We start from the raw sequence: 229,902 nt of genomic DNA, 5'->3' as shown, positions 1-229,902 counted from the left end.
CGCCACGGCCTCGGACAGCGATCCACCAGCGGCCAGTGCCCACCCTCGCGCCACCGCGAGACCGGTGTGCATGAACAGGAAGTCGTCCGGCACGCGCGCGGCAGCAAGCGCAGCGAACGCCTCCTCCGGCTGACCCAGCTTGGCGTGCGCCTCTGCCAGCGCGAAGCAACTGGCAGCACGCAGACCCGTTGTGACACTGTGGTTCTCGGCACCTGCCAACGCCTCATGCAGCAGCCGCACCGCGCGTGTCACGTCACCGCGCATCAACGCGGCGTTGCCCAGCAGCAGCGCGAGGTTGGCGTACGCCAGACCGGGAAGGTCGCGGGCGGTGGCGGCCAAAGTCTCGGCCGCCGCCACGAATTCGCCGATGCGGCCGGTGAGCCGGCACGCCCGCGCATACACCCCGGCGTACCAGAACCGCAGCGGCGACGCCTGGAACGACGTGGTGGCCCGGCGCAGTGCGTCGTCGGCCACCGCCGGAAGATCGTCGACATGACCCAGCGCACCCATCGCCATGGTCAACGCCACAGATGCCACCGTGGCATGGAAGTCGCCCAAAGCCCCCGAAGCGATTGCGGCACGGGCTTTTTCCTCACCGCTGCGGCACCGGGCTCCGACCACCTCCACACACGCCTCGATCGCCAGCCGCTCGGGAGACTGCGGCAACGCCGCCAGAATCGTGGCGGCGTCGCCCGGCCGGGCGAGCATCCAGATCAAGTTGGCTGCCCGCACCGTCGCCCAGTAGTCGGACGAGCCGGACATCGCGCACAGCACTGCCTCGGCTTGCTCGCCGCGCCCGAGCATCACAAGGTTCATCGCGAGAATGTCGGTCGCCTCGTCGGCGCCGGCGTCCACAGCAGCGCGCGCGAACCGGTCGGCCAGGTCCAGGTCGAGCAGCGTCATCGCAGACCGCGCAGAGTCCAGGAACAGTTGTGGGTCAGGCGGCAGATCCGACTCCAACGTCAGCAGCGCCCGACGCACGGTCGCGTAGACGTCGGCGTCGCCCTCCTTCTCCAGCCGCTGCGCCAACCTGCCGCGGATCTTGGACAGGTACATTTCGCCGGCCGTGGCGCGTCGCACCTCCCCGAACAGCGGATGCGCCAACCGGACCATCAGCGCGCCGCCGGTCCGCTCGACGGTGACCAGGCGCAACTCCTCCGCGCGTTCCAGGTCCCGACGCGGCACCAGCGCGCAGATCACGTCCACCGCAAGCGGTTCGGCCTGCGACAGGACGTCGACCACCATGGCCACCTCCGGGCTGAGCCGCCCCATCTCGCGTCCCACCATGTCCGCCACACTGGGCGTGGCCGCGATGCCTTCGTCGGCCATCCATACCCCGGCCACCTGACGGAATCGGCCCGCCGCCACCTGGTCTTTGACGAGCTGACGCAGGAACAGCGCGTTGCCGCCGGTCAGTTTCCAGAACCGCTGGGCAACCCGGGTGTCGACGGGGCCACCCAAGTCGGCCTCGATCACGCTGCGGGTGGCCTCGGCCGACAGCGGTGCCAGGTCCAGCCGGGCAAGCAGGTCGTTCTTCCACAACGCCGTCACAGCATCTGGCTCCTGGCCGCCGCTGCGCAACGTGACCACCAGCCGCACGCCCCGGGTCTGCGCCAACTGGTGCACGACGTGCGCCGACAACCCGTCCAGCAGGTGCGCGTCGTCGACCCCGATCAGCGCCCGGCCCCGTTGTCGTTGCGCCACAAAGGAATTGATGATCCGCCGGACATTGGGAAGCGGCTCGGCCATCGGGTCGGGAAGCGCGCTGGCGAAAGCGCCCAGCGGCAGGGAGCGCGCCGATTCCGTGCCGACGATCCACTCGGTCCGCTCCCCCGCCGCCTGCGCACGGGCCAGCACCTCACGGGCGAGCCGCGTCTTGCCCACCCCCGGCGCGCCGACAACCGCCACACCCGCGTACTTGCCACCCGCACCGAGCGCACGCCGAATGTAAGCAAGTTCGCCGTCCCGGCCGGTCAGCGGATCGCCGCTGATCACCGGCCGAATATAGCGCCGATCGTCGGCGCCGGCGGTCATTCCGCGGTGAGCGCGTGCGCTGCCTCCATCAGCATCCACCCCGACAGCTGCACCGACAGGTCGCGTTCCGGCACGGCCGACGAGTAGACCGCTCCGCCCGAGAACTGTGCCCCGGCGCTGTCAGGGGTCGGTACTTGGGCGGTCTGGTCCCAGTGCACGCCGAACAGCGGTAGCCCGTCGACGGTCTGGCGGAATTCCCATGCCGACCGCGCCGACGTCAGCACTACTCTGCGAGCGGTGTCTCGGGCGGCGACGTCCTCGGGGCTGTCTCCGGGAAGCGCGGTGGCCACCAGCGCCAGATAGCGGATGGTCACCCCGCCGAACAACCCGCCGTCGCCGCCGCCCTCGCTCTTGAGCACGCCGTCGGCCGTCATGTTCTTCTCGAGCGCGGCCACCAACCGGTGCACTCGGGGCCGATGACGGTCGTCGCGCGTGCGCACGGCTAGTTCGGTCTCCAAGCCGAGCACCACACCCTGGCAGTAGGTGAACTGGGCACGATCCAGCGAGCCGTCCTTGATGCCGTCGAACACCAGATGCGACTGCGGATCGATCAGCGTCTCGTCGATCCAGTCGGCAATCAGCTGGGCTTGCCGCAGTTCGCCGTTGCGGGCCAGGAAGATTCCCGCGGGACCGTTGGCCGGAGCGTTGAAGAAGCGGTCCTGTTTGCGCCACGGGATGCCGCCGCCGAATTCGGGCATCCACGCGCGCGTGAACTGCTTGGTGAACGTGCGCAGCGCGCGCTCGCGTTCCACCCCGGCGAGCCGGCCGCACCGTTCGAGCGCCAGCGCCAGCCACGCCATGTCGTCGTAGTAGCTGTTGGTCCAGCGACCGAGGTTGCGCAGATGGTGCCCCCGGATCTGCGCGGCGATGCGCTTGCGCCGCTTTGGCTGCGGATCGCGCAGCTGCGCGTCGACGAGGCAGTCCAGCAGATGTGCTTGCCACCAGTAGTTCCAGCTGCCGAACAGCTTGTCGCGTCGGGTCGGCGGCCAGGCCACCACACCCAGCTGAGTTCCCGGCATCCCCCACAGCCGCGTCAAATGGCGTGCGGTGACCGCAGCTTCAGCGCTCGCAGCACGATTGGCCCACTGCTGTTCCATGACAGCGATCCTGCCTCACCAGGCCTGGTTTAGGTCGGCATGCGCACGGATCCACGCATGCATCGCGATGCCCGCGGCGACGGACGCGTTGATGCTGCGGGTCGAACCGAACTGCGCGATGGACACCGTCAACGACGCGCCCCTGCGCGCCTCCTCTGTGATGCCAGGGCCTTCTTGGCCGAAGATCAGCAGGCACTCCCGCGGCAGCGTGGTCTGCTCCAGCCGCTGGGCACCGGGCACGTTGTCGACCGCCACCACGGTCAGCCCGGCGTCGCGCGCAAAGGCAAGCAAGTCGGCCGTCGTCTCGTGGTGGCGCAGTCGTTGATAGCGGTCGGTGACCATGGCTCCGCGCCGATTCCACCGTCGCCGCCCGACGATGTGCACCGTGTCGACAGCGAACGCGTTCGCGGTGCGCACCACGCCACCGATGTTCGCGTCGTGGCCGAAATTCTCGATCGCGATGTGCAGCGGGTGACGCCGGGTGTCGATGTCGGCGATGATCGCCTCTCGCGTCCAGTAGCGGTAGGCGTCGACGACGTTGCGGCGGTCGCCGTCGCGAAGCAGCTGGGGGTCGTAGCGGGGATCGTCCGGCAGCGGACCGGACCAGGGCCCGACGCCGGGGCTTTCGCCCCATTCGGTGGGGCCCGACTCAGTCACGCCGCTCGCCGGGAAAGGTGGCGGCGGCGAGCTCGAGGATTTCGGCGCGGTCTGCAGCCACGATGAATCCCGCAGCGATCGCCCGGTCGAGCGCCTGGGTGAACCGCTCGAGGTATTCCGCTGCGCCGCCGGGATACAGCCGGGCCAGGGTGGCGGCGTCGAACAGCTCGCCGGAGCCGAACAGCGCCGACATGTCGCCCTGGCCGGGGCTGCTGCCCGAGGTCCGGGCCACCGGAACGTCGACCCAGGGAGTGCGGACACCGCCTTGCGCTAGTCCGTTCTCGTCGAGAGCCAGCCCGAGCGGTTCGGCGGTCAGCGCGATCGGCGGGGCGGCAGGCGGTGACGCGCCTTCGCGCAGCCAGTCGTTGAGCCTGGCGATGGCGCCCTGCAGGACGTAGTGGTGTTGCGGCGCGAAATTGATTGCGTGCGAGAGCTTTTGGCCCATCAACTCGTTGGTCGGCGCGTAGGCGGCCGCAATCCGATCGATGGGTTGGGATCCGTCGTCGATGAACCCGACGCGGATCGTGTAGTTGTCGGCGTGAGCGGTGCCGGGCACTTCCCAGACGCGCAGCCGGTGGTTGTCGGGCTGGCGGGCACGGTGGTAGCCGGGCCGGATGATGTCGAGTAGATCGGTTTCGGTGATCACGCTGAGCACCGGCGCGCGCAGGTCGGTTCGGAATTGCACAGCATCCGGAAGGCCGGTCGGTTCGAAGACATTCGCGCCGTCCAGCGGCGCGGCCGGCCCGAATCGGCAGTGGATCAAAAAGCCGTCATAGGCTTCCGCGATCGGGTCCACCGCATTGACATAGCTGGTGAGAAACGCCGCAGACTGCGACTCCCCCACGGCCACAACACTTTCCGGCGCGATGCCGTCGATCCCGCCGTCTTGGACGAGCTGGCCGACCTGGGTGAACATGTCGTATGAGAACGCGTCGCCGGGATGGTTGAGCGCCGAATAACGTTGTGCGTCTTGCGCTTTCAACGACATGTCGATGCCGGTGAGACTGGCGCCGCCGTCGACGCCCACCTTCTGCGCCGACACAGCGACGTACGCGTAGCGGGCCCGGACGATCTCGCGGTGCGCCATGAACCAGACAGCCGCCGCGTCGATACCGCCGCTGACGTTCAGCCACTCGACGATCACGGTCCCGTTGAAGCCGGCCTCCGGGGTCAGCACCACGATCCGCGTGGTGTAGTCCGCCTTGTCCGATGCCGCCACGTGCCAGTGTCCGTCGGGCCCGAGCTCGCCGACGGGTGAGTAGCGCGTTGCGGTCCCGGAGACGAAGAACTCAGCCGCGCGATATCCCAGTGTCGCTATGTCGTAGGCGCCGAGCAGCAGATTGGGGCGGCCGGGCACAGGCATGACGTCGGGCACACGTCATCGATACCATGCCCACCCGGCGGCGGCTCAATCACCGGTGGTCCACACCGCCGCGTGCGTGCCGACGATGGACAGCGTCGCGTACAGCACCGCCTGGTTGATCTCGCCCTGCGTACACAGCGACGCGTCCACCTGCACCCCGTCCAGCTTCGCGTAGGGCATCACCAGCACCGAGGAGCCGTACGTCGCGCACGCGTGGCTGAGCCCCTGCCCCGCGGGCAGGGTCGGCGCCACCACCACCATCAGCGGGCCGCCGCGCTGCGCCGACTCGTCGCGGTACTGCGCCTTGATCGCCGAAATCTCCAGTCCCACAAGCATGTAACCGTTGCCGTTGAACGCGGCCGGATCGCCAAGAGACGTGGGGTTGAGCATCGTGCCGTCGGCCCGCCACGCCGCCACACTGGTCGACTTGACGGTGATGCCGGTGTCGTTGCGGTTGGTCGGCAGGATCCCGACCGGAAATGCCAGCGGGTACGCCGCGGTGGTGCCGGCGATCCGGTCATGCGGCGAGTACACGTAGATGCCGCGCACCGCGCTCTGATCGTCGAGCGGACCCAGGCATACCGTGCCGGTGAGCCGATCGGGATTCGGGGCGGCAAGCGGCGAGATCTTCAGCGACGCAACGTCTTTGCAGCTACCGATACCGTCCGCTTCGATCGGGTGGGCCGGCGTCCCGTACAGCCCGAAGCGGATCTCCTCCGGCTTCGCGTGCGGCTTGCCCTGTTCGGCCGGGGCGGCGTCGATGTCGACCAGCACATGGTTGGCCTCCCACCGCAGATTCGTGACCGACATGTTCCAGCCCAGAATCGGGGCCGACTCGCCCACCTTCGCCACCGCCGCGCCGTAGGGCTGGGGCTGGCGCTCGCTTGCCGCGCAGCCGACAGCGAGCAACGCGAGCGTGAGCAGGGCGACGACTACGCGCACCGGTTCGATGCCTTAATGCGACAGCCGCTTGTTGACGAGTCGCGACATCCAGGTGGGGCTGACTTGCGCCAAGTAATACGCCAGCTTGGTCTGCGTGCCAACCGGGTGATGGACCTTCGGCACCCGCGACCGTCGGTGCACTACGCGCCACGCCGCGTCGGCGATGTCGTCAGGGGTGAGGTGGACGCCCAGGGATTCGGTGGTTCCGGTGCGCACGTCGGTGAGCATCGCCGTGTCGACGAACAGAGGCCACAGCGCGGCCACCGTGATGTCGTGGGGCCGCCATTCCAGATCCAGCGCCTCGGTCAGCCCGCGGACCGCGAATTTCGTTGCGCTGTAAGACGCCAACTCGGCCTGGCCGTAGATCGCCGAGGCCGAGCACATGTTGAGCACGCGGGCGCCGGGGGTATCGCGCAGGTACGGGAACGCCGTGTGGCAACCGAACATCACGCCGGTGACGTTGACGTCGACCAGCTGCTTGTGCCGGGCCGGCGGGATGTCGACGAAGTGACCGGCCGACAGCAGGCCGGCATTGTTGACCAGGATGTCGAGCCGTCCGCCCGCCGTGCCGGTGAACTCATGCAGCGTCCGGTGCCACGCGTCGACGTCGGTGACGTCCATCTGCGAGGTCCATAACGCCCAATTCTGTTGAGCTGCTTCGGATTTCAGACTGGCCAATGAAGTGGCGTCCACGTCGACCGCGCCGACCGTGTAACCCGCGGCGGCGAACCGGCGTGCGATCGCCAGCCCGATTCCGCGGGCGGCGCCGGTGACGAAGATCGACTCAGGTGCGGCCACGGCCCCGTCCCACCCTTTTGGTCATGAACCGCACCACGTTTCGCGGCACCAAGCGGCTGGCGGTGGTGAGCACCTTGTACTGCACCCCGGGGATGATCACCACTTTGCCTTTCGCGACGTCGGCCAGGCAGTCGTCGACGACGTCGTCGACCTCCAGCCACAGCACCGACGGCGTCTTGGCCATGTCGATGCCGGCCCGTTGGTGGAACTCGGTTCGCACGAACCCCGGGCACAGTGCGTGCACGCCGACGCCGGTGCCGGCCAGGCCGTTGGCCAGCCCCTCGGAGAACGCGATCACCCACGCCTTCGACGCCGAATACGTCGACCCGCGCCCGGACACCAGACCGGCCACGCTGGCGACGTTGATCACGGTGCCCAGCCGGGCGTCGAGCATCGGCGGCAATGCCGCGCGAGTGAGGTGCATGACGGCGGTGACATTGACGTCGAGCTGGGCCTGCAACAGCGCCGGGTCGGCGGTCCAGAACTCCCCCGACGTGCCGAAGCCGGCGTTGTTGACCAGCACTCGCACCCCGTCGGCGAGCCGCGTGGCGACGGCGGCGCGGCCGTCTGCTTCGGCGAGGTCGGCGGTCAGGATCTCGACGTTGGTGCCGTGCGCTCGATGGAGCTCGTCGGCCAGTTCACGGAGGCGTTGGGTGGTGCGCGCGACCAGGGCGAGATCGTAGCCGTCGACGGCGTAGCGCCTGGCGAATCCCGCGCCGATGCCCGACGTGGCACCGGTGATCAGGGCGACGGGACGCGGCATCCGCGGCTACGGCTGAAAACTCGCCGGCCCCGGGCGGCTCGCGCGGGTCTGCTGCGGGCGGCGGACGGGTTCGGAGTGCGGCGGCTGGCGAGTCGGATCAGGGCGGCCGGGCTGCCGGAGTGCTTCGGTGCGGCCGGGGTCAGGACGGTACTCCGGGGTCCGGCCGGGCTCAGGGCGGTAGTCGGGCGGGGTGATCGGCCGGCCGGGCGCGCCGTTGCGTCTGGCCGAGGCCTGCCCGATCGCCTTGTTCGGCACCGGCGGCAGCACCCGCAGCAGGTCGTTGAATTGGCGGACCGTGCGCAGCCCCTCGTCCCATTCGGCGCGCGTGCTGGTGATCGGCATGCTCACCAGCGTCCAGTTCTGCTCGTTCCACATGATCTCGGCGCAGTCGGGCGCGGTGTGGGCGAACGTGACCATCCGCCGGTCGCACGCGCGGCGGGCGGCGTCGAGGTTGGTGGAGTACACCATCCGCGGGCCGATCGCGCCGAGCAGCCACATGTCGTTTTCCCGCGGCTCCTTGAGGCCCTTGAGCCGCAGGTCCATCACCACGTTGGTGCCGACCTTGCGGTGCAGCGCGATCACGGTCGCGACGTCTTCGAGGTCGAAGATGTAGACCGCTTCGCCACGGATCTGCCCCAGCACCACGTTGCGGGCGGTCACGTCGCCCACGGTGGACATCACACCGCGCTTCCAACGCTTGACGATCTCGGCGTCCTCGGGGGTGTAGTCGAAGCCGTGCGAGCGCGCCCACGAGCGCCGACGGCGACCGTGGTTGTGACGCCGGTCGAGGTCGACGTACAACAGCACACCGGCGCTGACGAAACACAGCGCGGACAGCGTGAACCAAAGCGGAACCATTGGGACCTAGCCTATCTGCTGGGGGCAAGCCTGCGATTTCGGCGCGCTGACGGTCGCGTAGCGCACGTCAGCGCGCCGAAACCACTTAGCCGAGCACCAGCGAATCGCCGTCCGGGCTGACGTTGACGGGGACGGTGTCGCCGTCGTGGATCTGGCCGGACAGCAGCATCTTGGCCAGCTGGTCGCCGATGGCCTGCTGCACCAGCCTTCGCAGCGGCCGAGCGCCGTAGACGGGATCGAACCCCCGCTGGGCCAGCCACCTCTTCGCCGGCAGCGACACCTCCAGCTGCAACCGCCGCTGAGAAAGCCGCTTCTGCAGCTGCGCCAGCTGGATGTCGACGATCTGCACCAGCTCCTCGGGGTTGAGCCCCTCGAAGATCAGCACGTCGTCCAGGCGGTTGATGAACTCGGGCTTGAACGTCGCACGCACCGCAGCCATCACCTGCTCTTCGCTGCCGCCCGCCCCGAGGTTGGACGTCAGGATCAGGATCGTGTTGCGGAAGTCGACCGTGCGGCCCTGGCCGTCGGTCAACCGGCCCTCGTCGAGCACCTGCAGCAGCACGTCGAACACGTCCGGGTGTGCCTTCTCGATCTCGTCGAACAGCACCACCGTGTACGGCCGGCGCCGCACCGCCTCGGTCAGCTGACCGCCCTGCTCGTAGCCGACGTAGCCCGGAGGTGCACCGACCAGCCGAGCCACCGAGTGCTTCTCGCCGTACTCGCTCATGTCGATGCGCACCATCGCGCGTTCGTCGTCGAACAGGAACTCGGCCAGCGCCTTGGCCAGCTCGGTCTTGCCGACGCCCGTCGGGCCCAGGAACATGAACGCCCCGGTGGGCCGGTTCGGGTCGGACACGCCGGCCCGGCTGCGCCGGACCGCGTCCGCGACCGCCGTCACCGCCTTGCGCTGGCCGACGACGCGCTTGCCCAGCTCGTCCTCCATGCGCAGCAGCTTGGCGGTCTCGCCTTCCAGCATCCGGCCGGCCGGGATGCCGGTCCAGGACGACACGACTTCGGCGATGTCGTCGGGGCCGACCTCCTCCTTGAGCATCACGGCTTCGCGGGCCTGGGCCTGCGGCAGCGCAGCCTCGAGCTTCTTCTCGACCTCGGGGATGCGCCCGTAGCGCAGCTCGGCGGCCTTGGCCAGATCGCCGTCGCGCTCGGCGCGCTCGGACTCACCGCGCAGCCGTTCCAGCTCTTCCTTGAGCTCGCGGACGGTGTCGATCGCGTTCTTCTCGTTCTGCCAGCGGGTGGTCAGCTCGGCCAGCTTCTCCTTCTGGTCGGCCAGTTCGGCGCGCAGCTTCTCCAGCCGCTCCTTGGACGCGTCGTCCTCTTCCTTGGACAGGGCCATCTCTTCGATTTCCAGCCGGCGCACCAGCCGCTCGACCTCGTCGATCTCCACGGGCCGCGAGTCGATCTCCATCCGCAGCCGCGACGCGGCCTCGTCGACCAGGTCGATCGCCTTGTCGGGCAGGAAGCGGGCCGTGATGTAGCGGTCGGACAGCGTGGCTGCGGCCACCAACGCGGAGTCGGTGATCCGCACGCCGTGGTGCACCTCGTAGCGCTCCTTCAGTCCGCGAAGGATGCCGATGGTGTCCTCGACGGACGGCTCGCCGACGTAGACCGGCTGGAAACGGCGCTCCAGGGCCGCGTCCTTTTCGATGTGCTTGCGGTACTCGTCGAGCGTGGTCGCGCCGACCAGCCGCAGCTCGCCGCGGGCCAGCATCGGCTTGATCATGTTGCCGGCGTCCATCGCGCCCTCGCCGGTAGCGCCGGCGCCGACGATCGTGTGCAGCTCGTCGATGAACGTGATGATCTGCCCGGCCGAGTTCTTGATGTCGTCGAGCACGGCCTTGAGCCGCTCCTCGAATTCGCCGCGGTACTTGCTGCCCGCCACCATGGACCCGAGGTCCAGGGCGACAATTGTCTTGTCCCGCAAGCTTTCTGGGACGTCCCCAGCGACGATGCGCTGGGCTAGGCCCTCGACGATCGCAGTCTTGCCGACGCCGGGCTCACCGATGAGCACGGGGTTGTTCTTGGTGCGCCGGGAGAGCACCTGCACCACGCGTCGGATCTCGTTGTCGCGGCCGATCACCGGGTCGAGCTTGCCTTCACGGGCCCGCGCGGTGAGGTCGGTGGAGTACTTCTCCAGCGCTTGGTAGGTGCCCTCCGGGTCGGGGCTGGTGACGCGGGCGCTGCCGCGGACCTTGACGAACGCCTCCCGCAGCGCTTGCGGCGACGCGCCGTGCCCGGTGAGCAGCTTGGCGACGTCGGAGTCGCCGGTGGCGAGGCCGACCATCAGATGCTCGGTGGAGACGTATTCGTCGTCCATCTCGGTGGCCAGCTGCTGCGCGGCCGTGATCGCGGCCAGCGATTCGCGCGAGAGCTGCGGTTGGCTGCTGGCGCCGCTGGCGCTGGGCAGCCGGTCGAGTAGGCGCTGCGCCTCGGCACGGATGGTCGCCGGGTCCACGCCGACCGCCTCCAACAGCGGCGCGGCGATCCCGTCGTTCTGCGTCAGCAGAGCCATCAGCAGATGCGCCGGGCGGATCTCCGGATTACCGGCAGCGCTTGCCGCCTGTAGAGCCGCGGTCAGCGCCGCCTGAGTCTTCGTGGTCGGGTTGAACGAGTCCACGACGGTCCTCCGATCTTTCACCTGAAAAGTCTGGAAAAATGCTTGTCGCGATGTTCAACGTCGTCAAGGTTGAGTCTGTTCCGCTCAACTTCACTTCTTTTTGGCGAACGTGCGGTTTCACACGCGACACGCCGGGGTCGGCATACAAAACCGCACAGTCGGCCCTTCCACGATCAAGATGCTCGTGCCGTACAAGGGCGTCCACGCGTTGTGACGCCGCGGCCACGCGCGAGGCGCGGCAACTGCCAGATGCCTACAATGGCCCGGCGTGGGACTGGAGGATCGCGACGCGCTGCGCATTCTGCGCGCGGCCCTCGATCTCGGCGACGCCGACAACGAACTCGTCCGGCGGTTCTACACGCGCTGGTTTGCCATCGACCCGGCCATCCGCGACCTGTTTCCTCCCGACATGGCCGGCCAGCGTGCGGCATTCGGCCAGGCGCTGTGGTGGGTGTTCGGCGAGTTCGTCGCCCAGCGCTCCGACGAGCCCGTCGCATTTCTGGCGCAACTAGGCCGCGATCACCGCAAATATGGTGTGCGACAACAGCATTACCGAACCTTGCGCGACGCGCTGTACAGCAGCTTCCGCAGCCACCTGAGCGAGCACTGGACCACCGCGGTCGACGATGCCGCCCGCGAAGCGCTGACGTTGATCACCGGGGTGATGAGCGGCGCCGCCGAAGCCGAGTCCGGTCCGGCGTGGTGGGACGGCACGGTCGTCGAGCATCGTCGCGTGTCGAGGGACATCGCGGTGATCCGCCTTCAGCTCGACCGCCCGATGGACTACGAGGCCGGCCAATACGTGAATGTCCATGTGCCACAGTGCCCTCGGCGCTGGCGCTACCTCAGCCCCGCGATTCCCGCCGACCCCACCGGAGCGATCGAGTTCCATGTCCGCGCCGTGACCGGCGGACTGGTCAGCACTGCGCTTGTCGGCGAAACCCGCGTCGGGCATCGGTGGCGGCTGTCGGCCCCGCTCGGCGCGCTGCAGGTCGACCGCACCGGCGGCGACGTGCTGATGGTGGCCGGCAGCACCGGGCTGGCGCCGCTGCGCGCGCTGATCATGGATCTGACTCGCTTCCTCGACAATCCGCGGGTGCACCTGTTCTTCGGCGCGCGCTATCCGTGCGAGCTCTACGACCTGCGCACGCTGTGGCAGATCGCCGCGCACAATCCCTGGCTGTCGGTATCCCCTGTCTCGGAGTACAACAGCAATCCGCCGTGGGCCGCCGACTATCCGGACGTCGACCCGCCACGAGGCCTGCACGTGCGCCAGACCGGGCGGCTGCCCGAGGTGGTGACCAGGTACGGCGGCTGGGGTGACCGCCAGATTCTGCTCAGCGGCAACGCGGCGATGATCGCCAACACCAAAGCGGCATTGATCGCCAAAGGCGCTGCGCCCGAACGGATTCAGCACGATCCGCTGGTGGGCTGAGCTCAAACCACGCCAGGCGGCGGGTACCCCTGTGGCACAATCCCACGATGGCCCCCGCCATGGCCGACGTCGAGACCGTCACGCTCAAAGACCCGTCGTCGGCACTCACCGCGACCTACGTGCCGATCGCCGGAATGGTCGGCACCTCGCTGAACGACGACGGGGCCGAGTTGCTCGGTCAGCGCCGCGGCCTGCACGCCTACATGACCGTCGGCAAGACCATGGGCATCCCGCTCTTGTACCCCTGGGCGAATCGCTTGAGCGCCAACACATATCGCGCAGGTAAGGCGGCGGTGACACTGACGCCCGGGATCGGCGGCGTCCGCACGGACCAACATGGCGTAGTGATCCACGGGGTGATGGCGGCCTACGACGGCTGGGAAGTCACGGAGCGGACGGACAACCGGCTCGTCGCCGAAGTGGACTACGGCGGCACCCCGCGCCTGCTGGCCAGCTTTCCGTTCCCACATCTGCTGACCATGGACGTGACGCTGGCCGACCGCACGCTCACCGTCCGCACCACCGTGACGCCCACCACCAAGGCCGACGTGCCGTTGTGTTTCGGGTACCACCCCTACCTACGGATTCCCGAGGTTCCGCGCCCCGAGTGGCAGATCAAGCTGCCCGCCATGCGCTACTGCTCGGTGAACAGCTGGATGATCCCGACAGGCGAGACGCAAGAGCGCCCGGCGATCACCGAGACGCTGGACGGCAACTACTTCGACGACAGCTACGACGAGGTCAAGCCCGGCTCGGTGTTCGCGATCTCCGGCGGCGACCGGCGCATCGAAGTCCACTTCGAGGAGGGCTACACCGCGGCTCAGGTCTTCTCGCCCAGCGACGACGACGTGGTGTGCTTCGAGCCGATGTGCGCGCCCACCGACTCGCTGCGCCGCGGCACCTACCGCGTGGCCACCTGGGACGAGCCGGCCACCGCGACGTTCTCGATCCACGTGGGTTAGCGGCGCGAGCGCTGCGGCTTGCGCGGCTCCCACACCACCAAGGCCGTCGACTTCGGCATCACGGCCAGATCGCGGCGCTGGTTGGCGCGCAGTTGTTCGACCTCCTTGGTCAGCTCGGCCACCCGTGACTGCAGCGCCTCCACCTGGTTGGTCAGCTCGATGATTCGTTTGATACCGGCCAGGTTGACGCCTTCGTCCTGCGAGAGCCGCTGTACCTCGCGGAGCAGTTCGACGTCACGCTGCGAGTAGCGGCGGCCGCCGCCGGTGGTCCGCTGCGGCGTGACCAGGCCGAGCCGGTCGTAGGTGCGCAGCGTCTGCGCATGCATGCCGGCCAGTTGCGCGGCCACCGAGATGAGAAACGTCCGGGATTCGTCTGAGGACTTGCTCACCTGTGCTGCCTCCTGCTCTTCGGGCGCTCATCGGCCCGGCCAGCCGGCCCGCGGGTCGAACCCGCTGGCCTTCTCCGCGGCCGCGTACTTCTCCAGCGCTTCCAGTGCGGCGCCTTCGAGGTTCGGCGGCACAGCTACTTTCACGGTCACCAGCAGGTCGCCACTGCCGCCGTCACGCTTGGGCACACCGCGGCCGCGCACCCGCAGGATGCGCCCGTCGGCCGTGCCCTTCGGCACCCGCACGCCGACCTTGCCATCCAGCGTCGGCACGGAAAGCGTTGTCCCCAAAGCCAATTCGGCAAAGCTGACGGGGACGGTGACGGTCAGGTCGTCGCCCTCGCGGCCGAACACCTTGTCCGGCCGCACATGCACGGTGACGTACAGGTCACCCGACGGGGCGCCGCGCAGCCCCGCTTCGCCCTGCCCCGGCAAGCGGATCCGCTGCCCGTCCTGCACGCCCGGCGGAATCCGGACGTTGATGGTGCGGGTGCGAGTGGCCACTCCGGTGCCTTTGCACTCCGGGCACGGGTGCTCGATGATCGAGCCGGTGCCACGGCAGTCCGTACACGGCTCGGAGAATCCGAACGCGCCCTGGTTGCGGTTGATCACCCCCGAGCCGTTGCAGGTGCTGCACACTTTCGGGCTGGTGCCTGGCCGCGCTCCGCTGCCATGGCAGTTGGTACACGGCGCCGGACTGGTGAGCCTCAGCGGCATCATCACGCCCTTGGTGGCCTCGACGAAGTCGAGCTCGGCCTCGGTCTCCAGGTCGTTACCGCGACGCGGACGGCTGGGCCGGCTGCCTGCACGGCCGAACAACCCGCCGAACAGATCGCCGATGTTCGCGCCGCCGGTCTGGCTGGCGGAGTCGAACAAGTCGTTCAGGTTGAACTCGCTGCCGTTCCCGGGCCCGAAGCCACCGAAGTTGCCGGCCGAGAACCGGCGCCGGCCGAAGCCGCCCTCGGCAAACAGCCGCCGCGTCTCGTCGTACTCCTTGCGCTTGGCCGGATCCGACAGCACGCTGTGCGCCTCGGACACCGCCTTGAACCGCTCGGCAGCCGTCGGGTTGTTCGGATTGGCGTCAGGGTGAAGGTCGCGGGCCAGCTTGCGGTATGCCCGCTTGATCTCGTCGGCGCTGGCGTCAGAGGAGACGCCCAGCTCCTTGTAGAAGTCTTTCTCGACCCATTCGCGTTGGGCCATGGTGCGTCACCTCCTTTCGATGCTGTTCAAGCTCAGCCAGCTGACTGTTCTGATTCTGCGGCCTGGCCGTGTTCCGCGTCGGCATTGCCGGCGGACTGCTGCCCGTCGGTCGCGTCCTCGACGGTGTCGACGACGCCCACGAGCGCGTGGCGCAGGATCTGCTCACCCAGCCGGTAGCCCCGGCGCATCACCGTGCCGATCACTGGTCTGGTGCCGTCGCCCTCGTGCTGGACGGCCTCGTGCAGCGAGGGATCGAACTCCTCGCCTTCGGTGCCGAACGACTGCAGACCCAGGCCCTCGAGCGTCTTGGTGAGCTTGTCCGCGAACGCCTTCAGCGGCCCGGACTCCAGATCGCCGTGGCGGCGGGCGGCTTCGAGATCGTCGAGAACACCGAGCAGTTGGGTGATCACTGCGCCCTTCGCGCGTTCGGCGGCCACCTGCTGGTCGCGCAGCGCACGCTTGCGGTAGTTGGCGAAGTCGGCCTGCACCCGTTGCAGGTCGGCGATCAACTCACCGGCCTTGTCCTCCGCTTGACCTCCGGATGCGGCGTCTGGCCCGGCGGCGTCCGGCGCCGGCCCACCGGGGGCCGGGCCGGACGCGCCCTCACGCACTTCGCCGGTCTTGGGGTCGATGCGGCGCTTGTCGGTGACGACTACCGGCTCTTCTGGGTGCAGTGGTTCGTTTTCCGAACTCACTTGTCCTCCCGTCCTTCGTCGACCACTTCGGCGTCCACCACGTCGTCAGCACCCGACGCGTTCTCCGCGCCGCCGCTGGCGCCCTGCGAAGCCTGGGTGGCCTCGTAGATGGCCTGCCCCAGCGCCTGGCTTTCCTGGCCGAGCCGTTCCATCGCGGACTTGATCGCGTTGATGTCGGTGCCGCCCAGGGCCTGCTTGGCGTCGGCGATTGCCGCGTCGACCTTCGTGAGCACGTCCTCGGGCACCTTCGAGCCACCCTCGGCTCCACGCTGCTCGGCGACGAACTTCTCGGTCTGGTAGATCAGCGTCTCGGCCTGGTTGCGGACCTCGGCCTCCTCGCGGCGCTTGCGGTCCTCCTCGGCGTGGGCCTCGGCGTCCTTGATCATCCGGTCGATCTCCTCCTTGGACAGGCCGGAGCCCTCCTGGATTCGGATCGTGTTCTCCTTGCCGGTGCCCTTGTCCTTGGCGGTGACGTGCACGATGCCGTTGGCGTCGATGTCGAACGTGACCTCGATCTGCGGCACGCCGCGCGGCGCCGGCGGGATGCCGGTCAACTCGAAGCTGCCCAGCAGCTTGTTGTGCGCGGCGATCTCACGCTCACCCTGATAGACCTGGATCTGCACCGACGGCTGGTTGTCGTCGGCCGTGGTGAACGTCTCCGACCGCTTGGTGGGGATCGTGGTGTTGCGCTCGATTAGCTTGGTCATCACGCCGCCCTTGGTCTCGATACCCAGGCTCAGCGGCGTAACGTCAAGCAGCAGAACGTCTTTCACCTCGCCCTTGAGCACGCCGGCCTGCAAGGCGGCACCCACTGCGACGACCTCGTCGGGGTTGACGCCCTTGTTGGGCTCCTTGCCGCCGGTGAGCTCCTTGACCAGGTCGGTCACCGCGGGCATCCGGGTGGAGCCGCCCACCAGCACGACGTGGTCGATGTCGGACACCGAGATCCCCGTGTCGGCGATCACCTGCTGGAACGGCTTGCGGCAGCGGTCGAGCAGGTCTTGGGTGATCCGCTGGAATTCCGCGCGCGTCAGCTGCTCGTCGAGGAACAGCGGGTTCTTGTCGGCGTCGACGGTGATGTAGGGCAGGTTGATCGAGGTGCTCTGCGAGCTGGACAGCTCGATCTTGGCCTTCTCCGCGGCCTCACGCAGCCGCTGCATCGCCATCTTGTCCTTGGTCAGGTCGATGCCACTGGTGCCCTTGAACTTGTCGACGAGCCAGTCGACGATGCGCTGATCCCAGTCGTCGCCACCCAGGTGGTTGTCACCGCTGGTGGCGCGGACCTCGACCACGCCCTCGCCCATCTCCAGCAGCGAGACGTCGAACGTACCGCCACCGAGGTCGAACACCAGGATGGTCTGTTCCTTGTCGGCCTTGTCGAGGCCGTAGGCCAGCGCGGCGGCCGTCGGCTCGTTGATGATGCGCAGCACGTTCAGCCCGGCGATCTGGCCGGCGTCCTTGGTGGCTTGGCGCTGTGCGTCGTTGAAGTAGGCGGGCACGGTGATCACCGCGTCGGTGATGTCCTCACCCAGGTACGCCTCGGCGTCGCGCTTGAGCTTCATCAGCACCCGCGCGCTGATCTCCGGGGCGGTGTATTTCTTGCCGTCGATCTCGATCGACCAGTCGGTGCCCATGTGGCGCTTCACCGACCGGATGGTGCGGTCGACGTTGGTCACCGCCTGGTTCTTGGCGGGCTGGCCGACCAGGACCTCGCCGTTGCGCGCGAACGCGACGACGGACGGCGTAGTGCGGGAGCCCTCGGAGTTGGCAATGACGGTTGGGTCGCCACCTTCGAGAACGGCGACGACGGAGTTGGTGGTCCCGAGGTCGATACCGACCGCACGAGCCATGGTGTTTCCTCCTGCTATATATGGACGTCTGCTGAGCGAACTAGGCTCAAGTCTGCTCTGCCGGCACTCGCCGAGTCAAGCCAGAGTTGAGTCGTTGTCACTCAAGTTGGTCGAGTCGTGCAACGGGCGCGGCGGCGGGTTTGTTCCCGCGGCATGCGGATTCGGCGCGCGCGAAGTCGCTCCACGTGGTTTGCGCCGACATGCAACTCAAGCGGCCACCGTCACGTCGACGGACAGCAGGTCTTCGAGCGCGTGGGCAGCGGGCCAGTCACCGCTGCGGACGGCGCGCGCCAGCTCGTCGGCCATGGGGCTTTCGACCTCGAGCTCGGCCAGCCACGCCGCGACCGTGGCGGCGATCTCGTCGCTGCCCACGCACACGGCACGGCCATGGTGCAGCCGGTCGGCGACCTGGTAGACGGTCTTGCGGGACGTCCGGCGGGTCCGAAGAGTGCTCATCGCTTGCTCCTTGTCCGTGTCACGGCCTCGGTGCCGCTCATCGGTAGGAGCGCCGCGCCCGTCCGTCAGGGACACTTTTTCGGGCGGCGGGCCCGCGCGAGTCACTACAGCATCTCCTGTCACTTCTTGCGTAGAGTTCAAACGTCATGAGGTCGACTCTTGCGGCGGTATTCCTGGTCGCTGTGATGGCGCTGGCCGGATGCACGTCATGGACCGACGGCAAGCCGGTCGCCGTCCCGTCCAATCCCACCGAGCCGACGTTCCCGACGACCCGCCCCACCCGCACGCCGCCCAGCACCACGACGCCGACGCGCGCCCCGACGACCACCACGACGACGCAGCCGGGCGGCGAGACGCTCGCCCCCAACGAACAGGGCTATGTGTTCGTCGAAACCAAGTCCGGCAAGACCCGCTGCCAGATCTCCCGCACGGCCGTCGGCTGCGAGTCCGAATTCGCCAACCCGCCGATCCGCGACGGCTTTCCCGCCAACGGCGTCAACGTCACCGCAGACGGACAGCTGAAGTGGCTGGTGGGCAACCTCGGCGACATCCAGCCCGTCACCCTGGACTACCGCACGTATCACGCGCAGGGCTGGACCATTGTCGCGGACGAGTCCGGCACGCGCTTCACCAACGACAGCACCGGCCACGGCATGTTCGTCAGCATCGAGAGGGTCGACTCGTTCTGATCGGGGCTCGCCGAGCCCATACGATCACGCCGTGACCTACGGCGACGACGAGCGGCCCGACTCCGCCGAACCCACCGATCTGCCCTGGTATCAGACCAGCGGTGCCATCACAGCCGCAGGGATCCTCGGCGTCGTCGTGGTGATCGTGCTGATCATCGCCGTCGTGCGAACGGCCGACAATTCCACCCGGCCGGCCAACGAGCTCCCGCTGCCCGACACCACCACGACAACTGAGCCCACGACGACGACCACCACTACCACCACGACGCCGCCGACCTCCACCTCGCCGACGACGACCTCGCAAACCACCACCTCGGAGACCACAACCACCCCGACAACCACCACGACCACCGAGGAAACGACCAGCGAGACCACCACCACGACAACCAGTCGGACGTCGGGCCTGCGCGCGACGCCGAGTCGACATCCGCTGTTCCCCCACGGCTGACGAATCGTCGCGCCTTAATATCCGTCCATGGGGGTGACAGAGTCGTCGGGCGACTTCGACTATCTGTGGGAAGACCTGGCCGAACCGGCCGACGCCGAGTCGCGCTTCGGCTCCGAGTTCGACGACGACGATCTGGACGACTTCGGCGATCTGCGCCCGCGCACCCAACCGGTGCCCTGGTACCGCAGGAAAACGGCGGCCATCGCGATCGGGGCGATCGCGGTAGGGGTGGTAGCGATCCTCGTGTCGGCGGTGCTGCTGGTGTCGCGCAGCTCCCGGGGACCGCAGACCAGTGTGCCGAGTGTGTCGACTACCCCGCCGTCGTCCGTGCGCTCCACGCGTCGCCCGACGCCGAACGCGACGATTCCGCCGGCCGCGACGGTCCCGCCGAGCCCACCCGCCACGCCGCCGCCGGCCGCCAGTGAGCCGTCTGCCAGCGCGCCTGCGGTGGTCGCGCCGCCGCGGCAGCAACCACCGGAGCCCGCGAAACCGCCGCAGATCGGTGTCACCCGCTCGCCGGTGACCCGGTCGCCGATCAGTGTGCGGCCCGCGCCACGACCGGCTTTCCCTCATAACTGAGTGCCAGCGGCTACCATCAAGCCCCGTGTCTCAGTACGGTCCGCCGGAAGACCCCAACTACTACCGCGACGAGCCGACCGCGTACAGCGCGTACGGCCAGCAGCCGCCCGGCCCGCCGCCTGGTCCGCCGGAGGAACCGCCGGTGCCGTGGTACCGGAAGCCTTGGGTGCTGGTCGCATTGGGCGCGCTCGGCGCGATCATCCTGGCGCTGATCATCTTCGCGATCTTCGGCGGCAACAACTCCGACGACAACAAACCGCTCAGCCCGGTGACCAGCACGACACGGACGTCGCCGACGCTGACCACGACGCCGACGCCGACGACGACCACGACCGCCGAGACCACGGAAACCACCACGGCCACCACGACGTCGCCGACCACCACCACCGAGACGACGACAACCACGCCGAGCACCAGCACCAGCACGACCGTGACCGTCAGCACAAGCACCAGCACGATGACGATCACGATTCCGGCGATTCCGGGCTTGCCGACGCCGCCGCAGTGATGCGCCGAGCCTTCGCCGCCCGATTGGTCAGCGCTTAGGAATACGAGAACTGCGCCACCAGCGCTTCGGCGCTGCGCACCGCGGCCCGGCACGCGCGCGTGGTGAACGGGTCGTTGAGCGGATGCTCGGCGCGGCGGCGCCACCGCTGCGCCGCCGCGAAGGCCGCGCGCGGGCCGTCGTACGGCGCGTCGGGCGTCAGCCCCAGCCTGCTGGCCGGATCAGTGCCCGAACCGCCGATGATGCGTCGCAGCGAGGCCATCTCATCGTCGTTCAATGTCGTTGGGCGCGAACGTAATTGGCTCAGCAGCCGCAACTCTTCGAACGCGTGCGTGTCAGCCAGCAGCGGATCGATGTCCGCCAGGATCGCCGGCGTCGCCGGAATCGGGTTGACTTCGACGAACCGCCGCAGCGACAACAGCGCGGTGTGCGCCTTCAACAGATCCGAGCGCTGCGCGAACTGCTGGTCGATCACGTCGCGCAGCTCCACCAGCCCGCTGCGCTCCAGGAGTTCGTCGGCCAGCGCCACCGAATCGCCGACGCCGGATCGCAGCACCGCGATCGAGATTCGGATGCCGAACATGCCGAACCGGTCCAGCAGCTGCGCGCGGGTGGCGGCATCGACGGGCAGCGAACTGTCTTCGCGCGCAAAGCGATCCGCCGACAGCATGGCCTTAGCCAGCTCGGCGGGCTCCACGCCGGCGAGCTTCTGCAGCGCCACGAATTCGCTTTGGCGAAGCGTTCGGGCGGTCAATGCCAGCAGCCCCGACACGGGCACCACGGCCTGGCAGATGCCGGTCTTGTCCATCTCCTCGGTGAACCGCTTTGCGACGTCCTTGGCCGACAGCATCGCGTCGATGCGCCCGGCCCCGATTTCGTCGGCCCGCGACGCCACCCCGATCACGCCCAGCGCCCCGGCCGAACCGCCGACCAGCTCACCGATCTGCTTGAGCAGCGCGATGTCCGTCGCATTCAGTGTGCGCAGCAGAAACACCACCGCGTCCACCCGCGGCACGCCGTCGTCGGGCACCAGCAGCCGCAGCGTGCGCGCCGACACGTCGCTGTTCAGCGACGACGTGCCCGGGGTGTCGACGATCGTCGCGTCGATCAGCTCAGCGGCCGGCCACTCCACGTCGAGGTCGGCGACTTCGACGGGGTCGACGCCGCCGAGGTCGAACGTCAAGCCGTCGCCGCGGATGATCGGCACGTTCGTGCGCCGGCCGTCGCGGTGGTTGGCGGTGACCTTGGGCACCGGCCCGTGCCGGAACCAGGTCACGATACGAGTGGCTTCGGTGGCGTCGGTGGGTGCGATGTTCTCCCCCACCAGCGCGTTGACCAGCGTGGACTTGCCGGCCTTCAAACTGCCGGCCAATGCGATGCGGATCGGCTGGTTGAGCCGCCAGCCAATCCATTCAAGTTCGCTGTGCAGGTCGGCGCGCTGCCGGTAGGTCGGATCGTTGCGGTAAGCCCGGATCGTGCCGCCGAGGATGGCGCGGACCTGATCGCTGGTGCTCACCGGTCAATGTTAGGTGGCGCCGCGCAGCGGAACCCGCGGCGCAGGGCGCACCGGACCGCTCACGACGGGCGTTGGCGCGGCCAGCTCCGCCGCCTTTGCCGACACCTGCCGCAGGATGTTGAGCTGGCGCTCGAGCTCGGCGATGCGCTGGTTGCGTTCGTTCTCCTCCAACCGCGCCGAGGTGAGCATGGCCTGCAGTGACTCGTTGAGCGATCGGCTGGTCTGGTTGGCGATGCCGCGGTAGTGGTTGCGCAGCTGGCGGTGGATGGCCTGTAGCCGGTCGCGTGATTCCTTGGTGACGACGAACGAGATGTCGTCGACGAATCGGCGCACGTTGTTCTTCGCCTCGTTGCGCACGCGCAGCATCCGGTTCTCCATGTCCTCCTTGTAGGCCTTGCGGCCCAGCAGCAGACCGGCGCCCACCGACAGCGGGTTGAACATGCCCAGCCCGGCCAGCGAGCCGAGCATGCCGAACATCAGCACACCGCCGTAGGAGCCGCGCATCCCGCTGACCACCTTGCTGCTGACGCTGACGGGCTTGGCGTCCATCCGTGCCAGCGACTTGAAGCCCGAGAACGTTGCACCCATCTGCCGGGCGCTGATCTCCGGAGCCTTCACCTGTTGCAGGCCGGCCTCCTCGAACGTGCGGGCCACGTCCTTGGCCAGCGCCTCGGCCCGCTGGAACGCCCAGACGAAGTTGTCGCCCACCGCTTCGGCCACTGCCTGTTCCAGTTCGGTGCCGATCTCGGCCCAGTGCAGTGTCGGGTCGCAGCCGTCGATGACGGACTCGAAATGCTGGGTGATGGCACGGAACCGCGACCGCAGGTCGTGGTCGACGTCGGCGGTCAAGTCGGCGATCCCGTCGTTGAGCACCTGCTGCCACAGCGCCGAGGCGGCCAGCGCGTCCTGCGCCTCGGCCTTGCGGCGTTCGAGGTCGGCGGTCAGCCGCTCACGCAAACCGGGGTCGTTGAGCGTCGACAGCTCCGACTCCAGCGTCAATGTCAAATGTTCTGCAGTAGAACGCAATTCATGGAGCACATGGTGACGCACCCGGTCGTTCGCTCCGGACAGCACCTTCTGGGACAAGAATTGCACGATCGCGGGGAAGTTCGACTCCTCGTTGAGTTCCTTGTCGTTGAGCGAGATCGCGTGGCTGCGCAGCAGCGACGACGCCGGAATCAGCGGAATGTCGAGTCCGGCCCGCTCGAGGTGGGCGACGTCGGCGTCGACGACCGCGCGCCAGTGCGGATAAAGGTCGATCTTCGTCGCCACGATCGCGGCCACCGGGCAGATCTCGTAGGCCTGCCGGATGAACGTCATCTCCGGTTCGGTGAACTCCTGGCTGGTGTCGCTGACCATCAGCATTGCGTCGGCGTCGGGTAGCAGCCCCAGGGTGGCAGCCAGGTGCGGCTGGCCGTGACCACCGACGCCCGGGGTGTCGATGAACACCAGCCCACCCTTCAGCACCGGGCTCGGCGCAATCACCTCGACCCGAAGCACCTCGCGGCCGCCGGCCTGCGGAGCGCGGCGCAGGTCCTTGTTGATGTCGGTGGTGGGGATCGGGATCGCCTCGGCACCGCCGTCGCCGGTGGCGACGATCAGCTGCGCGGCGGCCTGCTCGCCGTAGAGCACGACGGTGGTCAGCACCGTCGACTCGTCGTCACCGACCCGTGCGACCGGCATGTTCAGCAGCGAGTTGAGCAGCTGGCTCTTGCCCTGCTTGAGCTGACCGGCGATCACCACCCGGATCTGCGGGTCGACGATCCGGTCGCGGGCCGCGGCCAGCCGGTCGATCAGGTCGTCGCGCTGGTTGGTCTCGGCGATCCTGCGGGTGTGGTCGATCAGCTCGACGATGACCCGGGCCTGCCGCGGATCAGAAGGCTGCGTCACGTTGTGTCCCTCCTCGGCGCTACCAACCGTATGCGCAAAAACCTGGCGGGGACCATTGCGGTCCCCGCCAGGTCGTCAACCAAGCGGCTGTGCGTCCGATCAGAAGCCCAGGTGGATGTCGTGGGTGTTCTGATGCGTCTGCACAGTGGTGTTGTCGTGCGTCGACGCGTCGTACGACGGCGAGTACGTCGACTGGTTGTCGTGCACCGAGCTGTTGTACGACTGGGCGTTGCTGTACGACGCCGCGTTGTCGTGCACCGAGCTGTCGTGGGTGGAGGTGTACTGCGACGACCAGTCGTGCACCGAGTTGTCGGCGACCGACGTCGACGTCGTGGTGGTGTGGGTGTTCACGACGCTGTGGGTGTTGTCGACGCCGCTGTAGTTGCCGGTGCCGTCGATGTTGGTCGTGGTCTGGTTCCCGTGCACCGCCGTCCAGTCGGTGTTGCCCTGCGCCGAGCTGGTGGTCCCGTGGCCGGAGGTCTGGATCACCGTGCCGTCGTGGGTCTCCAAGACGTCGTGGCCGGCGGCGGTGTTGCCCTGGCTGAACGAGTTGTCATGGCCGTACGCGAAATTCGAGTCCGCCCCGGTGTGGATGTTGCCGTTGTTGACCGAGTTCGCGTTGCCCAGCACAGCGCCGTCACCGCTGACGATGTCGCCCCGGTTGTCGCCGTTGATCGCGACCGCGCCCTGGCCGTTGGCCGTGGTCGTGGTCTTGTCACCCAGCGTGATGTCGCCGAAGCCGAGGTTGAAGGCGCCCTGCTGGGCATTGGCGCCCGCGTCCTGGTTGGGGCTCATCACCGGCGTGTTGTTGTGGCTGGCGAAATCAGTGTCGGTCCGGTTGCCGCTGAGGAAGTCGGTCTGCGGCGCATACGTCGGCGACCACGTGGGTGACGGCGCGAACGTCGGCTCCCAGCCGTAGTGGTTGGCCACCGCGCGCTGCAGGCCCACCACCGGGTCGCCGGCGCCCAGCGCGAGGCTCGGCACCGCGGTGGCAGCCACCGACGCCAGCTGCGCCGGCGCGACGTTGCCCAGCCCGGCGTCCAGGAGCGCCTGCTCGGGCTGCGCGACGTAGTCGGCAGCCGCCTGCGGGTCGCGGAACAGGTTGAGGATGAAGTCGATCAAGCTGATCATCGAAGTCCCTTTCGGTTGTCTCGGGTTTGCCCCTCACCGGCCTGCCCGGTGTCTGCTAGCCACGGTATGGAGCTGCAACGTGACTCGGAACGGGGTCGAGTCCCCTACCTCCAAGCCCCCATACTGGGGTGGTCCAGCAACTTCCGTTAGGGGATTAGGGGATTACTAGGGACATGTAGGGAATCCCTCAGTTGATGCACAGTTTCCCCAGGACAACGACGAACGCCCCCACATGCCGAAGCGTGCGGGGGCGTTCGAGCGCGATTGCGTCAGAACAGCGGGCCGTCGAAACCGTGGGCGTCGTGTGCTGCACCTGGATCGAAGTGCCCATGGTGGTCGTCAACCGGATGCTCGAAGCCGGGGTCGACGGTTGCCGGCTCGACCACCGGCGCCGGGTCATGGGCGTCGGGCGCGGGGGCCGCGAGGGGCTCTGCCTCGAATGCGCCGAGGTGGCTGAACTGGTCGATACCGGTGTCCGGTTGAGCCGCGGCCGGTTGGTCAAGCACGAAGTCATGGGTGGCGGGAGCCTCGATGCCGGCCGCCGGCACGTGGTCGGAGAACGCGTCGAACGCAGCGGTCGCGGCCCCACTGGCCCAGACGTTCGCATCCCCGGCGTCGGCTCCGAAGGCCGGGCTCGCGATCGACAGCGACTCCGACACCACCGGAATCAGGTTGTTGACGTCGGCACTGGTCACGTCGGTCAGATGAGCGTCGGCGATCGCCTGCTGCGGGTTATCCGCGTACCGTGCAGCGGCGTCGGGATCGCGCACCAGCGACATCACGAAGTCCAATAGCTCATTGGCCATGGCGCCGATGTTAACGATCACCAGCTAATAACGGATCGGTGTCAAAGCCACTGCTGACATACCGCTATTAGGGGATCGGCCGTTAGGGGATTGGGCGCGGTTAGGGGATGTCGCATGACCGCCGCACGCCGGCGCCGCTATCGTGAGGAACGGCCGCCGACGCTGCCACTGAATCGTGTCGATGACAAGGACCCTTCGAGATGACCGACTCCCTTGGGCTGTCCATCGGGATGACCAACCTGGTCGCGGCCCGGGTCGGCGCTGCGCCGGTCACGCGCCGTGCGGTGTTGACGCTGTATCCGCACCGCGCCCCCGAGGTGGGCGTGCCGGTCGAGAACCCGAATGCGGCAGAACCGGGTCTGGTGCTGTCCGGCTTCGTCGAACGCGTCGGCGATCCGGTCCCGCTGGTGGCGCCCGACGGAACCACCTACCGCGCCGACTGGCTGCTCGTCGAGGCCCTCGACGCAATGGCGCAGGCGGTCGGCAACGGCTCCGCCGCCTCACAGGTCACCATCGCAGTGCCCGCGCACTGGGGTCCGGCGGTGCTGGGCGCGCTGCGAGGGGCGTTGCGCACCAAGCCCAACCTCTCGCCGGGCGGCGTGCCGCCGGTGCTGGTGTCCGACGCCGTGGCCGCGCTGGCCGCGTTGGCGACCAGCCCGGGATTGCCGGCGAGCGGCATCGTCGCGCTGCTCGATTTCGGCGGCAGCGGCACCAGCATCACGCTGGCCGACGCCGCCAACGACTTCCAGCCCATCGACGAAACGCTGCGCTACACCGAATTTTCCGGCGCTCAGATCGACCAGGCGCTGCTCACCCATGTGCTCTCCGACATCAACCAGTCCAGCGGCGCCGACCCGGCCGGCACCACCGCCGTCGGTGCGCTCACTCGGCTACGCGAACAGTGCCGCGACGCCAAGGAGCGGCTGTCGGCTGATACCGCCACCGACCTGTCGGCTGAACTTCCCGGCTATCACTCCGATATCCGCGTCACGCGGGCCGAACTCGAGAACCTGATCAGCGGCCCGCTGGCCGGGGTACTCGTCGCTTTGGAAGAACTGTTGGGGCGCAACCGAATTCCGGCCGCGTCGCTGTCCGCGGTCGCCACCGTCGGTGGCGGCGCCGCGATCCCGCTGATCACCCAGCGGCTCTCGGAGCATTTCCGGGTGCCGGTGGTCACCACCCCGCAGCCGGCACTGAACACGGCGGCGGGCGCTGCGCTGCTGGCCACCCGCGGGCCGGGCGGCGACGTGCCGACCGGATTGGCGACTGCGGCCACCGAACCGCCCACCGGGATGGCCACCGCCGCGTGGGCCGCCGGGACTGCCGGTGCAGCCGCCGCGGAGTCGGCCGCCGACGGTGCCGCGTCGGCCACCTTCCGGGCGCTCGCGTGGTCGGAGGATGCCGGCGGCGATGAACCGGCGCCCTACACCGGCGCTGAGTACGCCTACGATCCCGAGCCCACCAGCGCGCGGCCGCAACTCGAGTTCGCTCCCCCGCCCGAGGGTCCGCGTGCGGCCGAGGAGCCGTTGGCCTGGTACCGGCGGCCCCAGGTGCTGTTCGCGGCGGCACTGGTCACGGTGCTGGTCTTGACGGGCGGCCTGGTGTGGACGCTGACCAGCGAGTCCAGCCCGATGCGCTCGACACGCACTCACACGGCGACGGTGCCGGCCACCACCAACCCCGCATCCCCGGGCGCGCCGCTGACCGACACGGTGACGTTCACCGGCACGGACGGTAGCCCGACCGTGGTCACGCCGCCGCCGTCGGCCACCACCGCACCCAGTTCTCCGCCCGACACCACGACGTCGGAGACCACCTCGGCCACGACCACGACGCAGACCACGACCACCACCACGCAGCAGACCACCACGACCACCACCCAGCCGACCACCACCACGACGCAGCCGCCGACCACCACCACGCGACCGCCCACCACGACGACGCGACCGCCCACCACCAGCGCGGCGCCGCCCACCTCAGCGGTCAGCAACCAGTCCGCGCCCACGTCGGCTCAGTTGGCGCCCAACACACCGAGGCCGCAGCTCAGCGCGACAGCGCCGGTCAGCCCCTGACAGCCCGATGGACCAGCCGGCGTTGCGCGAGCTGCCGCCACAGGCACGCGAGCTCGTTGACGCGGTCACCACCAACCCGACCGACCCCGTCAAGGCCGTCGTCGTCGGCGGGATCGGCACCGGGAAAACCGCCACGCTGACCGCGATCCGCACTGCGCTGCGGGCCGGCGGCATCGACGTCGCCTCCCGTGCGGATCCGCATCGGATCGCCACGGCGATCGTGGTCGACGACGCGCACCTGCTCACGCACCAGCAGCTCGCCACCCTCGCCGATCGGGTCGACGACCCGTCCGCGACCGTCGTCGTCGCAACCGAGCCGTACCAACATTCGGTTGCGCTTCGCACGCTCACGATGGCAATCGAACGCGAGCGTCCGGCGGTGCTGCTCGGCGCGCTTCCGCCCCACGAGCTGCACCGCCTGGCCACTGCCGCCCTCGGGGCACCGCCGACTGCCGAGGTGGTCCGCGCTCTGATGGCCGCGACCGCCGGATTGCCGTTTCTGGTGCGCGCGGCGCTGAGCCGCCCGGGCGACGACGCCTCACCGGCCATGGCGATCGCCCAGTCCGCCCGGTTCGCGCTGATCGACCGGCTGCGCGCAGTCGACGAGCCCGTCCTGGAGGCGCTGCTGATCGGTTCGCTGAGTCCCGACCTGGGTGCCGCTGACCTGGCGGCCGCGCTGAGTATCAGCGCCGACGAAGCTCAGCGGCTGGTCGACCGCGCCCGAGGCAGCGGACTCCTCGAGCCCTCCCACAGCCCGGCGTTTTTGCGGTCGGTGCATCGCGCGGTCGCCCAGATCGTCGGCGCAGCACGCCACCACGACGTCGAAAAAGCATTGCTCACAACGCAATTGGAGCTGTCGACGCTGTCGGCGGACTTGGCGTTGCGGCTCGCCGAACACGGGATGCGCGACGAGCGGCTGGCCACGGCGCTGGAAACCCACGCCGAGCGCCCACCCGACCGCACCGCCGCGGCCCGGCTGTACCGAGCCGCCGTCGACGCCGGCGCGTCGCGGCTCACGGCCCGGCTCGCCGACGCGCTGGCGCTGACCGGAGACTGCGCGACGGCAGGCCGGCTCGCCGACGACCTGCTCTCGTCCGACGACCCCGCCGAACGCGCCGCCGCGGTCCGCATCGCCGCGTCGGTGGCCGCCCACGACGGCAACGCCGACCAGGCCGCCGAGCTGTACCGCTGGCTCGGGCCGCACCCCGACGCGGTGGTCAGCTCCGCCGGCGCGGTGGTGTTGCTGGCCGCGGGCGACGCCACGGCCGCCCGCGCGTCGATGGAAGCCCCGGCCAGCGGTCCGCCCACCGCCGCCGCCCGAGCCGCCCGCAGCCTGGCCGAAGGTCTGCTGCAGACACTGGACCAGCCGTTCACCGTGGCGGTCGCCAAGCTCGGGCAGTCACTGGCCGCCGGCCCGTCGGCGCGGGCCGTCACACCGGACACGCCGGCGGCCCTCGTCGCGCTGGCGGCGTTGCATGCCGGCGATCCGGTCCGCGCGCGCAGTGTGCTCACCCGCGCGCTGCATGACGGCAGTGCGCCGCACGCCGAGCACCGGCACCGGCTGCTGTTGGCCTGGTCGAAAATGCTCGACGGGCAGCTCGCGTCCGCGAACCTCGAGGTGACCGTCGACGATGCCTCGCTGCACCGCCGGGACGCGTTATGGGCCGCCGCGCTGCGCACCGGGCTGGCGCGGCGCACCGGCGACAGCGGCGCACTTCAGCGGCACTGGTACACCGCGATGGAAGTACTGGCCGAGTACACCGTCGACCTGTTCTCGCTGCTGCCCCTGGGCGAGCTGTGGGTGGCCGCGGCACGGCTGCGGCAGCTCGAGCGGATCCGCTACGCCGTCGAGCAGGCGTTGGGGCTTCTGGAGCGGCTCGGCAAGCCGGTGCTGTGGTCGGTGCCTTTGCACTGGTCGGGCGTGCACGCTGGCATCCTGGCCAACTCACCGGACGCGGTGGCACCTCACGGCCAGGCGCTGACCGCGGCCGCAGCCACCAGCCTGTTCGCGAAGGCGCTGGCCAGCGCCGGCCGGGTGTGGCTGCGGGTGCTGGCCAATCAGGTCGAACTCGCCGAAGTCACCGCGGCTGCCCGCGGTCTGGCGCAGTACGGCCACACCGCGGACGGCACGCGGCTGGCCAGCCAGGCGGCGTTGCAGACGCCCGATGCCCGCGTGTCCGGGGCGATGCTGCAATTGGCGCGGGATCTCAAGGCCAGCGCAGCGGTCGACGAGGAGCCAGTGGCGACGTCGCAACAGCGTGCTGTCGAGCCGGCGCGTCCGGAGGCGCGGGACTCGGCGCGGCTGTCCGAGCGCGAACGCGAGGTCGCCGAGCTGTTGCTGTTGGGCATGCCGTACCGCGACATCGGCAATCAGCTGTTCATCTCCGCCAAGACCGTCGAACACCACGTCGCCCGGATACGACGGCGCCTGGGCGCTGAATCCCGCTCGGAGCTGCTGTCGATGCTGCGGGCGATGCTGGCGCCGCAGCCCTGAGGTTAGGGCAACCTTTGTCGCGCCCGCAGCTGCCGAGATGTCACTATGAGCAGGCAAGAAAGACAAGTTACTGACCAGTAGCAAAGCTGGGGAGGCGGCGCGCGTGGACACTCAGCAGGTGATCAGGCTCGTGGTTGGCCTGGGGTTGACGGCGCTGGTGTTGGTGTTCGCGGCGCGCCGGGTGTGGTGGCTGTTCACTCTCGTGCGATCAGGCCAGCCGGCCAGTGGCCGCACTGACAACCTGGGCAGGCGGATCTGGACGCAGGTCGAGGAGGTCTTCGGGCAGACCCGGCTGCTGCGGTGGTCGATTCCCGGCCTCGCCCACTTCTTCACGATGTGGGGCTTTTTCATCCTGCTGACGGTCTACATCGAGGCCTACGGGGTCCTGTTCAATCCCAAGTTCGCGATCCCGATCATCGGCCATTGGCCGGTTCTGGGCTTCCTGCAGGACTTCTTCGCGCTGGCCGTGCTGCTGGGCATCACCACGTTCGCGATCATCCGGCTGATTCAAGGACCCAAGGAGCACGGCCGCGATTCGCGGTTCTACGGCAGCCACCTCGGCGGCGCGTGGCTGATCCTGTTCATGATCTTCAACGTCATCTGGACGTACGCGCTGTTCCGCGGATCGTCGGTCAACAACGGAAACCTGCCGTACAACTGGGCGGCGTTCTTCTCCCACGCCATGGGCAAGGTGCTGTCTCCGCTCGGGCCCAGCGGCAACGAGTACATGGAGACCGTCTCGCTGCTGCTGCACATCGGCGTGATGCTGGCGTTCTTGATCATCGTGCTGCATTCCAAGCACCTGCACATCTTCCTGGCGCCCATCAACGTGACGTTCAAGCGGCTGCCCAACGGGCTCGGGCCGCTGCTGCCCATCGAATACCAGGGCAAGCCAATCGATTTCGAAGATCCGCCGGAGGACGCCACCCTCGGTCGCGGGAAGATCGAGGACTTCAGCTGGAAGGGCATGCTCGACTTCGCCACCTGCACCGAGTGCGGGCGCTGCCAATCGCAGTGTCCGGCGTGGAACACCGGAAAACCGTTGTCCCCCAAGCTCGTGATCATGGACCTTCGCGACCACTGGATGGCGAAGGCGCCCTACATCCTCGGCGACAAAGTCACGCCTGACGAGAGCACGCCCGAGGGTGGCCTCTCCGAGAAGCTGGCCGGCGATCGGCACGAGGAAGTGCATCACGTGCCGGAGTCCGGCTTCGGCCGGGTCCCGCCGGAGTCGCCGCTGCAGGCGACGCGCCCGCTGGTCGGGACGGCCGAGCAGCTCGGCGTCATCGACCCCGACGTGTTGTGGTCGTGCACCACGTGCGGCGCGTGCGTCGAGCAGTGCCCGGTTGACATTGAGCACATCGACCACATCGTCGACATGCGCCGCTACCAGGTGATGATGGAGTCGGAATTCCCGTCCGAGCTTTCGGTGCTGTTCAAGAACCTCGAGACGAAGTCGAATCCGTGGGGCCAGAACGCCTCCGACCGGCTCAACTGGATCAGCGAGGTCGACTTCGACGTGCCGGTGTTCGGCGTCGACGCGGAGTCCTTCGACGGCTACGAGTACCTGTTCTGGGTCGGCTGCGCGGGCGCGTTCGAAGACCGCGCCAAGAAGACCACCAAGGCGGTCGCCGAGCTGCTGTCGATCGCCGGGGTGAAGTACCTGGTGCTCGGCGCCGAGGAGACCTGCAACGGCGACTCGGCACGCCGCTCCGGCAACGAGTTCTTGTTCCAGCAGCTCGCCGCGCAGGCGGTCGAGACGCTCAACGGCGTGTTCGAGGGCGTCGAGACCGTCGACCGCAAGATCGTCGTCACCTGCCCGCACTGCTTCAACACCCTCGGTCGGGAGTACCGCCAGCTCGGCGCCAACTACACCGTGCTGCACCACACCCAGCTGCTGAACCGGTTGGTGCGGGACAAGAGGCTGGTCCCGGTGAAGCCGGTGGGCGGCGAAAACGGCCAGGACGTCACCTACCACGACCCGTGCTACCTCGGCCGGCACAACAAGGTCTACGAGGCGCCGCGCGAGTTGATCGGCGCGTCGGGCGTCACGCTCAAGGAGATGCCGCGCCACGCCGAGACGGGCCTGTGCTGCGGCGCGGGCGGCGCGCGGATGTGGATGGAAGAGCACATCGGCAAGCGGGTCAACCACGAGCGGGTCGACGAGGCGCTGATGACGGTGTCCGACGGCGCGAAGATCGCGACGGGCTGCCCCTTCTGCCGCGTCATGATGACCGACGGCCTCACCGACCGTCAGGAGTCGGGCAAGGGCGAAGGCGTCGAGGTGCTCGACGTGGCCCAGCTGCTGCTGGGGTCGCTGGACAAGAGCACTGTCACGCTGCCGCCGAAGCGCTCTCCCGAAGAGAAGAAGAAGGCCGCGGCCCCGGCGGCTGAGGCTCCTGCGGCAGCGCCGTCGGCACCAGCCGCGGCCGCACCGTCGGGAACCAAGGAAGCCAAGCCGGTCACCGGGCTGGGTATCTCAGGCGGCAAGCGCCCCGGCGCCAAGAAGGCAGCGCCGGCCCCTGCTGGCGAAAAGCCGACTGCGTCTGAAAAGCCCTCGGCGGCAACCCAACCCGCGCCTGCCAAGGGACTCGGCATCGCCGCCGGCGCCAAGCGGCCGGGAGCCAAGAAGGCCGCACCCGCCGCCGCGAAGCCGGCCGAGCAGGCGCAGGCCGCCGAGCAGGCGTCCGAGCAGAAGCCGGCCACCGAGGTCACCCAACCCGCGAACGCGGCACCCGATCAGGCCAAGGCGGAGCCGGCGCCGGTCAAGGGGCTCGGCATCGCGGCCGGGGCCAAGCGGCCCGGCGCCAGGAAGACGACCGCGCCCGCGGCGTCGGCTCCGTCGGCTCCGGCTCAGCAGTCGGAGCCTGAGCAGCCGAAGCCTGCCGACACCGAGCAATCGAAGCCTGCCGATGACGGCAATGGCAGCGCGCCGGCGCCTCCGGTCAAGGGCCTCGGCATTGCCCGCGGTGCCCGGCCGCCCGGCAAACGGTGATCCGGGCTGGCGGCGAAATTCACTGGACGCCAATGGCACCATGGTGGACGTGACTACTCACCAGGTCCCGTGGCACGCCACCGGTCATCACGACCGGCAGCGCACGTTCACGCAGTCGACCAAGCTGCAGGACGTCCTCTACGAGATCCGCGGGCCGGTGCACGAGCACGCGTCGCGGCTGGAGGCCGAGGGCCATCGCATCCTGAAGCTCAACATCGGCAATCCGGCGCCGTTCGGTTTCGAGGCTCCGGACGTGATCATGCGCGACATCATCCAGGCATTGCCGTACGCGCAAGGATATTCGGATTCCAAGGGAATTCTGCCGGCGCGGCGGGCGGTGGTCACGCGCTACGAACTCGTCGAAGGTTTCCCTCGGCTCGACGTCGACGACGTCTACCTCGGCAACGGAGTGTCCGAGCTCATCACGATGACGCTGCAGGCGCTGCTCGACAACGGCGACCAGGTTCTCATCCCCGCGCCTGACTACCCGCTGTGGACCGCGTCCACGTCGCTTGCCGGCGGCACCCCCGTGCACTACCTGTGCGACGAAACGCAGGGCTGGCAGCCCGACGTCGCCGACATCGAGGCGAAGATCACCGAGCGCACCAAGGCGCTGGTGGTGATCAACCCGAACAACCCGACCGGCGCGGTGTACAGCCGTGAAGTGCTCGAGCAGATGGCCGATCTGGCGCGTAAGCACCAACTGCTGCTGCTTGCCGACGAGATTTACGACAAGATCCTCTACGACGACGCCAAGCACATTTGCATGGCGTCGGTGGCGCCAGATCTGTTGTGCCTCACGTTCAATGGGCTTTCGAAGGCTTACCGGGTGGCCGGCTACCGGGCCGGCTGGCTGGCGATCACCGGGCCCAAGGAGCATGCGAGCAGCTTCCTCGAGGGCATCAGCCTGCTGGCCAACATGCGCCTGTGCCCCAATGTGCCTGCGCAGCATGGCATTCAGGTGGCCCTCGGCGGGCATCAGAGCATCGAGGATCTGGTGCTGCCGGGTGGGCGGCTGCTCGAGCAGCGCGACGTGGCTTGGCAGAAGCTCAACGAGATTCCCGGGGTGTCGTGTGTGAAGCCGCAGGGTGCGCTGTATGCGTTTCCGCGACTTGACCCCGAGGTGTACGACATCGTCGACGACGAGCAACTAGTACTGGACCTGTTGCTGCAGGAGAAGATTCTCGTCACCCAGGGCACCGGCTTCAACTGGCCGGCCCCGGACCACCTGCGAATCGTCACGCTGCCGTGGGCGCGAGATCTCGCCGCGGCCATCGAGCGGCTCGGCAACTTCTTGGTCAGCTACCGGCAGTAGGGATTTCGGTGCGCAAACGTACGCTACGCGTCGTTTAGCGCACCGAAATCACTTGCCGTCGAGCAGTTCGAGCAGATAGCTGCCATAGCCCGAGCTGAGCAACTCGTGGGCGCGCGCCGCCAGCTGCTCGTCGTCGATGAACCCGACGCGCCACGCAACCTCTTCGGGCACACTGATTTTCAGGCCTTGCCGACGCTCGATGGTGCGGACGTAGTCGCTGGCGTCCAGCAGCGAGTCGAATGTTCCGGTGTCCAGCCAGGCGGTGCCACGAGCCAGCACCTCCACGGAGAGCTGCCCGCGGTTCAGGTAGGTCTGGTTGACTTCGGTGATCTCGTATTCGCCCCGGGCCGACGGCCGCAGCAATCGTGCGATCTCGACGACGTCGTTGTCGTAGAAGTACAGTCCGGGAACCGCGTAGTGCGATTTGGGTGTCGCGGGTTTTTCCTCCAGCGACAAAGCGGTGCCGTCGGCACCGAATTCCACCACACCGTACGCCGACGGGCTAGCCACCCAGTACGCGAAAATCGCTCCGCCGCTGACGTTTTGGAAGCGGCGCAAGCTGGTGCCCAGGCCCGGACCGTAGAAGATGTTGTCCCCCAACACAAGTGCGACGGTGTCGTTGCCGATGTGCGAGGCGCCGATGACGAACGCCTGTGCCAATCCTTCGGGACGGGGCTGCACGGCGTAGCTGATGTGGGTGCCGAACGCCGAGCCGTCGCCCAGCAGCCGCTGAAACGCGGCGGCATCGGCGGGCGTAGTGATCACCAGGATGTCGCGGATGCCGGCCATGATCAGCGTGGACAGCGGATAGTAGATCAGCGGCTTGTCGTACACCGGGAGCAACTGCTTGCTGACGCCCATCGTGATCGGGTACAGCCTGGTACCCGCGCCGCCCGCGAGGATGATGCCGCGCATCTGCCGCCCCTACAGGTCGGCCAGGTCGTCTTCGGTGAGCTCGGTGGCAGCCAGCGCTGACTTCAGGTCATCGTGCTGGAACACCGAGGTCACCTTGTCATGCACCACCCGGAACGCCGACGCTGTCACCTGCGGGGAACCCGCGTCACCGACGTGCTGCTCGACGACGACGACGCCGTCGTGCACATACATCCGCCCGGGCTCGACGAGAAATCCCTTGGACGACGCCCAGTTGCGCAGCGCCTCGTGGCCTTGCACAGCACCGTGTGCGTCACCGATCTCGATGTCGCCGGTGGACAACTCCACTAGCGTGTCGAGGTCCTGCGCATTGAGCGCGTCGTGCCACGCAAGGACGGTCGCGATCTCCGAAACGGTCATGACTGGACCGTAGCTCAGAACGGGGTGCGGTCCAGCCAACCCCGCCAGACCTGGTCGTCGCCGAAGACCTGGATCCGCGGATCGTCGGCGGGGATGCGCCGGGTGATCGCCAGCAGCAGCGACGTGATGCCGCCGCGCACGGCGACGGTGGATTTCGCGTGCTGCTGCTCGAGCCGCAGGGCGCCGCCGGCTCCACGGATCGTCCATTCGCCGCCTTCTGCGGCGTGCAGGTGCAGCGACTGTCCGTCGGCCAGCGGCATCTGGTCGCCTCCGGCCCGGGTCACCACCCGCTCGAGCCATTCGGTCAGGCAGTCAGTGGCGACATCGGTCGGCAGCGAAAATTCGCGGCCCAGCGCCAGCTCGGCGTCGGCGCGGTGCACGGCCACTTCGTGGACGCGACGGCGCACCCACCACGCCGCCGGACGCGGACCCAGAAAGGTCCACACTTCGGTGTCACCGCCGGTATTGGACACCGCGTCGAGCAGCTCTTGCCCGCCACCGCGCACCCAGTCCGCGGCACCGTCGGGATCGTCGGGCGGCTTGCCGTTGCGCACCTCGCGGGGATCGAGAGGTTCTGCGCGCCGTTCGGCGACGATCTGTGCGGCCCATCGGTGCCCGCGCCCCACGTGCCGCAGCAGCTGCTTGAGCGTCCAGCCCGGGCAGGTCGGCACCGGCGTCGCGGGATCGGCAGTACGCAGCACCTCGGCGAACGCGGCGTCCTCGTCGAGAAGCGATGCGGCGAAATCCATTTCAGGCGCCCAACATGATCGGCAATGACGCCCAGCCGCGCAGCACCCGGGTATCGCGGCGGCTGCCGCTGCCGGCCAGCCGCGCGTTGGGGTAGCGGTCGAAGAACGAGCGCAGACCCACTTCACCTTCGGCGCGGGCCAGCGCGGCGCCCAGACAGAAGTGTCTGCCGCTTGAGAACGACAGGTGTTTGTTGGCGTTCGGCCGCTCGATGTCGAAGCGGTGTGGGTCCTCGAACACGGCCGGATCGCGGTTGGCACCGGCCAGATAGATCACCACCAACTCGCCGCGCGGGATCGTCGTGCCCGCTATCTCGACGTCGCGCCGCGCCACCCGCGCACTCAGCTGCACCGGGGATTCCAGCCGCAGAATCTCCTCGACCGCATTGGGCCACAACTCCGGGCGTGCCGCCAGCGTGGCGAGGTGTTGGGGGTTCTCCAGCAGCATGCGAATTCCGTTGCCCAGCAAGTTGACTGTGGTTTCGAAGCCCGCGGCCAGCACCAGGCCGGCGGTGGCTTGCAGCTCGCGGTCGGTGAGCCGGCCGTCCTCGTCGGCGGCCAGGGTGAGCTGGCTCAGCAGGTCGTCGCCGGGATTGCGGCGGAGCTTCTCGAGGTGGTCGGCCAGCCACGCGTTGAAGCCGGCGACGCCTTGGTACACCTGGTTGTACTGCTTCCACGACAACCCGATGTCCAGGCTGGGCGCACCGAGCTCGCCGTACTTGAGGATCTGCGGGCGGTCTTCGTCGGGCACGCCCAGGATGTCGCCGATGACGGCGACCGGCAGCTGTGAGCAGTACCGCGCGACGATGTCGACGACGCCGCGCGTCTCGCCGAGGTCGTCGAGGAGCACCTTGGCGGTTTCTTCCACGCGGTCACGCAGCGCGGCCACCGCACGGGTGGTGAATACAGACGACACCAGCTTTCGGTAGCGGGTGTGTTCGGGCGGCTCCACCGACAGCAGCGACGGCGGCTCGAGGGGATGCAGCAGGCCGGTCTTGGTCTTCTGGTTGATCCAGCGCAGAGGCTTGGGCAGGTTGCCGCCGAGCTCGATCACGCGGAAGTCGTCCGAGCGCAGCAGTTCATGGGCGATCTCGTGGTCGACGGTCAAATAGACCGCGCGGCCTTTCACAATGCGACCGCGGGAGCGCAGCTCTTCGATGAACGCGATGGGGTCGGCACGCACAGCCGGGTCGGCGATCATCCGAGCCTGCGGATCGCCGCTGCGCAACCCTATCGACGCCAGCGCGCGGACGAAGCCGTGCAGCGCGAGCCAGCGAATCCTCTGTCTCATGCCGATCAGGCTACGCCGGCGACTCGCCTTCCCAGGGTGAACACCCGCCAGCCCGCCGCACTCCACCGCACGGCATCCAGGCAATTCCGGCCATCCACAACCACTTTCGCGCGCACGACGTCGCCGAGCCCGGCTGGGTCGAGGTCGACGAACTCGCGCCACTCGGTGAGCACCAGCACCGCGTCGGCGCGCTGGCAGGCTTCGGTGACGCAGGTGGAGTAGTTCAGCGTGGGAAAGATGCGTCGCGAGTTCTCCACGGCCTTGGGGTCGTAGACGTTGACGGCCGCGCCGTTGAGTTGCAGCATGCCGGCCACGTTGAGTGCGGGCGAGTCGCGCACGTCGTCGGACTCGGGTTTGAACGCCGCGCCCAGCACGGCGATGTTGGCGCCGAGCAGTGATCCGCCGCAGGCGCGCGTCGCGAGCTCCACCATTTTGGTGCGGCGGCGCATGTTGATGCTGTCGACCTCTCGCAGGAATGTCAGGGCTTGGCTGGCGCCGAGTTCGCCGGCGCGCGCCATGAATGCGCGGATATCCTTGGGCAAGCAGCCACCACCGAATCCAAGCCCGGCGTTGAGGAACCTGCGTCCGATGCGGGCGTCGTGGCCCAGCGCGTCGGCGAGCACAGTGACATCGGCGTCCGCGGCCTCGCATACCTCAGAGATTGCGTTGATGAACGAGATCTTGGTAGCCAGAAAGGCATTCGCTGCCACCTTGACGAGCTCGGCGGTCTGCAGGTCGGTACACAGGAACGGCACACCGTCGTCGATAAGCGGTGCGTAGAGCTCGTCGATCGCCGCCTTCGCACGCTGCGAATCCGGTTGTACGCCAAGGACAATGCGGTCTGGGTGCAGGGTGTCGTGAACGGCGAAACCCTCGCGCAGGAACTCGGGGTTCCAGGCGATTTCCACATCCGCGCCGGGAGGCGCCAAATGCGTTGCCCGGCGGACCAGTTCGGCTGCTGTGCCGACGGGGACAGTGGATTTCCCGACGATGACGGCAGGCCGGCTCAGTCTAGGGACCAGGGCGTCGATCACCGCGTGGACATGCCGGAGGTCGGCACCGTATTCGCCTTTCTTCTGCGGGGTGCCGACGCCCAGGAAGTGCAGGTCGGCGAACTCGGCGGCGTCGTCGTAGTCGGTGGTGAACCGCAGCCGACCAGCAGATATGTTGTCCTGCAACATCTTCCGCAGTCCGGGCTCGTAGAACGGCGCCTCGCCGCTGTTCAGTTTGGCGACCTTGCCGGGGTCGATGTCGACGCCGACCACCTCGTGGCCGAGCTCGGCCATGCCGGCGGCGTGGGTGGCGCCGAGGTAGCCCGTGCCGAAGACGGTGCACCGCATACGCCCGGTATAGCGGCCCGGGGTGAGCTAACCGCGTCGGGACACCAAGCGCCAGGACAACGGCAGGTTACGTGTCAGCTGCCGGGCCAGTACGGCCACGACGGCATGCGCGGACCGCCGATCGGGCCCGACGGTTGCTGCGGTTGCTGGTTCCGCGGCTGCTGCGGGGTCACCGGCTGCTGGTTGACCGGGGGGTACTGCTGCTGCGGAATGTTCACCGGCGGCTGCCAATCCGAGTCCGACGGCGGCTGCGACGGCGGTGTCCATCGCGGCTTCGACGGCGGGTTCCACGGAGGGGTCTGCGGCTCGCTGGTAGGCGGCTGCTGCGGATACCACGGCGGCCGGTACACCGGTCGCGGCCACGGCAACTGGATGATCGGCGGCGGCAGAACCACCGGTGGTGCGATCACCGGTGCGGGCGCGGCGGGCACGGGCTCAGGCGCCGGCGCCGCCGGCACTGGCGCCGGAGGTGGCGCGGCAGGAGCGGGCGCGGGCGCGGCAGGCGGGGGCGCGGCGGCCGGTGCCGCTGCCTGAGGTGCCTGGACGAACACGGTCCGCGGCGCCTGGGGCGCCTCCTGCGCGACGGGCACCGGAGCCTTGATGGTTTCGGGTGCCGGGGCAGCCGGTGGCGCCGGTGCCGGTTGCGCGACGAGCGGCGCCGGTTGAGCGGTGCTGGGCACGACGATGCTCTCGCCGGGACTCGGCCGCTGATCGACGGTGGGCCTGATGCTCACCGCCAGCGAGATGACGAGCGCCACCACGCCGACAACGAAAATGCTTGTCAACGTGCTGCCGACGAGGAGGAATGGCCGCCGGGTCTCGTCCTCGCCGGCGGCATCGTCGTCCACTACCGGCGCCACCGCACCGGCGGGCCGCAACTGGGTGGCCGCGAACGCCGGGTCGATCCGGTAGGCATCCTCGGCCGGCAAGCCGTCGGGATCCTGGGAGTAGGCGAGCCTGACCGTCGTCGCTTCGAAACGCGGTGCACTGGCGGCTGCCAGCGCGGCGCCGCGGGCAAGGGCCATCTCAGAGTCTTCGGGGGCGCTCACGGGCAGCGTCACCAGCTGCTCGAGGTGTTCCTTGACGGAGGTGACGTCGACGCCCGAGCCGACGACGAACAGGCCGCCGGGCCGGGGCTCGTGGGTGTCCAGATCGGTGACCATGTCGGCCATGACGGCCATGGCATCGGCGCTGTGCAGATCGCGGTTCACCACCTTGACGATCGAGCCGTCGCGAGTCTCGACCACCGACAACGTCGCGGTGTCGCGCTCGACGAACATCAGCGCGGTCTTGTCGTAGCCGACGGCGCGGCCGACCGCCTGGGCGAGCGCGCCCGCCGCGTGAAGTTCAGAGACGAGCATGACGTCTTCGATGCCGCGGGCGGCCAAGCCGTCGCGCAGGGCACTGGCCTCGTTGTGGTCGGACCACGTCACGCCGGTGGTGATCAGCCGGTGTCCGCCGGCCAGAGCGCTCTGCTGAGTCCCGAGAATGGCCGAGATCACCTGATCGGCCGCACTCGAGTTTGCTGCGCCCTCAGCTGCAGTGATGTCGAAGACGTCGTGATCGACGGTGAGACCGTCGGCTTTATCGCCTTCGACCAGCACCATGCGGACCGTCGTGGGTGTCATCGACACGCCAAGTACGATGTCCACAGCCCCTCCATTTAGTTTGCTATCTAGCTTAGGCCCGCTGGGGCATTATCCATCAAGAAGCTCGTCAACTAGTGGCTCATCGCACGATCAGCCCGATGCGTTACATCCCCCGACGTTAGCTGATCTCGATGAAGTCACCGGTGGACAGCACTTGCTGGGCTCCGCAGAACCTGCGGGATAAACCCTACTCGCAATACACGATGGAAGCGCGGGCTGCGTTCAGCGCTATTGAGTGGGTTCCGGCGATGTGCTGATGAAGTTCTGATAGGAGCGCGACGGCGTGGGTCCGCGCTGTCCCTGGTACTTCGAGCCCACCTTGGCGCTGCCGTACGGATGCTCGGCCGGACTGGTGAGGCGCAGCAGGCACAGCTGGCCGATCTTCATGCCGGGCCACAGCGTGATGGGGAGGTTGGCGACGTTCGAGAGCTCCAGGGTGATGTGGCCGCTGAAGCCCGGGTCGATGAAGCCGGCGGTCGAATGGGTGAGCAGGCCGAGGCGGCCCAGTGACGACTTGCCCTCCAGGCGGCCCGCGAGATCGTCTGGCAGAGTGCACAATTCGAGCGTCGAACCGAGGACGAATTCGCCGGGGTGCAGCACGAACGGCTCGCCCGGCAGCGGTTCGACGAGGCTTGTCAGCTCGTCTTGCTGCAGGGCCGGGTCGATGTGGGTGTAGCGGGTGTTGTTGAACACCCGGAAGAGACTGTCCAAGCGGACGTCGATGCTGGACGGCTGCACCAGCGTGTCGTCGAAGGGGTCGAGGGCCAGGCGGCCGGCGTCGATCTCGGCGCGGATGTCGCGGTCAGAGAGCAGCACTCGTCGAGCCTAATGGCTCCGTGGCGGCCGGCCACGGATGCGCCGACTGTGCGCTCAGGACGCGCCGACCTCGCACTTTTGCGCCCTACCGGCACAGTCAACGGCGAGCCAGCCACTGGGATTGCTATCCTTCGTCAGCACCAGCGCCGATGTAGTTCAATGGCAGAACATCAGCTTCCCAAGCTGAGAACGCGGGTTCGATTCCCGTCATCGGCTCCACCCTGAGCAGCAAAAACGCGTCGATCCGCAAACGTCGAGGCGGCTGTACGTCCGCGATAGGCCCGCAGTTTCATCATGGCAAGCCGCGAGAACAGCATGAGATTGTTAGCTGAGTGGGCTTCACCGCAAGGGCACCAGACCGCACGTCAACTTCCCACTCATAATGAGTGCGACTAGGGCATGGTCCAGCGTGAAGCCAGGGCGTCGCAGATGGCGCGTTGCTCGATTTCGCTCTGGTCATGCATGAGGAGTCCTTCGATGGTGAAAATGCCGATCATCACTTCGGCCTCCACAGTCGCAGGTGAGACTCCCGCGGTCTCTAATTCGTAACGGGCCAGGGCGCCGGTGATCAGATGGAAGTTGTGATGCCACTCCGCTATGGCGGCCGAATGTTCGACGCGGGCGTGCACCGTCGTCACAAGGCGGCTCATCTGGTGTAACTGGCGAACCACCCACAGCAGTCGGGCGGCGATCGGTTCGGTCGCAACTTGTTGGTACTGCGGCCAGACGTCGGCCATGACGCTCTCGAGCACAGCGATCAGGACGTCGTCCTTATCCCCGAAGTACCAGTAGATGGTGTTGGGTGCCACCCCGGCTTCCTTGGCCAGGCGGCTCATCGGGGTGGCGTCGTAGCCAGCATCGATGAACAGGCGCCGCGCTGCCGCGACGATTTCCGCACGCTTCTCGTCGGCGGCTTGCGGGCGCTTGTTCCGCGCCATCACGTCCTCCCGATTGCTGCCCAGGTCACACCCTGTTGAATGCCGTTCAAGACGCTGCTAGGGTTTGCTGAACAGCATTCAAGATACTCGATGGAGGCCACGAACGATGAATCAGCCACCCAGCTGCGTCCGCCACGACGTGACCTTTTTGTCCGAGGGCACACCTTGCGCGGCGTGGCTGTACCGGCCCGAGGGCGTTCAAAATCCGCCCATCGTCGTACTGGCTCACGGGTTCGCTGCCTTCCGCGAACTGCGCCTGGACGCCTACGCCGAACGATTCGCGCAGGCCGGTTACGCCGCCCTGGTATTCGACTACCGGCACTGGGGCGCCAGCGAAGGACAACCCCGCCGGATCTTGGACATCAAGGCCCAGCAAGCGGACTGGCGGGCTGCCATCGCCTACGCCCGCAGCCTGGACGGTGTCGACAACGCCCGCGTCGTCGCCTGGGGTTCCTCGTTCGGCGGTGGCCACGTTCTCACGTTGGCTGCCCGCGACCACGATCTCGCAGCCGCCATCGTCCAGGTGCCCCACGTCACCGGACCTGCCTCAGCGTTCTCTCAATCCCTCAAATTGGTCGCACGCCTCATCGCCGCGGGACTGCGCGATCAGGCCGGCGCATGGCTCGGGCGTGCACCCTACCGCGTGAAGTCCATAGGCAGGCCCGGCGAGGTCGCCATGATGACCTCACCCGGCGCGTATGAACTCGTCGAGGAGATGGCCGGGGGCGAAGCGGCCGAGCACAAGCGCGCGCAACTTGAGGCCGAAAACGACGTCGCCGCCCGCATCGCCCTGCGCGTGCCGTTTTATTCACCGGGACGACATGCCGCCAAGATCACCGCGCCGACGTTGGTTCAACTCGCCACGAAGGACGACGTCACGCCCTACGCCAAAGCCCATAAGATCGTGGCCCGCATTCCGAACGGAGAAGTGCGTTCCTATGACTGCACGCACTTTGAGCCGTACCTGGACCCGTACTTCGACGGGATTGTGACCGACCAGATCGACTTCCTCAATCGACACGTTCCCGTGAAACAGTGAGGCCGTTGCTGGTTCGATTCCCGTCATCGGCTCCACTGTGAGCAGGGCGGTCAGGCCTGAGTCCTGGTTGGCTGTTGGCCCGGTACCTCTCCCGTACCTCGGCTGGTAGCGAAACCGCGTTCGTCGGCGCGAGCAGGGTTGTTCGGAATCGCTGCACCTTTCTTGGAGGATTCCACGAAGGCAGCTTCGAGCGCCCCGGGCGGGGCGCAGACTCGCCGAATGGATCCCGCAAAAGGTGCCAACGATACGCAGCCGAAGTCGAATCACGCCTATTCGCAGGCCAGTTCGAGGCTTTCCAGGCGGCGCACCAGGAGGCTCGGCAGCCACCGCCCTGTTTCGGCGGCTTCGACCATTGACGTGCGCTCAAGGAGCTGACCAATCACAACCTGGGCTTCCAATCGCGCCAGTGCGGCGCCGAGGCAAAAGTGCGCGCCCTTGCCGAACGTGATGTGACCCTTTCCGCCGGACCGGTCTAGTCGGAATGTATCGGGATCGTCGAAGTGGGCTGGATCGCGATTGGCCGCCCCCCATAACAACAGGAGGTGCGAATCCGCCGGGAGTTTTACACCGCACAGCGTCGTGTCCCTGACGACGTGGCGGTAATGGCCTCGAAACGGTGGTTCGTAGCGCAATACCTCCTCAAGAAATGCGTCGAGTAGTTTCGGTTGGTCGCGCACCTGCTGTTGGATATCGGGTCGAGTTGCCAAAAGCCAAGCAGCCGAACCGATTAGCGATGCAGTTGATTCGCCACCGGCGCTGAACAGAATGATCATCATCGCCTGCGCGGTGAGTTCTTCCATTTCACCCGACGCGCACGCCGTGGCCAAATCGCCGAGCAAGTTGTCCTGCGGGTCCGCTGCGGCCTGCTGAAACTGATCGGTGATGTATGCGGCGAGTTCCATAACGGCGATGCCGGCAGCGTTGAGTTGATCTTGGCTGAAAAGACCCTCGACCACCTGAGTCGCCGCGTATCCCCACCGCACGAGCTTGTCGATGTCAGTGTCTGGAACGCCGATGATTCGCCCGACGATCATCATTGGCAGTCGGTTTGCCATGGCGCCCATCCATTCGATGCGCCCGTCTCGCACGTTGGCGTTCCAGAGCCGCTCGGCTGTTTCACGGATGAACGGCTCGAAGGCCCGAATACGCTTGGCTGCCAGTTGCGGAAGCAACGCTTTCCGGTGCACCGTATGCGCGGGCTCGTCGGCGGTGGCCAGCACATGGCTCTTGCCGCCTAACCCTTCCATCTCGAAAGCACCCACCGAGCCGCCAGGCTGATAAGTCATCGTCGCGGTCAGATTCGAGGAGAAGTCTTCGGGGCGAGCGATGGCGTCGTTGACTGCATCCCAGCTGCACACCGCATAGAAAGCGGAATTGCCAATCTGATGCACCGGTGCTGTGTCCAGCATCCGCCGGTAAAGAGGGTAAGGGTCTTGGATGCACTCGTCATCGAACAACTCGATGCCCAGTTGGCCATTGTGGGACGTCATTTATCTACGCTGACCGGCCCCGACTGAGCGCGTCAACCAGTCTGGAGAAGTCGAAATCCAGCGCGAACGCTTCGCATGGCGGCCGTCTCAGGTTGCATCCTCCACCGTGCGTCAACGGTGAGATCTGCTGCTCGTTTCGTCTCAGGTCTGAGACGATATGGATCATGCATTAGGAGGGAAAGATCCGTGGCCCGAGACGATTGGCTCCTTGGAGGCGAGCGCCGCACGGCAGCCGCAGACCGAATCTATGCCGCGGCTACCGACCTGGTCCTGCGGAACGGCTTGGACGCCTTCGACATGGACGCCTTGGCCGCACGAGTGCACTGTTCGCGGGCGACTATCTACCGCTACGCCGGAGGCAAAGCCCAGATCCGCGACGCCGTTCTACTCCGCCTGGCGGCCCGCATCGTCGACTCGGTCCGACGTGCCGTGAAAGACCTGAGTGGCGCGGAGCGAGTGGTAAAGGCAATCACAGTCGCACTCGACCACATTCGATCGGATCCGATACGCCAAATGATGGTTGGGTTGAGCGCCGGTCGTGATCTGACCGAGCTTCCTTCGTCGCCGGTGCTGGGTCGTCTCGCCGCCGACCTCACCGGCATAACCGACGACGACCCGCAGGCGGCCCAATGGATCGTTCGCGTCGTCATGTCGCTGGCGGTCTGGCCAATCGGCGACAGCGAACTTGAGCACCAGATCGTGCGGCGCTTCATCGCACCAGCATTCAACTGACGGGCCCGTCATCGGCTCCGCTTCTGAGCAGGGCAAACTCCCGCGGGTAGCTGCGCATAACGAGAACGAATGTTTCGCAATGATGATGTCCTGGGTATATGAGCGGGCACGACGTCAGGTACGTCGTTGATAGCGGATGAAGTAGAGCAGCTGCTTCGAGGTTTTCTCCCGCTAACCGACTCGACACATCAACTACGAGGGGATCGTCATGCGCAAGGCAATTGCCATCATTTCTACGTCGGGAGCACTGCTGTTCGGGGGTGCGGGCATCGCCCACGCGACCACGCCCAGTGAACCAGCTCCGGCTTCAACCACCAGCTATGTGGCCGCCGACAACAACGACGACAACGACAGCGGCAAGAACGGCCTGTGGGGCCTCATCGGGCTGCTCGGGCTGGGCGGCCTGCTCGGGCTTCGGCGGCGTAACGATGCCGCCCGCGGCACCGGAACCGCTGGGACGACGGGGGCTCCCGGCGGTGGCGTCCGCTAGGAGTCACACGCCGTAGGGACGTAGCGACACCACATTCGGCGCCGCCCGGCTCGCGCACTACGCGCAGCCGATCGGCCGTAAGCGTCGAATGTGGTGTCGCGCGTCGGACAGCCGGTTGCCGCGGCTCAGCGCACGTATACCTCGTCGCCGGTCGGGTAACCGCCGCCGATAGTGGTGACGTGGACGTGGTCGAAGTGGCCGGCCGCACTTCCTTGCGGACCGTTGGGCGTGTAGTAGACACCACGCCAGATCGCGTCCTGGATACCTAACCGATCGGCGTTCTTCAGCACGTACGCGACGATCTGGTTACCCAACTCGATCCCTTCCTCCGAGCTGGGATTCGGAATCATCACGTCGAGCGCCAGGCCGTTGGGATGCCATCTCAGCGCATCCGGCCGCACGCCGCCGATGTTGTGGATCTCAGGAAATATCGCACTGATGCTGCGGGCCGTCAGGATCGTCTTGACCTGCAGCCCCTGCTCCGGTGCAACTCCGGCGGGCAACGCTTGCGGTAACTGAACCACCCGATATCTCGACGCTGCTGCCGGTTGAGCCGGCGGGTCCGCCTCTGCGACCTGGATCAGCGAAGCTGACGCTCGCCCAAGAGGTGCCGCCGCGACGACCTCTGCGCAGCACGGCCCAGGAGTCTCGACCACCGGCTCGACGCTCTCGCTCGCGGCAGAGGTGTGCATGTCTCCCCCGGCGGCGAAAAGCACGGCGGCCGGGGCAATGAAAGCCGCAAATCCGACCGGCGGCTTCCGTCGGGTCTTGGGTAGTGAGTGCCGGCCCACGCCAAGCACCATACGAGGTGACGGGCAATATCACAATTTCATAACGGCGCACCGGCCAGGGCCGGGCGTACCGCTTGCGGAACCCGGGACTTGGGCTCAGCGCCGCACGCACATCTGACCCACCGCAGGAACCCGGCGCCGTGCTGACCAGCAACGCAACGGACACCCAAGGCGGCGAGAGCGGAGGCGCCGCCAGACCCGTCGTCGGCTCTGCCATGGCGGCCCCGACCCGATCCGTAAGGTCCTCTGACGTATCTGGGATGCGCTATGTGTCAGGCGTTTTCATTACGCTGCTCGGCGCCGAAACCGCTCCTAAGCGAATCATCAAGCGGCACAACCGATCAGCCGTCGCCGCAAGTGGCTTCCCACAGCTCTGCCGAGGACGCATTGCTGCGCTGAGTGGCGGCAGTGCGGGCAACAACGGATCGTAGGGCAGCGACGACGGATGTCACTGTTTTCACACCAAACACGCTCTGGTGTGAGACAGTCCTTTTCGGGGTCGGGGCTGCATCATCGAGGGGACATCATGGGCGCTGCGGCATGCATAGGTCGCGTAGGCGGATTGGCCGTGGCGCTGGGCGTCGGGGCCGCGGTCGTGACCGGTCAAGGGGTGGCATCGGCCACGCCGACCGGTTCTGACTCGTCCGCACAATCCGACTCCGGTCAGGGCAGCACGGGCACCGGAGCCGCCGAATCCGGTGGAGCCGTTGAGAAGAAGCCCACGACGGCCGCCGCGCAGGATTCGAACAAGACCGATCCGTCGTCGACATCGAAGACCAGTGTTGGTTCGTCTGCTGCGACACCTCCGGCGAAACCGGGCGACGTGGCCAGCTCCGGCGGCGCACTCAGCAGCCAGCGCATCACCGACACGCTGAGCCGAGTGGCCGACACGTTCGGCAAGATTCGCTCGGGGCTCACCCCGCAGCAGGACGCGCAGAAGCCGCCGTCGCAGGACTCCGACTCCCCCACCGCGCCAAAGACACCGACGAAGACCGGCACGCGGCTCACCATCGGCGACAAGGTGGCGATTCGGAAGCGATCGTCGTCCAACGGCGCAACGGCTGACGCCCCTGACACTGCGAACAGCGGACTTACGTCGCCGTCAGCCTCAGTCGACGCGCGCACCGTCACCAGTGCAGCTCGTGACATCACTTCGACCAAACTGACGCCCCAGCGCCAATTCACTATCGCTGCAACGGCATTGACGGCGGCATACAAGGCGTCGACTGCGGCGGTGACAGTTCCGGCGTCCGCGCCGCAGATCGTGGCGGAGCCGAAGCCGGCGGCGCCGACGACCTCCAACGTGCTCGCGAATGCCTTGTCTGTCTTGGGCATCGGTCCACTTGCCGGCACCGTCCCCGGCGGTCCCGTCGGAGGCCCGATCGCGTTGACGTTGCTCGCGTTGGCAGCACGCCGGGAGACCGAGCAGAAGTTCGCCGAGGCCGCGCGCGTCACCACGACGAGCAGCGCGCCGGTCACCACCGCATTACTCACCGATACGACGCCCACCTCGGCTCTGATGGCGCCCACCGCGGCCGTCAGCATCGACCCGTATCCGGGGACGACGAAGACGCCGACCGCGATCAGCGCCAACACGGACTTCATCGAGTACGTGACAGGACCTGGCGGTTTGAACAAGACCGACGTCCGCTTCGGCATCGGCGGCACCGACGTCGGCACCATGTGGGACAACGGGATCAAGGACGATCCCACCACGCCGGTCAACGAGCACGAGGTCCTCATCGCATTCGGCGACACCTTCGGAAACCCCTATCCGGCCCGCACCGGCTTCTGGCGCATGAACACGTTGTTGCGCACTCCCGACGCCACGCTCAACAACGGCATGTACGTGCCCAACAGCGTGAAGGGAGACATCTACAGCGGAGCGTCGACGATCGCGCCGGAGGGCATCGACCCGAAGGAGATCGTCGACCGCAACAACATCAAGGGCTACGCCAAGGGCACCGAAACCACGATCATCCCGACCGCCGGCATCTCGGTGACCGACGCCAACGGCCACACCCGCCAATACGTCGACTTCATGTCCGTCCGCAAGTGGGGCGCGCCGGGCCAGTGGACGACGAACTACTCGGGCATCGCGTACTCCGACGACAACGGGCAGACATGGCAAGTCGCCGATTCCAGCATCCGCTCCGCGGGCTATGGATACGCCAGCAAGCCCTTCGTGTCCGGTAACCAGCACTTCCAGCAGGGCGCCTACGTGAAAGGTGTGCAGATCGGCGCGGACGGACAGGCCGTGCGAGATGCCAACGGGCAGTTGGTAAACGACGGATACGTCTACTCGTACGGAACGCCGGCAGGGCGGACCGGAACGGTGTACCTGTCGCGTGTCAAAGAGGCCGAGATCCTCGACCAGACCAGATACGAGTACTGGAACGGCAAGACGTGGGTGGCCAACAAGCCCTCGGCCGCCACGGCGATCCTGCCGAAGACGACGGCCCCCGGCTTGTTGGGACTGTTCGGATACAAGACGACCCCCTCGGTGAGCGAGATGTCGGTGCAGTACAACGAGTACCTCGGCAAGTACGTGATGATGTACGGCGACGGAAACAACAACATCGTGGTGCGCACCGCCACGACGCCGCAGGGAACCTGGTCGGCCCCAACGACATTGGTCACCTCAGCGCAGATGCCAGGGTTGTATGCCCCGATGATCCATCCGTGGTCGGGCACCGCGAACCTCGCACCGCAGGACCAGAAGTACCTTTATTGGAACCTGTCGACGTGGGACAACTACGAGGTGCGGTTGATGCGCACCGATCTGACCAAGACGAACCTGGTTCCCAACCCTGCGCTCTCGGTCTGACCTTCGGGCGATGAAGCAGCGCAAGTACGGTGCGGTGGTTTCGGCGGTCGTGGCTGCCGCGGTCGCCGTGGCGCCAGCGGCGAGCGCGGAACCCGCTGTGCCGCAACCAGGTTCGCCGTGTGTGGAGAGCCTCAGCGGTGCGCTGACTCAGCTGCTGGACTACCAGGCGCGCGTGACCACCTATCTGCAATGCCGCAAGCAAGCGGGCGCCGGCTATCAGTGGCAGGTGTTCGACGGCCCCTACCCGAGCGGTGACCGATGGTTCAGCTTCGGGCCGAAGATGATTCTGCACGGTGAAGGGCAGCCCAACCGCGAGATCGAATCCGGCGACTGGACCGCCACCCCGCAAGACGCCGACACCACGTGCAAGGCTGAACAAGTCGGCGTCGTCAGCGCGGGCACAGTCGGCGCACCGCAGGTCGCGACGGGCCAACCCGGACAGCCGCTGAGATTGCGTGTTGTGCCGCTGCTGTTCACCATCGAGCTCAGCGGCGTCTGTCTGTGGCAGAAGGTCGGCTGACCCTTCTCAGAAGACGATCGTCTGGTTGCCGTATCGAATCACTCGATCCTCGCAGTGCCACAGCACCGCCCGTGAGAGCACCGCGCGTTCGACATCCGCGCCCAGCCGCGCGAGATCGTCGACGCTGTGCCGATGGTCGACGCGCACCACGTCCTGCTCGATGATGGGGCCTTCGTCGAGCTCCTCGGTCACGTAATGAGCAGTCGCACCAACGATTTTCACGCCGCGCTCCTTGGCCTGCCGGTACGGTGCGGCGCCGATGAACGCAGGCAGAAACGAGTGGTGGATGTTGATCAGCGGGCAACCGACCTCGGAGAGGAAGCGCGGAGTCAGCACCTGCATGTAGCGCGCCAACACCACGAGGTCGACGTTGCCGCGCAACAGCTCGAGCTGGCGCTGCTCGGCTTGCTCCCGAATCTCCTTGGCGGCCGGTATGTACATGAACGGCACGCCGAACGGGCGGACGTCGTCGGCCAGGTCGGGATGGTTGGCGATCACCATCACCACCGACATGTCCAGCTCGCCGCGACGATTGCGCCACAGCAGGTCGAGCAGGCAGTGGTCTTGCTTCGACGCCATGATCGCCACCCGTTTTCGCTTGGCGGCCTCGGTCAACCGAAAGTCGATGCCGAACTTCGTGGCGACCTGCTGGGCGAACTCCCGCTCCAGCGTCTCGCGGGCCGCGGACAGGCCGGGCAGGTGAAAGATGGTGCGCTGCATGAAGATTCCGTCCGCTTGTTCGGTGGAATGCTGATCCAGCGACACGATGTTGGCACCGGCCTGCGCCAGGAATGTGCTGACGGCAGCCACCAGTCCGGGGCGGTCCGCACACCGCAGCAGCAACCGGCCGATGTCCTTGACGGGCAGGGGGACCCGGCCCTCGGGATACCTCAGGCCGACTCTTCGGTCGCGTCAAGCACGCTGACCGCGATCCCGTACGGCAGGAACCGCACTTTGCGATTGGGATCGGTGTTGGTCTTGTTCGCGCGCAGCGCGTCGAGTTCGGTGGGATACACCTGCTCGATGCGCGCGGCCCCGTCGTCGTCGACGGTGTAGATGGCCCAGACGCCGTCGCCGGTCTCACCGGCGGTTTCCGGCTGCCCGCGCCGGCCCGGTCGGGTGAACTCGTCGAACAGCGTCGACCAGCCGGCACGCTCGCCGGGAAGGCTGAAAAACCTGCCGATCTGCTCGAAGGTGTCGCGCAGTCCCTCGCCCGCCTCGCGGACCACTCGTTCGAAGTCGTCGGGATCGAATCCGAACGGTCCATCCTTGCCCATGACGCCTCCTGACGGCAGCGGTGTTTGCTCCAGTGTGCGCTCAACAGGTTCGATGCGCTACGCAATCCGGTCCATCGGCGCTGCCGCTGGCCTATGCTGTGCGAGTGCTCAACACCAAGCGCTATCGGATCGTCCAGTGGACAACAGGCAACGTCGGCAAGAGTTCGGTGGAGGCGCTCGCCGCGAACCCGAACTATGAAATCGTCGGCTGTTACGCATGGTCGCAAGACAAGGCCGGCCGCGACGTCGGCGAGCTCTGCGGTATCGCACCGTTGGGGGTGACCGCGACCAACGACGTCGACGCGCTGCTCGCGCTGAAGCCCGATTGCGTGGTCTACAACCCGATGTGGATCGACGTCGACGAGCTGGTGCGCATCCTGTCCGCCGGCGTCAACGTGGTGTCCACGGCGTCGTTCATCACCGGACACAACCTCGGCGCCGGCCGCGACCGGATCGAAGAGGCGTGCCGGCAAGGCGGTTCGACGATGTTCGGTTCCGGCGTCAGCCCCGGCTTCGCCGAACTGCTGGCGATCGTCGCGGCCACCGGCTGTAGCCGCGTGGACAAGGTCACGATCGCCGAAGCGTCCGACACCACGTTCTACGACTCCCCCGCGACTGAGATTCCGGTAGGTTTCGGCACGCCGATCGACGACCCCGACCTGCAACCCATGGCAGCACAGGGCACCGCGGTGTTCGCCGAGGCGGTGCGGCTGGTCGGCGACGCACTGGGCGTCGAGTTCGACGAAGTGGTGTGCGAAGCGGAGTACGCCAAGACCACCCAGGACCTCGACCTCGGTTCGTGGACCATCAGCGCCGGGTGCGTGGCCGGCGTCTTCGCCAGCTGGCAGGGACGGATCGGCGGCAAAACCGTCGTCGACCTCAACGTGCGATGGCGCAAGGGGCAGACGCTCGATCCGGACTGGAAGATCGAAGGCGACCCGTGGAAGATCACCATCGACGGAATGCCCACTGTGACAATGCATGTGGGGTTCCTGCCGCCGCCTGACTTCCTCGAGAAGGCCAAGACCATGGCCGACTTCATGGGCCTCGGGCACACGATCACCGCGATGCCGGCGATTCACGCAGTCCCGGCCGTCGTCGCCGCCTCACCGGGCATCAAGACGTACACCGACCTGCCGCTCACACTGCCTCGAGGAACCGTGCGGCACAGCTGAATTCAGCCCGCGGGTGCCAGCATCTGCATCCAGCCTTCGTCGCCCGTTCCGGCCGAGTCGCGCACGGTGTATCGGGTTCCGTCGGGGGCGACGACATCGCCGCTCTGCGGGTTGTAGATCGCAGTGGGAAGCTGCGCCGGTGTGTAGCTGCACGGGTTCGGCTGCTGGCCGCTGCACGCCACGTTGCCCTGACCGGGCCGCGACAGTGGATCGGACAGCGGCGCCGGAGTACCATTGGGCGGCAACAGATTTGCCGGCAACGGGTTCAAGCCGTTGTTGACGCTGGGCGCCGGGATCACCCGACCCGGCTCCACCGGCTGGTCACAACGCGCCGCCGGTGCCGGACAGGTCAGGATCTGGTTCGGATCGCCGTACCACGGGTTGGTGCCCATCGGCACATACGGCTCGTTGCTGCGGCACTCCTGCGGCGTCGCGGCCCGCTTACCCGGCACGTCGGCGCACGGGTAGTTCCGCGCACCGCGAACCACGTTGCCTTGGAAGTCCTTCGGAATCTTGCAGTAGGTGCCCGACGGCAACGGGGCCGGCGAGGTGTCGGCAGGCGCACGCCACTGCGACGGCGGCAAAAAGCCGGTCAGGCACGGCGGCGGACTGTTGAGGGCAGCACCGAAACCCGGCGGCACAGCCTGCAATGTCAACGCAGAGGCGCCGATTCCCACGAACAACGGCCCGAGCGCGAAGTTGATGATGCCGTAACCCGGAAAAATAGAGCCGGCCTCTAGCTGTGCTGCGCCTTGCGGGAAAATCACCAGAGACTGTTCGACGCCCTTGTGGTAGCGCTTGAGCAAGTCGATGACGATCTCGAGGTTGGCCAGTGTCTGCGGCAGCGAGTCGCGCACGTCGGAGAACACCGAGTTGAGTTGATCGGCAGTGGGCGCGGCCTGCTGCAAACCGCTGCGCAGCGCTGCGTCCTGCTCGGCGGCCTGCGTGCCGATCGCGTTCAGGTTCGCCGCCCAGGTTTCGATGTTGTCGCGCGAGTTCACCTGCGAATCCAGGATCGGCGACGAGTTGGCGATGATGTCGTCGACCGGAGTCAAGTTGTCGCGAAAGTCGCCGGCAATCGCGGTGGTCGAATCCACCAGCCGCTGCAACGCCGGCCCCAGCCCACCGACGGCCTGCGACGTCTCGTCCAGCAACGTGGCGATCTTGTCCTTGGGCAGCGCATTCAGCCCCCGGTTGGTGGCATCCAGCGCGGGACCCACGTCCGACGGCACGGTGCTGCGGGTGATGGTCTGCCCGTCGTGCAGGTAGTCCTTGACGTTGCCCGTCGACACCAGGTCCAGGTACTGCTCACCGACCGCCGACACCGAGTGCACGTTCGCCGACGCGTTCGCCGGGATCTTGTACCGGTCGTCGATGCTCAACGTGGCGCGCGCCCCGCGCTCGGTGGGCTCCACTTCGATCACCCGGCCGATCGCGATGCCTCGGTACGTCACGTTCGCCGTCCTGTACAGCCCGCCGGACCGCGGCAACTCGGCGTAGAGGGTGTACTGCCCGATGCCCACCAACCGCGGCGCTTGCAGGTAATAGAGGCCCAGCACCCCCAGCGCGAGCACGGTGAGCACGACGAAGATCACCAGTTGCAGCTTGATGAGCCGGTTCAGCAAGTGCGCTCACTTTCTACCAGAGGCAGTTGCGCGTTATGCGCAGGACTGCAAGCGGTTTCCGGCTCGAAATTCGCTACGGAGGTTACCGCACCCTGTGTGCGCTCGCTGACCTCGGAGTGCTCCGCGACGCTTGACCCTCGCGGTGAAGGCGCTACCGGCTCGCCGACTCCAGTGCGAAGGCCGTCGCGCCCACGATCTCGTTGTCGACCACCTCGTTCTGCACCGACCCGCGGCCCACGAACACGCCTGAATAGTGCTGGCCGCGAACCTCGTTGCCCAGCACGATGTTGCCGGACGAGCCGACGAAATCCAGGTCGATGACGGGTTCGTCAGCCTCGGCCGCGCCCAGTTCGACCCCGAAGAAGTGAAACTGTCCGCTCTGGCCCCGGTTGTTGTCGACGATGGTGTTCTTGGCGACGACGTTGAACAGCGCGGTGCGCACCATCTTCACCCCGCCGCCGAAGTTGCCGACGATGTTGTTGGCGAAGATCTCGTTGTACAGCGCGTTGTCTATCGAAATGCCCGGCAGTTTGGCCATCGACGAGCCGTCGGGAGCTCGGCCCGCCGCGAGCACCGAGTCCAGCTTCAGCACCTCGTCCGGCTGCCCCCAGCGTCTCCCGTTGTCAGCCACCAGGTTTGCCGCGAACACATTCGCGGTGGCGCCGTTGTCGAAGCAGATGCCCTCTTTGGCATTGCCTTCGATGTGATTGCCGACGAACACGTTGGCGATCGCACCGTCGTTGTAGATGCCCGACGACAGGCCGTCACGGATGTTATTGCCCACGATCACGTTCTGCTCCGGATTTTCCAACCGCTGCACCAGCGGCGTGGTGATCACCCAGTAGTTGTCCGGCAGAAAGAACGAGCCGGGGTTGTCGGCGATGTCGGTGCCGCGGCCCGTCAGCACGATGCCGGCGGTCCAGTTGGAATGCCCGGTGAGATGGTCGATCTGGTTGCTGTCCACCAGAGCTTTGGTGACCGGGCCGTGAAGTAGAACGCCGGCGCGCTGCACGTCGTGCAAGCGGTTGGCGTGGATGTCGACGGCCGATGCTCTACCGGTCACCACGATGCCGTTCTGCGTCAGCCCTTGTAGGTCGTTGCCCTCGATCGCGATCCCCGAACCGCCTTCTACCAGAAAGCCATTCATGCCGCCGGTGACGTTGGCGTTGATCACCGCGACGTCACGTGCACCGACGATCTTGACCAACCACAGCGGCGGCGTCGGGCCCGGCTGGATCACCGCATCCGCGAAGTCGACCACGACGTTGTGTCCGGTGATCGTCAGCGGGGTGTCAGCCTGCAGTGTCCGGCTGGCCACGGTGACGTGCGCCGCACCCCCAGCCGTGATCATCCGCTCGAGTTCGGAGAACCGGCTGCCGGTGAATGTCATTGTGCGCACGGCCTGCTGGCGCAGCGCCGGCAGCACCGAGCGGTTGACGGCCACTGTGTCGCGGGCAGTCGACCACGCCGCCATCGCGGTGCCGCTGCCGATCTTCAGCAGTTGCGCGCGCTGATACACCTGCGTGCGGTTGGCGATCTGGGCGGCCAAGTCGCCGGGGCCGTTGTGCAGCGGCGGCAGGTCGAGCTGCTGACGCAACGTGAACGGGTACAGCGGCGCCGCGGCCGGCGCTGTCGGTGAGGCATGCGCACCCGTCGGGGGCGGCTGGCTCTCGACCGCGGCCGGCACCGACGTCGGCGCCGAGCACACGGCGACGGCCGCGACGGTGAAAACGGCGGGCAGCCACATCACCCACCGAAATCTGCGCATGCGCGCATCATCTCACCGCACCCTCGGTTGCCACGCCAGACTCGCGCCAGTTCCCTGCACGCCGGGTTTGTGCTGCAATGCTGAAGTGACCGACACCGCCGCCGACCTGCAAGCCATCGAGCGCGTCAAGTACCGCTACCTGCGGGCACTCGACACCAAGGATTGGGCGGCCTTCGCCGACACCTTGACCGACGACGTCACCGGCGACTACGGCGAGCGGTTGCACTTCACCAACCGCGGAGACCTCGTCGAGTACATGCGCTCGTCGGTCGGTCCGGCCGTGATCACCGAGCACCGCGTCACCCACCCGGAGATCACCGTCGACGGCGACCAGGCCACCGGCATCTGGTACCTGCAAGACCGCGTGATCGTCGCCGAGTTCAACTTCATGCTCATCGGCGCCGCGTTCTACCGCGACACCTACCGGCGCACGCCCCAGGGCTGGAAGATCAGCGCCACCGGCTACGACCGCACCTACGAGGCCACGATGTCGCTGGAGGGACTGAACTTCAAGCTGAAAACCGGTGCGGCGCTGCATATTTGAGCGAACCGATCACTTCGCGATCGCGATCAGCGCACCCGGACGCAGCCACTGGATGATCTTGACCAGGGTGGCGTCGTCGATCGCCACACAGCCGGCGGTGGGGCCGCCGTCGGTGGCGTGCATGAAGAACCCGGCGCCGTTGCCCGGCACGCGTTCCTTGGTGTTGACGCCCATCACCACTGAATGCACGTATTCGGGGATGTCGAGGTTCTCGCTGTCCGAGGTGTCGAAGTGGCACTGCTCTTTCTTGCAGTGCTGGTGGGTGTTGAACGTCGGACTGTGCGGGTCGCCGTCCCACCAGTCGTCCGGACCCACTTGCAGATACGGGAGCCCGCCGCCGGGCGACGGCGCCGTGCCGAACACGTAGTCGAGAGTGAACACTCCCATCGGGGTGGCGGGATAACCGTCCTTGGATTGCGGCGTCATGCCGGCGGAGCCGATGTGCGCGGGAATGCCCGCCGCGACGGGCTGCCAGCCCGCGGCACTGCGCTGCCAGACGTCCATCTTGGCCGACGAACCACCAACGCCGACAACCGAAATCACCTGTGTGGCCCCGCCTACCGAGCGGGCGAACCACGGCGTGTAGTCGGCGCGGCCCGTCGGCGCGGCGACCATCGCGATGACGGTCGCGGCGAGAACAGCCACGAGACGACGCACGCCTCATCGTCGGCACCGGTGTCCCGGCGGGTCAAGTCACGCTTGCGCTACAGCTTGGTCACGGCGCGTCCCGGCGATTCCAACGACGGCGCAGCGTCGCGTTTCCCGGGCGGATGCCCGGGATAGGTTGACGTATGCACTTTCCTGGGCCGCGACGCGACCGCGGGCTGCGGCAGATCACCCGAGGCCTCGGCACTCTGGACGAAAGCGTCTTCGACGCCGTCGCCAACTCCGAAAGCCAATTGCTCGACCTCACGATGCCGCGGCTCACCCGCGCCGCCGACCACTCGAAACTGTGGTTGGCGATCGCAGCCGCACTGATGGCGTCGCGTCGGCCGTCAGCGCAGCGCGGCACGATCCGCGGGGTGCTGAGCTTGGCCGTGACCAGCCTGGTGACCAACCAAGGAGCCAAGCGGCTGCGGCGCCGGCCGCGGCCCAGCTATCTGCGGGTGCCGATCGCGCGCCAGACTCATCGCCATCCCACCTCCAACTCACTGCCGTCCGGGCACTCGGCGAGCGCGGCGGCGTTCGCGGTGGGCGTCGGGCTGGAGAACTCGGTGCTCGGGCTGCTGCTGGCGCTGCTCGCGGGGCTGGTCGGCCTGTCGCGGGTGGCCACCGGCGCGCACTACCCCGGCGACGTGTTCATCGGATTCGGCATCGGGGCATCCGTCGCGGTGCTGGGCGCTCGGGTGGTGCCGCCCGTCGTGCCGCGCAACCTGCCCGCCGCCGAGCCGCTGAAGATCGAGACGCCGCCCCGGCCCGACGGCGCCGGTGTGGTCATGGTGGTCAACCCGGCGTCGGGCGGCGGCGCGGGCGCCGAGATCGCCGCACGCGTCCGGGAAACGTTACCGGCGGCCGAGATCGTCGAACTCGGCCCCGACGACGACCTCATGCCTGCGCTGAAATCGGCCGCACAGCGGGCACAGGTGCTGGCCATCGCCGGGGGCGACGGCTCGGTGTCGTGCGCGGCGGGCGTGGCAGTGGAGGCCGGGCTGCCGCTCGCGGTGTTCCCAGGCGGCACCTTCAACCACTTCGCCAAGGACATCGGCTGCGACACCGCCGACAAGACCATCCAAGCGATCAAGGACGGCAACGTCTTCTGTGTCGACCTGGTGTGCTTCAACGACGACAACATCGTGATCAACACCGCCAGCATCGGCGCCTACCCGAAGTTCGTGCAGACCCGAGAGCGGCTGGAACACAAGATCTCCAAACCACTCGCCAGCGCGTACGCCATGCTGCACACGCTGCGCCACGACGAGCCGGTACGGATCGCGTTCGACAACCGGGAAATCCAGACGTCACTGTTCTTCATTGGCAATTCCGCTTATCTGCCATCGGGGTTCGCGCCGTCACGGCGGACAAGGATGGACGACGGGCTGCTCGACATCCGGATCCTCGAGACGGGCCGGCGGCTGGCCAAGCTACGCATCCTGACGTCGCTGATGCTGGGCCGCTTGGAGCGCAGCCCGCTGTACCACGAACGGCAGGTGCCGGAGTTCAGCTTCCGCTCACTCGACGGTCCGACGACCATCGCGCATGACGGCGAAGTCGGCTCGAAGCACGAGTCAGCCAGCTTCAGCGTGCGGTATCGAGCGCTGGCGGTGTTCCGTCCGCCGCCGCGCCGATAGCCGATAGGGCGCGAATCGGCATTCCGTCGGCGCCCGGGCCCGAATGCTGCGAAGCTGAACGCGTGGCCGGCGCCAGCACCCGGTGGACCGACGCACTGCTCGACAGCAAGCGGCGGGCAGGAGATCCGGTCGCTGACGAGGCCGTCGCCGAGGTCCTCGAAGAAGGCGGCGTCGAGGCAGTCAACGCGGTCATGCAAACCCTGATCCACACCGACCAGCCGGTGCCGCCGGAACTGCCCGACCGCCTCAAGACGTACCTGGCTGACACGTTGCCGTTGCCGCCGTGGGCCGATGCGGCTCGCATCGAGCGGGGACAACGGCTGTTCGAGAAGTGGGGTCTGCACATCTCGTGCTGCTTGTTCTGCGCGTCGCTGCCGTCGTCGTACGCGGCCGCAAACGGCGTCAAGGTGCTCGCCATGACCGCCCGGCTCGACAGCGACGCGCGCCGACGGGTGATGGAGACAGGGCAGTTCTTGGTCGACGTGCTCAGCCTCGGCGGGCTGGACGACAACGGCAAGGGCCGGCGCGTCATCCAAAAGGTCCGGCTGATGCACGCCGCAGTGCGCCACCTGATCAAGGCCCGCAACCAACGACAACCCGGACTGTGGAACTACGAGCAGTGGGGCGAGCCCGTCAACCAGGAAGACCTGGCCGGGACCATGCTCGCGTTCTCCTACGTCGTCGCCGACCCGCTCCGCCGCCTCGGCGTGCGGCTGACCCCTGAGGACATCGACGCGTATCTGCACCTGTGGACCGTGATCGGCCACCTCATCGGCCTGGACGACGACATGCGGGTGTACGACGTCGACGAGGCCGCTGCGCTGGTGGAGATCATCCGGCGACGCCAGTTCGCCGCCTCGCCGGAAGGGCAGCAGATGACGGCGGCGCTGCTCGAGCTGCTGGACAAGATGACCCCGGGCTATTTGTTCGACGACACCATCCCGCCGTTGATCCGCCACCTCGTCGGAGACAAGACCGCCGACCTGATCGGTGTTCCGCGCGACCTCGGAGTCCTGTCCCGCCTGGCCAACTGGTTCTTGGTCAGCGTCCTCGACAGAACCGGAGAACGGTCGCAGCGCTTCGGGCCGATGTCACGGTTGGCCGAACCGTTCGGTCGTGAACTCCTGCGCGGCTTGTTGACGTTGGAACGCCGCGGCGACCGCGCGGACTTCGCCATTCCGGACCACCTCGCCCTCCAGTGGCAGCTGCCGGTGTGACGACGGTGCCGGCCGCGGCACCCGCGCTCGGCAAGACCGTCGGTGAAATGGACTGCAATATCGCCCGGGCGGTGCCACGATATTGACGTGGGCGACCGTAAGGGCCACCCAGAGGTCAACGGCGCAAGTCGGGACAGCGGCGATTCGATCAACGAGCTCCTGGACCGGGCGGTGGCGGCCATCAATCGCGGTGACCGCGCGGCCGCCTCTGCGTTGGCCGGTCAGGTGCTGGCCGTCGACGCCTCGAACGCCGACGCCGAAAAGCTGCTGGCCGACGACTTCCCGGACGTCGGCGGCGGCGGTGAGATCCGGCGCCTGACAATCCTGTTCGTCGACCTGGTCGATTCGACGGTGCTGTCGACGCGGGTCGAGCCGGAAACCTACCGCATGCTGGTCGGACGCTATCGCGAATACGTCCTGCAGATCGTCGACCGCTACGGCGGCCACATCGGCTCGACGAAAGGCGATGGGCTACTCGCCGTTTTCGGCCATCCCACCGCGCACGAGGACGGGGCGCAGCGCGCGGTGGCCGCCGGGTTCGACATCACCCGCGCCGTCAGCCGGCTGAGCGAACAAGCCATGCGCCGGCTCAACGTGGGACTCAGCGTGCGTGTGGGTATCCACCGCGGGCTGGTGTATCTGGACCTCGCCCAGGACGACGTGTACGGGTTCGCCGCGAACCTGGCCGCGCGGATTTCCTCGCTGGCCGCACCCGACACCGTGGCTGTCTCGGACGCTGTCGCAGCGCTGGTCGCCGACGCCTACGAATTGGTCGCCTGCCCAGCCGCCGCGGTCAAAGGCGTCGAGGGTCTGGTCAACCACTATCGGGTGCTCGGCGAGCGACCGCATGCCTTGCCACCGTCGTCGCCGCCGATGATCGGGCGGCACCGGGAGCGGGCCTGGCTGCAGCAGGTGTGGCAGCAGGCATGCGACGGAGCGGCGAGGTATCCCGGCGTCGCATTCTGCGGCGAACCGGGCATCGGCAAGACACGACTGGCACGCGCGGCGGCCGACATCGTGGAGCAATCGGGCGGTGTGGTGGTCGAACTGCGAGGTTCGCCCCTGCACACCCAGACCGGTCTGCATCCGGTCCGGCGCCTACTCGAAAGACATTGTGGCATAACGCGTTTGACCACGGGTGCGGAGCGGTTGCGGCTGCTGGAGACGGAGCTGCACGCGCACGGCCTCGATCCGGTCGACGCGGTGCCGCTGCTGGCGCCGGTGCTGGGCGTGGGCGCCGAGCACGGCTACACCCCGGCCGCTGTGGAAGGCCGCACGCTCTACGAACTGATCGGCGCGACCGTGCACCGGTACGTACTGGCGTGCCTACGAGATCGCGCGGGGCTCGTCGTGGCCGAGGATGTGCACTGGTTCGACACGTCGACCATCGACTTGCTGGACGCCGTGTTGGCCTCGGCCGACGGGCGGGTCATGGTCGTCATCACCGCACGCGACCACAACGTTGTCGAAAACCATTGGCCGGTAACGCTTTTCGAACTCGCGCCATTGAGCGAAGCGGAGTGTGACGCGCTGATCGACGCCTTGGCCCCTGATGTCACCAACGCGCAGCGGGCCGCGGTGCGCGAGCGTTGCGACGGCGTGCCGTTCCACATCGAGCACGTCGTCGCCGGCCTGGGGGCCAGTGAGCCGCAGGGACAAGTGCCCGAAGCGCTGTACGAACCGCTGTTCGCCCGACTGCACACCCGCGCCGACGTCGTCCCGGTGGTGGAAGCGGCGGCCGTGATCGGGCGAAGCGGCGACGTGGCGCTGCTGCGGCAGGTCGTCGGTGGCGAAGCGGACGTCGACGCGGTGCTGGCCGACCTCACGCGGGTGCGGGTCTTCGAGTGCAACGACACCGGCGGATGGCGGTTCCGCCATGAGCTGATCCGGGAGGTGGCCGCCGAGTTGGCGCCACCGACCGTGCATCGCAAGCTGCACGCCAGAACCGGACGAGCACTGACCGACACGGCCCCCGGCGTCGAACCCGATTGGCGTGTCGTCGCCCGCCATTACGCGCATGCGCACCGCTTCGGCGAGGCTGTCACGGCGCTGCGCAAGGCCTCCGTCGCAGCGCGCCGCCGCGGTGCTCTGCATGAGGCTCAGACGTGCCTGACCGATGCGCTCAACCAGCTGACCCACTGCGCCGCTGGTGCCACGCGCGACCGTCAAGAGATCGCGATCCGGCTGGAACGCGGATTCTTGGCGGGCGCGACGCAGGGCAGCATGAGCGGCCAGGGCCCGGCGGACTTCGAACGGTGCCTCGAGCTGGCCAGCGCCGAGAACTACGACGACGAACTGTTCGCCACCTTGACCGCGTTGATCGGCTACTACGTGCCGCGTGCCGAGTTGCGCCGCGCGCATGAGCTGCTCGAATCACTGTCGGCGCGGGTGACCAAAGACCGGCCATGGAGTGAGCCCGTCATCGCGTCGTCACTGGGTTCGGTCACGTGGTTGCAAGGCGACTTCACCTCTGCGCGATGGCATTTGCGTCGCGCGCTGGCCGACCAGTCCGCCGCCGACCCGCGGGTGCTCGACACCGCGTGGTGGGTGGCCATCGACCCGATCTCGTCGGCGCATACCTATCTGGCGCTCACCCACGCGATGTGCGGCGACCTCGACGCGGCGAATGCGGAATTGGCGGAGTCGGCGCTCCGCTGCGAAAGGCTGGGATTTCCGCAGAACGCCTACAACCGGGCCCATACCCATTTCGTCGACATCTGGGTTCGGCTGGAGACCGGGCAATACGCGGCGGCATCCGCCGGCGTGGCCGCGCTTCGCCAGTTGAGCGAGCAGTCCGGTTTGGATTTGTGGCGGCTCGTCGGTTCCACGGAGAACGCCACCGTCAAGGCGCTCAACGCGATGGACGCCGGCGCCGACGCAGCCGATTTGGCCGGCGCGGCCGAGAAGATCGCCAAACGTGTGGACGGCTCGCGTATGTTGCATCTCAACCTTTATCTGACGTTTCACGACGCGGTGATCGGCCACGTGTTGACGGCAGCCGGCAAGCCCGAGAAAGCCCGTCACCGGCTCGAGGCGGCACTGCAGCACGCCGGCGAGACCGGGATGCACTTCTACGACGCCGAGCTGATGCGACTGCGCGCAAACACCCTTGCCGACCCGCAGCCGCGACAGGAAGCGCTTGCGGCCGCGGTCGAGGCGGCCCGTCGCCAGGAGGCGCCGTTGTTCGAATTACGTTGCGAGCTCGACTATTTCGAGATCGTCGGATCCGCGCGCCGACGTGAGCTTGCCGACGTGCTGGCCCGCTTCGCCGGTGACGCGCGCTGGCCCGAATGGACACGGGCCCAGCGCCTGCTCACCTGATCAGCGGGATGCGGTCGGCATCAGGTACGTCTTCTTCATCGGCGCGGGGTTCTCGGTCTTTCCTTTCAGCGCGGCGATCGTCTCGGCGATGTCCGGATTCTCGTGTTTCGAGATCGTGCGGGTGAACCAGGGGAACGGCGCCCACCGGCCCAGCGGTTGCAGATACCAGGCCCCGACAGCCGCCGTGAACGCCGACTGGTTGACCCGAGCCTCGATCTCCCGGTCGGAATTCAGCGCCATGTAGACCGCGAATTGCCATGCGCCCCTGCGTAATTTCTTCAGCAGGCGCTTGATCAAGAACACCTCGCCCGGCAGCAGCCGGCGGACCCACATGAGCACCGGTGAACGCTCGCTGACGATATCGAGCATGCCGTGCACCTGTGAGGCGAGGATGGCGTTGACGCGGTTGAAGTCGGCCTCGAGCGAGGCCAGATCCTGCTGGGCGGTGGCGAAGGCAGCCAGCCCGAGGTCCAGGCTGATGTGGGCGTTCATCCCGGTCATCAAGTGCTGCAGGATGGTGGCCTGGCCGTCTTTGGCACCGACGAACGACACCTCCCACGGGAGGGTCAGCCCGCTGTACTGATCCGGCAGGAAGTAAGCGTTCAACGCGTTGAAGTACCGGCTCGCAAAGACGATGTCGAGCTTCTCCATCCGCGGGCCGTCGTCGAAGTCGCCGTCGTCGATCGCCTTACGGATCGCGACCGTCGTGCGCTTGTAGAGCGCCGCGAAGTAGCCGATCGTGCTGTGCGCTTCGACAGACCAGTCGATCACCTGATCGAGGTTGCGCACGACGTCGTCGATGCCGGCGGGCTCCCGAAGCCGTTCCCAGCGCGGGGAAACGGGGACCTGTGTTGCCATGTCGGACGACCCGGTTCTCGTGGTGGCCGCGGCGGACCGACCGTTGACCGGCCTCAGGTCGTCTGCCGACGTGCTGAGCGCACTTTCCATTGCCTGCCGCCTCAATCTACCCGGCCTCGACCGGGGTTTGGCGTGAACGCACTAACGGTGGCATGCACTGGGCGCAACCGGGATGAGTACTCGACTACTCGACTGTGCCGACAGCGTGCGCTTCCGGTGCCGCGGGCGCGGCGAGCGAAAGCGGACGGATCGCGAAAAGGCATGCGACAAACCACAGGTAGCCCAGCGCCCAGCCGGCCAGCACGTCGGAGGGGTGATGGACGTTGAGCACCACCCGGCCGACTCCAACCGCGATCACTACGAGCGCGGCCACCGTGACCGCGGCAAGCCACGCGCGGGCCTGCCACATGCCGGTCGAAATCGTCATCAGCGCAAGGACACCCGCCATGACTCCGAGCGCATGACCCGACGGGAACGACGTCGAGCTGGCCGCCACCAATGCGCCTGACGGCCGCGGCCGGTCGGCCAGGTCCTTGGCGATCTGGGTGACCATGCCGCTGAGCCCGATGGCCGCCACCACGAAGAGGATGACCCGCAGATTGCGTCGCAGCAGCGCGACCACCACGACGCCTGCGCCCACGACGCGAAACCCCGCGGGGCCCAGCACCGTGCAGAGCACATCCCAAAACGTCACCCACGCATGGTGTTTCACGCCGAAGCGGTGCAGGGGTTGCAGTGCAGCGTTGTCAACCGCCGGCAACCACGCCCAATGCATCGCATATGCCAGCCACAGCAACCCGTAGCACGCGGCGGCCACAGCGGCGATGACGAGCATGGCCTTGCTGCGCTTGCCCATGCGACCAGACTGTCACGGCCGCGGCCCGGCGCCGATGCGGTAGACCCGCTTGGCGTTGTCCCGCAACATCGGGCCGTCGCGGAACCGGTCGCCGAGGATCTCGCGCAGCGCCCAAATGACGTCGGCCAGGGCGATGTTCGGCTTGTCCATCGGATAGTTCGACGACCAGAGCGTCCGCTGCGGACCGAAGGCCTGGTCGAGGTGGGTCACCAGCGGCGCGACCGCGTCGCGGAACTGCTCGCGCGGCAGCCGCCCGAGGCCCAGCACCGGCATGCCCAGACCCGAGTGTTTGGCCACGACGTTAGGTAACTCCGCCAGCGCGGAGATTCCTTCGCGCCAACGGGACAGGATGCTCGCGCGCCCGGCGGCGGTGTGCCCGGTGTGGCGGCCGCACGGCGCAAGCGCGCCGACCGGCGTCGCGTAGTGGTCCAGCACGAACGTCGTCTCCGGAAATTCACGCGCCAGCGTCACGGCGTCCGGCAACTGGTGCCCGTAGACCCAGACCTCGAAGCTCAGCCCCCGCTGGGCGACGGCTTGGAAGCCGCGCAGGAAGGCCGGCTCGGACAGCAGATGCGGTCGGCTGTCCCAGTCCATGATTCCGCGGTCGGGACTGTTCGCGGCGACGCAGCGCACTCCTCGCACGAGGGCACTGGCCTGCAGGTGGGCGTCGAGAACCTCCGCTATGTGCGGCTCGGAGGGATCGGCGTGCGCCACGATGGCGCCCAGGGCCGGTGCGCTGCCCTCGCCGAACGGCAGTGAACTGACCCACCGGGTCTCGTCGGCGCTGCCCACCGGCTCCTTGCTGCGCCAGCCGGCTTCCACGTGCACGACGGATTCGAGCCGCAGCGGCGCTGCGTCGGCCGTGTAGTCGGGGGGGCAGGTATTCGTTGAGCAGGTACTGCGGATCGCCGGCGAAGTCGCGCGCGGCCCGCGGGAACAGGCGCATCATCACCGGCCTGGCGAACGGCGCCCGGCGGATGAGTTTCGCCGGCCCCGACACCACCCGCGGTGTCGTGAACGGATCCCACTGGTGGATGTGCGCGTCGACCACCACGCGTGTGTCGTCTGCCACGATGTCAGTTTGGTGCTCGGCCGCCGCCAATCGCGATGATCGAAAGAATTGGCAGCACCGGGCCGAATGTGGAAGGTGGCCAACCGTGAGACGTCGCGACAACGTGCTGCTCGTGCACTGGCACGACCTGGGCCGCTGTCTGGGCGCCTACGGCTACGCCGATGTGTCCAGCCCGCGCTTCGACCAGCTCGCGGCAGAAGGCATCTTGTTCACCCGCGCGCATGCTGCCGCGCCCCTGTGTTCGCCCTCGCGCGGAGCGTTGTTCACCGGCCGCTACCCGCATAGCAACGGCCTCGTCGGACTGGCCCATCACGGTTGGGAGTACCGCGCGGGCGTGCGCACGCTCCCGCATATGCTCTCCGAGCACGGCTACTACTCCGCGCTGTTCGGGATGCAGCACGAAACGTCCTACCCGGAGCGGCTGGGGTTCGACGAGTTCGACGTGTCGAATTCGTACTGCGACTACGTGGTCGAGCGGACCCAGCAGTGGCTGGCCGAGAGCGCCCCGGCCGAGGGAGACCAGCCGTTTCTGCTCACGGCAGGGTTCTTCGAAACCCACCGGCCCTATCCGCCGGACCGGTACCAGCCCGCCGACCCCGAAGAGGTCGACGTGCCCGGCTACCTTCCCGAAATACCGGAGGTGCGGGACGATCTCGCGGCGTTCCACGGCGCGATCGCGGTCGCCGACGCCGCAGTGGGCCGGCTGCTCGACACGCTGCGCGACACGGGCCTGGGCGAGAGCACCTGGGTGGTGTTCTTCACCGACCACGGGCCGGCGTTTCCGCGAGCCAAATCCACGTTGTACGACGCGGGCACCGGGATCGCGTTCATCGTGCGACCGCCGGTGGGCCGCGGCATCCCGCCGCGTCGCTACGACGAATTGTTCAGCGGTGTCGACCTGGTGCCGACGATTCTCGGGCTGCTCGGCATCGACGTGCCCGACGACGTGGAAGGCATGTCACACGCCGCGAACCTGCTGGCTTCCGCGGCGGCACCGGTGCGCGGCCACGTCTACACCGAGAAGACGTATCACGACTCGTTCGACCCGATCCGGGCGATCCGCACCAAGGAGTACAGCTACATCGAGAACTACGCGCACCGCCCGTTGCTGGATCTGCCGTGGGACATCGAGGAGAGCCCGTCGGGGAAGGCGGTCGCCCCGCATGTGCGCGGGCCTCGGCCGGAGCGTGAGCTGTACGACCTCGTCGCCGATCCGGGCGAGTACCGCAACTTGCTCGAAGGTGAGCACAGCGAGCACGCGGAAGCCGTCGCGCAGGATCTGGCCGTCACACTTCACGAGTGGCGGCAGAAGACCGGCGACGTGATTCCGTCGGTGTTCGCGGGCACCCGCATCTCGGCGCGTTACACCGAGACGTATCAGCTCATCCACGGCCGCCGGCCCACGTCCCGGTCGGGCATTGCCGCCGACCGAGGCATCGAGCATGAAACCAGCGCGCGGCAATAGTTCCGCTCACATTGATCAAATGTGCAGCTCAGCGCGCAAATCGGGGTGCAGTTAGGCTTTCGTCCGTGCCCGATCACCCGTCGTCGTATCTGGTTCTCGCGTCGCAGCGCAGCGGCAGCACACTGTTGGTGGAATCGCTGCGCGCCACCGGTGTGGCCGGCGAGCCGCAAGAGTTCTTCCAGTACCTGCCGAGCACCAGTCAGCCGCCACAACCGCGCCAGTGGTTCGCCGATGTCAACGACGAATCGATCCTGCGGCTGCTGGATCCGCTCGAGGAGGGCACCCCGGATCTGGCGCCGGCCGAGATCTGGCGTGACTACATCCGAACCGTCGGGCGCACACCCAACGGCGTGTGGGGCGGCAAGCTGATGTGGAACCAGACTCCCTTGCTGTTGGAGCGCGCCCGCCAGCTGCCGAACCGTTCAGGCGACGGCCTGCTCGCCGCGATCCGCGACGTGGTCGGCGAGGTGCCGGTGCTCGTGCATGTGTACCGCCCCGACGTGGTGTCGCAGGCGGTGTCGTTCTGGCGGGCCGTGCAGACCCGGGTGTGGCGCGGTCGCCCCGACCCGGTGCGCGACGCGCGCGCGCAGTACCACGCGGGTGCCATTGCGCACGTGATCACGATGCTGCGCGAGCAGGAAAAGGGTTGGCGCGCATGGTTCGACGAGGAAGGCATCGAGCCGCTCGACGTGCCGTATCCCGTGTTGTGGCGCAATCTGACGCAGATCGTGGCGACGATCCTCGAGGCGTTGGGGCAGGACCCGCGGCTCGCCCCGCCGCCAGTGCTCGAGCGCCAGGCCGATCAACGTTCCGACGAATGGGTGGACCGCTACCGCGCGGACGCAGAGAGGTTGGGATTACCGACATGACGACGACTGCGACACCGGTCGAGGCCCGGCGCGTTGACGAACTGCGCCTGCTGGAGGCCGAGGCCGTGCACATCATCCGGGAGGTGGTCGCCGAGCTGGAACGGCCGGTGCTGCTGTTTTCGGCCGGCAAGGACTCGATCGTGCTTCTTCGGTTGGCGGAGAAGGCTTTTCGGCCGGCCCCGCTGCCCTTTCCGGTCATGCACGTCGACACCGGACACAACTTCCCCGAAGTCATCGAGTTTCCGTGACCGCAGGGTCACCGGCCACGGGCACAAGCTGATCGTCGCGTCGGTGCAGGAGTCCATCGACTCCGGCCGGGTGGCCGACCCGGGGCCCGGCGCGTCACGCAACCGGCTGCAGACCCGGACGCTGCTGGACGCGTTGGAGGCCGGCGGATTCGACGCGGCGTTCGGCGGTGCACGCCGCGACGAGGAGCGGGCCCGCGCCAAGGAGCGCATCCTGAGTTTCCGCGACGAGTTCGGCCAGTGGGATCCGCGCGCGCAGCGGCCCGAGCCGTGGTCGCTGTACAACGGGCGGATCCGCAAGGGCGAGCAGGTGCGGGTGTTTCCGTTGTCGAACTGGACGGAACTGGATGTCTGGCGCTACATCGAGCTGGAAAACCTCGAGCTGCCGTCGATCTACTTCGCGCATCAGCGTGAGGTTTTCGAACGGGACGGGATCCTGCTCGCGGTGTCGGAATACGCAGCACCGCGCGACGGCGAGACGTCGGCGGTCGAATGGGTGCGCTATCGCACGGTCGGCGACCTGACGATCACCGGTGCGGTGCGGTCCCGGGCCACCGACATCAGCAGCGTGATCGCCGAAATATCGGCTGCCACAGTGTCCGAACGCGGCGAGACGCGGGCCGACGACCGCACCTCGGCCGCCGCGATGGAAGACCGCAAACGCGAAGGGTACTTCTGACATGACTGCGACAAGCGAAGCCCCGGGCGAAGCCATCCCCACCGTGACGCGGCAGCTGCTGCGGATCGCGACCGCGGGCTCAGTGGACGACGGCAAGAGCACGCTGATCGGTCGGCTGCTGCACGACACCGACAGCCTGCCACTGGATCACCTCGAGGCTGTCACCGACGAGCACGGCGTGGCCGACTTGGCCGCACTGTCCGACGGGTTACGGGCCGAACGCGAGCAGGGCATCACGATCGACGTCGCCTACCGGTTCTTCTCCACGCAGAGCCGCAGCTACATCCTCGCCGACACCCCGGGGCACGAGCGCTACACCCGCAACATGTTCACCGGGGCGTCCAACGCGCACGTCGCGATCCTGCTCGTCGACGCGCGCGCCGGGGTGCTGCGGCAGACGCGCCGGCACGCATGGATCGCAAAACTGGTGGACGTCAAGCACTTTGTGGCCACCGTGAACAAAATCGACCTCGTGGACTTCGACCAGAATCGCTTCCGGGAGGTCGAACAACAGCTGCAGCAGATGGCCGCTCGCCTCGGGCTCCCGGAGATCACGGTGATTCCGATCGCCGCAAAGCACGGCGACAACGTCGTACACCGGTCGCAGCGCACGCCGTGGTACAGCGGACCGACACTGTTGGAGTACCTCGAGGGTGTCGAGCTGGCCGCTCCGCAGGCCGAGGCCAGGCGACTGCGGCTGCCGGTGCAGTGGGTGTCGCGGCCGACGGCGTCGCAGCGGCGCCGTTACACCGGCCGGCTCTCGGCCGGCACGCTGCAAGTCGGAGATCCGGTGGTGTCGCTGCCGGCCGGTACCCGCTCGACGGTGACTGCGCTCGACACGCTGGACGACACTCGCTCGGTTGCCGTTGCGCCGCTGTCGGTTTCGATCGAGCTGGCCGACGACATCGACGTCGGACGCGGCGACGTATTGGTCAGCGGCGCCGACGACGCAGTCCTGCCGGTGCTGGCCCGGGAGATCGAGGCCACGGTGTGCTGGTTCGCCGACACGCCACTGCGGGCGGGCGACCGGCTGGCGCTGAAGCAGGCCACCTCCACCGTGCGGGCCACTGTGCAAGAGCTTCACACGCGGCTGGACCCGGAGACGCTCGACGAGCTCGACAACCCAGTCGAGTTGGGGCTCAACGACATCGGCTGGGTCACGTTGCGTACCAGCTCGGTGCTCGTCGCCGACTCGTATGCCGACAACCGCGACAGCGGCGCGTTCATCCTGATCGACGAAAACAGCAACGACACCGTTGGCGCGGGCACCATCCTGGAACCGCGTGAGGTCAAGCCGGGTACCCAGACGCGGACCGACATCCGTTGGCACCCGTCGTCGCTGGACCGCTCGTATCGCTGGTCCAAGACCGGCCAGCCCGGGGCGACGATCTGGTTCACCAGCCTGCCCGCCTCGGGCAAGTCCACCATCGCGGTGGGAGTGGAGCGGGCGCTGGTGGAGTCCGGCCGGGTGGCGTACCTGCTCGACGGGGACAACCTGCGCCATGGGCTGTCGGACGATCTGGGATTCTCGCCGGGCGACCGCGCCGAAAACATCCGCCGCGTAGGGCATTTGACCCGTCTGCTCGCCGATGCGGGCGTGGTGGCGTTGGCGTCGTTGGTGTCACCGCTGAAATCCGACCGGGAGATCGCGCGGGCGTTGAACGAGGCGGCCAAGCTGCCGTTCATCGAGGTGTATGTTGCGACGTCGTTGGAGGAATGCGAGAAGCGCGACCCGAAGGGGCTGTACGCGCGGGCGCGCAAGGGCGAGGTCAAGGGGCTGACGGGCGTCGACGCACCGTATGAGCCGCCGGAGAATCCGGACCTAGTGCTCGACACCACGGGAGCCGATCTCGACGAGCTCGTCGGCCGCGTCATCGCCCTGCTCAACGAACGCAGCCCGCGGTAGACGCCGAAACAGCTGTTCTCGCTCTACGGTTTGTGCCCGACGGCGAAGATACGGCGAAACGCAAACAGCGTGCCGTGCGGTCCAGCCGGATAGGCGCCGCGCAGTTCGACCCCGAGCTGTGCGGTGAACTCTTCCGCGTCGGCCGCCGACAACGCAGCGAGGAGGGGACGTAAACCGGTGCCGCGAATCCACTGCAGCACAGGGTCTTTGCCCGTGAGCACATGCAGATAGGTGGTCTCCCAGACGTCGGCGCGCAGCCCGGCGTCCAGAAGCACCGCCGCATACGACTCGACGGTGCCGACGGCGGGCATGCGGTTCTCGACAGCGCGCAGCTTGCCCGCCCACTGGGGGGCTGCGGCAAGTTGTCGCATCAGCACATGCGACGGCGAGTCGAAGTTGCCCGGCACCTGAACGGCCAGCCAGCCGCCGGCCGGAAGCGCGCGGGCCCACGCAGCGATCAGTTCGTGATGGCGCGGAATCCATTGCAGCACAGCGTTACTCACGACGACGTCCACGTCGTCGGCCGGTTGCCAGTCGCCGGCGTCCCGGACGGAGAAGCTTACGTTGGGCATCTCGGGCGCCTCGGCGATCATCTCCGGTGACGAGTCGAAGCCTTCGACGACGGCCTCGCGCCACCGCTGCGCCAGCGTCGCGGTCAGATGGCCTTGGCCGCAGCCGACGTCGACGACGTGGAGGGGCGCGTCCGCCCCGATCCGCGCCGTCAAGTCAAAAAACGGTCGGTCACGCTCGGCGGCGAAGCGGCCGTACTGCGCGGGGTCCCATCGCATTCGCGCCAGCGTATCCGTGCTGCGTCGTGCCGCGACCATCCACGGGTTTTGCGCCGCCGACCGTTACAGTCGGTGCATTCGCACCGTGCGACCAGGAGGTCCCTGATGCCCCGACGCCACCTCCCGCTTGCCGTGCTGGCAGCCGCCGTGTTGGCCGTCGCCCCGGCGTGCTCGACAGGAAAAACGCCGCACGAGACCACTACCACGCCGACGACCACGTCGGCACCCGCGCAGTCGCACGGTGTGTACGAGCAGTGCCTGATCGACCACGGTGTTCCGGCTCCGCCGGCCGGCCCGCCTCCCGGTCCCGGTCCGGTACCGGCGGGCCCGCTGCCCGGGCCGGTCGAGGGCACCCCCGGTGCCACGCCGCCACCGCCGCCACCGGGCGTTGACAAGGCGACCTGGGACAACGCGCAGAAGGCCTGTTCGTCGCTGCAACCGACGCCGCCCACGACCGGCCCCTGAGTTAGCATCCGCTAAGCGGGTCTATGGACCCGGTGACAGAAAGGCCGGCCGGCAATGACGTCCAGCGCTGACCCCGTCGAGCCACCCTTACCGGTTCCCAACGTCGCCGGTGCTGACGCGGGTGCGCGCGGCCTGCCCGACCGTTCCGAGCTGTCGATCGGTCAGCGCCTCACCGTCGACGTCTCCGCGGTCGCCGACGTCGGGTTGCGCACGATCGTCGCCTCGCTCGTCGGTGCGGCGATGCTGCCGCCGATCCTGGCCGAGCTGGTGCGCCGCTCCGACACCGCACGCGAGCGCGATCACATGCGGTTCTACGCCGAACTCGCAACCGAACACGATCCCGCCGCGTCGTTTCCCGCGCCGCAAGAACCACCCCGCATCTACTCGCGCCCGGCCAACCCGATCGCAGAGTGGCTGGCCCATGGCCGCGTGCACAACATCCAGTTCCAGAGCAGCTTCGAGCCCGTGAACCCCGCGCTGCGCGAGCGGTGGCGTCGGCTGGAGCGCAACAACGTCGTGCGGGCGCAGCATTGGCGACACGAGGACGGGCCGCATCCCACGTTGTGCTTGATCCACGGGTTCATGGGTTCGCCGTATCTGCTCAACGGGTTGTGGATGTCGCTGCCGTGGTTCTACCGCTCCGGCTACGACGTGCTGCTCTACACGTTGCCATTCCACGGCCGGCGCGCCGAAAAGTATTCGCCCTTCAGCGGATACGGCTATTTCGCGGGCGGTCTGACCGGCTTCGCCGAGGCCATGGCACAGGCCGTCTACGATTTCCGGTCCCTGCTCGACTATCTCGAGTTCACCGGCGTGGAAAAGGTTGCGCTGACCGGCATTTCGCTGGGCGGCTACACCACCGCGTTGATCGCCGGAGTGGAAGACCGCCTCACCGCGGTCATCCCGAACGTCCCTGTCGTCTCGGTCGAAGACGAGCTGGAGGACTGGTTTCCGGCGAACAAGCTTTTCGCGTTGGGACGCAAGCTCGGAGAGATCGACCGAGACGAGTTCGTCGCCGCGTCGGCGTATCACTCGCCGCTCAACTACCGCCCGCTGGTGCCCCGCGACCGTCGGCTCATCATCACGGGACTGGGCGATCGGCTGGCGCCTCCTGAGCAGGCGGAGATGCTGTGGCGGCACTGGGACCAATGCGATTTGCACTGGTTTCCCGGCAACCACATCCTGCACGTCAGCCAGCCCGAATACCTGCGCCGGATGACGCGTTTCCTGCTCCCGCTGATGTTCGGCTGAGCGTGTCCGCCCGGCGGCGTGCCGGCAGTGCGAGATGATTCCCGCATGACGTTGCCGGGCCTGGACCTGTTCTTGCGGGTCGGGCTTGCCACGTTGTTGGGCATCGCGATCGGCGTCGAGCGCCAATGGCGCGCACGGATGGCCGGGCTTCAGACCATGGCTCTGGTGTGCATGGGCGCCGCGCTGTTTCTGATCATGGGCGCCTATACCTTTCACCGCGAGCAGGACCCGACTCGCGTGGCCGCTCAAATCGTCACGGGCATAGGCTTTTTGGGCGCCGGTGTGATCATGAAGCAGGGTTCGTCAGTGGTCGGATTGAACACCGCGGCGACACTGTGGGCCACCGCGGCCGTCGGCGGGCTGGCCGGGGCATGGATGTGGCGCGAGGCCGTCGTCGGGGCCGCGGTGATCATCGCCGCCAACACGTTCCTGTCGCCGCTCGCGGCGCGCATGGACCACGTGCGCTCGCGGACCGGGCGAGAGATCCCGCCGGCCGACTACACGTTCGAGCTGCAGTGCGCGGCGGACGCGGAGGCACGCGTCAAGGTGTTATTGCTCGACGCGTTGACGCGCCCCGGCCTCCAGTTGACGTCGGTGGGCTCGATGGCCACGTCCACACCGAGCGAAACCCGGCTGCGCGCCGAGGTCTCGGCGGCCACGCGGTACGACGAGGTGCTGGAGAACGCCGTGCGGAAACTGAGCATGGACCCCGACGTCAGGTCGGCGCGGTGGTCGACGCTGGGCGAGGCCGGCGTGCAGTTCATGTGATTTCGGTGCGCTAACCGGCGCGCAGCGAAGGTTTGCGCACCGAAATCGCGGGGTCAGACCAGCGGGCGTCCAGTACGCATCCGCCAGTCCAAGTCGCGCAGCAGCACGTTGAACGGGAACTCCTGGACGAACTTGGGCGCCATGTTGTTGGCGACGCGAATCGCCGCCATCAGCCGGTCGAACCTGCGTTGCCGACGATCGTCCCACGGCAGGCGCATTTCGTCCCGAAACCGTTGCGGCAGAAAGCCAGTCGTGATCAACAACCCGACGCTGTCCAGCGGTTCTTGCAGCCGGCGGGGCAACGGAATCGGTGGCCGGCCCGCCGCGATCGGATACAGGTACTTGCGGACGGTGTCGTCGATGTGCACCTTCTCCAGCGACTCGCGCCAGTACTCGTCGAAAGCGGCGCGGTCCTTCGGCCACATCTCCGGCGGCACCTGCAGCGTGGTGCCGAACGCCATCGCGTCGCGGTAGTGCGCGTCCGCCGTTTCCTCGTCCATCTCGCCGACGAACAACCGCTCCACGTCGACCACACCCTTGTACATGCAGGCGGCCACCCACAGCTGCAACTCGGGATCGAAAGCGTGGTAGCGCACGGGGCTTTCGGCCGTCGAATACACCTGGGCGTGTGCCCGGTTGACGGCCCGGCGGTACGCCGCCTTCTGTTCCTCGGTGCCCGCGACCGCGACCGCGATGTAGGTGAATGTGGTCCGCGCTCGTTTGATGGGATGGCGGTCGATGCGCCCGCTTTCCACGCGGCTCTCCACCACGCCGTAGCCGACGCCCGGGCGGGACAGCTGCATGATCACGTTCGCGGGACCGGCCAGCAGGCCCACGCCCATCATTCCGGCGTCGGTGCGCCTGTTGATTCGACGAGCTCGCGGCACCGGGGCCGATACCGGCTGCTCGACGTAACTGTATGGCTCGGCGACCGTCATGGGCACCCCTATCGATAAATCTGCGAACGCGCGTTTCCTGAAGTTTCCCAGCGCGCGCCAAGGGTGTCAAGATGGTGCGATGGCGCCGACGAGCACTCGGCCGTATCGCGGCGTGCAACCTGACGACCGCCGCGCCGAGCGGCGAGCCAGGCTTCTCGACGCCGGCCTGACCATCCTCGGGTCGCAGGCCGGCCCGGATGCGTTGACGGTACGCGGCCTTTGCCGGCAGGCCAACGTCTCCGCCCGCTACTTCTACGAAAGCTTCTCCGACAGAGACGAATTCGTGGCCGCCGTGTACGACTGGGTGATCACCGAACTCGTCAGCACCATCCGGGCGGCGGTGACGGCCGCGCCGCAAGACGAACAGGCGCGCGCAGCGATGGTTAATCTCGTGTCGTACATCGAGGGAGACCCGCGCGTGGGCCGGCTGGTGTTCAGCACCGAACTGGCCGATCCGGTGGTGGTGCGCAAGCGCGAAGAGTCCACTGCGCTGATGGCGATGCTGCTCGGCCAGCATGTCGGCGAGACGCTGCGACTGCCTGAGGACGACAACCTGCGGGCGGCATCGCAATTCGCGGTCGGCGGCGTGCGGCAGGCGCTCAGTTCATGGCTGGGGGGTCAGGTCAGGTCGACGCCGGCCGCGCTGGTCGAGCAGCTGGCCTGGTGTATCGACCGGCTGAACCCGCGCCGCGACTAGGCTTGTGCGGGCACTCGCCGGTCGGCGGCCGTCTTGGGCTGGGTGAGAATCTCAGCGGCGCTGAATTCCTTTGTCCAGCAAGCGAATTCGAGTGTGATGCCGTCGGGGTCGTGGAAGTAGAACGACCTGACGTAGACGCCGGGATGCAACTGCGCGGCGACCTGGTTCTCGCTCTCGTCGTGGTTGAGCACCGGCCCGACACGCACACCCTTGTCCTTGAGCTTCTGACGGTATTCGTCGAACTTTTCGGCGGGCACATGAAACGACAGGTGGTTCATGGAACTGACCGCACTGACGATGTCGCCGATCCCCGGCAGGTTCCTGGGCGCGGAGATACCCGGCACCGCGTCCGGCGCGTCGCGGAACCAGAAGAACGCGACGCAGTCACCGTTGCCCGCGTCGAAGAAGAAGTGCTGACCGACTCCGCCGGGCAGGTCGAGCGCCTTGATCAGCGGCATGCCCAACACGTTGCTGTAGAAGTCGACGGTGCGTGCCATGTCCGAGCACACCAGCGCGACGTGGTTGATGCCGTTCAACGCGAACTCGGTGTTGGTGTTCTGCGGCTTGATCATGACGTCCCCTCCGGACCTTCTCAACAGCCAGACATGAATCTAACATCAGATTCAGATCCGGCTCAATGGTTGGGAGTGACGTTGGCGCAACCGAGGCAGCCCTCGAGGCAGCCACTGCCCACGGCGCGCGGTCGGCGGACACAGGCCGCGATCGATGCGGCCGCCCGAGACGTGATTGCGCGCAAGGGAATTCTGGCGACGACGATCTCCGACATCGCCGCGCAGGCAAAGCGGTCCACCGCGTCGTTCTACAACTACTACGAGTCGAAGGAGGCCATGGTCCGCGAGTGGGCGGTGCGCTTCCGCGACGAAGCCAGCGAACGCGCAGAAGCCGTGACGCGCCACGGTCTGTCGAATCGCGAACGCGCATATGAGGCCGCGGCGGCCCACTGGCGCACCTACCGCCACAGGTTGGCCGAGATGATCAGCGTGTCGCAGCTGGCCATGGTCAACGACGACTTCGCCGCGTACTGGGCCGACATCTGCGCAATCCCGATCTCGTTCATCACACACACGGTCGAACGCGCTCAGGCCGAAGGCTATTGCCCCGACGACGATCCGCACTTGATCGCCGTCGCGATCGTCTCGATGTTCAACCAGTTCTGCTATGTGCAGCTCTCCGGTCGCCACCCCGACGAGGTCGACGACGACGCGTGCATCACGACGCTCGCCAACATCTTCTACCGCGCGATCTATTGCAAGGAGGCGGCCTGACATGTCGCCGACACCGGGGGTGATCCGCGAATTCGTGGGCCTCACGTCACCGACCGCACGGCGAGCCGGCGCCGGCGGGCACCCGTGCCAAGGCTTGTACCACCGTGGCGTGGGCCGTAAACCGAAGGTGGCGATGATCGCCACGCATTACCAGATCGACTTCTCCGAGCACTACCTCGCCGACTACCTGGCCACGCGCGGCGTCGGCTTCCTCGGCTGGAACACCCGATTTCGTGGCTTCGAAAGCAGCTTTCTGCTCGACCACGCCCTAGTCGACATCGGGGTCGGCGTGCGTTGGTTGCGCGACGTCCAGGGCGTCGAAACCGTGATATTGCTGGGCAATTCCGGCGGTGGCTCATTGATGGCGGCATACCAGTCGCAGGCCACCGAACCCAACGTGGCGCCGGTGGCCGGCATGCGGCCCGCAGCCGGGGTGAACGAACTGCCAGCCGCCGACGGGTACGTCGCCAGCGCCGCGCATCCCGGGCGGCCGGATGTGCTGACCGCATGGATGGACGGATCCGTCGTCGACGAAAACGATGCCGTCGCAACCGATTCGAGCCTGGACATCTTCGACGAACGTAACGGCCCGCCGTTCTCACCCGAGTTCGTCGAGCGCTACCGCGCCGCGCAGCAAGCACGCAATCACGCGATCACCGACTGGGTCGAAACCGAGTTCAAACGTGTTCGGGCGGCAGGGTTTTCGGACCGGCCGTTCACCGTGATGCGCACCTGGGCGGACCCGCGGATGGTGGACCCCACACTGGAGCCCACCAAGCGGCCACCGAACATGTGCTATGCCGGGGTGCCTGCGAAGGCCAACCGCTCAGCGCACGGCATCGCCGCTGCCTGCACTCTGCGCACCTGGCTCGGCATGTGGAGCCTGCGCCACGCACAGACGCGGGCCGAGCCGCATCTGGCCCGCATGACCTGTCCGGCCCTGGTGATCAACGCAGAGCAGGACACCGGGGTGTTCCCGTCCGACGCGCAGCGCATCTACAACGCTTTGGGCAGCAGCGACAAGACGTCGGTCTCCATCGACAGTGACCACTACTTCACCACGCCCGGAGCGCGCAGCGAGCAGGCGGATACCATCGCCAAGTGGATCGCCAAACGGTGGCGGTAAGAGTCCTGGCCCACTTCACCCCCGGGCCTAAGGTGCTGAACTTCCTTGCACGCCAGGCGGATTGGCTCGACGTCCACTATTGCGCGGAGGACGACGACGCCACGTTCTACCGCGAGCTGCCCCGCGCAGAGGTGATCTGGCATGTGCTGCGGCCGCTGTCCGCGGCCGACCTAGCAAAGGGCAAGCGGCTGCGGCTGGTGCACAAGCTGGGCGCAGGCGTGAACACCATCGACGTGGCCGCGGCGAGCTCGCTGGGCATCGCGGTGGCCAACATGCCCGGCGCCAACGCGCCGTCGGTCGCCGAAGGCGCAGTGCTGCTGATGCTTGCGACCTTGCGCCGGCTGGTCGAACTGGACCGGGTGACGCGAGCCGGCGCGGGCTGGCCGACGGACCCGTCCCTGGGAGAAACCGTCCGCGACATCGGCGGTTGCACGGTCGGGCTCGTCGGCTACGGGAACATCGCGCGCCGCGTGGAGGCGATCGTCGCCGCGATGGGAGCCACGGTGCTGCACACCAGCACCGGCGACGACGGCGCTGCCAGCTGGCGCACGCTGGCAGCGCTGCTGGCCGACAGCGACATCGTGTCGCTGCACCTGCCGCTCACCGACGCGACCGCTGGACTGCTCGGCAGCGACGCGCTCGCGGCGATGAAGAACGACGCGGTGCTGGTGAACACCTCGCGGGGGTTGATCGTCGACGAAGCCGCGTTGGTCGAGGCGTTGCGCGAGGGGCGGCTCGCCGGCGCAGGCCTGGACGTGTTCGCCGTCGAACCCGTGGCCGCTGACAACGCGCTGCTGCGCCTCGACAACGTGGTGGTGACCCCGCACGTCACCTGGTACACCGCCGACACGATGCGGCGCTACCTGGTCGAGGGCGTCGAGAATTGCGCGCGGCTGTGGGACAGGCGCCCGCTGAGCAACGTCGTCAACGAGTAATCTCAGACCCAACCCACCGGTTATTCGATGGAAGGCACACACCTCATGCCTATTGCGATCACGACCGAACACAAGGACCTCGCCGAATCCGTGCGCGCGCTGGTCGAGCGAGTGGCGCCGTCGGAGGTGCTGCACGAAGCGCTGGAAACACCGATCCCCAACCCACCGCCGTACTGGAAGGCCGCAGCCGACCAGGGCCTGCACAGCGTGCATCTCGACGAGTCCGTGGGTGGGCAGGGCTTCGGCATCCTGGAGCTCGCGGTCGTGATCGCAGAATTCGGTCGCGGCGCTGTGCCGGGGCCGTTCGTGCCGTCGGTGATCGCCAGCGCGCTGATCGCCGCACACGACCCGCACGCGAAGGTGCTCGGCGACCTGGCGTCCGGCGCGGCGATCGCGGCCTACGCACTGGAGTCGTCGCTGACGGGGACCCGACAGGGCGACTCGTTGGTGGTTCGCGGTGAGGCTCGCTCGGTGCCGTCGGCCGCGCAGGCCTCGCTGCTGGTGCTGCCGGTCGCCGGCCTGGACCCGGAAACCAGCGGCACCGAATGGGTGGTGATCGACGCGGACGCGCTGGAGATCGAACCGGTGCAAAGCGTCGACCCGCTTCGGCCGGTGGCGCACGTACGCGCCAACGCCGTCGAAGTGCCCGCCGACCGCGTCCTGAGCAATCTCAACGTGGCCAGCGCACGCACGCTGGTGACCACGCTGCTGTCGGCCGAGGCCGTCGGCGTCGCACGCTGGGCGACCGACACCGCGGCGGCATACGCGAAGATCCGCGAGCAGTTCGGCCGGCCCATCGGGCAGTTCCAAGGCGTCAAGCACAAATGCGCGGAAATGGCCGCCGACACCGAACGGGCCGTCGCGGCGGTGTGGGACGCCGCCCGAGCGATCGACGAGGGCATCGAAAACCCGGATTCGGCAGCCGAATTCGCGGCTGCCGTGGCAGCGACGCTGGCACCGTCGGCCGCGCAGCGCTGCGCGCAGGACTGCATCCAGGTGCACGGCGGTATCGGATTCACCTGGGAGCACGACACCAACGTGTACTACCGGCGGGCGCTCGGCATCATCGCCGCGTTCGGCCGAATCTCCGACTACCCGCAGCTGGTTGTCGACACCGCGACCAGCACCGGGATGCGCAAACTCAACATCGACCTCGACCCGGAAACCGAGAAGCTCCGCGACGAGATCCGCGCGGAAGTGGCTGCGCTCAAAGCGCTTCCGCACGAGCAGCGCACCGCCGCGCTCGCCGAAGGCGGCTGGGTGTCACCGCATCTGCCCAAGCCGTGGGGCCGCTCGGCGGGACCCGTCGAGCAGATCATCATTCAGCAGGAGTTCGAGGCCGGGCAGGTCAAGCGACCGAACCTCGGCATCGCGGCGTGGCTGGTGCCGTCGATCGTCGCGTTCGGCACCGAAGAGCAGAAGCAGCGCTTCCTGCCGCCGACGTTCCGCGGCGAATTGATCTGGTGCCAACTGTTTTCCGAGCCGGGAGCCGGTTCGGACCTGGCGAGCCTGACGACGAAGGCCACCAAAGTCGACGGCGGCTGGCGCATCACCGGCCAGAAGATCTGGACGACCGCCGCGCAGTACTCGCAGTGGGGTGCGCTACTGGCCCGCACGGACCCCAGCGCGCCCAAGCACAACGGGATCACGTACTTCCTGCTCGACATGTCAAGCGACGGAGTGGAAGTCAAGCCGCTGCGTGAGCTGACCGGCAACGCGATGTTCAACACGGTGTTCATCGACGACGTGTTCGTGCCCGACGACCTGGTGCTGGGCGAGGTGAACCGCGGCTGGGAAGTCAGCCGCAACACCCTTACGGCAGAACGGGTTTCGATCGGCAGCAGCGAAGCGCCGTTCTTGGCCAACCTCAATGGTTTGGTGGAGTTCTTACGTGACGGCCATTTCGACCAGGTGGCACAGAACCGGGCGGGCCGGCTGATCGCGGAGGGTCATGCGGCCAAGGTGCTGAATCTGCGCTCCACGCTGTTGACGATCGCCGGATTCGACCCGATGCCCGCGGCCGCGGTGTCCAAGCTGCTGTCGATGCGCACCACTCAGGGCTACGCCGAATTCGGGGTGTCGTCGTTCGGCACCGACGGCGCGATCGGCGACCCGGGCACCCTGCAGGGCAAGTGGGCGCAGTACCTGTTGGCCAGCCGTGCGACCACAATCTACGGCGGCACCTCGGAGGTGCAGTTGAACATCATCGCCGAGCGGCTGCTGGGCCTGCCCCGCGACCCCTGACCCTCTGGCGATTTCGGTGCGTTTACGTGCGCTGAGCGCCGGTAAACGCACCGAAATCACTCGATCTTGCGGAGTTCGCGCTTGAGGATCTTGCCCGTGGGGTTGCGCGGCAACTCGTCGAGGAACACCACCTCGCGCGGCACCTTGTAGCGCGCCAGATGCTCGCGCACGTATTTCTTGATCGCTTCCTCGTCGATGCTCGAATCCTTGCGCTTCACGACGAAAGCCCGCAATCGCGCGCCCCACTCCGGGTCCTCGACGCCCAGCGCGGTCGCCTCGACGACGTCCGGGTGGCCGCTGATCAGATCTTCGACCTCAGCCGGGAACACGTTTCGCCGCCGGAGACGATCATCTCGTCGTCGCGTCCGGTCACGTACAGCAGCCCGTTCTCGTCGAAGTAGCCGACGTCGCCCGATGACAGCAGCCCGTCGATAATCTGCTTTCCCCCGCCGCCGGTGTAACCTCGAACGGCATGAAGTTGCCGACGAAGATGCGGCCCACTTGTCCTTGCGGCACTTCATTGCCCTGGTCGTCGAGAATCTTGACCTTCGCGCCCTTGACGACGGGCCCCACCGTCGCCGGGTTGATGTCGAGGTCTTGCGGCCGCGCGATCGTGGCGAACGCGACCTCGGTGGACCCGTAGAGGTTGTAGATGACCGGTCCCAGCCGCTTGGTGGCGCGCGTGGCCAGCTCGGCGCCCAGCTGCGAACCGGAGACGAAAACGATGCGCAGCGACGACAGGTCGTAGCTGCGGTCGGCGCTGTCGAGCGCGTCGAGTATGCGCGACAGCATTACGGGCACCACGACAAGTGCTGTGGCACGGTACTTTTCGATGTCCTCGATCACCGTGAGTGGGCGGAACTTGCGACGCAGCACCAGCGTGGAGCCAAGTGTCATCGCGATCGTCGCATGCAGGTAGCCGAGCGCGTGGAACATCGGCGACGGCAGCGCCGTCACCTCACCCGCCTTGAACGGCACATGCGAGAGGATCCCGCCGATCGGCGCCAACGTGGGCGGGGTGTGCCGCGTGGCGCCTTTGGGCGTGCCGGTGGTGCCGCTGGTCAAGATCACCAGCGACGCGGTTTTCGACGGTTTCGGAGCGGGCGCCTTGTTGCCGCCCGCGACCACGTCGGCCAAGGCCTTGTCTGTGCTGCCGGACGGCTCGTCCCGATCGGGGTTGTGCCCGAGCGCGCGCAGCTTGCCGAGCTCGAAGTTCGCCTCAGACACGGCCTGCGTGTACTCGTCGTCGTAGATGAGCAGTCGGGCGCCCTCACGGTCGGCCACCTCGGCGATCTGGCGGCCGGAGAAATCGGTGTTGAGCAGGATCGTGCGCGCGCCCACCCGCGCGCACGCGTAGTTCGCGACCAAGAACCAGCGGTGGTTGCGGGCCAGAATCGCCACCCCGTTGCCGCCTTGAACGCCCATCGCGACCATCTCGTTGGCCACCGCGTTGACGGCGTCGTCGAGTTCCTTGAACGTCATGGTGCCCTCGTCGTCGATCACTGCGACGCGGTGCGGCGCGCGGCGGGCGTTGACCGACGGGATCATCCCGATCTCACCCCACCGCGCGATGTCGGCGGCCATCGCGGCAATCATCTGCGGCGACTCGAGCTTCAGCGCGCCCGCCTCGAACATTTTTCGGACGTAATGCAATTCGGCCGCGCCACGCTCGGCGTACTGCTTGGCCTTGGCGGCCGCCTGCGTCGCCAGTTCGAGGGGGTTGAGAGAAACCATGCGCATACCCTATGTGACCGGCATCTCACGGCGGCATCGAACTTACGATGGCGATATGGCCGGCCCGATGACGTTGGAGGTGGCCGGCCGCCGGGTCGCAATCACGCATCCGGACAAGGTCGTCTTCCCGCCCACCGACGACCATCCCGCTCGCACCAAGCTCGACCTGATCGACTACTACCTGTCGGTGGCCGACGGCGCGCTGCGGGGCGTCGCGGACCGGCCGATGATTCTCAAGCGGTTCGTCAAGGGGCTCACCGAGGAAGCGATCTTCCAGAAGCGCGCTCCCGAGAAGCGGCCGGAGTGGATCGACGTGGCCGAGCTCAAGTACGCCTCGGGCACGTCGGCCAAGGAAGCGGTGATCCACGACGCCGCCGGCCTGGCATGGGCGGTCAACCTCGGTTGCGTGGACTTCAATCCGCATCCGGTGCGCTCCGGTGACCTCGAGCACCCCGACGAGTTGCGCATCGACCTGGACCCGGTGCCGGGCGTGGCGTGGCAGCAGATCGTCGACGTTTCGCTGGTGGTCCGCGAGGTGCTGGCCGACCACGGCCTGACAGGCTGGCCGAAGACGTCCGGCTCACGCGGCTTTCACGTCTACGCCCGAATTGCGCCGCACTGGCCGTACCGGCAGGTGCGCCTTGCCGCCGAAGCCGTCGCCCGCGAGGTCGAGCGGCGGGCACCGGATTTGGCCACCAGCCGGTGGTGGAAAGAGGAACGCCAAGGCGTGTTCGTCGACTTCAACCAGAACGCCAAAGACCGCACGACCGCCTCGGCGTACTCGGTGCGGGCCACCCCGGACGCCAGGGTGTCGACGCCGCTGTTCTGGGACGAGGTGCCCACGGTCCGCCCTGAGGCGTTCACGGTGGACACGGTGCCCGCGCGGTTCGCCGACATCGGTGACCCGTGGGCCGAAATGGACGGCACCACAGGCTCTTTGGAAGAGCTGCTGCAGCTGGCCGAGAGGTTGGGCCCGGCTGAGAAGCCCCCGAAGGGCGCGGGCGGCTCCGGCCGCCGCCGCTCGACGATGCCGCTGATCGAGGTGGCGCGGACCAAGACCAAGGACGAGGCGTTGGCCGCACTGGACACCTGGCGGAACCGGCATCCCGAGGCGGCGGCGCGACTGCAGCCGCCCGACGTGCTCGTCGACGGCATGCGCGGACCCAGCTCGATCTGGTACCGGGTCAGGATCAACCTGCAGCATGTGCCGCCAGCGCAGCGGCCGCCGCAAGAAGAGCTGTTGGCCGACTACAACCCTTGGGAGGGCTACTCGGGGCCGCAGTGGTTGCGCGGATGACATTGGTGCCGAACCGAATTCGCCTGCCCACTCGATGCGCGGACGGAAATACGAGCGCAGTCGCAGTCGTTTTCTGTGGCAGAAAAAGTACATCCGACGAGTTCGGCAAGGAGGTGAACACCATGCTCTGGTTCGATCCGTTCTTCCGCGATATCGACCGCTTGACGCAGCAGGTATGGGGTTCGCTGGGCGCTCCGGGCCGACCGGTGGCGCTGCCCATGGACGCGTGGGGTGAGGACGGCAAGTTCGTCGTCGAACTCGACCTGCCGGGCATCGACGCCGAATCGCTCGATGTGACCGTCGACAACAACGTACTCACTGTCCGTGCCGAGCGGCCCCAGCACAACGACGGCCGGAACTGGTTGGTCGCCGAACGCCCGCATGGCGTGTTCAGCAGGCAGATCTACCTTGGCAACAACCTCGACGCAGACCACGTCGCCGCTGAGTACACCGATGGGGTGCTGCGGCTGACCATCCCGGTGGCCGCCCAAGCCAAGCCGCGCAAGATCTCCATCGAGGCCGGCGAGCAGAAGGCCATCAACGCCTGACGATGGCCCGAACACGATCACGCAGTCCGCGCCGCAGCCCCGACCGCGCCCGCACGGGACCGTCACTTGGGCTGCGGCGCCCTGCTGCGCAAACCCAGCGCATGCTCCGACGGGCGCCTGGCAGGATCGACACGTGAACCGGCGACGCGATCGGGGACGCGACAGGCTGCTGGCCATCGTGAGATCCCACCGAGCACTGACCGGCGAGGTCGTCAAGGCGGCGCGCCTGATGGCCGCCCAGGACCGGCGCGAGTTCGCTGCCCACCTCGATCGGCATCGCGCTGAATTGAACGTCGTAGCAGGCGAATTCGGGACCTGGGCGGAAAGCTTCGGCGAATGGGCCAAGGTCGACGTCGCCCCCGCGATCTTCGCGCCGGCCACCGAACCGTCCGCCCCGATGCCCGGCGCACAATTCGAGGCCGAACTGAGGCTGGCCCGCGAAGCCCTGAAGTCTCGTCGCCGCGACGTGCTGGCCACCCTGGCTGATGCCCGCGACGAGTTGCGGTCCGCGGGACTGCCGGTGCACCAGCTCACCGCGTACCGCCGGGTGATCAGGGTGTGGGCCGGGGAGGCCGTCGACCTGGTGACCGAAGTGCACCGATTGGCGGTCGCCGACCGATACCTGCACCGGCTCGAACTGCTGTCCGCCCAGACCGACACCGACGCCGAGCTGCACCACGCCGGCAGCGCATTGCTTCGGCAATGGATGCACGAACTCGAAGAGCCAGACCGCGAGGGCGAACTGGCATTTGCCGAAGTGTGCGGTTACGGGGATCTCGTACAGCTGTACCGGTCGACGTCGTGAGCCGCTGTTTTCACAGCTGACGCATAGCGATCCCCCACGCTGCACCCACCGTCGGCACTGACGATGAGAGCCATGACGGACACCGTGATGGATCTCTTTCCGATGCCCGCCGATCCGGTGGATCAGGGTCGTCGGGTCTTCGCGTCGCGGCCCGACGCCGTGCAGCTCGCTCGCGCGGCCGGCACTCCGGTGCTGGACGTGGTGGTGCCGGTGTACAACGAGCAGGCGGCACTGGCGGGCTCGATCCGCCGGCTGCACCGATACCTGCACGAGCACTTCCGCATCCCGGTGCGCATCACGATCGCCGACAATGCCAGCGTCGACGAGACGCCGCGGATCGCCGCCCAGCTGGCCGCCGAACTCGACGACGTGCGCGTGGTCCGGCTCGAGAAGAAGGGGCGTGGCCGCGCGCTGCACCATGTGTGGTCGACGTCTGACGCGCCGGTGCTGGCGTACATGGACGTCGACCTGTCCACCGACCTGACCGCGTTGGCGCCGCTTGTCGCGCCGCTGATTTCGGGTCACTCCGACGTCGCGATCGGCACCCGGCTGAGCCGCGGCTCGCGTGTGATCCGCGGCGCCAAGCGGGAGGTGATCTCCCGCTGCTACAACTTCATCCTCAAATCGACTCTGGCGGCTAGGTTTTCGGACGCCCAGTGCGGGTTCAAGGCGATTCGCGCCGACGTTGCGCGTGAGCTGTTGCCCCATGTGATCGACACCGGCTGGTTCTTCGACACCGAGCTGCTGGTGCTCGCCGAACGCGCCGGGCTGCGGATCCACGAGGTTCCTGTGGACTGGGTCGACGACCCCGACAGCCGCGTCGACATCCTCGCCACCGCCGCAGCAGACCTCAAAGGTGTCGCTCGGTTGGCGAAAGGCTTTGCCACCGGCGCGATTCCGATCGCCGAGATCGCTGCGCAGCTGGGTTCGGCACACTCAGCGCCACCGGAATCGCTACTGCGCCAGGCGGTCAGGTTCTGCGCGGTCGGCGTGGCCAGCACCATCGCGTATGTGGTGCTGTTCACCGCGCTGCACGCCGCGATGGGCGCACAGGTGGCGAACCTGATCGCGCTGCTCGTGACGGCTGTGGCCAACACGGCAGCCAACCGTCGGTTCACCTTCGGGGTCCGCGGGCGCGGCAATGCCGGTCGCCACCACGTCGAGGGGCTGATCGTGTTCGGCATCGCGCTGGCGATCACCAGCGGCGCGCTCGCCGCGTTGCAGGCTGTGGGCGACCCCTCCCGCAATGTCGAGTTGGCCGCCGTGGTCGTCGCGAACCTCGTGGCGACCGTCGTGCGGTTCGTGCTGTTGCGCGGCTGGGTGTTTCATCCGCGCCGCCGATCACCGTCCGCGCCTACCCAGGAGCGATCTGCATGACCGCGACCGCGCTGACCCCCGGCCGAACCGTCGACACACCTTCCGCGGTCGACGCCGCGCCGCCGAATCCGCGCTGGGCGACGCCCGCGCTCACGGCGCTGCTCGTCGCGACTGCCGGGTTCTGGTGCATCGGCCTGGGCCGCATGGGCTGGGCGAACGCGTTCTACGCGGCCGCGGTGCAAGCAGGCACCAAGAGCTGGAAGGCCTTCCTGTTCGGGTCGTCTGACGCCGGCAACTCGATCACCGTCGACAAGCCGCCGGCATCGCTGTGGCCCATGGAGATCAGCGGCCGCATCTTCGGGCTCAACACCTGGTCGATGTTGCTGCCGGAGGTGCTTTTGGGGGTGGCGTCGGTCGCGCTGCTGTACGCGATCGTCAAACGGAATTTCGGGCCGGCGGCCGGCCTCATCGCCGGGGCCGCGCTGGCGCTCACGCCTGTCGCGACGCTGATGTTCCGCTACAACAACCCCGACGCGCTGCTGGTGTTCTTGACGATCGCGTCGGCGTGGGCGCTGATGCGCGCGGTGTCCGACGGCCGCACCCGCTGGCTGGTGCTGTGTGGTGCTCTCGTCGGTCTGGGCTTTTTGACCAAGCAGCTGCAGGTGATGTTGGTGGTGCCCGCCTTCGCGCTCGCCTATCTGGTGGCCGGGCCGCCCCGGTTGCGGGTGCGGCTGCTGCAACTGGGCGCCGGGCTGCTCGCGATGGTCGTCAGCGCCGGGTGGTGGGTGCTGCTGGTGTCGATGACGCCGGCCTCGGATCGCCCGTACATCGGCGGCTCGACCGACAACAGCTTCCTGAACCTGACGCTGGGCTACAACGGCCTGTCCCGGCTGCTGGGCCGCGGACACGGCATGCCCGGCGCTGCACCGCCAGGCGGTCCCGACGGTCCACCGTCGGGCCATGGCGCCTTCGGTTCGTCGGCCGGACTGACCCGTCTTTTCAGCGGCGCGGCCGGCGGTCAGATTTCGTGGCTGCTGCCGGCGGCGCTGGTCTTCGTGGCTGCGGGACTCGTCTTGTGCGGGCGCGCCTCTCGTACCGACCAACGCCGCGCGCAGTACCTGATGTGGGGTGCCTGGCTGGTGGGCGCAGGCGCGGTGCTGAGCTTCATGTCCGGGATGTTCCACGACTACTACACCGTGGAGCTGGCGCCGGCGATTGCCGCGCTCGTGGGTATCGGGCTGATCGACCTGTGGGCGTATCGTGAAAACCGTTGGGCTGCCGTGGTTCTCGCCGGTACAACGGTGCTGACCGCCGTATGGTCGTGGGTCTTACTTTCCCGATCGCCCGCTTTCGTGCCCCCGTTGCGCTGGGCCGTGCTGGCAGCGGGTGCGGCCGCGTCGATTGTGTTGGCGATCAGCGTGATTCGCGGCCGCGGCCGGATATCGGGCCGAATGGCGCGGTGGGCGGCGGCGGTGGCGACGCTCGCGGCGGTGGCGGGCCCGCTCGCCTATTGCGTTCAGACGGTCAGTTCGTCGCACAGCGGTGGCGTCGTGACGGCTGGGCCGTCGGTGCAGGGATCGCGCGGCTTCGGCGGCCCCGGCCCAGCCGGGATGCGCGGACCAGAAGGCCGCCCCGGCGGAAGGGGTGAACAAGTCAGTGCTGCGGTGGTGGCGCTGCTGTCTGGCGACACCGGATACCGATGGGTGGCGGCGACCGACGGCGCAAACTCGGCAGCCGGTTATCAGCTCGCCACCCGCGAACCGGTCATGCCGATCGGCGGCTTCATGGGCCGGGACCCGTCGCCCACGCTGGCCCAATTCCAGCAGTACGTCGCCGCCCAGCAGATCGACTACTACCTCGAGGGCCGCAACCCCGGACCCGGAGAAGGCGACAGTGACGGACCGCAACGACGCGACGGCGAGACGGAAGCCGACAAGATCGGGGCGTGGGTCAAGCAGCACTTCACCGCAGTCACCGCCGACGGCGTCACCTATTACGACCTGACGGCTCCGGCGAAGTAGCGCGGCCCGCCAGTCTGGCAACTCGCTGGCAACTTGTGGCGCAGCGGTTGAGAACGCCGCGGGTCGGGCATGCCGAAGACACGGCCGGTACAGCCGCGACCAAACCGAAGCAGGACCGAGGAGCGCCAGGGTGACGTCGTTGCCGTCGCTTGCACTGCTGGCGATCTTCGTGGCGTGCGCCGCTGTCATCTGGTTCGCGGGAATCAAGCTGTCGGACATGACCGACGTGCTGTCGCAGCGATGGCACCTCGGATCGGCGATGGGCGGGGTGATTCTGCTGGCCATCGCGACCAACCTGCCCGAGATCGCGATCACCGCGAGCGCGTCGCTCGCCCACCAGCTCGACGTCGCGGTAGGAAACATCTTGGGCGGCATCGCACTTCAGACCGTAGTGCTGGTAGCCCTGGATGCCGCGGGGGTGCGGCCGCGGAAACCGCTGACGTACTTGGCGGCGTCGCTGACGTTGGTCTTGGAAGGCGCGCTGGTGGTGGCGATGCTGGTGGTCGTGGTGATGTCGACGCAGCTGCCGCGCACGCTGATGGTGTGGCGGCTGACGCCCGGCGGGGTGCTGATCCTCGTCTTATGGGTGGTGGGTCTGGTGCTGTTGCGCCGCGCCGACCAGGGCCTGCCCTGGCACCAAAGCGGCCACGCCCCGGGCAGCCAGGACCATCCGCGCGGACATTCGGTGGCCACCAAGGAAGATCAGGCCACCCGGCAGGGGGTGAGCACTCGTCGCGCGGTGTTGGTTTTCACCGCTTCCGCGGTCGCGACGCTGGTGGCCGGTGTGCTGATCGAACGCAGCGGTGAAGAGGTGTTCGGCCGCTGGGGCATGTCGGGAGTCGTGTTCGGCGCCACCGTCCTCGCCGCTGCGACGGCGCTGCCCGAACTGTCCACCGGTCTGGCCTCCACCCGTCTCGGTGACTACAAGCTGGCCGTCAGCGACATCTTCGGCGGCAACGCCTTTCTGCCGGTGCTGTTCCTGTTGGCGTCGTTGTTGTCCGGCTCGGCCGTCTTGCCGCTGGCACATCACAGCGACATCTACCTCACCGCCCTAGCCGGTCTGCTCACCGTTGTGTACATGTGCGGCTTGGTTTTTCGCCCGCAGCGGCAGTGGCTGCGCATGGGCGTGGACTCGATCACCGTGCTGGTGCTCTACGTCGTCGGGATCGCGGGGCTGGCATTCATCACGAACTGACGGTCAGCTCGGGCGCGACTTTGCGCTCGAGCCGAACCGGAACCGCCGGCCGGTGACCGCGGTCGGCAACACACGCACATAGTGCGTCTTCTCCGTTGCCGTCCAACTCTGTAGCTGTGCTTGGTCGGCCTTCTCGACGTCCGCGTCGTCGCGCACCGTACGGGCGGTGCCTCTGACGATCACGCTCCACCCTTGCGCCGGGCCGTGATCGTCGGCCTCGAAGAGCACCTGGTTGTTGATCGCGGCGCTGACCAGCTTGGTGCCCTCGGCGGTGCGGAACAGCACCGTGCGGTCTTGCACGGCGTAGTTCACCGGAAAGATCTCCGCACGCCCGTCGACAGTGGTGACCAGGCGGCCCAGCGGCACACTGGCCAGCAGCTCCCAGCATTCGCTGACGGAAAGGATGGTGACCGGGTCGTCGTTGTCGGCCATCAGCCGACCACCGCGATCGCACGAGCGACATACGTCATGGCCGTCAGTCTAGGGGTGTAATCGACTGCGAATGCGTCGCAATGCGGCATTGTAGGCACCGTGAATGTCGCCGAGCTGCTGCAGTCGATTCCGCCCCTGGCGGTGTATCTGCTCGTCGGCGGCGTCATCGGCATCGAAAGTCTCGGCGTCCCGCTGCCCGGCGAGATCACGCTGGTCAGCGCGGCGTTCCTGGCCTCGCGACACGCGCTGGACATCAACCCGGTCGCGGTCGGCGCGGCCGCCACCGTCGGGGCGATCGTCGGCGACACCATCGGTTACACGATCGGTCGCCGGTTCGGCATGCCGCTTTTCGAACGGATGGGAAATCGCTTCCCGAAACATTTCGGGCCGGGGCATGTGGCGCTGGCCAAGCATCTGTTCGCGCGCTGGGGTGTGTGGGCAGTGTTCTTCGGGCGTTTCATCGCGCTGTTACGCATCCTGGCCGGCCCGCTGGCCGGCGCGCTGCACATGCCGTACCGACGATTCCTGGCGGCCAACGCCACCGGTGCAGTGTGCTGGGCCGGCGGCACAACCGCTGTCGTCTATTTCGCGGGCCTGGCAGCCGAACACTGGCTCTCCCGGTTCTCCTGGATAGCCCTGGTCGTCGGGATCGTGTGCGGTATCGGATTCACCTGGTTTCTTCGGGAGCGGACCGCCGAACGCATCGCACAGCTCGAAACCGAACACGACTGGGAGACGCTCAAACGCCCGGGATCCACGCCGTAGCGCGAATATGGTTGTAGCGCACGATCTTTCGTGGCGCTACGAACGGTCAGTGCAGGGCGCTGCCTTTGCGCCACTGGTCCCACGGAACGGTCCAGTCGCCGTTCTGCTCGATCCTCAGCGGAGGTCCGCCGGTGTTGCGGACCTCCACCACGTCGCCGGGCCGAGAAAAGTTGTAGAACCATATTGCGTTGTCCGCGTTGAGGTTCAGACAGCCGTGCGACGTGTCGGTGCTGCCTTGGGCCCACACGGTGCTGTCCAGCTCGTGCAAGTAGATGCCGTCGATGCTGATGCGGGTGGCGTACTTGATGGTTTCGCGGTAGCCGAGCCGCGAATTGATCGGCAGGCCGAATGTCGAGGAGTCCATGATCACCGGGTTGCCTTTGTCCAGCACGGTGTAGATCCCCGGTGGGGTCCAGAACGACAGGGTGCGGCCGCCGATCTGCTGGGTGCCGCCCATGCCCATCGAGGTGGGCATGGTGCGCACCAGCTTGCCGTTTTCGTAAACGCTGACCTGCTTGGTGTTGTCGTCGGCGATGGAGATGTGCGCGTCGCCGATGGAGAACGTCACGTGGGCGTCTTCTTGACCGTAGAGGCCGTTGCCCAGCGCGGCGCCGTAAATGTTCGCAGCCACAGTCACTTTCGTGCCAGGCGCGTAGTAGTGCTCGGGGCGCCAGTGGGCATTCTGGTCGTCGACCCAATACCACGATCCGGTCACCGGGGGGGAGGTGGTGACGGTCAGCCGTCGTTCCGCGGCGGCGCGGTCGGAGATCGGTTCGTCGAAGTGCGCCACCACGACGATTCCGACCCCGTAGACACCGCCGTCTTGCAGCGCCGCACCGGAAGTGGTGTCGAGATAGACCTTGGCCTGATTGCCCGGAGTCAACGTGGTGAACGTCGACACTACGGTGCTGGGCACCCCGCCGGCGCCGCGGCCGGTGGCCGTAATCGTATATGTGCGGCCATATCCCAGTGGCACCGCAGGCTTCCACGTCGTGTTGTCCGGAGTCATGATGCCATCGATCGGCTTGCCGGCGTCGTTGACCATCCGCACGCTCACCAGCGTCCCGTTCGCGGCGCTCACCGTCACGGGTGCAAGAGGATCGACGTTGCGGGCGTCACGCCCCGGCGTGATCGTGATCAGCGCAGGGGCAGGCGACGGCGTGGCGGCGGTTCCGCCGACGGTTGCAGAACAGTCCGTCGTGCAACGCAGCAGCATCGCGCTCGCCACGGTGATCGAGATCGCCGACATCACGATGACCGCGGCGACGGCCAAGACCCGCAGGCTGTGGTTTCTGATCACGAGGCAGCTGTTCCTGGAAAGCGAAATGCGAAATACGTTTGCTTCAAGGGTATCTCGGCTGCGGTTCGGCCGTCGGCTCGCGTGGCGGGTCGACTGCCGACGGGCTGCCGCTGAGCCGCGCGGCGATGCAGAGCAGTGCAGTGCCCAACAGGGCGGCCCCGATCGCGTCGGTGACGTAGTGGTAACCGCACAGCACCACACCCGCCGCCCCGAGCAGGGTCGCGATGAGCGCCGCGGTCAACGCCCACCATCGCGCACCGGCGACCAGTAGAAGTGCGCCCATCACAACGACGAGCAGGGTGACGTGCCCGCTCGGGTAGGCGAGCGCGCCGCCCTTATGCCGGCCGAAGAGCCGTTTGAGCACCTGGACGAGGATGATCGCCACCACGGGACTCACCGTGACCACGGCCGCCAGCTGCCACCGCCGCCGGTAGAGCGCCACCGCCGCGCAGGCCGCGAGCACCACGCCGAGGAACGGCCAGTCGGTGAACACCAGCAGCGCAACGGGCCTCATCGCGAGCGCCCGACGCAGATCGTGCAGGAACCAGTCGTCCACTGCGGTGGAGCGCTTGCCCACCGCCCAACCGAGAAGCAACATCGCCGCCACGGCGACCGGCGGCCACCACAGCAGCAGCCGGGTCATTGCCGCATCGCCGCGGCGACCTCCTGCTCGTCGATTCGGCGGCCGTCAGCCACCAAGGCCATCAAGCTGCCGGCAAAGCTCACCAGCGCCACGGCACCGGCCGATATCGCGAGCGACGGACCGGCCATGGCAAGCCCGGCCAAGAACAGCGCGAAGGCGATGACGGCGACCATGTTCAGAAGAAGCCCAACGCTGCTCAGCGCCTCGGTCGCTGGCTCGTCGACATGTGTGCGGGCCGGCTCGGCCATGGTCTCCTCCTGTGTGGGGCTAGCTGCGGCCGGAAGGTACCCGCCGTCCGGGTACAGCAAACCTCGGCATGCCGCCGGTCATCTGGTTTCTTGGGGGCGCAGGAACACGTCATTGAAGGTCACGGTGCGCAGGCGACGGCTGCGGATGACGTCGAGCAGCTTCCCGTAGACAGCGGTCACCGGCAGGTGGTTGAGGTGTCCGATCACGATGTTCTGCGGACGGAAGTAGGTCTCGGCCATCTTCACGATGAAGTCCTCGGTGACCACGGTGGAATCGGCCAGCGAGCCCGACCACATGGTGGTGATCGTGTAGCCCAGGTCGGCGGCGACCGCCTCGACAGCGCGGTTGTGCCGGCCGTACGGCGGCCGCAGGTACGGCCGCGCGTCGACGCCGAACGTGTTCTTCAGGAACGCATGGTTGCGGTTGATCTCGTCGGCGATCCGTGCGGAGCTCAGCGTGGTGAGATCGGGATGCGACCACGTGTGGTTGCCCAACTGGATGTGGCCTGAGTCCACCAGTGGCCGCAGCAGCCGGGCGTTGTCGGTCCAGGATTGGTAGATGCCGTTGACGAAGTAGGTCAGCCGCACACCGGTGTCACGGGCGAATTCGGTGTAGCGGCGCACCACTTCGGTGCTGACCCCGTCGTCGACGGTCAACGCGAGCAGGTCGCCGTCGCCGGGAAGGACCGACAGCACGCTGCGTGCCGGCAGCGCGACGCGGCTCGCGGGCGCGGGGGGCGGCAGCAGCGACTCCGCTGCGGGTGGCGCCGCGCGCAGAACCTGCGTAGGCGCCACGGGCACTGCCGGCGCGCTCGCGGCGGCCAGTTGCGGGGACGAGCCGAACAGATAGCGCTGCACCTCGGCGGCGGTGGCCAATGACGGCGGTAAGAAGAGCGCAGCGGCTAAGCCGGTCAGAAAGCCCCTGCGGTTCATCGGCTCGAAACGGTAGCACCGTGGCGACACATTCGCTGACTCTGCGAATACGCCAGAAATGACTGGGAATCGGCTGGCAGACCAGCCGGCCGGAGCGGCTGGAACCTTGCGCGTCGGTGTCGGTGGCATGCTGGCGATGTGGGTGCGGTGTTCCGCCTGCTGGAGTTCTGGTGGGTGCTCTTGCCCGTCGCCGGGGCTGTCGCTGCGGTGGTGCGGGCGCTGCGCGATCGCGACGACCGCGACCGCGGCCGTTCTGCGGAAGCGCCGGACAACTCAGCGGCCGACCGGCGCCGGGCGATGTACCGGCGCGAGCTCGCGCGCGTGGTCAAGGAACACGACCGCACCGATGCCCGGTGGCTCAGCTACGAGCTGGACGCCGTCAAGCTTCTCGACTTTCCGATGATGACCGATATGCGCGACCCGCTGACGGTCGCGTTCCATAAGGCAAAGCTGCGTGCGCAACTTCTCCGGCCCGACGGCATCGACGACATCCTCGACGACCCGGAAAGCCAGCAGCGGTACAGCGACGCCGTGCGCGACTACGTGACCGCCTTCGAGGTGGCGGAGTCCGAGGCGATCAGGCGGCGGCGAAGCGACTTTGCGCCCGACGACCGGCAGCGGCTGGGGCGCGCGCAGCAGTTGCTGCGGCTCGCGGCGGATCCGGCGGCGACCCCGGAGGAGCGCCGGCGCGCCTACGACCGCGCCGCCAAGGAACTCGACGGGCTCGTTGCGTTGCCCGCTCAGACCCGCGCCGGCATCGAACGGCGAGTGCTCGGCGAACTCGACGACTAACCGGCGGCCGCTTATAATTCGCGGGTCAGCCGGTGTAACCGCGGCCGCTATCTCTTGCAGGGCCACAGTCGACGGCCTCAGATCTGACACGAGAGGCCACCGATGAACTCCTACGAGCTGCCGCTCGCCCGATTGACCGCGACCCGCGGGCCCGGCGCAGTAGCACTGATCCGCCTCTATGTCGGGGTGGTCTTCGCCAGTGAAGGTGTCCTGAAATTCTTGCGCCCAGACGCGCTGGGGCCCGGGCGTTTCGCCAGGGTGGACATCCCCGCAGCATCGTTCTTCGCCTATCTGGACGGGGGTTTCGAGATCGGGTGCGGTGTTTTTATTCTGCTCGGACTGCTCACCCGGCTGGCGGTGCTGCCCATGATCGTCGACATGGTCGGTGCGCTGCTGATCACCAAGGTGCCGCTGCTGTGGGGCGCAGCAGCGCTGTATCCGCACGAGCGCGGCCTGTGGGACTTCTTCCACGAGGGCCGACTGGAGTTCGCGATGCTGTGCGGCAGCCTTTTTCTGCTCGCCGTCGGGGCCGGTGCGTACTCCGTCGACGCCCGAATCGGCAAGACCGGCGAGAGCGTGCGCGAAGAAGACGCCGGTGCCGCGTCAGTAGCGCGATAGCGGGCGGTATCCGTAACAGGCTGCCGATCAGTGGGGCATCTGGTTCTTCGGGATCTGGATTCCGCTGTAGCCGCGGGCAAGCACACTGCGGAACGTCGCCATGGCTTGTCGGTGTCCCCGGATAAGTTGGCCGGCGTGAAGAAGGCGTTGGTGGTCGGATGCTGCGTGGTGTTCGCATTCGGCTACCGGTCGAGCGGAAGCCTTTCGGGCGCAGCCGTATTCGTCGCCCTTTTCCTTCTCGCGGCAGGACTGGTCACAATCGTGTCCAAGCGCTGGCGGGATGCCCTCTATCTGATGTCGGGTATGCGGCGCATCGATGCGATGAGCGGTCTGGAATTCGAGAAGTATGTGGCGGCCAAGTTCAGATCCGCGGGGTATCGGGTGTCAGAGACGCGAACCACGGGTGATTTCGGAGTGGACCTCATCGCGCGAAAAGGCGGCACACGCATCGCCGTTCAATGCAAACGGCACAACCGCCCGGTCGGCACCGCCGCGGTGCAGCAGGTGGTGTCCGGCGCGGCGCTGCACCGCTGCACGTCCACGATGGTGGTGTCCAACCAGGAGTTCACCCCGGCGGCGATCATGCTGGCGCGCACACACCAGTGCAAGCTGGTGGGCCGCTCGCGGCTGCAGACTCTGCCCGTCTGAGCGCCGAGTGTGCGCGTCGGCTCAACGGGTTGCCGGCACCGTGGAGAGTCAGCCTTCAGGTGCGAGTTGGTGGGTGTGGACGAACACCAAGTCACCATTGTCGAGCCGCACCGCCCAGCGTCGGGGTGGGCCCGCGAAATGGCGGCCACCGATGTCCACACCCTCCGCGGGCACGTCACCGAAGTCCTCGACCACCACGCCCGTCGCCTCTTCGTCGGTGCCGGGATACACCCGCACCCGCGTGTCCACCGCTATTTCTGCTGCGCCATCCCGCTCACCACGGGCTTCAGCTTCGTCCGCCACTGCCCGCCCTCCGTCCAGTCAGGTTTTGACGCCTCAGCAAGTAGACCACGAAGCGACCAAGACATTCGCCAGCGACGCTTCCGCTGATCCCCATAAACGAAAGCGTCACAATTCGATCGACGGACCGCCGACAGCGTCGAGCCGATATCACCATCGCCAGTGTGCGGCGCCATCCGGCGGCTCGGGCGCCACCAACTCGATAGCCGCCGGCGCCGACGCAAGATGACCGGCGCCCCTACGTCCGAAAGACCATGCGGCTCTTCATGATTCGTGACGACAAGGAACGCGCACGGCTGGCGGACGGAAATCGGCTGTACTTTGGCGCTGCGGCTTCCTAGCGTCGCGGTGGTGTTCTCCGCGCTGATACTGGGCTTTGCCACGGCTTTGACGCTCATCGTGGCGATCGGCGCGCAGAACGCGTTCGTCCTGCGCCAAGGAATCCGCGGCGAGTACGTACTGGCCGTCGTGGCCGTATGCACGCTCTCCGATGTCGTGTTGATCGCCGCCGGCGTCGCCGGCTTCGGTGTGGTGGTGTCCGCGCACCCGTCGACGGTCACGGTCGCACGATTCGGCGGCGCGGTATTTCTGATCGGCTACGGGCTCCTGGCGGCGCTGCGCGCACTGCGCCCGAGCGCCCTTACCCCGTCAGAGCAGGGCCCGCAGCGTGCGGTCGGCGTGGTGCTCACCTGCTTGGCGCTGACGTTTTTCAACCCGCATGTCTATCTCGACACTGTGGTGTTGCTGGGTGCGCTGGCCAACGAACAACGTGATGGCCGCTGGCTTTTCGCTGCGGGTGCGATGGCCGGCAGCGCGGCGTGGTTCACCACGCTCGGATTCGGTGCCCGCCGGCTGGGCAGCGTGTTCACGTCGGCCAAGGCGTGGCGGGTTCTCGACGGGCTGATCGCGGTCACGATGCTGGCACTGGCGGCAGCGCTCATCGCATAACGTCCTCATTTCCCGTGATTTCGCGTGCGCCCGGGCTACGCTCACCGGGATGCAACTGCTGAGCAGGCGGGGCCTTTTCAAGCTGGCGGGCATGGGGGCAGCTGGAGCGACCGGGCTCCTGGCACTGGCCGCGTGCTCGTCGGAAAAACGCAACAGCGGATCGCCGTCGTCGGTGACCGTCAAGCACCAGTTCGGTGAGACCACCATCGCCGCGCCGCCCAAGCGGGTGGTGAGCGCGGGCTTCACCGAACAGGACGACTTGCTGGCGGTCGGCGTCGTGCCGATCGCGGTCACGAACTGGTGGGGCGATCAACCGTTCGGGGTGTGGCCTTGGGCGCGACCGAAACTCGGCTCGGCCCAACCGGCGATCCTGTCGCTGGACAACGGGATCGAGTTCGACAAGATCGCCGCCCTGAAACCCGACCTGATCGTCGCCACCAACGCAGGTGTGGATCAAGACAGCTACACCAAGTTGTCCGGCATCGCTCCCACCATTGCGCAGTCCGGCGATCAGCCGTTTTTCGAGCCGTGGAAGACCCAAGCCACCGCGATCGGGCAGGCCGTATTTCAGGCCGACCAGATGACGTCGTTGATCAGCGACGTCGACAACAAGTTCACCGAAGCCGGCAAGGCCAACGCGGAATTCAAGGACAAGCGGGTGCTGCTGGTGCAGGGCACTCTGTACCGCGACAGCATGGTGGCGACGCTGCCGGGCTGGCGCACCGAGTTCCTGAGCCAGATGGGGTTCCTGATCCCCGAGGACATCAAGCAGTACGGGGTGGACGACCACCGCGCGATGATCCCCCGCGACAAGGCCGTCGAGGCACTGGGCAACGCCGACGTGGTGATCTGGACGACGGAAAGCGACGACGACCAGGCGCGGCTGCAAGCCGATCCGGCGTTTCAGCAATTGAGGTCCACCGCCGGCAAACGCAACGTGTTCACCGGCAAGGACTTGTCCGGCGCCATCGCGTTCTCGTCACCGCTGAGCTTGCCGTTCGTGGCTGCGCAACTGCCGCCGCTGCTGGCCAAAGTGCTCGGCTGAGATGACACCGGAAACCCAGATCGCCAACCTGCTCTACAGCTACGCCGAGCTGATGGACTCGGGCGACTTCGCCGGGGCCGCAGAGCTTTTCAGGCACGCCCGGCTGCGTGTCAACCGCGAGGAGACCGTGGACGCCGACACGATGCTGACGCTGTGGCGCGCGATGGTGACGATCCACCCGGACGGCACTCCACGCACCAAGCACCTCGTCACCAACCCGATCATCGAGGTCGACGACGACGCCGGCACTGCCACGTGCCGCAGCTACTACACGGTGCTGCAGCAGACCGACGACTTCCCGCTCCAGATCGTGGTGGCCGGCCGTTACCACGACACATTTGAGCGGGTCGAGGGCCGTTGGCGGTTCCGCTACCGCGACTATACGCTGATGGACCACGTCGGCGACATCAGCCGTCACCTCTCGCGGCCGAGTTGAGCTCGCGGTGTTTGGATGGTCCGATGACCGCCGACACCCGCACCCAGCACGAGCCCGCCACCGGCTACGCCTCGGTGGGGTCGGCCTATTATCCGGTGCTCGTCGGCGCGTTCACCGGTCTCGTTCTGATCTCCAACATCACCGCCACCAAGGGCGTCGCATTCGGGCCGATCATCGGCGACTGGTCGATCATCACCGACGGCGGTTTCATCCTGTTCCCGCTGACTTACGTGATCGGCGATGTGCTGTCCGAGGTGTACGGCTTCCGCGCCACCCGACGCGCGATCTTCGTCGGCTTCGCGATGCAAGCCCTTGCGGCGGCCGCCTTTTGGACGACGATCTTCCTGCCTGCTGCCGACTTCTACACCAATCAGGACGCGTTACGCACCGTCGTCGGCGCGTCGACGCAACTGATCGTCGCCGGCCTGGCCGGATTCGTCTGCGGGCAGACGCTCAACTCGTGGGTGGTGGTCCGGATCAAAGCCCGCACCAAGGACAAGGAGAAGCATCTGTGGGCGCGGCTGGTGGGCTCCACCATCGTCGGCGAGTTGGCCGACACGGTGGTGTTCTGCAGCATCGCAGCCGGAGCCATCGGGATCAGCACGGCTCGCGACTTCATCACCTATGTTCTGCTCGGCTGGATCTACAAGACCGGCGTCGAGGTGGTGGTGCTGCCGGTCACCTACCGGGTGATCGCCTACATCAAGCGCCACGAACCCACCTACCGCCCAGCCGGGTGAGCAGCTTTCGGCACCGCAAAGGCAGCCGGCAGCGCACTCAGGGTTGGTTACCTGGCCCGCATCCGGGGCTACCGTGGATGAATGGGCGTCGCAACGGATCTGAGGATGCTCGATTACGGGGACCATGCCCTGTTGCTGGAATGCGAGAGCACCGCCCACGTGCTGGCCTTGACAGCGGCGCTTCGGGAAGCGGAGCTCGTCAGTGTCACCGACATCGTGCCCGCATCACGAACAGTGTTGGTGAAAGTGGCCGCCGCCCGATACCTTCCGGGCGCACGGCGGCGGATCGAGAAGCTGCGCGTGGCCTCCGGCGACGACGTCGTCACTTCCGCCACCCCGGACGTCGTCCTCGAAGTCGTCTACGACGGAGCTGATCTCGAGGAGGTTGGCCGACTCACCGGGCTCGGCGCGTCAGGCGTCGTCGCCGCGCACACCGGTGCGCTCTGGCGGGTGGCGTTCGGGGGGTTCGTTCCCGGCTTCGCCTACCTGGTCGGCGGTGACCCGCGGCTGGCCGTGCCCCGCCGTGACGAGCCGCGGACCCGGGTGCCGGCCGGATCAGTCGCGCTCGCAGGCGAATTCAGCGGTGTGTATCCGCGGGAGACGCCCGGCGGCTGGCAGTTGATCGGGCATACCGACGCGGTGCTGTGGGACATCGACCGGCGGGAACCGGCACTGCTGACAGCAGGGATGACCGTGCAATTCCAGGCGGCGCGATGAGTGCGATCACGCTGGAGATCATGCGCACCGGCCCGCTCGCGCTGGTGCAAGACCTCGGCCGGCCCGGACTGGCCCACATCGGTGTGACGAGTTCCGGCGCCGCGGATCGCCGCTCCCACACGCTGGCCAACCGTCTGGTGGCCAACCCCGGTGACCGCGCCACCATCGAGGTGATGTTCGGCGGCTTGTCGGCCCGGGTCCAGGGCGGCGACGTCGCGATTGCGGTCACCGGCGCCGACGCCGACCCGGCTGTCGACGGAATCCCGTTCGGCACCAACAGCATTCATCACGTCCACGACGGACAGGTGATCTCGCTGGGTGCACCGCGCGCAGGGCTGCGCAGCTATCTGGCGGTGCGCGGCGGCGTCGACGTCGCCCCGGTGCTGGGATCGCGCAGCTACGACGTGATGTCGGCGATCGGGCCGGACCCGCTGCAGGCGGGCGACGTGCTGCCGATCGGCGCGCACACCGACGACTTCCCCGAACTGGACCAGGCGCCCGTCGCCTCGCTGAGCGAGCAGCTGGTCGAGCTGACCGTCGTCCCGGGTCCACGTGACGACTGGCTGGCAGATCCGGACGCCCTGGTGCACACCGACTGGGTGGCGTCCGACCGCAGCGACCGCGTGGGAATGCGCCTGGCCGGCACACCGCTTGCGCTGCGCTGGCCCGAGCGGCAGCTGCCCAGCGAGGGCACGACGCGCGGTGCGATTCAGGTGCCGCCCAACGGGTTGCCGGTGATCCTGGGCCCCGACCATCCCGTGACGGGCGGCTATCCCGTCGCGGGGGTGGTCACCGACGCCGACATGGACCGGGTGGCGCAGATTCGCCCCGGTCAGACCGTCCGCTTCCACTGGTCGCGACCGCGGCGTCGGCGCGCAGAGTTGTGGTAGACCCGAGGATGTGCGAACTCAGGTCCACGCCGCCCGCCTGATCCACACGTCCGATCTGGACAACGAGAGCCTGCAGAACGCTCGTCGGCTCCTCATCGACGCGTTCGAGGGAAATTTCGCCGACGACGACTGGGACCACATCCTCGGCGGCATGCACGCTCTCGTCTACCACCACGGCGCGCTGATCGCGCACGCGGCGGTGGTGATGCGCCGGCTGCTGTACCGCGGGAGGCCGTTGCGAGCCGGCTACGTCGAAGGCGTTGCGGTCCGCGAAGACTTCCGCGGACAAGGGCTGGGCAGAGCGTTGATGAACAGCTCAGAACAGGTGATCCGCGGGGCCTACCACCTCGGTGCGCTCAGCCCGTCCGAATCCGCGCGCCACCTGTATGTGGGTCGCGGCTGGATTCAATGGCAGGGCCCGACGTCGGTGCTGGCGCCGACAGGGGTGAAGCGCACCCCCGAGTCCGACGGCTACGTGTTCGTGCTGCCGGTCGACGTCACGCTGGATCCGACCGCAGACCTGGTGTGCGACTGGCGATCTGGCGACGTCTGGTAGCAGGCGTACGTTGGGAGGGGTGACGAACCCGACTGCCTTTCGCCCTAGTCCTGAGACGTTCGACAAACTGTATCGAGGCGAGCCCACGTTCGAGGGCGCTCCCCCGCCGACCGGAATTCCCTGGGACGTCGGCCAAGCCCAGCCGCGGCTGATGGAGCTCGAGGCGCTGGGTGGCATCTCGGGGGAAGTACTCGACATCGGCTGCGGACTCGGTGACAATGCGATTTTCCTTGCGTCGCGGGGTTATTCGGTCACCGCTCTCGACGGGTCGCCGACTGCGATCGAGCGCGCGCGCACCCGCGCAGCGCAGGCGGGCGTGCATGTGACGTTCGGGGTGGCCGACGCGACGGAGCTCACCGGCTACGACGGCCGCTTCGACACCGTGGTGGACAGCGCGCTGTATCACTGCCTCGACGACGACGGCCGGCTGGCTTATGCGGCTGCGCTGCACCGTGCGACGCGGCCGGGCGCGCGCTGGCATCTGTACTGCTTCTCCGACGGCAACGTCAACGGGGTGATCGCACCACTTCGGGCGGTGCCGGAACACAACATTCGCGACACCTTGACGGCCAACGGCTGGCGGATCGAATTTTTGGGGCCGACCACCTACCTGGCCAACACCAGTTCGCTGAGCGGCGATCCGGACGACCTTCCCCAGCAGATGCGCGAGCAGATCCCGCCGGAGCAGCTGGAGCAGATGCGCGACGTGACCGCGCGGTTTGCGGCGATCGTGCCGCTGGTCGACGACGGACGTGTGCATCTGCCGTTCACGGTGGTGCACGCCGTTCGGGTGGGCTGAGCGCGTTCGCTGCTGGCGAACAGACAGCGGAACTTAAGCGTGGTCGACTCAAGTTTTACTCGGTGAAAGGCCGGCATCGGGCCGGCCAACCGCACCGAGGAGGCAACGATGAGCAACCTCAGTTTGTGGACGCGGCCGGCATGGAATCTCGACCGCTGGGTCAACGATTTGTTCGGGCCTGCCGCGGCTAACGACTGGTTCAACGGCTCGTTCACCCCGTCCGCCGAGATCGTCAAGGACGGCGACGACGCAGTCGTGCGGGTTGAGCTGCCGGGTATCGACGTGGAGAAGGACGTCACTGTCGAGGTCGACAACGGCGCGCTGGTCATCCACGGCGAGCGCCGCGACGAGCACTCGGAGGAGAAGGACGGCCGCACCCTGCACGAGATGCGCTACGGGTCGTTCCGACGCGCGTTCGCCATGCCCAAGCACGTCACCGGTGACGACGTCACCGCCAGCTATGACGCCGGCGTGTTGACCGTGCGGGTAGCCGGTGCGTATGCCGGCAGCGAGCCGAAACGCATCGCGATCGAAAGCAAGTAACCGAAAAGCCCCCGAAAAGCCCCCGAAAGCCTTGACGCTCGGGGGCTTTCGTCGTCTCTATGTTCGTCAGTGCCAGCGCTGCAGTATTTCTCGCGCCCGCGCCCCGAGCGCGGCTTGCCAGAACGGGCCGAAACTGATCCGTCCCATGCCGAGCGGACCGAACGAGGCCGGGTCGTCTTCGTCAGGTCTGGCGATCGCGTTGACCGGCAGCGGCAGTTCGCTTGTCAGCCGCCGTAACGTGTCGGGGTCGTGGCGCCCGACGGGATAGAGCACATCGGCGCCGGCTTGCGCCGCTGCGGTTAGCCGCGCGACGGCCCGGTCCACCCGGTCGGCCTCATCACCGTCACGGCGCAAAAACAGATCCGTGCGGGCATTGATCACCACATGCACGCCGGCCGCATCGGCCGCCGCCCGGAGCTGACCGACCAGCTCGGCGTGCTCCTGCGCCGACCTCAGTCGCTTGCCTTCGCGGTGCACGGTGTCCTCGATGTTGAACCCGACCGCTCCCACCCTCAGCAGCCCGTCGATCAGCCGCTGCGGCGGCTCGCCGTACCCGGACTCGACGTCGACTGAGATCGGCACGTCGACCGCGGCGGTGATCTGCGCGACGCGGGCAAGCAGGTCGTCGAACGCCATGCCTTCGCCGTCGGGCTTGCCGACCGAGTCGGCCACCGGGTGACTGCCCACCGTCAAAGCCGCGAACCCCGCCTCGACGGCAAGGTGCGCCGACCAGGCATCCCATACCGTCGGAAGCACCACCGGATCGCCCGGCCGGTGCAGAGCCAGCAGCGCCGACGCGTGCTGACGAAGTTGCTCGGTGGTACGCGTCACTGCCGGGCCTTCCTGATCGATTCCGTGACAGGTTTCACGCAGGACACCATTCTGTGGCTCGTGCTGCGTGTCGTACTGTGCTCTTGACACCTTCAGCCCAAGGAGGACCGTTGTCCAGCTCAGCCGAGCTTGCCGAGCTGCGCCATCTGGTCGGTGGTGTCAGGCAGTACGTCGTGTCGACGAAGTCTCAGTTCGAAGACGTTCCGCCGACGCGCCGCCTGTCTGGCGACGCCGACATCGACGCAGCCGAGCTGGACGTGGAACGCGCCGCACAGCGGCAGACGGGAGAGACGATTCCTGTGCCGGACATCCAGTACGACACCGTCTTCTGGCGTGACGCCGACAGCGAGCGCGTCGACGGCCGGGCCGGTGTGCGATGAGCGCCCCGACCAAGCCAGGCCAAGGTACCGGAGTTTTCTCACCCAGGCGGGCAGACCTGCCGCAGCGCACACTGCGCACCGACAAGTGGTGGCTGCCGACGCTGTGGACCGACCTCGGGTTCGCCACGTTCGTCATCTACGCCACCGTGCGCGCGTTCTGGGGCAGCGGCTACTACGTCAAGGAATACAACTACCTGACGCCGTTCTACTCTCCCTGCGTCAGCACCGGCTGCGTGGAGGGGTCCAGTCACTTCTGGCCGCAGTTCCTGCCTGACTGGTGGTGGTTGCCCTACGCCGCCGTGACATTGCCGTTCCTTCTCGCCTTCCGGTTGACGTGTTACTACTACCGCAAGGCCTACTACCGCTCCGTGTGGCAGTCGCCCCCGGCTTGTGCTGTGGCAGAACCACATTCGGCCTACACCGGCGAGACCCGGCTACCACTGCTCCTCCAGAACGCACATCGCTACTTCTTCTATGCGGCGTTCATCATCTCGTTGATCAACACCTACGACGCAATCGTGGCGTTTCACTCCGACCACACCGCAAGCGGTTTCGGCTTCGGGTTCGGCAACGTCATTCTCGTCGTCAACGTGATTTTGCTCTGGATCTACACGCTGTCGTGCCACTCGTGCCGGCACATCGTCGGCGGCCGTCTCAAGCACTTCTCCAAGCATCCGGTGCGGTACTGGTTCTGGACGCAGGTCAGCGTGCTCAACACCAAGCACATGCAGTGGGCGTGGATCACGCTGGGGACGCTGATCCTCACCGACCTCTACATCATGCTGGTGTCCAGCGGCGTGATTCATGACTTGAGATTCGTTGGCTGACAGGCTTTCCCACAAAGACGTAACGGAGTTTTCCCATGGTTGAAATCGAACGGCACTCCTTCGACGTGGTCGTCGTCGGCGCCGGCGGGTCGGGCTTGCGCGCGGTCATCGAAGCACGCGAACGCGGCCTGAAGGTGGCCGTGGTGTGTAAGTCGCTGTTCGGCAAGGCGCACACCGTGATGGCGGAGGGCGGCTGTGCCGCAGCCATGGGCAACGCGAATCCAAAAGACAACTGGCAGGTGCACTTCCGCGACACCATGCGTGGCGGCAAGTTCCTGAACAACTGGCGCATGGCCGAGCTGCACGCTCGCGAGGCGCCGGACCGGGTGTGGGAGCTGGAGACCTACGGCGCACTGTTCGACCGGACCAAGGACGGCCGGATCAGCCAGCGCAACTTCGGCGGCCACACCTACGCGCGGCTCGCCCACGTGGGTGACCGCACCGGCCTGGAGATCATCCGGACCATGCAGCAGAAGATCGTCTCGCTGCAGCAGGAGGACAAGGCCGAGCTGGGCGACTACGAGGCGCGCATCAAGGTGTTCGCCGAGTGCACCATCACCGACCTGCTCAAGGACGGCGACCGGATCTCGGGCGCCTTTGCCTACTGGCGGCAGAACGGGAAGTTCGTGCTGTTCGAGGCGCCGGCGATCGTGATGGCCACCGGCGGAATCGGCAAGTCCTACAAGGTGACGTCGAACTCGTGGGAGTACACCGGTGACGGGCACGCGCTGGCGCTGCGCGCCGGGGCGACGCTGATCAACATGGAGTTCGTCCAGTTCCACCCGACCGGGATGGTCTGGCCGCCCAGCGTGAAGGGCATCCTCGTCACCGAGGGCGTACGCGGCGATGGCGGCGTGCTGAAGAACTCCGAGGGCAAGCGGTTCATGTTCGACTACATCCCTCCGGTGTTCAAGGGTCAGTACGCCGAGACCGAGGAAGAGGCGGACCAGTGGCTCAAGGACAACGACTCCGCGCGCCGCACCCCTGACCTGTTGCCCCGCGACGAGGTCGCCCGCGCGATCAACAACGAGGTGAAGTCGGGCCGCGGCACCCCGCACGGTGGGGTGTATCTGGACATCGCGTCGCGGCTGCCGCAGGCCGAGATTCTGCGCCGGCTTCCGTCGATGTATCACCAGTTCATGGAGCTGGCCGAGGTCGACATCACCCGCGAGCCAATGGAAGTGGGCCCGACCTGTCACTACGTGATGGGCGGCATCGAGGTGGATCCCGACACCGGGGCCGCCAAGGTGCCCGGACTGTTCGCGGCCGGTGAGTGCTCGGGCGGCATGCACGGCAGCAACCGGCTGGGGGGCAATTCGCTGTCGGACTTGCTGGTGTTCGGCCGCCGCGCCGGACTGGGCGCCGCCGACTACGTGCGGAGCCTGAAAGACCGCCCGGCCGTGAGTGATTCGGCGGTCGAGCAGGCGGCCAAGTTGGCGCTGGCGCCGTTCGAAGGGCCGTCCAACGGTGAGAAGGCGGAGAACCCCTACACGCTGCAGCTCGACCTGCAAGACACGATGAACGAGCTCGTCGGAATCATTCGCAAAGCCGACGAGATCACTCAGGCTCTGGACAAGCTGACCGAGCTGCGCGAGCGGTTCAAGAACCTGAAGGTGGAAGGCGACCGGCTGTACAACCCCGGCTGGAACCTGGCGATCGACTTGCGCAACATGTTGCTGGTCAGCGAGTGCGTGGCCAAGGCGGCGCTCGAGCGCACGGAGAGCCGCGGCGGGCACACCCGCGATGACCATCCGTCCATGGACGCAAACTGGCGCAAGACGCTGCTGGTGTGCCGGGCCGAAGGCGGCGACACCGTGGTGCCAGACATCAGCGTGACGCGCGAACCGCAGGTTCCGATGCGTCCAGATCTATTGGAGCTCTTCGAGATCGAAGAACTCGAGAAGTACTTCACCGACGAAGAGCTGGCCGACCACCCGGGACGGAGAGCGTAATGACCTACAACGCAACCATGCGCGTCTGGCGCGGTGACGACACCAGCGGCGCACTGCAGGACTTCACCGTCGAGGTCAACGAGGGCGAGGTGGTGCTCGACATCATCCACCGCCTGCAACAGACCCAGGCGCCCGACCTCGCGGTGCGGTGGAACTGTAAGGCGGGCAAGTGCGGATCGTGCTCGGCGGAGATCAACGGCCGCCCCAAGCTGATGTGCATGACCCGGATGTCGACCTTCGGCCCCGACGAAGTCGTCACCGTGACGCCGCTGCGCACGTTCCCGGTGATCCGCGACCTCGTCACCGACGTGTCCTTCAACTACGAGAAGGCGCGCGAGATCCCGTCGTTCACGCCACCGAAGGACCTGCAGCCCGGCGAGTACCGGATGCAGCAGGAGGACGTGAACCGCAGCCAAGAGTTCCGCAAGTGCATCGAGTGCTTCTTGTGCCAAACGGTCTGCCACGTGATCCGCGACCACGAGGACAACAAGAAGGCGTTCGCCGGGCCGCGGTATCTGATGCGTCAGGCCGAACTCGACATGCACCCGTTGGACACCTTGAACCGTCGTCCCGAGACTGCGGTCGAGGAGAACGGCCTGGGCTTCTGCAACATCACCAAGTGCTGCACCGAGGTGTGCCCGGAGCACATCAAGATCACCGACAACGCGTTGATCCCGATGAAGGAGCGCGCGGTCGACCGCAAGTACGACCCGGTGGTCTGGCTGGGCAGCAAGATCTTCCGGCGGAAGTAGTTCTGCGCAGGCACTTGCCCTGCCAGAGGGAATCGGTGCGAGACGCGCCGACGCGCTGGTTGCTGTCCGCCGCTGGCGGCGCCCGTTCAGGCCTTGCTTTCGTCGGTTCATGCCGCGCGGGCGTGTCGCGTCTGCCCTGGTCATCACGCATCGTCGACCGTTGCTGAGCGCTCAACCAACCGGTTTGTTAATTAGCTCACATTGGAATTTGCGAATAAGTTACCGGCCGGTATAGTTGTGCCAGTTACTGGTGGGTAACTTAGCAGCAAGTACCCAACCACTGTGGCGCTCTCAACGAGGAGGAACCGTGAGCCACTACAAGAGCAACGTCCGCGATCAGGAGTTCAACCTGTTCGACGTATTCGGCGTTGACAAGGCGCTTGGCCAGGGCGAGTACAGCGACCTGGACGGCGACACCGCCCGCGAGATGCTAGCCGAGATGAGCCGGCTGGCCGAGGGCCCGATCGCGGAATCGTTCGTCGAGGGCGACCGCAATCCCCCTGTTTTCGATCCCAAGACCCACTCGGTGACGCTGCCGGAGGCGTTCAAGAAGTCGGTTCACGCCGTCACCGAAGGCGGCTGGGACAAGGTGGGCATCGAAGAGGCGCTGGGCGGCATGCCGATGCCGCGGGCGCTGGTCTGGGCCCTGCACGAGCACATCTTGGGCGCCAACCCCGCGGTGTGGATGTACGCCGGCGGGGCCGGGTTCGCCAACATCCTCTACCACCTGGGAACCGAGGAGCAGAAGAAGTGGGCCGTGCTGGCCGCAGAGCGCGGCTGGGGCGCCACGATGGTGCTGACCGAGCCCGACGCGGGCTCCGACGTCGGTGCCGGGCGCACCAAGGCCGTGCAGCAGGACGACGGGTCCTGGCACATCGACGGCGTCAAGCGGTTCATCACCTCCGCTGACTCCGGCGACCTGTTCGAGAACATCTTCCACCTGGTGCTTGCCCGTCCCGAGGGCGCCGGCCCCGGCACCAAGGGCCTGTCGCTGTTCTTCGTGCCGAAGTTCCTGTTCGACTTCGAAACCGGCGAGCTGGGCGAGCGCAACGGAGTGTTCGTCACCAACGTCGAGCACAAGATGGGCCTGAAGGTGTCGGCGACGTGTGAGCTGTCGTTCGGCCAGCACGGCGTTCCGGCCAAGGGCTGGCTCGTCGGCGAGGTGCACAACGGCATCGCGCAAATGTTCGAGGTGATCGAACAGGCGCGAATGATGGTGGGCACCAAGGCAATCGCCACTCTGTCGACCGGCTACCTCAACGCACTCGAGTACGCCAAGGAACGCGTGCAGGGCGCCGACATGACCCAGATGACCGACAAGACCGCTCCGCGGGTGACCATCACCCACCACCCGGACGTGCGCCGGTCGCTGATGACCCAGAAGGCTTACGCCGAGGGTCTGCGCGCGCTGTACATCTACGCGGCCACATTCCAGGACAGCGCAGTGGCCAAGGCCGTGCACGACGTCGACGCCGATCTGGCGGTGCGGGTCAACGATCTGCTGCTGCCCGTGGTCAAGGGCGTGGGCTCCGAGCAGGCATATGCCAAGCTCACCGAGAGCCTGCAGACACTGGGCGGGTCGGGCTTCCTCCAGGACTACCCGATCGAGCAGTACATCCGTGACTCCAAGATCGACTCGCTCTACGAGGGCACGACGGCCATCCAGGCGCAGGACTTCTTCTTCCGCAAGATCATCCGCGACAAGGGTGTGGCGCTGTCACACGTGGCGGGCCAGATCGAGCAGTTCGTGAAGAACGAGGACGGCAACGGCCGGCTGAAGGCCGAGCGTGCGCTGCTGGAGACAGCGCTGCAGGACGTGCAGGCCATGGCCGCGTCGCTGACCGGCTACCTGATGGCCGCCCAGGAGGATCCGACCAGCGTCTACAAGGTGGGCCTGGGCTCGGTGCGGTTCCTGATGTCCGTCGGTGACCTGCTGATCGGCTGGCTGTTGCAGAAGCACGCCGCGGTGGCCATCGAGAAGCTCGACGCCGGCGCCAGCGGTGCCGACCGTGACTTCTACGAGGGCAAGATCGCGGTGGCGTCGTTCTTCGCGAAGAACTTCCTGCCGCTGCTGACCAGCACCCGCGTGGTTCTGGAGAACATCGACAACGACGTGATGGAGGTCCCTGAAGCGGCCTTCTGATCGCTCACGCGAAAGCCCCCGATCCCCTTGCGGGACGGGGGCTTTCGCGTTGAAGGCGGGTTCGGGGCGGCAATCGAGTGCGTCTCTCTTGTCCTGCGCTGCCGGATTTCATCTCGTCACCGGCTATTTGGATCGGCCAGCCCCGAACCCGTCGTGCTGACGATGGTAGTCCCGATGTCCGGTCGCCACTAGAGGAATCCAAAAGAAGGCCCGGATTTCCGCTGCCGAATAGGCCGAACCGCCGCCGGCCCCCCTCTTGCCGGCGGCGGTTCAAGCCTGGCTAGTGACACCCCGTGTTGTCGTCGGGTCGGGGGGTCAGACGGCAACACGGGGCTAACCAGATATCGGCCCGGTTGGCGGGCGCGTTACAGCCCGCCACAGAGTTTTTTCGCGCGGGCAGCCCCGGGGACTGCTCAGGCTTCCAAGATTGCCGCGACGCCCTGGCCACCGGCCGCGCAGATCGAGATCAGGCCGCGGACAGTGCCTTTGGCGCCGCCGCCTTCCTTCTTCTTCTCCGCCAGCTGCTTGGCGAGCTGAGCCACGATCCGGCCGCCGGTCGCGGCGAACGGATGTCCGGCCGCGATCGACGAGCCGTTCACGTTGAGTTTGGACCGGTCGATCGAGCCGAGCGCCGCGTCGAGGCCCAGGCGCTCCTTGCAGTACTCCTCGGACTCCCATGCCTGCAGGTGACACAGCACCACCGATGCGAACGCCTCGTGGATCTCGTAGAAGTCGAAATCCTGCAGGCTCAAACCGTTGCGGGCCAGCAGCCGCGGCACCGCATACGTGGGCGCCATCAGCAGACCGTCGGGACCGTTGACGTAGTCGACCGCGGCGGTCTCGGCGTCGACGAAGTACGCCAGCGGTTCAAGCGAATGCTGTTCGGCCCAGTCCTCACTGGCCAGCAATGCCACCGAGGCGCCGTCGGTCAGCGGTGTGGAATTGCCGGCCGTCATCGTCGCGTCGCCGGCCTTGACCCCGAACACCGGCTTGAGCTTCGCGAGCTTCTCCACCGACGCGTCCGGCCGCAGGTTGTTGTCGCGGTACACCCCGAGGAACGGGGTCACCAGATCGTCGAAGAACCCGCGGTCGTATGCGGCGCTCATGTTGCGATGGCTCGCGGCCGCGAGCTCGTCCTGCGCGACGCGGCTGATGCCCATCTTCTTGGCGGTGATCGCCTGATGTTCGCCCATCGACAAGCCGGTGCGCGGCTCGCTGTTGACCGGGATCTCCACGCCCAGGGTCGCCGGCAGCTTGCCCACGAGCTTGAGGCGGTCGAGGTTGGACTTGGCCCGGCGCAAGCCGAGCAGCGTGCGCCGCAGATCGTCGCCGAGCCCGATCGGCGCGTCAGAAGTGGTGTCCACCCCGCCGGCGGCCGCCACCTCGTAGCGCCCGGAAGCGATGCCGTCGGCCGCGGCGATGGTCGCCTGAAGGCCCGTGCCGCACGCCTGCTGCAGGTCGAACGCCGGCGTGTACGACGACAGCGCGCTGCCCAGCACGCACTCGCGCATGAGGTTGAAATCACGGCTGTGCTTGAGCACCGCCCCGCCGATCACTGCGCCCAACCGCTCGCCTTCTAGGCCGAACCGCTCGACGAGACCACCCAGCGCCGCGGTGAACATGTCCTGGTTCGACGCCTCGGCATACGCGCCGTCGGACCGTGCGAACGGAATGCGATTACCCCCCAAAACTGCGACCCGTCGACCGGTTTTATTGCTCGCCACGTTTGCCTCCACTGTGTCTCCGGCTATGAATACCCCATCGTAAACATGCTCCTTACTGCGGAGTAAGTTCGTCTTGACTCCACAGGAACGTCGACTACGAAAGGCATTTCCGTGGCTCCCGATCTGTTCACTCAAGTCGTCAACTCGACGCCTGGGTCGTTTCTGGCCAAACAGCTGGGCATCCCGCAGCCCGAACCACTGCGCCGCTACAAGCCGGGTGAGCCGCCGCTGGCCGGCTCGCTGCTGATCGGCGGCGAGGGCCGCGTGGTCGAGCCGCTGCGCAGCGCGCTGGCCGACGACTACGAGCTGGTACGCAACAACATCGGCGGCAAGTGGGCCGACTCGTTCGGCGGTCTGGTGTTCGACGCCACCGGCATCACTGCGCCGCAGGGCCTAACCGCGCTGTACGAGTTCTTCACTCCGCTGCTGCGCAACCTCGGCCACTCGGCGCGCGTCGTGGTCGTCGGCACCACACCCGACCACGCGGGCAGCGTCGACGAGCACATCGCCCAGCGGGCGCTCGAGGGCTTCACCCGCTCACTGGCCAAGGAATTGCGCAACGGCTCGACTGCACAACTGGTGTACCTTTCCCCGGACGCCAAGCCCGCCGCCACCGGCCTCGAGTCGACGATGCGGTTCATCTTGAGCGGCAAGTCGGCGTACGTGGACGGTCAGGTGTTCTATGTCGGCGCCGCCGACTCGACACCTCCGGCCGACTGGGACAAGCCGCTGGACGGCAAAGTCGCGATTGTCACCGGCGCCGCGCGCGGCATCGGCGCCACGATCGCCGAGGTGTTCGCCCGCGACGGCGCAAAGGTGATCGCCGTCGACGTGGAAGCCTCGCATGAGGCGCTGGGCATCACGGCCTCGAAAGTCGGTGGCACCGCGCTGACCCTGGACGTGACCGCCGACGACGCCGTCGACCGGATCACCGAGCACCTTCGCGACCACTACGACGGGCACGCCGACATCCTGGTCAACAACGCCGGCATCACTCGCGACAAGCTGCTGGTCAACATGGACGACGCGCGCTGGAACGCCGTGCTGGCCGTCAATCTCCTTGCGCCGCAAACGCTTACCCAAGGACTGGTGGACAACGGGTCGATCGGTGAAGGTGGTCGGGTGATCGGGCTGTCCTCGATGGCCGGCATCGCGGGCAACCGCGGCCAAACCAATTACGCGACCACCAAGGCCGGCATGATCGGCATCACGCAGGCTCTGGCGCCGGTGCTTTACGACAAGGGCATCACGATCAACGCGGTCGCGCCCGGCTTCATCGAAACCAAGATGACCGAGGCGATCCCGTTCGCCACCCGGGAGGTCGGCCGCCGGCTGAACTCGCTGTACCAAGGCGGCCAGCCCGTAGACGTCGCCGAGACCATCGCGTACTTCGCCAGCCCCGCGTCGAATGCGGTGACCGGAAACGTGATTCGCGTCTGCGGCCAAGCGATGCTGGGAGCCTGACGTGGGGGCCGTTCAGACCACCGACAAGCCGAGCGGGGTGCTCAACCTGGTGCGGGCCGCCGCGGGCGCGCTGCCGTTCATCCCGCGCGGCGATGAAGTGCCCAACCGCACGCTGAAAGTCGAAGGGCTGCAGATCGACCGGTCCAACGTCGCGGAGTACGCCGCTGTCACGGGGCTGCGCTACGGCGACCGGGTGCCGGTGACGTACCCGTTCGCGCTGACGTTCCCGGTCGTGATGTCGCTGGTGACCGGTTTCGACTTCCCGTTCGCTGCAATGGGTTCGGTGCACGTCGAGAACGACATCACCCAGTACCGCCCGATCTCGGTGACCGACGAAGTGGACGTGAAGGTGCACGCCGAGAACCTGCGTGAGCACCGCCGCGGCTTGCTGGTGGATGTGCTCACGGACGTCAACGTCGGCAACGAGCTGGCCTGGCATCAGGTGACGACGTTTCTGCACCAGCAGCGCACAAGCCTGTCCGACGAGCCGAAGCCGCCGCCGAAGAAGCAACCGAAACTGCCGCCGCCCAACGGCGTGCTGAGCATCAGCGCCGGCCAGATCCGCCGGTACGCCTCGGTGAGCGGGGATCACAATCCCATCCACACCAACCCGATCGCGGCCAAGCTGTTCGGCTTCCCGACCGTCATCGCGCACGGAATGTTCACGGCTGCAGCGGTTTTGCGTACTATCGAAGGCCAGTTGCCCGATGCGGTGCGGTATTCGGTGCGGTTCGGCAAGCCTGTGGTGCTGCCGGCGAAGGCCAATCTGTACGTCTCGCGCACTACCGACGGCTGGGATCTGGCGCTGCGCAACTCGAAAGGCGAGCCGCACCTGACGGGGACGGTTACCGGACTCTGACCAGCGGACGAAGCGGGCGGCGCCTGCGACTGCGTTCACCGACCGCATTGGGTCTGCGTACAGATCGTCATTTCGGCCGAAATCGCGATCTGTACGCAGTCTCGACGCGATGAGGCACTAACTGGCGGCGGCGTCCTCGTCGGCGGGTCGGCCGCGCAGGCCGCGCCAGAACAAGTTGATCAACAGCTCGGCGGCCTCGTCGACGTCGGCTTCTCCGGTGCTCACCCGGTTCGCCACGGCCTCGCCCGCACCGACCAGCGCCACAGCCATCATGTGAAAGTCGCTGCCCGGCTCGGGGTTTCGCGTGCCGGCGCTGAGCAGCCGAGCCACCAGGTCGATGATCCGTTCCCGGCCCTCGCGCACGGTGTGCGAATACAGCTGCGAACTGGTGGCCTGCTGATACAACACGATCCACGACGCCCGGTTCGCGTCGATGTAGCGCATGAACGCCAGAATTGTGCTGCGCAGCAACTCTTTCGGGCTCTGCCTGAGGTCGATGTCGGCACGCACCGCCTCGATGAACCTGCTCAGCTCGCGGTTCAGGCATGCCCCGAACAGCTCGTCTTTGGAGCCGTAGTACAGGTAAAGCATCGGCTTCGAGATCTGAGCTTCGGCGGCGATCGCATCCATCGATGTCTCGTGGTAACCATTGCGCGAGAACATCTCCACGGCGGCGTCGAGCATCTGCTGCTCACGCACGGCGCGCGGCAACCGCTTCGTGCCTCCCGCCATCACTCAAGAGTAAGCAATCAGTCAGCAACCGGGGCTGCGGCCCTTGGCCACCGCCAGCCGCCTGACCTTCTGATCGACGTCTGCGGGAGTCAGCTCGCCGGAGGCGACCGCCGCCTGCAACCGGTCGAGCACGGCGGGCACCTCGTCGGTGGTCACCCACAGCGCGACGTCGGCGCCGGCCTGCAACGCCATCAGCGCGGCGTCCGCGACGCCGTAGCGGTCGCTGATCGCCTTCATGCTCGACAAGTCGTCGGTGAACACCAACCCGTCGAACGGCGGCCCGCCATATCCGCCGCTGCGCAGCAACGCGTACGCCGGCGCGCTGAGGCTTGCCGGCTGGCCGCCGGTCAGATCCGGTACCTCCATGTGCCCGACCATCACCGCGACCGGCTGCTGGGTCACCAGGGTGCGGTACGGGATCAGGTCGTCGTTTTGCAGCGCAGCCAACGGGGGCGCTACCACCGAGGTGGCGTGCGAGTCGCCCGACCCGTGGCCATGCCCGGGGAAGTGCTTGAGGACCGGCAACAGCCCTGCTTCACGCAGGCCCCGCGCGTACTCGCCGGCGTACTGGGTGACCTTCACAGGATCGTCGGCGAAGGACCGGTCACCGATCACGGCGTCGTCGGGCTCATCGGAGACGTCGACCACCGGCGCGAAGTCGACGGTGATGCCGAGCTTGCGCATCGCCTCGCCACGTTGACGGGCCAGCGCGTACACCTGCTCAGGTGAACTGTTCGACGCCAGCGCCCGCGCGGACGGCGCAGGCCCGATCAGCGACGACAGCCGCGACACCCGGCCACCTTCCTCGTCGACGCTGACGGCCACGGGCAGCGGCGTGCCCAACGTCTGGATCTGCTGCAGCGTGCCGTCGCTCAGCATGGCCTTATCGGTCCAGCCGCCGATGAAGATGCCGCCCACGTGGTGGTCGCCGACGACCGCGCGGGCGTCGTCAGCGCCGGTCACCCCGACCATCAGCAGCTGGGCCAGCTTGTCGCGCAGCGGCATGCCGGCGATCGCCGCGTCGTCGCAGACCGGTGCTGCGGCCGGAGCCATCGGCAGGTTGCTCGCCGGCTGCGCACTGGCCGCAGGCTCCTTCGCAGATCCGCCCCGGTGCGCAAACCACACGATGCCCGCAACCACGATGGCGGCGATTGCGAGGACGGCGAAGACGACCTGCAGGATCGGAAGGGCACGCCGACCGTCGTGCCGGCTGTGTTTTTCTGGACGTCGGCTGATCGACGGCATTGCCGGATACTACCGATCGGCGCAGCGAGGACGGGTGCGCCGTCTGCTACGTTGGCGACCAGTCTCGACGACCCTTCGCTAGGAGCCAAACGATGAACCGGTTCGTGCTGCCCGCAGCGGCCAGCATCGTCGTCGGCCTGCTGCTGGGCGCGGCCGCGGTCTTCGGTGTGACGCTGATGGTGCAGCAGGACACCAAGCCGCCGCTGTCGGTTGGCGACGGCGCGTCGATTCTCAATCGGGTGGAGTACGGCGACCGTAGCTAACCTGTCACGGCGCTGGCTGTGGGCCGTCGGCTCCGCCGCGCTGCTTCTGTCTTTCGCCCAGTCACCCGGCCGGGTCTCCCCCGACACCAAGCTCGACCTCACCGCGGCGCCGCTGCGCTTCCTGGCCCGCGCGACGAACCTGTGGAGCAGTGACCTGCCGTTCGGGCAGACCCAGAACCAGGCCTACGGCTATCTGTTTCCGCACGGCGCCTTCTTCCTTCTCGGCGACGTCGTCGGCCTGCCCGGGTGGGTGACGCAGCGCCTGTGGTGGGCGCTGCTGTTGACTGTCGGCTTCTGGGGCCTGCTGCGGGTAGCCGAGGCGCTGGGTATCGGCACCACTAGTTCGCGCGTGATCGCCGCGGCGGCGTTCGCGTTGTCGCCGCGGGTGCTCACGACGCTCGGGTCGATCTCGTCGGAGACCCTGCCGATGATGCTGGCGCCCTGGGTGCTGCTGCCCGTGATTCTGGCGTTGCGCGGCGATGCAGCGGCAGGGCTGACGACATGGAGCCGGGGCTCGCCGCGGGTGCTGGCGGCCCAGGCGTCGGCGGCGGTGGCGTTGATGGGCGCGGTCAATGCGGTGGCGACGCTCACCGGCTGCCTGCCCGCAGTGATTTGGTGGGCCTGTCACCGGCCGAGTCGACGGTGGTGGCGGTTCACCGGGTGGTGGCTGGTCGGCATCGCGCTGGCGACGACGTGGTGGCTGGTTGCACTGGTGCTGCTCGGCCGGGTCAGTCCGCCGTTTTTGGACTTCATCGAGTCGTCGGGCGTCACCGCGCAATGGGCGTCGTTGACCGAGGTGCTGCGCGGCACCGACAGCTGGACGCCGTTCGTCGCGCCGGCGGCTACAGCGGGGCAGTCGCTGGTGACCAGCTCGGTGGCGATCCTGGCCACCACTTTGGTGGCTGCTGCAGGACTGGCCGGCCTGGCGCTGGGCAGCATGCCGGCCCGCGGGCGGCTGGTCACGATGCTGGTGGTCGGTGTCGTCCTGCTGGCCGTCGGCTACTCCGGCGGATTGGGCTCTCCGGTGGCGCATCACGTGCAGGCGTTCCTCGACGCGGCAGGTGCGCCGCTGCGCAACGTCCACAAGCTCGAGCCGGTGATCCGCCTCCCGCTGGTGCTGGGTTTGGCGCATCTGCTGGGCCGTGTCCCGCTGCCCGGCAGCGTGCCCCGGAAGGTGTGGGTGCACGCCCTCGCCCACCCCGAGCACGACAAGCGCGTGGCCGTCGCGATCGTGGTGCTCGTCGCACTGGCGGCCGGCACGTCGCTGGCCTGGACCGGAAGGCTCACTCCCCCAGGTGCTTTCACTGCCATACCGCAGTACTGGCACGACGCGGCCGACTGGCTCGACGAACACAACGCGGATGGGCCGACGCCGGGCAGGGTGCTGGTGGTGCCGGGATCGCCGTTTGCCACCCAGGTGTGGGGCACCAGTCACGACGAGCCGATGCAGGTGCTCGGGAAAAGCCCGTGGGGCGTGCGGGACTCGGTGCCGCTGACCCCGCCCGCAACGATCCGCGCGCTGGACTCCGTCCAGCGTCTCTTCGCTGCGGGTAGGCCCTCCGCTGGTTTAGCGAATACCCTTGACCGCCAAGGGATTTCGTACCTGGTCGTGCGCAACGACCTCGACCCGGACACGTCGCGCTCCGCCCGGCCGATTCTGGTGCACCGGGCGATCAGCGGCTCGCCGGGGCTGACGAAGGTCGCCCAGTTCGGCGATCCGGTGGGGGCAGGCACCGTTTCCGGGTTCGTCGCCGACAGTGACCTGCGCCCGCAATATCCGGCCGTGGAGATCTTCCGCGTCGAGGGCGCACGCGCCGGGCCGTATTTCGCTGATGTCGATGCAATGGCGCGGGTGGACGGCGGCCCCGAGGCGCTGCTGCGGCTCGACGAGCGACGCCGGCTGCAAGGCCAGCCGCCGCTGGGTCCGGTGCTGCTGACGCCTGACGCACAGCGGGCCGGGCTGCCCGTGCCCGTCGTCACCGTCACCGACACACCGCTGGCCCGCGAGACCGACTACGGCCGCGTCGACGACCACTCGTCGGCCGTGCGGGCACCGGGCGATCAGCGGCACACGTTCAACCGTGTGCCCGACTATCCCGCCGCTGCGCGACTTGTCTACGGCGACTGGGTCGGTGGCAGGCTGAGCGCATCCAGCTCGGCCGCCGACTCGACCGCCCTGCCCAACGTTTCGCCCGCGACCAGTCCGGCTGCCGCGGTCGACGGCGACGCGGCGACCAGCTGGGTGTCGAATGCGTTGCAGTCCGCGGTCGGCCAGTGGCTGCAGGTCGACTTCGACAACCCGATCACCAACGCCATGCTCACGATCACCCCGAGCGCGACGGCCGTCGGGGCGCAGGTGCGCAAGATCGAGATCGCCACCGCCGACGGGACGACCACGCTGCGGTACGACAAGCCGGGGCAGCCGCTCACCGCGGCGCTGCCATACGGCGAGACGCCGCGGGTGCGGATGACCGCGGTGGGCACCGACGACGGGTCCGCGGGCGTCCAGTTCGGCATCACCGACATTGCGATCACCCAGTACGACGCCAACGGGTTCGCCCATCCCGTCGAGCTGCGCCACACCGTCGACGTGCCGGGCCCGGGCGCGCCGGCCGTCGCCGGATGGGACCTGGGATCCGAGCTGTTGGGCCGGCTGGGATGCGCCGAGGGCCCGGACCGGGTTCGCTGCGCCGCGACGATGGCGCTTGCACCCGAAGAGCCGGTGAACCTCAGCCGCATGCTCTCGGTGCCCGATGCGGTGAGCGTGACGCCGACGGTGTGGGTCCGCGCACGCCAAGGTCCGAAGCTGGCGGATCTGATCGCGCAACCGGGTGCCGAGCGGGCCAGCGGAGACGCCGATGTGGTGGACGTGCTCGGGTCGGCGTACGCGGCCGCGGACGGCGACCCGCGGACTTCGTGGATCGCCCGGCAGGACACCGTGCACGACCGCACGCCGCCTACCCTCACGCTGAAGCTGCCGAGGCCGGCGGAGGTGGCGGCGTTGCGGCTGACGCCGAGTTCGTCCTCGGTGCCGGCGCATCCGAGGCTGGTGGCGGTGGATCTCGGTGACGGCCCGCAGGTGCACGACATGACGGGTAGTCCGGACGGCGACGGCGACACCCGCACGCTGCGGCTGGCGACGCGGGTCACCGACACGGTTCGGATCAGCGTGCTGGACTGGGACGACGTCATCGACCGCACGGCGCTCGGGTTCGATCAGCTCAAGCCGCCGGGCATTGCGGAGGTGACCGCGCTGAGCCCGGACGGCACGCCGATCGAGGCCGCCGACGCCGGGCGAAACCTGGCCCGAGCGGTCGACCTCGAATGTGGGCGCGGCCCCGCCCTCGCGATCGCGGGGCGGTTCGTTCAGACCTCGGTGCACACCACGGTGCGCGCCCTGCTGTCGGGGGAACCGATCGCCGCGCAGCCGTGCCAGCCCGAGCCGATCACCTTGCCCGCCGGTGAGCAGGAGCTGCTGATCAGCCCGGGCGAGGGCTTCGTCGTCGACGGCGCGCAACTGGTGGCCACCCCGCCGCAGCATCCTGCCGCGGTGACGCAGGCAGCGGTCGGCGCCTGGGGGCCGGACCACCGCAAGGTGCACACCGATCCGGCGCCCACCGCCCGCGTGCTCGTCGTACCGGAGAGCGTCAACCCCGGCTGGGTGGCGCGCACCGACGACGGCCGACAGTTGACGGCGGTGACGGTCAACGGCTGGCAGCAAGGCTGGGTGGTGCCGGCCGGAGTCGGCGGCACGATCACGCTGACCTTTCCGTCCAACGCGCTGTACCGGGCCGGCTTGTTCTGGGGGCTCGCGTTGCTGCCGCTGCTGGCACTGTTGGTGCTGATTCGGCCGCGCAGAGAAACCGGCCTGGAGCCCGCGCGTACCTGGCAGCCGCCCGTGGCGGTGGCAGGCGTTGCGGCACTGGCAGTGGGCTGGCTGATCTCCGGGCTCGCCGGGATCGCGCTGTTCGGCGGGCTCCTAGGCCTTCGCTACTGGCTGCAAAACTTCGGCAGGACAAGGCTTCTCGAGCGCATCACGCTCGGTGCCACTGCGACGAGCTTCGTGTTGGCCGGTGCTGCGCTGTCGCGGCATCCGTGGCGGTCGGTCGGCGGGTACGTCGGGCACTCGTGGGGCGTTCAGCTGCTGGGGCTCACCGCGATCGGGGCGCTGACGGTGTCGGTCGTTTCGGTGACTGCCGAGTCCAATGGCGGCGCGTGGTGGCGGAATTCCCAGCGCCGCAAGGCAACTCGACACGGTGACTCGACCAGCGCGTAGCTGACCGCTGCGATCGCGAACCCGAAGAGCACCGTGAGCACAAGGACCACGGGCATGTGGCCGCTGAACGCGAACTCGCCGATCACCGGGAACACCATGGTCAACGCAGCCAGGTGCCAGATGAACAGGCCGTACGACCAGCGGCCCAGCGTGACCATCAGGCGGCTGCCGAGGATTCGGTGGGGGGTGTCGGGGCGGTCGAGCACCAGCGGCGCCACCAACGCGCCCGCCACCACCGCGCCCATCGCCGCCTTCACCATGAACTGCCCGACGGTGCCGGGGACGAGTCCTTCGGGGCCGGCCAGCGGGGACGCCGCCACCAGGAAGGCGCCGACCGCGACGACCGCCATCAGCACGCGGCGCCGGGCCAGCCGATGCGCCCACCCGAGCGGACTGACCGTCCACTCGGCGAGCAGCACGCCCGCGGCGAACCACGAGAAGAACGCCGGTGGCCAGTTCAGCTGGTTGACGCCCTCGGCGGTGTGCAGCGGAACCAGCGCCCACCCGAGGCTGAGCAGCGCCACCGCGCCGATGGCCGGAACGCGGGCCCGGACTGGCAGCCGGCGCGCGGCCAGCGCCAGCAGCGGCAGGGCCAGATAGAAGCTGACCTCCACCGACAAGCTCCACATCTGCGTCAGCCCCGCGGTGAGCGTGAGCGGAACGTAGATCTGGGTGAGCGTGAGATTCGCCAACCACACGGTCAGACTCGATGTTTGGGCATCGGGCAGCAGCGTCAGGATGACGACGACGGCTACCAGGTATCCGGGCATGATCCGCACGATCCGCGAACGCAGGTAGTGCCCCGTGGGCGGCGTGCGCCTGAGTCCGCGCGCCGCGGCGGCATGCCCGCGCCACAGCAGGAAACCGGACAGCGCGAAGAACACTGCGACGGCCAGGTCGAAGCGGCCGAACAGCCGGCCGGCGATACCGGTGGAGTGCCCGGTCTGGAACGCCACATGAGTGATGACGACCCCGATTGCGGCGCACGCGCGCATGCCCTCGACCGCCGGCAGAAACGTGCGGGTGCCGCCGACCGCGTCAGCCGGGTCAGCCGAAACCGTCACCGGATCAGGGTAAGCGTGTGCCTTAGTTCCTGCTGTTAGGGTCAGACGGGTTTGGTCCTGGGATGGGAGGCGCGGTTGAACCGGGCAGGGGCTCTTCGCATGACGGCGTACGGGCTGTTGGGCCTCGGTGCGGCCTTGCTGGTCGCGGCGTTGTTGCTGTCCACCTACACCACCAGCAGGATCACCAAGATTCCGCTGGACATCGACACCACGCTGGTGAGCAACGGCACCGCCAAGGCGCTGGACCCCGCGTCGCTGGCGACGGACCGCTTCGTCGCCAACGACAACGTGCCGGTGGTCCAGCAGCAGCAGTACAGCACCGAGTCGGGAATCGACACTCCCTCGAACGCCGACGTCGTCACTCTGCAGGTGGGCACCACGCTGCGGCGCACCGACAAGCAACAGGACACCGGATTGCTGCTGGCGATCGTCGACACCGTGACGCTGAACCGCAGCACTGCGATGGCGGAGTCCAGCGACAGCAACCCGGCGGGTTTCGTGCAGCGGCCGCGCACGATGGACGACACCAAGCCGCCGACGAACATCCCGCTCAAGCACGAGGGGCTGAACTACCGGTTCCCGTTCGACGTCGAGAAGAAGACCTACCCGTACTTCGACCCGATCGCGCAGAAGACGTTCGACGCCAACTACGACGGCGAAGAGGACGTCCTGGGCCTGTCCGCCTTCCACTTCAAGCAGAACGTCGGCCTGGACAACAACGGCAAGCTGGTGGAGCCGGTGGAATACCCGTCGCTGTACGACCGCGACGAGGACGCCAGGGTCACGGCCCGCGCTGCATTGTGGGGACTGCCCGGCCCGCCCGACGAGCAGGTGACCATGAAGCGCTACTACGCAGCACAGCGCGACTTCTGGGTGGACCCGGTCACCGGCACGATCGTCAAGTCCAAGGAACGCGCCATGCACTACTACGTGCGCTGCGGCGATCCTGACTGCAAGAACCGCGACGCGCTCAAGCCCGACGTGACGCTGGTGGACTACACGGTGACGTCCACCGAGGCCACCGTCGAGCAGCAGGTCAACGCCGCCCGCGACGAGCGCGACCGGATCGCCGTGTGGGGCCGCATCCTGCCGATCTCGTTCACCGCGCTGGGCATCGTCGCACTGGTGGGCGGCGCGCTGCTGGGGTGGTTCCTGCTGCGCACCGACACCGCGTTGATCGACCCCGGGCTGGACACCGCCGAGCACGGGTTCTTCGGTGCCCGCGGTCCGTCGGGTGAACCGGTGCCGGGCGCGGAGGCGCAGACCGAGAAGCTGCCGGCCCAGCGCCGGCCGCCGCCAGCGCCGCCTTCGGGGCCGCCGCCTACCTCGTAGCAGCGGCCGTGGCGTTGGCGCGGCGCGGTGTGGCGCCTGGGTACTCACTCGCGTTGGCGCTGCTGATCGCTGCTCCGCTGTTGGGGCGGGGCTATCTGCTGCTGCGAGACGCAGTGTCGACGCCGCGGTCCTATCTGTCCGACGACGCGCTCGGGCTGTCCGAATCGGCGCCGCGCGCAGTGCCGCAGGACTTTGCGATCGCGGTTGCGTCCCAGGTGCTTGACGGCGGCGTGGTGGTCAAGGCGCTGTTGATCGTCGGGCTGTGGCTGGCTGGTTGGGGCGCAGCGCGGCTCGCCGCCGTGGTGGTGCCCGACGCCGGCCTGGGCGGGCAGCTGGTGGCGGCGACCGTCGGCGTGTGGAATCCGTATGTCGCCGAACGGCTTTCGCAGGGCCACTGGAGCTTGCTGGTCGGCTACGGGTGTCTGCCGTGGGTGGCCGCGGTGATGCTGCGGGTGCGCGGTGAGGCGGCACCGTTTTGGCCCCTGCTGTTCTTCGTCGCGCTCGCCGGGTTGACCCCCACAGGGCTGATGCTGGCGGCAACAGTGGCGCTGGTGTGCGCGGCTGTGCCGGGTGCGGGGCGGCCACGGTGGCTGTGTGCAGCGGTGAGCTTGGCGGTGGCCGCCTTGGTCGCGTCGCCGTGGCTGGTGGCCAGTACGCTTGCCGGCACTTTGAGCTCCGAGCCTTCGGGGACCGCGGCGTTCGCCGCGCGGGCCGAACCGGGGCTGGGGACGCTGGGCAGCTTGGCAGCGTTGGGCGGGATCTGGAATGCGGAGGCCGTGCCGGCGTCGCGCGGCACGCTGTTCGCTGTTGTGGCGTCCGCGGTGCTGCTGGGCATCGTCGCCGTCGGGTTGCCGGTGTTGCGGCGACGACCGGCCGCGGTGGCGCTGTTGGTGCTGGCTGCGGTCGCGGTGGTTCTGCCGGCAGCGATGGCCACCCCGTGGGGAATCACCGTGGTGGACGCGGTGGTGCGGGGGTTGCCGGGGCTGGGCGTGGTGCGTGACGGACAGAAGTGGGTGGCGCTGGCGATGCCGGGATATGCGTTGGCCGGTGCCGCAGCGGTGGTCACGTTGCGTAGGTGGTTGCCGTCACGGCTGGCGGCCGTGGCATGTTGTGCGGCGCTGATCGCGGTGCTGCCGGATCTGGTGTGGGGTGTGTGGGGCACGGTGACGCCGGTGCGCTATCCCGCCGGGTGGTCGGCCGTGGCGTCGCAGATCAACGCCGACCCCCGAGCGGTTGTCGTGCTGCCGGCGGACACGATGCGGCGGTTCGACTGGTCAGGGCCGGCGCCGGTGCTGGACCCGTTGCCGCGGTGGGTGCGAGCACCGGTGTACTCGACGGGTGACTTGACGATCTCTGGGCGCACGGTGCGGGGTGAAGGCCAGCGGGCACGTGAGGTGCAGCAGCTGGTGCTGAGCGGTGCGGACCCGAAGGCGCTGGCCGCCGCAGGGGTGGGGTGGGTGGTCGTGGAGTTGGGCACACCAGGCGAAATGGGTTCTGCGGCACAGGCTTTGGCGCAGTTGCCGGCGGTTTACCGTGACGCGGACATGGTGTTGTACCGGGTCGGCGGCGATGCCGCCGGGGCGACGCCCGCGGACCGCCGGGTCATGGTGCTGATGCACCTGGTGTGGCTGAGCGTGCTGGCAGCGGGCGCGGCCGGTGCGATTTCGGTGCGTTTACCGGTGCTCAGCGCCGGTAAACGCACCGAATTCGCTTAGAGCACGCCGCTGATCAAGCGGCCCGCGGCAACGGACTCCAGCACCACCCGCATCGCGTCGGCGCTTTGGCGCCAAGAGAATTCGAGGCTGCGCGCCTGCGCTTTGCGCCCCAGCTCGTCACGCAGCAGCGGATCGGTGAGCAACTCCTCGAGCCGCATCACCAGCTCGTCGCGGTCGTCCACCAGCACGCCGGTGACGCCGTCGACAACCGAGTCCGTGAGGCCGCCGGATGCGCGGTAGCCGATCGTCGGCACCCCATGCTGAGCCGCCTCCGTCACTGCCAGCCCCCAGCCCTCCTTGCGCGAGGGCAGCACATGCACCCAAGCCTGCTGCAGCAGAGCATGTTTGGCGGCATCGCAGACATGCCCCTGAAACGTCACCGAATCGGCGATGCCCAGCCGCGCCGCACGGGCTACGAGCCGGTCCTGCCACCAACCGCCGCCCACGATGTCCAAGTGCAGGCCAGGGATCCGGCCACGCAGCACCGCAACCGCTTCCAGCGCGTCCTCGATGTGCTTGTGCGGCACCAGTCTTGACAGCACCACCACCCGCGGCGCCGACGAGCGCGGCGCTTGCAAGCCGGGCGGAAGCGGGTCAAGGCCGTTGCGCACCACGGCAATCCGGCCGGCGTCGACACCGAGGTCGGTCAGGTCACGCGCCGACGGCAGCGACACCGTGACGTATTGATTACGCCGATGCGCCCGCGGCGAGACCGTCGACTCGCAGAGCCAGCCCAACCGCCCCATCACCGGACCGGCCAACGGCCACTGCTCGCGGTGACAGTGGTGCACCAGCACCGTCGCCCTGCGGCCGAACACCAGCCGGGCGAAGAACGGCCACCCGTTCTGCGTGTCGATCACGACGTCGGGCCTCACCCCGCGCAGCGGACCGACACCCAGGCGGGCGCCGATCATCGCAAGCAGCGCCCACAGGTACACGGTGTAGCGGCCACCGCCGCGGTTGATTCGCACCCCGCCGACCACCTCGTCGCGCGTGGCGCCGGGGTAGCGCGCGGTGCGCAACGTCACCGCGATCCCGTCGGCGGCAAGGTGGGCACCGATGCGTTGCAGATAGGTCTCGCTGCCCCCGCCCTGCGGATGCCCGACGTCGCGCCAGCACAGCATCAGCACCGAGCCGACGCGTCCGGATTGGTGAGCGGCGGACGACATCCGGTTCAGCGTAGCCTCAGCGCGATGCCGCCGACCGACGTCTTCGCCAAACGCGCCACGCTGCGGCGGTCGCTGCGACTGCTGACCGAATTCCGCTACGAGCAGCGTGACCCCGACCGCTTCTACGGCGCGCTGGCAGCCGATACCGCAGCGCTTGTCGACGATCTGTGGCGCGGGATTCACGCCGAGCCCGCGGCGGGCCGGTTGCTGCTGGACGTCGGCGGCGGCCCGGGCTACTTCGCGTCAGCGTTCGCCGAGCGTGGCGTGCGGTATCTGGGCGTCGAGCCCGATCCCGCCGAAATGCACACAGCCCCTCGCGGCGACGGTGGCGGCACATTCGTCCGCGCGTCCGGGATGGCCCTGCCCTTTGCCGACGACAGCGTCGACATCTGCCTGTCGTCCAACGTCGCCGAACACGTCCCGCACCCATGGCGACTCGGCGCGGAGATGCTGCGCGTGACGCGGCCCGGGGGCCTCGCGGTGCTGTCCTACACCGTGTGGCTCGGCCCGTTCGGCGGTCACGAGATGGGGCTGACGCACTACCTCGGCGGCGAGCGCGCCGCGCGCCGCTACATCCGCAAGCACGGTCGCGCGCCGAAGAATTACTACGGGTCGTCGTTGTTCGACGTCTCGGTAGCCGACGGTCTGCGCTGGGCGCGGTCGACCGGCACCCTGGCCGCAGCTTTCCCCCGCTACCACCCGCGATGGGCGTGGTGGATGACGTCCGTGCCGGTGCTGCGCGAGTTCGCGGTGAGCAATCTGGTGCTGGTTCTGACGCCGTGACGGCGGTCCGACTGGAACAGGTTCTCGTTTGGCCCGCGGCTGGGTAGTGTGGGCCACACCATGACAGTGCCGTCCACACTCACCACGTCACTACGCGAGGTCTTCGAACAGTGGCTGGCCGCTCGGCAGGCCGACGCGGCGGTGGCTGCGGCGGCGCTGTCGGCCGAACGCACGGTGCTGGTGGATGCCGGCTGGGGCGGAGAAGCCCACCGGCTGGTGGTGCGCCTCGGGGCGGTTGGCGGCTTCGACACGCGCTTGCAGTACCTCACGCTGCGCCGGCTCGGCACGCAGCTGTCGCGGCCGGCGGTGCCCCCAGCGCTGTGGTACGAGGACGACCCGACCCTGCTGGGCGCGCCGTTCTACGTAACCGCCCGCGTCGACGGACTCACGACGGCTAAGTACGAGACCCCGTACACCTTCGCCTCGTGGATCACCGACGCAAGCCCCGCCGAACGCGCCCGCATGCAACGAGCGACGATCGAGCAGCTGGCGCGCGTCCACACCGCCGCACCCGCCGACTTCACGTTCCTGGACCGACGCCGTCCCGGCGAATCGGCGCTGGCCACGATCGTGCGGCGCACCGCCGAGCGCTACGAGTCCGTCGCGTCGCGGGGTCTTCGCGCTCCGCTGATCGAGCGCGGATTCGGCTGGCTACGCGAGCACTGGCCCGTCGAGCGGACGCCGGTGCTGGTGTGGGGTGACGCCCGCATCGACAACGTCACCTACCGCGATTTCACGCCGGTGGCGCTGACGAGCTGGGAGCGCGCGACCCTGGGCCCGCGGGAGTTGGACTTGGGCGCGCTGGTGTTCCACCACCGGTTCGTCGACGAGCTGGCCTATGCGGCAGCGCGGCCCGGGCTTCCCGACTTTCTGCGCCCCGACCAGGTCGCCGCCACCTACGCCGACATCACCGGCCATGAGCCCGCGCACCTCGGCTTCTACATCGTGTTCGCCGCGCTGGAGCATGCGATCGAAAAGATCCGAAGCCCATTGCGCGCCAACGCCTTCAAGACACTGACCCAGGCCCTCGAGGACACAGGAGAGAGATGACCGCGCAGCACAGAACCGAGTGGGACAAGTTGTTCATCGGCGGCAAGTGGACGGCACCGTCGACTGCCGAGGTGATCGAGGTCCATTCCCCCGCGACCGGCGAACTGGTGGGCAAGGTTCCGCTCGCGGCGCCCGCCGATGTGGATACGGCCGTGGCTGCCGCCCGCGCGGCATTCGACTCTGGCCCGTGGCCGTCGACCCCTCCGGCCGAACGCGCAGCGGTCATCCAGGCCGCCACCAAGCTGCTCGAAGACCGCAAGGACTACTTCACCTATCTGCTGACCTGCGAGACGGGACAACCCGTCACGATCATCGAGACGATGCACTGGGCCGGCTCACTGGGCGCACTCAACTTCTTCGCCACCGGCGCAGACAAGGTGGTGTGGAAGGAGATTCGCAACGGCGCCTACGGCCAGTCGATCGTGACCCGCGAGCCGATGGGTGTGGTCGGCGCGATCATCGCGTGGAACGTGCCGCTGTTCCTGGCGGTCAACAAACTCGGCCCTGCGCTGCTGGCGGGGTGCACCGTGGTGCTCAAGCCCGCTGCGGAAACACCGTTGAGCGCCAACGCACTTGCGGAGGTGTTCGCTGAGGCGGGTCTGCCCGAGGGGGTGCTGTCGGTGGTGCCCGGCGGGATCGAAACCGGCCAGGCTCTGACCGCCAATTCCGACATCGACGCGTTCACGTTCACCGGCAGTTCCGCGGTGGGCAAGGAAGTGGGCAAGCGGGCGGCCGAGATGCTCAAGCCCTGCACCCTGGAGCTGGGCGGCAAGTCGGCCGCGATCGTGCTCGAGGACGTGGACCTTGCCTCGGCGGTGCCGATGATGGTGTTCTCCGGGATCATGAACGCCGGACAGGGTTGCGTGAACCAGACGCGGATCCTGGCGCCACGGTCGCGCTACGACGAAATCGTCGACGCGGTCAAGACTTTCGTCGAGGCGCTGCCCGTGGGTCTGCCGTCGGACCCGGCGGTGCAGATCGGCCCCCTGATCAGTGAGAAGCAGCGCCAGCGCGTCGAGGGCTACATCGCCAAAGGCATCGAGGAGGGCGCGCGACTGGTGTGCGGCGGCGGCCGACCGGAGGGGCTGGACAGCGGTTACTTCGTGCAGCCAACGGTTTTCGCCGACGTCGACAACAAGATGACGATCGCGCAGGAGGAGATCTTCGGGCCCGTGCTGTCGATCATCCCCTACGACACCGAAGAGGATGCGATCAAGATCGCCAACGACTCGGTCTACGGCCTGGCCGGCAGCGTGTGGACCACCGACGTGCCCAAGGGCATCGAGATCTCGCAGAAGATCCGCACGGGTACCTACGGAATCAACTGGTATGCCTTCGATCCGGGCTCACCGTTCGGCGGCTACAAGAACTCAGGTATCGGTCGCGAGAACGGGCCCGAAGGCGTCGAGCACTTCTGCCAGCTCAAGAGCGTCCTGCTGCCGATGGGCTACACGGTCGAGTAAGCCGATTTCGGCGGGGTCAGAAGATCACCCGCACGATGGTCTCCGCCACCGCCGCCGGCTTCTCGGAGCCGTCGAGTTCGATGGTGTGCTTCACCGTCAGGTTGACCATGCTGTCGCCCACCTTGGCGGCGTCGACGAGCTCGGAGCGGGCGCGGATCCGGCCACCCGACGGGACAGCCGCCAGAAAGCGAACCTTGTTGAGCCCGTAGTTGATTGCCATCTTGGCGTTCTCGACGCGGAAGTTGTCCTTGCTCATCACCGGAATCATCGACAGCGTGAGGAAGCCATGCGCAATCGTTGTGCCATAGGGGCTTTCGCTCTTGGCACGCTCGACGTCGATGTGGATCCACTGGTGGTCCTCGGTGACGTCGGCGAACGCGTCGATGCGCTTCTGGTCGATCTCTTTCCACTCGCCGACGCCAAGCTCCTGGCCGACCAGACCGACGGCGTCGTCGATGGATGAAATCACCTTCATTGGCGTGCTCCCTTGGCTGTCGCAGTGTTGACGTGGGCCACGATATCTCTGCGTGCTGCCCGGCCCTCAGGTGTGGGCAGCAGCGGGTACACGTGCAGGGCACCCGGCCGCTCGTGGTAGCAGACCCGGTCGCGGGGAAGCTTGTCGACCAGGACGCGGCAGTCCGGCAGCGTGATGTCGCGGTCACCGACGTAGAGGTCGATCGGCGGGACGTTGGTGAGATCGCCGAAGAGGGGGCTGACCCGTGGATCGTCATACGACAGGCCGCCCGCCCACGCGTTGGCGTACTCGTGAAGTCCGATCTTCGACAGCCAGGGGTCGCGCGGTTCGACCGCGGCAATGGCGGGGTTGCGCAACGCAAGGTCGAGCCACGGCGCGATCAGCGTCAAACCGAGCGGGGCAGCGGCGCCCGCCTGCATCCACGTCAGGGTCGCGGCCAACGCCAAGCCACCGCCGGCGGAATCCCCCATCACATACATCGGCCCGGCCGCCGTGACTTCCCGAAACACGTTCTGCGCCAACGAAATTGCCTGCGCAGCGTGATACTGGGGTGCGAGCCCGTAGATCGGCACGCAGACCTCCACACCCACACCGGCGGCGACTTGCGAGACCAAAGACCAGTGCTGTTTTTGGATCTCGGTGACGTATCCGCCGCCGTGCAGGTAGACGACTGTCGCGTGACGGCTAGGGGATGCCGGGCGCACGACGTGGACGTCGAACCCGTCGACGGTGCGGGTGCTCACGTCGAACAGCCGCATCAGCCGACGCGACGGCTTCGACGAGCCCTTCGGCGCGGCCAGCGCGCGTCGCGCCGCTTCGATGCTGCGGTGCCGCCGCTTTCGAGTAACCGTCAAGTAAGGCGCGATGGCCTTCGTCTGCCATGACACCTCGCTAGAACGATTCCTCGCGCATCTCCATGATCGTCAGGTCCACGTTCTCGACGATGCTGCGCTCGGCGGACAGCCGCGGCAGCACGTTCTTGGCGAAGAACTTCGCGACCGCAACCTTGCCGAGGTAGAACGCGCGGTCGTCGCCGGGGTCGCCGTCGAGGGCCTGCAGCGCAATCTCGGCCTGCCACAACAGCAGCCACCCGATGAGCAGGTCACCAACCGACAGCAGGAACTTCACCGACTCCAGACCCACGCGATACAACTCGCGCGCGTTGTTCTGCGACTCGATCAGATAGCCGGTGAGTGCGGCGGCCATGGCCTGCAGATCGGTGACCGCAGTGGCCAGCAGTGTCCGGCCCTCGGCCAGCTCCTGGCGCGCCCCGTCGTCGTCGAGGAACTTCTGGATGCGGCTGACGACGTGCTGCAGCGCGACGCCGTGGTCGCGCGCGATCTTGCGAAAGAAGAAGTCCTGGGCCTGGATCGCGGTGGTGCCCTCATAGAGGCTGTCGATCTTGCTGTCGCGGATGTACTGCTCGATCGGGTAGTCCTGCAGGAAGCCGGAGCCGCCCAGCGTCTGCAGCGACTCGGTCAGAATTTCGTACGCGCGCTCGGAGCCGACGCCCTTGACGATCGGCAACAGCAGATCGTTGACCCGCTCGGCCAGCTCGGCATCGGCCCCGGACACCACCGCGGCCACCGCCGGATCCTGGTGCGCGGCGGTGTACAGGTACAACGCGCGCAACCCCTCCGCGTAGGCCTTCTGGGTCATCAACGCACGACGCACGTCGGGATGGTGGATGATCGTCACCCGAGGCGCGGTCTTGTCGGTCATCTGAGTCATGTCCGCGCCCTGCACCCGGATCTTCGCGTAGTCGAGTGCGTTGAGGTACCCGGTGGACAAGGTCGCAATTGCCTTGGTGCCCACGAACATTCGCGCGTACTCGATGACTCGGAACATCTGCGCGATGCCGTTGTGGGTGTCGCCGACCAGATAACCGACCGCAGGTTTGCCGTGCTGGCCAAAGGTCAGCTCACACGTGGCCGACGCCTTCAGCCCCATCTTGTGCTCCAGGCCGGTGACGTAGACGCCGTTGCGCTCGCGCGGTTCTCCGGTCTGCGGATCGAAGAGGAACTTCGGCACGTAGAACAGGCTCAGCCCCTTTGTGCCCGGGCCTGCGCCCTCGGGCCGGGCCAGCACCAGATGCTGGATGTTTTCGAACAGGTCGTCGGTGTCGCCGTTGGTGATGAACCGCTTCACTCCGTCGATGTGCCAGGTGCCGTCCGGCTGCTGGGAAGCCTTGGTGCGGGCGGCCCCGACGTCGGAGCCCGCATCCGGTTCGGTGAGCACCATCGTGGCGCCCCAGTTGCGCTCGACGGCCAGCTTGGCCCAGTGCTGCTGCTGCTCGTTGCCGATGTGGTAGACGATGTTGGCCATGATCGGGCCGGCCATGTACATGAACACGGCGGGGTTGGCGCCCAAGACGAACTCGTTGATCGCCCAGGCCACGATCGCCGGCGCAGGCACGCCACCGACGTGCTCGTCGAGCCCGACCCGGAACCACTCACCCTGCTGCCAGGCCCGCAGCGACTGCTTGAACGGTTCCGGCAGCCGGACGGCGTGCTCGGCGACGTCGAACGTCGGAGGATGACGGTCGGCTTCGGCGAACGACTCGGCCACGGGGCCCTCGGCCAGCCGCGACGCTTCGGCAAGCATCTGGCGCACCGACTCCCCGTCGAGGTCGCCGAATCCGCCGCCGGCCAGTGCCTTGTCGAGCTCTAGGACCTCGAAGAGGTTGAACTCGAGGTCGCGCACATTGCTCTTGTAGTGACCCATGCCCGGCACCTTCCGTAGTCGCGCGAAGCGCCGGCTTCAGGCGCTTCGCGTGAAGAGCCGAACCGAGCGTAACCCGCGCTAGGTGACCAGGCGCAACGGCCGCTGGTCACGGCCCGAGCGGCGGACCCGCTGCAGCGCCTCGGTCGCCGACCGCACGGCGGGGACCAACTGGTCGCGGTCGCCGACCCGCAGCAGCCGGTGCACGGCGTGGCTGCCGATGACCGCCCATCGGGCGTCGGTGCGCATGCACTCGACGTTCCACGCGAACAGGGCGCGCAGTCCGTCGACACCGATGAAATCCGTGTCGACCATGTCGACGATGAGCGCGCCGTCCTGAGGTACCAGCGCGATCACCCGGTGGCGCAGTTCGTCGGCATTGGTGGCGTCGATCTCGCCGCTGATCGTGATCACAGTCAGCCAGCTATAGATTTGGGCCGTCAAACACGCACGGCCACAATCGATTACTGATGTGCCATGAAGCGCGTCAGACCTGGTATCGGTATGCACAGCAGTCATTGACGTACCCTCATCGAGTCTGTCGCTGATCTTTCGAAAACGCTTGGCGCGCAACGGCTCTAATTGAACAACAGGTAAATATCCGCCGCGCAGCGCTTTCACGGAGGCTGTGATCTCAACCTGCGGTGAGTGTAGCGCGGATCACGTCGAGCACTTGGGTGCTGACCGTCGCGGAACCAGTTCTAACGGTTTCTTAACGGTAGCTTTCGCCACCGCGCGCAGACGAAGTCGCCGTTGACCCCGGATTCGACCAGCGACCACTCCGACGCCGTGGGCAACAGCCGGCCGCCGCGGCCGAGCGTGCACGGGGCAAAGCTGACCACGAGTTCGTCGACAAGCCCCGCTTCGACGAATTGCGCCGCCGCCTCGCCCCCGCCGACAATCCACACGTCTTTGTATCCGGCGGCCTGGACCAGCTTCGGGTGAAGCCGCGTCACGTCGCCGCTGAACGCCTGAACGGGGTGACCGGCGACGATCTGCGGGCGGTGGGTGAGCACCCAGCTGGGCTGCGGATACATCCACTCCCCTGGATGCTCTTTGACCACCCACTCGTAGGTGGTCGCACCCATGACCAGCGCACCGACCGACCGGATGAACGCTTCGTAGCCGTACGGGCCGGCCGGGTCGATGTCGCGCGACGTCAACCAGTCCAGGCTGTCGTGTTCGTCGACGATGAACCCGTCCAGACTCGAGCCGGTGAAGTAGATGGTTGACATCGCTCGACCGTCAGCGGGCGGGTTTGGCCGGTTTGGTGGCGGTGACGTACTGCAGCACCCGCTGGGTCTCCTGGCGGACGTCGGTCAGCCCCGCCTCGGTGAACAAGTCGACGAATTCCCGCTCGTCGAACATGCGCAGGCCCACGGCGTCGGCCAGCGGTGTGGTCACCAGCCGCACCGGCGCCACGGTGCTGAGGCAACTGGTGAGGATCGCGATGCGGCCGCCGGGCGCCAGCACGCGCACCATGTCCTGCGCGACGCGCAGCGGCTCGGGCATCAAGTACAGCGCGCCGAAACAACACACGGCGTCGAAGGTTGCGTCGTCGAACGGCAGGTCCCGCGCGTCTGCGCGCACGTAGCAGGTGTGCGGGCCGCTGTTGTCGGCCACGGCCCGCGTCAGCATCGGCTCAGAGATGTCCAGCCCGATCGCGATCCCGCCGTCCGCCAGCTCGTCGGCCAGACGGCGCGTGAAATTGCCTGGGCCACAAGCGACATCGAGCAGCTTGGCGGCGCCGACGGGCCGCAGGTCGTCGCGGGCGCGGCGCAGCTCGGCGCCGGTGGTGACACCGCTTGCGACGTAGAACGACAGCGGCCGCCACACCCGCTCGTAGACGCCCGCGACGAACCGGCTGTTCATCGCACGCTGGGCGAACGTCGGCGCCGGCGAGCTCACCGATTCGCCGAGGACGTCGAGGTAGCCGTGCCGCACCCACGCGTCGCGGTTGAGCAGGCCACGGGTCACCTCGATCGGCGACATGGGCGCGCTCAGGTTCCGGTCCAGCGCGGCGCGCGCTTCTCGGCGAACGCGATCGCGCCCTCCTTGGCGTCGTTCGACGCGAACACCGGCATCAGGATCTTGGTCTGCTCACGCCACATCTCGTCGGGACTCCAACCTCGGGACTCGACGATGATGCGCTTGGTGGCGGCCACGGCGAGCGGGCCGTTGGCGGTGATCTTTTCTGCCAGCGCCAGCGCGCCATCGAGCGCCTTGCCCGGTTCGGTCAGCACGTTGACCAGTCCCAGCGCGTGCGCCCGATCGGCGGGCAGGTTGTCGCCGGTCAGCGCGAGCTCCATCGCGATCGCATACGGGATGCGCTGCGGCAGCCGCAGCAGCCCGCCGCCCCCGGCGACCAGCCCGCGCTTGACCTCCGGAATGCCGAAGGCCGAGTTGTTGGCTGCCACGATCAGGTCCGTGGCCAGCGCGAGCTCGCAGCCGCCGGCCAGGCAGTAGCCCTCGACGGCCGCGATCAGCGGCTTGGCCGGCGGGCGTTCGGTGAAGCCCATGCCGCGGCCCTCGACGACGACGTTCTCGCCGCGGGCGAACGCCTTGAGGTCCATGCCCGCGCTGAACGAGCCGCCCGCGCCGGTCAGCACCCCCACCGACAGGCCGGCGTCACCGTCGAGGCGGTCCATCGCGTCGGCCAGGCCCCGGCTCACGGCGGCGTTGACGGCGTTCTTGGCTTCCGGCCGGTTGATGGTGATCAGCAGGATGCGGTCGCGCTGCTCGACGAGGACAGGGGCTGACGATTCGGCTGACGGTTCGCTCATGAGTACCTGAAACTACTCCACACCCCCTCGGTAGGATTCGACCATGGCAGACGCCGACGTCGACCGTGCCGAGATCGAAAAGTGGGATCCCGAGTTCACCGAGCGTGTCGTCGGCATCCTGCGCCCGCTGCTGCGCCGGTACTTCCGGACCGAGGTGCGCGGCCTGGAGAACATTCCGCCCGCCGGCGGAGCGCTGCTGGTCTCCAACCACTCCGGCGGTCAGTTCGCGATGGACGTGCCGATCCTGGCCGTAGAGTTCTACGAGAAGTTCGGCTACGACCGGCCGATCCACACGCTCAGCCACGACATGCTGTTCTTCGGGCCGGTGGCCAACGCGTTGCTGCGCACCGGCTTCATCCGGGCGAACCGGGAGAACGCCGCCGAGGCACTGCGGTCGGGTCATCTGGTGGTGGTGTTCCCCGGCGGCGACTACGACGCGATGCGACCCACGGTGTGGGAGAACGTGATCGACTTCGACGGCCGTAAAGGCTACGTGCGCACCGCAATTGAAGCCGGCGTGCCGATTGTCCCCACCGTGTCGATCGGCGGGCAGGAAAGCCAGCTGTTTCTGGCCCGCGGAACGGCACTGGCCAAGGCGCTCGGCCCGATCACCCGGGCGGCGCGCACCAAGATCATGCCGGTCTCGATCGGATTCCCGTTCGGCGTCAGCCTTTTCGGTGTCTTCCCGCCGAACCTGCCGCTGCCCACCAAGATCGTCACGCAGGTGCTCGAGCCCATCGACATCACCGCGGAGTTCGGCGACGACCCCGACATCGACGAGGTCGACGCCCACGTCCGCGAGGTGATGCAACGAGCGCTGGACCGCCTGGGACGTGAACGCCGGCTGCCGATAATCGGGTAGGCGATGGCTGACTGGTTACGGCGCCTGCGGCGGCCGCGCCCACTTGCGCGTGCGGCCGTGGAAATGATCAACGCGCTCAACGGGTTGACGCCCTTGCGGCGCACCGGCCTCAGCAGCGTGATCGTGTTCTGGTTCGGCTGGCACACCTCGGAGCTGCCGCAGCTGTTTCTGGCCGGGTCGGCCATCGACGCGATCCGGCGCGGGCGCCGGGGCGACTTCGGCGGGCGGCGCGGCAAGATCGCGCTGGCGCTGACGGTTGTCTCGTGGGCGGTGCTGGCGGTGATCTACCGGCGCAACGTGACGACACCGGGTCCGGTACTGAAATCGGCGTTACGCGACGGGCTCGGCGACGACTACCCAGAAGTGGTGTCGTCGCTGCCGACGACGCCGTCGCGCTCCGGTCGGCCGGCGGGCGCGCTGCGCACCAGCCAGATCCGTCGTCGTTACGTCGGACGCGACAACGTCGTGCGGTACGGCCCGCACCGGGCGAACGTAGCCGACGTGTGGCGAAAGCGTGATCTGCCACGGGACGGGAAAGCGCCTGTGCTGGTTCAGGTTCCAGGCGGCGGCTGGATGATCGGGATGCGCCGGCCGCAGGCCTATCCGCTGTTGAGCCAGATGGCCGACCGCGGCTGGATCTGCGTGTCGCTGGGCTACCGCGTGTCGCCGCTGCACACCTGGCCCGACCACATCGTGGATGTCAAGCGCGGCCTGGCATGGGTCAAGGAGCATATCGCGGAGTTCGGCGGCGACCCGGATTTCGTTGCGATCACAGGCGGTTCGGCGGGCGGGCATCTGGCTTCGCTGGCCGCGCTGACGCCCAACGACCCGGTGTGGCAGCCGGGCTTCGAGGAGGCCGACACCTCGGTGGCAGCGGCGGTACCGATCTATGGCCGCTACGACTGGTATTCCATCGAGGGGCGCGACCGGCGCGAGTTCGTGCGGATCCTGGAGAAGTTCGTGGTGAAGAAGAGCTACCGCGAGCACCGGCAGATCTACGTCGACGCGTCGTCGATCACCCGCGTGCACTCCGATGCGCCGCCGTTCTTCGTGCTGCACGGGCGCAACGACACGCTGATCCCTGTGCAGGAGGCCCGCGAGTTCGTCGACAAGTTGCGCGACGTGGCAAAGCGCCCGGTGCTCTACGCCGAATTGCCGCATGCTCAACACGCCTTCGAGATGTACGGGTCTGCGCGGGCGCATCAGACCGCCGACGCGGTGGCGAACTTCCTGTCCTGGGTGTACGTCAAAACCCGGGAGGACGCGCCCTGAGGTTCCCGGGTCTGCTTGTCATCAGCCCACCCGGGCCGGCGCCATCGCCGTCTCCACCGGTGTGAGATCGCTGGAAAGCCCTGCCGCAGTTCGTATTTCAGCGAAGGAATGCACCATCGCGGCCGTGGCCTCGTGCGGATCGTCCAAGGTGACGTCATCGGTGAGCACAGAAATGTTCAGCTGGTCGACATAGCTCCACACGGTGATGTTCATCCCGCTGCCGGCGATCAACGGTCCCACCGAATAGATTTCGCTGACTGTGGCGCCACCGATGCGGCCGCGCTCGCGCGGACCCGCCACGTTGGAGATCGGCAGATTCAGCAGCCTGCTCTGCGCTTCGCGTTTGGACAGCCAGCGGAACACCGGCGGGCCAAGAGGGGGTGGCAGATACGCCGCCCATTGCGACACCACATCCGGGCCGAGCAGATGGAACTCCTCTTTGGCGATGCTCGCCGACAGCGCGGTCAACCGCACCCGCTCCAGCGGATCGTCGACATGCACCGGCAACGAGACGTTCATTCCCAGAAACTCGTTGCCTGTCAATCGATCTGGCGAAGTATCGAGCGCGGCCGGCACCGACGCGATCAGCGGGGCGTCCGCGCGGCCGTCGTACCGCAGCAGCAGCTCGCGCAGGGCGCCGGCGGCGGTGGCCAGCACCAGATCGTTGATCGTGATGCCGAGCTGCTTGCTGGTCTGCTTGACGTCGGAGAGCGCCAGCGTGGCGGTGGCGAACCGGCGGCCCGGTGTAACCACATGGTTGATGAACGTCGGCGGCGGCGAGAACGGCTTGGCCAGCTCAGGGTGCTCCCCGCGCTCCTTCGCGCGTCTGCGTACCCGCCCGATGCCCTTGGCGGTCTCCTTCGCCAGCTTCGGCAGCTTGCCGAACTGCTGGACATGGTCACGCCATGCGGCCGAGAGCAATTCGCTGGTCGGCGGTGCAGAGTTGGTGGCGTAGAGGTCGCGCTCGTCTTGGATCGGCCCCTTCAGGTCCATCGCCTTGGCCATCAAGTTCGCCGACGCAACCCCATCAGCCAGCGCGTGATGAACCTTGCCCACCACCGCGAACCGGTTTTCGGCCATGCCCTCGACGAAGTACATCTGCCACAGCGGCCGGCTGCGATCCAGCGGGGTGCTGGCGATCTCGCCGATCACCTCGTCGAGTTCGCGGCGCCCGCCCGGCGAAGCCACCCGCACCCGGCGCAGGTGATGGTTCAGGTCGATCTCCGCCTTCTCCATCCACATCGGGTGATGCAGTTTGAACGGGATGTCGACGAGCTTGTAGCGCAACGGTTCGAGCAGATGCAGGCGGCGGCGCAGTGTGCGCCGGAACAATTCGAAGCTGAATTCGCCGTCGAAGTCAGACGCGTCGATCACGCCGATCTTCAACGTGTGCGTGTGGATGTTGGGCGTCTCGCTGTACAACAGCATGGCGTCCCAGCCGTTGAGCCGTTTCACACCCCACCTCTTTCAAGGTCGACCCGACGGGCGTCATGAGCGCTAGATGACCTCTTTGGCCCTGCTCTGCAGATAGCTCCGGTGGATCTCGTTGAGGAACAACCCGATGACGGTGGCCACGGATCCGGTGCGGGCACCGTCGATCATGTCGAAGCCGTGGCTGGCGCCCGGCAACTCCAGGTAGCCCACTGTCGAACGCGACGCGCCACGCAGCTTGGCGACGAACGCGCGAGCCTGTTCGACCGGGATCACGCTGTCGCCCGAGCCGTGCACCACCAAGAACGGCGGCGCGTCGGGGCGGACCCGGGCGATCGGCGACGCCTTGAGGAACAGGTCGGGATGCTTTGCCAGCCGTTTCTTGACGACGACGCGTTCCAGGAAGTCGACGAAACGGTCGCGTTCCTCGGTGGAGCGGTCCACCCAGTCGTAGCGGCCATAGATGCCCACCACCGCGTCGACGGACGTGTCGGCATCCGAGGACAGCTCCATGTGGAATTCGGTGTCGTCATGGGTCAGCCCGGCGAGCGCCGCCAGATGGCCGCCGGCCGAACAACCGGCGATCGTGACGAACTCCCGGTCGCCGCCGAACCGGTCGACGTTGGCGCGCGCCCACGCGATCGCCGCCTTCACGTCGGCGATATGCCGTGGCCAGCGGTGATGCGGCGACACCCGGTAGTCGATCGACAGGCACACCCAGCCCTGCTCCGCGAGATGGCTGAGCAGCGTGTGCCCCTGCAGCAGCCGGCTGCCGTGCACCCACGCACCGCCCGGCACGAACACCAACACCGGCGCAGGTCCGGACAAATCCGGCCGGCGCCACACGTCGAGCACCTGGCCGGGCGCGTCGCCGTACCTAACCGCGCTTCTGTGCAGGTAGCGACGCCGCTGCGAGAGACCCCGCAGCACCGGCGCGACCCGATCCGGCTGCGGGAACTCGACCTTCTGCCGCTCGGGGGACACGAAGTCCTTCAGCGCGGCGGCTGCCACCTCGTGGGTCATCATGCGGTGTTGCCGGCGCTGCTCCGCAGCGGCGCGATTGCGGCTGCGGATCGCTGCGGTGACAAAGTCCGGCGCGTGCCGATACCCCCACACCCCCATGGCGGCAAGCCCACCGAAGGGCTCGAAATACTTGCCGACCAGCGGCAATCCCGCGTACATCTCGCTGAGGGCCAGCAGATAATCGCCAGGACTTGCACGGAAGAACCACTCTGCCCGGGACTGCAGACTCGGCGGGCGACGCCCCGGATGCTCAGAAACCATTGCCTCACCGTACCCCCGCGGGGTCCGTTGGAAACGGCATTCTCGGCCGTGCGCTAGCTTCCTCTATTTGTGGGCGCTGCGTTCGACTCGGCGGTTCTCGAGGAAAGGCACCGCGGTTATGGCCCGTGACGACGGCTTTCACCCCGAATTGCGCTGGATCGCCCGATTTCTGCCGCCCACCGCGGTGACGCCGAGAACGTTGTGGCTCATGCGTGTGTTGGAGCAGTGCCTGCCGGACAAATCGCAGCTCGTCGAAGTGCTGACCCTGACATCGGGCCGAAAGGTCCGGCTGTATCGGCCCGAGGGAGCGGCCAGCGGCCCGACGCCTGCGGTGTTGTGGATTCACGGCGGCGGATATGTCATGGGCAGACCCAAACACAGTGACGACTTCTGCCTGCGGCTCAGCCGCACGTTGGGCATCACGGTCGCTGCGCCCCAGTACCGGCTCGCGCCCGAAAACCCTTATCCGGCCGGGGTGCAGGACTGTTATGCGGCCCTGCGGTGGCTGGCGTCGCTGCCGTCCATCGACGCCACCCGCATCGCGATCGCGGGCGAAAGTGGCGGCGGCGGCCTCGCGGCGGCGCTGGCGTTCGTCACGCGCGATCGCGGCGAGATCAGGCCGGTGCTGCAGCTGCTGAGTTACCCGATGCTCGACGACGGACGGTCGCGAAACACTCTGTGGCGCACTTGTATCGATTGTGGAACGAGCGCACCAACCGGTTCGCGTGGGAGTCCTATCTGCGCGGCGTGGATCGAGACGTCGCGGTTCCCGCGCGGCGGACCGATCTCGCCGGACTGCCGCCGGCCTGGATCGGCACCGGCACCGTCGACCTGTTCTACGAAGAAGACATCGCATACGCCAAAAGGCTTGTCGAGGCCGGGGTGCCTTGCGATCTGGAGGTGGTGCAGGGCGCGTTCCACGGCTTCGACCGCATCGCCAGACGCACCTCCGTCGCGCAGAGGTTCTTCGAAAGCCAATGCGAAGCACTGCGAAAAGCGTTCGCGCTCTGAGCTTTTGGTGCGGCGCTAGAACTGCAGCGCGTTGAACCGCCAATCCAGCACCGGACGCTCGTCGTCGCCGACTGCGGTGACCAGCGAACGTAGCCGCAGCAAACCGCCGCTGTGCGGCAGTGGTTCGGCGGACTCCACGTGCAGTTCGCTGACCAGCGTGTCACCCTCGTAGACGGGGCCGGTGTGGTCGCACGACTCCCACGCCAGCACGGTCGCCACATTCGGCAGCAGTCGAGTAGCCTGGGCCAACGCTATCCCGATGGTGTGGCCGCCGTATACCAACCGCCGTCCGTTGACGCGCGAATCATGATGCACAGCAGCGATATTCAGTGTCAAGCGGGCCAGCTCGGGGGCGCTGGACACCACGTCCGCACTGCTGTGCAGCACCGCGCCGGCCAATCCGGGATCGAAATGCGGGCCCGGCACGCGGGCGCGGAACGCGTCGGCGTCCCAACCGTCGGTGGCTCGGGTCAGCGTGACCGCGTCGGCGCCTATCGTCGACAAGTCGTCTGCGGGCGGGTCGCGATCCGGGTCGGCGTCGGAGCTCAGCGGCAGCATCGCGCAGCGGTAGAAGTCCAGAACCAGCTGGCCGAGCTGGTCGATGGTGGTCATCCGCAGCGCCGCCATGCCGGTGGGCGCGCGTCCTGGCCTAGCTGAATTCTGCCGCAGCGCAACCACTTCCGTGCGAGTGAACAAACTGTCGCCGATGACCGGAAATCGGTGGAACACCAGTCCCCGGTAGAACAGGTTGGCCTTCACGTGCTGGGTCGCCAACGTCGACTGCCCGATCGCCACGTCACACACCAGCTGCGGATGTGCCAGCGCCGCAGTCGATTCGGTGACCGCGTAGGAAAGATGTGCATCCAGCGGCAGTCTGAGTCGGTCGCCGATGATCGCCTGGTGCGCGGCTGCCACCCCCGAGGTGAGCGTCATCGACGGCGCCGTGTCGAATACCTGGCCGACGTGCAGATCGTCGAAGTAAGGGCTCATTGCACATCCTGTTCTGGGTCCGTCAACCCTACGCTCGGCGGCTGCGCGCTCGGTCTACGTCGGCGGCTCGGCCTGACCCAATTCCCGGGCGCGCCGGCGGGCCGCATAGACCGCCTCCCACAGTGCCGCGCGCACACCCGCTTTCTCCAGTTCATGCAGACCCGCAAGGGTCGCGCCGCCGGGACTCGACACGTGGCCGCGAAGCACCGCGGGGTGCTCACCGCTTTGCTTCAGCAGCTCGCTGCTTCCTCGGAAGGTCTGGACAGTGAGCGCCAGCGCCTGCTCATGCGTGAACCCGAGGCTCACGCCGGCCTCGACCAGTGCCTCGACCATCAAGAAGATGAAGGCCGGCGCGGGACCGGTGAAGCCGGTCGCCATCTCGACGAAGCTCTCGTTGGGCGCCATGAGTTCCAGGCCTGTCGCCGCGAGGATGGTCCGCGTGAGCTCCAACTGGCCGGCGCTGACGTCGGAGCTCGCCGCCCACACCGTCGCACCCATCGAGATTCTGGCCGGCGTGTTGGGCATCGCGCGCACCAGTCGGCGGTGCCGCAGCCCCGTAGCCAGGGTGTCTAGCGTTGCACCTGCGACGATGCTGATCACCAGCGCTTCGGAAGGCAGGTGTCCCCGCAATTCCTGCAGCACGCCGGGAAGCACCTGCGGCTTGACGGCCAACACAACCACCGTGGCGGCGTCGACCGCGGCCCGGTTGTCGTGCGTCACCCGGACCGCGAATTCCTCGCTCAGCGACGTGCGGCGGCGCTCGGCGACATCCGAGACGACGATTTGCTGAGGCGTGACGACGTGGCGCGCCAGCATTCCCTGAATCATCGCTTCGGCCATGATCCCACCGCCCACGACGGCGATTCGCTGGTCTTTCACGGCGACTTCGCCTCGTTCGGTTGGATGATTCCCTTGACAATCCTGCCGAATTCGACGGCGGTGAGAGCACTATCCACCTCGGCGAGCGAATAGCGGCTACTTACCATTTGCTCCCAGCCCGCTCCGCCGACGTTTCCACCGTGCCGCGCGAGCACGTCGATCATTCGGTAGAAATGGCTGAAATCCACCCCCCAGACCCCGCGAATCTCGAGGTGTTTGCGGTTGATGTCGAGATGTGGATTGAGACTGACTTCACCGGTATCCGTGTAGTGCCCCACAATGCAGTAACGGCCGCCGTCGCGGGTCATCCGAATTCCTTCTTTGACGGCGGCCGGCACGCCGGTGGCTTCGATCGTGACGTCGGCTCCGCGTCCGTTCGTCGCGTCGAGCACCGCGTCGACGTGACTGCCGGGCCCGTCGGCGTCGAGTTTCACCGTTGCGTCGGCCCCGAACACCTCCGCCATCTGCAAGCGGTTCGGGTGCTGGTCGACGACGAACACCGCGCCCGCGCCGGACAGCCGGGCCAGAATCGCCGCGCTCAGGCCCACTGGGCCGCCACCCTGGATCACCACGACGTCGCCGAGACGGATCTGCGCGCGATCGATCGCATGCAGCGCGGTGGGCAGTGCGCAGCCGCCGGCGATCACCCGTTCGGGCGACAGCGAATCCGGCACGTTGAGGATCTTCACGCCGGGCTTCAGGTAGATGTACTGCGACCAACCACCGAGCGGCCCTTCCGCCGCCGAGTACGTGACGCCGTACACCCGGCGAGACGGGCAGCGGTTGGGCGTCTTCGCCACCAAGCAGAACCAGCAGTTGTAGCAGGTTTCGGCGACGTCGAGGAAAGTGACCACCGAGCCCGGTGTGACCGGGGTTCCGTCGACGTCGCGCACGTCGCCGTTGGTCTCCACGACGCGTCCTACCGAAACATGGCCCGGGACAATGGGATATGGCACGCCTGAGAGCCGGCCATGGCGCAGGTGCACGTCGGTCCCGCACACTTCGGAAAAGATCGTCTCCAGCAGGACAGCGCCGCGCTCGAGCGTCGGAATCTGCAGACTCTGCAGTTCGAGTGACCGGTGCGGCCCGGTCATCACCGCCGCCAGAGAGCTGGTCACCACCTCAGGACCATAGGCCTACCACGTCGTCGTCGAAAATGCCGATCGCCGACGTGAATGTGGTGCGTCGCCCGCTACTCGGCATCACCTCGTGGTAGTTGCGCGTGTTGAAGATGTACACGTCGCCGCGCGTGGGCGTGAAGGTGGCCCGTCGCACGTCGCCACCCAGCACTTCGCGCCGGTAGCCGTAGGTGTTCGGAATCTTGAAACTCTCATCCCGCGGCACCCACTGCCTCTCGTAGACGTGGGTTTCACCCGCCCCGGTGGGATCGAGCTCCAGGTAGACGTTCCACGACAGCTGGATGTCGACGTTCGCCACATGCCAGTTGGGCTCTTCAGCCGGGGCGAAGTCGATGTGCAGCATGGTGCCGTCTTCGATTCGGCGGACATTGCCGGCGTGGTAGGGACCGTGCTTCGGGTCGACCGCAATTCCGACCTTCCCGCTGACTGCCTCGGAAAGGCGATCCATGAATCGCTGCAGCGGGTCGAACGAGGAGCTGAAAATCTGCTCCTGGGTGGCGCGGGCTTTCTCCACTTCGTCGAAGTAGCCGGTCACGCTGGTCTTGTCGTACTCGAATACAGTGATACCGACCCGATTGATCGGTGGCACCACTTCCTCGTAGGGTTCGAATCCGATTTTGTTCGCTCGATCGACGAGTCGGGCGCATTCGTCGTCCGAAGCAAATCCGGGGATCACAATTAGCGGAATTTCATTCGCCAGCAGTTGCTTCCAGGTCGTGTCGCTGAGCATCTGCGGCTCGTCCGTAAGCCACTGTCGCACGCGCAAAATCTATACGAGGCCCACAAGCGTCGCAACGGGCGCGGCGGTGCGCTTTGCTAGTTCGGCTGATTCGGGGGCTACCGCGAATACTTCTCGACGAGCCGCTGCTTGTAGAGCTTGCCGGTGTCCGTGCGCGGCAGCTGCGCCTCGAACGAGATCGAGCGCGGACACTTGTAGTGCGCCAAGCGTTCTCGCAGCCAGCCCAGCAACTCCTCGGCGAATGCGTCGGTGGCGTCGGCGGGATCGACCGTCTGCACCACCGCTTTCACCGACTGTCCCATCTCGTCGTCGGGAATGCCGAACACCGCCGCGTCGAGCACCTTCGGATGGGTGACCAACAGGTTCTCGGCCTCCTGCGGATAGATGTTCACCCCGCCGGAGATGATCATGTGGTGACGACGGTCGGTCAGGTACAGATAGCCGTCCTCGTCGAGATAGCCGACGTCGCCGACGGTCACCCAGCCCTGCTTGCTGCGTGAGGCGGCTGTCTTCTCCGGGTCGCGGTGGTATTCGAACGACACCTGCCCGATGTCGAAGTAGACCTGCCCGGGCTGGCCGGGCGGCAGGTCGTCGCCGTTCTCGTCGAGGATGTGGGCCACCCCGAGCAGCGGCTTGCCCACCGAGCCGGGATGGGTCATCCAGTCGTCTGCGGTGATGAACGTGATACCTGCACCTTCTGAAGAGGAGTAGTACTCGTCGACGATCGGCCCCCACCAGTCGATCATCTGCTTCTTGACTTCCACCGGGCACGGCGCGGCCGCATGCACCACCCGCTGCAGGCTCGACACGTCGTACGAATTACGAACGGGCTCAGGCATTTTCAGCATGCGCACAAACATTGCCGGGACGAACTGGCCATGCGTGACGCGGTAGCGCTGGATGGCGTCGAGCGCCTGCTCGGGATCGAACCTCTCCATCACCACGACGGTGGCGCCCATCGCCAGCGCCGACATCGACCACAGGCAGGGTGCCGTGTGATACAGCGGAGCAGGACTCAGATACACCGCGTCGGGCGTCATGCCGATCGCCATCAGCAGTGCGCTGAGCACATTAGGGGCCTCCGCCGGGCTCACATGCGGCAGCGGGCGGCGAATCCCCTTGGGCCGTCCCGTCGTTCCCGACGAATACTGCAGCAGATCACCTTCGCGTTCGTCGTCGATCGGGGTGTCGGGCTCGTCGGCCACGCACTCCGGATAGCGTTTCCAGCCCGGCACGTCGTCGTCCGCGATCAACAACAATTCGGGCAGCGTCACGTGTTCGGCGAGCCCCTCGCACACCGCTCGGGTGCGTCGCGAGCCGATCACGGCCTTCGCACCGCTGTTGTCGACGATGTAGGCGGCCTCCGCGGCGGTGAGATGCGTGCTGATCAGCGCGTAGTACAGGCCGGACCGGCGCGCCGCCCACATCACCGGATGCACGTGCTCGCTGTTTTCCAAGATGACCGCGACGGTGTCGCCTTCCCGCAGCCCCGCCTTACGGAAGTGGTGCGCCAGCCGGTTCGCGCGCGCCTCGAGGTCCGCGAACGTCACCACGGTGCCGGCCGGGTGGACGATGACGGCGGGTTTGTCTCCGGCATGCTCGCGGATCTGCATGCGCAGCACTGTAGTTGACGGGTGTCGAGAGCCGTCATGGCTGGGGCGGCCGGACCGGAATGTGAACCGCGCCACACGCCGGCGGTCAGATTGGGTATGTCGGCGATCGCCCTGTCACGCTGTTCCACTGGAGGTGTTGCAGTACCGATGGGCACGCAAAAGATTTCCGCAGCAAGCGTGGCAGCGATCGTGGGTGCAGCGCTGGCGTGGCTGGTGGCGACGATCGCGGTCGCGGAGTCGACGTCATGGCCGGTGTGGGCCATCGTGGGCCTGACGTTGCTGTTCGGTTTACTCGTCGGCGCGGTGTCCCGCGCGACGGCCAGCGGTCCGGTGCGGGGCTGGTCGGTGGTGGGCCGGGCTGCGGTCGGCGTGCTGGTGGGCGCCGTCGTGGCCGAGCTCGCCGCGCTGGTGCTGTTCGCGGGCTCGATCGACCGCCACATCGACCAGCAGGCCGCGCGCACGTCAACGCCCGGGATTGTGCAGGCCGAGGCCGACCTCGCCCGGGCGCAGGACGCACGCGCTGCGCTGGACGCCAGGGTCGAGCAGGCCCGCATTCAGCGTGACCAGGCGCTCGTCGTCGCCCGGTGCGAGTTCCACCCGACGCCGGGTTGCCCGCAGACCCACATCACCGGGGTTCCCGGCGCCGGACCCGAAACCCGCACGGCCAATGAGGTTCTCGCCGACGCGCAGCGGGAACTGGACAACGCGGTCACCGCTCGCGACCAGCAGGGCCCCGCACTGGACGCGGCGGTCACCGGCGCCCAGCAGCAGCTGGCGAAGCAACGTCAGACTGCGATCGACGCCGCGGATCGCGGCCTCGGCGCCCGCTGGGCGGCAATGCACGCGGTCACGCTGGCGAGTGCGGGTGCGCTGGTGGTGTGGGCGCTGACGATCGCATTCTTCGTGCTGCTGAGCCTGTTGCCGCTGATCCTGACGCTGCTGCGTGGCGAGACGAGCGACGAGCGCGGCGCGGCAGCGCAACTGGCGCGGGAGCGGGCCGAGCTGGACGCCGACACCGCGATCGCGGTCAAGCGGGCCGAGGTGCGCGCGGCCATCGAGACGATGTGGGCCGAGCAGCAGCTGGCCAGCGCCCGGCTTGCTGTCGAGGCGCAGCAGGAGATCGAGCGGGAGATGCAGCGCCGCCGCGTCGCTGAGGTGCTGGACGAGCCTGCGGCGCAGGCGACGCTGCAGCGCGCCGCCGCACCGGCCGACGACGACGTCTACCTGCCGATCGCCGCCGAGGCTGAAGCCGCCACCCTGGCCGCGCTGTCGGGCCCCACCCGCAACGTGCCGGCAGAGGTGGCCTCGGACTCCACTCCCGCCCGCCCGGCGACCCCGAGCATCACCAAGACCGCGGCCCGCTGGATCCGCCCGCTGGTGCCGCCGATCGTCGCGCGTGCGATCGACACCACCACCCACCCGCTGCGCACGGCCCGGCAGGTTTTCGAAGAGGTCGAGGAGATCACGTTCTCGTTCAAGCGCACCTACCGCGCGACCGTTTCAGACGAACGCACCGACGAGCGCACGGCCGAGCCTGGCGCGCAAGGCTATTCGTCCGCCGGCGATGCGGGCGAGTCGTTGGAGTGGGTGAGCGCCGAGGAGACCTACCGGCTGGGAGCGCGTGAGAATCAGCCCGAGCTGCGGCACGCAAATGGCCCGGGTCGTCTTCGCAGTCCGGACGCGCCGCGTGAACTACCACCTGGGACGTAGGCCACACAAAAGACCGCGGATCGTCGAGAATCGTTGCCGTGCGCACGTTCGAGATCACTTCCGAGCTGGCGGCACCAGCCGACGCAGTGTGGAAGCGCGTCGTCACTCCTGAGGGCATCAACGACGAACTCATGCCGCTGCTGCGGATGACGATTCCGCCGAGCCTGCACGGGGCCACGGTCGATACTGTGCCGGTAGGCGAAAGGCTCGGCCGCAGTTGGGTTTTGGCGTTCGGAGTTGTTCCGGTCGATTTCGATGATCTCGCCATCGCCGAGCTGGATTCGGGTCGTTTTGTTGAAGAATCCCAGATGCTGACGCAGTCGCGGTGGCGGCACGAGCGCGTGGTCGAACCGCACGGCAGCGGTTGCCGCGTCACCGACCGGCTCGCGTTGCAGGGCCGCGTCAAAGCGCTCGGCGTGCTCTTCAGCGTGGTCATCCCCGTCGTGTTCCGACATCGGCACCGCCGCCTGCGCCGCCACTTCGGGTGATTTCGGTGCGTTAACCGGCGCTTAGCGCACGGAATCGCACCGAAATCGCTGGACCGGGAGCGCGGCGGCCGCAGGCGGCGTCCAACGAGAGTGCTCGATGAATATCTGCGTCTCCAAGACGGCGTCATCACTCTTGCCCAAGCCCAACGCTGCGGGCTCAGTCCTGACGCAGTGCGGCGTCGCGTGCGTTCGGGGCACTGGCGTCGATGCGCGCGCGGCGTCTACTTCGTCGCCGACCGTCCGTTCACCAATGCCGCACGCGTTCGCGCGGCGGTGTGGGGGCACGGCTCGCATGCCGCGGCGAGTGGTCTGGCCGCGGCATGGTGGCTGGACCTCACCCAATTCGCGCCGGACACAATCGAAGTCACCGTTCCGAGGAACAGCCATAGTCGCACGCACCCAGGCTCGCGACTTCGACGACGTGACCTTCACCCGTGCGACACTGTCATCCACCGCAGATTGCGAGTGACCGCATTGCCGCTGACGGCCATCGAAGCCGCGGTAAGACGACGCGGTGGTGCGAAGTTGATGGACGCCGCGCTGCAGCGTCATACGGAGCTGCGGCAGTTATGGCGTGCACATTTGCGCAACAAAGGCCGGTATGGCTCGCCCGCAGCCCGCATACTCCTGCAGTCGGCCGGCGACGGCGCACGGTCCGCCGCCGAACGTCTCTTGGTGAAGCTGCTGAAAGATGCCGGGTTGACCGGTTGGCGGGCGAACTACCGGATCGGTCCGTACAAGGTCGACGTCGCGTTCCCGGATGCCAAGGTCGCTATTGAAGTCGACGGCTGGGCGTTCCACACCGACGAGGAAACCTTCCAAAACGATCGCAGGCGTCAGAACTACATCGCGCTATGCGGCTGGCAGGTGCTGCGGTTCACCTGGCTGGACCTCGTCGAATACCCCGACCAGGTCCTCAACCACATCCGGCAAGCGATTTCGGTGCGTTAACGCGCTCAGCGCACGGAAACGCACCGAAATCACTCGGCCGAGAGGCGGTGCTTCAGTGCGTCGAACTCGTCTTTGATGCCGGTGGGCAGCTTCTCGCCGACGAACTCGAACCACTCCTCGATCAGCGGCAGTTCCTCGCGCCACTCTTCGGGCCGGACCGCCAGCGCCTCTTCCACGTCGCTGCGGTCGACGTCGAGTCCCTCGAGATCGAGATCCTCGGCGCTCGGCACGATGCCGATCGGGGTGGACTGGCCGTTGGCCCTGCCCTCGACGCGGTCGATGACCCACTTCAGCACACGGCTGTTCTCGCCGAATCCCGGCCACAGGAAGCGGCCGTCGTCGCCGCGGCGGAACCAGTTGACGAAGAAGATCTTCGGCATCTTCGACTCGTCGGACTGCTTGCCGATGTCGATCCAGTGCGCGAAGTAGTCGCCGACGTTGTAGCCGAGGAACGGCAGCATCGCCATCGGGTCGCGGCGCACGGTGCCGACCTTGCCCTCGGCGGCCGCCGTCTGCTCGGAACCCATTGTGGCGCCGATGAATACACCGTGCTGCCAGTCGTTGGCCTGAGTCACCAGCGGCACCGTGGTCTTGCGGCGGGCGCCGAACAAAATGGCCGAAATCGGCACCCCCTGCGGATCGTCCCACTCCGGAGCCAGCGTCGGGCACTGCGACATCGGCGTGCAGTAACGCGAATTCGGGTGCGCCGCCTTCTCTTTCGAGTCAGGCGTCCAGTCGCGGCCCTTCCAGTCGATGAGGTGCTGCGGGTCGCCTTCCAGACCCTCCCACCACACGTCGCCGTCGTCGGTCAGCGCGACATTGGTGAAGACCGTGTTGCCCGCCGCGATCGTCTTCATCGCGTTCGGGTTCGAGTTCCAGTTGGTGCCGGGCGCCACGCCGAAGAAACCGAACTCCGGGTTGACCGCGTACAACCGGCCGTCCTTGCCGAACCGCATCCAGGCGATGTCGTCGCCGATGGTCTCGGCGCGCCAGCCCGGGATCGTCGGCTGGATCATCGCGAGGTTGGTCTTGCCACACGCCGACGGGAACGCCGCGGCGATGAAGTAGCTCTTGTTCTCCGGCGAGATCAGCTTGAGGATCAGCATGTGCTCGGCGAGCCAGCCCTCGTCGTGGGCCATCGCCGACGCGATCCGCAGTGAGTAGCACTTCTTGCCCAGCAGCGCGTTGCCGCCGTACCCCGAGCCGTAGCTCCAGATCTCACGGGTCTCCGGGAAGTGCGTGATGTATTTGGTGTCGTTGCAGGGCCACGGCACGTCCTTCTGGCCGCGCTCGAGCGGGGCGCCGACGGAGTGCAGGCACTTGACGAAGAACCCGTCGCTGCCCATCTTCTCCAGCGCGGCCTTGCCCATCCGGGTCATCGTGCGCATCGAGACCACCACGTACTCGGAGTCGGTGATCTCCACGCCGAGCTTCGGATCCTCGGCCCCCAGCGGCCCCATGCAGAACGGCACCACCCACATTGTGCGGCCGCGCATGCAGCCCCGATACAGGTCGGTCATGGTCGACCGCATCTTCGCCGGGTCCATCCAGTTGTTGGTCGGGCCGGCGTCGACTTCGCGTTCGGTGCAGATGAAGGTGCGCGATTCCACGCGTGCCACATCGGACGGGTCGGACTGAGCCAGATACGAGTTGGGCTTCTTGTCCTCGTTGAGCTTGATGAACGTGCCGGCGTCGACGAGGTGCTGGCAGAGCCGATTGTACTCCTCCTCGGAGCCATCGGCGAACATGACGCGGTCGGGCTCGGTGAGCTCGGCGACTTCCCGCACCCAGGCAAGCAACCCTTCGTGATTCGTCGGGGCGTTGTCCAAACCGGGGATGGTCGCTGCAGTCATCACTCAACTCCTGCTGTCAGGTTCAATGCCAGGACACAGCCACGCTGCGCCGGCACGGCAGCGGCGGACGTCCCTTGAACTTCAGGTTAACGCGACCGCTATCACTCTGGTTAACCGGTGCGGAGCCGAATTACTCACAGGAACGATTCAGTTCGGCATCGACCGCCTCCAACGCGCGCTGCAGAGAGGGCAATTCGCGCTCGCGGCGCACCGTCGCCGCCGCGGCGGCCGCGGCATGTTCGCGGAGCTCGTCGTCGATGCCGGCGACCCGTTCGGCGACGCCTGCCGCCTGCTGTTCGTCACGCCGGGCCTGTTCGGTGGTCAGCGCAGCTTCGGCCTCCAGGACGCGGCTTGCCACGTGCTGCTCGACCACAGGGCGCAGCTCGCCCACGACGTCGACCACCCAACGCTCCAGCACCGCCCGATCGCGCAGCGTGCGGCGCATGCCGACCACCCATACGGCAACCGCCAGCCCGACCGCAGCGCCGCCGGCAACACCCGCTGCGGTGTACGCCGGGGCGAGGTCGGTGAACACTCGGCTCAGCGTCAGCGCCACCCCGACGCCCAGGACCGCGCCGAGCAGCATCATCAGCCGGCCCTCTAGACCGCCCGGCCGCAGCGGCGCCCGGGTGACCAGCGGCGTCGTCGGCCTCGTTCCCTCCTGCGGCGGGGTGAGCCCGAACTCGGACGCCAACTGGCGCAGATGGGTGCCGACGCCAGCGTGGACGTCGGTGATCACCTCGTCGATGCGGCCGGCGACGTACTGCTCGAACTGGGGCAGCCGCCGCCGCGTCATCGACGCGGCGTCCTCGGCAAGTTCGCTGCGCACCGAGGCGCAGCGGTTGCGGGCGAAATACCCGAGTTGCACCCTGGCCTGCTGCAGACGGCTGCGCAGACCGATCGTGTGCTCGGACTTCTGCAGCCGGCGCTGTCGCAGGGTGTCGGCGCGTTCGCGGCGCAGCGCGGCCATCCTGGCTTCGCGGCCCATACCAGCGGCCGCGTCGTCGTGACCCTGCACCGCGCGGCGCAGCCGGTGCTGCCAGCTGCGCAACCGGTTCCGCCGCGGCAGGTCGGCCGCAGCCAGGCCATTTGCGAGTGCGTCGGCCAGCTCATCGATGCGCTGCTCACCGCGCTGCGGGGCGGCTGCGACGCCCACCCACACCATGTCGGCGTAGCGGGGGTCGTGCGCGGCGGCGGCGGCATGGTCCGCGGTGAGCACGTCGCGCCAGTTGCGGTGCACGTCGATCTTGCTCACCGCGCCGATCACCAAGTCGGTGTTGGCTGCCGCGGCGTCGAGCAGTGCGCAGTCCGACGCCGTGAGCGGCGCAACCGCGGAGGCGACGAACACCACCGCCGCGGGGGCGTCACCGTCGGCAAGATCCTCGGCCTCGACGAAGCTGTGCTCCGGCAGGCGTTCGCGCAGTGCGGCGACGACGCTGGTGACGCCGGCCAGCCACGGCCCGGCGACGAGCACGACGTCGCGGGTGCGGACGCCCGGGTCGGTGCCGGCGCCGACGTGATGTCGCGTCACCAGGGCGTCGACGGCCGCTTGGGCGCCGGTCACGACGCGGCCCGGCGCCACAGCCGCAACGAGCCGCGCGCGATGTCGGCGCCGCACGAGCGGTGCACCGCGGTGACCGGTCCGCGCTGATAGCGCTGCCACGTCGCGGCCCGCGACAGGTGGGCGGGTGGATCGTCGCCAGGGTCGACAGCCATACCGGCAGCTTCCACCACGTCGACGGCCGCCGCCATGCAGGCGATCACCGTGTCGTCGTCGCACAGGAATTCAGCCACGCGGGCCGCCTGCCGCGGCCCGGCCGTCACCGCGAACACCTCCAGCTCATGGCGCGCCCGCATAATGCGCCGGTATCCGGCCTCAGCGACCAGCGGCGCCAGTGCGGCCACCACGCCCTCGACTCCGCTGCGGATACGCAGCACCCGCCGCAGCGCGGGCGCGTCCGCGCCCGCGCGTACCGCCTGCACGGCATGCTCGAGCCCGTACCAGTCCAGCGTCTCGAGCAGCCGCTCGTCGGGCGCCACCCGCAGCGCGGCGAGCATGGAGCCGTCGACCTGAACGTCCGCGAGGTGCGCGGCCATCGGGACGGCCGGCACCCCGGTCAGCGCGCGGTATCGGTCGCACAGCGCATGCGCACCGCTGACCAGATCGGCCTTGTTCAGCACCAGCAGCGTGGGCCCGTGCGATGCCGCGAGCGCGGCCCGGTCCTCGGGTTTGACCACCTCGGCGACGACGTGCACGTCGACGTCCCCGTCGTCGGCCACCGCGATCCCGGCGGTCCGGAGCGCACGGGCGACGCTGCCGCGGCCCACGCCGCGCCGGCCACGTACCGCCACCGAGACGGCGCCGGTTGCCCGCGAGGCGATCGCCTCGACGCCGGGATCGTCCACCGCGGCCGCGAACCGCGTCAGCCGCTCGGCGAAGATCGCGTACCCCTGTGTGCTCACCGTGCTGTCCATCGAAGATCGGGCGCGCGCGGCAGGCAAGTCGGATTCCACAAGCGGAATCGCTGGAACCGTCGCGCTGCCGGCGGCGTCTAAGCAAACTTGCGGTCAGAATGCAGGCCGACCGGAAGTAGGGTCTACCTATGCTGCGAGTCGTTCCTCACGACCTGACCGTGTCCGGGCTGCGCACCCGCGACCACGCCGAGAACGTCGAAGCCGTGCATGCCGCATCCGACAGCCGCATCGCGTCCGCGCTACCGGGATGGATGGGCGCGTCGCAGGCCGCGCTGGCTGCCAAAGCCGCGCAGTGGCAAGCAACCAGCACGGTGCTGTCCGCCCGCCTCTTCGACCACGCGCACGCACTGCATAGGGCCGGAAGTGATTACCAGACAACCGAATTGGACAACGCCCAATCGGTGAAGAACGTTGGCGCTGAGGCCGGTCCCGAGGCGGGTTGAGACTTGGTTCTCAACGTCGCCGACATCGAGCGCTGGAATCCCGAAGATGTCCGTGACGTGTTCCACGCTGCTCGCAACCGCGCTGAAGCGGCGCACCTGGCAGCCGACGGGCTGGCTTCTCTGCCGGCTTTCACGGAGTGGGGCGGCGACGCGGCCGAAGCCGCCCGCCAAGCACTCGGCAAGACCAGAGCCGACCTCGACGCCCACGGCCAGGAGGCGCTGGCCGTGGCGCTGGCCGCAGACCAGGCCGCCGACGGCCTCGCCGACGTCAAGAACCGGCTCGATCGATTGCGCCAGCAAGCCGCTGGCCTTCACATGTCGATCGACGAGATCACCAACACCGTGCGGCCGGGTCCTGGATTCCGCGGTGACGCCCGCGCCGCGCAGTCCGCCATCGATGTGCTTCAGCCGCAATTGAATTCGATCATCGCGGAGGCGAACCGGGTCGACGACGAACTCGCGCACGCCATCAACATGGCCGGCGGGAAGGACCCGATTCCACAGGTTGGCCCCCCGGTGGGCAAGGACGGCCTCACGCCCAGCCAAGTGGACAGCGACGCCAACCAGGAACGGCTGCGCCAGCTGCGCGCCGACACCCAGGCCAGAGTCGACCAGCTGCAGCCGATCGTCGACAAACTGGCCGCGCACACCTACATGACCGGCGAGGAGTTACCGCCGGAGCTCAACGTCATGGTCCACGAGCTGCAGGATGCCAAGAACCGGCTCGCCGACATCGGCTCGATCGAGCAGGCCCTGCGGACCCCGGAGAGCTACCTCACCCAGCTGCGAGTGCCCGACGACCCGAGCAAGCAGCTGCTCGCCGCGATCGCGGTCGGCAACCCGGACACCGCCCAGAACGTGTCGGTGGCGGTGCCGGGCGTTGGGTCGACCACCCGAGACTCGTTGCCCGGCATGGTGACGGAGGCCAACGCGCTGCGCACCGAGGAAATGCGGCAACTGTTCCTGGCGGGCAAGCCGCCGTCGGCCGCCGCGGTGGTCTGGATGGGTTACAACACGCCGCCCAATCCGCTCAAGGACCAGGCTCTGGACAACGCCACCATGCAGGACGTCTGGCAGACCATGACCGACGGCACCGCCAGGGCCGCCGCGCCGGATCTCGCGAACTATCTTCAGCAGCTGCGCGCCAACAACCCTGGCACGCACCTGACCCTGCTCGGCCACTCGTACGGATCGCTGACGTCCTCGCTGGCGCTGCAGGACCTCAACGCGCACGGACTGCATCCGGTCAACGACGCGGTGTTCTACGGTTCGCCAGGCCTGGAGTTGGTCAGCCCGGCGCAGCTCGGGCTGAACGGCGGCAATCCTTACGTGATGCAGGCCGCCCACGACCCGATCACCAACCTCGTCGCGCCGCTGGCGCCGCTGCACGGTTGGGGCGCCGACCCGTACGCAATGCCCGGGATGATCGAGCTCTCCACGGAATCGGGGCTCGACCCCGGGCGCGTTTGGCGCGACGGCGTCTACAGTCACGCGGACTATCCGCGCATGTTCACCGACGCCTCCGGGCAGGAGCTGCTGCGGATGTCGGGCTACAACATGGCCGCGGTGGCCGCGGGCCTCCCGGATAATGAAGTCAAACAGTCACTTCTGCCGCCGATGCTGGGGATGCCCAGTGCGCCCGCTCCGGGAGGTCGTTGATGCGGTGGTCGGCGATCTGCGCGATCGCGCTGGCCTGCGCCGCCGTGGCGGGCTGCGACAGCAGCACCAACGGAGGTCAGCACGTGAGCCCGGAACAGGCCTCAGCGCTGGAGCAACAGCTGCGCGCCAAACCGCCGTTCGAGACCGCACAGGCGCAATACCGCGAGGCCGCTACCGCGCTGGCCAACCAGATCGCGGCACTGATGCCCGGAACGACGTGGACCTTCGTGCAAGATACCTGGATGGCTTGCGGAGGCGACTACGTCTGGACCCGGGGCAAAGTGCCGTACTTCATGGTCGGATTCTCCGCGCCTATCCCCGATGACAAATGGGATCAGGCCGTCGAGATCGTCAAGGCCGGCACTGAACAGTTCGGCGCCAACCACTTCGGCGTCATGAAGAACAACCCCGGCGACCATGACGTCTACTTTTCCGGCCCTGACGGCGTCGAATTCAAGCTCGGCACCCAGAAGGCCGCGGTGCTGACCGCGCGCGGGGACTGCCGGATCAGCCAAACCGACACACCCGCCCCGTCGGCCACGCCCGGTGGCTGACCCGGTCCGTGTAGGCAACTGTTGGGTATCAATCTGCACCACATATTCAGGCCGCCTGGTTGATGGGCCACCATGGACGGATGCAAACGCAGTGCGACGGGGCTCCGGACGTGCAGCCATCGCCGCAACTGCACCGCCGCGTCACCAGCTTCCGGTCCCGCCGCGCCAGCCTCACCGACGCTCAACAGCGCACCTGGGCGCGGCTGTGGCCGCAGCTGGGCACCGAGGCCCGCACCACACCCGGTGAGCCGATCAACACCAACCGGTGGTTCGGCCGCACCGCACCGCTTGTCCTCGAAATCGGTTGTGGCACAGGCATTTCCACTGCGGCGATGGCCAAAGAGGAGCCGGATGTCGACGTCATCGCGGTCGAGGTGTACCGCAAGGGCCTGGCACAGCTGCTCGGCGCGATCGACCGCGAGCAGATCACCAACATAAGGCTGATCCGCGGCGACGGCCTCGACGTGCTCGAGCACATGATCGGACCGCAGACGCTGACCGGCGTGCGGGTCTTCTTCCCCGATCCGTGGCCCAAGGCGCGCCACCACAAGCGCCGGCTGCTGCAGCCCGGCACCGTCGCGCTGATCGCCGACCGGCTCAAGCCAGGTGGCGTCCTGCACGTCGCGACCGACCATGCGGGCTATGCCGAGCAGATCGCCGCCACCGCAGATGCCCAACCGCTGCTGCAGCGGGTGACGACGGACGCGCCGCTGCCCATTTCGGTGCGACGCCCCGTGACGAAGTACGAGTCCAAAGCTCACCACGCCGGGAGCGCGGTCGCCGAGCTGCTGTGGACCAGGAGGTGAGACGTTGAGCGTCGCCGAAGAGATCCGCATCACCACCCCCACCGCCGTCGAAGCGCCGCCGGCGCCGCGGCGGGTGCTGTTGGTGTGGGACGCGCCCAACCTCGACATGGGCCTCGGCTCGATTCTCGGTGGCCGCCCCACCGCCGCCTACCGGCCGCGGTTCGACGCGCTGGGGCGCTGGCTGCTGACGCGGACGGCCGAACTTGCCGCCGGACACCCCGACGTGTCGCTGGAGCCGGAGGCGACCGTGTTCACCAACATCGCGCCCGGCAGCGCCGACGTGGTGCGGCCATGGGTGGAGGCGCTGCGTAACGTGGGGTTCGCCGTGTTCGCGAAGCCGAAGATCGACGAGGACAGCGACGTCGACACCGACATGCTCGCCCACATTGCGCTGCGGCACAGCGAGGGGCTGGCCGCGGTGCTGGTGGCCTCAGCCGACGGCCAGGCCTTCCGCCAGCCGCTCGAAGAGATCGCCCGCGAGGGCGTGACCGTGCAGGTGCTCGGATTTCGTGAACATGCAAGCTGGGCGCTAGCCTCGGATACCTTGGACTTCGTCGACTTGGAAGACATTCCTGGCGTATTCCGGGAACCCCTGCCGCGCGTGGGCCTAGATTCGTTACCAGACCAGGGCGCGTGGTTGCAGCCGTTCCGGCCGCTGTCGTCGTTGCTGACCGCGCGCGTCTAGGCGACTGTGTAAGAGAGCAGCCCCGGAGGCGGCAAGAAACATATCGAACGCGGCAATAGAGGCATAAGGAGCATAGGTGTTCGCCTGGTGGGGTCGAATCGTGTACCGCTACCGGTTCATCGTGATCGGGGTGATGGTGGCACTGAGCCTCGGCGGCGGCATCTTCGGGATGAGCCTGGGCAAGCACGTCACGCAGAGCGGCTTCTACGACGACGGCAGCCAGTCCGCCCGCGCCTCGGTCCTCGGTGACGAGGTCTACGGACGTGACCGCACCAGCCACATCGTCGCCACCTTCACCGCGCCGGACGGCAAAACGGTCGACGATCCGGACTGGCAGAAGAAGGTCACCGACGAGCTGAACAAGCTGCAGTCCGACCATCCGGATCAGATTCTCGGCTGGGTCGGATGGCTCAAGGCCCCGACGACCACCGACGCGACCGTGCAGAAGATGCACACCGCGGATATGCGGCGCACGTTCGTCAGCATCCCGCTCAAGGGCGACAACGACGACGAGATCCTCAACAACTACAAGTCCGTCGAAAGCGCGTTGCGCCAGCTCGACGGCGGCAACGTCGAACTGGCCGGCCTGCAGCCGGTGGCCAGCGAACTGACCGGCACCATCGCCGAGGACCAGCGGCGCATGGAGGTATTGGCGCTGCCGCTGGTGGCGGTGGTGCTGTTCTTCGTGTTCGGCGGGGTGATCGCGGCCAGCCTGCCGGTGATCGTCGGCGGCCTGTCGATCGCCGGGTCGCTGGGCATCCTGCGTTTCATCGCGATCTTCGGCCCGGTGCACTACTTCGCGCAGCCCGTCGTCACGATGATCGGGCTCGGCATCGCAATCGACTACGGCCTGTTCGTGGTCAGCCGCTTCCGCGAAGAGATCGCCGAGGGCTACGACACCGAAGCGGCGGTGCGGCGCACGGTGATGACGGCCGGGCGCACGGTGGTGTTCTCGGCGGTGATCATCGTCGCGTCGGCGGCGGGTCTGCTGCTGTTCCCGCAGGGCTTTCTGAAATCACTGACGTACGCGGTGATCGCCGCGGTGATGCTCTCGGCGCTGCTGTCGATCACTGTGCTGCCCGCTGTGCTGGGCATCCTCGGCCGCCACGTCGACGCCCTGGGCGTGCGCACTTTGCTGCGGGTGCCGCTGTTCCGCAACGTCGGCTGGATCAACGCCTACCTGAACTGGCTGGCCGAGCGGCTGCAGCGGACCAAGACCCGCGAAGAAGTGGAGCGCGGTTTCTGGGGCAAGCTGGTCAACCGCGTCATGAAGCGGCCGATCCTGTTCGCGGCCCCGATTCTGGTCATCATGATCCTGCTGATCATTCCGCTCGGAAAGCTGGCGCTGGGCGGCATCAGCGAGAAGTACCTGCCGCCCGACAACTCGGTCCGGGTGGCGCAGGAAGACTTCGACCGCACCTTCCCGGGCTTTCGCACCCAGCAGCTGACGCTGGTGATCCAGAACGCGTCGCCGCCGCAGATCGAGGAGATCGCGAACAAGGCCGCCCAGCTGAGCGGCTTCACCAACCCGACCTGGCAGCCGCGGCCGGCGACCAACGAAGGCAACCACGACCCCAAAGTCACCGTGCTGCAGAACGGCCTGGTGAACCAGAACACAGCGGCCGACAAGATCAGTCAGCTGCGGTCGATCCAGCCGCCCAAGGGCGTGACGCTGTGGGTCGGCGGCACACCGGCTTTGGAGCAGGACTCGATTCACAGCATCTTCGAGCACATGCCGTTGATGTTGCTGATCCTGATCTCCACCACGACGATCCTGATGTTCTTGGCGTTCGGGTCGATCGTGCTGCCGATCAAGGCGACGGTGATGAGCGCGCTGACGCTGGGCTCGACGCTGGGGATCTTGACGTGGATCTTCGTCGACGGCCACTTCGCGAGCGTGCTGAACTTCACCGCGACGCCGCTGACCGCGCCGGTGATCGGATTGATCATCGCGGTGGTGTACGGCTTGTCCACCGACTACGAGGTGTTCCTGGTCTCGCGCATGGTCGAGGCCCGTGAGCGCGGCATGTCGACAGCCGAGGCGATCCGGATGGGCACCGCGCAGACCGGCCGCATCATCACCGCAGCCGCTCTGATCCTGATGGTGGTCGGCGGTGCGTTCATCTTCTCGGACCTGGTGATGATGAAGTACCTGGCGTTCGGGCTGGTGGCCGCGCTGCTTCTGGACGCCACCGTGGTCCGGATGTTCTTGGTGCCGGCGATCATGAAGCTGCTCGGCGACGACTGCTGGTGGGCGCCGCGCTGGATGAAGCGGCTGCAGAACCGCATCGGGCTGGGCGAAATCCACCTGCCCGACGAACGCAAGCGGCCTGCGGTGCGTGAACCCGAAGAGGCGCTGGTGGGTGTGGGCGCCCCGGTGCTGCCGCCTCCGCGGCGGCCGCACGACCCGACCCATCCGGCAGTCGAGGCCCCGGTCCGCCCCGGTGCCGCACAGCCCGCGCCGAGGCCGGGCCGCCCGCCGCAGGCGCAGCCGCCGTCGGTGGCGGGGACCACGCGGATGCCGGGCGCGGCGCAGGCCGCCTCCTCTGAGCCGCCCACCACGCGGCTGTCGACGGCCGCAAAAAACGCAGCCAAAGCCGTCATCAACAACGCCGCCGCGATCACCCAGCGCACGCAGCGCGCCGCTCCGACGCCGCCACCACCGCGCGAGGAGCGTGAGATCGAGTCGTGGCTCGGCGAACTGCGCGGCACCTCCCCCGGTCCCGCGGCGCCGGCGGAGCGCCCGCCGACACCGCCGTCGGCCGACGCCACCCGTGCGATGCCGCAGGCGCCCGCCGCCGCAGACGACAGCGCCGAGGAAACCACCGCGATTCCGGCGCACCGGCCCGACCCTGAGTCCACCGAGAAGCTGCCCGCCCCGGGTCAAAAGCCCGACGAGCGCCGGCGCGGCGGGGTGAGCGCCCAGGATCTGCTGCGTCGTGAAGGCCGCAGGCTGTAGCTATTCGTCTGCAGTAGACGGGACCTCGTCGGGCTCGGCGGTGATGCCCACCGGCTCGTCGTAATCCGACGTTTCCCCCGGCCCGCCCACGTCCTCGTGCCGTTCCAGCAGCACGCGCACGGCGCTGTTGAGGAACGCGATCGTGGGCACGGCCAGCAGCGCGCCGACGATCCCGGCCAGCACCCCACCCGTCGAGATCCCGAGCACCACGGCAAGCGGGTGGATCTGCACCGCACGGCCCATCACCAGCGGCTGCAGCACATGGCCCTCCAGCTGCTGCACCGCGATGATCAAACCAAGCGTGATCAGGGCGTAGATGAAGCCCTTGGACAGTAGAGCCACCACCACGGCCAGGAACCCGGCGATCACCGCACCGACCAGCGGGATGAACGCCCCCAGAAACACCAGCGACGCCAGCGGCAGCGCCAGCGGCACACCCATGATGGCCAGGCCGGTGCCGATGCCGGTGGCGTCGACCAGCGCGACCAGGAACGTCGCGCGCACATAGCCGATCAGCGAGCCGAACCCGGCCTTGCCGGCCTCACGCACCTTCTCCCGGACGCTGGCCGGGAAGATGCGGGTGACGAACTCGTAGATGTTGCGGCCGCCGTACAGGAAGAAGATCAGCGTGAACAGCACGACGAACGCGCCGGTGACGATCTCGGTGATGGTGCTGGCGGTCGACAACGCCCCGCTGGTCAGCTTCTCCTGGTTGTTGCGCAGCGCGTCGACCGCCGACTTCCCGGCATTGTCGATCTGCTGATTGTTCAAGTGCGCCGGGCCGTGGATCAGCCAGTTCTTGGCCGTGTCGATGCTGTGGGTGACCTGGTCCACCAGTCCGGGCAGGCCCTCGATGAACTGGCTGACGACGAACGCGAGCACCCCGCCCACCAGCGCGATCCCGAACAACAGCAGCAGGAAAACGCCCCAGCCGCGTGGCACGCCGTGGCGGTCCAGCCAGTCGACGCCGGGCAGAAACAGCGCGGCCAGCATGGTCGCGATGGCCACCGGTACGAAGATCACCTCGAGGTGCTTGAACAACCACAATCCGGCCAGGACCAGGCCGAAGATGACCAGTAGGCGCCACGACCAGGCGGCCCCCTTGCGCACGAGGGGCGGGACGGCTGAGTCTTCGGGCGCTGGCATTTCCGTAGCGTAACCACCACTGCCGCCGCGAAACCGCGTCGACGTTGCCGCGAGCCGTGGCCGCCGCGGCGGGTCTGCGGTCTTAACCTGTAGCACGTGTCGCACGACGCCCCGGTCAGCGATGCCCGTAGCGGCGAAGGACAGTCCCGCGGCAAGTACTGGTGGTTGCGCTGGGCGATCATCGGAATCGCCGCGGTGGTGCTGTTCGTCGAGATCGTGCTCGTGCGGGACCAGCTCACCCAGGCGTGGCGCAGCATCTCGGCGGCCAAGTGGTGGTGGGTGGCCGCCGCGGCCGCCGCTGCACTGGCGTCGATGCACAGTTTCGCGCAGATCCAGCGCACACTGCTGAGGTCGGCCGGGGTGGTGGTCAAACAGTGGCGTTCGGAGACCGCCTTCTACGCCGGCAACGCGTTGAGCACCACGCTGCCGGGCGGACCGGTGCTGTCGGCGACGTTCATCTACCGCCAGCAGCGACTGTGGGGCGCCTCGCCGGTGGTGGCCTCGTGGCAGCTGGTGATGTCGGGCGCACTACAGGTGGCCGGACTCGCGCTGCTCGGGCTCGGTGGCGCGTTTCTGTTGGGCGCCAAGAACAATCCGTTCTCGCTGATCTTCACGCTCGGCGGCTTCCTGCTGCTGCTGATGCTGGCCCAAGCGGTGGCGTCACGCCCGGAACTGATCGACGGCATCGGTGTGCGGGCGCTGTCGTGGGTGAATTCAGTTCGCGGCAAACCGCACGACGTCGGCCTCGACAAGTGGCGCGCCATGCTGAGCCAACTGGAGTCGGTGAGCTTGAGCCGCCGCGACCTGTCGGTCGCCTTCGGGTGGTCGTTGTTCAACTGGGTGGCCGACGTGGGCTGCTTGCTGTTCGCGACCTTCGCCGCGGGCGGCCACCCGTCGCTGGCCGGATTGACCGTCGCCTACGCCGCCGCGCGGGCCGTCGGGTCGATACCGCTGATGCCCGGCGGGCTGCTGGTGGTGGAGGCGGTGCTGGTGCCGGGCCTGGTGACCAGCGGGGTGTCGCTGCCCGACGCGATCTCGGCGATGCTGATCTACCGGCTGATCAGCTGGATCTTCATCGCGGTCATCGGGTGGGTGCTGTTTTTCTTCCTGTTCCGCACCGAAAGCCAGATCGACCCGGACGCGGCCGAACGCGGCGGCATCGACGCCGAACCCAAGCCGGCAGGTGGCGACTCCGACGGCGACAACCTGTCGTGAGAGCGTGCTTGGATGTCCGCATGCAACAGCGCCTTTGGGCGATAGCGGTCTGCGCGGTCCTCGTCGCCACGTCGTGCGGCACCGGATCGCGGTCCGGGCCGTCGCCCACTGTCTCGACCGTCACCGTGACCGCGGGTCCACCACCGGCGGCACCCGCGCCCGCCGGCCCCGCGGCCGCCACGCCGGTGATCGGGTCGGTGCTGGCGCCGCCGCTGCCTGTGGCCGGCAGCGACGGCAAGACGCACCTGGCCTACGAACTGCTGCTGACCAACACGACGGCGCAAGACGTCACGCTGACGTCGGTGGCAGCGACCGCGGACGGCAAACCGCTGCTGAGCCTCGACGGTGACGGGGTGGCGGCATGGACGCGGATCGTGGGCAACCCGGCGCCTACCGCGACCATCGGGCCGGCGCAGACCGCGGCGGTGTGGTTCGACCTGGCGCTCGACGCGGGCGCGAGCATTCCCACCGCTGTCAGCCACACCGTGTCGCTGTCGCTGCCGCAGCCTCAACCGCCGCTCACCGAGGCGACGATGAGCGAGACGATCGCGCCGACGACCGTGGACAACCGCAAGCCGGTGACCGTCTCCGCGCCGCTGGCCGGGGACGGCTGGGTGGCCGCGAACGGGTGCTGTGACATGAACCCGCACCGGATGGCGCTCAACCCGATCAGCGGTGCCCTGTGGGCGGGCGAGCGGTACGCGATCGACTACGTCCAGCTGACGCCCGACGGCCGGCTGTTCAACGGCGACAAAGGCGACCCCGCGAGCTATGCCTACTTCGGTGCCGACGTGCACGCCGTCGCCGACGGCCAGGTGGTCGCCGTGGTCAACGACCAGCCCGAGCAGGTGCCGGGCGTCCGGCCGACCGGCCTGGCGCTGGAGCAGTATCCGGGCAACCACGTGGTGGTCGACATCGGTGGCGGCAACTATGTCATGTATGCACACCTGAAGACGGGCAGCGTCAAAGTCACTCCGGGCGAGCGAATCATCACCGGCCAGAGCATCGCCTCGGTGGGCAACACCGGCAATACCGACGCGCCACATCTGCACTTCCAGGTGATGAGTACGCCAGATCCATTGCGTTCCAACGGGTTACCGTTCGTATTCGACAAGTTCCGACTGACCGGTCGATTGACGTCGCTCAGTGACGAGTTGGTGGGCGCCGGCGGACCGGCACCGTTTCAGCAGGGCTTCGCGGCCGCAGACAAGACGTATGCGATGCCGCTGGACCTCGACGTGATGAGCTACCCGGGCCGCTGACCGGCTAGCCTCACCGGGTGGCTGTGATGCGGGTGCCGTGGGCGCTGGCCGCCGATACGGCGTGCGTGCTGGTGTTCTGCGCGGTCGGCCGGCGAAGCCATGCCGAGGGCGTGACCGTGACCGGCGTCGCCGAGACGGCATGGCCGTTTCTCGCCGGGGCGGCGGTGGGCTGGCTGGTCAGCCGCGGCTGGCGGGCTCCGCGGGCCATCGTGCCCACGGGCGTGACCGTCTGGGTTTGCACGGTCGCGGTGGGAATGCTGTTGCGCAAAGCCAACTCCGCAAGTGTGGCACTCAGTTTCGTGATCGTCGCTTCCCTGGTGACCGGCGTCCTGCTGCTGGGCTGGCGGGGCCTTGCGAGTGCCCGTCGGATCTCGGCCCGCCCGCGGTAGCGACCGTCAGCGTCGCGCGTAACCCGCCGAGCGGTCCGTCGCACAATTCGATGCTGCCGCCGTGCAGCGCGGCCTGCTGCGCGACCAGCGCGAGCCCCAGACCGGAGCCACCCCCTGCCGCCGTGCTGCCCCGGGTGAACCGGCCCAGCACCGCGCGGTGTTCCTCGGCGGGCAGCCCGCGCCCGTTGTCGTCGACCACGATGTCGAGTCGCTCGCCGTGCCGGAGCGCGGTCAGCACCACGCGGCTGGCTTCGCCATGCGTGATCGCATTGCGCACGAGGTTGTCCACCGCGAGCCGCAGCCCGCTCGGCCAGCCGACGATCGCGCCCGCGTCGTCGGCGCGCACCTCGATCTGCACCGGCGGCGACTGTCGCATGTTGTCACGGGCCACCCGCTCCAAAAGGTCTGCGACATCGATGGTTTCGCGGTCTTCGGCGCGGGCCAGCTGCCCGGACGCCAACTGACCCAGGGCGGTGATGATGGCCTCGACCCTGCGCTGCGCTCGCGACAGGTCGGCCACCACCTCCTCACGCTCTTCGGCAGGCAGGTCGTGGATGCGCAGTGTGTCGAGGTCGGCGCGCATCGCGGTCAGCGGAGTACGCAGTTCATGGGCTGCGTTGGCGGCGAAGTCCTGCGCTGTTTGCAGCGAATTGGTGGTCGACTCCTGCGCGGCGGCGAGCCGCTGCAGCATGTCCGTCATCGCATCCGAAAGATCTTCGGCCTCTCGGATGCCCCGCACCGGCGGCAGCGTGTCACTCCCCTTGCCCAGCCTGCGGGTGTGTTCGGTCAGCCGCCGCAGCGGGCCCACCGCAGGCCCGGCGAAAAGCCAGCCCAGCCCGGCCGCCACCAGCACCGCGGCACCACCTATCAACAGGTACAACGGAATTCGCGTGCGATCGAGGAGGATGCTGTCCACGCGGATGCCGATGGACACCAGCACGTCGCCGTCCGGGCGCGACTGCTCGACGGTGCGCACCCGGTAGTTCACCCCGTTCACGCTGACCGTCGTGGTGCCCACCGGTAGCGGCGGCAGCTGAAAACCGTTGCGGTACAACACATCCTGGGTGCTCTTCGACCGGATCGTCTGCAGGATCGCGCGCGGTTCGGCGGTGTTGCGGTTCGGCTCGATGCTGGTCTCGATGATCGCGTCGAGCCGCCGGTCCAGCTGGGCCGCATCGTTGTTCACCAACAGCACCGACGTCACGATCGCGAACAACGCGACCACCGCAGCCGCCGCCAGCGCGGCGGCGATGGCCACCCGGGTGCGCAGCGACACCGACCGCAGCCGAATTCGCCTCACGGCTCGCGATCCTTTGGTCGCCTCACGGCTCGCGATCCTTTGGTCGCCTCACGGCTCCGTCCGTAGCACGTATCCAATCCCACGCACTGTGTGGATCACCCGCGGCACCCCCTCGCGCTCGAGCTTGCGCCGCAGATAGCTGATGAACACGTCGGCGACGTTGGTGTCGACGTCGAAGTCGTACCCCCAGACCAGTTCGAGCAGCCGCTGACGGGTGAGCACCACCCCGGCGTTCTCGGCGAGCACTGCGAGCAGGTCGAACTCCCGCTTGGTCAGCTCCACTCGCTCGCCGTCGACGAACACCAGCCGGCGTGCGGTGTCGATGGTCAACGGGCCGACCGTGATCGCATCGGAGCGCTCGTCCTCGCTACGTTGAGCCGAGTGCGACGAGCGTCGCAGCAGCGCATGCAGCCGCGCCACCAGCTCGCCCAGGTCGAACGGCTTGGTCAGGTAGTCGTCGGCGCCGGCCTCCAGCCCGAGAATCCGGTCGTTGACGGTGTCGCGAGCCGACAGCACGCAGATCGGGATGTCGTTGCCGAGCGCCCGCAGTGCGGTCACCACCGCGACGCCGTCCAACTCGGGCATCTGCACGTCGAGCACCAACGCGTCGTGGGTCTCACTGGACAGCAGGCGCAACGCCTCTTTGCCGGTCGCGGCGACCCGGACGTCGAAGCCCCAATGCCGCAATCCGCGCGCCACCGAGGTCCGCACATCGGGGTCGTCGTCGACCATCAACACCAGGGGGCCCGTGCCGCCGTTACGCGCGGACGGATGACCGCCGCCGGGGAGATTGGTTCCCAGCTCGGGCCGCACCGGCTACTGGCAGCGGTTCTTCAGGTCGACGAGCGGTTGGCGGATGCCTTGCAGGTCGGCCCGCACGGTCGGGTTGGCGTCGAGGTATTTCTGCACGTCGTCACGGATCTCGCTCTTGGGCTGACCTTTGAGACCGGTGAAGAATGCGTTGACGTCCGGATGGGTGAACAGATAGGCCGACGTGGACGCCGCAACGCCCGACGCCACACCAGCGAGGTCAGCCGCGGTGCAGCCCGGCGGTGGGTCGGCCAGCGCGGTCGGGGCGGCGGCCAGCAGCACTGCGCTGGTGATGGCACCGGCACCCATCAGTCCTGCAACCGCGCGGCGCGCGGCACAACCGGAGAGCGTCATCATATAGCTCCTTCAGTCACGTGGCAAGTGAACGGTAACCATTGATGGTCATCGACATAGTCAAGCTAAGCAGAATCGACGTCCACTTTCTTGGCTTGCCGCCAAGCCGACGAAGAAAGCCCGCGATCAGTGACTACTCGGGCTGGTGGCGCCGCTGCTCGGTGCGCTCACCGGCGATACCGGTGCCGTGGCTGCCGGTCCCGGTAGCGGCCCGGGCGCGCTCGGCGCGCCCGCCGGCACGCCGGCCCCGTTCTGCGCCGCCTGCATGAATTGCAGCAGCTGCGGGAACGAGATCGGCAGCCGGCATTTGCCGGCCAGCGCCTGCAGCGGTTGTTGAAGCGCCTGCAGATCCTTGCTGACCTGCGGGTTGGCGTCCATGTACGTTTTGACCGCGGCGACCGCCTGCGGCCCCTGCTGCTGCGAAGCAGCACTCAGCGCGGTGTTGGTGGCCGGATGCGCGTCCAGATAGTTGCCGGTGTTCGTCGCCACCGACCCGATGGTCCGCGCGATTTCGCTCGCCGCGCACGGATCGTTGGCGGCAGTGGCCGACGGAACCGTGCTCGCCGCCGCCACGACGCCACCGCTGAGGCAGGCCGCGAAGACGCCGGCAAGGGCACGGCGCACGGTCGGGGAGGCCGGGTTCATGGACAGCTCCTCACAGTGTGCGGACTTTTCGGCGGCAATGGGCATCGCTGCGACGCCGCGTCGATGACCGCTGCCAGCAAACGACCGATCCACATGGTGCCACCTGCGGTGGGCTGGCCGCCAATCGAAGGACAAACGTCCATGTCATGGCGGTCTCCCCGCAGGTCAGAGTCGCAGCCGCCGTACAGCATCCTGTTGTAGGCTCGCCACCACGGGAGAAAGCGGGGAGAGCCATCCAGCAGTTCATGATGCGCTTGAGCAGCAACCTGCGCCGCTACCGCTGGGCGGTGTTCACCACGTGGCTGCTCGTCCTGATTCCCGCCGTGCTGATCGCGTTGCAGCAGTCCAGCAACCTCACCGGCGGCGGGTTCGAGGTCGCCGGCTCGCAGTCGCTGCGGGTGCAGCGCGACCTGGAGAACCACTTCCCCGACCAGGGCGCGTCGCCGCTTGCGCTGGTCGCCGCCCCGCGTCCCGGTGCCACCGCCGAGGACATGAAGGCTGCTGTGGCTCTGCTGGAGCAGAAGGCCGCCGAAGTGCCCAGCGTGACGGTGGTGCCCAACCCCGCGCAGCCGCCGCCGCGGCCCGACCGGCCCTATGTGGTCTCGCTCAAGCTGGGCTTCGACAACTCCGGCGCCGTCGACGTCGCCAAGCAGCTGCGCAGCAAAGTCGGCGTCCACGGCGACAAACCCGGTCAACTGGACAACGGCAGAGTCGAATTGTTCGTGATCGGCCAGGGCGCGCTCGGCGCTGCCGCGCAGGCCAACACCAAACACGACATCGCCGAGGCCGAGCGGTGGAACCTGCCGATCATCCTGGTGGTGCTCCTTGCGGTGTTCGGGTCGCTGGCGGCGGCGGCCATGCCGCTGATCCTTGGCATCGTCACGGTGGCCGTCAGCATGGGGCTGATCTATCTGCTGTCGATGTTCACCACGATGTCGGTGTTCGTCACGCCGACGGTCTCGATGTTCGGCATCGCGCTGGCCGTGGACTATTCGCTGTTCATCCTGATGCGCTACCGCGAAGAACTGCGCGCCGGCCGCGACGCGAAGCAGGCCACCGACGCCGCGATGGCCACCTCGGGCCTTGCCGTGGTGTTGTCGGGGTTGACGGTGATCGCGTCGGTTACCGGCATCTATCTGATCAATACCCCGGTGCTGCGGTCGATGGCCACCGGCGCGGTGCTGACGGTCGCGGTCGCGGTGCTGACGTCCACGACCCTGATTCCGGCGGTGCTGGCGACGTTCGGCAGGGCTGCCGCCAGGCGGTCCTGGCTGCTGCACTGGTCGCGGCGCCCGGAGTCCACCCAATCGCCGTTCTGGTCGCGCTGGGTGGGCTTCGTCATGCGCCGGCCCTGGGCGTCGGCACTGGCCGCGGCGGTGGTGTTGCTGACCCTGGCCGCTCCGGCGTTGTCGATGACCTTGTCCAACAGTATGCAGCGCCAGTTCTCGCCCGAACACGAGATCCGCGGCGGCGTCAACGCGGCCGCGGCCGCGCTCGGACCCGGGGCGCTCGGCCCGATCCGCGTGCTGGTGACGTTCCCCGATGGCGCGGCCACCAGCCCCGAGCACCGGCAGGCCGTCGACGCGGTCGGCCTGCGGATGCGCGAGGCGCCGAACATCGTCACTGTGCAGCCGCCGGTGTTCGCCGACGACAACCGCAGCGCGCTGCTGTCGGCCGTGCTGGCAGTGGATCCGGAGGACATGTCCGCCCGCGAGACCGTCGACTGGATGCGTGATCGGCTTCCGGAGGTGCCCGGTGCTGCCGACGCGCGGATCGACGTCGGCGGACCCACCGCACTGATCAAGGACTTCGACGACCGCGTGGAGACGACCCAGCCGTGGGTGTTCCTGTTCGTCTCGACGATCGCGTTCGTGATGCTGCTGATCTCGATCCGGTCTGTGTTCTTGGCGTTCAAGGGCGTGCTGATGACCGTGCTCTCGGTCGCGGCCGCTTACGGCAGCATCGTGATGGTGTTCCAGTGGGGTTGGCTCAAAGACCTTGGCTTCCAACCCATTTCGTCGCTCGACAGCTCGGTCCCGCCACTGGTGCTGGCGATCACCTTCGGCTTGTCGATGGACTACGAGATCTTCTTGCTGACCCGTATCCGGGAACGCTTCCTGCAGACCAACAACACCCGCGACGCCGTCGCATGGGGGGTGAGCACCAGCGCCCGGACCATCACCAGTGCGGCGCTGATCATGATCGCGGTCTACATCGGGTTCGCGTTCGCGGGCATGCCGCTGGTAGCCGAGCTCGGGGTGGCGTGCGCGGTGGCGATCGCGGTCGACGCGACGGTGGTGCGGCTGGTGCTGGTGCCGGCGCTGATGGCGATGTTCGCCCAGTGGAACTGGTGGCTGCCGGCCTGGCTGGCGCGGATCCTGCCGTCGGTGGACTTCGAGCGGCCGCTGCCCAAGGTCGACATCGGCGACGTCGTCGTCATTCCCGACGACATCTCCGCGCTCGGGGTGCCCAACGCGGAAATGCGGATGGTGGTCAAGTCCGCGGCCAAGTTCAAAGACCTCGCACCCGACGTCGTCTGTGTGGCCGATCCGTTGGCGTTCAGCGGTTGCGGCCGCCGCGACGAGGCGCCCGACCAGCCCGCAGCGGACGCCGGCCACGGCGGGCAGCGGCGAAACGGTTCAGTGCCGTTGTCGCTGCGGCACCGCGGCAGCCGCAAACGCATGCCCTGGGCCGGCCGCGGCGTGCATCCGGTCACGATGTGGCGGGGCAGATTGTCGGTGGCGCTGGACGCGCTGGAGGTCGACGCCCACACCGAGGCCCCGCCCGTCGCGCGGCGCAGTCCTGTCGAGACCACGAACGTCCAGTTGCCGACGGGCGATCGGCTGCAGATTCCTACGGGCGCCGAGACGCTGCGCATGAAGGGTTTTCTGCTGATGTGCCGCAACAGCCGCCGGGACTATGCGGAGTTTGCCGAATTGGTGGACGCCATCGACACCGCGACGGCTGCATCAGTGCTGGCCGGGATGGATAAGTACTACTGTGGGCCACAACCCAGGAAGCAATGGGTTGCCACGCAATTGGTGCGCCGGCTGGCCGACCCCCGGCCGGCGGACGACGAGCTGGATCCCGACGTGGACTGGGCGGAAGTCAAGAAGCGATGCCTGTCGGTGGCGGTGGCGATGCTGGAGGAGGCGAGGTGACGTTGGCCCTGGATGCGCATGACGAGGCGCATGACGACGCGGCGACCACCATCCGCCTGCCGGCAGCCGCGCAGGCGTCGCCGCTGGCCGCCTACCAGAGCAAGCCCGTCGAGTTCTGGCCCACCGCGGCGATCCGGACCGCGGTGGAAAGCGGCGATCTGGCGATCTGGCAGCGCATCGTGGTCGCGCTCAAACGAGACCCGTTCGGCCGGACCGCCCGGCAGGTCGAGGAGGTGCTCGAAACGACGTCGTCATACGGCATCAACAACGCGCTCGCCGAGGTGCTGGCCCGCAGCCGGGCGCAGCTGGAGGCCGACGAACGCGCAGAGGTGGCCCGCCAGATCCGGGCGTTGATCGACCGCTCCGGGCTTTCGGCCCGCGAGTTCGCGTCCCGCATCGGTGTCAGCGGCGACGACCTTGCCGCATACCTCGCCGGCGACGTCAGCCCGTCGGCGTCGCAGATGGTCCGGATGCGCCGGCTGGCCGACCGGTTCGCGAAGATGAGAACTCACCGGCCCACCCACCCGCAGTGATTCCGTCGGGTCCGCCCATACGATGTCCGAATGTGGACTGAGCCCGACGACGACGCACTGCGCCAGCTTCTGCAAGACACCCGCTCGATCGCCGTGGTCGGGGTGTCGCCCGATCCGTTGCGTCCCAGCAACGGGGTGTACCGCTACCTGAGGTCGGCCACCGATTACCAGCTCTATCCGGTGAACCCCACCATCGACGAGCTCGACGGGCAGCAGGTGTACCCGGATCTGGCGGCGCTGCCGGTGGTGCCGGACATGGTCGACGTGTTCCGCCGTCCGGATCAGCTACGCGGGGTGCTCGACGCGGCGATCGCGGTGGGCGCCAAGAGCATCTGGCTGCAGCAGGGGCTGTGGGACGAGCAGCTGGCCCGCGACGCGGAGGCCGCCGGCATGCGGGTGGTCATGGACCGCTGCCTGAAGGTGGACCACGCGCGGCTCATCCGCCCGGGCCGGCCGGGGCGGGGTTGATCGGCGTGAAATCCAGCACACGCCACTGATCATCGCTGTGCGACAACGTGATTCGCAGTGCGATCACCGCCTTGTCGGCGGGCTGGTTCGGAACGCTGCGGGTCGCACGCATCACCACTGCGACGCTGGCGTCGTCGGAGCTGATCGCCTCCACACCCGCGGAAATCGTCTGCGCTTGCGTCGTCACCTTCTTCGCCGCCTCGTCGGCGACCGTCTTGGCTGACGCGTCACGGAACCGTGTCGCCCGGTCCGGCTCCATCAGGTCGGCGGCCCTGTTGACCGATCCCATCGGATCCTGCGGCGAGAACGTCATCACCGCCTCGGCGAACTTCGACCCCAGCCGTGCCGCCTGGTCCATGCCGGCGGCCAGGTCACGGTCGGGCCGGGTCCACTGCGAGTAGGTCACCAGCATCGCGGCCACCAGCGCCGCGGTCGTCAGCGCTGCCACCGCCAAACGCAGACCGGGCCCGTCGTCGTCGGTGCCCAGCGTCACCCGGTCGCGCCGGAACAGGACGAAGTCGACGATCATGGCTTCGACGATCAGCGTGCACAGCACCGCGCACACCGCCACCCACCAGACCCGCCAGTCCAACGCGTAGCCGATCATCAGCAGCGCCGCGATGGCCGCCAGCGGAGCCGCGATGTCGAACGCGAGCACGCGCCAGGCGTTTCTCATCGCAGCAGCTCCAGGTGCGAGACCAGGAGCTGGCCGTCGACGTTCGACACGCCCACCCGAAGGTTCCAGTGCACGGTCTGCGGCTTGGCGCCGGCGTTCTCACTGACCGAGGTGGCGACGATCAGCACGGTGTCGGTGCGCGACGCCACATCCGTCGGCAGCGGTTCGGAGCGGGGCGGGGTGCCGGGCTGGCGGTCCAGGTCGTGGTAGAACGCCTCGATCGACGCGGAGTTGATCTGTCCGGTGGTCTTGGACTGCAGCGTCTTCACCAGGTTGGTGTAGGGCTGGATGGCCTTGTCGAATTCGGTGTTGAGCTCCCCGACGGTCCCGTCGTGCAGTTTCTGCAGGCTGGCGTCGATGTTGTCTTTGTTCATGTTGATCAGCACGCCCGCCCACGAGGCGGCCACCTGCATGACCCTGGCCTTGTACGCGAGTTCGCCTTCGTCGTCGCGATGGTTCGACCAGATCAGCGACGTCAGCATGATCGCGGCGACGCAGAGCACGCCGAGCCCGGCCGATGCGAGGCCCAACGGGCTGAACACCGGGGCACGGCCGAGCGGGTCCGGTGCCTTCTCGGGAGGGTTCTCGGAAGCGTCGGACTCCTCTGGCACGAAGGCGAGGGTACTTCAGTCGTCTGGAAGGATGGTCCGGTGAACTCCGGTATTGATCTTTCGTACGTGGATTCGGCGACTCGCCCGCAAGACGACCTGTTCGGCCATGTCAACGGACGCTGGCTGGCCGACTACGAGATTCCCGCCGACCGCGCCACCGACGGCGCGTTCCGCGAGTTGTTCGACCGGGCCGAGGAACAGGTGCGCGACATCATCACCCAAGCCGCGGCCTCGGACCCCCGGCCGGACACCGACGAGCAGCGGATCGGAGATCTGTACGCCAGCTTCATGGACGAGGGCACCGTGGCCCGGGTCGGGTTGGCGCCGCTGCGTGACGAGCTGGCGCTCATCGACGAGGCCGGCGATCCCGCGGCGCTGGCGGCGCTGGTCGGGCGGCTGCAGCGCACCGGCGTGGGCGGCGGCGCCGGGGTGTACGTCGACACCGACTCCAAGGACTCGACGCGCTACCTGCTGCACGTCAGCCAGTCCGGGCTGGGTCTGCCCGACGAGTCCTACTACCGCGACGAGCAGCACGCGCAGATCCTGGCCGCCTACCCGCGGCACATCGCCGCGATGTTCGCGCTGGTGTATGGCGGTAGCGCCGACGATCACGCCGACACCGCCGCGCGGATCGTGGCGCTGGAATCCAAACTGGCAGCTGCACATTGGGACGTGGTCAAGCGCCGCGACGCCGACCTGACCTACAACCTGCGCGCGTTCTCCGATCTGCCCGACGAAGCGCCTGGCTTCGACTGGGCCGGCTGGGTGCGCGCTCTGGGCACCACACCTGAGGCGGCCGCGGAACTCGTTGTGCGCCAACCTGATTACCTCACGGCGTTTGCGGCGCTGTGGGCGGGCGAGAACATCGACGATTGGCGGGCGTGGCTGCGCTGGCGGCTGATCCATGCTCGTGCGTTCCTGCTCACCGACGAGCTCGTCGCCGAGGACTTCGCGTTTTACGGGCGCACCTTGAGCGGCACCGAGCAGATCCGCGACCGGTGGAAGCGCGGCGTGTCGCTGGTCGAGAGCCTGATGGGCGATGCCGTCGGCCGGCTCTACGTCGAACGGCACTTCCCGCCGGAAGCCAAGGCGCGCATGGACGTTCTGGTGGACAACCTGCGCAGGGCATACCGGGTGAGCATCGAGTCGCTGGAGTGGATGACGCCGCCGACTCGTCAGCGCGCGCTGGCGAAACTACAGAAGTTCACCCCGAAGATCGGCTATCCGAACAAGTGGCGGGACTACTCGGCGCTGCGCGTGGACCGCTCGGATCTGTACGGCAACTTCCGTCGCGGCTACACGGTGAACTACGACCGCGAGCTGGCCAAGCTGGGCTCGCCCGTGGACCGCGACGAATGGTTCATGACGCCGCAGACCGTCAACGCCTACTACAACCCCGGCATGAACGAAATCGTGTTTCCCGCAGCAATTCTGCAGCCGCCGTTCTTCGACGCCAACGCTGACGACGCCGCCAACTACGGAGGCATCGGCGCGGTGATCGGCCACGAGATCGGGCACGGGTTCGACGACCAGGGCTCCAAGTACGACGGCGACGGCAACCTCGTCGACTGGTGGACCGACGATGACCGCGCTGAATTCAGCGCCCGCACAAAGGTTTTGATCGAGCAGTACGACGCCTACACGCCGCGCCAGCTGAGCAGCACCGGACATCACGTCAACGGCGCGTTCACCGTCGGCGAGAACATCGGCGACCTCGGTGGGCTGTCGATCGCGTTGCTGGCTTACCAGCTGTCGCTGGACGGCGCGCAGCCGCCGGTGATCGACGGGCTGACAGGTGTGCAGCGCGTGTTCTTCGGGTGGGCGCAGGTGTGGCGCACCAAGTCACGTGACGCCGAGGCCATCCGCCGGCTGGCGATCGACCCGCACAGTCCGCCGGAGTTCCGGTGCAACGGCGTGGTGCGCAACATCGACGCCTTCTACGACGCGTTCGACGTCAGCGAGTCCGACGCGCTGTACCTCGAGCCCGAGCAGCGGGTGCACATCTGGAACTAGCACGTCGGCGTGCGTCTAGAACAGCTGCCAGTCGTTGGCCCCGTCGGGCTTCTGGGTGCCCACAGAGTTCTTGACGACGATCGGGTCGCCGCTGCCGAAGTTGTCGTAGAACCACTTCGCGTTGTCCGGGCTGATGTTGATGCAGCCGTGGCTGACGTTGCGCTTGCCCTGATCGCTCACTGACCACGGCGCGCTGTGCACGAAGTTGCCGCTGTTGTCGAAGCGCACCGCGAGCTGCACGTGCACTTTGTAGCCCTGCGGCGAGGTGTTGGGCACGCCGTAGGTGGCCGAGTCCATCACGATGTCGGGGAACTTCTCGAGCACGTAGTAGGTGCCGTTCGGAGTGTCGTGACCGGGCATGCCCATCGAGATCGGCATGGTCTTCTCGACCTTGCCGTTGCGGGTGATGGTCATTTGGTGGGTGGCATTGTCGGCCGTCGCCACCAGCTCGTCACCGGTGCGGAAGCTCGACTTGGTCCCCGCCGCGTCGATGTTCACGGTCGCGCGCGCGGGCCAGAACTTCAACGGCCGCCAGCGCACCTGGCTGTCGTTCATCCAGTAGAACCGGCCGGGCACAGGCGGGTTCGACGAGATGTGGATCGCCTGCTCGGCCATCGGGCGGTCGGCGATCGGCACCGCGAAGTTGATGATGATCGGCTTGGCCACGCCCACCATCGCGCCGTTAACGGGGTTGAACGTCGGCGGCCGGAACGGCGGGGTACCGGTGAACGGCGTCGGATTCTGGCCGGCGGGCGTGCCTTCGGGGATCGCGGCGGGTGGCGCGAGCGGGTCGACCGGCGGCGGGGTGGCCGACTCGCCCGGGGGTGGCGCGGGCGCTGCCAGCGGATCGGCCGGCGGCGCTGCCGGCGGTGCTGCTGCGGGGGGATCGGCCGGCGGAGGCCCCGGGTCGACGGGGGCGGCGTCCACGGGTTGCGGAGACGGAGGCAGATTCGGATCCGGGTCGGCCAGCGCCGACGGCGTCGCGACGAGCACCGCGCCAGCCACACCGGCTACGCAAAACACCGAGGTCAAGGTCTTCTTCACGCCCGGCCACGACGCCCAGCGCCCTGCGGCTCCGGCTCGTCTACTCATCAACCCTCCAGACCTTCAGGTGCCCCCAGTGTGGCACAGCGGGCGGGGCCGTCCGGACCACACGCCGGTCCCCCGTCGCTCGACAGCTATCTAGGCCATCCGTGTGAGCTGGGAATTCGTTACACCCGCGAGCTCAGGACCGCACCAGCCTGGCTATCGCCGCCGACGCTTCGGCCAGTTTCGCGTCGGCCTCGTCCCCGCCGGCCGCGACCGCATTGCTGACGCAGTGGCTGAGGTGTTCGTCCAGCAGAGCCAGGGCGACGGCCTGCAGGGCACTGTTGACCGCGCTGATCTGCGTGAGCACGTCGATGCAGTACTTGTCGTCGTCGATCATCTTCGCGATGCCGCGGACCTGGCCCTCGATCCGGCGCAGCCGTTTGGCGTAGTCGTCCTTGCGCTCCGAATACCCTTGTGCAGCAGCCATTCACCCTCCCAGCATCTGCTTCATCTGGTCGATCTCGGCCTGCTGCGCGGTGACGATCGACCGAGCCAGATAGATGACGTCCGGGTTCTTCCCGTGCGCGATCTCGTCTTGGGCCATGGCGATCGCGCCGCGGTGGTGGTCGATCATCGACGTCAGCCAGAGCCGGTCGAAGTCGGCGCCCCGGGCGGCCTTCAATTTCTCGATCGTGTCCGCGGCGACCATGCCGGGCATCGGCGCGCTGTGGCTGTCATGGGCCGAGGCGCTGTCACCGGGGGCGTCCCACTGCATCAGCCAGGCCCGGAACGCCTGGATTTCCGGTAGCTGGCTGGTGGTGATCCGGTTGGCCAGCTCGATGAGCTGCTGGTTGGTGGTGTTGGTGGGCACCATCTGCGTCATCACCAGCGCCTGCTCGTGGTGGGCGATCATCTCGCGCGCGAACGTGAGGTCGTTGGCGTTGTGGTCCTGCTCGGCGGACGTCTGCGAGGTGGTGTGAGCGGTGTGCTGGTTCCCGCCGCAGCCCGTGACGAGGCCGAGCGTCAGCAACCCCAGCCACAGCGCCGTGATCAACCTCATGTTCCCACTGTAGCCAGTACCCCCGAGGGGTATGGGCTGCGGCTGACGTGCGCGTCGCCGAAGGCATACTTGAACCCATGCCGGACATCAAGCCCCGCAGCCGCGACGTCACCGACGGGTTGGAGAAGGCCGCCGCCCGCGGCATGCTGCGGGCAGTCGGCATGGACGACGACGACTTCGCCAAACCGCAGATCGGTGTCGCGTCGTCGTGGAACGAGATCACCCCGTGCAACCTGTCGCTGGACCGGCTCGCCAAGGCAGCCAAGGACGGAGTGTTCGCGGCCGGCGGCTACCCGATGGAGTTCGGCACCATCTCCGTGTCCGACGGCATCTCGATGGGCCACGAAGGCATGCACTTCTCGCTGGTGAGCCGTGAGGTGATCGCCGACAGCGTCGAGACCGTGATGCAGGCCGAGCGGCTCGACGGCTCGGTGCTGCTGGCCGGGTGCGACAAGTCCCTGCCCGGCATGCTGATGGCCGCCGCCCGCCTCGACCTGGCATCGGTGTTCCTCTACGCCGGCTCGATCCTGCCGGGCCGCGCAAAATTGTCCGACGGCACCGAGCGCGACGTCACGATCATCGACGCGTTCGAGGCCGTCGGCGCATGCGCCCGCGGACTCATGTCGCGCGAAGACGTCGACGCGATCGAGCGCGCCATCTGCCCCGGCGAAGGGGCCTGCGGCGGCATGTTCACCGCGAACACCATGGCCAGTGCGGCCGAGGCGCTGGGCATGTCGCTGCCCGGCAGCGCCGCCCCGCCGGCCACCGACCGTCGCCGCGACGGGTTCGCCCGCCGCAGCGGCCAAGCCGTCGTCGAGCTGCTGCGCCGAGGCATCACCGCCCGCGACATCCTCACCAAAGAGGCGTTCGAGAACGCGATCGCCGTGGTGATGGCGTTCGGCGGATCCACCAACGCCGTGCTGCATCTGCTCGCGATCGCCTTCGAGGCCAACGTGAAGCTGACGCTGGACGACTTCACCCGCATCGGCGCCAAGGTGCCGCATTTGGCCGACGTGAAACCGTTCGGCCGGCACGTGATGTTCGACGTCGACCGGATCGGCGGAGTGCCCGTGGTGATGAAGGCGTTGTTGGATGCCGGGCTGCTGCACGGCGATTGCCTCACCGTCACCGGCCAGACCCTGGCGGAGAACCTGCGCCACATCGACCCACCCGACCCCGACGGCAAGGTGCTGCGCGCCCTCGACAACCCAATCCATCCGACCGGCGGCATCACGATCCTGCACGGCTCGCTCGCCCCCGACGGTGCGGTGGTCAAGTCGGCCGGGTTCGACTCCGACGTGTTCGAAGGCACCGCAAGGGTTTTCGAGCGTGAGCGCGCGGCGCTGGACGCTTTGGAGGACGGCACGATCCAGGCCGGCGACGTCGTGGTGATCCGCTACGAAGGCCCGAAGGGCGGCCCGGGCATGCGTGAGATGCTCGCGATCACCGGGGCCATCAAGGGTGCCGGGCTGGGCAAGGACGTGCTGCTGATCACCGACGGCCGCTTCTCCGGCGGCACCACTGGCCTGTGCGTCGGGCACATCGCCCCCGAGGCCGTCGACGCCGGCCCGATCGCGTTCGTGCGCGACGGCGACCGGATTCGCCTCGACGTGCCCAACGCCACGCTCGACGTGCTCGTCGACCCCGACGAATTCGCTTCTCGCCAGCAGGGTTTCACGCCGCTGCCGCCTCGCTACACCACGGGTGTGCTGGCCAAGTACGTCAAGCTGGTTGGCTCGGCAGCCCACGGCGCCGTCTGCACCTAGCCCGGCCTTTTCCCGCGAGCGCGCGTGTCTGTACACCGACACGCCGCGAACCAGTGCGCAACTGTGCACGCTCGCGCCGAAGCGATGCCGACGGCCGCGGTGGCCGCCCGGGTGGCGTCGAGCACGGGGTCGGCGCCGATCAGCAATCGGTCGAACATCGCGTCCACGTCCGCCGGATCGGGCTCACTCACGGTGTCACGCTAGCCGCGCACGCCTTCTTTCATGTACACGACGCGCAAGACGTGTTCGACCTCCGGCCCCATCACGATGCCGGCCAGCTCACAGAACGCGCCGACGAACGGCGGCCCGTGCGCCGGCGTCACGTCGCATAGATGGTGCGCGATCTCGTGCAGCACAACGAGTTCCCGCAAGGCCCAGCGGTCGCGGGCAGGCACTGCTATCACCGCGTCGGCACCTCGGTGTTCATAGTGCGCGGCGGTCTCACCGCGCCGGGGCCGCACAGACACCGCACGTGTATCCGGCCAACGCCGTTGCACCGCAGGGTGATTCAGAACGGAGTCCACGTAGCTCTGCACCGACTCCACGGACGCGAACCGCGCTTCGGGCGGAAGGGTCAGCGCGGCGCCGAAAAACTCCACCGACCACGACCCCCGCTCGTCGGCCCGGTCGAACAGCGTGCGCACGAACTGTTCGGCCGCATAGACCTTGGCCCGCTGACTGTCTCGGGTCATCGCCTCTGCAGCGGAGTGCGCCCATTGGGCAATTCGGTGCTGCCGCCGAGCCGGGCGTGTCGGGCCGCCCTGTCGCCCGCTCGCCTGGCCGCCGACGAGAAGCCGGCCGACGCCCGATGAGCCTGCCAGGTGCCGCGCGCCTTCGACTCCCGGCCGTAGAAGTCCGTCAGCTCGATCTCTTTGTTGCGCAACGCGATTGCGGTGCCAGGCCGAGACGAGGCGCTGTTTCGCACCTCGCGCGTCGCCTCCTCCCGCGCCTGCGCCAGCCGCTGGCCGATGCGAGCGCCAAACGCCAGCTGGAAGTTCAGCCTTGCGGTAATGGTGGGCGTCGGCCGGTGTGCACCACTTGCCAGGTATGCCTCGGACGCGCGCACCATCTGCATCACCAGGCTGGCGTACAGCGCATGGCTGGCGTCGATGTCCTCGGGAAAACCGTACGCATAGACGAACGAGGAGTTGCTGGCAACGTCGACCTTCACGTCGTTGGCGGCGGCGATGACCGCGAACAGCTGCACGTAGGTGCGTAGCCCCTTGGTGCCGGCCGCCCCGATGGTGATGGTTCGCTGCACAGGGGCCTGCGCTTTGGTGCGCACCGCCGCGTGAGCGCGCGCGACGGCCAGATCGATGGATGTCGCGGTGGCCAGCCGTTGCGCCGCGGCCATGAACGCCTCGGCTTCGTGCGGATTGTCGGTGCCCTCGGCCTGGCGCAGCAGGGCCGCGATGCGCCCCAGCATCTTGTCGTCGGTCATGGAGGCCACGCTAAGCGACCGATCCGACAAAGGCGTTCAGCGCGCCGACCACCTGCGCCGACAGCGGCTGGCCGTTGGCGTAGTCGGTGATGTTGTCGGTGGGGTCGTCCTTGAGCACGTGGTTCACGCCGTGCAGTTCGACGAACGTCAGACGGGTGTGCGCGAACGCGCCGGCCAGCGGCCGCATCGCGTCGCAGCGGGCCTGCGCGTCGGAGTCGCTGCACGTCAGCAGCACGGCGGTGCCTGACGGGACGCGCGCCGCCAGTGCCAGCGGGTCGATCGCGTCGGTCGCCAGCACCGCCTTGACGTTGCCGGGGTTGAGGATCGCGCTCAGCCCGTTGGGCAGCTGCGCCGGCACGGTGCCGTCGGTTCGCGCCGACGCGACCGCCGCCGTCCACGCCGCGATCACGTCCTGGCCCTGCTGCGGTGTGGCGCGGCCGGCCTTCACTTGGGCGTCCACGTCGGCCCGCACCCGCGCGCTGATCAGGTCGAGGTAGCGGCCGGCCAGCGGCGCAAACAGCCCGAGCGCGTGGATCTTCGGTGCGCCCGGGCCGGTGTCGGAGGCCAGCATCATCGCGTGGACGGCGCCCTCGCCATGCCCGAACACCGCGATCCGGTTCGGGTCGACGTCCCGCTGAGCCGCCAAGAAGCGGACCGCGGCCTTGGCGCCGGCGGTGTACACCGCGCTGTCGACGTCGGCCGGGCGGCCCGCATACGGCCCCAGGCCGGTGCGGCCGGTGCCCAGCTTGTCGTATCGCAGGCTGGCCACGCCGCGATCGGACAGCAGGCTGGCGAGGGTGCGCTGCGTGCCGATCTTTCCGGCGACCGCGTTGTCGCCGTTGCGGTCGGTGTTGCCGCTCTCGGAGATCAGCAGCGCCGCCGGGCCAGGCGGCGCGTCGGCGCGGTGCCGATAGGTGCCGTAGATCGTCAAGCCCTCGGCGCCGAAGCTCACCTCGTCGTCCACCCAGACCGGCGCCCGGTGCGTCGACGAGCAGCCGCCGACCCACACCAGCGCCACGATCAGCCAGGAAAAGCCAAGCGCCGCAACCGCTTTCACAAATAGGTTTCGATCCACGCGGTCACGTCGTCGAGCACGAGCTCCTTCTCGGGTTCGTTGAACACCTCGTGGTACAGGCCGGGGTAGACCTTGAGCACCACCTGCGGCGAGGCGACATGCTCGACCAGCATGCGGCTGCCTTCCACGCTGATCAGCCGGTCGTCTTCACCGTGCACGATCAGCAGCGGAGCAGTCACCTTGGCGGCCAGCTGCGGCTGATGTTCGCCCACCTCCAGCAGCGCGCGCGTGATTCCGGCGGGCAGCCAGCCGTGGTAGACCAGCGGGTCGGACTCGTAGGCGGCCACCACCTGGGGGTCGCGGGACACGGCGTCAGCGGGAAGCTTGCGCATCGGCAGCCCCGGGAAGAGCCTGCCCAGCGCCTTGCCGAGGACCGCCAGCGGTTTGGGCGCTTCCAGATGCGCCGCGACCGCCGGCCCCGACAGCACCATCGCGGTGTAGGTGTCCGGGTACTGGGCGCCGTACGCGAAGACGATTCCGCCGCCCATGCTGTGACCGACCACCACTCGCGGCAGGCCCGGATAGTCCGAGGCCGCAATCGCGACGAGCTTCGCGAAGTCCTCGGTGTAGTGCGACAGGTCTTTGAGCCACACCCGCTTGCCGCCGGAGCGGCCGTGGCCGCGGTGGTCGAGCGCGTAGGTGACCAGGTCCGCATCGCCGAAACGCCGGGCGACGTGGTCGTAGCGGCGTGCGTGTTCGGCGTATCCGTGGGAGAGCACCACGACGCCGCGTGGACTGGTCTCCGGCGTCCACACGTCGTAGACGATCCGCACCCCGTCGACGCCGTCGAAGGACCGCTCGGTTCGGGTGGTGAGCATGGGGCGAGCGTAGTGGCGCGCGTAAGCTCGGCGCCGTGAGCGTCCTCGCCCGCGAGTCTGACGACGAGTTCCTGGTCCGTGCGGAGCCACACCGGCGTGAGCTGCTGGCGCACTGCTACCGGATGACCGGATCCCTGCACGACGCGGAGGATCTGGTGCAGGAGACCTACCTGCGCGCGTGGAAGGCGTACTCGGGCTTCCAGGGCAAGTCGTCGCTGCGCACCTGGCTGTACCGGATCGCGACGAACACGTGCCTGACGTCGCTGGAGGGACGGCAGCGGCGGCCGCTGCCGAGCGGACTGGGCGGACCCGACGCCGATCCGGCCGACGAGCTCGTCGAGCGCCGCGAGGTGCCGTGGCTGGAGCCGCTGCCCGCCGACCCGTCGGAGATCGTGGAGAACCGCGAGTCGGTGCGGCTGGCGTTCGTCGCCGCGCTGCAGCACCTGTCGCCGCGGCAGAGGGCCGTGCTGGTGCTGCGCGACGTGCTGCAGTGGAGGGCCGCCGAGGTGGCTGAGGTGATCGGAACGTCGACGGCGGCGGTGAACAGTCTGCTGCAGCGGGCACGCGCTCAGCTCGAGGCCGTCGGCCCCGACGATGCGCTGGCTGCCCCCGATTCACCTGAGGCGCAGGACCAGCTGGCGCGCTACATCGCGGCGTTCGAGAAGTACGACATCGACGCGTTGGTGGAAATGTTCACCGCCGAAGCGGTGTGGGAGATGCCGCCGTTCGTCAACTGGTACCGCGGACCGCAGGCCATCGGCTCACTCATCCATCTGCAGTGCCCCGCAGAGCAACCCGGGGACATGCGGCTGATTCCCGTCACCGCCAACGGGCAGCCGGCCGCCGCGATGTACATGCGCGAGGGCGACAAACATGTGGCGTTTCAGCTGCATGTCGTCGACTTCACGGCCGACAGGGTGGCACATGTGGTGGCGTTCCTCGACACCACGCTGTTCGCGAAATTCGGCTTGCCCGACTCCCTGTAGCCACGGCACGGCGCCGCCGGCGGAGATCGTTCTACCCTGGGCAGCGTGAGCCCAGACGTGCGCCGCGCGGCCGACCGCGCCGTCACCACGACCGACTGGCTGACCTCGCGACACTCGTTCTCGTTCGGCGACTACTACGATCCCGCCAACACCCATCACGGCCTGCTGCTGGTCAACAACGACGACATCGTGAAACCCGGCGCAGGGTTTGACACCCACCCGCACCGCGACATGGAGATCGTCACATGGGTGCTCAGCGGGTCGCTGGCACACCGCGACTCGGCGGGAAACGCGGGCGTGATCCGGCCCGGCCTCGCGCAGCGGATGTCGGCCGGCACCGGGATTTTGCACTCAGAGAAGAACGGATCCGCAACGGAGCCAGTCCATTTCGTGCAGATGTGGGTGGTTCCCGACGAGACCGGCATCGAGCCGGAATACCAACAGCACGAGGTGGACATCACCGGCGGGTTGGTGCCCATCGCGTCCGGCAAGAACCCCGATGCTGCGGTCGCGATCCACAATCGCCACGCCACGCTGCACGGTGCGCGGCTGCAGCCCGGCGACACCGTCACGCTGCCCCAGGCGCCCTATCTGCACCTGTTCGTGGCCCGAGGTGCCGCGACGCTGGAAGCAACCGGCTCGCTGGACGAAGGTGACGCCGTCCGGCTCACCGCGTCGGACGGCCAGCAGATCACCGCGACCGCACCGGCGGAGATCCTGGTCTGGGAGATGCATGCGGGCCTGGCGGCGTAGCGCGGCAGCCATCGCGGTCACCGCAATCGCGGCCGGATGTTCGACGGTGCCGACGCCACCCGCGGCGCCGGGGCAGAACCCCGCGGGTCTGGTCCCGGTGACGGTGCAGGTTCCACCGCAGCTGGCGCAAGCGCCGTTCGATGTCGCCCGCCAAGCGCTCGTACCGCCCGGCTGGACGATGGCGTTGTGGGCCCGGGTCCCCAAAGCGCGGTTGGCCGCGTGGACGCCGGACGGCGCGCTGCTGGTGTCCGTGCCGGCCGACCGCAAGGTGCTCAAGTTGACACCGGGGCACCAGGAGGTGTTGCTCGACGACTTGTCCGGACCGCACGGGCTCGCGTTTCGCGGCTCGACGCTTTATGTCGCGGAGAGCAACCAGATCGATGCCTACACCTATGCCGACGGCCGGGCCGCTGGTCGACGTGTGGTCGCCGCCGGACTGCCCGACATCAGCAGCCCCGAGCTGCACGGCGCCTATGAGCACACGCTGAAAAGCGTTGCGGTGGGCCCAGATGGCGCCGTGTACTTCTCGATCGGCTCTACCGGCAACGTCTCCGTCGAGGACCGCTCGGCGACCCCGGAGCGGGCCACGATCAACCGGATCCCGCCGCAGGGCGGTCCCTTCGAGGTCTTCTCGCGTGGAGTGCGCAACGGCACCGGGCTGGCGATCGCGCCGGACGGCTCGGTGTGGACCGCGGTGAACAATCGTGACAATGTCGCCGACCCGCGCCCCGGACCGTCGTACGGAAAGGTGATTCAGGACTACGTCGACGACCACCCACCGGAGTCGTTCGCGCGCCTGCGTGCCGGTCGCGACCTCGGCTGGCCGTTCTGCAACCCGGACGGCGAAGGCGGCCCGGTGCCGCTGGTGCGCGATGTGCAGACCAATCCCGATGGCAGACAACTGGATTGCGCGCGGCTACCGGCCATCGAGCAGACGCTCGGCGCGCACGCAGCGCCGCTGGGCTTGTCCTTCGTCGACGGTGGCTTACCGCCGCCGTACGCGTCGGGCGCGCTGGTCGGTGTGCACGGGTCGTGGAATCGGCAGTCACCGCGCGCCCCGGAGGTGTCGTGGTTTGCTTGGCAGAACGGCACTTTGGGCCGGCAGCAGACTTTGGTCGGCGGATTTCAGGCGCGCGACGGCTCGCGTTGGGGCCGTCCGGTTGCCGCGGTGGTGGGACCCGACGGCGCGGTGTACATCACCGACGACGACGCTGGCGCGGTGTACCGTGTCGCGCCGCCGGGTCGCTGACTGACTACGCGCGGGGTGTTCGAGCGCCGCGACCGGTGACTCCGACGTAGATCGCGATCAGCACGATGGCCGCGATGATCCCGACGAAGAACGGAATCCACTCGAAGCCTGCATTGCTGTTGGAGTAGCCGACGGCATGGGTGACCCACGAGCCGATCAGCCCGCCGATGATGCCGAGCACGATCGTCATCAGCACGCCGATGTTCTGCTTACCCGGCATGATCAGCCGCGCCAGTGCACCGATGATGATTCCCACGATGATGGCACCGATTATCGATCCGAACACTGTTGCTCCTTTGCCCGGGCGTCGGGTTGACGCCGACGTCAACGTGTTCCCTTCCAAGAGCCACTTCTAACCCCGCGGACACACGGTCGCGCCACCGGGACCAGACCGTGACGGTTTCGTGACTGAAGTGGCAACTGTTGCTGTTGGGATGGACCCGTGCCGATGTCCACAGCAATCCTGCTGCGCCTGGCGGCCGCATTCGCCGCGACGACGCTGTGCACGATGCTGTCCGCGACGCCCATTGCGCGCGCTGACGACGCCCGCTCGGTGCTGCTGGCCGCGATCGCCAACACCAAAGGGTCGTACCTCGTCTACAACTTCGGCGGGGATTTCCCGGCCCCGTTCCGCAACGCCGCCGGTTCGGAGTACACGCTCGCCAACGGCGGGCATCTGATGATCATCAAGAACGCCTCGACACGCCTGAGCCCGCGGCTTCTCGTCGACACGCACCAGAGTTTTCAGGCCCGCTGTGAACGCGACCCGCGGGCGCGCACCAACGAAGGACTGTGGCAGGCGTCGGAAACCTATACGCCTCTGCAGGCGTGGCAAATGCTGGGCCGCCCGGTCATCGCTGTCAACGCCAATTTCTTCGACGTGCGCGGCCAGAAAGGCGGCTCGTGGAAGCAGACCAACTGCAGCTCGCCGCTGGGCGCGTACGTCGACAACACCAACGGGCTCGGCCGCGCGAACGCCGCGGTCACCGGCACCGTCGCGTACGCCGGCAAGCAGGCGCTGTCCGGCGGCGACGAGGTCTGGACGGCGCTGGCCACCATGATCCTTCCGGTGGGCGGCACCCCGTACGTCGTGATGCCGAAGGACGACCGGGACTACGACGCCGCCTCCCCGGAGATTCAGCGCCTGCTCGACGCAGGCACCCGGTTCGTCGCGGTGAGCGGCATCGGCCTGCTGGCCCCCGGCGCCACGGGACAGCTGGGCGACAGCGGTCCGAGCGCGGCACGAACTGCCCTGGGCTACAACCGAACTCGCGACGAAGTCTATGTGTTCCAGGGCGGCAGCTACACGCCCGACAACATGCAGGATCTGTTCCGCGGTCTGGGCGCCGACAGCGCAGTGCTGCTCGACGGCGGTGGATCGTCGGCGATCGTGCTGCGCCGTGACACCGGCGGCATGTGGTCAGGGGCCGGATCCCCCAGAGGCAACTGCGACACCAGGCAGGTGCTGTGCGACTCCCACGAGCGGGCGCTGCCGAGCTGGCTGGCGTTCAACCTCTGAGCGCGTCTTTGGCCGCCGCTTCGGCCTGCGCGCAATAGGCGCCGCCGAACAACACGACGTGCGCCAGAAGCGGATACAGCTGATGCAGTCCGACGCGCTCACGCCAACCCGCAGCCAGGGGCCGCACGGACTGGTACCCGTCCAGAACGGCATCGAGATGCGGGCATCCGAACAGCGCGAGCATGGCCAGGTCGGTTTCGCGATGGCCGCCGTGCGCGGCGGGATCGATCAGAACGGCGCCGCCCGACGTCCACATCACGTTGCCGCTCCACAGGTCGCCGTGCAGCCGCGCCGGGCGGTCGCCGTCGTCGAATTCGCCCGCGCCGCAGCGTTTTGCGACGTCGGTGACCGCGGCACGGCCAGCGGCCGACAACCGCGGCGCGGCCAGCTCTGCCATCGGCGACAGCCGTTCATGCGCATAGAAGACTCCCCAGCTGTCATGCGGTGTCAACGACATCGGCAGCGGGTGCGTCAGCGGCCCGAAGAAGCCCGGCCCGCTCCAGCCGTCAGGCGGGGCGCCGAACGCGGCGGCACCGGCGTCGTGGGTGACCGCGAGCCGGGCGCCGAATTCGCGGGCCGCCGCACGGGTGGGTGCCGTCGTGTCGAGTCGGCGCAGCGTCAGGCTGGTGTCGTCGTAACCGAGCACCTGCGCGCACGGCACCCCACCGTCGACGGCTGCGAGCCAGCGCAGCGCGGCGGCTTCACACGCGAAAAAGCCATGCGGCGCAGCGGGATTGCGTTTGACGAACTCGCCGCTCACCCCGCCTCAGGGCGCCAGGCGGGTCAGGTCTTTCGAGGTGATCCACGGCATCTTGGTGATCACCCAGTCAGATCCCTTGCGCTGCATGCTCAGCCGGTAGGACACCAAGAAGAGCTTCGGCACATCCTTGGTGCTGGCGCTGGTGTAGCTGATGTTGGCGTACACCATTGCGGTGGCATCGCTGCCGTCCACCGACTCCACTGCCGTGCCGACGACTTCGGCGCTGCGCTTGACCTGGTTCTGCTTGTTGGTGGCGGCCAATGCGTCGATCTGCTTGGCGTACGCGTCTTTCAGCTCGCCGCCGAGGTACTTCGACGACCGCGCCGGCAGCTGATCCATGTCGTCGGGGGTGTACGTGAACAAGGTCGTGATCGCATCGGTGGCGGTGCGCGCGATCGTCATCTTGGTCGCGGCCGCCGCACGGTCGGCGAGGTAGGGCTGCAGCATCGAGCCGGCGAACGCCCCGGCGATCACGAACAGCACGGCGGCCACGGCCACGGCGATCGTGATCCGCCGGCCGGCGGGCTTGCGCTCGATGAACTCGACGGGCTCGTCGTCGCCTTCTCCTTCACCCGCGGCCTCGGTCGCGACGTCAGCCGACGGTGCAGCATCCGATGCGGCCCTCCGTCGGCGAAACCAACTGCGGCCCTTGGCTTCTGGTGCAATCTGCGGATACGCGTCGGATGCCGGCTCCTCGACCGCGGTGCTCTCGGGTTCCTGTGCCGACGGTTCGACGTCACCCGCCTGCGGGCCCTCCGCAACGGATGCCGGCTCGTCCGCCGATTCCGCGGTGGCCGCAGTGCCCGCCGGTGTGACCGTGCGCGGCCGGAAGTATCTGTGCCGGCCGCCGCGCTTGCCCACCGGCACCCGACGTGCGGTCGGCTCGTCACCCTCGGTCGCCGACTGGTCGCCGGCGTCTGCGTCGGTCAGATCACTTGTGTCAGTTGGCTGATCTTCCACTGCTGCCCTTCCTTGACGGCCGTGACCACCCACCGGTTGCCGCTTTCCACCGGCTTCCTCGGCTCGCCGGCGGTGGTGTCGATCTTCGTCGCCACCAAAACGCTGACGCTGCCGTCGTCGTGCCACTTCTCGATGCCGGCCTCGATGACCGTGCCCTTGGTGGGTTCGGCCCTGGCGACCTGAATCAGGATCTCGTTCTGCTTGTCCTTGAACTCCTTGGCGAACTGGCCCGTCGCCTCCGCGAGGATGCGGTCCCCATAGTCGTTCGCGTGGAACGGATCCAGGCTGGTGTACTCGGTCATGAAGTGACCCACATAGCCGAGTGCGTCGGCGTCGCGCGCGTTGGCCCTCTCGTCGGATACGTGCGACCACAGCATCAGCCCGCCCAACGTGATCGCTGCCGCCACCACCAGCGATGCCAGCACGCTCAAGCCCGCCAGCCCCAAGACATAGCCGAGCCAGTCCCGGCGGCCGCGGGTGACAACAGCAACAGCGACCTGCTCTGCGCCCGGCTCGATCCTGCGCCGCGGACTCATCGCGGACCTCTGTTCAATGCCGGCTGCGGCAACACGGTCAGCTCCGAGACGCGCCAGGTGCCGTCGCGCGATTTCTCGAAAGCCACCTTTGCGGTGGCGGTGATGAAACGGACTTCTTGCTGCTGGGCTTGCCGCTGCCCCTGCAGGAACACCAGCATTGTCGCGTGGTCCGGTGTGGTGCCGGGAAGCACAGAACTGGTCACGGCCCAGTATTCGTTGTTCGCGGCCGCGTTCTTCTCGACGACGTGCTGCTGCTTCACCAACTCGTCGCGGTAGCTGTCAGTCACGAGGTTCTGCGCGCGCGCGAAGTCGTCCTTCATCGAGCCGGCGTTGTAGGTCAGGATCTGCTCGACGATGTGCGGGCCCTGATCGGCAATCTGGCTGCGAGCCGTGTCGACGGCCTTGTCGTGCCGGTACACCGTGAGATACGTCAGCCCGGCGCCGGCCGCGGCCAGCAGCGCTCCGACGGTCAGCACGGCCCCGACGGCGCGGCGCACCGGAGGCTGCGCACCGACGCGACGGACTTCGGTGCGCAGCAGCAGGTCTGCGAACGTGCGGTTCCGCGAATCCCACAGCGGCCACAGCCAGCCGACGAACAGCGCGGCGGTATCCAGGAGATGGGCCACATCGCGCGCCACCAGCCGGCCGATTCCAGCAGCGTCACCGTCGCGGCGCACCACCCTGATGCCCAACAATGCCCGGCCCAGCGTCCAGCCGGTGACGGCCGGCACCACCAGACGGTTCAGCAGCATCGCCACCAGAACCAATCCGCCGGCCACGATCGACCCCCACCACGACCAGCTGTACATCTGTGCTGTCGTCACCGCCAAGGCCACCGCGGCGACGACGCCAAGAGGGAACAGCACGTCGAGCGCAAAAGCGCCTGCGCGCGACCACCACGACGCGACGGACGGGCTTTCGATCTGTTCGGTGACCGACTGCGCGCGCGTCTCCTCGGCGACGAGCACGGTCAAGTCATCACCGGGTCGAGCTTGGCGATTCTGTAACGGCCGTCTTCAGGAGCCATCTGCGCACGCAGCCGCAGGCCGGTTTCCTGGTTCTGGGCGTCAGGATTGGACGGCACCTTGAACCGGAATGCCACCAGCACGTCGATGGTGCCGTCGTCGTTGTGCCGTTCGACCGCGGCGCGCATGTTCGTCACCTCGACCTTGACGTTCGCCGCCTGGTACGCCTCGACCATCATCGGCGCCATCATCTTGGCGTACGCACCGAAGTCTCCGGTCGAGCAGTCGATGATCTTCTGCACGCTGGCCGCCATTGTCGCCGGGTCCGGCGCGTTCGTCGCCGACACGCAGTCCTTGGCGGCGCTGACCGCCTCCTGCTCGGCGCGCGCCGATGCCCTCGCGTTGGCGTGCGATCGCAGCGCCAAGTAGCCGCCTGCCCCCACTCCAAGAGCAAGCACCAGCAGCACCGCGAACATCGCGACGAACCAGCCGCGGGTCAGCCGTGACGGTCGGTCCTCAGACGGTTCCTGCGCTTCGGGAGACTCGGGAGCCGAATCGGCCGGTGCCTCGGTGACGTCCTGAGCGGTCTCGTCGGTCTCGTCGATCTCTTCGGCCTCGGCGGTGTGCGTCGGGTTCAGCCGGCTGGCGCCAGCATCTCCTTCCATCCGTCGTCTCCTGTATTGGTTGAATCCTTCACGCTGTAGCGTGACCCGTCCGGCGCGACCACCTCACCACTTTGCGGGTTGTACACCGCGGTGGGCACCTGTGCCGGTGTGTAGGTGCACGGGTTGGGCTGCTGGCCGCTGCAGGTCACCGTACCCTGCCCGGGCCGCGACAGTTCATCACTGACCGGCGGCACCGGCGGCGGCAGCAGATTGGCCGGCAGCGGGTTCATGCCGTTGTTGATACTGGGCGCCGGAATCACCCGGCCCGGATCCACCGGCTGATCACAGCGCGCCGCCGGCGCCGGACACGTCAGAATCTGGTTGGGGTCGCCGTACCAGGGGTTGGTGCCCATCGGCACATACGGCTGATCGCTGCGGCACTCGATGGGCGTGGCGGCCCGCTTGTCCGGCACATCCGCGCACGGATAGTTACGCGCGCCGCGCACTGCGAGCCCCTGATAGTCCTTCGGGATCTTGCAATAGGTGCCGGTCGGCAGCGGCGCTGTCGACGTGTCGGCGGGTGAGCGCCACTGCGACGGCGGCAGGAAACCGGTCAGACACGGCGGCGGAACGTTCAACGCAGAGCCGAAGCCCGGCGGCACGGCCTGCATGGTCAACGCCCCCGCACCGATGCCGACGAACAACGGACCCAGCCCAAAGTTGATGATGGCGTACCCCGGATAGATCGCGGTGGCGGCCTCGGCGATCGTCGCGCCCTGCGGAAGGATCACCAGCGACTGTTCGACGCCTTTGTGGTAGCGCTTGAGCAGGTCGATGACGATCTCGAGGTTGGCCAGCGTCTGCGGCAGCGAGTCACGCACATCGGAGAACACCGAGTTGAGCTGATCGGCGGTCGGGGCGGCCTGCTGCAGCCCGCTGCGCAGCGCGGCATCCTGCTCAGCAGCTTGTGTCCCGATGGAATTCAGGTTCGCCGCCCAGGTTTCGATGTTGTCGCGGGAGTTGACCTGCGAGTCCAGGATCGGCGACGAATGCGCGATGATGTCGTTGACCGGGGTCAGGTTGTCGCGGAAATCGCTGGCGATGTTGGTGGTCGAATCCACCAGCCGCTGCAACGCCGGCCCTAGTCCGCCGACCGCCTGCGATGTCTCGTTGAGCAACGTCGCGATCTTCTCCTTGGGCAGCGCGTTGAGCCCGCGGTTGGTGGCATCTAGCGCCGGTCCCACATCCGAGGGCACCGTGCTCTTGGTGATCGTCTGCCCGTCGCGCAGATACTCCTTGGAGTTGCCCGCCGGCACCAGGTCCAGATACTGCTCACCGACCGCCGACACCGAATGCACGTTCGCCGACGCGTTCTGCGGAATCTTGTAGCGCTCGTCGATGCTGAGCGTCGCACGCGCCCCCCGCTCGGTGGGCTCCACTTCAGTCACGCGCCCGATCGCGATGCCCCGGTACGTGACGTTCGCCGTTTCGTACAGGCCACCCGAGCGCGGCAACTCCGCGTAAAGCGTGTACTGCCCGATCCCTATCAGCCGAGGGATCCGTAGGTAGTACCAGCCGAGGACCAGCAGCGCGATCACCGTGAGTACAACGAACAAGATGAGCTGGATCCGGATGAAGCGCGTGATCATGGCTTACTCGTGCCTCTCCACCAGCGGCCCGTTCGGCGCGTCATGCGGGTTCGGGCTGAACCGGACATCCGGGATCATCGTCGCCGGGTCACGTCCCCACGACTGCTCGAGTGCGCGCAGCATGCCGGAAAGGCCCGTACCTGACAGCTGCCCGTTGTCGATTGCGCTCAGCGTGAGGTCCGCGACGATCGACACGTTGATGTAGTCACCACGAACGGCTTTCGGCACGTTATCGATGTTGAACGGCGCCGTCAGCATTAGCTTCAGCGCACCGATCAGATACGGCGCGGCTTTGCCGAGTTCGCGCAGCGGTCGCTGCAGCAGCTGCAGGTTGGTGTGCAGCTGCTCGCGCACGGGTGTCAGCGTCTCGTCGGCCGCCCGGCTGATCCGGCCGATCGCCACCACCGCGTCGGCGAACAGGTCGCGGGTGCCGTTGAAATGCTTGATCAGCGGCGGGAATTCGGTGAGCAACCGATCCAGCGTCTCGTTGTTCTCGGCGACGATCGTCAGCAGCCGGTTCGACTGGTCGATGGCGCGCGTCAGATCGTCGCGCTGCTGGTTCAGCTCATTGGTGAACGTATCGAGCCGGTTGAGGAACTCGCGGATCTGCGGCGCGCGGCCCTGGAGAATGTTGTTGACCTCGGTCTGAATGACCTCCAGATCGGGAATGCCGCCGCCGCGCAGGATCATCGAGATCGCCGCCAGCACCCGCTCGGTGCTGGGGTACGCCTCCGACCGCGACAGCGGGATCACGTCACCGCTCTTCAACGGCTGCGGCGACGGATTGGGCGGCACTCCCAGTTCGACGTGCTGTGAACCCAGCAAGCTGGTCTGGCCGATCTTCGCGGTCGCGTTGGCAGGCAGCTTCACGCCCGGCTGCAGGTCGAGCTTCAGCCGCGGCACCCAGTTGCGCAGCTCGATCGCCTTGACCGAGCCCACGTAGACGTCGGCGACGCGTACGCGGCTATTGACGTTGAGCGCCAACGTGTCCGGCATGTCGACGTAGACGGTCATGTGGTCCGGTCCGGAACCGGGGCCGCCGGGCAACGGCACATTGGCGATTCCGCGCCAGCCGCAGGCCGTCAGCATCAGCGCCGTCGCGACCAGCGCCACGCCCCGCCGGCCGTAACGGGTGATCCGCACGCGAGTCATCAGCCCGCCCCCTCAGCTGGATAGCCACCCGGCGGTGGCGGCGCTGCCGGCGCCGCGGGCGCACCCACCGGAGCCGGCGCGACCATCGGCACCTGAGACACACCGGGCGCTGGCGCCGGCGGCGGACCAGGTTGCGGATACCACGGCGGCGGAAGCGGTGTGTTCTCGCTGTAGGCGTTCGGCGGACCGGGCAGGTTACCGCCCGGCGGTGCGCCGAACGTCGGCGGCGCGGCCGGCGGCACGATGTCGGGGCCGCCCATCAGCTCGGCCAGCGACTCCGGCGTCAGCATGTTCGCGGTGAACGGCTGCACGTCCAGACCCTGCATCCCCGGAGCCACCACCCAGCCGGGCTCATGGTTGCCGTGCGAGAATAGGGTGTCGCGCGAGAAGATGCCGGGCACGGTGGTGTCCTTGTAGCCGGGCGGCGGTCGTAGCCGGTCCTCGGAGTAGGCGACCATCTTCGGCAACGTTTCGGCCGTGTAGGCCGTGTTCACGCCGAACGGCAGATAATTGAACTTGATCGCGTCGAGGATCGGTGCCAGGTACTGGGCACACAACTCAGCCGACTCTTGGTAGCCCAGCCGGCTGCCGGCCTGAATCGCACTGCAGATGAACTGCATCGGGTTTGCGAAGCTCGCCAGCACCGGCAGCCCGACGATGCCGCTGGAAATCGGCGACGTGATGTTGACGAGGTTCGACGCCAGGTTGGGGAACACGTGCAGAGCTGTCTCCAGGCCGTTGCGCGGCTCCGGCTGCAAGATCGCGGTGGTGACGTCGGCGAGATTGTTGATGTCATGCACCAGCACTTCGCTGTTTTTGTCCAGGAGTGAGCGAGTGGTGGTCAGCACCTGATTGATGTCGCGCAACGCGTTGGCGACTTCGCGGTCGGTGTTGTTGAACTTGTTGGTGATGCTGGCCAGTTCGTTGTTCAGTGCGACGAACTGCTGATCGCTCTTGTACAGCGCATTGACGAAGAGCGCCAGACTGCGCACCACGCTGAAGAAGTCACCGCGTCCGGAGTTAAGTGTGGTGAGTGCTTCCGACAGGCTGTTGAGCGTCTTGTTGATCTGCTCACCCTTGCCGGACAGGCCGTCGGCGAACGACTCGACGACGTCACCGAATGGACCTTTGGGCTGTTCCTTGGTGGGCCCCAGGCCGCTGAGGATCCGGTCGATCGCGTTGCGTAGCTCGTCGTATTCCACGGGAACCTGAGTGCGTTCGAGCGGAATGACGGCGCCGTCCTTGAGCACCGGTCCACCGGTGTAGGGCGGCGACAGCTGGATCACGCGGGACGCGACCAGGGTGGGGTTCAGGATCGACGCGGTGGCGTTCGCGGGCACCTTGTACTTGTTCTGGTAGTGGAACGTCACTTTCATCTTGTCGCCGGCCGGCTCGATCTTGTCGATCGTGCCGACCCTGACGCCCATGATCTGCACCTTGTCACCGGGATACAGCGCTAGCGCCTGGCTGAAATACGCGACGACTGTGTTGTTGGTCAGCTTCTTGTACACCTGGAAGCCGATGACCGCCGCAACAATCGCCAGCACGACCACCACCGCACCGACGGCTAGGGCGGCCCGGGAAACGTTGGGCAACTTGAGGCTTCGGATGTTGAAGATCGTCGACATCGGTCAGCGGCCTCCAATGTCTACGGGTCCAGGCATGCCGGGCGGCGGACCGTCCGGCACCTGCGGGCCGGGTCCGGGCGGTGGCGGAGGCCCCGGTAGGTCTGCCGGGGGCACCGGAGGCGCCGGGAACGGGTTCGACACTGGCCCAAGGGGTTCCGTGCGTGCACCGGGCGGGGCCGGCGGCAGCGGAACGGGAACGCCCTGCAGATCCGGCGGGCTCTGCCCCGGCACCCCGGCGCTGGTGATGCCCGGCGTGTAGCCCGGACCGTTCGGGTTCGGCGGCGACGTGGCTACATCAGGTCCGGTGTAGTTCGGGCCGAACGGGTTGTCGCCGTAGGGGCCGACGCTCAAATGCGAGCAGGGCAGCGGATTAGCAGCGGTCGGCACACCGTCCGGCGGCGGGGTGTACGAGCACGGCGAGCCTGGCGGCACCGCCGGGCCGGGGAAGTCCGGAGTGCCTTCCAACGGCGTCGGGGCCGGTGGCGGCGCACCGTTGGGGAACCTGACACCGTTGGGGTCGGGCCAGCGGAACGCAGGCAAACCCGCACCGCGCCAGAAGTTTTCGGGGTCGATGCCACGCTTCTTGAACGCCGCGTCGACGAACGGCTGCAGAATCTGGTACGGCAGCAGGTTGACCAGCAGCACCTTGAAGTATGGGCCCGATGCGAGCGCTTCGCCCAGTGACGCCGTGAACTTGCTCAGCGTGGTCAGCGCGTCGGCCAGATCCATCTTGCGCTGAACCAGCAGGTCGCTGACCGTGCGCAGCTGCTCGAGCACGTGGTTCAGGTTCGGGTTCTCGTCGATGAACGCCTTGAGCTGCTCAGAGAACGCCGACACGTTCTCCAGCAGATACGTAATCGCCTGTCCGCGTTCGTTGATGGCGGCCAGCAATGTCTTCGCGTTCACCAGCAGGGCGTTGATCTGCCCGCCGCGATTGCCCAGCACCCCGGCGATCTTGTTGGCGTTGGCCAGCAGCTGCTTGATCTGGTCGTCGCGCTTGCCGATCGTGTCGGAGAACCGCTCCACCCCCTGGAGCGCTGCGCTCAGATGAGGATACGTCTGGTCGATGGTCTGCGACAGCACATTCAGCGACTGCTTGACCGTGTCGATGTCCCAGCCCGATGCCGCCTTGGTGACGTCGAACACCGCGTCATAGACCTGGTACGGCGTGCTGGTGTTGCCCAGCGGCAGAACACCGTTGGCGTGCAACCAGTCTGAGCCACGCGGCTCGATCGAGATGTTCTTGCGGCCCAGGATCGTGTCGGTCCGGATCGCGGCCCGGCTGTCCTTGCCGATCTGGTTGGGGCCCAGCTCGAAGCCCACGACGATGTGGTCGGCCTGGATCTGCAGCGACTTCACTTTTCCGACCTCGACGCCGGCGACTTGCACCTTGTCGCCGGGCTTGATGCCACCGGCATCCTTGAACTGCGCAAAGTAGGTGGGCTGCGCGAACAACTGCGGGATACTGACGAAGGTTTGCCCGACGGCGACAACCAGCAGCACCACGATGATGCCCATCAAGCCGACGCGCAGGCGGTTAGAGCCCTCCAAAGTTCTCATTGCGGCGTGCACCTGCCTGTGGGCTGAGTGGTGATGCGCACCGTGCGCACCGGACCGCCCGGCTGCAATCCGTTGAGCTTCAACGAGATGTCGCAGGCGTAGAAGTTGAAGAAGTCACCGTAGACGCCACCGGCGCGCCCGATGATCTTCAGCGCCGTGGGCAATCGCACCAGGATGTCGTTGAGCTGATCCTTCTGGTCGATCAGCGGCCCCTGAATGGTTTCGAGATGTCCCAAGGTGTCGTGGAGCAGTGGCCGGTTGTCCGACAGGATCCCGGCGAGGGTGCCGGCCGCGTTGCTGATCTCGGCGGTGGAGTCGGCGATCGGATCGGCACGATTCTTCAAGCCGGTGATGAGCTTCTCGAAGTTGTCGACCGTCTCGTCGAACTGCTTCTGGTGGCGAACGGTGGTGTCGAGCACCGTGTTGAGGTTCTTGATCACCTCACCGACCGCCTGGTCCCGCTCAGCCAGCGTCGACGTCAACTGGGCTGTCTGGTCAAGGATGTCGTTGATGGTGCCGCCCTGGCCCTGGAACACGGTGATGATCGACTGGGCGATGTTGTTTACCTTCTGCGGGTCCAGCGCACGGAACAGCGGGCGGAAGCTCCCGATGAGCGCGTCGAGATCGAGGGCCGGCTTGGTCCTCTCCAGCGGGATGGTGCTGCCGACAGGCAGCCGCTTGTTGCTGTCGCCGCGTTGCAGATCGAGGTAGCGGTCGCCGATCAGGTTCAAATACCGGATGGATGCCGTGGTCCCGTCGTACAGCGGCAGCGAGCGGTCGACGCGAAACTCCACGCGGGCCCGTCGGCCGCCGTCGATGAGTTCCACTTTGGCGACCTTGCCGACCTCCACCCCGGAGGCGCGAACAAACTGGCCGCTGCGCAGACCACTGGCATTGGAGAAAATCGCCGAGTACCCGCTGGTCCGGTCGAAGCGCATCTGACCGAACACCACGATGATCACCGCGCTGAAGAGCAGGAGCACCACCGAGAATGCTCCGAGTTTGATCGCGGTACCTGTGATTTTCATGGGTTGATCGTGTACTCCCCGATTTGGCGTCCCCACACGTACTCGATGGCAAAGGGCGAGCCGAGTTCGAAGTGGTTGTAAGGCGCGAGCGACGCACCGGTGTCCATCACCAGATATGGCGCCGGCCACAGGTCGCGGTTTACCTCCTGCCAGCAGCCAGGCTTGCCTTCCGGCCCACCGTGAGCATTGACGCGCGGCAGATTGTCCGGATACACGTACGGGTTGCCCGCACCCACCACCTCGGAGTGTGTGCGCAGCGAATAACCGTTGCCGCCAAGCGAATCGGCGATCTTCGGTGCGATGTTGTGGAACTTGCGGATGGTGCAGAACAGCGCCGGGCTGTACTCGTCGAGCAATTGTGAACTCGGAATGAGGTCTTGGACACCGCGCTTCAGGTACGGCCCGCCGCGTTCGAAGACCTCGCCGCCGGTGTTGCCGAACCCGATCGATGCGGTCAGTGCCGCGTCGAGATTGGCTTGCTGCTCGTTGAACGTGTGCGCGGTGGTGACCGCACCGCGCAGGAACGCCCACAGATCCTGCGACGCGTTGGCATACACCTCGGCAAGGTCTCCCAGCCGCTGCACGTCGTAGCGAATCTGGGGCATCTTCGGGTTCACGTCGGCCAGGATGTCGTTGCCGTGGATGATCGACTGTCCGAAGCGATCTCCCAGACCGCTGAGTCCCTCTGCAGCCGCGGACAGCGTCTCATTGAGCTTGACCGGGTCCACCTTCTCGGCGATCGACAGCAATGTCTCGAACAGCGTGTTGAACTCGGTGGTCACGTGCGACGCCTGGATTACATCTTTGGCCGAAACCCGTTGATTCACTGGGGTTTTCGGCGACGAGAACGACACGTACTTGTTGCCGAACACCGTAGTCGCCTGGATCGTGGCGTCGACGTTGGCCGGGATCAGCCTGATGTACTTGGGTTTGACGTCCAGGGTCAGCTTGGCCTTCGGTTCCCCGTTGACGTTCACCTCGGTGACGTCGGAGACGCGACCGATCTCTACGCCGTTGTAGGTGACCTTGGAGCCGGGGTCCATCACCAGGCCGGCCCGGTCGGACATCATGGTCAGCTGGGTCTTCGGCTGGAACTTGCCGCGGAACTGCAGCCCAACCAGCACCACCACCAACACGAAGGCCAGCAGCAGGACGATCCCGGCCAGCTTGTACGGCGGTGTGCGGCTGGGGTTCAGGGGTGCGGTCATGGCGCTACACCGTCAGGTTGAAGTTCGGGTTGGTGCCGTAGAGCGCCAACGAGGCGAACAGAACAACGATCACGATCGACACCAGCGATGCCCGCATGGACCGGCCGACGGCCTCGCCCACGCCGACGGGCCCACCGCTGGCGTTGTAACCGAAATAGCAGTGGTTGAGCATCACGATGATCGAGATGATGACTGCCTGGATGAACGACCAGAACACGTCGTCAGGACGCAGGAACGTCCGGAAGTAGTGTTCGTAGGTGCCGGTCGACTGACCGTAGAAGAGCGTGGTGGTGACCTGTGCCGACAAGAACGACAGGATGATCGCCATCGAGTACAGCGGCACGATCACCACGAGGCCGGCCAGGATGCGCGTCGACACCAGGTAGCAGACCGACCTGATGCCCATCACCTCGAGCGCGTCGATCTCCTCGCTGATCCGCATCGCACCTAGCTCGGCGGTAGCACCGGCGCCCACCGTGGCGGCCAGCGCCTGACCCGCGACCAGCGGTGCGACGACGCGGACGTTCACCAGGGCGGCGACGAATCCCGTGAACGCCTCTACACCGATGTTGCCCAGCGACGCGTAGCCCTGGATGGCGATCAGCGAACCACCGGAGAGAGTCACGAAACCGACGATGGCGGTGGTACCACCCACCACCGCCATTGCGCCTGTGCCCATGCCGATCTCGGCGACCAAGCGCAGCATGGCGCGGCGGTAGTGCAGCAGCGCGTTGGGAATCTGGCCGATCGCGGTGACGACGAACCAGGCCAATCGGCCTGTGTTGTCCAGGAACCGGCCGGGTGCGCTGCCCCATCGGGTCGCTCGGTCGTAGGCCCGGGGAAACCGGCTGCGAAGAACGGTCGCGGTACTCATCTCAACGCCCCGTTCCGTACCGGACGCCGATGGTGGTCAGCACGACGTTCACGGCGAACAACGCCACCACCGACAACACCAGAGTTTCGTTGACGGCTGTGCCCAGTCCTTTGGACCCACCCGACACCGTGAGCCCGCGGTAACACCCGACCAGGCCGGCGATCAGCCCGAACGTGAACGCTTTGACGATCGAGATCACCACTTCGGGCAGGCCGGTGACCAACGTCAGCGTGGACAGGTATGCACCCGCCGAGACGTTCTGGAAGTACACGCCGAAGATGAAGCCGCCGACCAGACCGATGATGATCACCGCGCCGTTGAGCAGCACGGCGACGAACGTCGCGGCGACCACGCGCGGTACCACCAGGCGGTGGATCGGGTCGATGCCGAGCACTTCCAGCGCATCGATTTCTTCACGGATGGTGCGGGCGCCGAGGTCAGCACAGATCGCGGTGGAGCCGGCGCCGGCCACCACCAGCACGGTCACGATCGGCCCCAGCTGAGTGACGGCGGCCAGCCCCGCGCCCGCCCCGGACACGTCGGCCGCGCCGAACTCCACCAGCAACAGGTTGAGCGTGAAGATGATCAGCACGGTGTCGGGCACCGCAAGGGCGACGGTGGGCAGGAACGTCACCCGCATCAAGAACCAGGATTGAAGGACGAACTCTCTGAACTCGAATGGCCACTTGGTGGTGGCCTTGGCGGTGAGCACGCACATCCGGAAGAAGCCGCCGACCGCCTCGAGCGGCGGAGCGGCACGATCCCGCAAATAACCAGTGAATGCGGTCGTTGCGGTCATTAGCGCACCCGCACGTTGGAGCCGCGTGTCCCGCGGCGCAACGGCAGATCCTGTCGCACTCCCCCTCCTAGCCCAGCTCCGAACATGACCTCCGTCTCCCTACCGGTTGGTAGTAAGACGGACCACAGGACTGTACCCGATGGATTCTCGGCAGTACACCGCATCCGCGCGATTGAGACTCGATCCGTTAGCAAACTTGTCTCCATCGATCAGCCGTCCGCTGCCCCGGCAGAAACTGTTGCCGCAGAGTCGCTTTGGCCCGCCCCGCTGGGCGCACCGCCGCTGAAGCGGCGGCGCAGTTCCGTTTTCAGGACTTTGCCCGCAGGATTGCGGGGCAGCGCGTCGACGATCTCCAGCGCCTTCGGGTGCTTGTAGCGAGCCAGCCGATCGGTCAGGAATTCGTCAAGATCAGCCAGCGTGAGCTTCTCGTCAGCAACCGCGGCCACGGCCACCGGGACCTCGCCCCACTTCTCGTGCGCACGCCCGATCACGGCGACTTCGACGATTGCCGGGTGGGCGGCCAGCACGTTCTCCACCTCGGCGGAGTAAATGTTCTCTCCGCCGGAGATGATCATGTCTTTCTTGCGGTCGACCACCCAGATGTAGCCCTCGTCGTCCCGGCGGACCAGGTCACCGGAGTGGAACCAGCCACCGGCGAAGGCCTCCGCGGTGGCCTCGGGGTTGTTCCAGTAGCCGGCCATCAGAGTGGGTGCGCGATAGACGATCTCGCCGACCTGGCCCACGGCGACGTCGTTCATGTCGTCGTCGACGATCCGCGCGGCGACCGTCGGAATCACCTTCCCAACGGAACCGAGTTTGCGAATTGCGTCCTCTCCCAACAACATACAAGTCACCGGCGACATCTCGGTCTGCCCGAAAGCCGCCAGGATCTGCGTGCCCGGGAACGTGTCCGACATCTGGCGCAGCAGCGTATCCGACGCCGGTGCCGCCCCCCAGGACAACACCCGCAGCGCGAGGTTGCGCGGTCTGGCCTGCTGTGCGGCGCACACCGCCTGCCACTGGGCGGGCACCAGGAAGATGCCCGTCACCTTCTCGGCCTCGAGCACGTCGAGCAGCTCGTTGGGGTCGAATGCGCCCAGCGGGTAGATCACCGTGGGGCGTCCCAGCAACAATCCCGGAATGGTGTTACCGATGCCGGCGATGTGGAACAGCGGGACGCCGATGAAGCCGACGTCGTGGTTGATGTCGGCGCCATTGGTGAACAGGAACGTCAGCGCCTGGCCGGCCAGGTTGGTGTGGGTGAGCACCGCGCCCTTGGGCCGTCCGGTGGTGCCGGAGGTGTACATGATCAGCGCCGGCGAATCGTTGGGGATGTCGACGACCGGATGGGCTTCGCCCTCTTCCGCGATCAGGTCCTCGTAGCCCACTACGCCGTCCTCGGTCGGCGAGCCGGCGGCGACGACCGTGGCCAGCGTCGGGTCGATGTCCCGCACGGCAGTGGCTACCTTGGCGAGCACCGATTCAGTGATCACCACTTTGGCCTCGCAGTCGCTCACGAGGAACGCGATCTCCGCGGGCGTCATCCGGAAATTGACCGGCACCGCGATGGCGCCGAGCGTGTTGGCGGCCAGGTACGACTCGATGAACTCGGGCCGATTGAGCATCAGGATCAGCACCCGATCCCCGAAACCCACCCCGCGCCGGTGCAGCGCGTCGGCCAGTGCGTCCACCCGCCGCTTCAGCTCGGCCCAGGTGATGGTCTGGCCCAGGAACCGCAGCGCGGTGGCATCGGGCTGCATCAGCGCGTGGCGCGCCAGCTGATTGGTCCAGTTCTGGCGACGGGCCAGATAAGGCTGCTCGGTGGCCAACGAGCGGTCCTGCGAAGAGATTCCGTTTGACGGCTGACTGCTCACCTAATCTGCTCCCGCGGTTCTCAGGGTTGCGCCGAGTTGATATTTGATCAAAAATTCTCGTGCCCGGTCACACTATGGCCTCGGCCGCGAAGGGACAAGCCTCTTGCGAGCGTGCGATCGTCGTCATGCGGGGAGGGACCGGTGAACGCACCCGCGGTGCCGGGCAAGCCGAAGACTGTACGACGCGAACAGCTTTCCGACGAAGTCGCCGCGCATCTTCGCGCGGAGATCATGGTCGGCGCACTGCTGCCCGGAACCTTCATCCGCCTCGACGAGACGGCGGCGCAGCTGGGCGTCAGCATCACCCCGGTGCGTGAGGCGCTGCGCACCCTGCGCGGCGAGGGCATGGTGGTGCTCGAACCGCACCGCGGGCACGTGGTGGCGCCGCTATCGCGCCGCGACGTCGAGGACATCTTCTGGCTGCAAGCCACGATCGCCAAGGAGCTGGCCGTCAGCGCCACCGAGCGGATCACCGACGCCGAACTCGACGAACTGGCCCACTGCGCCGACGCCTTGGCCGACGCGGTCGCCGGCGCGGACGCAGACGCGGTGGCGACCGCGGAATTCGCGTTTCACCGCACCTTCAACCTGGCGAGCGGGCGCATCAAGCTGGCGTGGTTCTTGCTGCACGTGGCGCGCTACATGCCGCCGCTGATCTACGCACGTGACCCGCAGTGGGGCGCGCTGGCGGTGGACAACCACCGCCGGCTGGTGGCGGCGCTGCGTCGTCGCGACACCGCTGAAGTGGTGGCACTGACCACCTGGCAATTCGACGACGGCGTGCACCGGCTGATGGCGCGTCTGGAGTCGTCGGGAATCTGGGCCTGACCTACGCCGAAACGGTATTCCACGCGGCCGTCACTGGAAAACCCCGCGCCAATTACCGTTTCGGCGGGTGGCGCTCGGCACGTTTCTTGAGGTTGTCGGCCAGGTAGTCGAGCGCGTCGTTGACCACCTTCTTGACCATGGTCTTGGGGACCGCCATCTTGGTTTCGACGTCCAGGTCGACGGTCAGCAGCGAGGTCGCGCCCATGCCCACCACCGAGAAATTCTGCTGCTGCTTGGAGAACAGGTCGCCTTGCTGCAGCACCGTGTAGATCTCAGCCGGACTCGGGTAGTAGACCGCGCAGATGTAGGTGCCGTCCATGCCCTGGATCGACACGTCCACGCGCAGCTGGCTGGGCCGTCCGTCGTCGTAGCGGGCCAGCACCCAGCAGCCCTTGACCTCCTCGTTCCATTCGGGATAGGCCTCGAAGTCGGCGACGATCGACATGATCGTCTCCGGCGTGGCTGCCACCTCGACGGTCTTGCTGACTAGCGGCATCAGGGCTGCGGCTCCGGCGTTGGCACCGCACCCAGCGGCACCCCGAGGGGCGAGTCCTCTCGCACGGCCGGGTCGCGGATCAGGCCGCGCAGTAGCGCAGTGCTGAATTCGATCGCAATCTCCTCGGCACTTCGCCGGCCGGTCGGCCGCAGCCAGCGGTAAGCCCCCAACACCATCCCGATGTAGCCCAGAGCCAGCACGTGAGAGTCGCACTCGTAGAACTCGCCGCTGGCGATTCCCCGGTCGATCACGTCGCGCACGTGCTCGTAGACCGTGGTCTCGGCCGCCCGGACGTAGGCCACCTGGTCTTCGGTGAACCACTCGGTGATGTAGGGACTCTCCTGGAAGTAGACCGCCGCGCCTTCGATGTTGTTGGCGATGTTCTCCAGCAGCCGCCGGGTGAAGTGGAAGATCGCCTCACGGGCAGACCATCCGGGCTCGTCGTGGACGGCGGCGACCGTGCGGTCGGCGGCTTCGCGGTAGATGTCGAACAGGATCAGCGACTTGCTGGCGTAGTAGTGGTACACCGTCGCCTTGTTGAGCCCGACCACGTCGGCGACGTCGTTGATCCTGGTGCCGTGATAACCGCGCGCCGCGAACAGCTTGGTGGCGACGGCCAACAGCTCCTCGCGGCGCGAGAGCTCCGCTCCGTTCTCCTGTGGTGAGCTGCTGGATCCTCGCATGGCGATTCACTATATTTCCCGCCGCGAGCCTCAGCTCGATCAACCGGTTGGATTGCACACTTCTTCGCGTCCGGGGTGCGGGCTAGACTCGGCGCGGAAGCCGACGACGAGGGGGTGCTCCGTGGATCCGAACCCGGACTACGATGCCAGCGACGAGATCGAGTACTTCTTCAACTACCTGGGCTGGGCGTTGCGCGGGGTGTCGGGCCCGGGCGGCGGCTACCCCCCGCCGGCCTATCCCCCGGTCTGACGCCAACGTCGGCCGCGAACGTGAACGTGCTTCACGTTCGCGAATTGACACCTAGCGCAACACGCTCGCGCCGCCGTCGATCGGTATCACCGCTGCGGTGATGTAGGTGCTGGCGCGGCTAGCCAGAAACACTGCTACTCCGGCCATGTCGTCGGGCCGACCGATGCGCCCCAACGGCAGCGCGGCGCCCACCGCCTCGGCGCCCGGCGCCAGGATCGCTTTCGTCATCCGGGATTGAAAGAGGCCGGGCGCAATCGCGTTCACCGAGATGTCGGGTGCGAGCTCGCCCGCAAGGTGCTGGGTGAGCATGTGCACGCCCGCCTTGCTGGCGCTGTAGGAGAAGTTGTCGCGACCGCGGGCCGGTGGCCGGATGCCGTCGATGCTTCCGGTGTTGATCACCCGCGCGGGATCCTCGGGCGTCGACGCCGCCTTCAGCAGCGGAACCAGCGCCCGGGTGAGCATGAAGACGCCCTTGATGTTGACCGCCAGGATCCGGTCGAAGCCCGACTCGGGGAACTCGTCGAACGGGGCGCCCCACGCCATGCCCGCGTTGTTGAACAGCGCATGGACCGCGTCCTCGCGATCGGCCAGCGCCGTGACGAGGGCGTTCACCCCGTCGGCGGTGCCGAGATCGGCCGGGATGGCCGCCACCGAACCCAGCGGCGACAACGCCTCGACCGCCGCGTCGAGTTCGTGGGCCTTGCGGCTGGACAGATACACCTTCGCGCCGGCCTCTAACAGTCCCCGCGCGATCATCAGACCGATCCCCCGGCCGCCGCCGGTGACTACGGCGACCTTCCCGTCGAGCCGGAACAGTTCAGCAACCATGGGCACCAGTCTGAGGCCCGGCCGTTTCGGCTGACAGACTGGTCCGGTGCGGGGAGAGGCCAAGTGCTGGCTGACCGATATGGATGGCGTGCTGGTTCGTGAAGAGCACACGTTGCCCGGCGCGGCCGAGTTCTTGCAGCGGCTCGTCGACAAGCAGCGCAGATTCCTTGTGCTGACCAACAATTCGATCTTCACGCCGCGTGACCTGGCTGCCCGCTTGGCCCGCTCCGGCTTGCATGTGCCGGAGGAGTCGATATGGACGTCGGCGCTGGCGACCGCAGCCTTCCTCGACGACCAGTTGCACGCAGGGTCGGCGTATGTGATCGGCGAAGCCGGGCTCACCACGGCACTGCACGAGGTGGGCTACACGCTCACCGACATCGACCCCGACTTCGTGGTGCTCGGCGAGACGCGCACTTACTCGTTCGAGGCGATCACGAAGGCGATCCGGCTGATTCTGCGCGGCGCCCGGTTCATCGCGACCAACCCCGACGTGACGGGCCCTTCGGCGGAGGGGCCGCTGCCGGCCACGGGCTCGGTGGCCGCGCTGATCACTAAGGCCACCGGGCGCACCCCGTACTTCGTCGGCAAGCCGAACCCGATGATGTTCCGCAGCGCACTCAACCGCATCGAAGCGCACTCCGAGAGCACAGTGATGATCGGCGACCGGATGGACACCGACGTGGTCGCCGGGATCGAAGCGGGACTGGAGACAATCCTCGTTCTCACCGGCTCGACGACGCTGGAGGACGTGGAGCGCTACCCGTTTCGGCCGAGCCGGATCCTGCAGTCGATCGCCGACGCGATCGAACTGGTGTAGCCGGGTTGCGCGACCGCGGGCCGCGGCCACGTTCTATGGTGGGCTGTGCCCGAATTGAATCGCCGTCGCATGATGCTGATGACCGGGATGGGACTGCTGGGAGTCGCCGCGACCCCGGTGCCGAACGTCCTGCCCACCGCAAAGGCTGCGCCATCCAGCGGCCAGTCGGGGAACTACATCTTCCACGACGAATTCGACGGCCCGGCCGGTTCGGCCCCGGATCCGTCGAAGTGGATGATCGCCAAAGCGCGCGAAACTATGAAGGACCCCACGTACTGGGAGCTGCCGGAGAACGCCGGCCAATACCGCGACGACCGCCGCAACGTCTTCCTCGACGGCAACGGCAACCTCGTCATCAAAGCCTTCAAGGAAGGCAACACCTACTACGGCGGCAAGGTCAACACCACCTGGGAAGGCGGCATCGGCCACACCTGGGAAGCCCGGATGAAGCTCGACTGTCTGACGGCGGGCGCCTGGCCGGCCTTCTGGCTTTCCAGTGATTCCGACGGCGAGATCGATGTCGTCGAGTGGTACGGCAACGGCAACTGGCCTTCGGCGACCACCGTCCACGCGAAGGCGAACGGCTCCGAGTGGGCGACGCAGAACATCGCGATCGACAACGCCTGGCACACCTGGCGCGTCCAGTGGGACGAGGCCGGGATGCGGTTCTGGAAGGACTACACCGACGGAGCCCAGCCGTACTTCACCGTTGCGGCGAACTCGCTGGCGGACTGGCCGTTCAACAATCCCGCCTACAAGGTGTACCCGATCTTCAACCTTGCGGTTGCCGGTTCCGGCGGCGGCGATCCCCGGCCGGGCACCTACCCGGCCCAGATGCTGGTCGACTACATCCGGGTCTGGTAGCCGCTACAGCGCTTTGAGCTCTTCGGTGACCTCGCTGACAGACTTCTTCGCGTCCCCGAACAGCATCGTGGTGCCCTCGCTGTAGAACAGCGGGTTGTCGATGCCGGCGAAGCCTGAGTTCATCGACCGCTTCAGCACGATCACCGACTTCGCCTTGTCGACGTTGAGAATCGGCATGCCGTAGATCGGCGAGCTCGGCTCGTTGCGGGCCGCCGGGTTGGTGACGTCGTTGGCGCCGATGACGAGCGCGACGTCAGTGCGGGCGAACTCGTCGTTGATGTCGTCCATCTCTTTCATCGCGTCGTACTCGACGTCGGCCTCAGCCAGCAGCACGTTCATGTGCCCAGGCATCCGGCCCGCGACGGGATGGATCGCATACTTCACCGGTACACCCTTGTCCTCCAGCAGCGAGGCCATGTCCTTGACCGCGTGCTGCGCCTGCGCCACCGCCATGCCGTAACCAGGCACCACGATCACCTGGTTGGCGTAGGCCATTTGAATCGCCGCGTCGGCCGCCGAGGTCGACTTGACCGTGCGGTCCACGCCGTCTGCACCACCGACGGCCACTCCACCGCCGCCGAATCCGCCGGCGACGATCGCCGGGATGGACCGGTTCATCGCCTTGGCCATCAGGTTGGTCAGGATCGAGCCGGAGGCGCCGACGATCATGCCGGCGACGATCATCGCGGTGTTGTTGAGCGCCAAACCCGCTGCGGCAGCGGACAATCCGGTCATCGCGTTCAGCAGCGAGATCACCACAGGCATGTCGGCCCCGCCGATCGGCAGCACAACCATCAGCCCCAGCACTCCGGCGGCGGCCAGCACGCCGATCATCCACCACAGCGCAACGCCGCCGTCGGGGTGAGCGCCCAGGCCGACCACGATCGCACAGGCAATGGCCCCCAGCAGCAGCGCCGCGTTGAGCACCTGCTGTGCTCTGCCGGGCAGGCCGATCGGCCGCTGCGGCAGAGTTTCCTGCAGTTTGCCGAACGCGATCAGCGATCCCCAGAACGAGATCGAGCCGATGATCGCGGCGAACAACGACGCCACGACGATGTGCGCCGTCGGCTCCTCATTGTGCGTGAATGCCGAAAACCCATGCGTCTCAATGAATTCCGAAAGCGAAATCAATGCGACGGTGCCGCCGCCGACGCCGTTGAACAGCGCCACCAGCTGCGGCATCGCAGTCATCTTCGTCAGGCGCGCCGGCGGTACACCCAGCACCACGCCCAAGAGCAGCCCGGCGATGATCAGCGGCCAGTTGGTGGTGTGGCGGATCAGGATCAGCGTCGCGATCACCGCGACGGCCATGCCGGCCGCCGCAATCCAGTTGCCGCGCACGGCGGTCTTCGGCCCAGTCAGTCCCATCAGGCCGTAGATGAACATCGAGAACGCGACGATGTAGAGGACGGCGATCAGGTTGTTCATCGGCCCTGCCCGTTCGTCTCGACCTTCACCGGCTTCTTGCCCTTGAACATCCCGAGCATGCGGTCGGTGACGACGAACCCGCCGATCACGTTCAGCGTGCCGAACACCAGCGCGACGAACAAGATGATCTGCAGCGCGATCGACGGGTGTTCGAGATTGCCCAGCACGATCAGCGCGCCGAGCACGACGATGCCGTGGATGGCGTTGGTGCCCGACATCAGCGGTGTGTGCAAGGTGTTGGGCACCTTCGAGATCACCGCGAAGCCGACGAACCCGGACAACACCAGGATCGCCAGATTGGCTAGTAGTCCCCCGTACATCAGTTGTCTCCTCGAGTGACACAGGCGGCCGCGACGATCTCGTCGCCGAAGTCGGGCGCCAGCGCGCCGTCCTTGACCAGCAGCTCCAACAGCGCGGTGATGTTCTTCGAATACAACTCGCTGGCATGCTCGGGCATGGTCGCGGGCAGGTTCAGCGGCGAGGCGATGGTCACGTCGTGCTTGACGACGGTGCGGCCCGGCTCGGTCAGCTCACAGTTGCCGCCCGCCTCGCTGGCCAGGTCCACCACCACGCTGCCGGGCGCCATTCCGGCCACCGCTTCGGCGGTCACCAGCCGCGGCGCCGGGCGACCCGGCACCAGTGCGGTGGTGATCACCACGTCGAAGCCCTTGATCGCCTCTTCGAGCTTCTTCTGCTGCTGGGCACGCTCCTCGTCCGTCAGCTCGCGGGCATAGCCGCCCTCGCCGGCCGCGTCGATCCCCAGGTCCAGCCACTGAGCACCCACCGACCGCACCTGCTCGGCGACCTCGGGACGCACGTCGTAACCGGTGGTGCGGGCACCGAGCCGCTTGGCAGTGGCCAGCGCCTGCAAGCCGGCAACCCCGACGCCGAGCACCAGCACGGTCGCCGGCTTCACCGTGCCCGCCGCGGTGGTCAGCATCGGGAAGAACCGCGTCGCCTCGCTGGCGGCCACCAGCACCGCCTTGTACCCGGCGACATTGGCCTGCGACGACAGCGCGTCCATCGCCTGTGCTCGCGAGATCCGCGGGATCGCCTCGAGCGCGAACGCCTGCACACCCGCTTTCTTCAATGCCTCGACCTGGTTGTGGGCGTCCCGCGGAGCGAGGAACGCGATCAGGGTCTGGCCGCTGTGCAGCCGGCTCACCTCGGCGGCCGTCGGCGGCGCCACCTTCACCACGACGTCGGCGGCCCACGCATCGCCGATCGTCGCCCCGGCCTCGGTATACAGGTCGTCGGGAAGCAACGCGCCCTCACCGGCGCCGGCCTCGACCACCACCGCCAGCCCGCGCCCCGCGAGCCCACTGACCGCTTTGGGCACCAGCGCCACCCGCCGCTCGCCCTCGGCCGACTCTCGGACCACCCCGATGCTCAACTGCTGTTCTGTCATGTCGCCCTAATGTTGCTGCATGCCTGTCGACCGCCTGCTGCCGTCCGAGGAGGCGGCTGACCTCATCACTCTTGTCCGCGACATTGCCGACAAGGTGTTGACGCCAATCGTCGACGCCCACGAGAAAGCGGAATCATATCCCGAGGGCGTATTCGGCCAACTCGGCGCGGCCGGGTTGCTGAGCCTGCCGCAGCCCGAGGAGTGGGGCGGCGGCGGTCAGCCGTTCGAGGTGTACCTGCAGGTCCTCGAGGAGATCACCGCCCGCTGGGCCGCCGTCGCGGTGGCCGTCAGCGTGCACAGCCTGCGTGCCATCCGCTGTTGACGTTCGGCACCGACGACCAGAAACAGCGCTGGTTGCCGGGCATGCTGTCGGGTGCGCAGATCGGCGCGTACAGCCTGTCGGAGCCGCAGGCCGGCTCCGACGCGGCGGCGTTGCGCTGCGCGGCCAAACCCGTCGACGGGGGCTACGTGATCAACGGATCGAAGTCGTGGATCACCCACGGTGGCCGGGCCGACTTCTATGTCTTGTTCGCTCGCACCGCACCCGGCTCAAGGGGCGTGTCCTGTTTTCTGGTTCCTGCTGGGCTCGAGGGTCTGACGTTCGGCAAACCCGAGGAGAAGATGGGCCTACATGCCGTGCCCACCACGTCGGCGTTCTACGACAACGCCCGCCTCGACGCCGACCGGCTGATCGGCGAGGAGGGCCAAGGCCTGCAAATTGCGTTCTCGGCCTTGGACTCCGGCCGGCTCGGCATCGCCGCTGTCGCGGTGGGTTTGGCGCAGGCGGCGCTGGACGAGGCATGCGCCTATGCCAACGAGCGAACGACGTTCGGGCGCAAGATCATCGACCATCAGGGCCTGGGCTTCGTGCTCGCGGACATGGCCGCCGCGGTGGCCAGCGCGCGGGCGACCTACCTCGATGCGGCCCGCAGACGCGACCAGGGCCGCCCGTATTCCACCCAGGCCAGCGTCGCCAAGCTGATCGCCACCGACACGGCGATGAAAGTCACCACGGACGCGGTGCAGGTGTTCGGTGGCGTCGGCTACACCCGCGACTACCGGGTCGAGCGGTACATGCGCGAAGCCAAGATCATGCAGATCTTCGAAGGCACCAACCAGATCCAGCGCCTGGTCATCGCCCGGGCGCTGAGCAGACGCTAGCCGCCGTCACTCCAACAGCTTGCGGCGCATCGCTTCGGCGACCGCGGCCGCCCGGTCGCCGACGCCCAGCTTGTCGTAGAGCCGCTGCACATGGGTCTTCACGGTCGACGGCGCCAGATACAGCTGCTTGGCGATCGCGGGAATGGTCAACCCGTCGGCGATCAGCCGAAGCACTTCCCGCTCGCGAGCGGTGAGCGTGGGCCCGGCCGGCTCGGCGCGGCGCCGGATCTCCGCGGCCAGGCCCTCCGCCAGTTCGGGCGGCACCACGTCGCGACCCTTCGCACAGTTGAGGACCGCGGCGAGAATCTGTGAGCGCGACGACTCCTTCGGCAAGAAGCCCGCCGCCCCTGCGGACAGCGCGTGGTAGACGATCGCGGACTCGTCATGGGCGGACAGCAGCAGCACCCGGGTGGGCAGTTCGTCGCGCCGCACCGCCGCCGCGACCTGGGTGCCGTCCATCTTGGGCATGCGGTAGTCCAGCAGCGCGACGTCGGGCTGGTGCTTCTTGATCAGATCGAATGCCGCTGCGCCGTCGTCGGCCTCCCCCACCACGTCCACTTCACCGCTCGTGGAAAGCGCACGCACCACACCCTCGCGGAACATCGGGTGGTCGTCGCCCACCACCAGCCGCACCTTGGGTGTCATGCGAAAAAGCTTGGCACAGCTATTGCAGCAGCCCTCGGCGCATTGCCTCCGCGACCGCTGCGCCGCGGTCGCTGACGTTGAGTTTCTCGTACAGCCGCTGGACGTGGGTCTTGACGGTCGACGGCGCGACGTAGAGCGTCCGCGCCATCACCGCGATGCTGGTGCCTTTGGCGATCATCTCCAGCACCTCGCGTTCGCGGGAGGTGAGCAATGCAGATGTGTCTTCGTTGCGCCGCCGGATCTCGGCGACCAGACCCGTGGCCAGTGCGGGCGCCAGCACATCGAGCCCTCTCGCGCAGTCGAGCACCGCGTTGACCATCTCGCTTCTGCTGCTCTCCTTCGCCAGAAAACCCGCGGCGCCTTGTTGCAGCCCGTGGTAGACGATCGGTGGGTCGTCGAATGCCGACACCAACAACACGCGGGTGGGCAGGTTTTCGCGTCGGACCGCCGCGGCGACCTGGGCGCCGTTGAGCACCGGCATCTGGAAGTCGAGCACGGCCACATCGGGTTCAAGGCTCCTGATGAGGTCCAGTGCCGACGAGCCGTCGGCGGCTTCGGCCACGACTTCCACGGCGCCGCTGGACACCAAGGCGCGCACGACGCCGTCTCGGTAGAGCGGGTGATCGTCGCCGACGATTACCCGTACCAACTCGTTCACCGGGGGGCAGCTGATCGTAGGATGCGGACAGTTTCCCACCGCCGTCGTCTCTGTCGCAAACGAATGTCTGAGACGGCCAGGAAATACTTTCGGCCCGTACTGCCGAGGCTGCTTATTCCACCAACCCGCGCCGCATGGCTTCCGCGACGGCCGACCCGCGGTCGCTGACGTTGAGCTTCTCGTACAAGCGCTGGATGTGTGTCTTGACCGTCGATGGCGCCAGGAACAGGTCCTCGGCGATACCGGCGATACTGCGTCCACGCGCGATCAGATCGAGCACCTCCCGCTCGCGGGAACTCAGCAGCATCTGCGGTTCGCCGCGCCGCCGGATTTCTCCCACCAGACCGCTGGCCAGGGCGGGCGTCAAGACGTTGAGGCCCTTCGCACAGTGCAGCACCGCGTTGACCATCTCCGTTCTGCTGGTTTCCTTTGCCAGAGACCCTGCCGCGCCCTGTTGCAGCGCGTGGTAGACGACGGGCGGCTCGTCGTACGCGGAAACGAGCAGCACGCGCGTGCGCAGCTGCTCACTTCTCACCGCCGAGGCAACCTGCGTACCGTCCAGGATGGGCATCCGGTAGCCCAGCACGGCGACGTCGGGCTCATGTAGCTTGATCAACTCGAGCGCCAATGCACCGTCACCCGCTTCAGCAACGACGTCCACGGCACCGCATGCTTCCAGCGCGCGCACCACACCATCGCGGTACAAGGGATGATCGTCAGCGACGACAACGCGCACCATCACTTGGCCAACGGTAGTAGCAAATCGTCCCCCCGGCAGTCCACCAATCGGCCACTACCGCCATCCTTTCGGTGGATGACGAGTACTCCTCTTGTGGAAAAGTCGACCGTTTGCGTTCAGCAAAAGCCCAGAAATCCATGGGGTCCTCTCGGAAAACGCCTGCTGGGCTGGTGGCGTCGTGCAGCAAATGCCGTGGCCGGAGAACCCGCGCAAAGCCCCGATCGACCAAAGGGCTAACCCGGATTCATCCTGTCCGTCAGCCGTTTGCCGACAGACAGGCTCGCGGCGATGCCGGAAGGTGAACACAACGATCTGGACCGGCAATGAGGCCGAGCCGGTACGGCTCGTCCCCGCCGCATTGCGGCCGAACGCGAAGGACCTAATGATGGTTGAGACTGCGGCGCCCCCACGAGGCGATCGACTCACCGCCGGCATACTCGGCGGACGCGAGGCCCGAGATCGGCCGGCGATCCCCGCCGACGGCAGATTGCGCTCGGCGGGCATCCTGCGTCACCAAACCGTCGGCCCGGATGCGCGTCCCGCCTCCGACCGTTGGCTCCCGTCCCATTCCGCACCGGAGCGCCCGCACGTCGATACGGGCGTTCTGATCGTCGACGACTGCATGCTGCACCTCGACTCCCTCGCGGGCAAGTTCGCCGAGAAATCGGGCGTCCCACCGGTTATCGCGTGGAACGTGTGGTCGATGCTCGCCGCCCTCGAAGAGTGCGAGCCCGCTGTCGTCCTTTTGAACATCGATACTCACGAAAGCGTCCAACTGCTGCGCCAGATTCTCGAGGTAGGGCAGAGCACACGGGTGATCGTGCTCGGAGTGTCCGAAGACGACGAAGCACAGATCGTGGCCTGCGCGGAGGCCGGTGCCGCCGGCTATCACCTGCGAACGGAGTCATTCGACGATCTTGTGGCGCTGATGCGCAGGGTTGCCGCCGGAGAGTCGTCGGTTTCGCCGCGAGTATCGGCGATACTGCTTCGCCGGCTGTCGGCGCTGGCCGCGAAGGGACAGCCGCTCGGCAAGCACACCGTCCTCACAGCGCGGGAAGCCGAAATTCTGCGCATGCTGGAAATGGGCCTGTCGAACCGGGACATCGCACATCGACTGTGCATCGCCGTCCACACGGTCAAGAACCACGTGCACAGCTTGTTGACCAAACTCGGCGTCAGCAGCCGCGCTGAGGCGGCTGCGCTGTCCCGCACCGACCGGCACCGCTCCGTTGCCGACCCTGTGGTGGCGTAGCCCCGCCTGCGCCACCTGTCCGTAACGGCCTTGACCCCGCCCGCGACCGCCGGTCCGGGGCCCGGCACCGAGTGGCCTATCGTTGGGCCGGACGGGTGCAGGTGAAGGGATGGCGATGGACTTCGCAATGTCGGCCAAGGCTCAGGACTATCACGACCGGTTGACGGCCTTCATGACCGAGTTCGTGTTTCCCGCCGAAGCCGAGTACGAGCGATTTCGCCTGGAGAAAGGGCCCGACGACCACACCGTGCCACCGGTCGTCGAGGATCTGAAGAAGCTCGCCCGCGAGCGGGGGCTGTGGAACCTGTTTTTGCCCTCGGTGTCCGGTCTGACGAACACCGACTACGCGCCGCTGGCGGAGATCACCGGCTGGAGCATGGAACTCGCCCCGGAGGTCACCAACTGCGCCGCCCCCGACACCGGCAACATGGAGACCCTGCACCTGTTCGCCACCGAACAACAGCGCAAACAGTGGCTGGAGCCGCTGCTGAACGGTGAGATCCGCAGCGCGTTCTCGATGACCGAGCCCGCGGTCGCCTCCAGCGATGCCCGCAACATCGAGACCTCCATCGTTCGCGACGGCAGCGACTACGTCATCAACGGGCGCAAGTGGTGGACGTCGGGCGCATCCGACCCACGCTGCAAGCTGCTGATCGTGATGGGCCGCACCACCCCCGACGCCGCAAGCCATCAACAGCAGTCCATGGTTCTCGTGCCCATCGACACGCCGGGCGTGCGGATCGTGCGCGACCTGCCCGTGTTCGGCTGGCACGACCAGCACGGTCACGCCGAAGTGAGCTACGACAACGTGCGGGTGCCGGTCGAGAACTTGCTCGGCGAGGAAGGATCCGGTTTCGCGATCGCGCAGGCGCGGCTGGGTCCGGGGCGTATCCATCACTGCATGCGGGCGCTTGGTGCCGCCGAGCGCGCGCTGGCGCTGATGGTGGACCGGGCCCGCAAGCGCGTGGCATTCGGCAAGCCACTCGCTGAGCAAGGCGTCGTCCGCGAATCGATTGCCAAGTCTCGCAACGAGATCGATCAAGCCAGGCTGCTGTGTCACAAGGCGGCGTGGACCATCGACCAGTACGGCAACAAGGCCGCGCACCTGTTGGTCAGCCAGATCAAGGCAGTCGCACCGAAAGTGGCTTGCGACGTCATCGACCGCGCGATCCAGGTGTACGGCGGCGCGGGTGTCAGCGACGACACGCCGCTGGCTCGCCTATACAGCTGGCACCGGGCGATGCGAATCTTCGACGGCCCGGACGAGGTGCACATGCGCACCGTAGCGCGCGCCGAAATCGGCCGTGAGAAGAGCGCGTTGGCAGCGGCGGTCACCTGAGGATGCCAGAGCTCAAGGGCGCCTGGAACTTTCGCGACGTAGCGGAGGCCACTGGCATTCGCCCGGGTCTGTTCTTCCGATCCAGTGAGCTCAGCGCGCTGGAAGACGACGGCCAGAAGGTCCTGCGACAGCTGGGGATCTTCGACGTCGCCGACCTGCGCTCGCCGCGAGAGGTAGAGCGCCGCGGTCCCGGCCGCGTACCCGACGACGTCGCGGTCCACCTGCTGCCGTTTCCGGATCTGGCCGAATCCCCGGATGGTGAGGCGCCGCACGAACATTCGTTCACCCGCATGCTCACCGAACCCCCGGGCGACGAGCCGTCGGAGGAGTCGGCGGTGCGCTACATGAGCGAGGAGTATCGCCGCTTCCCCACCCTTAGTGGCGCGAAAAGGGCTGTCCGCCAAGTGGTTTCGGTGCTGGCCAGCGGCCGCCCGGTGATCACCCATTGCTTCGCCGGCAAGGACCGCACCGGATTCACCGTCGCTGTCGTGCTCGAATCCATCGGCGTGGACCGCGACGCGGTGACCGCCGATTACCTGCGCAGCAACGACGCGGTACCCGAATTGCGGCAACGGATCCTCGACATGGTCCACGAACGTGCCGGCTCCGAGGTGACGCCCGAAGCGGCGATGTGGGCGGAAGCCAAGCTCACCGACGAAGTTCTCGGCGTGCGCGAAGAGTACCTGCACGCCGCCCGCAAGAGCATCTCCGAGACGTATGGTTCACTGCAGGGATTCCTGCGCGACGCGGGCGTCTCCCCGGCCGAGCTCGACGCGCTGCGGGCGGCGTTGCTCAGCTGACCAGGACGGCGAGAAGCCAGATCGCCGCGGCGACGAGCGCACCCGCCAATTCGATACCCATCGACAGAGCCACCGCTTTGACCGCGTGCACCGTCGACCGCCATGCCGCTCGGCCGTCGCGCCATCGGCCGATCTCCGCCAGATACACGCCGAGGACGAATCCCACCGCCAGCCCGACCACCGGAATCACAAAAAAGCCGATCACCCCGAGCAGTCCCCCGACAACCAGAGCCGTCGCCGGCACGTGCGCCCGGCGCATCCGGCGCGCGGGCCACAGGTACTTGACCGCGGTGGCCGCACCCACCACCAGCGTGACGATGGCCAATGTCACCCATGACACGACGGTGTGCTCGGCCACCGCCCACACCAGGATCGCGGCGTACACCAGCAGCAGGCCGGGCAGCAGCGGCACAACGATTCCGACGATCCCCACCGCGATGGCCAGCGCCAGCAGCAGCGTGCCTGTGGCATCCACCAAATCAGGTTAGACGCAGTCAAGCGCGAGCAGCTCTGACCGGAACGTGGTTTCCAGCCAGCGCAGCGTTCGGTGGATTCCTTGGGCTAGGTCTGTGGTGGGCGCCCAGCCCAGTTCAGCTGTGACACAGGGGTTTTGGGGCGACGTTCTCTCGGTGCCGACGGGCGGGGCGGGGGCGTCGTCGAGCACCGCGGAGATCGTCTCGCGCGCCTCGGTGACCGAAACATAGCGGCGTGTGCCGATCGGGTAGGTCCCAGCGGTCGTCGACGAGGCGGCACCTGCTCGCACGAAGGCGTCGACCACGTCGTCGATGTAGACGAAGTCGTGGGCGGTCACGCCGTCGCGGTACACGGTGAAGGGCTGGCCGGTGATCATGGCGCCGCACAGTGCCGCGATGACACCCGCGGCACCCTGCGGCTTCTGGCGAGGCCCGTAGACTTCGGCAAGCTCCAAGCAGATGGTCGCAAGTCCGTACTTGTCGCCGTAGGCGCGCACGTACAGGGCACCGGCGATCTTCGCCACCGCATGCGGCGAGAGCGGTTCACAATCACTTCCACCCGACGTGGCATACACGATGCGACGAATTCCGTTGTGCCGGCACGCTTCGCACAGGTTGATCGTGCCGAGGACGTTGTTGCGGGCATCGGATTGAGGATCACAGAACGATGCCGCGATGTCGGCTTGGGCGGCCAGGTGAGAGACGACGTTCGGATTGGTGCCGGCGACCAGATCGGTGAGTTCCGGCGCCTGCACGTCGCACTGGAAGAAGCTGAAGCGGTCGGGGTAGCGGAACGCATTGTCGAGTTTGGTGACGATGCCCGTGCTGAGATTGTCGATACCCACTACAAGGTGGCCGTCGGCCAGCAGCCGGTCGACCAACGACGAGCCGATGAATCCGGCCGCCCCCGTGACAAAGACCCTCATGATCGACCGCCCCTGGCTCGCCTATGGCCGCTGACCGCGGAATGGCTGGCCGCCAACCGACCCGGCGAATCCCGGTAGCACCAGATAACTATCGCGAACTTCGCAGTGGTTGCGCATGAACCGTTGGAGCGATCTTTGCGAACTAGTTCGGTCAGCCTGCCGGCTCGAGCACCAACTTGCCGAACACCCCGCCGTCGGCCAGCAGCTGCAGCGCCTCGGCGGCCTTGGACAAGGGATATCGGACCGGCGGCGGAGGCCGAAGCCCCGCTTGCACCAATCGGCTGACACCCCAGCCGAACAGCTGCTCGGCGCCGGGATGGGTGAGGAAGTACTCACCCCACCCGACCCCGAGCACACCGACGTTGCACATTAGCAGCCGGTTGACCTTGACCGTCGGGATGCGTCCTGCGGCAAAGCCGATCACCAGCAGCCGGCCCTCGGGCGCCAGCACGCGAACCGCGTCGTCGAACACGTCACCGCCGACCGGATCGACCACCACGTTCACGCCGCGGCCGCCGGTGTGTTCACGCACGGCCTGCGGCCACCCGTCGGTCAACGGCAGCACCACGTCGGCGCCCAGCGATCCGACGTAGCCGGCGGCCTCCGCGCGGTGGTACGCAGCGATCACGTTGGCGCCCAGAGCCTTCGCGATCTGGACCGCCGCTGTGCCCACGCCGCCCGCCGACCCCAGCACCAGCACCGTCTCCCCCGGCCGCAGCGCGCCACGCCGCGCCAGCGCGAAGTACATGGTGTGGTAGTTGCGCAGCAGCGCAACCGCTTCCGCGTCGTCGAGCGCCGCCGGCGTCGGGAACACGCTCTCCGGCGCAACGGCGATCCGCTCGGCGTAGCCGCCGTTCATGGTCACCGCCGCGACCCGGTCACCCGGCGTGAGGCTCGACCCCTCCGGAGCAGAGACCACCACACCTGCGACCTCCGCGCCCGGAATGAAGCCCGCAGGCGCCTTCATCTGGTACTCGCCGCGGATCACCAACAGGTCCGGATACAGCACACCGGCCGCCCGCACGTCGATGACCACCGCGCCGTCGACGTAGTCCGCGATGTCTTCGACGTCGCGGTAGACCAGCCCGGACGGACCCGAAAGCTCCTCGGCGACAACCGCTTTCACGCGATGCTAGCCAAGGGAGAAGTTGGCCTGCTTCGCCGCGGACAAATCGTCGATCTCGTTCCAGTGGGCGGCCACCTCGTCGACCGACGGCACGTGGTCGAACGTCACGCCGTCGTTGCCGAACAGCGCGACCCGCTGCACCTTGCCGCCGCCGACGATGTACACCGACGCGGTGTCGGGCACTTCTTCGGTCATCAGGTAGGCCACGATCGGCGCGACATACTCGGGCGTGAGCTTCTCGAACACCTCGGGCGGCAGGATGTCCTGCGTCATGCGGGTGGCCGCGATCGGCGCCACCGCATTGGTCTTGATGTTGTACTTCGCGCCCTCCTGGGCCAGCGTGTTGATCAGCCCGACCAGCCCCAGCTTCGCCGCGCTGTAGTTGGCCTGCCCGAAGTTGCCGAACAGCCCGCTGGTGGACGTCGCGACCACCACGCGGCCGAAGCTCTGCTCGCGAAAGTGCGGCCAGGCCGCCCGGATCACGTTGTAGCCGCCGTAGAGGTGCACTTTCAGCACCGCGTCCCAGTTCTCGAACGACATCTTGTGGAAGGTGCCGTCGCGCAGGATGCCGGCGTTGCTCACGACGCCGTCGATCTTGCCGAACTCGTCGAGCGCGGTCTTGATGATGTTCGCCGCACCGTCGGAGTCGGCGACGCTGTCATAGTTGGCAACCGCCCGGCCGCCGGCTTCTTTGATCTCGTTGACCACCTGATCGGCCATCGAGTGGCCGGCACCGGTGCCGTCACGCGCGCCGCCGAGGTCGTTGACCACGACGCTGGCGCCCTCCCGGGCGAGCGTCAGCGCGTACTCGCGGCCCAGCCCGCCTCCGGCTCCGGTGACGACGATGACCCGGTCCTGCACTCCTGGCATGAGTATCCTTTCGTAATAACGTGCGTCAGAACAGCTTTCGTGCGAGCTTCCACGCCTTCTCGGTGTACGGCGGGTAGATCATGGCCGTGAGGTCGGGGCGGGTGGGTTTGGTCATCACCGCCTTGCGGTGGCTGAATTCCTCGAAGCCGAACCTACCGTGGTACGCGCCCATTCCGGAGGGACCGACGCCGCCGAACGGCAGCTTGTTGGTGGCAAAGTGGAAGACCAGGTGGTTGACCAGCATGCCGCCCGCCGACACCTCCTTGATCACCCGCTCGCGCACCGCCTTGGCCTTGGTGAACAGGTAGGCGGCCAGTGGCTTGGGCCGCGAGTTCACGAATTCGATTGCCTCGTCGAGTGATTGGACGGTCAGCACCGGCAGGATCGGGCCGAAGATCTCGTCGGTCATCAGCGGCTCGGCCGGGTCGGGATCGACGACGACGGTCGGCTCGATGCGGCACGCAGCGGCGTCCGCGCCGCCGCCGACTGCGACCTTGCCCTTGGTGGCGGCCAGCGCAGTGGTCAGGCGGTCGAAGTGCCGTTGGTTCACGATCGGTTTGCCGCTCTCGCCGGCCTCGAATGTCATGACCGCGTCTTTGATCTTGTCGACGAGCTCGTCGCGGATCTTCGCGTCGGCGAGCACATAGTCGGGAGCGATGCAGATCTGCCCGGAGTTCAGCAGCTTGGTCCATGCGATCCGTTTGGCGGCCACGTCGAGGTCGGCGTCGGCCGACACGATCACCGGACTCTTGCCGCCCAGCTCCAGCGTGACCGGCGTCAGGTGCGGCGCCGCGCTCTCGTACACCTTGCGGCCGATCTCCGTGCCGCCGGTGAACAGCAGGTGATCGAAGCCTTGCGCGATGAGTTCCTGGCTCACCGAGCCGTCGCCCTCGATCACGGCGATCGCATCGTTGTCGAGGTATCGGGCCACCAGCTCGGCCATCAACCGCGATGAAGCGGGCGCCACCTCAGATGGCTTGAGCACCATGGTGTTTCCCGCCGCGATCGCGCCGACGGCAGGACCCAGCGTCAGCGCGAACGGGAAGTTCCACGCGCCGATGATCAGCACCGTGCCGTACGGTTCGTACTCGACCCAGCCGCGGCCGGGCAGCTGCGAGAGCTCCAGCAACCGGTACCGGCGCCGCATCCACTTGCGGACGTTCTTGGCGGCGTCCTTCGCTTCGCCGGCCACGCTGGCGACGTCGGCGAGCCAGGCCTCGAACGGTTTGCGGCCGAGGTCAGCGGCCAGCGCGTCGGCGATGGCGGGCTCGTTCTCGACCATCAGCTTCTCGAGCTGGCGTAGCTGGTCCTGACGCCACTGGACCGGACGGGTCCGACCGCTGGCGAAGGTGCGACGAAGCCGGGCGACGGTTTGGGGGATTTCGGAGCTGGGCGCTGCCGCTTGTTGCGCGGACGCGACGGATTCGGTGGTCATGCCCGGTCCTTCCTGGAAGGGATGAGCGCGATCCTAACCAACCGGTTGGCGACGTAGTTCGGCGCGGCAGGGCCGCTGCCCGCCGCTCTAGTTCTGTGCCGACGGGACCCGCTGGGCGGTGACGAACGTGGAGAACGTGTCGCCGTCGTTGATCGCGAGGTCGACGTGGCGACCGAGCCGGCGCTGAACGTCGTCGGACGCTTCGGCGGTTGCGGTCCAGCCGTGGCTGTCGAGCCACTGCGCGACGTCGGCGCGGTCGGGATCGTCGTATGTCAGGTCCGAGATGTCGGGGCCTTCCGGCATGCCTAGTTGCTCGCGCACCCGTTCGAAGCGCTCGCGCATCTGGGCACGCCGCTCGGGCGCGTGGCGGCCGGCCGTCTCGACCGCGATCCGGCTGCCCGGCGCCGACAACTCGGTGACCTGCTCGAAAAGCCGGTCCTGAGCGGCGGCGGGCAGATACATCAGCAGCCCCTCGGCCAGCCACGCGGTGGGCTTCGACGGGTCGAAGCCGGCGTCGCGCAACGCCGCCGGCCAGTCGTAGCGCAGGTCGACCGGCACCTCGTGGCGCGCCGCGGCCGGCTGGGCGCCGTGTGCCGCCAGCGTCGCGGACTTGTACTCGAGGACCTTGGGCTGATCGATCTCGAACACGACGGTGCCCGCCGGCCAGTCCAGCCGGTATGCGCGGGAATCCAGACCCGATGCCAGGATCACGATCTGGCGGATGCCGGCGCGCGACGCATCGGCGAAGAACTCGTCGAAGAAGTGTGTGCGCACCGCCTGATAGCTGCGCATGTGCTCGAAGACGGCGGCGACTTCCGGATCGGCTTCGGCGAGCTTGGCCGGCACCGAGTCGTCGAGCATGAACTCCCAGATGCCCGTACCGGCGCCGGCAACCAGCACCTCGGCGTACGGGTCGTTGATCAGCCGGTCGGGCCGGGCGGTCTCGGCGGCACGCGCGGCGGCGACCATCACCGCGGTGCTGCCCACGCTGGTGGCGATGTCCCAGGTGTCGTCGTCGGTGCGCAATGCGCTCATCGAACCTCTCCTGAATTGTCTTGTCTGAAGCGAGATCTACCCGTCAGAGCCGGGCGGTAAGCAGCGTGCTGGACACGCTGTCGTCGACTAGCTCCTCGGGGACCGGACGACCGAGCCGGGCCATTTCGTCGTGGCTGTCGACGACGTCGACCTGCCAGCCGTGCTCGGTCAGCCACTGCGCGGCGTCGGCGCGGTCGGGTTCCTGGTAGATCAACGCCTCGAAGTCGTTGTCCAAGCCCAGTTGCCGACGCAGCCGCGCGGTGCGTTCCCGCCAGGCGGCACTTTGCTCCTCGGTCTGCGACGTGTGCGGGCGGAACGCCTCGACCGCAATCTGGCTGCCCGGTGCACTGAGCGCTGACACGTTCTCGAACAGCCGGTCCGCGGCGTCGGCGGGAAGGTAGGGCAGGAGCCCTTCGGCGAGCCATGCGGTCGGCTGACCAGGCTCGAAGCCGGCCTCGATGAGTGCAGCAGGCCAGTCGTCACGCAGGTCGACGGGCACAGCGCAGCGGGTTGCGGTTGGCACCGCGCCGTGGGCGTCGAGGGTGTTCCCCTTGTAGGCGAGCACCTTGGGTTGGTCGATCTCGAACACTACGGTGTCAGACGGCCAGGTCAGCCGGTATGCCCGCGAGTCCAGGCCGGCCGCGAGGATCACGACCTGCCGGATGCCGTCGCGGGATGCGGCACCGAAGTACTCGTCGAAGTAGTGGGTCCGGACGGCCTGGTAGCTGCGCGACATCGATCGATCGCGCGACCGCGCTCGTCGTCGCCGTACATCGTCGCCGTCCCGGCGGCGAGTTCGGCCCACGCCGGGCCGGCGGCCGACACCAGAAGATAGGCGAACGGGTCGCGGATCAGCGGATCGGGTTGAGCCGTTTCTGCGGCCCGTGCTGCCGCGACACCCAGTGCAGTTGCGCCGACGCTCTCGGTGATGTCCCAGCTGTCGCCGGGCGCGCGTGCTGACGAGACGATGTCGGCGGGCGTCTGCAGCTCAGTCATTTGGTAGACATACTACACAATAAGTTAGGGAAGCTATGGGGTGTGTGGCCCAGATCACCGGCTACGAGGTGGGGTTCCAGCGCCAGAGCTTTCCGACGAGCAGCCATTTGAACTCGTCGGTGATCGTTTCCAATTCGTCGTGGCTGCCCACGAACCCGGAATAGAAGCCCAGGCCCCAGAACATGGCCACCATCATCTCGACGAGCGGGCCGACCGGGGTATCGGTGGTGAGCTCGCCACGTTCGATGGCGCCGGTGATCGCCCACGTCAGGAACTGCCGCGTACCGCGCAGCGCGTCGTGGTCGTCGCGACGAAGTTCCGGGTGGCGTTGCGACTCGAGCACCGACGTGACCAGGAACGCCGCCGCGGAGCGGTCTTCTGAATCCGCGCCCACGGCGGCACTGATGAAACTGTCGAGCTGACCGATCAACGTCGTCGCGTCGACCGCCTTTTTCATGCTTTCGACGACGATCATTTCGTTGGTCCGCTCGACCACTTCGCGGTAGAGCAGCTTTTTGCTCTTGAAATAGTGGTTGATTGCCGGACGCGTCAGGTCGGCACGGACCGCGATTTCCTGGAACGTCGCCGCGTCATAACCCAGTTCGCTGAAGACCTCTCGTGCTGCACGCACAATGCGGTCACGCGTATCGGCGGCTTTCGCCGCCGGGGGTCTGCCCGGCCCCCTGGATGCCTTCGGCACCCACGCATTCTCGCATACGGTCTTTTGCAGACTTCGCCGGTCGAGCATGGGATTTACCTTGCTGCCAATCCGATGCCGATGCGCAGGAAATTGCCAGAATCAGCTGGTTTTCTGTGCGGCGCCAGTTGCGTTTCGCTTGCCAGATCGCGACGCGCGGTGCGGCATCAGCGCGTTCGACGGGATCTCGCCGAACCGGCCTGCTTGATAGTCCTCGAGGGCTCGGATGATTTCGCTCTTCGAGTTCATCACGAACGGCCCGTAAGCGAACACCGGCTCGCGAATCGGCTTGCCACCCAGCAGCAGCACCTCCATTGCGGGCCGGTTGCCGTCCTGAGCTGGGGCCGCGGCGACGGTGATGCGGTCTCCAGCGCCGAGCACCGCCAGCTGACCCTGTCGGATCGGATGAGCGGCGGGCCCGACGGCGCCGCGGCCTGACAGCACGTACACCAGCGCGTTGAAGTCGTGGCTCCACGGCACGCTCAGCGCAGCACCCGGCTGGATGGTCGCGTGCGCCAGGGTGATCGGCGTGTATGTCGAGCCGGGACCGGCCTGGTCACCAATGTCGCCGGCGATGATGCGGACCAGCGCGCCTCCGTCATGCGACGCGACGAGCGCAACCTGATTGCCCTCGATGGCCTGGTATTTGGGCGATGCAAATTTCGCGGCTCGGGGCAGGTTCACCCACAACTGGACGCCATGGAATACGCCGCCGCTTTCGACGAGCTCGGCCGGGGGCGTCTCGATGTGCAAGATGCCCGACCCCGCCGTCATCCACTGCGTGGCCCCGTCGGTGATCAGACCGCCGCCGCCATGGCTGTCCTGGTGCGCGAACCTGCCGTCGATCATGTACGTCACGGTCTCGAAGCCGCGGTGTGGATGCCACGACGTGCCGCGTGGTTCGCCCGGCTGGTATTCCACCTCGCCCATCTGGTCCATGTGCACGAACGGGTCGAGCGCGGCGGCGGGCACACCGGCGAATGCGCGGACGACGGGAAAACCCTCGCCTTCGTAGCCGCGCGGCCCAGTGGTCAGCGATCGCACCGGCCGTTCCACGTCGCCGAGTTGGGCTGCCGGGATGCGCGGCAATGTCGGCAATGTCACGGTGTCTGCGGTAACTGCTGGCATGCCAGGCATAACCGGACTGCGGTCCGGCCTATTCCCCGACCTCTTCGCCTGTCAGCCGAGAACGTGCAACGCTGCCGCTCGCGCGGCTGTCGGATCGTCGGTGGCCAGCACGGCGTCGGCGACATCTCTGCACTGTTGCAGCGACACCGAGGCCAGCTTGGCGCCGACGCCCGCAACGGCCGCGGCGGCCGCCGACAACGACGTGACGCCCAGTCCTACCAGCACACAGGCCAACAGAGGGTCCGCCGCGGCTTCTCCGCACACTCCGACCGGCCTGCCCGCCCGCGCGCCTGCGCGCGCAGTGCCGGCCACCAGCGTGAGCACGGCCGGCTGCCACGGATCGGTGAGCGTCGCCAGTTCGGCCGACATCCGGTCCGCTGCCATCGTGTACTGGGCCAGGTCGTTGGTCCCGATCGACATGAAGTCCACGTGCCCCAGGATCTTGTCGGCCAACAGCGCGGCCGCGGGCACCTCGATCATCACCCCGGGCGTCAACCCGTAAGACCGCGCCAGCCCGGCGAACGATGCGGCCTCCTGCGCCGTGGCGATCATCGGCGCCATCACCCAGGGCGAGCAGCCGGTCTGCGCGCCGGCGGCCGCGATCGCCTCCAGCTGGCGTTCCAGCAAGCCAGGATTGCCGCGCCCGATCCGGAATCCGCGAACTCCCAGCGCCGGGTTGGCCTCCTCGGGGTGCCGGACGAACTTCAGGGGCTTGTCCGATCCGGCGTCCAGCGTGCGTATCACCACCTGGCGCCCGGAAAACGCTTGCAGCACTTCGGCGTAAACGGCGGTCTGCTCGGCCACCGAGGGCTCGCGGCCGCGGTTGAGGAAGCACAGCTCGGTGCGGAACAGGCCGACGCCTTCGGCGGGGGTCTGCCGCGCGGCGCGCGCGGCGGCGCCGTCCGCCACGTTGGCCAGCACCGCGACGGGATGTCCGTCGACAGTCGCGCCAGGGCCCGACCAATTGGCAAGGAGGTCCGCGTCGCGGCGGGCCTTCTCGACGGCCGCAGCGGCCACCGCCTCGTCCGGTGACAGCGTCACGGTGCCCAGGGTGCCGTCCACCAGAGCCATTGCCCCGGCAGCGACGTCGTCGAGGCCGTCGACCGCTACCACGCACGGAATGCCCAACTGCCGCGCGATGATCGCGGTGTGGCTGGTCGGACCGCCCAGTGTGGTGGCCAGCCCGACGATCAGCGACGGGTCGAGTCCGGCGGTGTCGACGGGCGCCAGGTCCTCGGCGCACAGAATGGACGGCTGCGCGGGCTGCGGCACGCCGGGTTCGGCGAGACCGGACAGCTCTGCGACCACGCGGTCGCGGATATCGCGCAGGTCGGTCACCCGCTCGGCCATCAGGCCGCCGATCTGGGTGAACAGGTCGACGAACTGCTCGACGGCCTGCACGGTGGCCCGCGCTGCCGGGGCGCCTGCGGCGATGCGCTTCTCGGCCGCGGCCAGCCACGCGCGGTCCTGGGCCAGCGCTGCGGTGGCCGCCAGCACCTCTGCCGCCGCGCCGCTGGCGCGCTGCGAGCGATCACGCAACCGGCGGGCCACGGCGGCCGCCGCAGCAGTGAACCGCTCGGTCTCGGCTTGCCGGTCGGCTTCGTCGACGTCGGGAAGCGCGTCGACGTCGTGCAGCACCGGCAGCCGCCCAGGTCGGATCACCGGCCCGTATGCGACTCCGCCCACCACCGGAACACCTCTCAGCACCGTGTGTGACGTGGGCGGCGACGAAGCGGTCATGTGAACCAGGTTACGAACACACCGTTGACAAGTCAACATAAACAGGCGTAAAACCACATATATCCAAATTGATCGCAGATGACTCCACAGGGATCGCAGGTGTATCCGGAAGAACGGCAGCAGGCCATCGCCTCGCTGGTGATGAGCAGGGGGCGGGCGTCCGTCGCCGACCTGGCCCAGGCCTACGACGTCACCACCGAAACCGTGCGTCGCGATCTCGCCGCGCTGGACCGCGCCGGCATCCTGCGCCGGGTCCACGGCGGCGCGGTCCCCGCCCGCGCCCTGCATGTGGTCGAGCCCGGCGTCGTGGAATGCGAAACCACCCGCGCAGGCCACAAGGACGCGATCGCGCGCGCCGCACTCGACTACCTGCCGGCCACCGGCGGCAGCGTGCTGCTCGACGCGGGCACCACCACCGGCCGGATCGCCGCGCAGCTGCCCACAGACCGCGAGTTCGTCGTCGTCACCAACTCCGTGCCCATCGCAGCCCGGCTGGCCGCCATGCCGTCGGTCACGCTGCAGTTACTCGGCGGCCGGGTCCGCGGCCTCACCCAGGCTGCGGTCGGGGAACCGACATTGCGGCTGCTGGACACGCTGCGCGTCGACGTCGCGTTCATCGGCACCAACGGCATCAGCGTCGAGCATGGCCTTTCCACCCCCGACAGTGACGAGGCGGCAGTCAAGCGGGCGATGGTCCGCGCCGCGAACTATGTCGTCGTGGTGGCCGACTCCTCGAAGATCGGCCGGGAAGACCTGATGAGCTTCGCGCCGATCGACCGCGTCGACGTGCTCGTCACCGACGCCGAGCTGTCCGACGCCGACCGCACCCGGTTTGTCGACCGGGGAGTCGAGGTCGTCGTCGCATGATCGTCACCGTCACCCCGAACCCCAGCATCGACCGGACCGTCCTGCTCGACTCGCCACTGGTCCGCGGCGCCGTGCACCGGGTGGCATCGGTAACGGTCGAAGCGGGTGGCAAGGGCGTCAACGTCGCGCGGACACTGACGCTGGCCGGTGTCGACGCGCTCGCAGTGCTGCCGGTCGCCGCCGGCGATCCTCTGCTGACAGCACTGGATTCAACCGGCCTGAGCTACCGCGCGATCCCCTGTTGCGCAGCAGTGCGGATGAACG

The 229,902-nt window shown here is 67.6% G+C and carries 210 protein-coding genes, 1 tRNA gene and 7 pseudogenes (2 of these 218 cut by a window edge); 99 read left to right on the top strand and 119 right to left on the bottom strand.

Annotated elements, in window-relative coordinates; genetic code table 11:
• The 9 genes from AC5Y39_RS01640 to clpB all read right to left on the bottom strand — a co-directional run.
• Nucleotides 1-2,073 carry the 5' portion of a LuxR C-terminal-related transcriptional regulator gene (locus AC5Y39_RS01640; RefSeq protein ID WP_500048135.1) on the bottom strand. The gene continues 576 nt to the left of window position 1, outside the view, so 2,073 of the gene's 2,649 nt are visible here — the first part of the coding sequence; the start codon lies at nt 2,071-2,073; its stop codon lies beyond the left edge, outside the window.
• Nucleotides 2,031-3,131: a glycoside hydrolase family 76 protein gene (locus tag AC5Y39_RS01635; protein WP_500015970.1), complete on the bottom strand. Its 1,101-nt coding sequence runs from the start codon at nt 3,129-3,131 to the stop codon at nt 2,031-2,033. Before AC5Y39_RS01635 ends, AC5Y39_RS01640 begins: the two co-directional genes overlap by 43 nt.
• Nucleotides 3,132-3,146: 15 nt before the next feature.
• Entirely contained in the window at nt 3,147-3,788 is a 642-nt protein-coding gene (locus AC5Y39_RS01630) for a TrmH family RNA methyltransferase (protein WP_500015969.1), read from the bottom strand.
• Entirely contained in the window at nt 3,781-5,151 is a 1,371-nt protein-coding gene (locus AC5Y39_RS01625; RefSeq protein WP_500016125.1) for an alpha/beta hydrolase domain-containing protein, read from the bottom strand. Before AC5Y39_RS01625 ends, AC5Y39_RS01630 begins: the two co-directional genes overlap by 8 nt.
• 45 nt (nt 5,152-5,196) lie before the next feature.
• Complete coding sequence (locus tag AC5Y39_RS01620; protein ID WP_500015968.1) at nt 5,197-6,093, bottom strand: hypothetical protein; 897 nt, start codon at nt 6,091-6,093, stop codon at nt 5,197-5,199.
• 12 nt (nt 6,094-6,105) lie between these two features.
• Complete coding sequence (locus tag AC5Y39_RS01615; protein ID WP_500015967.1) at nt 6,106-6,891, bottom strand: SDR family oxidoreductase; 786 nt, start codon at nt 6,889-6,891, stop codon at nt 6,106-6,108.
• Nucleotides 6,878-7,654 carry an SDR family NAD(P)-dependent oxidoreductase gene (locus AC5Y39_RS01610; RefSeq protein ID WP_500015966.1) on the bottom strand — a complete coding sequence of 259 codons (777 nt, stop codon included), beginning with the start codon at nt 7,652-7,654 and terminating at the stop codon, nt 6,878-6,880. The genes AC5Y39_RS01615 and AC5Y39_RS01610 overlap by 14 nt, the downstream gene beginning before the upstream one ends.
• A gap of 6 nt (nt 7,655-7,660) precedes the next feature.
• Nucleotides 7,661-8,512 (bottom strand): trehalose monomycolate transport factor TtfA, encoded by an 852-nt coding sequence (gene ttfA, locus AC5Y39_RS01605; RefSeq protein ID WP_500015965.1) that lies wholly within the window; start codon nt 8,510-8,512, stop codon nt 7,661-7,663.
• Nucleotides 8,513-8,597: 85 nt separating this feature from the next.
• A complete protein-coding gene (gene clpB / locus AC5Y39_RS01600; protein ID WP_499905342.1) occupies nt 8,598-11,144 on the bottom strand; it encodes an ATP-dependent chaperone ClpB in 2,547 nt (848 codons plus the stop codon).
• 268 nt (nt 11,145-11,412) lie between these two features.
• On the opposite strand from clpB, the gene AC5Y39_RS01595 reads away from it, so the two are divergent.
• Together AC5Y39_RS01595 and AC5Y39_RS01590 are read left to right on the top strand one after the other, a co-directional pair.
• Nucleotides 11,413-12,579, top strand: a complete 1,167-nt coding sequence (locus AC5Y39_RS01595; RefSeq protein ID WP_500015964.1) for an FAD-binding oxidoreductase — start codon at nt 11,413-11,415, stop codon at nt 12,577-12,579.
• 59 nt (nt 12,580-12,638) lie between these two features.
• Nucleotides 12,639-13,541, top strand: coding sequence for an aldose 1-epimerase (locus tag AC5Y39_RS01590; protein ID WP_500016124.1), 903 nt, complete (start codon nt 12,639-12,641; stop codon nt 13,539-13,541).
• On the opposite strand, the gene AC5Y39_RS01585 is transcribed toward AC5Y39_RS01590, so the two are convergent.
• From AC5Y39_RS01585 to AC5Y39_RS01565, 5 genes are all read right to left on the bottom strand, one after another.
• Nucleotides 13,538-13,930: a heat shock protein transcriptional repressor HspR gene (locus AC5Y39_RS01585; RefSeq protein WP_500015963.1), complete on the bottom strand. Its 393-nt coding sequence runs from the start codon at nt 13,928-13,930 to the stop codon at nt 13,538-13,540. The two genes, AC5Y39_RS01590 and AC5Y39_RS01585, sit on opposite strands and share 4 nt — an antisense overlap.
• 27 nt (nt 13,931-13,957) lie before the next feature.
• Nucleotides 13,958-15,127, bottom strand: a complete 1,170-nt coding sequence (dnaJ, locus tag AC5Y39_RS01580) for a molecular chaperone DnaJ (RefSeq protein ID WP_500015962.1) — start codon at nt 15,125-15,127, stop codon at nt 13,958-13,960.
• 32 nt (nt 15,128-15,159) lie between these two features.
• A complete protein-coding gene (gene grpE, locus AC5Y39_RS01575) occupies nt 15,160-15,822 on the bottom strand; it encodes a nucleotide exchange factor GrpE (protein WP_500015961.1) in 663 nt (220 codons plus the stop codon).
• On the bottom strand, nt 15,819-17,672 hold the full coding sequence (gene dnaK / locus AC5Y39_RS01570; protein WP_500015960.1) for a molecular chaperone DnaK: 1,854 nt from the start codon (nt 17,670-17,672) through the stop codon (nt 15,819-15,821). The genes grpE and dnaK overlap by 4 nt, the downstream gene beginning before the upstream one ends.
• A 207-nt stretch (nt 17,673-17,879) precedes the next feature.
• Entirely contained in the window at nt 17,880-18,128 is a 249-nt protein-coding gene (locus tag AC5Y39_RS01565) for an Rv2628 protein family (RefSeq protein WP_500015959.1), read from the bottom strand.
• Nucleotides 18,129-18,274: 146 nt separating this feature from the next.
• On the opposite strand from AC5Y39_RS01565, the gene AC5Y39_RS01560 reads away from it, so the two are divergent.
• The 3 genes from AC5Y39_RS01560 to AC5Y39_RS01550 are packed head-to-tail and all read left to right on the top strand — an operon-like array spanning nt 18,275 to nt 19,844.
• Nucleotides 18,275-18,817 carry a hypothetical protein gene (locus AC5Y39_RS01560; RefSeq protein ID WP_500015958.1) on the top strand — a complete coding sequence of 181 codons (543 nt, stop codon included), beginning with the start codon at nt 18,275-18,277 and terminating at the stop codon, nt 18,815-18,817.
• Nucleotides 18,818-18,848: 31 nt separating this feature from the next.
• A complete protein-coding gene (locus tag AC5Y39_RS01555) occupies nt 18,849-19,265 on the top strand; it encodes a hypothetical protein (protein WP_500015957.1) in 417 nt (138 codons plus the stop codon).
• Nucleotides 19,266-19,292: 27 nt separating this feature from the next.
• Complete coding sequence (locus AC5Y39_RS01550) at nt 19,293-19,844, top strand: hypothetical protein (RefSeq protein ID WP_500015956.1); 552 nt, start codon at nt 19,293-19,295, stop codon at nt 19,842-19,844.
• A gap of 60 nt (nt 19,845-19,904) precedes the next feature.
• Here the strand turns inward: AC5Y39_RS01550 and AC5Y39_RS01545 are convergent, their stop codons facing one another.
• From AC5Y39_RS01545 to AC5Y39_RS01525, 5 genes are all read right to left on the bottom strand, one after another.
• The gene (locus tag AC5Y39_RS01545; RefSeq protein ID WP_500015955.1) at nt 19,905-20,312 is read right to left on the bottom strand and encodes a hypothetical protein; all 408 of its coding nucleotides are present in this window, start codon (nt 20,310-20,312) and stop codon (nt 19,905-19,907) included.
• A gap of 74 nt (nt 20,313-20,386) precedes the next feature.
• Nucleotides 20,387-21,865 carry a dynamin family protein gene (locus tag AC5Y39_RS01540; RefSeq protein ID WP_500015954.1) on the bottom strand — a complete coding sequence of 493 codons (1,479 nt, stop codon included), beginning with the start codon at nt 21,863-21,865 and terminating at the stop codon, nt 20,387-20,389.
• A gap of 9 nt (nt 21,866-21,874) precedes the next feature.
• Nucleotides 21,875-23,755 (bottom strand): dynamin family protein, encoded by a 1,881-nt coding sequence (locus AC5Y39_RS01535; protein ID WP_500015953.1) that lies wholly within the window; start codon nt 23,753-23,755, stop codon nt 21,875-21,877.
• A gap of 99 nt (nt 23,756-23,854) precedes the next feature.
• The gene (locus AC5Y39_RS01530) at nt 23,855-24,886 is read right to left on the bottom strand and encodes an IniB N-terminal domain-containing protein (protein ID WP_500015952.1); all 1,032 of its coding nucleotides are present in this window, start codon (nt 24,884-24,886) and stop codon (nt 23,855-23,857) included.
• A 269-nt stretch (nt 24,887-25,155) separates the two neighbouring features.
• Nucleotides 25,156-25,692: an Rv0340 family IniB-related protein gene (locus tag AC5Y39_RS01525; RefSeq protein ID WP_500015951.1), complete on the bottom strand. Its 537-nt coding sequence runs from the start codon at nt 25,690-25,692 to the stop codon at nt 25,156-25,158.
• Between the two features lie 200 nt (nt 25,693-25,892).
• Here AC5Y39_RS01525 and AC5Y39_RS01520 point away from each other — a divergent pair, with 200 nt between their 5' ends.
• The 4 genes from AC5Y39_RS01520 to AC5Y39_RS01505 all read left to right on the top strand — a co-directional run bounded on the left by AC5Y39_RS01520 (nt 25,893) and on the right by AC5Y39_RS01505 (nt 34,568).
• Nucleotides 25,893-27,764, top strand: coding sequence for an Hsp70 family protein (locus AC5Y39_RS01520; protein ID WP_500015950.1), 1,872 nt, complete (start codon nt 25,893-25,895; stop codon nt 27,762-27,764).
• 7 nt (nt 27,765-27,771) lie between these two features.
• Entirely contained in the window at nt 27,772-30,258 is a 2,487-nt protein-coding gene (iniR, locus tag AC5Y39_RS01515) for an isoniazid response ATPase/transcriptional regulator IniR (RefSeq protein WP_500015949.1), read from the top strand.
• Between the two features lie 103 nt (nt 30,259-30,361).
• Nucleotides 30,362-33,253, top strand: a complete 2,892-nt coding sequence (locus tag AC5Y39_RS01510) for a (Fe-S)-binding protein (protein WP_500015948.1) — start codon at nt 30,362-30,364, stop codon at nt 33,251-33,253.
• Nucleotides 33,254-33,275: 22 nt separating this feature from the next.
• Nucleotides 33,276-34,568, top strand: a complete 1,293-nt coding sequence (locus AC5Y39_RS01505) for a pyridoxal phosphate-dependent aminotransferase (RefSeq protein ID WP_500016123.1) — start codon at nt 33,276-33,278, stop codon at nt 34,566-34,568.
• 48 nt (nt 34,569-34,616) lie between these two features.
• Here AC5Y39_RS01505 and rfbA read toward each other — a convergent pair whose 3' ends face one another.
• From rfbA to dcd, 7 genes are all read right to left on the bottom strand, one after another.
• Nucleotides 34,617-35,483: a glucose-1-phosphate thymidylyltransferase RfbA gene (gene rfbA, locus AC5Y39_RS01500; protein WP_500015947.1), complete on the bottom strand. Its 867-nt coding sequence runs from the start codon at nt 35,481-35,483 to the stop codon at nt 34,617-34,619.
• A gap of 9 nt (nt 35,484-35,492) precedes the next feature.
• The gene (locus AC5Y39_RS01495) at nt 35,493-35,861 is read right to left on the bottom strand and encodes a nuclear transport factor 2 family protein (protein WP_499961934.1); all 369 of its coding nucleotides are present in this window, start codon (nt 35,859-35,861) and stop codon (nt 35,493-35,495) included.
• Nucleotides 35,862-35,875: 14 nt separating this feature from the next.
• On the bottom strand, nt 35,876-36,610 hold the full coding sequence (locus AC5Y39_RS01490; RefSeq protein WP_500015946.1) for a maleylpyruvate isomerase family mycothiol-dependent enzyme: 735 nt from the start codon (nt 36,608-36,610) through the stop codon (nt 35,876-35,878).
• A gap of 1 nt (nt 36,611) precedes the next feature.
• Entirely contained in the window at nt 36,612-37,898 is a 1,287-nt protein-coding gene (locus tag AC5Y39_RS01485; RefSeq protein WP_500015945.1) for a cytochrome P450, read from the bottom strand.
• Between the two features lie 5 nt (nt 37,899-37,903).
• Nucleotides 37,904-39,238 carry a UDP-glucose dehydrogenase family protein gene (locus tag AC5Y39_RS01480; RefSeq protein WP_500015944.1) on the bottom strand — a complete coding sequence of 445 codons (1,335 nt, stop codon included), beginning with the start codon at nt 39,236-39,238 and terminating at the stop codon, nt 37,904-37,906.
• Between the two features lie 74 nt (nt 39,239-39,312).
• A complete protein-coding gene (locus AC5Y39_RS01475) occupies nt 39,313-40,890 on the bottom strand; it encodes a DUF7159 family protein (protein WP_500015943.1) in 1,578 nt (525 codons plus the stop codon).
• 225 nt (nt 40,891-41,115) lie between these two features.
• Complete coding sequence (gene dcd / locus AC5Y39_RS01470) at nt 41,116-41,703, bottom strand: dCTP deaminase (RefSeq protein WP_499961926.1); 588 nt, start codon at nt 41,701-41,703, stop codon at nt 41,116-41,118.
• A 145-nt stretch (nt 41,704-41,848) separates the two neighbouring features.
• Between dcd and AC5Y39_RS01465 the strand changes: the two genes are divergently transcribed.
• A tRNA-Gly gene (locus AC5Y39_RS01465) sits at nt 41,849-41,922 on the top strand.
• Nucleotides 41,923-42,095: 173 nt separating this feature from the next.
• Here the strand turns inward: AC5Y39_RS01465 and AC5Y39_RS01460 are convergent.
• Entirely contained in the window at nt 42,096-42,641 is a 546-nt protein-coding gene (locus AC5Y39_RS01460) for a TetR/AcrR family transcriptional regulator (RefSeq protein WP_500015942.1), read from the bottom strand.
• Between the two features lie 106 nt (nt 42,642-42,747).
• Between AC5Y39_RS01460 and AC5Y39_RS01455 the strand changes: the two genes are divergently transcribed.
• The gene (locus AC5Y39_RS01455; RefSeq protein ID WP_500015941.1) at nt 42,748-43,680 is read left to right on the top strand and encodes an alpha/beta hydrolase; all 933 of its coding nucleotides are present in this window, start codon (nt 42,748-42,750) and stop codon (nt 43,678-43,680) included.
• Nucleotides 43,681-43,949: 269 nt separating this feature from the next.
• Here the strand turns inward: AC5Y39_RS01455 and AC5Y39_RS01450 are convergent, their stop codons facing one another.
• Nucleotides 43,950-45,170, bottom strand: a complete 1,221-nt coding sequence (locus tag AC5Y39_RS01450; protein ID WP_500015940.1) for a cytochrome P450 — start codon at nt 45,168-45,170, stop codon at nt 43,950-43,952.
• Between the two features lie 186 nt (nt 45,171-45,356).
• Between AC5Y39_RS01450 and AC5Y39_RS01445 the strand changes: the two genes are divergently transcribed.
• The gene (locus AC5Y39_RS01445) at nt 45,357-45,902 is read left to right on the top strand and encodes a TetR/AcrR family transcriptional regulator (protein ID WP_500015939.1); all 546 of its coding nucleotides are present in this window, start codon (nt 45,357-45,359) and stop codon (nt 45,900-45,902) included.
• A 208-nt stretch (nt 45,903-46,110) separates the two neighbouring features.
• Nucleotides 46,111-46,392, top strand: coding sequence for a WGxxGxxG family protein (locus tag AC5Y39_RS01440; RefSeq protein WP_500015938.1), 282 nt, complete (start codon nt 46,111-46,113; stop codon nt 46,390-46,392).
• Nucleotides 46,393-46,517: 125 nt separating this feature from the next.
• Here the strand turns inward: AC5Y39_RS01440 and AC5Y39_RS01435 are convergent, their stop codons facing one another.
• On the bottom strand, nt 46,518-47,183 hold the full coding sequence (locus AC5Y39_RS01435; RefSeq protein WP_500015937.1) for a VldE C-terminal domain-containing protein: 666 nt from the start codon (nt 47,181-47,183) through the stop codon (nt 46,518-46,520).
• A 526-nt stretch (nt 47,184-47,709) separates the two neighbouring features.
• Between AC5Y39_RS01435 and AC5Y39_RS01430 the strand changes: the two genes are divergently transcribed.
• Both AC5Y39_RS01430 and AC5Y39_RS01425 read left to right on the top strand, forming a co-directional pair.
• Entirely contained in the window at nt 47,710-50,010 is a 2,301-nt protein-coding gene (locus tag AC5Y39_RS01430) for a glycoside hydrolase family 183 protein (RefSeq protein ID WP_500015936.1), read from the top strand.
• Between the two features lie 10 nt (nt 50,011-50,020).
• On the top strand, nt 50,021-50,530 hold the full coding sequence (locus AC5Y39_RS01425; protein ID WP_500015935.1) for a hypothetical protein: 510 nt from the start codon (nt 50,021-50,023) through the stop codon (nt 50,528-50,530).
• 6 nt (nt 50,531-50,536) lie between these two features.
• On the opposite strand, the gene purU is transcribed toward AC5Y39_RS01425, so the two are convergent.
• Entirely contained in the window at nt 50,537-51,424 is an 888-nt protein-coding gene (gene purU / locus AC5Y39_RS01420) for a formyltetrahydrofolate deformylase (RefSeq protein ID WP_500016122.1), read from the bottom strand.
• Nucleotides 51,421-51,807 carry an Rv0313 family protein gene (locus tag AC5Y39_RS01415; protein WP_500015934.1) on the bottom strand — a complete coding sequence of 129 codons (387 nt, stop codon included), beginning with the start codon at nt 51,805-51,807 and terminating at the stop codon, nt 51,421-51,423. Before AC5Y39_RS01415 ends, purU begins: the two co-directional genes overlap by 4 nt.
• Nucleotides 51,808-51,911: 104 nt before the next feature.
• Here AC5Y39_RS01415 and AC5Y39_RS01410 point away from each other — a divergent pair, with 104 nt between their 5' ends.
• On the top strand, nt 51,912-52,982 hold the full coding sequence (locus AC5Y39_RS01410) for an NAD(P)H-dependent amine dehydrogenase family protein (protein ID WP_500015933.1): 1,071 nt from the start codon (nt 51,912-51,914) through the stop codon (nt 52,980-52,982).
• 2 nt (nt 52,983-52,984) lie between these two features.
• Here the strand turns inward: AC5Y39_RS01410 and AC5Y39_RS01405 are convergent, their stop codons facing one another.
• Complete coding sequence (locus tag AC5Y39_RS01405; RefSeq protein ID WP_500015932.1) at nt 52,985-54,607, bottom strand: MCE family protein; 1,623 nt, start codon at nt 54,605-54,607, stop codon at nt 52,985-52,987.
• Between the two features lie 151 nt (nt 54,608-54,758).
• Complete coding sequence (locus tag AC5Y39_RS01400; protein WP_500015931.1) at nt 54,759-56,375, bottom strand: right-handed parallel beta-helix repeat-containing protein; 1,617 nt, start codon at nt 56,373-56,375, stop codon at nt 54,759-54,761.
• 67 nt (nt 56,376-56,442) lie between these two features.
• On the opposite strand from AC5Y39_RS01400, the gene AC5Y39_RS01395 reads away from it, so the two are divergent.
• Nucleotides 56,443-56,919 carry a nuclear transport factor 2 family protein gene (locus tag AC5Y39_RS01395; RefSeq protein ID WP_500016121.1) on the top strand — a complete coding sequence of 159 codons (477 nt, stop codon included), beginning with the start codon at nt 56,443-56,445 and terminating at the stop codon, nt 56,917-56,919.
• Nucleotides 56,920-56,928: 9 nt separating this feature from the next.
• Here the strand turns inward: AC5Y39_RS01395 and AC5Y39_RS01390 are convergent, their stop codons facing one another.
• Nucleotides 56,929-57,576 (bottom strand): L,D-transpeptidase family protein, encoded by a 648-nt coding sequence (locus AC5Y39_RS01390; protein WP_500015930.1) that lies wholly within the window; start codon nt 57,574-57,576, stop codon nt 56,929-56,931.
• 134 nt (nt 57,577-57,710) lie between these two features.
• Here AC5Y39_RS01390 and AC5Y39_RS01385 point away from each other — a divergent pair, with 134 nt between their 5' ends.
• From AC5Y39_RS01385 to AC5Y39_RS01375, 3 genes are all read left to right on the top strand, one after another.
• On the top strand, nt 57,711-59,207 hold the full coding sequence (locus AC5Y39_RS01385) for a bifunctional phosphatase PAP2/diacylglycerol kinase family protein (RefSeq protein ID WP_500015929.1): 1,497 nt from the start codon (nt 57,711-57,713) through the stop codon (nt 59,205-59,207).
• Nucleotides 59,208-59,269: 62 nt separating this feature from the next.
• Nucleotides 59,270-60,424 carry an oxygenase MpaB family protein gene (locus AC5Y39_RS01380; protein WP_500015928.1) on the top strand — a complete coding sequence of 385 codons (1,155 nt, stop codon included), beginning with the start codon at nt 59,270-59,272 and terminating at the stop codon, nt 60,422-60,424.
• Nucleotides 60,425-60,511: 87 nt separating this feature from the next.
• Nucleotides 60,512-63,745, top strand: coding sequence for an ATP-binding protein (locus AC5Y39_RS01375; RefSeq protein WP_500015927.1), 3,234 nt, complete (start codon nt 60,512-60,514; stop codon nt 63,743-63,745).
• Here AC5Y39_RS01375 and AC5Y39_RS01370 read toward each other — a convergent pair whose 3' ends face one another.
• The 3 genes from AC5Y39_RS01370 to AC5Y39_RS01360 form a co-directional block, all read right to left on the bottom strand.
• Nucleotides 63,746-64,603: a DUF5995 family protein gene (locus tag AC5Y39_RS01370; protein WP_500015926.1), complete on the bottom strand. Its 858-nt coding sequence runs from the start codon at nt 64,601-64,603 to the stop codon at nt 63,746-63,748.
• 184 nt (nt 64,604-64,787) lie between these two features.
• The gene (locus AC5Y39_RS01365) at nt 64,788-65,459 is read right to left on the bottom strand and encodes a phosphatase PAP2 family protein (protein WP_500015925.1); all 672 of its coding nucleotides are present in this window, start codon (nt 65,457-65,459) and stop codon (nt 64,788-64,790) included.
• A gap of 12 nt (nt 65,460-65,471) precedes the next feature.
• Nucleotides 65,472-66,365, bottom strand: a complete 894-nt coding sequence (locus AC5Y39_RS01360; RefSeq protein ID WP_500016120.1) for an amidohydrolase family protein — start codon at nt 66,363-66,365, stop codon at nt 65,472-65,474.
• 251 nt (nt 66,366-66,616) lie between these two features.
• Here AC5Y39_RS01360 and AC5Y39_RS01355 point away from each other — a divergent pair, with 251 nt between their 5' ends.
• The 4 genes and pseudogenes from AC5Y39_RS01355 (at nt 66,617) to cysC (ending at nt 71,695) form a co-directional block, all read left to right on the top strand.
• Complete coding sequence (locus tag AC5Y39_RS01355; RefSeq protein WP_500015924.1) at nt 66,617-67,996, top strand: sulfatase family protein; 1,380 nt, start codon at nt 66,617-66,619, stop codon at nt 67,994-67,996.
• A 65-nt stretch (nt 67,997-68,061) separates the two neighbouring features.
• Nucleotides 68,062-68,865 carry a trehalose 2-sulfotransferase gene (gene stf0 / locus AC5Y39_RS01350; RefSeq protein WP_500015923.1) on the top strand — a complete coding sequence of 268 codons (804 nt, stop codon included), beginning with the start codon at nt 68,062-68,064 and terminating at the stop codon, nt 68,863-68,865.
• Nucleotides 68,862-69,789 (top strand): annotated as a pseudogene (gene cysD / locus AC5Y39_RS01345) (sulfate adenylyltransferase subunit CysD). The gene stf0 and the pseudogene cysD overlap by 4 nt, the downstream one beginning before the upstream one ends.
• Nucleotide 69,790: 1 nt before the next feature.
• The gene (cysC, locus tag AC5Y39_RS01340) at nt 69,791-71,695 is read left to right on the top strand and encodes an adenylyl-sulfate kinase (protein ID WP_500015922.1); all 1,905 of its coding nucleotides are present in this window, start codon (nt 69,791-69,793) and stop codon (nt 71,693-71,695) included.
• A 23-nt stretch (nt 71,696-71,718) separates the two neighbouring features.
• On the opposite strand, the gene AC5Y39_RS01335 is transcribed toward cysC, so the two are convergent.
• The gene (locus AC5Y39_RS01335) at nt 71,719-72,483 is read right to left on the bottom strand and encodes a trans-aconitate 2-methyltransferase (protein ID WP_500015921.1); all 765 of its coding nucleotides are present in this window, start codon (nt 72,481-72,483) and stop codon (nt 71,719-71,721) included.
• 105 nt (nt 72,484-72,588) lie between these two features.
• Here AC5Y39_RS01335 and AC5Y39_RS01330 point away from each other — a divergent pair, with 105 nt between their 5' ends.
• The 3 genes from AC5Y39_RS01330 to AC5Y39_RS01320 are packed head-to-tail and all read left to right on the top strand — an operon-like array spanning nt 72,589 to nt 74,967.
• Nucleotides 72,589-72,948, top strand: coding sequence for a hypothetical protein (locus AC5Y39_RS01330; protein WP_500015920.1), 360 nt, complete (start codon nt 72,589-72,591; stop codon nt 72,946-72,948).
• Between the two features lie 54 nt (nt 72,949-73,002).
• Nucleotides 73,003-74,199: an alpha/beta hydrolase family protein gene (locus AC5Y39_RS01325; protein ID WP_500015919.1), complete on the top strand. Its 1,197-nt coding sequence runs from the start codon at nt 73,003-73,005 to the stop codon at nt 74,197-74,199.
• A 51-nt stretch (nt 74,200-74,250) separates the two neighbouring features.
• Entirely contained in the window at nt 74,251-74,967 is a 717-nt protein-coding gene (locus AC5Y39_RS01320) for an MgtC/SapB family protein (RefSeq protein WP_500016119.1), read from the top strand.
• Nucleotides 74,968-75,020: 53 nt separating this feature from the next.
• Here the strand turns inward: AC5Y39_RS01320 and AC5Y39_RS01315 are convergent, their stop codons facing one another.
• A complete protein-coding gene (locus AC5Y39_RS01315) occupies nt 75,021-75,905 on the bottom strand; it encodes an oxygenase MpaB family protein (RefSeq protein WP_500015918.1) in 885 nt (294 codons plus the stop codon).
• A gap of 79 nt (nt 75,906-75,984) precedes the next feature.
• On the opposite strand from AC5Y39_RS01315, the gene AC5Y39_RS01310 reads away from it, so the two are divergent.
• A complete protein-coding gene (locus AC5Y39_RS01310; protein ID WP_500015917.1) occupies nt 75,985-76,602 on the top strand; it encodes a TetR/AcrR family transcriptional regulator in 618 nt (205 codons plus the stop codon).
• Here the strand turns inward: AC5Y39_RS01310 and AC5Y39_RS01305 are convergent.
• The gene (locus AC5Y39_RS01305; RefSeq protein WP_500015916.1) at nt 76,599-77,174 is read right to left on the bottom strand and encodes a VOC family protein; all 576 of its coding nucleotides are present in this window, start codon (nt 77,172-77,174) and stop codon (nt 76,599-76,601) included. The genes AC5Y39_RS01310 and AC5Y39_RS01305 overlap by 4 nt on opposite strands.
• Before the next feature lie 114 nt (nt 77,175-77,288).
• On the opposite strand from AC5Y39_RS01305, the gene AC5Y39_RS01300 reads away from it, so the two are divergent.
• From AC5Y39_RS01300 to AC5Y39_RS01285, 4 genes are read left to right on the top strand one after another with little or no spacing between them, the layout of a single operon-like run.
• Nucleotides 77,289-77,888 carry a TetR/AcrR family transcriptional regulator gene (locus AC5Y39_RS01300; protein ID WP_500016118.1) on the top strand — a complete coding sequence of 200 codons (600 nt, stop codon included), beginning with the start codon at nt 77,289-77,291 and terminating at the stop codon, nt 77,886-77,888.
• A 1-nt stretch (nt 77,889) separates the two neighbouring features.
• Nucleotides 77,890-79,014 (top strand): alpha/beta hydrolase family protein, encoded by a 1,125-nt coding sequence (locus AC5Y39_RS01295; RefSeq protein WP_500015915.1) that lies wholly within the window; start codon nt 77,890-77,892, stop codon nt 79,012-79,014.
• Nucleotides 78,990-79,949, top strand: coding sequence for a 2-hydroxyacid dehydrogenase (locus AC5Y39_RS01290; protein WP_500015914.1), 960 nt, complete (start codon nt 78,990-78,992; stop codon nt 79,947-79,949). Before AC5Y39_RS01295 ends, AC5Y39_RS01290 begins: the two co-directional genes overlap by 25 nt.
• 45 nt (nt 79,950-79,994) lie before the next feature.
• Nucleotides 79,995-82,193 carry an acyl-CoA dehydrogenase family protein gene (locus AC5Y39_RS01285; protein ID WP_500015913.1) on the top strand — a complete coding sequence of 733 codons (2,199 nt, stop codon included), beginning with the start codon at nt 79,995-79,997 and terminating at the stop codon, nt 82,191-82,193.
• Nucleotides 82,194-82,249: 56 nt separating this feature from the next.
• Here AC5Y39_RS01285 and fadD2 read toward each other — a convergent pair.
• Nucleotides 82,250-83,933 (bottom strand): annotated as a pseudogene (fadD2, locus tag AC5Y39_RS01280) (long-chain-fatty-acid--CoA ligase FadD2).
• A 49-nt stretch (nt 83,934-83,982) separates the two neighbouring features.
• On the opposite strand from fadD2, the gene AC5Y39_RS01275 reads away from it, so the two are divergent.
• The 6 genes from AC5Y39_RS01275 (at nt 83,983) to AC5Y39_RS01250 (ending at nt 91,110) form a co-directional block, all read left to right on the top strand.
• On the top strand, nt 83,983-85,224 hold the full coding sequence (locus AC5Y39_RS01275) for a DNA polymerase domain-containing protein (protein ID WP_500015912.1): 1,242 nt from the start codon (nt 83,983-83,985) through the stop codon (nt 85,222-85,224).
• Between the two features lie 113 nt (nt 85,225-85,337).
• Nucleotides 85,338-85,772, top strand: coding sequence for an Hsp20/alpha crystallin family protein (locus AC5Y39_RS01270; RefSeq protein ID WP_500015911.1), 435 nt, complete (start codon nt 85,338-85,340; stop codon nt 85,770-85,772).
• Nucleotides 85,773-85,905: 133 nt separating this feature from the next.
• Entirely contained in the window at nt 85,906-86,577 is a 672-nt protein-coding gene (locus AC5Y39_RS01265) for a hypothetical protein (protein WP_500015910.1), read from the top strand.
• 87 nt (nt 86,578-86,664) lie between these two features.
• Complete coding sequence (locus AC5Y39_RS01260; protein WP_500016117.1) at nt 86,665-87,954, top strand: bifunctional glycosyltransferase family 2/GtrA family protein; 1,290 nt, start codon at nt 86,665-86,667, stop codon at nt 87,952-87,954.
• Nucleotides 87,951-89,915, top strand: coding sequence for an ArnT family glycosyltransferase (locus AC5Y39_RS01255; RefSeq protein WP_500015909.1), 1,965 nt, complete (start codon nt 87,951-87,953; stop codon nt 89,913-89,915). The genes AC5Y39_RS01260 and AC5Y39_RS01255 overlap by 4 nt, the downstream gene beginning before the upstream one ends.
• 130 nt (nt 89,916-90,045) lie before the next feature.
• Nucleotides 90,046-91,110, top strand: coding sequence for a sodium:calcium antiporter (locus AC5Y39_RS01250; protein ID WP_500015908.1), 1,065 nt, complete (start codon nt 90,046-90,048; stop codon nt 91,108-91,110).
• A gap of 3 nt (nt 91,111-91,113) precedes the next feature.
• On the opposite strand, the gene AC5Y39_RS01245 is transcribed toward AC5Y39_RS01250, so the two are convergent.
• Complete coding sequence (locus tag AC5Y39_RS01245; RefSeq protein ID WP_500015907.1) at nt 91,114-91,542, bottom strand: pyridoxamine 5'-phosphate oxidase family protein; 429 nt, start codon at nt 91,540-91,542, stop codon at nt 91,114-91,116.
• A gap of 99 nt (nt 91,543-91,641) precedes the next feature.
• On the opposite strand from AC5Y39_RS01245, the gene AC5Y39_RS01240 reads away from it, so the two are divergent.
• The gene (locus AC5Y39_RS01240) at nt 91,642-92,307 is read left to right on the top strand and encodes a DedA family protein (RefSeq protein ID WP_500015906.1); all 666 of its coding nucleotides are present in this window, start codon (nt 91,642-91,644) and stop codon (nt 92,305-92,307) included.
• 46 nt (nt 92,308-92,353) lie between these two features.
• Here AC5Y39_RS01240 and AC5Y39_RS01235 read toward each other — a convergent pair whose 3' ends face one another.
• From AC5Y39_RS01235 to AC5Y39_RS01220, 4 genes are all read right to left on the bottom strand, one after another.
• Nucleotides 92,354-93,523, bottom strand: coding sequence for a L,D-transpeptidase (locus AC5Y39_RS01235; protein WP_500016116.1), 1,170 nt, complete (start codon nt 93,521-93,523; stop codon nt 92,354-92,356).
• A 127-nt stretch (nt 93,524-93,650) separates the two neighbouring features.
• Nucleotides 93,651-94,250 carry a phosphatase PAP2 family protein gene (locus AC5Y39_RS01230; RefSeq protein ID WP_500015905.1) on the bottom strand — a complete coding sequence of 200 codons (600 nt, stop codon included), beginning with the start codon at nt 94,248-94,250 and terminating at the stop codon, nt 93,651-93,653.
• Nucleotides 94,247-94,498, bottom strand: coding sequence for a hypothetical protein (locus AC5Y39_RS01225; RefSeq protein ID WP_500015904.1), 252 nt, complete (start codon nt 94,496-94,498; stop codon nt 94,247-94,249). Before AC5Y39_RS01225 ends, AC5Y39_RS01230 begins: the two co-directional genes overlap by 4 nt.
• A gap of 78 nt (nt 94,499-94,576) precedes the next feature.
• Nucleotides 94,577-95,431: a polysaccharide deacetylase family protein gene (locus AC5Y39_RS01220; protein WP_500015903.1), complete on the bottom strand. Its 855-nt coding sequence runs from the start codon at nt 95,429-95,431 to the stop codon at nt 94,577-94,579.
• 138 nt (nt 95,432-95,569) lie between these two features.
• Between AC5Y39_RS01220 and AC5Y39_RS01215 the strand changes: the two genes are divergently transcribed.
• The 3 genes from AC5Y39_RS01215 to AC5Y39_RS01205 all read left to right on the top strand — a co-directional run bounded on the left by AC5Y39_RS01215 (nt 95,570) and on the right by AC5Y39_RS01205 (nt 97,489).
• The gene (locus AC5Y39_RS01215; protein ID WP_500015902.1) at nt 95,570-96,223 is read left to right on the top strand and encodes a hypothetical protein; all 654 of its coding nucleotides are present in this window, start codon (nt 95,570-95,572) and stop codon (nt 96,221-96,223) included.
• Nucleotides 96,224-96,325: 102 nt separating this feature from the next.
• The gene (locus AC5Y39_RS01210; RefSeq protein ID WP_500015901.1) at nt 96,326-96,841 is read left to right on the top strand and encodes a DoxX family protein; all 516 of its coding nucleotides are present in this window, start codon (nt 96,326-96,328) and stop codon (nt 96,839-96,841) included.
• Between the two features lie 135 nt (nt 96,842-96,976).
• A complete protein-coding gene (locus tag AC5Y39_RS01205; RefSeq protein ID WP_500015900.1) occupies nt 96,977-97,489 on the top strand; it encodes a restriction endonuclease in 513 nt (170 codons plus the stop codon).
• Between the two features lie 48 nt (nt 97,490-97,537).
• On the opposite strand, the gene AC5Y39_RS01200 is transcribed toward AC5Y39_RS01205, so the two are convergent.
• Nucleotides 97,538-97,792: a hypothetical protein gene (locus AC5Y39_RS01200; protein WP_500015899.1), complete on the bottom strand. Its 255-nt coding sequence runs from the start codon at nt 97,790-97,792 to the stop codon at nt 97,538-97,540.
• A 348-nt stretch (nt 97,793-98,140) separates the two neighbouring features.
• On the opposite strand from AC5Y39_RS01200, the gene AC5Y39_RS01195 reads away from it, so the two are divergent.
• The 9 genes from AC5Y39_RS01195 (at nt 98,141) to AC5Y39_RS01155 (ending at nt 104,463) form a co-directional block, all read left to right on the top strand.
• Nucleotides 98,141-98,737 (top strand): LysE/ArgO family amino acid transporter, encoded by a 597-nt coding sequence (locus AC5Y39_RS01195; RefSeq protein WP_500016115.1) that lies wholly within the window; start codon nt 98,141-98,143, stop codon nt 98,735-98,737.
• A gap of 49 nt (nt 98,738-98,786) precedes the next feature.
• Complete coding sequence (locus AC5Y39_RS01190) at nt 98,787-99,782, top strand: ABC transporter substrate-binding protein (protein ID WP_500015898.1); 996 nt, start codon at nt 98,787-98,789, stop codon at nt 99,780-99,782.
• A gap of 1 nt (nt 99,783) precedes the next feature.
• Nucleotides 99,784-100,218: a nuclear transport factor 2 family protein gene (locus tag AC5Y39_RS01185; RefSeq protein ID WP_500015897.1), complete on the top strand. Its 435-nt coding sequence runs from the start codon at nt 99,784-99,786 to the stop codon at nt 100,216-100,218.
• A 23-nt stretch (nt 100,219-100,241) separates the two neighbouring features.
• On the top strand, nt 100,242-100,958 hold the full coding sequence (locus AC5Y39_RS01180) for a queuosine precursor transporter (protein WP_500015896.1): 717 nt from the start codon (nt 100,242-100,244) through the stop codon (nt 100,956-100,958).
• 81 nt (nt 100,959-101,039) lie between these two features.
• Complete coding sequence (locus AC5Y39_RS01175; RefSeq protein ID WP_500015895.1) at nt 101,040-101,675, top strand: 5-oxoprolinase subunit B family protein; 636 nt, start codon at nt 101,040-101,042, stop codon at nt 101,673-101,675.
• On the top strand, nt 101,672-102,565 hold the full coding sequence (locus tag AC5Y39_RS01170) for a 5-oxoprolinase/urea amidolyase family protein (protein ID WP_500015894.1): 894 nt from the start codon (nt 101,672-101,674) through the stop codon (nt 102,563-102,565). Before AC5Y39_RS01175 ends, AC5Y39_RS01170 begins: the two co-directional genes overlap by 4 nt.
• Before the next feature lie 10 nt (nt 102,566-102,575).
• The gene (locus AC5Y39_RS01165; protein ID WP_500015893.1) at nt 102,576-103,121 is read left to right on the top strand and encodes a GNAT family N-acetyltransferase; all 546 of its coding nucleotides are present in this window, start codon (nt 102,576-102,578) and stop codon (nt 103,119-103,121) included.
• 19 nt (nt 103,122-103,140) lie between these two features.
• Nucleotides 103,141-103,920 carry a class I SAM-dependent methyltransferase gene (locus tag AC5Y39_RS01160; protein WP_500015892.1) on the top strand — a complete coding sequence of 260 codons (780 nt, stop codon included), beginning with the start codon at nt 103,141-103,143 and terminating at the stop codon, nt 103,918-103,920.
• A 108-nt stretch (nt 103,921-104,028) separates the two neighbouring features.
• A complete protein-coding gene (locus tag AC5Y39_RS01155; RefSeq protein WP_500015891.1) occupies nt 104,029-104,463 on the top strand; it encodes an Hsp20/alpha crystallin family protein in 435 nt (144 codons plus the stop codon).
• Between the two features lie 66 nt (nt 104,464-104,529).
• Here the strand turns inward: AC5Y39_RS01155 and AC5Y39_RS01150 are convergent, their stop codons facing one another.
• On the bottom strand, nt 104,530-105,294 hold the full coding sequence (locus AC5Y39_RS01150; RefSeq protein ID WP_500015890.1) for an isocitrate lyase/PEP mutase family protein: 765 nt from the start codon (nt 105,292-105,294) through the stop codon (nt 104,530-104,532).
• Nucleotides 105,295-105,404: 110 nt separating this feature from the next.
• Between AC5Y39_RS01150 and AC5Y39_RS01145 the strand changes: the two genes are divergently transcribed.
• The 5 genes from AC5Y39_RS01145 to AC5Y39_RS01125 all read left to right on the top strand — a co-directional run bounded on the left by AC5Y39_RS01145 (nt 105,405) and on the right by AC5Y39_RS01125 (nt 111,348).
• The gene (locus tag AC5Y39_RS01145) at nt 105,405-105,674 is read left to right on the top strand and encodes an Rv0250c family protein (RefSeq protein ID WP_500015889.1); all 270 of its coding nucleotides are present in this window, start codon (nt 105,405-105,407) and stop codon (nt 105,672-105,674) included.
• Complete coding sequence (gene sdhC, locus AC5Y39_RS01140) at nt 105,671-106,501, top strand: succinate dehydrogenase subunit SdhC (RefSeq protein WP_500015888.1); 831 nt, start codon at nt 105,671-105,673, stop codon at nt 106,499-106,501. Before AC5Y39_RS01145 ends, sdhC begins: the two co-directional genes overlap by 4 nt.
• A 35-nt stretch (nt 106,502-106,536) precedes the next feature.
• Nucleotides 106,537-108,453: a fumarate reductase/succinate dehydrogenase flavoprotein subunit gene (locus AC5Y39_RS01135; RefSeq protein WP_500015887.1), complete on the top strand. Its 1,917-nt coding sequence runs from the start codon at nt 106,537-106,539 to the stop codon at nt 108,451-108,453.
• Nucleotides 108,453-109,205 carry a succinate dehydrogenase/fumarate reductase iron-sulfur subunit gene (locus tag AC5Y39_RS01130; protein WP_499961871.1) on the top strand — a complete coding sequence of 251 codons (753 nt, stop codon included), beginning with the start codon at nt 108,453-108,455 and terminating at the stop codon, nt 109,203-109,205. The genes AC5Y39_RS01135 and AC5Y39_RS01130 overlap by 1 nt, the downstream gene beginning before the upstream one ends.
• Nucleotides 109,206-109,512: 307 nt before the next feature.
• Nucleotides 109,513-111,348 (top strand): acyl-CoA dehydrogenase, encoded by a 1,836-nt coding sequence (locus AC5Y39_RS01125; protein WP_500015886.1) that lies wholly within the window; start codon nt 109,513-109,515, stop codon nt 111,346-111,348.
• Between the two features lie 413 nt (nt 111,349-111,761).
• Here AC5Y39_RS01125 and AC5Y39_RS01120 read toward each other — a convergent pair whose 3' ends face one another.
• The gene (locus AC5Y39_RS01120) at nt 111,762-113,072 is read right to left on the bottom strand and encodes an acetyl-CoA C-acetyltransferase (protein ID WP_500015885.1); all 1,311 of its coding nucleotides are present in this window, start codon (nt 113,070-113,072) and stop codon (nt 111,762-111,764) included.
• A gap of 111 nt (nt 113,073-113,183) precedes the next feature.
• Between AC5Y39_RS01120 and AC5Y39_RS01115 the strand changes: the two genes are divergently transcribed.
• Entirely contained in the window at nt 113,184-114,536 is a 1,353-nt protein-coding gene (locus AC5Y39_RS01115; protein WP_500015884.1) for a 3-oxoacyl-ACP reductase, read from the top strand.
• A 1-nt stretch (nt 114,537) separates the two neighbouring features.
• Nucleotides 114,538-115,395 carry a MaoC family dehydratase gene (locus AC5Y39_RS01110; protein ID WP_500015883.1) on the top strand — a complete coding sequence of 286 codons (858 nt, stop codon included), beginning with the start codon at nt 114,538-114,540 and terminating at the stop codon, nt 115,393-115,395.
• A 117-nt stretch (nt 115,396-115,512) separates the two neighbouring features.
• Here the strand turns inward: AC5Y39_RS01110 and AC5Y39_RS01105 are convergent, their stop codons facing one another.
• Both AC5Y39_RS01105 and AC5Y39_RS01100 read right to left on the bottom strand, forming a co-directional pair.
• Nucleotides 115,513-116,127: a TetR/AcrR family transcriptional regulator gene (locus AC5Y39_RS01105; protein ID WP_500015882.1), complete on the bottom strand. Its 615-nt coding sequence runs from the start codon at nt 116,125-116,127 to the stop codon at nt 115,513-115,515.
• Between the two features lie 21 nt (nt 116,128-116,148).
• Entirely contained in the window at nt 116,149-117,372 is a 1,224-nt protein-coding gene (locus AC5Y39_RS01100) for a glycoside hydrolase family 3 N-terminal domain-containing protein (protein ID WP_500015881.1), read from the bottom strand.
• 92 nt (nt 117,373-117,464) lie between these two features.
• Here AC5Y39_RS01100 and AC5Y39_RS01095 point away from each other — a divergent pair, with 92 nt between their 5' ends.
• Entirely contained in the window at nt 117,465-117,635 is a 171-nt protein-coding gene (locus AC5Y39_RS01095; RefSeq protein ID WP_499905018.1) for a DUF2613 domain-containing protein, read from the top strand.
• A pseudogene (locus AC5Y39_RS01090) lies at nt 117,583-120,909 on the top strand (alpha-(1->3)-arabinofuranosyltransferase domain-containing protein); the annotation flags it as partial. The gene AC5Y39_RS01095 and the pseudogene AC5Y39_RS01090, both read left to right, overlap by 53 nt.
• 863 nt (nt 120,910-121,772) lie before the next feature.
• Here the strand turns inward: AC5Y39_RS01090 and AC5Y39_RS01085 are convergent.
• Entirely contained in the window at nt 121,773-122,906 is a 1,134-nt protein-coding gene (locus tag AC5Y39_RS01085; protein ID WP_500016114.1) for an acyltransferase family protein, read from the bottom strand.
• Nucleotides 122,907-123,050: 144 nt separating this feature from the next.
• On the opposite strand from AC5Y39_RS01085, the gene pgfA reads away from it, so the two are divergent.
• Nucleotides 123,051-124,307, top strand: coding sequence for a cell envelope lipid trafficking protein PgfA (pgfA, locus tag AC5Y39_RS01080; protein ID WP_500015880.1), 1,257 nt, complete (start codon nt 123,051-123,053; stop codon nt 124,305-124,307).
• Between the two features lie 8 nt (nt 124,308-124,315).
• Nucleotides 124,316-126,022, top strand: coding sequence for an MmpA family trehalose lipid delivery protein (locus AC5Y39_RS01075; protein WP_500015879.1), 1,707 nt, complete (start codon nt 124,316-124,318; stop codon nt 126,020-126,022).
• On the opposite strand, the gene AC5Y39_RS01070 is transcribed toward AC5Y39_RS01075, so the two are convergent.
• On the bottom strand, nt 126,019-127,191 hold the full coding sequence (locus AC5Y39_RS01070; protein WP_500015878.1) for a glycosyltransferase family 4 protein: 1,173 nt from the start codon (nt 127,189-127,191) through the stop codon (nt 126,019-126,021). The two genes, AC5Y39_RS01075 and AC5Y39_RS01070, sit on opposite strands and share 4 nt — an antisense overlap.
• Before the next feature lie 24 nt (nt 127,192-127,215).
• On the opposite strand from AC5Y39_RS01070, the gene AC5Y39_RS01065 reads away from it, so the two are divergent.
• From AC5Y39_RS01065 to AC5Y39_RS01055, 3 genes are read left to right on the top strand one after another with little or no spacing between them, the layout of a single operon-like run.
• Nucleotides 127,216-127,974, top strand: coding sequence for a class I SAM-dependent methyltransferase (locus AC5Y39_RS01065; protein WP_500015877.1), 759 nt, complete (start codon nt 127,216-127,218; stop codon nt 127,972-127,974).
• 60 nt (nt 127,975-128,034) lie between these two features.
• Nucleotides 128,035-129,024: a phosphotransferase family protein gene (locus AC5Y39_RS01060; protein WP_500015876.1), complete on the top strand. Its 990-nt coding sequence runs from the start codon at nt 128,035-128,037 to the stop codon at nt 129,022-129,024.
• A complete protein-coding gene (locus tag AC5Y39_RS01055) occupies nt 129,021-130,487 on the top strand; it encodes an aldehyde dehydrogenase (protein ID WP_500015875.1) in 1,467 nt (488 codons plus the stop codon). Before AC5Y39_RS01060 ends, AC5Y39_RS01055 begins: the two co-directional genes overlap by 4 nt.
• A 16-nt stretch (nt 130,488-130,503) precedes the next feature.
• On the opposite strand, the gene AC5Y39_RS01050 is transcribed toward AC5Y39_RS01055, so the two are convergent.
• The 7 genes from AC5Y39_RS01050 to AC5Y39_RS01020 form a co-directional block, all read right to left on the bottom strand.
• The gene (locus AC5Y39_RS01050) at nt 130,504-130,962 is read right to left on the bottom strand and encodes a MaoC family dehydratase (RefSeq protein ID WP_500015874.1); all 459 of its coding nucleotides are present in this window, start codon (nt 130,960-130,962) and stop codon (nt 130,504-130,506) included.
• Nucleotides 130,959-131,849: an alpha/beta hydrolase fold domain-containing protein gene (locus AC5Y39_RS01045; RefSeq protein ID WP_500015873.1), complete on the bottom strand. Its 891-nt coding sequence runs from the start codon at nt 131,847-131,849 to the stop codon at nt 130,959-130,961. Before AC5Y39_RS01045 ends, AC5Y39_RS01050 begins: the two co-directional genes overlap by 4 nt.
• A 4-nt stretch (nt 131,850-131,853) precedes the next feature.
• A complete protein-coding gene (locus AC5Y39_RS01040) occupies nt 131,854-133,686 on the bottom strand; it encodes an acyl-CoA dehydrogenase (protein WP_500015872.1) in 1,833 nt (610 codons plus the stop codon).
• Nucleotides 133,687-133,764: 78 nt separating this feature from the next.
• The gene (locus AC5Y39_RS01035; protein WP_500015871.1) at nt 133,765-134,097 is read right to left on the bottom strand and encodes an STAS domain-containing protein; all 333 of its coding nucleotides are present in this window, start codon (nt 134,095-134,097) and stop codon (nt 133,765-133,767) included.
• A 287-nt stretch (nt 134,098-134,384) separates the two neighbouring features.
• Nucleotides 134,385-134,918, bottom strand: coding sequence for a dihydrofolate reductase family protein (locus AC5Y39_RS01030; RefSeq protein ID WP_500015870.1), 534 nt, complete (start codon nt 134,916-134,918; stop codon nt 134,385-134,387).
• A gap of 10 nt (nt 134,919-134,928) precedes the next feature.
• Nucleotides 134,929-135,675 carry a class I SAM-dependent methyltransferase gene (locus AC5Y39_RS01025; RefSeq protein WP_500015869.1) on the bottom strand — a complete coding sequence of 249 codons (747 nt, stop codon included), beginning with the start codon at nt 135,673-135,675 and terminating at the stop codon, nt 134,929-134,931.
• Between the two features lie 8 nt (nt 135,676-135,683).
• Nucleotides 135,684-136,466, bottom strand: a complete 783-nt coding sequence (locus AC5Y39_RS01020; RefSeq protein WP_500015868.1) for a crotonase/enoyl-CoA hydratase family protein — start codon at nt 136,464-136,466, stop codon at nt 135,684-135,686.
• Nucleotides 136,467-136,509: 43 nt separating this feature from the next.
• Between AC5Y39_RS01020 and AC5Y39_RS01015 the strand changes: the two genes are divergently transcribed.
• Together AC5Y39_RS01015 and AC5Y39_RS01010 are read left to right on the top strand one after the other, a co-directional pair.
• Nucleotides 136,510-137,328, top strand: coding sequence for a lysophospholipid acyltransferase family protein (locus AC5Y39_RS01015; protein ID WP_500015867.1), 819 nt, complete (start codon nt 136,510-136,512; stop codon nt 137,326-137,328).
• 3 nt (nt 137,329-137,331) lie between these two features.
• Entirely contained in the window at nt 137,332-138,600 is a 1,269-nt protein-coding gene (locus AC5Y39_RS01010; protein ID WP_500015866.1) for an alpha/beta hydrolase, read from the top strand.
• 21 nt (nt 138,601-138,621) lie between these two features.
• On the opposite strand, the gene AC5Y39_RS01005 is transcribed toward AC5Y39_RS01010, so the two are convergent.
• Together AC5Y39_RS01005 and AC5Y39_RS01000 are read right to left on the bottom strand one after the other, a co-directional pair.
• Nucleotides 138,622-140,055, bottom strand: a complete 1,434-nt coding sequence (locus tag AC5Y39_RS01005) for a WS/DGAT/MGAT family O-acyltransferase (protein ID WP_500015865.1) — start codon at nt 140,053-140,055, stop codon at nt 138,622-138,624.
• Between the two features lie 42 nt (nt 140,056-140,097).
• Nucleotides 140,098-141,315, bottom strand: a complete 1,218-nt coding sequence (locus AC5Y39_RS01000; RefSeq protein ID WP_500048134.1) for an alpha/beta hydrolase fold domain-containing protein — start codon at nt 141,313-141,315, stop codon at nt 140,098-140,100.
• A gap of 118 nt (nt 141,316-141,433) precedes the next feature.
• On the opposite strand from AC5Y39_RS01000, the pseudogene AC5Y39_RS00995 reads away from it, so the two are divergent.
• Nucleotides 141,434-142,326: pseudogene (locus AC5Y39_RS00995) on the top strand (alpha/beta hydrolase).
• A 15-nt stretch (nt 142,327-142,341) separates the two neighbouring features.
• Here the strand turns inward: AC5Y39_RS00995 and AC5Y39_RS00990 are convergent.
• From AC5Y39_RS00990 to fadD4, 5 genes are all read right to left on the bottom strand, one after another.
• On the bottom strand, nt 142,342-143,316 hold the full coding sequence (locus tag AC5Y39_RS00990; protein ID WP_500015863.1) for a MaoC family dehydratase: 975 nt from the start codon (nt 143,314-143,316) through the stop codon (nt 142,342-142,344).
• A 54-nt stretch (nt 143,317-143,370) separates the two neighbouring features.
• Nucleotides 143,371-144,195 carry a pyrroline-5-carboxylate reductase gene (gene proC / locus AC5Y39_RS00985; protein WP_500015862.1) on the bottom strand — a complete coding sequence of 275 codons (825 nt, stop codon included), beginning with the start codon at nt 144,193-144,195 and terminating at the stop codon, nt 143,371-143,373.
• Nucleotides 144,192-145,316 carry a zinc-binding dehydrogenase gene (locus tag AC5Y39_RS00980; RefSeq protein ID WP_500015861.1) on the bottom strand — a complete coding sequence of 375 codons (1,125 nt, stop codon included), beginning with the start codon at nt 145,314-145,316 and terminating at the stop codon, nt 144,192-144,194. Before AC5Y39_RS00980 ends, proC begins: the two co-directional genes overlap by 4 nt.
• 1 nt (nt 145,317) lies before the next feature.
• Nucleotides 145,318-146,094, bottom strand: a complete 777-nt coding sequence (locus AC5Y39_RS00975; RefSeq protein ID WP_500015860.1) for a 2OG-Fe(II)-dependent halogenase WelO5 family protein — start codon at nt 146,092-146,094, stop codon at nt 145,318-145,320.
• A gap of 77 nt (nt 146,095-146,171) precedes the next feature.
• On the bottom strand, nt 146,172-147,686 hold the full coding sequence (fadD4, locus tag AC5Y39_RS00970) for a fatty-acid--CoA ligase FadD4 (RefSeq protein WP_500015859.1): 1,515 nt from the start codon (nt 147,684-147,686) through the stop codon (nt 146,172-146,174).
• A 177-nt stretch (nt 147,687-147,863) separates the two neighbouring features.
• Between fadD4 and AC5Y39_RS00965 the strand changes: the two genes are divergently transcribed.
• The 3 genes from AC5Y39_RS00965 (at nt 147,864) to AC5Y39_RS00955 (ending at nt 150,835) form a co-directional block, all read left to right on the top strand.
• Nucleotides 147,864-149,396, top strand: a complete 1,533-nt coding sequence (locus AC5Y39_RS00965; RefSeq protein WP_500015858.1) for a DUF4407 domain-containing protein — start codon at nt 147,864-147,866, stop codon at nt 149,394-149,396.
• 38 nt (nt 149,397-149,434) lie between these two features.
• On the top strand, nt 149,435-149,884 hold the full coding sequence (locus AC5Y39_RS00960) for an Rv1443c family protein (protein WP_500015857.1): 450 nt from the start codon (nt 149,435-149,437) through the stop codon (nt 149,882-149,884).
• A gap of 90 nt (nt 149,885-149,974) precedes the next feature.
• Nucleotides 149,975-150,835, top strand: coding sequence for a PDDEXK-like endonuclease domain-containing protein (locus tag AC5Y39_RS00955; RefSeq protein WP_500015856.1), 861 nt, complete (start codon nt 149,975-149,977; stop codon nt 150,833-150,835).
• Nucleotides 150,836-150,864: 29 nt separating this feature from the next.
• On the opposite strand, the gene AC5Y39_RS00950 is transcribed toward AC5Y39_RS00955, so the two are convergent.
• The 3 genes from AC5Y39_RS00950 to AC5Y39_RS00940 form a co-directional block, all read right to left on the bottom strand.
• Complete coding sequence (locus AC5Y39_RS00950) at nt 150,865-152,688, bottom strand: phosphoenolpyruvate carboxykinase (GTP) (protein WP_500015855.1); 1,824 nt, start codon at nt 152,686-152,688, stop codon at nt 150,865-150,867.
• 130 nt (nt 152,689-152,818) lie between these two features.
• Nucleotides 152,819-154,306, bottom strand: a complete 1,488-nt coding sequence (locus AC5Y39_RS00945; protein WP_500015854.1) for a hypothetical protein — start codon at nt 154,304-154,306, stop codon at nt 152,819-152,821.
• Nucleotides 154,249-155,151, bottom strand: a complete 903-nt coding sequence (locus tag AC5Y39_RS00940) for a hypothetical protein (protein ID WP_500015853.1) — start codon at nt 155,149-155,151, stop codon at nt 154,249-154,251. The genes AC5Y39_RS00945 and AC5Y39_RS00940 overlap by 58 nt, the downstream gene beginning before the upstream one ends.
• Nucleotides 155,152-155,291: 140 nt before the next feature.
• Here AC5Y39_RS00940 and AC5Y39_RS00935 point away from each other — a divergent pair, with 140 nt between their 5' ends.
• The 6 genes from AC5Y39_RS00935 to mmpL3 all read left to right on the top strand — a co-directional run bounded on the left by AC5Y39_RS00935 (nt 155,292) and on the right by mmpL3 (nt 162,269).
• The gene (locus AC5Y39_RS00935; RefSeq protein WP_500015852.1) at nt 155,292-155,606 is read left to right on the top strand and encodes a WXG100 family type VII secretion target; all 315 of its coding nucleotides are present in this window, start codon (nt 155,292-155,294) and stop codon (nt 155,604-155,606) included.
• Nucleotides 155,607-155,609: 3 nt separating this feature from the next.
• Nucleotides 155,610-157,265, top strand: a complete 1,656-nt coding sequence (locus AC5Y39_RS00930) for an alpha/beta hydrolase (protein WP_500015851.1) — start codon at nt 155,610-155,612, stop codon at nt 157,263-157,265.
• A complete protein-coding gene (locus tag AC5Y39_RS00925) occupies nt 157,265-157,819 on the top strand; it encodes an LppA family lipoprotein (RefSeq protein WP_500015850.1) in 555 nt (184 codons plus the stop codon). Before AC5Y39_RS00930 ends, AC5Y39_RS00925 begins: the two co-directional genes overlap by 1 nt.
• A gap of 62 nt (nt 157,820-157,881) precedes the next feature.
• On the top strand, nt 157,882-158,625 hold the full coding sequence (gene trmB, locus AC5Y39_RS00920) for a tRNA (guanosine(46)-N7)-methyltransferase TrmB (RefSeq protein WP_500015849.1): 744 nt from the start codon (nt 157,882-157,884) through the stop codon (nt 158,623-158,625).
• A 4-nt stretch (nt 158,626-158,629) separates the two neighbouring features.
• Entirely contained in the window at nt 158,630-159,310 is a 681-nt protein-coding gene (locus AC5Y39_RS00915; RefSeq protein WP_500015848.1) for an NYN domain-containing protein, read from the top strand.
• Nucleotides 159,311-159,386: 76 nt separating this feature from the next.
• A complete protein-coding gene (mmpL3, locus tag AC5Y39_RS00910; RefSeq protein ID WP_500015847.1) occupies nt 159,387-162,269 on the top strand; it encodes a trehalose monomycolate exporter MmpL3 in 2,883 nt (960 codons plus the stop codon).
• Here the strand turns inward: mmpL3 and AC5Y39_RS00905 are convergent, their stop codons facing one another.
• Nucleotides 162,270-163,415 carry an AI-2E family transporter gene (locus AC5Y39_RS00905; RefSeq protein WP_500015846.1) on the bottom strand — a complete coding sequence of 382 codons (1,146 nt, stop codon included), beginning with the start codon at nt 163,413-163,415 and terminating at the stop codon, nt 162,270-162,272.
• Nucleotides 163,416-163,511: 96 nt separating this feature from the next.
• Here AC5Y39_RS00905 and AC5Y39_RS00900 point away from each other — a divergent pair, with 96 nt between their 5' ends.
• The 3 genes from AC5Y39_RS00900 to AC5Y39_RS00890 are packed head-to-tail and all read left to right on the top strand — an operon-like array spanning nt 163,512 to nt 166,281.
• The gene (locus AC5Y39_RS00900) at nt 163,512-164,630 is read left to right on the top strand and encodes a lysylphosphatidylglycerol synthase transmembrane domain-containing protein (RefSeq protein WP_500015845.1); all 1,119 of its coding nucleotides are present in this window, start codon (nt 163,512-163,514) and stop codon (nt 164,628-164,630) included.
• Nucleotides 164,631-164,650: 20 nt separating this feature from the next.
• Nucleotides 164,651-165,892 carry a M23 family metallopeptidase gene (locus AC5Y39_RS00895; RefSeq protein ID WP_500015844.1) on the top strand — a complete coding sequence of 414 codons (1,242 nt, stop codon included), beginning with the start codon at nt 164,651-164,653 and terminating at the stop codon, nt 165,890-165,892.
• A gap of 26 nt (nt 165,893-165,918) precedes the next feature.
• Complete coding sequence (locus AC5Y39_RS00890) at nt 165,919-166,281, top strand: DUF3054 domain-containing protein (RefSeq protein ID WP_500016113.1); 363 nt, start codon at nt 165,919-165,921, stop codon at nt 166,279-166,281.
• Here AC5Y39_RS00890 and AC5Y39_RS00885 read toward each other — a convergent pair.
• From AC5Y39_RS00885 to AC5Y39_RS00870, 4 genes are all read right to left on the bottom strand, one after another.
• Nucleotides 166,184-167,581 carry a sensor histidine kinase gene (locus AC5Y39_RS00885; RefSeq protein ID WP_500015843.1) on the bottom strand — a complete coding sequence of 466 codons (1,398 nt, stop codon included), beginning with the start codon at nt 167,579-167,581 and terminating at the stop codon, nt 166,184-166,186. The two genes, AC5Y39_RS00890 and AC5Y39_RS00885, sit on opposite strands and share 98 nt — an antisense overlap.
• A gap of 48 nt (nt 167,582-167,629) precedes the next feature.
• On the bottom strand, nt 167,630-168,313 hold the full coding sequence (locus tag AC5Y39_RS00880) for a response regulator transcription factor (RefSeq protein ID WP_500016112.1): 684 nt from the start codon (nt 168,311-168,313) through the stop codon (nt 167,630-167,632).
• A gap of 84 nt (nt 168,314-168,397) precedes the next feature.
• Nucleotides 168,398-168,745, bottom strand: a complete 348-nt coding sequence (locus AC5Y39_RS00875; protein ID WP_500015842.1) for a heme-binding protein — start codon at nt 168,743-168,745, stop codon at nt 168,398-168,400.
• A 126-nt stretch (nt 168,746-168,871) separates the two neighbouring features.
• Nucleotides 168,872-169,390, bottom strand: a complete 519-nt coding sequence (locus AC5Y39_RS00870) for a hemophore (RefSeq protein WP_500015841.1) — start codon at nt 169,388-169,390, stop codon at nt 168,872-168,874.
• 245 nt (nt 169,391-169,635) lie between these two features.
• On the opposite strand from AC5Y39_RS00870, the gene AC5Y39_RS00865 reads away from it, so the two are divergent.
• From AC5Y39_RS00865 to AC5Y39_RS00855, 3 genes are read left to right on the top strand one after another with little or no spacing between them, the layout of a single operon-like run.
• On the top strand, nt 169,636-172,551 hold the full coding sequence (locus AC5Y39_RS00865) for an MMPL family transporter (protein WP_500015840.1): 2,916 nt from the start codon (nt 169,636-169,638) through the stop codon (nt 172,549-172,551).
• 50 nt (nt 172,552-172,601) lie between these two features.
• Nucleotides 172,602-173,084, top strand: coding sequence for a helix-turn-helix domain-containing protein (locus tag AC5Y39_RS00860; protein WP_500016111.1), 483 nt, complete (start codon nt 172,602-172,604; stop codon nt 173,082-173,084).
• A gap of 30 nt (nt 173,085-173,114) precedes the next feature.
• Nucleotides 173,115-173,552 (top strand): CoA-binding protein, encoded by a 438-nt coding sequence (locus AC5Y39_RS00855; protein WP_500015839.1) that lies wholly within the window; start codon nt 173,115-173,117, stop codon nt 173,550-173,552.
• On the opposite strand, the gene AC5Y39_RS00850 is transcribed toward AC5Y39_RS00855, so the two are convergent.
• Nucleotides 173,521-174,228 carry a hypothetical protein gene (locus tag AC5Y39_RS00850; protein ID WP_500015838.1) on the bottom strand — a complete coding sequence of 236 codons (708 nt, stop codon included), beginning with the start codon at nt 174,226-174,228 and terminating at the stop codon, nt 173,521-173,523. The two genes, AC5Y39_RS00855 and AC5Y39_RS00850, sit on opposite strands and share 32 nt — an antisense overlap.
• Nucleotides 174,225-174,839: a hypothetical protein gene (locus tag AC5Y39_RS00845; protein ID WP_500015837.1), complete on the bottom strand. Its 615-nt coding sequence runs from the start codon at nt 174,837-174,839 to the stop codon at nt 174,225-174,227. The genes AC5Y39_RS00850 and AC5Y39_RS00845 overlap by 4 nt, the downstream gene beginning before the upstream one ends.
• A gap of 39 nt (nt 174,840-174,878) precedes the next feature.
• Between AC5Y39_RS00845 and AC5Y39_RS00840 the strand changes: the two genes are divergently transcribed.
• Entirely contained in the window at nt 174,879-176,852 is a 1,974-nt protein-coding gene (locus tag AC5Y39_RS00840; protein ID WP_500015836.1) for a M13 family metallopeptidase, read from the top strand.
• 15 nt (nt 176,853-176,867) lie between these two features.
• Here AC5Y39_RS00840 and AC5Y39_RS00835 read toward each other — a convergent pair whose 3' ends face one another.
• From AC5Y39_RS00835 to AC5Y39_RS00825, 3 genes are all read right to left on the bottom strand, one after another.
• Nucleotides 176,868-177,944, bottom strand: a complete 1,077-nt coding sequence (locus AC5Y39_RS00835; RefSeq protein WP_500015835.1) for a L,D-transpeptidase — start codon at nt 177,942-177,944, stop codon at nt 176,868-176,870.
• 133 nt (nt 177,945-178,077) lie between these two features.
• The gene (gene ricR, locus AC5Y39_RS00830; protein WP_500015834.1) at nt 178,078-178,368 is read right to left on the bottom strand and encodes a copper-sensing transcriptional repressor RicR; all 291 of its coding nucleotides are present in this window, start codon (nt 178,366-178,368) and stop codon (nt 178,078-178,080) included.
• Nucleotides 178,369-178,941 carry a DUF305 domain-containing protein gene (locus tag AC5Y39_RS00825; protein ID WP_500015833.1) on the bottom strand — a complete coding sequence of 191 codons (573 nt, stop codon included), beginning with the start codon at nt 178,939-178,941 and terminating at the stop codon, nt 178,369-178,371. It abuts the gene before it with no gap.
• 77 nt (nt 178,942-179,018) lie between these two features.
• On the opposite strand from AC5Y39_RS00825, the gene ilvD reads away from it, so the two are divergent.
• On the top strand, nt 179,019-180,707 hold the full coding sequence (gene ilvD, locus AC5Y39_RS00820; RefSeq protein WP_500015832.1) for a dihydroxy-acid dehydratase: 1,689 nt from the start codon (nt 179,019-179,021) through the stop codon (nt 180,705-180,707).
• Here the strand turns inward: ilvD and AC5Y39_RS00815 are convergent.
• The 5 genes from AC5Y39_RS00815 to AC5Y39_RS00795 are packed head-to-tail and all read right to left on the bottom strand — an operon-like array spanning nt 180,704 to nt 184,041.
• Complete coding sequence (locus tag AC5Y39_RS00815) at nt 180,704-180,898, bottom strand: hypothetical protein (RefSeq protein WP_500015831.1); 195 nt, start codon at nt 180,896-180,898, stop codon at nt 180,704-180,706. The genes ilvD and AC5Y39_RS00815 overlap by 4 nt on opposite strands.
• A 9-nt stretch (nt 180,899-180,907) precedes the next feature.
• Nucleotides 180,908-181,399: a TIGR04338 family metallohydrolase gene (locus AC5Y39_RS00810; protein WP_500015830.1), complete on the bottom strand. Its 492-nt coding sequence runs from the start codon at nt 181,397-181,399 to the stop codon at nt 180,908-180,910.
• A complete protein-coding gene (locus AC5Y39_RS00805; protein ID WP_500015829.1) occupies nt 181,396-182,148 on the bottom strand; it encodes a DUF2786 domain-containing protein in 753 nt (250 codons plus the stop codon). The genes AC5Y39_RS00810 and AC5Y39_RS00805 overlap by 4 nt, the downstream gene beginning before the upstream one ends.
• A gap of 10 nt (nt 182,149-182,158) precedes the next feature.
• Nucleotides 182,159-183,205, bottom strand: a complete 1,047-nt coding sequence (locus AC5Y39_RS00800) for an alpha/beta hydrolase family protein (RefSeq protein WP_500016110.1) — start codon at nt 183,203-183,205, stop codon at nt 182,159-182,161.
• On the bottom strand, nt 183,202-184,041 hold the full coding sequence (locus AC5Y39_RS00795) for an alpha/beta hydrolase (RefSeq protein ID WP_500015828.1): 840 nt from the start codon (nt 184,039-184,041) through the stop codon (nt 183,202-183,204). Before AC5Y39_RS00795 ends, AC5Y39_RS00800 begins: the two co-directional genes overlap by 4 nt.
• On the opposite strand from AC5Y39_RS00795, the pseudogene AC5Y39_RS00790 reads away from it, so the two are divergent.
• The 3 genes and pseudogenes from AC5Y39_RS00790 to AC5Y39_RS00780 all read left to right on the top strand — a co-directional run bounded on the left by AC5Y39_RS00790 (nt 183,989) and on the right by AC5Y39_RS00780 (nt 187,029).
• Nucleotides 183,989-185,027 (top strand): annotated as a pseudogene (locus AC5Y39_RS00790) (sigma-70 family RNA polymerase sigma factor). The gene AC5Y39_RS00795 and the pseudogene AC5Y39_RS00790 overlap by 53 nt on opposite strands.
• Before the next feature lie 45 nt (nt 185,028-185,072).
• Nucleotides 185,073-185,780, top strand: coding sequence for a pirin family protein (locus tag AC5Y39_RS00785; protein WP_500015827.1), 708 nt, complete (start codon nt 185,073-185,075; stop codon nt 185,778-185,780).
• Nucleotides 185,761-187,029, top strand: a complete 1,269-nt coding sequence (locus AC5Y39_RS00780; RefSeq protein ID WP_500015826.1) for a PQQ-dependent sugar dehydrogenase — start codon at nt 185,761-185,763, stop codon at nt 187,027-187,029. The genes AC5Y39_RS00785 and AC5Y39_RS00780 overlap by 20 nt, the downstream gene beginning before the upstream one ends.
• 4 nt (nt 187,030-187,033) lie before the next feature.
• Here AC5Y39_RS00780 and AC5Y39_RS00775 read toward each other — a convergent pair whose 3' ends face one another.
• Nucleotides 187,034-187,315 carry a GlsB/YeaQ/YmgE family stress response membrane protein gene (locus AC5Y39_RS00775; protein WP_500015825.1) on the bottom strand — a complete coding sequence of 94 codons (282 nt, stop codon included), beginning with the start codon at nt 187,313-187,315 and terminating at the stop codon, nt 187,034-187,036.
• A gap of 162 nt (nt 187,316-187,477) precedes the next feature.
• Here AC5Y39_RS00775 and AC5Y39_RS00770 point away from each other — a divergent pair, with 162 nt between their 5' ends.
• Nucleotides 187,478-188,548: a phosphodiester glycosidase family protein gene (locus AC5Y39_RS00770; protein ID WP_500015824.1), complete on the top strand. Its 1,071-nt coding sequence runs from the start codon at nt 187,478-187,480 to the stop codon at nt 188,546-188,548.
• Here AC5Y39_RS00770 and AC5Y39_RS00765 read toward each other — a convergent pair.
• The 14 genes from AC5Y39_RS00765 to fadD5 form a co-directional block, all read right to left on the bottom strand.
• A complete protein-coding gene (locus AC5Y39_RS00765; protein WP_500015823.1) occupies nt 188,538-189,308 on the bottom strand; it encodes a fructosamine kinase family protein in 771 nt (256 codons plus the stop codon). The genes AC5Y39_RS00770 and AC5Y39_RS00765 overlap by 11 nt on opposite strands.
• Nucleotides 189,309-189,314: 6 nt before the next feature.
• Nucleotides 189,315-190,268 (bottom strand): mammalian cell entry protein, encoded by a 954-nt coding sequence (locus AC5Y39_RS00760; RefSeq protein WP_500015822.1) that lies wholly within the window; start codon nt 190,266-190,268, stop codon nt 189,315-189,317.
• The gene (locus AC5Y39_RS00755) at nt 190,235-190,804 is read right to left on the bottom strand and encodes an Rv1363c family protein (RefSeq protein WP_500015821.1); all 570 of its coding nucleotides are present in this window, start codon (nt 190,802-190,804) and stop codon (nt 190,235-190,237) included. Before AC5Y39_RS00755 ends, AC5Y39_RS00760 begins: the two co-directional genes overlap by 34 nt.
• Entirely contained in the window at nt 190,801-191,778 is a 978-nt protein-coding gene (locus AC5Y39_RS00750; RefSeq protein WP_500015820.1) for an RDD family protein, read from the bottom strand. The genes AC5Y39_RS00755 and AC5Y39_RS00750 overlap by 4 nt, the downstream gene beginning before the upstream one ends.
• Nucleotides 191,775-192,434, bottom strand: a complete 660-nt coding sequence (locus AC5Y39_RS00745; protein ID WP_500015819.1) for an Rv1363c family protein — start codon at nt 192,432-192,434, stop codon at nt 191,775-191,777. Before AC5Y39_RS00745 ends, AC5Y39_RS00750 begins: the two co-directional genes overlap by 4 nt.
• On the bottom strand, nt 192,404-194,023 hold the full coding sequence (locus tag AC5Y39_RS00740; RefSeq protein WP_500015818.1) for a virulence factor Mce family protein: 1,620 nt from the start codon (nt 194,021-194,023) through the stop codon (nt 192,404-192,406). The genes AC5Y39_RS00745 and AC5Y39_RS00740 overlap by 31 nt, the downstream gene beginning before the upstream one ends.
• Nucleotides 194,024-194,026: 3 nt before the next feature.
• On the bottom strand, nt 194,027-195,175 hold the full coding sequence (locus AC5Y39_RS00735) for a virulence factor Mce family protein (protein ID WP_500015817.1): 1,149 nt from the start codon (nt 195,173-195,175) through the stop codon (nt 194,027-194,029).
• Nucleotides 195,175-196,803, bottom strand: coding sequence for a virulence factor Mce family protein (locus tag AC5Y39_RS00730; RefSeq protein ID WP_500015816.1), 1,629 nt, complete (start codon nt 196,801-196,803; stop codon nt 195,175-195,177). The genes AC5Y39_RS00735 and AC5Y39_RS00730 overlap by 1 nt, the downstream gene beginning before the upstream one ends.
• A 3-nt stretch (nt 196,804-196,806) precedes the next feature.
• On the bottom strand, nt 196,807-198,363 hold the full coding sequence (locus AC5Y39_RS00725; protein ID WP_500015815.1) for an MCE family protein: 1,557 nt from the start codon (nt 198,361-198,363) through the stop codon (nt 196,807-196,809).
• On the bottom strand, nt 198,360-199,391 hold the full coding sequence (locus AC5Y39_RS00720; RefSeq protein ID WP_500015814.1) for a virulence factor Mce family protein: 1,032 nt from the start codon (nt 199,389-199,391) through the stop codon (nt 198,360-198,362). The genes AC5Y39_RS00725 and AC5Y39_RS00720 overlap by 4 nt, the downstream gene beginning before the upstream one ends.
• A complete protein-coding gene (locus AC5Y39_RS00715) occupies nt 199,388-200,599 on the bottom strand; it encodes an MCE family protein (protein ID WP_500015813.1) in 1,212 nt (403 codons plus the stop codon). Before AC5Y39_RS00715 ends, AC5Y39_RS00720 begins: the two co-directional genes overlap by 4 nt.
• Before the next feature lie 4 nt (nt 200,600-200,603).
• Nucleotides 200,604-201,473: an MlaE family ABC transporter permease gene (locus AC5Y39_RS00710; RefSeq protein ID WP_500015812.1), complete on the bottom strand. Its 870-nt coding sequence runs from the start codon at nt 201,471-201,473 to the stop codon at nt 200,604-200,606.
• Between the two features lies 1 nt (nt 201,474).
• Complete coding sequence (locus AC5Y39_RS00705) at nt 201,475-202,272, bottom strand: MlaE family ABC transporter permease (RefSeq protein WP_500015811.1); 798 nt, start codon at nt 202,270-202,272, stop codon at nt 201,475-201,477.
• 209 nt (nt 202,273-202,481) lie between these two features.
• Nucleotides 202,482-204,122, bottom strand: coding sequence for a fatty-acid--CoA ligase FadD5 (gene fadD5 / locus AC5Y39_RS00700; RefSeq protein ID WP_500016109.1), 1,641 nt, complete (start codon nt 204,120-204,122; stop codon nt 202,482-202,484).
• 165 nt (nt 204,123-204,287) lie between these two features.
• Here fadD5 and AC5Y39_RS00695 point away from each other — a divergent pair, with 165 nt between their 5' ends.
• A complete protein-coding gene (locus AC5Y39_RS00695; protein ID WP_500015810.1) occupies nt 204,288-204,974 on the top strand; it encodes a GntR family transcriptional regulator in 687 nt (228 codons plus the stop codon).
• Nucleotides 204,975-205,026: 52 nt separating this feature from the next.
• Here the strand turns inward: AC5Y39_RS00695 and AC5Y39_RS00690 are convergent, their stop codons facing one another.
• A complete protein-coding gene (locus tag AC5Y39_RS00690; protein WP_500015809.1) occupies nt 205,027-205,470 on the bottom strand; it encodes an SRPBCC family protein in 444 nt (147 codons plus the stop codon).
• The gene (locus AC5Y39_RS00685) at nt 205,470-206,153 is read right to left on the bottom strand and encodes a TetR/AcrR family transcriptional regulator (RefSeq protein WP_500015808.1); all 684 of its coding nucleotides are present in this window, start codon (nt 206,151-206,153) and stop codon (nt 205,470-205,472) included. The genes AC5Y39_RS00690 and AC5Y39_RS00685 overlap by 1 nt, the downstream gene beginning before the upstream one ends.
• A gap of 121 nt (nt 206,154-206,274) precedes the next feature.
• Between AC5Y39_RS00685 and AC5Y39_RS00680 the strand changes: the two genes are divergently transcribed.
• The gene (locus AC5Y39_RS00680) at nt 206,275-206,403 is read left to right on the top strand and encodes a hypothetical protein (protein ID WP_499904819.1); all 129 of its coding nucleotides are present in this window, start codon (nt 206,275-206,277) and stop codon (nt 206,401-206,403) included.
• Nucleotides 206,404-206,454: 51 nt separating this feature from the next.
• Here the strand turns inward: AC5Y39_RS00680 and AC5Y39_RS00675 are convergent, their stop codons facing one another.
• Complete coding sequence (locus tag AC5Y39_RS00675; RefSeq protein ID WP_500015807.1) at nt 206,455-207,231, bottom strand: SDR family oxidoreductase; 777 nt, start codon at nt 207,229-207,231, stop codon at nt 206,455-206,457.
• A 79-nt stretch (nt 207,232-207,310) separates the two neighbouring features.
• On the opposite strand from AC5Y39_RS00675, the gene AC5Y39_RS00670 reads away from it, so the two are divergent.
• Both AC5Y39_RS00670 and AC5Y39_RS00665 read left to right on the top strand, forming a co-directional pair.
• Nucleotides 207,311-208,051, top strand: coding sequence for an HAD-IIA family hydrolase (locus AC5Y39_RS00670; protein WP_499906276.1), 741 nt, complete (start codon nt 207,311-207,313; stop codon nt 208,049-208,051).
• Nucleotides 208,052-208,096: 45 nt separating this feature from the next.
• Nucleotides 208,097-208,915: a glycoside hydrolase family 16 protein gene (locus tag AC5Y39_RS00665; RefSeq protein WP_500048133.1), complete on the top strand. Its 819-nt coding sequence runs from the start codon at nt 208,097-208,099 to the stop codon at nt 208,913-208,915.
• Nucleotides 208,916-208,918: 3 nt separating this feature from the next.
• Here AC5Y39_RS00665 and AC5Y39_RS00660 read toward each other — a convergent pair whose 3' ends face one another.
• Genes AC5Y39_RS00660 through AC5Y39_RS00650 form a run of 3 tightly spaced genes read right to left on the bottom strand, consistent with a single transcriptional unit; the run spans nt 208,919 to nt 211,751 of the window.
• On the bottom strand, nt 208,919-210,343 hold the full coding sequence (locus AC5Y39_RS00660; protein WP_500015805.1) for an NAD(P)(+) transhydrogenase (Re/Si-specific) subunit beta: 1,425 nt from the start codon (nt 210,341-210,343) through the stop codon (nt 208,919-208,921).
• Nucleotides 210,340-210,663: an NAD(P) transhydrogenase subunit alpha part 2 gene (locus AC5Y39_RS00655; RefSeq protein WP_499913449.1), complete on the bottom strand. Its 324-nt coding sequence runs from the start codon at nt 210,661-210,663 to the stop codon at nt 210,340-210,342. Before AC5Y39_RS00655 ends, AC5Y39_RS00660 begins: the two co-directional genes overlap by 4 nt.
• Nucleotides 210,663-211,751 (bottom strand): Re/Si-specific NAD(P)(+) transhydrogenase subunit alpha, encoded by a 1,089-nt coding sequence (locus AC5Y39_RS00650; protein ID WP_500015804.1) that lies wholly within the window; start codon nt 211,749-211,751, stop codon nt 210,663-210,665. The genes AC5Y39_RS00655 and AC5Y39_RS00650 overlap by 1 nt, the downstream gene beginning before the upstream one ends.
• Nucleotides 211,752-211,770: 19 nt before the next feature.
• On the opposite strand from AC5Y39_RS00650, the pseudogene AC5Y39_RS00645 reads away from it, so the two are divergent.
• Nucleotides 211,771-212,912, top strand: a pseudogene (locus AC5Y39_RS00645) (acyl-CoA dehydrogenase family protein).
• A gap of 6 nt (nt 212,913-212,918) precedes the next feature.
• Here the strand turns inward: AC5Y39_RS00645 and AC5Y39_RS00640 are convergent.
• From AC5Y39_RS00640 to AC5Y39_RS00630, 3 genes are all read right to left on the bottom strand, one after another.
• The gene (locus AC5Y39_RS00640) at nt 212,919-213,557 is read right to left on the bottom strand and encodes a response regulator (protein ID WP_500015803.1); all 639 of its coding nucleotides are present in this window, start codon (nt 213,555-213,557) and stop codon (nt 212,919-212,921) included.
• A gap of 19 nt (nt 213,558-213,576) precedes the next feature.
• Nucleotides 213,577-214,215, bottom strand: coding sequence for a response regulator (locus tag AC5Y39_RS00635; protein WP_500015802.1), 639 nt, complete (start codon nt 214,213-214,215; stop codon nt 213,577-213,579).
• 112 nt (nt 214,216-214,327) lie between these two features.
• Nucleotides 214,328-214,954 carry a response regulator gene (locus AC5Y39_RS00630; protein ID WP_500016108.1) on the bottom strand — a complete coding sequence of 209 codons (627 nt, stop codon included), beginning with the start codon at nt 214,952-214,954 and terminating at the stop codon, nt 214,328-214,330.
• A gap of 385 nt (nt 214,955-215,339) precedes the next feature.
• Between AC5Y39_RS00630 and AC5Y39_RS00625 the strand changes: the two genes are divergently transcribed.
• The 3 genes from AC5Y39_RS00625 to AC5Y39_RS00615 all read left to right on the top strand — a co-directional run bounded on the left by AC5Y39_RS00625 (nt 215,340) and on the right by AC5Y39_RS00615 (nt 218,345).
• The gene (locus AC5Y39_RS00625) at nt 215,340-216,206 is read left to right on the top strand and encodes a LuxR C-terminal-related transcriptional regulator (protein ID WP_500015801.1); all 867 of its coding nucleotides are present in this window, start codon (nt 215,340-215,342) and stop codon (nt 216,204-216,206) included.
• Nucleotides 216,207-216,333: 127 nt separating this feature from the next.
• Nucleotides 216,334-217,545, top strand: coding sequence for an acyl-CoA dehydrogenase family protein (locus AC5Y39_RS00620; protein ID WP_500016107.1), 1,212 nt, complete (start codon nt 216,334-216,336; stop codon nt 217,543-217,545).
• Nucleotides 217,542-218,345, top strand: coding sequence for a tyrosine-protein phosphatase (locus tag AC5Y39_RS00615; protein ID WP_500016106.1), 804 nt, complete (start codon nt 217,542-217,544; stop codon nt 218,343-218,345). The genes AC5Y39_RS00620 and AC5Y39_RS00615 overlap by 4 nt, the downstream gene beginning before the upstream one ends.
• Here AC5Y39_RS00615 and AC5Y39_RS00610 read toward each other — a convergent pair.
• From AC5Y39_RS00610 to AC5Y39_RS00565, 10 genes and pseudogenes are all read right to left on the bottom strand, one after another.
• Nucleotides 218,338-218,820, bottom strand: a complete 483-nt coding sequence (locus tag AC5Y39_RS00610) for a DUF456 domain-containing protein (protein ID WP_500015800.1) — start codon at nt 218,818-218,820, stop codon at nt 218,338-218,340. The genes AC5Y39_RS00615 and AC5Y39_RS00610 overlap by 8 nt on opposite strands.
• Nucleotides 218,821-218,829: 9 nt before the next feature.
• Nucleotides 218,830-219,744: an NAD-dependent epimerase/dehydratase family protein gene (locus AC5Y39_RS00605; RefSeq protein WP_500015799.1), complete on the bottom strand. Its 915-nt coding sequence runs from the start codon at nt 219,742-219,744 to the stop codon at nt 218,830-218,832.
• A gap of 151 nt (nt 219,745-219,895) precedes the next feature.
• Nucleotides 219,896-220,870, bottom strand: coding sequence for an NADPH:quinone oxidoreductase family protein (locus AC5Y39_RS00600; RefSeq protein ID WP_500015798.1), 975 nt, complete (start codon nt 220,868-220,870; stop codon nt 219,896-219,898).
• 6 nt (nt 220,871-220,876) lie between these two features.
• Nucleotides 220,877-221,740 (bottom strand): SDR family oxidoreductase, encoded by an 864-nt coding sequence (locus tag AC5Y39_RS00595; protein WP_500015797.1) that lies wholly within the window; start codon nt 221,738-221,740, stop codon nt 220,877-220,879.
• Between the two features lie 25 nt (nt 221,741-221,765).
• Complete coding sequence (locus AC5Y39_RS00590; protein WP_500015796.1) at nt 221,766-223,175, bottom strand: aldehyde dehydrogenase family protein; 1,410 nt, start codon at nt 223,173-223,175, stop codon at nt 221,766-221,768.
• 87 nt (nt 223,176-223,262) lie between these two features.
• Nucleotides 223,263-224,210, bottom strand: coding sequence for a class I SAM-dependent methyltransferase (locus AC5Y39_RS00585; RefSeq protein WP_500015795.1), 948 nt, complete (start codon nt 224,208-224,210; stop codon nt 223,263-223,265).
• Nucleotides 224,211-224,253: 43 nt separating this feature from the next.
• A pseudogene (locus AC5Y39_RS00580) lies at nt 224,254-225,206 on the bottom strand (class I SAM-dependent methyltransferase).
• A gap of 61 nt (nt 225,207-225,267) precedes the next feature.
• Entirely contained in the window at nt 225,268-225,906 is a 639-nt protein-coding gene (locus tag AC5Y39_RS00575) for a TetR/AcrR family transcriptional regulator (protein WP_500015794.1), read from the bottom strand.
• Between the two features lie 99 nt (nt 225,907-226,005).
• Complete coding sequence (locus AC5Y39_RS00570) at nt 226,006-227,031, bottom strand: pirin family protein (RefSeq protein WP_500015793.1); 1,026 nt, start codon at nt 227,029-227,031, stop codon at nt 226,006-226,008.
• Between the two features lie 51 nt (nt 227,032-227,082).
• A complete protein-coding gene (locus AC5Y39_RS00565; protein WP_500015792.1) occupies nt 227,083-228,771 on the bottom strand; it encodes a putative PEP-binding protein in 1,689 nt (562 codons plus the stop codon).
• Between the two features lie 99 nt (nt 228,772-228,870).
• On the opposite strand from AC5Y39_RS00565, the gene AC5Y39_RS00560 reads away from it, so the two are divergent.
• Complete coding sequence (locus AC5Y39_RS00560) at nt 228,871-229,638, top strand: DeoR/GlpR family DNA-binding transcription regulator (RefSeq protein ID WP_500016105.1); 768 nt, start codon at nt 228,871-228,873, stop codon at nt 229,636-229,638.
• On the top strand, nt 229,635-229,902 hold the 5' portion of the coding sequence (locus AC5Y39_RS00555; protein WP_500015791.1) for a 1-phosphofructokinase family hexose kinase. The gene runs 707 nt beyond the window's last position; only the first 268 of its 975 coding nucleotides appear in the window; the start codon lies at nt 229,635-229,637; its stop codon lies off the right edge, out of view. The genes AC5Y39_RS00560 and AC5Y39_RS00555 overlap by 4 nt, the downstream gene beginning before the upstream one ends.

The organism is Mycobacterium sp. NGS39 (assembly GCF_059812765.1).
The sequence above is the reverse complement of the archived record's forward strand: the minus strand, read 5'-3'. Positions and strand labels throughout refer to the sequence as shown.

Bases quoted from the DNA above. Each gene is read 5' to 3' on its own strand.
- AC5Y39_RS01635 (WP_500015970.1), bottom strand. From the start codon at position 3,131: ATGGAACAGCAGTGGGCCAATCGTGCTGCGAGCGCTGAAGCTGCGGTC.
- AC5Y39_RS01625 (WP_500016125.1), bottom strand. From the start codon at position 5,151: ATGCCTGTGCCCGGCCGCCCCAATCTGCTGCTCGGCGCCTACGACATA.
- AC5Y39_RS01610 (WP_500015966.1), bottom strand. From the start codon at position 7,654: ATGCCGCGTCCCGTCGCCCTGATCACCGGTGCCACGTCGGGCATCGGC.
- ttfA (WP_500015965.1), bottom strand. From the start codon at position 8,512: ATGGTTCCGCTTTGGTTCACGCTGTCCGCGCTGTGTTTCGTCAGCGCC.
- AC5Y39_RS01590 (WP_500016124.1), top strand. From the start codon at position 12,639: ATGGCCGACGTCGAGACCGTCACGCTCAAAGACCCGTCGTCGGCACTC.
- dnaJ (WP_500015962.1), bottom strand. From the start codon at position 15,127: ATGGCCCAACGCGAATGGGTCGAGAAAGACTTCTACAAGGAGCTGGGC.
- dnaK (WP_500015960.1), bottom strand. From the start codon at position 17,672: ATGGCTCGTGCGGTCGGTATCGACCTCGGGACCACCAACTCCGTCGTC.
- AC5Y39_RS01565 (WP_500015959.1), bottom strand. From the start codon at position 18,128: ATGAGCACTCTTCGGACCCGCCGGACGTCCCGCAAGACCGTCTACCAG.
- AC5Y39_RS01560 (WP_500015958.1), top strand. From the start codon at position 18,275: ATGAGGTCGACTCTTGCGGCGGTATTCCTGGTCGCTGTGATGGCGCTG.
- AC5Y39_RS01550 (WP_500015956.1), top strand. From the start codon at position 19,293: ATGGGGGTGACAGAGTCGTCGGGCGACTTCGACTATCTGTGGGAAGAC.
- AC5Y39_RS01530 (WP_500015952.1), bottom strand. From the start codon at position 24,886: ATGATCAGCTTGATCGACTTCATCCTCAACCTGTTCCGCGACCCGCAG.
- AC5Y39_RS01525 (WP_500015951.1), bottom strand. From the start codon at position 25,692: ATGGCCAATGAGCTATTGGACTTCGTGATGTCGCTGGTGCGCGATCCC.
- AC5Y39_RS01520 (WP_500015950.1), top strand. From the start codon at position 25,893: ATGACCGACTCCCTTGGGCTGTCCATCGGGATGACCAACCTGGTCGCG.
- iniR (WP_500015949.1), top strand. From the start codon at position 27,772: ATGGACCAGCCGGCGTTGCGCGAGCTGCCGCCACAGGCACGCGAGCTC.
- rfbA (WP_500015947.1), bottom strand. From the start codon at position 35,483: ATGCGCGGCATCATCCTCGCGGGCGGCGCGGGTACCAGGCTGTACCCG.
- AC5Y39_RS01495 (WP_499961934.1), bottom strand. From the start codon at position 35,861: ATGACCGTTTCGGAGATCGCGACCGTCCTTGCGTGGCACGACGCGCTC.
- AC5Y39_RS01490 (WP_500015946.1), bottom strand. From the start codon at position 36,610: ATGGATTTCGCCGCATCGCTTCTCGACGAGGACGCCGCGTTCGCCGAG.
- AC5Y39_RS01485 (WP_500015945.1), bottom strand. From the start codon at position 37,898: ATGAGACAGAGGATTCGCTGGCTCGCGCTGCACGGCTTCGTCCGCGCG.
- AC5Y39_RS01480 (WP_500015944.1), bottom strand. From the start codon at position 39,238: ATGCGGTGCACCGTCTTCGGCACGGGCTACCTCGGCGCCACCCACGCC.
- AC5Y39_RS01460 (WP_500015942.1), bottom strand. From the start codon at position 42,641: ATGGCGCGGAACAAGCGCCCGCAAGCCGCCGACGAGAAGCGTGCGGAA.
- AC5Y39_RS01455 (WP_500015941.1), top strand. From the start codon at position 42,748: ATGAATCAGCCACCCAGCTGCGTCCGCCACGACGTGACCTTTTTGTCC.
- AC5Y39_RS01450 (WP_500015940.1), bottom strand. From the start codon at position 45,170: ATGACGTCCCACAATGGCCAACTGGGCATCGAGTTGTTCGATGACGAG.
- AC5Y39_RS01440 (WP_500015938.1), top strand. From the start codon at position 46,111: ATGCGCAAGGCAATTGCCATCATTTCTACGTCGGGAGCACTGCTGTTC.
- AC5Y39_RS01430 (WP_500015936.1), top strand. From the start codon at position 47,710: ATGGGCGCTGCGGCATGCATAGGTCGCGTAGGCGGATTGGCCGTGGCG.
- AC5Y39_RS01425 (WP_500015935.1), top strand. From the start codon at position 50,021: ATGAAGCAGCGCAAGTACGGTGCGGTGGTTTCGGCGGTCGTGGCTGCC.
- AC5Y39_RS01415 (WP_500015934.1), bottom strand. From the start codon at position 51,807: ATGGGCAAGGATGGACCGTTCGGATTCGATCCCGACGACTTCGAACGA.
- AC5Y39_RS01400 (WP_500015931.1), bottom strand. From the start codon at position 56,375: ATGCGCAGATTTCGGTGGGTGATGTGGCTGCCCGCCGTTTTCACCGTC.
- AC5Y39_RS01385 (WP_500015929.1), top strand. From the start codon at position 57,711: ATGCACTTTCCTGGGCCGCGACGCGACCGCGGGCTGCGGCAGATCACC.
- AC5Y39_RS01370 (WP_500015926.1), bottom strand. From the start codon at position 64,603: ATGGCAACACAGGTCCCCGTTTCCCCGCGCTGGGAACGGCTTCGGGAG.
- AC5Y39_RS01365 (WP_500015925.1), bottom strand. From the start codon at position 65,459: ATGGGCAAGCGCAGCAAGGCCATGCTCGTCATCGCCGCTGTGGCCGCC.
- cysC (WP_500015922.1), top strand. From the start codon at position 69,791: ATGACTGCGACAAGCGAAGCCCCGGGCGAAGCCATCCCCACCGTGACG.
- AC5Y39_RS01335 (WP_500015921.1), bottom strand. From the start codon at position 72,483: ATGCGATGGGACCCCGCGCAGTACGGCCGCTTCGCCGCCGAGCGTGAC.
- AC5Y39_RS01330 (WP_500015920.1), top strand. From the start codon at position 72,589: ATGCCCCGACGCCACCTCCCGCTTGCCGTGCTGGCAGCCGCCGTGTTG.
- AC5Y39_RS01325 (WP_500015919.1), top strand. From the start codon at position 73,003: ATGACGTCCAGCGCTGACCCCGTCGAGCCACCCTTACCGGTTCCCAAC.
- AC5Y39_RS01315 (WP_500015918.1), bottom strand. From the start codon at position 75,905: ATGACGGTCGCCGAGCCATACAGTTACGTCGAGCAGCCGGTATCGGCC.
- AC5Y39_RS01310 (WP_500015917.1), top strand. From the start codon at position 75,985: ATGGCGCCGACGAGCACTCGGCCGTATCGCGGCGTGCAACCTGACGAC.
- AC5Y39_RS01305 (WP_500015916.1), bottom strand. From the start codon at position 77,174: ATGATCAAGCCGCAGAACACCAACACCGAGTTCGCGTTGAACGGCATC.
- AC5Y39_RS01295 (WP_500015915.1), top strand. From the start codon at position 77,890: ATGTCGCCGACACCGGGGGTGATCCGCGAATTCGTGGGCCTCACGTCA.
- AC5Y39_RS01285 (WP_500015913.1), top strand. From the start codon at position 79,995: ATGCCTATTGCGATCACGACCGAACACAAGGACCTCGCCGAATCCGTG.
- AC5Y39_RS01275 (WP_500015912.1), top strand. From the start codon at position 83,983: ATGGCCGGCCCGATGACGTTGGAGGTGGCCGGCCGCCGGGTCGCAATC.
- AC5Y39_RS01260 (WP_500016117.1), top strand. From the start codon at position 86,665: ATGGATCTCTTTCCGATGCCCGCCGATCCGGTGGATCAGGGTCGTCGG.
- AC5Y39_RS01255 (WP_500015909.1), top strand. From the start codon at position 87,951: ATGACCGCGACCGCGCTGACCCCCGGCCGAACCGTCGACACACCTTCC.
- AC5Y39_RS01245 (WP_500015907.1), bottom strand. From the start codon at position 91,542: ATGGCCGACAACGACGACCCGGTCACCATCCTTTCCGTCAGCGAATGC.
- AC5Y39_RS01235 (WP_500016116.1), bottom strand. From the start codon at position 93,523: ATGCTGCTGCGTTGCACGACGGACTGTTCTGCAACCGTCGGCGGAACC.
- AC5Y39_RS01230 (WP_500015905.1), bottom strand. From the start codon at position 94,250: ATGACCCGGCTGCTGCTGTGGTGGCCGCCGGTCGCCGTGGCGGCGATG.
- AC5Y39_RS01225 (WP_500015904.1), bottom strand. From the start codon at position 94,498: ATGGCCGAGCCGGCCCGCACACATGTCGACGAGCCAGCGACCGAGGCG.
- AC5Y39_RS01220 (WP_500015903.1), bottom strand. From the start codon at position 95,431: ATGAACCGCAGGGGCTTTCTGACCGGCTTAGCCGCTGCGCTCTTCTTA.
- AC5Y39_RS01210 (WP_500015901.1), top strand. From the start codon at position 96,326: ATGAACTCCTACGAGCTGCCGCTCGCCCGATTGACCGCGACCCGCGGG.
- AC5Y39_RS01190 (WP_500015898.1), top strand. From the start codon at position 98,787: ATGCAACTGCTGAGCAGGCGGGGCCTTTTCAAGCTGGCGGGCATGGGG.
- AC5Y39_RS01185 (WP_500015897.1), top strand. From the start codon at position 99,784: ATGACACCGGAAACCCAGATCGCCAACCTGCTCTACAGCTACGCCGAG.
- AC5Y39_RS01180 (WP_500015896.1), top strand. From the start codon at position 100,242: ATGACCGCCGACACCCGCACCCAGCACGAGCCCGCCACCGGCTACGCC.
- AC5Y39_RS01175 (WP_500015895.1), top strand. From the start codon at position 101,040: ATGGGCGTCGCAACGGATCTGAGGATGCTCGATTACGGGGACCATGCC.
- AC5Y39_RS01170 (WP_500015894.1), top strand. From the start codon at position 101,672: ATGAGTGCGATCACGCTGGAGATCATGCGCACCGGCCCGCTCGCGCTG.
- AC5Y39_RS01155 (WP_500015891.1), top strand. From the start codon at position 104,029: ATGAGCAACCTCAGTTTGTGGACGCGGCCGGCATGGAATCTCGACCGC.
- sdhC (WP_500015888.1), top strand. From the start codon at position 105,671: ATGAGCGCCCCGACCAAGCCAGGCCAAGGTACCGGAGTTTTCTCACCC.
- AC5Y39_RS01135 (WP_500015887.1), top strand. From the start codon at position 106,537: ATGGTTGAAATCGAACGGCACTCCTTCGACGTGGTCGTCGTCGGCGCC.
- AC5Y39_RS01130 (WP_499961871.1), top strand. From the start codon at position 108,453: ATGACCTACAACGCAACCATGCGCGTCTGGCGCGGTGACGACACCAGC.
- AC5Y39_RS01105 (WP_500015882.1), bottom strand. From the start codon at position 116,127: ATGGCGGGAGGCACGAAGCGGTTGCCGCGCGCCGTGCGTGAGCAGCAG.
- AC5Y39_RS01100 (WP_500015881.1), bottom strand. From the start codon at position 117,372: ATGCCGTCGATCAGCCGACGTCCAGAAAAACACAGCCGGCACGACGGT.
- AC5Y39_RS01095 (WP_499905018.1), top strand. From the start codon at position 117,465: ATGAACCGGTTCGTGCTGCCCGCAGCGGCCAGCATCGTCGTCGGCCTG.
- AC5Y39_RS01085 (WP_500016114.1), bottom strand. From the start codon at position 122,906: ATGCGCGCGTGCGCCGCAATCGGGGTCGTCATCACTCATGTGGCGTTC.
- AC5Y39_RS01070 (WP_500015878.1), bottom strand. From the start codon at position 127,191: ATGTCGTCCGCCGCTCACCAATCCGGACGCGTCGGCTCGGTGCTGATG.
- AC5Y39_RS01065 (WP_500015877.1), top strand. From the start codon at position 127,216: ATGCCGCCGACCGACGTCTTCGCCAAACGCGCCACGCTGCGGCGGTCG.
- AC5Y39_RS01060 (WP_500015876.1), top strand. From the start codon at position 128,035: ATGACAGTGCCGTCCACACTCACCACGTCACTACGCGAGGTCTTCGAA.
- AC5Y39_RS01055 (WP_500015875.1), top strand. From the start codon at position 129,021: ATGACCGCGCAGCACAGAACCGAGTGGGACAAGTTGTTCATCGGCGGC.
- AC5Y39_RS01050 (WP_500015874.1), bottom strand. From the start codon at position 130,962: ATGAAGGTGATTTCATCCATCGACGACGCCGTCGGTCTGGTCGGCCAG.
- AC5Y39_RS01040 (WP_500015872.1), bottom strand. From the start codon at position 133,686: ATGGGTCACTACAAGAGCAATGTGCGCGACCTCGAGTTCAACCTCTTC.
- AC5Y39_RS01030 (WP_500015870.1), bottom strand. From the start codon at position 134,918: ATGTCAACCATCTACTTCACCGGCTCGAGTCTGGACGGGTTCATCGTC.
- AC5Y39_RS01025 (WP_500015869.1), bottom strand. From the start codon at position 135,675: ATGTCGCCGATCGAGGTGACCCGTGGCCTGCTCAACCGCGACGCGTGG.
- AC5Y39_RS01020 (WP_500015868.1), bottom strand. From the start codon at position 136,466: ATGAGCGAACCGTCAGCCGAATCGTCAGCCCCTGTCCTCGTCGAGCAG.
- AC5Y39_RS01015 (WP_500015867.1), top strand. From the start codon at position 136,510: ATGGCAGACGCCGACGTCGACCGTGCCGAGATCGAAAAGTGGGATCCC.
- AC5Y39_RS01010 (WP_500015866.1), top strand. From the start codon at position 137,332: ATGGCTGACTGGTTACGGCGCCTGCGGCGGCCGCGCCCACTTGCGCGT.
- AC5Y39_RS01000 (WP_500048134.1), bottom strand. From the start codon at position 141,315: ATGGTTTCTGAGCATCCGGGGCGTCGCCCGCCGAGTCTGCAGTCCCGG.
- AC5Y39_RS00990 (WP_500015863.1), bottom strand. From the start codon at position 143,316: ATGAGCCCTTACTTCGACGATCTGCACGTCGGCCAGGTATTCGACACG.
- fadD4 (WP_500015859.1), bottom strand. From the start codon at position 147,686: ATGCAGATCCGCGAGCATGCCGGAGACAAACCCGCCGTCATCGTCCAC.
- AC5Y39_RS00950 (WP_500015855.1), bottom strand. From the start codon at position 152,688: ATGACTGCAGCGACCATCCCCGGTTTGGACAACGCCCCGACGAATCAC.
- AC5Y39_RS00935 (WP_500015852.1), top strand. From the start codon at position 155,292: ATGCTGCGAGTCGTTCCTCACGACCTGACCGTGTCCGGGCTGCGCACC.
- AC5Y39_RS00925 (WP_500015850.1), top strand. From the start codon at position 157,265: ATGCGGTGGTCGGCGATCTGCGCGATCGCGCTGGCCTGCGCCGCCGTG.
- trmB (WP_500015849.1), top strand. From the start codon at position 157,882: ATGGGCCACCATGGACGGATGCAAACGCAGTGCGACGGGGCTCCGGAC.
- AC5Y39_RS00905 (WP_500015846.1), bottom strand. From the start codon at position 163,415: ATGCCAGCGCCCGAAGACTCAGCCGTCCCGCCCCTCGTGCGCAAGGGG.
- AC5Y39_RS00895 (WP_500015844.1), top strand. From the start codon at position 164,651: ATGCAACAGCGCCTTTGGGCGATAGCGGTCTGCGCGGTCCTCGTCGCC.
- AC5Y39_RS00890 (WP_500016113.1), top strand. From the start codon at position 165,919: ATGCGGGTGCCGTGGGCGCTGGCCGCCGATACGGCGTGCGTGCTGGTG.
- AC5Y39_RS00880 (WP_500016112.1), bottom strand. From the start codon at position 168,313: ATGGTCGACGACGACCCCGATGTGCGGACCTCGGTGGCGCGCGGATTG.
- AC5Y39_RS00875 (WP_500015842.1), bottom strand. From the start codon at position 168,745: ATGACGCTCTCCGGTTGTGCCGCGCGCCGCGCGGTTGCAGGACTGATG.
- AC5Y39_RS00870 (WP_500015841.1), bottom strand. From the start codon at position 169,390: ATGAACCCGGCCTCCCCGACCGTGCGCCGTGCCCTTGCCGGCGTCTTC.
- AC5Y39_RS00865 (WP_500015840.1), top strand. From the start codon at position 169,636: ATGATGCGCTTGAGCAGCAACCTGCGCCGCTACCGCTGGGCGGTGTTC.
- AC5Y39_RS00855 (WP_500015839.1), top strand. From the start codon at position 173,115: ATGTGGACTGAGCCCGACGACGACGCACTGCGCCAGCTTCTGCAAGAC.
- AC5Y39_RS00850 (WP_500015838.1), bottom strand. From the start codon at position 174,228: ATGAGAAACGCCTGGCGCGTGCTCGCGTTCGACATCGCGGCTCCGCTG.
- AC5Y39_RS00835 (WP_500015835.1), bottom strand. From the start codon at position 177,944: ATGAGTAGACGAGCCGGAGCCGCAGGGCGCTGGGCGTCGTGGCCGGGC.
- ricR (WP_500015834.1), bottom strand. From the start codon at position 178,368: ATGGCTGCTGCACAAGGGTATTCGGAGCGCAAGGACGACTACGCCAAA.
- AC5Y39_RS00825 (WP_500015833.1), bottom strand. From the start codon at position 178,941: ATGAGGTTGATCACGGCGCTGTGGCTGGGGTTGCTGACGCTCGGCCTC.
- ilvD (WP_500015832.1), top strand. From the start codon at position 179,019: ATGCCGGACATCAAGCCCCGCAGCCGCGACGTCACCGACGGGTTGGAG.
- AC5Y39_RS00810 (WP_500015830.1), bottom strand. From the start codon at position 181,399: ATGACCCGAGACAGTCAGCGGGCCAAGGTCTATGCGGCCGAACAGTTC.
- AC5Y39_RS00805 (WP_500015829.1), bottom strand. From the start codon at position 182,148: ATGACCGACGACAAGATGCTGGGGCGCATCGCGGCCCTGCTGCGCCAG.
- AC5Y39_RS00795 (WP_500015828.1), bottom strand. From the start codon at position 184,041: ATGCTCACCACCCGAACCGAGCGGTCCTTCGACGGCGTCGACGGGGTG.
- AC5Y39_RS00780 (WP_500015826.1), top strand. From the start codon at position 185,761: ATGCGGGCCTGGCGGCGTAGCGCGGCAGCCATCGCGGTCACCGCAATC.
- AC5Y39_RS00770 (WP_500015824.1), top strand. From the start codon at position 187,478: ATGTCCACAGCAATCCTGCTGCGCCTGGCGGCCGCATTCGCCGCGACG.
- AC5Y39_RS00755 (WP_500015821.1), bottom strand. From the start codon at position 190,804: ATGAGTCCGCGGCGCAGGATCGAGCCGGGCGCAGAGCAGGTCGCTGTT.
- AC5Y39_RS00745 (WP_500015819.1), bottom strand. From the start codon at position 192,434: ATGGAAGGAGATGCTGGCGCCAGCCGGCTGAACCCGACGCACACCGCC.
- AC5Y39_RS00740 (WP_500015818.1), bottom strand. From the start codon at position 194,023: ATGATCACGCGCTTCATCCGGATCCAGCTCATCTTGTTCGTTGTACTC.
- AC5Y39_RS00735 (WP_500015817.1), bottom strand. From the start codon at position 195,175: ATGACTCGCGTGCGGATCACCCGTTACGGCCGGCGGGGCGTGGCGCTG.
- AC5Y39_RS00730 (WP_500015816.1), bottom strand. From the start codon at position 196,803: ATGTCGACGATCTTCAACATCCGAAGCCTCAAGTTGCCCAACGTTTCC.
- AC5Y39_RS00725 (WP_500015815.1), bottom strand. From the start codon at position 198,363: ATGAGAACTTTGGAGGGCTCTAACCGCCTGCGCGTCGGCTTGATGGGC.
- AC5Y39_RS00720 (WP_500015814.1), bottom strand. From the start codon at position 199,391: ATGAAAATCACAGGTACCGCGATCAAACTCGGAGCATTCTCGGTGGTG.
- AC5Y39_RS00715 (WP_500015813.1), bottom strand. From the start codon at position 200,599: ATGACCGCACCCCTGAACCCCAGCCGCACACCGCCGTACAAGCTGGCC.
- AC5Y39_RS00710 (WP_500015812.1), bottom strand. From the start codon at position 201,473: ATGAGTACCGCGACCGTTCTTCGCAGCCGGTTTCCCCGGGCCTACGAC.
- AC5Y39_RS00705 (WP_500015811.1), bottom strand. From the start codon at position 202,272: ATGACCGCAACGACCGCATTCACTGGTTATTTGCGGGATCGTGCCGCT.
- AC5Y39_RS00690 (WP_500015809.1), bottom strand. From the start codon at position 205,470: ATGCCGCTAGTCAGCAAGACCGTCGAGGTGGCAGCCACGCCGGAGACG.
- AC5Y39_RS00685 (WP_500015808.1), bottom strand. From the start codon at position 206,153: ATGCGAGGATCCAGCAGCTCACCACAGGAGAACGGAGCGGAGCTCTCG.
- AC5Y39_RS00675 (WP_500015807.1), bottom strand. From the start codon at position 207,231: ATGGTTGCTGAACTGTTCCGGCTCGACGGGAAGGTCGCCGTAGTCACC.
- AC5Y39_RS00670 (WP_499906276.1), top strand. From the start codon at position 207,311: ATGGATGGCGTGCTGGTTCGTGAAGAGCACACGTTGCCCGGCGCGGCC.
- AC5Y39_RS00660 (WP_500015805.1), bottom strand. From the start codon at position 210,343: ATGAACAACCTGATCGCCGTCCTCTACATCGTCGCGTTCTCGATGTTC.
- AC5Y39_RS00655 (WP_499913449.1), bottom strand. From the start codon at position 210,663: ATGTACGGGGGACTACTAGCCAATCTGGCGATCCTGGTGTTGTCCGGG.
- AC5Y39_RS00650 (WP_500015804.1), bottom strand. From the start codon at position 211,751: ATGACAGAACAGCAGTTGAGCATCGGGGTGGTCCGAGAGTCGGCCGAG.
- AC5Y39_RS00640 (WP_500015803.1), bottom strand. From the start codon at position 213,557: ATGACACCCAAGGTGCGGCTGGTGGTGGGCGACGACCACCCGATGTTC.
- AC5Y39_RS00630 (WP_500016108.1), bottom strand. From the start codon at position 214,954: ATGGTGCGCGTTGTCGTCGCTGACGATCATCCCTTGTACCGCGATGGT.
- AC5Y39_RS00625 (WP_500015801.1), top strand. From the start codon at position 215,340: ATGGTTGAGACTGCGGCGCCCCCACGAGGCGATCGACTCACCGCCGGC.
- AC5Y39_RS00620 (WP_500016107.1), top strand. From the start codon at position 216,334: ATGTCGGCCAAGGCTCAGGACTATCACGACCGGTTGACGGCCTTCATG.
- AC5Y39_RS00605 (WP_500015799.1), bottom strand. From the start codon at position 219,744: ATGAGGGTCTTTGTCACGGGGGCGGCCGGATTCATCGGCTCGTCGTTG.
- AC5Y39_RS00595 (WP_500015797.1), bottom strand. From the start codon at position 221,740: ATGCCAGGAGTGCAGGACCGGGTCATCGTCGTCACCGGAGCCGGAGGC.
- AC5Y39_RS00590 (WP_500015796.1), bottom strand. From the start codon at position 223,175: ATGACCACCGAATCCGTCGCGTCCGCGCAACAAGCGGCAGCGCCCAGC.
- AC5Y39_RS00585 (WP_500015795.1), bottom strand. From the start codon at position 224,210: ATGAGCGCATTGCGCACCGACGACGACACCTGGGACATCGCCACCAGC.
- AC5Y39_RS00570 (WP_500015793.1), bottom strand. From the start codon at position 227,031: ATGCCAGCAGTTACCGCAGACACCGTGACATTGCCGACATTGCCGCGC.
- AC5Y39_RS00565 (WP_500015792.1), bottom strand. From the start codon at position 228,771: ATGACCGCTTCGTCGCCGCCCACGTCACACACGGTGCTGAGAGGTGTT.